The following is a 229,097-nucleotide window of genomic DNA, read 5'->3' as shown; positions in this document are numbered from 1 at the left end:
TCATGGCCCTTATGGGTAGGGCTTCACACGTCATACAATGGTACGTACAGAGGGTTGCCAACCCGCGAGGGGGAGCTAATCTCATAAAACGTATCGTAGTCCGGATTGTAGTCTGCAACTCGACTACATGAAGCTGGAATCGCTAGTAATCGCGGATCAGCATGCCGCGGTGAATACGTTCCCGGGTCTTGTACACACCGCCCGTCACACCATGGGAGTGGGTTTTGCCAGAAGCCGTTAGCCTAACCGTAAGGAGGGCGACTGCCACGGCAGGGTTCATGACTGGGGTGAAGTCGTAACAAGGTAGCCGTATCGGAAGGTGCGGCTGGATCACCTCCTTTCTAGAGAACAATGCTGAAATGTAGTATCCACACTTATCGGTTAACAATGTAATGCCGCGGGTCTGTAGCTCAGCTGGTTAGAGCACCGTCTTGATAAGGCGGGGGTCGAAGGTTCAAGTCCTTCCAGACCCACCACATCAAGCGGCAACAGATCCATGCAGTAAAGTAAAGTATGCCGGGGGATTAGCTCAGCTGGGAGAGCACCTGCTTTGCAAGCAGGGGGTCGTCGGTTCGATCCCGTCATCCTCCACCAAGATTTACTGCAAGATGGTCAAAATAAGTATCCTAACTTTTTATGGTATTTATTTTTGCCATTTAATTATGGCTGTTCTTTAACAATTTGAGTAAGCAAAGCGTTCGTTAATTCTTTGAGAGATTAACGGACAAAATGGGTAGCATTAAAATTGAATCAAACCATTTCAAAACTGAGTTTTTAAGCTTTAGATGAGTAACAACTAAGTATTAAAAATAACGAATTGGATACGGCACAAGCATGTCAGCTTGGAATTAAAAAATCTTAAGCACAACTTATAACAGCGTCAGTAATGGTGCTCGTTATAGGATCAAGTGAATAAGTGCACATGGTGGATGCCTTGGCGATTACAGGCGATGAAGGACGTTATAGACTGCGATAAGCTGCGGGGAGTTGTCAAATAAACTTTGATCCGCAGATTTCCGAATGGGAAAACCCACCTCTTACGAGGTATCTTTAAGTGAATACATAGCTTAAAGAAGCGAACCTGGTGAACTGAAACATCTAAGTAGCCAGAGGAATAGACATCAACCGAGATTCCCAGAGTAGTGGCGAGCGAAATGGGAACAGCCTTCTAGTGATATCTAGTTTGTTAGTAGAACGGAATGGAAAGTCCGGCAATAAAGGGTGATAGCCCCGTATACGAAAACAGATTAGTGGTACTAAGCTAGAGACAAGTAGGGCGGGACACGAGAAATCCTGTCTGAATATGGGAGGACCATCTTCCAAGGCTAAATACTCGTAATCGACCGATAGTGAACAAGTACCGTGAGGGAAAGGCGAAAAGAACCCCGGGAGGGGAGTGAAATAGATCCTGAAACCGTGTGCATACAAACAGTCGGAGCCTCGTAAGGGGTGACGGCGTACCTTTTGTATAATGGGTCAGCGACTTACATTCAGTAGCAAGCTTAACCGTTTAGGGGAGGCGTAGCGAAAGCGAGTCCGAATAGGGCGTTAGTTGCTGGGTGTAGACCCGAAACCAGTTGATCTATCCATGGCCAGGTTGAAGGTGCGGTAACACGTACTGGAGGACCGAACCCACTAACGTTGAAAAGTTAGGGGATGAGCTGTGGATAGGGGTGAAAGGCTAAACAAAACTGGAAATAGCTGGTTCTCTCCGAAAACTATTTAGGTAGTGCCTCGTGTATCACCTTTGGGGGTAGAGCACTGTCATGGTAGTGGGGTCCATTGCGGATTACCGCGCCATAGCAAACTCCGAATACCAAAGAGTGCAAGCACGGGAGACAGACGACGGGTGCTAACGTCCGCCGTCAAGAGGGAAACAACCCAGACCGCCAGCTAAGGTCCCTAATATATGCTAAGTGGGAAACGAAGTGGGAAGGCTAAAACAGTCAGGAGGTTGGCTTAGAAGCAGCCATCCTTTAAAGAAAGCGTAATAGCTCACTGATCGAGTCGTCCTGCGCGGAAGATGTAACGGGGCTAAGCATATAACCGAAGCTGCGGATCACGTAAGTGATGGTAGGAGAGCGTTCTGTAAGCCTGTGAAGGTGTGGTGTGAACCATGCTGGAGGTATCAGAAGTGCGAATGCTGACATGAGTAGCGATAAAGGGGGTGAAAAGCCCCCTCGCCGTAAGCCCAAGGTTTCCTACGCAACGTTCATCGGCGTAGGGTGAGTCGGCCCCTAAGGCGAGGCAGAGATGCGTAGCTGATGGGAACAAGGTTAATATTCCTTGACCATTGATAGATGCGATGGGGGGACGGATCGCGGAATGTTGTCCGGGTGTTGGATGTCCCGGTCCTTGTATTCGAGAAGGCTATTAGGCAAATCCGGTAGCGTAATTCAAGAGTATGAGGCGAGCGAACTTGTTCGCGAAGCAATAGGAAGTGGTTCCAAGAAAAGCCTCTAAGCTTCAGTCTATCAAGACCGTACCGCAAACCGACACAGGTGGGCGAGATGAGTATTCTAAGGCGCTTGAGAGAACTCAGGAGAAGGAACTCGGCAAATTTGTACCGTAACTTCGGGATAAGGTACGCCCAAGTAGCTTGTTAAAGGGCGAAAGGGTTGCAATAAAATGGTGGCTGCGACTGTTTAATAAAAACACAGCACTCTGCAAACACGAAAGTGGACGTATAGGGTGTGACGCCTGCCCGGTGCTGGAAGATTAAATGATGGGGTGCAAGCTCTTGATTGAAGTCCCAGTAAACGGCGGCCGTAACTATAACGGTCCTAAGGTAGCGAAATTCCTTGTCGGGTAAGTTCCGACCTGCACGAATGGCGTAACGATGGCCACACTGTCTCCTCCTGAGACTCAGCGAAGTTGAAATGTTTGTGATGATGCAATCTACCCGCGGCTAGACGGAAAGACCCCATGAACCTTTACTGTAGCTTTGCATTGGACTTTGAACCGGTTTGTGTAGGATAGGTGGGAGGCGTTGATATCAGGATGCTAGTTCTGATGGAGCCAACCTTGAAATACCACCCTGATTTGTTTGAGGTTCTAACCTTGGCCCGTTATCCGGGTCGGGAACAGTGCATGGTAGGCAGTTTGACTGGGGCGGTCTCCTCCCAAAGTGTAACGGAGGAGTACGAAGGTACGCTTGGCACGGTCGGACATCGTGCCTAAAGTGCAATGGCAAAAGCGTGCTTAACTGCGAGACCGACAAGTCGAGCAGGTGCGAAAGCAGGTCATAGTGATCCGGTGGTTCTGTATGGAAGGGCCATCGCTCAACGGATAAAAGGTACTCTGGGGATAACAGGCTGATACCGCCCAAGAGTTCATATCGACGGCGGTGTTTGGCACCTCGATGTCGGCTCATCTCATCCTGGGGCTGTAGCCGGTCCCAAGGGTATGGCTGTTCGCCATTTAAAGAGGTACGTGAGCTGGGTTTAAAACGTCGTGAGACAGTTTGGTCCCTATCTGCCGTGGGCGTTGGAGATTTGACGGGGGCTGCTCCTAGTACGAGAGGACCGGAGTGGACGTACCGCTGGTGTACCTGTTGTTTCGCCAGAAGCATCGCAGGGTAGCTATGTACGGAAGAGATAACCGCTGAAAGCATCTAAGCGGGAAACTTGCCTGAAGATAAGATCTCCCGGAGGTTTAACCTCCATAAAGGGTCGTTGAAGACCACGACGTTGATAGGTCAGGTGTGGAAGCGCAGTAATGCGTTAAGCTAACTGATACTAATTGCCCGTTAGACTTGATCCTATAACCAGCAGTATTACTGGTTATAAAACATGTTTGTGCATGATTCAATACCATTTGCTTACTCAATTTGGATTCATTCTTATAGAATGGATCAACCCTCTACGCCTGGTGACAATAGCGAGTTGGAACCACCCCTTCCCATCCCGAACAGGACCGTGAAACGACTCTACGCCGATGATAGTGCGGATTACCCGTGTGAAAGTAGGTAATTGCCAGGCACCTTTAAGAAAAACCCAGACCTAACAGTCTGGGTTTTTTGCTTTTAAAATTTATATTTAACGTCATAAAAGTGGCTTTAAATCAGATTTATAATTCATGATTTATTTAAAACATGAATAAAGTTACAATAGTTGTCCATAAAAGGTTGACAAAAACATAGATATTGAAGGACAATCTAAGGTTCGCGGAGAGATGCCCGAGCGGCTAAAGGGGGCAGACTGTAAATCTGTTGGCTTACGCCTACGTTGGTTCGAATCCAACTCTCTCCACCAGATGTAAAGCAGTAGTGTGACGTGTTAGATTTGCGGGAGTAGCTCAGCTGGTAGAGCACTTGCCTTCCAAGCAAGATGTCGCGAGTTCGAACCTCGTCTCCCGCTCCAGTGAAATAGGTTTGATTGAACGCTCATGTGGCTCAGTGGTAGAGCACTCCCTTGGTAAGGGAGAGGTCGGCAGTTCGATCCTGCCCATGAGCACCAAAGGTCACCATATTATTGGTGTTGTTTTATAAAATTAATGTAATCATTTTTTTGAGTAGAGGCGGAAATGGCAAAAGAGAAGTTTGAACGGACGAAGCCCCACGTAAACGTCGGTACGATTGGTCACGTTGACCACGGTAAAACGACATTAACAGCGGCCATCACAACCGTATTATCAAAGGCATTTGGTGGTGAAGCGAAAGCTTACGATCAAATTGATGCTGCTCCAGAAGAAAAAGCACGTGGTATTACGATTAATACAGCGCACGTTGAGTATGAGACACAGAATCGTCACTACGCACACGTTGATTGCCCAGGCCACGCTGACTATGTTAAAAACATGATTACTGGTGCTGCGCAGATGGACGGCGCGATTTTAGTATGTTCAGCTGCTGATGGTCCAATGCCACAGACACGTGAACACATTTTGTTAGCTCGTCAAGTTGGCGTGCCTTACATTGTTGTGTTTTTGAACAAGTGCGACATGGTGGATGATGAAGAGTTGTTAGAACTCGTTGAAATGGAAGTTCGTGAGTTGTTGTCAAAGTATGACTTCCCAGGCGATGACACACCGATTATCAAAGGCTCAGCAAAATTAGCTTTAGAGGGCGACGAAGGTCCTTTAGGTAAGCAAGCGATTATGGCGTTAGCGGATGCGTTAGATACTTATATTCCAACACCTGAGCGTGCGATTGATGGTACATTCTTGATGCCTGTAGAAGACGTATTCTCTATTTCTGGTCGCGGTACAGTAGTGACTGGTCGTATTGAGCGTGGCATTGTAAAAGTTGGCGAAGAGATCGAAATCGTTGGTATCAAAGATACACAAAAGACAACTTGTACTGGTGTAGAGATGTTCCGTAAGTTATTGGATCAAGGTCAAGCTGGCGATAACGTTGGTATCTTGTTGCGCGGTACAAAGCGTGAAGATGTTGAACGTGGTCAAGTATTGTGTAAGCCAGGATCAATCCTCCCGCACACAGAATTCTCAGCAGAGGTTTATGTGTTGTCAAAAGATGAAGGTGGCCGTCATACTCCATTCTTTAACAACTACCGTCCACAGTTTTACTTCCGTACAACGGATGTAACTGGTGCGATTGAGTTGCCGAAGGATAAAGAGATGGTAATGCCAGGCGATAACGTACAAATTAGCGTGAAGTTAATTGCACCAATCGCGATGGAAGAAGGTTTACGTTTTGCGATCCGTGAAGGTGGCCGTACTGTTGGCGCCGGTGTGGTTGCTAAAATTATTGCTTAAGGTATAGGGGTGTAGCTCAATTGGCAGAGCGTTGGTCTCCAAAACCAAAGGTTGGGGGTTCGATGCCCTCCGCCCCTGCCACCAAAAGCAAGGTTGAAAGAAAATGTCAGAACAAAAAAACTTATCGAACGAAGTAGTTGAGTCTAATTGGGTAGTCGGAGTGGCTATCCTTTTAGTACTTGGTGCTTTAGTTGGCTACTATGGTTTAGTGAATGAATCACTCGCAATACGTTTAGGTGTATTGCTTGGTGGAATTGCATTAGCCATTGGTTTATTAGCTATTACTTCAAGTGGTAAAAAATTTATAGCTTATGCTAAAGACAGTATTAACGAAACTAAAAAGGTAGTTTGGCCTACTCGTAAAGAAAGTACCCAAATGACTTTAATCGTTTTTGCTTTTGTTGCTGTAATGGCAATTTTCCTATGGAGTGCAGACAAGATAATTGAATGGATTATCTTTTCAGTATTACTTGGATGGAAATAATAAATATGACTAATACAGACGTAGATCAACCAGATCAAAATCCACAAGCCGCAGAAAATATGCGATGGTACGTTATCCACGCTTATTCAGGCATGGAAAAAAGTGTTAAACGAGGTTTAGAGGAACGTATAGGCCGTTCTACAATTTCAAATCAGTTTGGTAGAATACTTGTCCCATCTGAAGAAGTTATTGAAATTAAGGGCGGCACTAAATCAGTTTCTGAAAGACGTTTTTTCCCTGGATATGTATTAATAGAAATGCAACTCGGTGATGAGTCTTGGCATTTAGTTAAGAACACGCCAAAGGTTACAGGTTTTGTTGGTGGAATTAAGAATAAACCATCACCAATATCAACTGCCGAAGTTAAGAAAATAATGGATCAAATGCAAGCTGGGGTAGATAAACCTAAGCCTAAAACATTATTCGAAATTGGTGAAATGGTGCGCGTCAAAGAAGGTCCGTTTACAGATTTCAATGGTAATGTGGAAGAAGTTAACTACGAGAAGTCAAGATTAACAGTTTCTGTTACAATCTTCGGTCGCGGTACACCAGTTGAATTACAGTTTGGACAAGTTGAAAAGATGTAATTTTTCTAAAGTTTTATGTAGTGCTTAGTAGTAGATGTAAAAGGAGTTTGGAAGCAAGAAGGCCAAACAGAGGAGCAGAGTTAAGGTTGCCGCTTTAACGAAGCGTTTACTCAACAGCGATCAATATTATGATGCGCTTTAAGGGAGTTATAAAATGGCAAAAAAGATTATTGGCTTTATTAAGCTACAAGTACCTGCGGGAAAAGCGAATCCATCGCCTCCAATCGGACCTGCATTAGGTCAGCGCGGTTTGAACATCATGGAATTCTGTAAAGCATTTAATGCTCAAACACAAGGTTTAGAGCCAGGCTTGCCAATTCCAGTTGTTATTACAGCATTCGCTGATAAGAGCTTCACCTTTATCATGAAGACTCCACCGGCAACGACGCTTATTAAAAAAGCTGCGAAGTTAGACAAGGGATCTGCAAGACCACATACAGATAAAGTAGGTAAGATCACTCGTGCTCAAGTTGAAGAAATTGCCAAGGCTAAAATGCCTGACTTAACAGCGGCAAATCTTGAAGCAGCGGTAAGAACAATTGCAGGTAGCGCCCGATCAATGGGTATTACGGTAGAAGGACTCTAATCATGGCAAAAATTTCAAAAAGATTACAAGCAATTCAAGCTAAAGTTGATCGTAACAAGTTGTACCCAATCGACGAAGCTTTGAATCTCGTTAAAGAATGTGCTTCAGCAAAGTTTGATGAATCAATTGACGTAGCTGTTCAATTGGGTATTGATGCGAAGAAATCTGATCAAGTAGTTCGTGGCGCAGTAGTACTGCCTGCTGGTACTGGTAAGTCAGTTCGCGTTGCTGTATTTGCTCAAGGCGATAAAGCAGAACAAGCTAAAGCTGCAGGCGCTGATCTCGTAGGTATGGAGGATTTAGCCGAGCAAATTAAAGATGGCAAAATGGACTTTGATGTCTTAATTGCTTCTCCAGACACGATGAGAATTGTTGGTGCTTTAGGCCAGATTCTCGGACCACGTGGTTTAATGCCGAATCCAAAAGTTGGAACAGTAACACCAGATGTAGCTACTGCAGTTAAAAATGCTAAAGCTGGTCAAGTTCAATTCAGAGTGGACAAAGCAGGTATTATTCACGCAACCATTGGCCGTCGTTCATTTGAACCAGCGGCATTAAAAAGTAACCTATCCGCATTACTTGATGCATTAAGCAAGGCTAAGCCTGCTACAAGTAAAGGTGTTTACTTAAGAAAAGTTGCTGTTTCTAGCACGATGGGCGTAGGTGTCCGCGTCGAACAATCAACAATTAACGCTTAAGTAACAAAAAGAACTTTGGGTCGTTGATGTAAAAGTCAGCGGCCATCAAAGACCGTTGGCGGATCCGTCCTTAATGAGCAATCACCAGCGTAGATGGCGAACCTGAAAAGAATTCGCTGATGTGCAACCCCTCATGGAAACATGGGGATAAATGGAGTTAAACATGCCTTTAAATTTGGATGACAAAAAAGCGGTAGTGGCGGATATTGGTGCGCAAGTAGCCAATGCACAAACCATTGTACTAGCTGAGTATCGTGGCATTCCAGTGGGCGAATTGACAAAACTTCGTGCAAGCGCAAGAGAGCAAGGCGTGTATTTACGCGTGTTGAAAAACACATTAGCTCGTCGCGCTGTTCAAGGAACGCAATTCGAAGCATTGGGTGAATCGATGGTTGGCCCGCTGATTTACGGCATTTCTGTAGACCCTATCGCTTCAGCAAGAGTCTTAAATGACTTTTCTAAAACGAAGGATACCTTAGTAATTAAAGCAGGTTCTTATAACGGTAAACAATTGGATGTTGAAGGTGTTAAAGCACTTGCAAATATCCCAGGCCGTGATCAGTTAATCTCAATGTTACTAGGCGTAATGCTAGCACCTGTATCGAGCATGGCTCGAGTACTTGGCGCTGTAGCAGCTCAGAAATCCGAAGAAGCGCCTGTTGCTTAATCGCAACAGTCGCATTTAAACATATATGAATTAGGAGTTACAAATGGCAATTACTAAAGAAGAAATTATCGAAGCAGTAGGAAATATGTCTGTAATGGATTTGAATGACTTAGTTAAAGCATTCGAAGAAAAGTTTGGCGTATCAGCAGCAGCTATGGCAGTAGCTGGTCCTGGAGCTGCAGCAGCAGTTGCAGAAGAGCAAACTGAATTTAACGTTATTCTTGCTGATTTTGGTGCAAACAAAGTTTCAGTCATTAAAGCGGTTCGTGAAATTACAGGTCTTGGCCTTAAAGAAGCGAAAGACTTGGTTGACGGCGCTCCAAAAGCAGTTAAAGAAGGCGTTGATAAAGCAGCAGCAGAAGATGCCAAGAAGAAATTGGAAGAAGCTGGCGCGAAGGTCGAAATCAAATAATGTATTTGTGGTGGTTAATAACCACCACACTACTCATTTGAGAGGTTTGGTTAGTAGCCAAACCAGATAATTCAACGAGTTATCTGGTTTGCCTTCTGATACGACTGCAGTTGGCAAATTTGGTCGGGTGCGCCGATGTGCGTGCTGTCCGCCAGAGCTTGGTAGAGGCCGAGCACCAAATCCCCTTTCAGTCGCCGAATTCGGAGATGACATGGCTTATAGCTTCACCGAACGCAAGCGCATCCGTAAGAGCTTTGCTAAGCGCCTGAATAACCATCAGGTACCCTATTTACTAACAACTCAGCTTGAGTCTTATGCTAAGTTTTTGCAAGAGAGAGTCAATAGCCTCTCGCGCCAAAGCGAAGGCCTTCAAGCAGCGTTTTTATCTATTTTTCCAATCGTATCCAACAATGGATACGCGAAAATGGAATATGTTTCATATCAACTTTCAGCGCCGCCATTTGACGTTAAAGAATGTCAACAACGTGGCTTAACATTTCACTCAGCGTTGAGAGCGAAGGTACGTTTAATTATTAACGACCGTGAGAATCCAACTAAAGTAAAAGAAATTAAAGAGCAAGAAGTGTACATGGGAGAAATTCCACTCATGACAGATACTGGCTCATTTGTAATTAACGGTACTGAGAGAGTAATTGTTTCTCAGTTACACCGTTCACCTGGCGTGTTCTTTGAGCACGATAAAGGTAAAACACATAGTTCTGGAAAACTACTTTTCTCTGCAAGAATTATTCCATATCGTGGTTCATGGTTAGATTTTGAATTTGATCCTAAAGATATTTTATATTTCCGCGTTGACCGTAGACGTAAAATGCCCGTAACAATATTGTTAAAGGCCTTAGGTTTAAATGATGAACAGATCTTAGCGAACTTCTTTAATTTTGATCATATCGAGGTCAATAATGAAGGCGTATCGATCGAGTTCGTGCCAGAGAGACTGCGTGGCGAAGTAGCGAGATTTGACATTAAGGATCGTGACGATAAAGTTATCGTCGCTAAAGATAAGCGTATTAATGCAAAGCATATTAGAGAATTAGAAGCAGCTAATACAAAATCTATTCATGCACCAGATGACTATTTACTAGGTCGTGTTCTAGCAAAGAACATCATTGACGAAGAAACAGGTGAAGTTCTTGCCCACGCTAATGATGAAGTTAGCGAAGATATTCTCGGCAAATTAAGAGTTGCAGGAGTTACTAAAGTTGAAACAATTTATATCAACGACTTAGATCAAGGCTCGTTCATCTCACAAACCTTACGTGGTGATGAAATTGCAGGACAACCAGAAGCTAGAATTGCAATTTATCGCATGATGAGACCTGGCGAACCTCCTACAGAAGATGCAGTAGAAGCTCTCTTCCAAAGACTGTTTTTTAACGAAGACAGCTACGACTTGTCAAGAGTAGGCCGTATGAAGGTCAATAGCCGTTTGAATCGTCCAGAGATGGAAGGTTCAATGGTTTTATCTCATGAAGATATTTTAGACACGATTAAGATACTCGTTGATTTACGAAATGGTAAAGGCGAAGTAGATGATATCGATCACTTAGGAAATCGTCGTGTACGTTGCGTTGGTGAATTGGCAGAAAATCAATTCCGTGCAGGTTTAGCTAGAGTGGAGCGAGCTGTTAAAGAAAGATTGGGACAGGCAGAGACAGAAAACTTAATGCCTCACGATTTGATTAACAGTAAACCAATTTCTTCAGCAATTAGAGAGTTTTTTGGCTCATCACAGTTATCTCAGTTTATGGATCAAACCAATCCATTATCTGAAATCACTCACAAACGCCGTATCTCAGCGCTTGGCCCTGGTGGCTTGACACGCGAAAGAGCCGGTTTCGAAGTACGTGACGTACATCCAACTCACTATGGTCGTGTTTGTCCGATTGAAACACCAGAAGGACCAAACATTGGGTTGATTAACTCACTCGCTTTATTTGCTCGTTTAAATGAACATGGCTTCTTAGAAACACCTTACCGCAAAGTAGTTGATAAAAAGGTAACGGAACAAGTTGATTATTTATCAGCCATCGAAGAAGCGAAGTATGTAATTGCTCAGGCAAATGCAACGATTGATGAAAACGGTTTGTTAGCTGATGAATTAGTATCATCACGTGAAGCTGGTGAAACCAAAATGGTAACACCTGATCGTATCAATTACATTGACGTGGCGCCAAGTCAAATTGTGTCAGCAGCTGCTTCAATCGTGCCATTCTTAGAGCACGATGATGCGAACCGTGCGTTGATGGGTGCGAACATGCAGCGTCAAGCTGTACCATGCTTGAGACCAAGTAAGCCACTCGTTGGAACTGGTTTAGAGCGTATCGTAGCAGTCGACTCTGGTACTGTGGTTATGGCAACACGTGGCGGTATCGTTGATTACGTTGATGCAAACCGTATCGTTATTCGAGTCAATGATGATGAAACAGCTGCAGGTGAAGTTGGTGTGGATATTTATAACCTCATCAAATACACACGTTCAAATCAAAATACCAACATCAATCAGCGTCCGATCGTACGAGTTGGTGATCAGATTGCTCGTGGGGATGTGGTTGCAGATGGCGCATCGACAGACTTAGGTGAATTAGCACTTGGTCAAAATATGACCATTGCATTTATGCCTTGGAATGGATATAACTTCGAAGATTCAATCTTGATTTCAGAAAAAGTGGTGGCTGAAGATCGCTACACATCTATTCATATTGAAGAACTAAACGTTGTTGCTCGTGATACAAAATTAGGACCTGAGGATATTACTCGCGATATTTCAAACTTGGCTGAATCACAACTTAGCCGTTTGGATGAGTGCGGTATTGTTTACATTGGTGCCGAAGTAGAAGCAGGTGACGTATTGGTTGGAAAAGTGACGCCAAAAGGTGAAACACAATTAACACCAGAAGAAAAATTACTACGTGCTATTTTCGGTGAAAAAGCTTCTGATGTAAAAGACACGTCTTTAAGAGTTCCTTCAGGAATGACTGGAACGGTGATTGATGTTCAAGTGTTTACGCGTGAAGGTGTAGAAAGAGACCAACGTGCTCAATCTATTATTCAAGAAGAGTTACATCGCTATCGTTTAGATTTAAATGACCAGTTAAGAATTGTTGAAGGCGACGCTTTCAGTCGTTTAGAAAAACTCTTCATTGGTAAGATTGCTAATGGTGGTCCGGGTAAATTAAACAAAGGTACTGCGATTACTAAAGACTATTTATCAACTGTTGAGAAATATCATTGGTTTGATATTCGCTTAGCAGATGAAGAGTTCGCAGCACAGGTTGAGTCAATTAAAGACGCAATCGAACTCAAGCGTAAGCAGTTTGAAGAAGCGTACTCTGAAAAGAATCGTAAATTAACACAGGGTGATGAATTACAACCTGGCGTAACAAAAATGGTTAAAGTGTATTTAGCTGTTAAGAGACGCTTACAGCCTGGCGATAAGATGGCAGGACGTCACGGTAATAAAGGGGTTGTTTCTAAAATTGCTCCAGTCGAAGATATGCCTTACATGGCGGACGGAACTGCAGTGGATATCGTTTTAAATCCATTAGGTGTTCCTTCACGTATGAACGTCGGTCAGATTTTAGAGAGCCATTTAGGATGGGCAGCCCTTGGTATTGGTAAACGCATCACAGCAATGTTGCATGCGCACACTAAAGTTCAAGAGTTACGTAAATTCCTCGATAGCCTCTATAACGAAACAGGTCGAGTAGAAGACTTGGATAGTTTGACAGATGAGGAAATCCTCGAGTTGGCAAGAAACTTACGTCAAGGTTCACCATTTGCAACGCCAGTGTTTGACGGTGCAACGGAAGCAGAAATCGCGAAAATGTTGAACTTGGCTTACCCTGAAGAAATAGCTGGTCCTTTACAAATGAATGCTTCACGTCAACAAATGAAATTGTTTGATGGACAGACTGGGGATGCTTTTGAGCGCAATGTAACAGTTGGTGTAATGCACGTATTGAAATTACATCACTTGGTTGATGACAAGATGCATGCACGTTCAACCGGTCCTTATTCACTTGTTACACAGCAGCCGCTTGGTGGTAAAGCACAATTCGGTGGTCAGCGTTTTGGTGAGATGGAAGTTTGGGCACTCGAGGCTTATGGTGCTTCATATGTGTTGCAAGAGATGCTTACAGTTAAATCGGATGACGTCAATGGACGTACGAAGGTTTACGAAAGTATCGTCAAAGGCGATCACAGCATTGAAGCAGGTATGCCTGAGTCCTTCAATGTTCTAGTAAAAGAAATTAGATCATTGGGTATAGATATCGATATGGAGCGTAACTAATATGAAAGCATTGCTTGATTTATTCAAACAAACTCATGGTGAAGAGCAATTTGATTCCATTAGAATTGGGTTAGCATCTCCTGAAAAAATTCGCTCATGGTCGTTCGGAGAAGTTCGTAAACCAGAAACAATTAATTACAGAACGTTCAAACCTGAGCGTGATGGATTGTTCTGCGCGAAAATTTTTGGCCCGATCAAGGATTATGAATGCTTGTGCGGTAAGTACAAGCGTTTAAAGTTCCGCGGTGTAATTTGTGAAAAGTGTGGCGTTGAAGTAACCCTCACAAAAGTACGACGTGAGCGTATGGGGCATATCGATTTAGCGGCTCCAGTTGCCCATATTTGGTTCCTAAAGTCATTACCATCCCGTTTGGGTATGGTGTTAGATATGACTTTACGTGATATCGAACGCGTACTTTACTTTGAAGCATATGTAGTGGTTGATCAAGGGCTTCTCCCTGACGGCGTAATGAAGCGTGCTGAAATTATGTCAGAAGAAGAATACAACGCTAAAACTGAAGAGTATGGCGAAGGCTCCTTTACAGCTATCATGGGTGCCGAAGGTATTCGTGAACTATTAAGAAGTATTCAAATCGATCGCGAAGTGGAAACATTGCGCTCAGAATTGAAGACAACTGGTAGTGATGCCAAAATTAAAAAATTCGCAAAGCGTTTAAAAGTATTAGAAGCATTCCAAACTTCAGGCATCAAGCCTGATTGGATGATTCTCGATGTGTTGCCAGTATTGCCGCCAGAGTTACGTCCATTGGTACCTTTGGATGGTGGTCGTTTTGCCACATCAGACTTAAACGATTTATATCGCCGAGTCATTAACCGTAACAACCGTCTCAAGAAGTTGCTTGAGTTACGCGCACCTGAAATTATTGTTCGTAACGAAAAAAGAATGTTGCAGGAAGCTGTCGATTCTTTATTAGATAACGGTCGTCGTGGTAAGGCCATGACAGGCGCCAATAAGCGTCCGCTCAAGTCCTTAGCTGAAATGATTAAAGGTAAGGGTGGTCGTTTCCGTCAAAACTTACTAGGTAAGCGCGTAGACTACTCTGGTCGTTCTGTGATTGTGGTTGGTCCAAACTTAAAGTTACATCAGTGCGGATTACCAAAATTAATGGCATTAGAATTATTTAAGCCATTTATTTTTAACAAACTAGAAACACTTGGTATTGCAACAACCATCAAGGCAGCTAAAAAAGAAGTTGAAAACCAAACTGCAATTGTTTGGGATATTCTCGAAGAAGTTATTCGTGAACATCCGGTGATGTTAAACCGTGCTCCGACTTTGCACCGTTTAGGTATTCAAGCATTTGAGCCGTTATTGATCGAAGGTAAAGCAATTCAATTGCATCCTTTGGTTTGTGCCGCGTTCAATGCCGACTTTGACGGCGACCAAATGGCTGTTCACGTGCCACTTTCATTAGAAGCACAAATGGAAGCGCGTACATTGATGTTAGCTTCAAACAACATTCTCTTTCCTGCGAATGGTGAGCCATCCATTGTTCCCTCCCAAGATATTGTTTTAGGTTTGTATTATGCAACCCGCGACAAAATTAACGGCAAAGGCGAAGGCATGGTTTTTGCAGATATTCCGGAAGTAATTCGTGCGTATGAAGCAGGTCAAGTTGAATTGGCTTCAAGAATTTCCGTGCGTTTAACTGAATATGACATCGTAGATAAACATGCTGAAGGTGATGCTCGGTTCAAAAAGATAACAACAGTTACTCATACATCTGTAGGCCGTGCCATTTTGTCAGAAATTCTGCCAAAAGGTATGCTGTTTGAAAATATTAATAAGCCATTAAAGAAGAAAGAAATTTCACGCTTAATTAATACTTCATTCCGTAAGTGCGGCTTGCGTGAAACAGTACTTTTTGCTGACAAGCTTTTACAGTCAGGTTTCCGTTTAGCAACGAAGGCAGGTATTTCGATTGCGATTGATGATATGTTGATTCCTAGTCAAAAGGAAAAAATCATCAATGACGCTTCTACCAAGGTCAAGGAATACGAAAAGCAGTTCATGTCTGGTCTAGTTACTAACCAAGAGCGTTACAACAACGTGGTTGATATTTGGGGTGCTGCTGGTGACCAAGTTGGTAAAGCGATGATGGAGCAATTATCTGTTCAAACCGTCAAAGATCGTCATGGTAACGATGTTAAGCAAGAATCGTTTAACGCTATTTACATGATGGCCGATTCTGGTGCGCGTGGATCTGCAGCGCAGATTCGTCAGTTAGCCGGTATGCGTGGTTTGATGGCAAAGCCTGATGGCTCCATTATTGAAACGCCAATTACAGCAAACTTCCGTGAAGGTCTAAACGTACTCCAGTACTTTATTTCTACCCACGGTGCGCGTAAAGGTTTGGCTGATACAGCATTGAAGACTGCGAACTCAGGTTACTTAACACGTCGTTTATGCGACGTAACACAAGATCTAGTAGTCATTCAAGACGATTGTGAAGTAACTGAAGGCGTCACAATGAAAGCCCTAGTCGAGGGTGGCGAAATCATCGAAGCCTTACGTGATCGTATTTTAGGTCGCGTGGTCATTGGTGATGTTGTTCATCCGGATACACAAGAAGTGATCGTGACTCACGATACCTTATTAGACGAAGACATGGTCGATGAGATTGTGGCTTCTGGTCTTGATGAAGTAAAAGTGAGAACTGTTTTAGCTTGTGCAACAAGATACGGGTTATGTGCTAAATGTTACGGACGTGACCTCGGTCGTGGCGGCTTAGTCAACGTTGGTGAGGCGGTTGGTGTGATTGCGGCTCAGTCAATTGGCGAGCCTGGCACACAGTTAACGATGCGTACTTTCCACATCGGTGGTGCAGCATCCCGTGCTTTAGTTGCAAGTAATGTTGAAGCTAAATCGAACGGTACGGTACGTTTCTCCTCTTCAATGAGATATATTACCAATACAAAAGGTGAGCAAGTTGTAATTTCTCGTTCTGGTGAAGCTTTGATTACAGATGACCATGGTCGTGAACGTGAACGTCATAAAGTTCCTTACGGCGCAACACTGTTAGCTGGTGACGGCGAAGGTGTTAAAGCTGGGGCAAGTTTGGCAAGTTGGGATCCGTTAACACGTCCAATTATTTCTGAGTTTGCTGGTCAGATTAACTTCGAAAACGTTGAAGAAGGCGTTACTGTCGCAAAACAAGTGGATGATGTAACAGGCCTATCAACTTTAGTGGTTATTGATGGTAAGCGTAGAAGTGCAGCTGCTAAAGGAATTCGCCCAATTATTAAGATTCTAGATGAGTCTGGTAGTGAGGTGAAGATCCCTGGAACAGATCACCCAGTTACTATTGGCTTGCAGTTCGGTGCTTTGATTACGGTTAAGGATGGCCAGATTGTTAATACTGGTGAAGTACTTGCCCGTATTCCAATTGAATCACAAAAAACTCGTGATATTACCGGCGGTCTCCCACGTGTTGCAGAACTATTCGAAGGTCGTTCACCAAAAGATGCTGCAGTACTTGCGAAGATCACAGGTACGGTTTCATTTGGTAAAGAGACAAAAGGTAAACAGCGTCTTGTTATTACTGATATGGACGGTGAGTCACATGAGTTCTTGATTCTAAAAGAAAAACAAGTTCTCGTTCATGATGGTCAAGTCGTTAATAAAGGCGAAATGATTGTTGATGGACCAGCTGATCCGCATGATATCTTGAATCTCAAGGGTATTGAAGAGTTGTCGATGTATATCGTGGACGAAGTCCAAGACGTTTATCGATTACAGGGCGTGAAAATTAACGACAAACACATTGAAGTAATTGTTCGTCAAATGTTACGTCGTGTTCAAGTGACGGATGCAGGTGAAACCAACTTTATTACGGGCGAGCAAGTTGAGCGTTCGAAATTGTTGGATGAAAACGATCGAGTCATTGCTTTGGGTAAACGCCCAGCATTGTATGACAACGTTCTTCTCGGTATTACAAAGGCTTCGTTGTCTACAGATAGCTTTATCTCTGCAGCCTCGTTCCAAGAAACAACTAGAGTGTTAACTGAAGCTGCAATTATGGGTAAAGTTGATACGCTACGTGGTTTGAAAGAAAACGTGATTATCGGTCGACTCATTCCAGCCGGAACTGGATTGTCTTATCGTAAAGCGAAAAAAGCTAGGGAGCAGTTTGAGCGCGATCGCGCAATGACAATTGCTAGCGAAGAAGCAAGTGAAAAGGTAGTAACTACAGAGGAAGCACCTTTAAGCGACGCTGAATAAAATGAAAAAATCAAGAATCCTGAAAAGGGTTCTTGACGGTTCATCAAACTCAGTCTAGAATGCTAGGTTCTGTAAAACCCGAATTATTTCCTTAAAAAGAAACGATTTGATTAACTAAACGAATTGAAGTACTTAGAGTATTGAAAGTAAGTTATGCCAACAATTAATCAGTTGCTAAAAAAACCACGTACCAGTTTGGTGGTCAAAAGCAAGAGTCCTGCGTTGCAAAATAGTCCACAACGTCGTGGCGTTTGCACTCGTGTATATACAACAACTCCTAAAAAGCCTAACTCCGCTTTGCGTAAAGTTGCTAAGGTTCGTTTAACTAACGGATTCGAAGTAATTTCATACATTGGTGGTGAAGGTCACAATCTACAGGAACACTCAGTCGTGTTAATCCGTGGTGGTCGTGTGAAGGATTTGCCGGGTGTTCGTTACCACATCGTTCGCGGATCTTTAGATTTGCAAGGTGTAAAAGATCGTAAGCAGTCACGCTCGAAGTATGGAGCAAAAAGAGCTAAGAAGGCTTAATTCTTAGCAATGATGCGAATAGAATGTCTATTCGCAAAGTAAGTGATTACTCCGGCGCAAGCTAGTTGAGTAATCAAGGGAATTTTCCCAACTGAACCTGAAGGAGTTACTATGCCACGTCGTAGAGAAGTACCGAAAAGAGAAATATTGCCAGATCCAAAATTTGGCAACGTAGAAGTCGCAAAATTCATGAACGTTCTAATGTTAGACGGTAAAAAATCCGTTGCAGAAAGAATCGTTTACGGTGCCTTTGAGCACATTGAGAAAAAAGCAAACAAACCACCCCTCGACATTTTTTCTGTTGCTATGGGCAACGTGAAACCTATCGTCGAAGTAAAGAGTCGCCGAGTCGGCGGCGCCAACTACCAAGTACCTGTTGAAGTAAGACCTTCAAGAAGATTGGCCTTGGCAATGCGTTGGTTAAGAGAGGCTGCTAAAAAGCGTAGCGAGAAGTCAATGGCGCAACGTTTAGCAAATGAATTACTTGAGGCTGCTGAAGGTAGAGGCGGTGCCATGAAAAAGCGTGACGAAGTTCACCGTATGGCTGAAGCAAATAAAGCATTCTCACATTTCCGTTTCTAAATTGAATAAGTAAAAGAGGACACCGTGGCACGAAAGACACCTATTGAGCGTTACAGAAATATTGGAATTTCCGCGCATATTGATGCTGGAAAAACAACAACAACCGAACGCATCTTGTTTTATACAGGTGTGAATCACAAGATTGGTGAAGTTCATGATGGCGCAGCTACCATGGACTGGATGGAACAAGAGCAAGAGCGTGGCATTACTATTACTTCTGCTGCAACCACTGCTTTCTGGAAGGGCATGGCAGGAAACTATGCCGAGCATCGCATCAACATTATTGATACTCCAGGCCACGTTGACTTCACTATTGAAGTTGAACGTTCAATGCGTGTTTTAGATGGTGCTTGTATGGTTTATTGTGCTGTTGGTGGAGTTCAGCCTCAATCAGAAACAGTATGGCGTCAAGCAAACAAATATGGTGTGCCACGTTTAGCGTTCGTAAATAAAATGGATCGTACTGGTGCGAACTTTTTTAAAGTTCACGACCAAATGCGTGCTCGTTTAAAAGCGAACCCGATCCCACTCCAAATACCAATTGGCGCTGAAGAAAATTTTAAAGGGGTTATCGACCTCGTTAAGATGAAAGCAATCTTTTGGGATGACGCTTCACAAGGTATTAAATTTACCTATGAAGAAATCCCAGCTGATTTGTTAGAGCTCGCTAATGAGTGGCGTGAAAAAATGGTGGAAGCTGCTGCCGAGTCTTCAGAAGAGTTGATGGACAAATATTTAAGCGGCGAAGTGCTTACTGAAGAAGAAGTTAAGTTGGCACTCCGTACTCGTACCATTGCTGGCGAAATCGTGCCGATGATGTGTGGTACTGCATTTAAAAACAAAGGTGTTCAAGCAATGCTTGATGGCGTTATTGATTATTTGCCATCTCCTTTGGATATTCCTCCAGTTACTGGTGAGCAAGAAAATGGCGAGCCGACTGAGAGAAGAGCTGCTGATGATGAAAAGTTCTCTGCATTAGCTTTCAAAATCATGACGGATCCGTTTGTTGGCCAATTGATTTTCTTCCGCGTTTATTCAGGAATTGTTAACTCAGGCGATACGATTTACAACCCAATTAAGGGCAAAAAAGAACGTATTGGTCGTATTTTACAGATGCATGCTAACCAGCGCGAAGAGATTAAAGAAGTTCACGCGGGTGACATTGCAGCTGCTGTTGGTTTGAAAGATGCGACAACTGGCGAGACATTGTGCGATCCATCTGCAATTATTATTCTTGAAAGAATGGTATTCCCAGAGCCGGTTATTTCACAAGCTGTAGAACCGAAGACAAAAGTCGACCAAGAGAAAATGGGTATTGCTTTGAATCGTTTAGCTCAAGAAGATCCTTCTTTCAGAGTGAAGACAGATGAAGAGTCTGGCCAAACAATTATTTCTGGTATGGGCGAGTTACACCTTGAAATTCTTGTAGATCGTATGAAGCGTGAGTTTGGTGTTGAAGCAACTGTTGGTAAACCACAGGTTGCGTACCGCGAAACTATTCGTAAAACTTGCGAAGAAATTGAAGGTAAATTTGTTAAGCAGTCAGGCGGTCGCGGTCAATATGGTCACGTGGTTTTGAAATTAGAGCCACAAGAGCCAGGTAAAGGTTACGAATTCGTCGACGCGATTAAGGGTGGTGTAGTTCCTCGTGAATATATTCCTGCGGTTGACAAAGGTATTCAAGAAACATTGAACAATGGTGTTTTAGCTGGTTACCCAGTTGTAGACATCAAAGCAACATTGATTTTTGGTTCTTATCATGATGTTGACTCAAACGAGAACGCTTTTAAAATGGCTGGTTCAATGGCATTTAAAGACGGCTGTCGTAAGGCTAGTCCAGTACTTTTAGAGCCGATGATGGCAGTAGAAGTAGAAACCCCTGAAGATTTCATGGGTAACGTGATGGGTGATTTGTCATCACGCCGTGGTATTTTGCAGGGTATGGATGACATTCCGGGCGGTGGAAAAATTGTTCGTGCAGAAGTGCCGCTAGCAGAAATGTTTGGTTACTCAACCGGATTGCGTTCTTTGACGCAAGGTAGAGCAACTTACACGATGGAATTTAAGCATTATTCTGAAGCACCTAAGAACGTTGCAGAAGCTGTTATTGCAGCTAAAGCAAAATAATTAATTTTTAAATATAACTAACTTAAGTATTGAGAGGCGGAAATGGCAAAAGAGAAGTTTGAACGGACGAAGCCCCACGTAAACGTCGGTACGATTGGTCACGTTGACCACGGTAAAACGACATTAACAGCGGCCATCACAACCGTATTATCAAAGGCATTTGGTGGTGAAGCGAAAGCTTACGATCAAATTGATGCTGCTCCAGAAGAAAAAGCACGTGGTATTACGATTAATACAGCGCACGTTGAGTATGAGACACAGAATCGTCACTACGCACACGTTGATTGCCCAGGCCACGCTGACTATGTTAAAAACATGATTACTGGTGCTGCGCAGATGGACGGCGCGATTTTAGTATGTTCAGCTGCTGATGGTCCAATGCCACAGACACGTGAACACATTTTGTTAGCTCGTCAAGTTGGCGTGCCTTACATTGTTGTGTTTTTGAACAAGTGCGACATGGTGGATGATGAAGAGTTGTTAGAACTCGTTGAAATGGAAGTTCGTGAGTTGTTGTCAAAGTATGACTTCCCAGGCGATGACACACCGATTATCAAAGGCTCAGCAAAATTAGCTTTAGAGGGCGACGAAGGTCCTTTAGGTAAGCAAGCGATTATGGCGTTAGCGGATGCGTTAGATACTTATATTCCAACACCTGAGCGTGCGATTGATGGTACATTCTTGATGCCTGTAGAAGACGTATTCTCTATTTCTGGTCGCGGTACAGTAGTGACTGGTCGTATTGAGCGTGGCATTGTAAAAGTTGGCGAAGAGATCGAAATCGTTGGTATCAAAGATACACAAAAGACAACTTGTACTGGTGTAGAGATGTTCCGTAAGTTATTGGATCAAGGTCAAGCTGGCGATAACGTTGGTATCTTGTTGCGCGGTACAAAGCGTGAAGATGTTGAACGTGGTCAAGTATTGTGTAAGCCAGGATCAATCCTCCCACACACAGAATTCTCAGCAGAGGTTTATGTGTTGTCAAAAGATGAAGGTGGCCGTCATACTCCATTCTTTAACAACTACCGTCCACAGTTTTACTTCCGTACAACGGATGTAACTGGTGCGATTGAGTTGCCGAAGGATAAAGAGATGGTAATGCCAGGCGATAACGTACAAATTAGCGTAAAGTTAATTGCACCAATCGCGATGGAAGAAGGTTTACGTTTTGCGATCCGTGAAGGTGGCCGTACTGTTGGCGCCGGTGTGGTTGCTAAAATTATTGCTTAAGTTTTTATATTAGACAGGTTGTGAGCGCGCTGCTCACAACCTAATAAATTAAATATGAGCGACAGCGCCGCTATGTTCTTTAGGAAATATCATGCAAAGCCAAAAAATTCGTATCCGTTTAAAAGCATTTGATTATCGTTTAATTGACCAGTCAGCAGCTGAAATTGTTGATACAGCAAAGAGAACAGGTGCAGTAGTAAAAGGACCAGTTCCACTGCCAACAAGAATCGAACGTTTTGACATTTTACGTTCTCCACACGTTAACAAAACTTCACGTGACCAGTTAGAAATCAGAACGCATTTGAGACTAATGGATATCGTAGATCCTACAGAAAAAACGGTAGATGCTTTGATGAAATTAGATTTACCAGCTGGTGTAGACGTAGAAATTAAATTACAGTAAAAAAAAGATTGCCAATCAGGAAATTTCAGTATAGAATGATTGGCTATGCTAAAAATAGAGCTTTAACTAAAGTTGAAGCTTGTTTTTATAGTAATAGAGATGTATCAAAGAAATGGGATTTTTAGTAAGCATTCCTTCACTAAAAATCATTAATTAATTTTAGTCGACCAATCGATGTCGACATGGGAGTAAGATATGAGCTTAGGCTTGATCGGCCGCAAGGTCGGCATGACTCGCTTGTTTACTGATGAGGGTGATTCAATTCCAGTCACCGTTATCGATGTAAGCAACAATAGAGTCGCGCAAATCAAAACTCAGGAAACTGACGGCTATGACGCTGTTCAGTTAGCACACGGCGAGCGCCGTGCTTCACGCGTAACTAAAGCTATGGCTGGACACTTTGCAAAAGCAGGTGTAATGGCAGGCAATGCGCTTAACGAATTCAGATTAGATGCTGCAAAAATTGGTGAGCTAACCATTGGCGCAGCAATGGGCGTAGCTGAATTTACTGTAGGTCAAAAAGTGGATGTACAAGGTACAACTATTGGTAAGGGTTATGCCGGTACCATTAAGCGCCACCACTTTAGATCTGGTCGTGCCAGCCATGGTAACTCAAGATCACATAACGTACCTGGTTCTATCGGTATGGCGCAAGATCCTGGACGTGTTTTCCCAGGTAAGCGTATGACAGGTCATTTAGGTGACGTTACACGTACTGTGCAAAATTTGGAAATAGCCCGCGTCGATTCAGAGAGACAGCTCCTTTTAGTTAAGGGTGCAGTTCCTGGTTCACGTGGTGGAAAAGTTATTGTTACGCCGGCTATTAAAACGCCAGCGGCAAAATCTTAATAAGGGGCCATCATGGAACTTAAGCTCCTAGAAGCAAACGGAAAAATCGGAGAAGCAGTTTCTGCTTCAGCTGAAGTATTTGAACGCGAATACAACGAAGCATTGGTTCACCAAGTTGTTGTGGCTTATCAAGCCAACGCACGTAGTGGTAACCGCGCTCAGAAAGATCGCGAACAAGTTCATCACACCACTAAAAAACCATGGAAACAAAAAGGTACAGGCCGTGCACGTGCTGGTATGTCCTCTTCTCCATTGTGGCGTGGCGGTGGACGTATATTCCCGAACTCACCAGAAGAAAACTTCAGTCACAAAGTTAACAAGAAAATGTATAGAGCTGGTATGCGCTCAATTTTCTCTCAGTTAGCAAGAGAAGGTCGTTTAAATGTTGTTGACGGTTTTAACTTAGAAGCGCCAAAAACAAAATTATTGGCTGAAAAAGTTAAAGCAATGGGATTAGAGTCAGTGCTTATTATCTTGGACAAGGTTGATGAAAATTTATACCTTGCTGCTCGTAACTTGCACAAGATTTCAATCGTTGAAGCGCAACACGCAGACCCGTTGTCTTTAGTTCACTACCAAAATATTTTGGTTGGTAAGACTGCGATCGCTCAAATTGAGGAGATGCTCAAATGATACAAACTCGCAAAAACGAACATCGCCTTTTAAGTATCCTGCTTGGTCCGGTTATCTCTGAGAAAGCAACAATGGTTGCAGAGAAAAATGAACAAGTAGTATTTGAAGTCGCGCGTGATGCAAACAAGCTTGAAATCAAAGGAGCAGTAGAGTTGCTCTTTAAGGTTGAAGTAAAGTCTGTGCAAGTCGTTATTCAAAAAGGTAAGGCAAAGAAATTTGGCCGATTTGAAGGACGTCGTAATCATGTTAAAAAAGCCTACGTTTCATTGAAGCCAGGACAAGAAATCAATTTTGAGACGGAGGTCAAATAAAATGGCACTGATCAAGACAAAACCAACCTCACCTGGACGTCGTTCCATGGTGAAATTGGTTAACCCTGATTTACACAAGGGTAAACCATTTGCACCGTTATTAGAGCCGCAGATTCAAAATGCTGGTAGAAATAATAATGGTCACATTACTACACGCCATAAAGGCGGCGGTCATAAACACCATTATCGTGTTGTTGACTTTAAGCGTAACGATAAAGATGGTATTCCAGCAAAAGTTGAACGCTTAGAATACGATCCAAACCGTACAGCAAACTTGGCTTTATTGCTATTTGCTGATGGCGAAAGACGTTACATTATTGCTACCAAAGGGATGGTTCAGGGTCAGCCAATCATGAGTGGTTCAGAAGCTCCGATTAAAGCTGGTAACAATTTGCCAATCCGTAATATTCCAGTTGGTAGCACAATTCACTGCGTAGAAATGTTGCCAGGTAAGGGTGCTCAAATTGCGCGTTCAGCTGGCGGTTCAGCGGTACTTTTAGCGCGTGAAGGCATCTACGCTCAGGTCCGTTTGAGATCTGGTGAAGTGAGACGCGTTCATATTGAATGTAGAGCAACAATCGGTGAAGTGGGTAATGAAGAACATTCATTGCGTCAAATCGGTAAAGCTGGTGCAAATCGTTGGCGCGGTATTCGTCCAACAGTTCGCGGTGTTGCGATGAATCCGGTAGACCATCCACATGGTGGTGGTGAAGGTAGAACTGGGGAAGGCCGTGTACCTGTTTCTCCATGGGGAACCCCGACTAAGGGTTATCGTACAAGACGCAATAAACGCACTACGACAATGATCGTTCAGCGTCGTCAAAAACGTTAATCGATTGAGGAAATTTAAATGACTCGTTCAGCAAAAAAAGGCCCATTCTGTGATGCCAACCTAGTTAAAAAGGTTGAAACAGCTGTTGCCATTAAAGACAAAAAGCCCATTAAAACATGGTCAAGACGTTCAACTATTCTTCCTGAGTTTATCGGGTTGACGATTGCTGTACATAACGGCCGTCAACATGTGCCGGTTTATGTTTCAGAGAACATGGTTGGTCATAAACTCGGTGAATTTGCGTTGACTAGAACTTTTAAAGGTCACGCAGCCGACAAGAAAGCAAAGAAGTAAGGGGAAATGATGGAAACTAAAGCCATTCACCGTAGTGCCAGAATTAGTGCGCAAAAGACACGTCTTGTTGCAGATCAAATTCGTGGACTACCAATTGCGAGAGCAATTAATATTCTAACTTTCAGTCCTAAAAAAGCTGCTTTCATCATGAAAAAAGTTGTTGAATCTGCGATTGCTAATGCAGAACACAATAGCGGTATAGATATTGATGAATTAAAAGTTAAAGCAGTTACTGTAGACAAGGCAACATCGCTAAAGCGTTTTACTGCTAGAGCAAAAGGCCGCGGTAACAAAATTGAAAAACAAACATGTCACATCACAGTGACTTTGAGTAATTAAGGAAGAGTCATGGGTCAAAAGATTAATCCCAATGGTTTCCGTCTTGCGGTAACTCGCAACTGGACTTCACGCTGGTACGCTGGTAATACAGACTTTGCTGGTATGCTCCAAGAAGATATCGAAGTACGTAATTACTTAAAGAAGAAATTAAAAAATGCTTCTGTTAGTAAGGTAATTATTGAGCGCCCTGCAAAGAATGCAAAAATTACAATTTTAAGTTCACGCCCTGGTGTTGTGATTGGTAAAAAAGGCGAAGATATCGAAGTGCTCCGTAAAGAACTCCAAAAGCGTATGGGTGTTCCAGTTCACGTCAATATCGAAGAAATTCGTAAGCCTGAAATTGATGCTCAGTTAATTGCTGACTCAATTACACAGCAGTTAGAAAAGCGTATTATGTTCCGCCGTGCAATGAAGCGTGCAATGCAAAGTGCAATGCGTCTTGGTGCTCAAGGTATCAAAATCATGAGCTCAGGTCGTTTAAATGGTGCTGAAATTGCTAGACGTGAATGGTATCGCGAAGGCCGCGTTCCACTTCATACATTGAAGGCTGATATTGATTACGCAACTTCTGAAGCTGAAACAACTTACGGAATTATTGGCGTTAAAGTATGGGTTTATAAAGGCGATACTTTAGGTAATAACGTTGTAATACCAGCAGTTCCAGCGCAGCCAGAGGCTGATGATGATAAGAAATCACGTCGTGCACCACGTGGTCCTCGTAAAGCTGAGGGATCTGATGGCGATAAGCCAGAAGTAAAAGCAGCGGTTAAGAGGGTTCGCAAAGTTGTGAAGCCTGAAGATGCACCTAAGGCAGGAGAATAATTATGTTACAACCTAAACGTCGTAAATATCGTAAAGAACAAAAAGGCCGCAATACTGGAAAAGCCACCCGTGGCAATGCAGTATCTTTTGGTGAATTTGGTTTAAAGGCAATGGTGCGTGGTCGTTTGACAGCTCGCCAAATTGAAGCAGCTCGTCGTGCCATGACACGTCATATTAAGCGTGGTGGTCGTATTTGGATCAGAATTTTCCCAGACAAGCCAATTTCAACTAAGCCTGCAGAAGTTCGTATGGGTAATGGTAAAGGTAATCCTGAGTACTACGTTGCTGAAATTCAGCCAGGAAAAGTTTTGTATGAAATGGATGGTGTTGATGAGAATTTAGCACGTGAGGCTTTTAGATTAGCCGCCGCTAAGCTTCCACTTCAGACATCATTCGTAATACGTCAAATTGGCTCTTAAGCTGGAGAATGATTATGGAAATGAAAGAATTGATGACCAAAGATGCAATCGGTTTAAACAATGAGTTATCTGAATTGCTTAAGGCTCTGTTTAAATTACGTATGCAAAAGGGAACGCAGCAATTACAGGATACTAGCCAACTCGGCAAAGTAAAACGTGATATCGCTCGTGTGAAAACTGCATTGACACAGAAAGCGGCAGGAAAATGAACGATACAACAAAATCCTTAAAGCGCACTTTAGTTGGCAAAGTTGTTAGCGACAAAATGCAAAAGACAGTAACAGTTTTGATTGAGAGAAAAGTTAAGCATGAGTTATACGGTAAGTATTACTCTATGTCTAAAAAGTATCACGCTCATGATGAAACAGACAAGTTAAAAATTGGTGATACGGTTGAGATTTCTGAATCACGTCCACTTTCAAGAACTAAATCTTGGGTTGTGACACGTTTAGTTCAAGAAAACAAAGGCTTGTAAATTTTAGTAAAAAAAGATTGCAAATTATTTGCAATCTTGCTATATTAGAGGGCTTCGCAGTTTTAATTAGAAATTGCGAATCAAAGGTTAGTTTTTAATCCAGGTTAAGCCAAACAAGAATTCTTCTTTAAGGTAAAACCTTTAACGGAACCAAGACTGATTGCCTATGGCATTTAAGTTGGGGAATAGAATATGATTCAAACTGAAAGCAGACTACAGGTCGCAGATAATACTGGCGCCAGTGAAGTAATGTGTATCAAGGTGTTAGGTGGTTCTAAACGCCGTTATGCAAGCATTGGTGATGTCATTAAAGTTACTGTGAAATCCGCAGCTCCAAGAGGCCGCGTTAAAAAAGGTGATATCTACAACGCTGTCGTAGTTAGAACTGCAAAAGGTGTTCGTCGCTCTGATGGATCCCTAATTAAATTTGATGCTAATGCTGCAGTTTTGCTTAACGCAAAACTTGAGCCTATTGGCACACGTATCTTCGGGCCAGTTACGCGTGAGTTGCGTACTGAACGCTTTATGAAGATTGTTTCTTTAGCCCCTGAAGTAATCTAAGGAGAGACGATGAAAAAGATTCGTACAGGTGACCAGGTAGTTGTAATTACTGGCCGCGATAAAGGCAAAAAAGGTACTGTAAGCGCAATGTTAGGCGATAAGATTTTAGTCGATGGCGTGAACCAATACAAAAAAAATGTCAAACCAAATCCAGCAACTGGTGTTACTGGTGGTGTGATTGATAAAGCAATGCCAATTCAGATTTCGAATGTGGCTTTGGTTGATGCTGATGGCAAGCCATCTCGTGTAGGTATTAAAGAAGTTGACGGTAAAAAAGTTCGCTTCCTTAAAACTACTGGCGCCACCTTAACAGCTTAAGGGGAATATAAATGACAACAAGACTACAAGACCATTACACAAACAAAGTTGTTGGTGAGCTAACAGAAAAGTTTGGTTATAAGTCAATAATGGAAGTGCCACGCATTACTAAAATCACTTTAAACATGGGTTTGGGTGAAGCAATTGCTGACAAAAAAGTAATTGAACATGCTGTTGGTGACTTAACAAAGTTAGCTGGCCAAAAGCCAGTAGTAACTAAGGCAAGAAAAGCGATTGCAGGCTTTAAAATTCGTCAGGGTTATCCTCTCGGTGCAATGGTTACATTGCGCGGTCAAAGAATGTTCGAGTTCTTAGATCGTTTTATTACTGTTGCTTTGCCGCGCGTTCGCGATTTCCGTGGTGTATCAGGAAAAGCTTTTGACGGCCGTGGTAACTACAACATTGGTGTTAAAGAACAGATTATTTTCCCTGAAATTGAGTACGATAAGATTGATGCTCTCCGTGGGTTAAATATCAGTATTACAACAACCGCAAAAACCGATGATGAAGCAAAAGCTTTGTTAGCGGCTTTTAAATTCCCATTCCGTAACTAAGGGGTTATCGTGGCAAAAATGTCATTAATTGAACGTGAAAAAAAGCGCAGCAGATTAGTAGCTAAATATGCTGTAAAACGTGCTGAGTTAAAAGCAACTATCGAAGATACCTCTAAGTCTGAGGAAGAGCGTTACGATGCTCGCTTAAAGTTGCAAGCTTTACCCCGTAATGCAAGCCCCATTCGCCAGCGCAATCGTTGTGCGTTGACTGGACGTCCACGTGGTACATTCCGTAAGTTTGGTTTGGGCCGCGCAAAAATCCGTGAGATCGCCTTCAGAGGTGAAATTCCGGGCGTCACAAAAGCCAGCTGGTAATAAGACAGATTAGGAGAATTTATGAGTTTTACCGATCCAATCGCAGACATGCTAACAAGAATTCGTAATGCGCAAGCAGTACAGAAGCCTGGTGTAACAATGCCTTCTTCAAAATTGAAAGTTGCAATTGCTAACGTATTAAAAGACGAAGGTTACATTGATAGCTTTGAAATTACTGGTGAGTCTGCAAAACCCGTTTTAAGTATTGCACTCAAATATTATGCAGGTCGTCCTGTTATTGAACGTATTGAGCGTGTATCGAAGCCAGGTTTACGTATTTACAAAGGCCGTTACGAGATACCGCAGGTTATGAACGGTTTGGGCGTAGCTATTATTTCAACCCCCCAGGGCTTGATGACTGATCGTAAGGCGCGTGCAAATGGCGTCGGCGGTGAAGTTCTCTGCTACGTAGCTTAAGGAGAAAACTATGTCACGAGTAGGTAAGTCACCAATAACAGTTCCAGCAGGTGCTGAAGTTCAAATTAATCCTGGATTGATTACTGTTAAAGGACCACTAGGTACTTTAACGCATAATCTACACCCTTTGATTTCCTTGAAGCAAGATGGCGGTCAATTAATTGTAGGTCGTAATGATGAGTCCCGTGAATCAAATGCATTGTCTGGTACGACCAGAGCAATCGTTAATAACATGGTTAACGGTGTAACAAAAGGATTTGAGCGTAAATTAAATTTAGTTGGTGTGGGATATCGTGCGGCAGCACAAGGCACAACTCTCAAATTGCAATTAGGTTTTTCACACGATGTGATCTATCAATTGCCAGAGGGTGTCAAAGCAGAAACTCCTACGCAAACAGAAATCCTAATTAAAGGTTCCAACAAGCAGCAAGTTGGACAAGTAGCCGCAGAAGTTCGCGCATATAGATCACCAGAGCCTTATAAGGGTAAAGGTGTTCGTTATAGCGACGAAGTGGTAATCATTAAAGAAACCAAGAAGAAGTAATCGAGGCCGAATATGTTGAACAAAAAAGAATCACGTCTACGTCGTTCACGTCAAACACGCATCAAGATTGCAGAATTAGTTGTTCCACGCGTAGCTATTATGCGTACGAATTTACATATTTCTGCTCAGTTATATAGTGCTTGTGGTACGAAAGTGTTGGCTTCTGCTTCCACAATGGAATCTGAATTACGTACGGCACTATCAAACAATGGTGGTAACAGCAAAGCTGCTACCGAAGTTGGTAAGTTAATTGCTGAGAGAGCGATCAAAGCGGGTGTTACTGAAGTTGCTTTTGATCGTTCAGGTTTTCGTTATCACGGTCGCGTTAAGGCGTTAGCTGAAGCTGCCCGTGAAGCGGGTCTCAAGTTCTAATCGGCGAAGCGGATAAAGGTCAAGGAAAAAGATTATGGCAAAAATGCAAGCAAAGATGCAATCCGAAGAGCGTGATGACGGTTTGCGCGAAAAGATGATCGCGGTTAATCGTGTAACCAAGGTAGTTAAAGGCGGACGTATTTTAGGATTCGCTGCCTTAACAGTAGTTGGTGACGGTGACGGCAGGATTGGTATGGGTAAGGGCAAATCAAAAGAAGTGCCTGTTGCTGTTCAAAAGGCAATGGATGAAGCACGTCGCAAAATGATTAAAGTTCCACTTCGTCAAGGTACCTTGCAACATACAGTTATTGGTGAGCATGGCGCGTCACGAGTTTTGATTTCACCGGCTAAAGAAGGTACAGGCGTTATTGCTGGCGGTCCAATGCGTGCAATTTTTGATGTAATGGGTGTGACAAACGTAGTGGCTAAATCTATCGGCTCTACTAACCCATACAACATGGTGCGTGCAACGATTAACGGTCTTGCAAAGATGAGTACACCTTCAGAGATTGCTGCTAAACGTGGCAAGACTATTGAAGAAATCTTAGGTAATTAAGAATCGAGAAAAACATGGCAGAAAATAAAACGGTAAAAATCCAATTAGTGCGTAGCTTAATCGGTACACGTGAAAGCCACAGAGCTACAGTGCGTGGCCTTGGTTTAGGTCGTGTTAATACAACATCGGAACTTGTTGATACTCCTGCTGTGCGCGGAATGATGAATAAAGTTTCTTATCTCATTAAAGTTCTTAACTGAGTAATACATTTCAGAGGATATGATGGAACTAAATAATTTAAAACCAGCAGCTGGTGCAAAACACGCAAAACGTCGTGTTGGCAGAGGTATTGGTTCAGGACTAGGCAAAACAGCTGGACGTGGTCACAAAGGACAAAAATCTCGTTCAGGCGGATTCCATAAAGTAGGTTTTGAAGGCGGTCAAATGCCTTTATATCGTCGTTTACCAAAGCGTGGCTTCGTGTCTTTAACAAGACGCTCTGTCGGCGAAGTAACTCTTTCTGATTTACAAGCTTTAGATGTCTCAGAGATCGATTTAATTGTTTTAAGACAAAGTGGTTTAGCTAATGAGCAAATTAAATCTGTAAAAGTAATCAAGACTGGTGAGCTAACACGTGCTGTTACTCTAAAAGGATTGACTGCTACTGCCGGTGCTCGTGCTGCAATTGAAGCAGCTGGCGGTAAAATCCTTGAGGAAGTGTAATTAATGGCAATTAAACCGTCTAACGTAGCTAGTATGGCTAAAGCTGGAAATAAATTTGGAGATTTAAAAAATCGCCTCATTTTTCTAGTAATGGCTTTACTGGTTTATCGACTTGGCGCACACATTCCAGTTCCTGGTATTGATCCGAATCAATTAGCCAGCCTTTTCAATGATGCCAAAGGTGGCATCTTGGGAATGTTTAATTTGTTTTCAGGTGGTGCACTTTCTAGGTTTACTGTTTTTGCTTTAGGTATCATGCCTTACATCTCTGCATCGATCATTATGCAGCTAGTAACGGTAGTTATTCCTTCAATGGAAGCGCTCAAAAAAGAAGGTCGTTCTGGCCAAAGAAAGATTACTCAATATACGCGCTACAGCACGGTGCTCTTGGCAACTTTTCAAGCTCTAGGTATTGCAATCGCCCTTCAGTCTCAAAAAGGTTTAGTAATTAATCCAGGTATTCTTTTCGAAATTACAACTGTTGTAACTCTAGTTACTGGAACCATGTTTTTAATGTGGTTGGGTGAGCAGGTAACTGAACGTGGTTTAGGTAACGGTATTTCAATTATCATCTTTGCTGGTATTGCTTCTGGTTTACCTAATGCAATTGGTGGCCTTCTAGAATTAGTAAGAACTGGCGCAATGAGTATCATTTCAGCCATCTTAGTTGTTATTGTAGTTATGGCGGTTACGTACTTTGTGGTCTTTGTAGAAAGAGGACAAAGAAGAATCCTTGTTAATTATGCTAAAAGACAAGTAGGAAACAAAGTTTATGGTGGCCAGTCTTCACATCTACCATTAAAGTTAAACATGGCTGGCGTGATTCCCCCTATCTTCGCCTCAAGTATTATTTTGTTTCCAGCAACGATTGCTCAGTGGTTTACCTCTGGCGAGAATACGAATTTTGTAACACGGTTTGTTAAGGATTTAAGCGGTACTTTACAACCTGGACAGCCGATTTATATTATTCTTTATGCAACAGCTATCGTCTTTTTCTGTTTCTTTTACACCGCTTTAGTTTTCAATAGCCGTGAAACTGCAGATAACTTAAAAAAGAGTAGTGCATTTGTTCCAGGGATTCGTCCTGGTGATCAGACTGCCAAGTATATCGATAAAATTTTAGCAAGATTAACATTGGCTGGTGCTGCGTACATCACAATCGTTTGTTTGCTACCTGAGTTTTTAGTTCTAAATTGGAATGTTCCGTTTTATTTTGGCGGTACTTCCTTATTAATTATTGTTGTTGTTACGATGGACTTTATGGCGCAGGTTCAATCTTACGTAATGCAGCAACAGTATGGTTCGTTAATGAAGAAAGCCAACTTCAATATGGGACCGGGTGCTTGATATGGCAAAAGATGATGTCATTCAAATGGCCGGAGAGATAGTTGAAAATTTACCTAATGCTATGTTTCGTGTGAAGTTAGAAAACGGGCACGTAGTTTTGGGTCATATTTCGGGAAAGATGCGGATGCACTACATCCGTATTCTGCCAGGTGATAAGGTTACTGTGGAAATGACTCCATACGACTTAACACGTGCGCGGATCATCTTTCGCGCTAAGTAGTTTGATTTTTATAGAGGTGAGTGATGAAAGTATTGGCATCTGTTAAGTGTATCTGCCGTAACTGCAAGATCATTAAACGTAAAGGCGTATTGCGTGTGATTTGTTCAACAGATCCACGTCATAAGCAACGTCAAGGTTAAGTAGATTTAATTTAGAGGAATTTATATGGCACGTATCGCCGGGGTTAATATCCCAAACCATAAACATACTGTAATCGGATTAACTTCGATTTTCGGCATCGGTTTTACACGCGCAAGAAAGATTTGCGAGTCAACTGGTGTTCCTGAATCAAAGAAAGTCAAGGATTTGACTGACGCCGATTTAGAAAAAATTCGTGAGCAAGTTGGTTTAGTTGCCACTGAAGGAGATCTTCGTCGTGAAATTACGATGAATATCAAACGTCTCATGGACTTAGGCTGTTATCGTGGCGTTCGTCACCGTAAAGGCTTACCTGTTCGTGGTCAACGTACTAAAACCAATGCGCGTACTCGCAAAGGCCCTCGTAAGGCTGGCGTGGCATTGAAGAAATAATAGGAAAGCGAAACTAATATGGCAAAACCACAACAATCGAATGCTGCTTCACGTGTTCGTAAAAAAGTTAAAAAGAATATTGCTGACGGCATTGCACACGTGCATGCCTCGTTTAACAATACGATTGTAACTATTACAGACCGTCAAGGTAATGCACTTTCTTGGGCAACATCTGGTGGACAAGGTTTCAAAGGTTCTAGAAAATCTACTCCATTTGCGGCTCAGGTTGCTGCTGAAGTTGCTGGTAAGGCAGCTATTGAATGCGGTATTAAGAACTTAGAAGTTCAGATCAAAGGCCCAGGTCCTGGTCGCGAGTCAGCTGTTAGAGCATTAAATGCTTTAGGCATCAAGATCACAGAAATTCAGGATGTTACACCCGTTCCACATAACGGTTGCCGTCCTCCAAAGCGCCGTCGTATTTAATATACTTCGGTTTATTTAAGACCACCGTTCAATTTAATTGAACTACCCATTGCGTAAAAGCAAAGGCAAAGAAAGGAATAAACGTGGCACGTTATATCGGCCCTAAGGCCAAATTATCACGTCGGGAAGGTACCGACTTATTTCTAAAGAGCGCACGTCGCGCTTTAGCTGATAAATGTAAATTAGATACAAAACCTGGTCAACACGGTAGAACTTCTGGTGCAAGAACATCAGACTACGGAAACCAGTTGCGTGAAAAGCAAAAAGTTAAAAGAATGTACGGTATTTTAGAGCGTCAATTCAGACGTTACTTTGCTGAAGCTGATCGTCGTAAAGGTAATACTGGCGAAACTTTATTAATTTTGCTTGAGTCACGTTTAGACAACGTTGTTTATAGAATGGGTTTTGGTTCTACTCGTTCAGAAGCTAGACAATTAGTTTCTCACAAGGCAATTTTAATCAATGGTGAAGTAGCGAATATTCCATCTATGCAAGTTAAGCCTGGTGATGTTGTTGCGATTCGTGACAAAGCTAAAAAGCAAACTCGCGTACAAGAATCTTTAACTTTGTCTCAACAGATTGGACAAGCAAGTTGGGTCTCTGTTGACACTTCTAAACTTGAAGGTGTTTTTAAGAAAACTCCAGATAGAGATGAAATCAGTGGTGATATCAACGAAAGTTTAATTGTCGAACTTTATTCACGTTAATTGAGGCATCCCCATAAGGAAAATATATGCAAACAACACTGCTTAAGCCCAAAATTATTTCAGTTGAAGCAACTGGCGACAACCAAGCTAAGGTTGTTATGGAGCCATTTGAACGTGGCTATGGCCACACTTTAGGTAACGCACTTCGCCGTGTTCTATTATCTTCTATGTCTGGCTATGCCCCAACTGAAGTAAGTATTGGTGGTGTAGTACATGAGTATTCAACTCTTGATGGTGTTCAAGAAGACGTAGTTAATCTTCTTTTAAACCTCAAGGGAATTGTATTTAAATTAGAGTCCCGTGATGAAGTAACATTGATGCTTCGTAAAGAAGGTCCAGCCATTGTAACGGCGGCTGATATTGATTTACCCCACGATGTTACTTTGATTAATCCTGATCATGTTATTGCTAATTTATCTGCTGGTGGTAAATTAGATATGCAGATTAAGATCGAAAAAGGTCGTGGCTATGTTCCAGGTAACATGCGCAATTACGCTGATGAACAAACTAAATTAATTGGACGCATTGTTCTAGATGCATCATTTAGTCCTATTAAGAGAGTAAGTTATGCAGTTGAGTCAGCACGTGTTGAACAACGTACGGACTTAGATCGTTTAGTAATGACCATCGAAACGAATGGTGTGATTTCTCCTGAAGAGGCAATCCGTCAATCAGCTGGAATTTTAGTTGATCAGTTAGTGGTGTTTGCTGCACTTGAAAATAACCAAATTTTAGGTGATATCCAAACTAGCCGTTCGCCAGTTGTAGATCCGATGTTGTTAAGACCAGTCGATGACTTGGAGTTAACAGTTCGTTCAGCAAATTGTTTGAAAGCTGAAAATATTTACTACATCGGTGATTTAATCCAAAGATCAGAAAATGAGTTGTTAAAAACTCCTAATCTTGGACGTAAATCTTTAAATGAAATTAAAGATGTTTTGGCCGCTAGAAGCCTAACTTTGGGTATGAAGTTAGACAATTGGCCGCCTGCTGGTCTTGAGAGATAATAGAAAGGAAGTATCATGCGTCACGGAAACGGACTGCGTAAATTAAACCGCACATCATCACATCGCTTAGCGATGTTACGTAACATGTCAAATTCATTATTGCAGCATGAATTGATTAAAACGACTTTACCAAAGGCAAAAGAATTACGCCGTGTAGTGGAGCCATTGATCACTTTAGGCAAAAAAGACAATCTCGCAAATCGTCGTTTAGCATTTAATCGCTTACGTGATAGAGATATGGTTACTAAATTGTTTAATGAACTGGGCCCACGCTATGCTGCGCGTCCAGGTGGTTATACTCGCATCTTAAAATTCGGTTTCAGAGTTGGTGATAATGCACCGATGGCTTTGGTTGAATTAGTTGATCGTCCAGAAGTAGATTTAGATTCCGCAGTCGAAGCAGAGTAAATCTACCCTAGGGGAAGAATAAAAGCCAGAAGACCTAAAGTCTTCTGGCTTTTTGTATGCGTGTTAATCAAACTTCTGCCACAATTGAGTTTTAAATAGCTCAAGCAACTATGCAATACGAACCAATTATTATTCAATTTTCAGTACCCAATAAAGAGGTTGCAGAACAAATTGGTACAACATTATTAATCGACAAACTAATAGCCTGTTTACATATCAGTGATGCAATCAGCAGCTTGTACCATTGGGAAGGCAAAATTGAGCAATCCAATGAATATGTTGTGCAAGTAAAAACTTTCAGTATTTTCTGGTCAGGTATAGAAACAAAAATATTGGAATTACACCCATATTCAGTACCTGAAATTATCGCCATTCCTATTCGAGATATTTCACATTATTACTATGTTTGGATGATTCAAGAAATCATTGAAAAAGGTAACAAGTAATCTTGATATTCGTTATTCTAAGCACATGTTAAAAAAACTACTCTCCATCGGATTCACATTTGTAAGTATCCTTACAGCTCAAAACACTTTGGCACGAACGGAGGAGTTTTTACCACCTGAGAAAGCATTTGAAATACGAGCTCAACTAAGCTCTGAAAGTTTAAAAGTAATATTTAAAGCAGCACCAGGCTATTACATGTACGAAGAGTCGATGCAATTACGATTGAAAGATTCTGATCAAAAAATAGTACCCAGCACACAACCCAAATCACATGAAAAGTTTGATAACAACTTTCAAAAAATAGTGAAAACTTATGATGGTGAAGTGGAATTTACCTATGACACAAAAGTTTTACCGGACACCAGCCCTTTATTGTTAGATGTGAATGTTCAGGGCTGTGCATCCCAAGGTATTTGTTACCCACCGATGTTAAGACGGATTACTCTGCAAGAGTATGGAAAAACTGTAAATTCAACCGATCCTGAATTAGCCAATTCTGAAATAGAAGCCGACAAAAAATTGTCATGGTGGGAAGTATCAGAGGATTTGAATGCGTTGAATCGATTATTAACCACAACTAGTCTACCGATTCTATTACTCTTATTTTTCTTATTGGGCATTGGCCTCGCATTTACTCCTTGTATGTTGCCAATGTTACCGATCTTATCCAGCGTTGTTTTTGGAACTATCGACCACCATTTATTGCCAAGAAAGAAAACGATCATTTTGGCCTTGTTTTACATTTTAGGGATGGCATGCGCATTTAGTTTGGCCGGTATGGCAACAGCATGGTTTGGAGCTGGTATTACTGCAAGCTTACAAAATCGATGGGTTTTGTTGGCATTTGGTGGATTAATGCTTATTTTGTCAGCCGCACTATTGGGATACTATGAGCTACAAATGCCCCAATCATGGCAATCCAAAGTAGACAAATGGATTGGTAAACATGAAGGCGGAAATATATATGGCGTTTTTGCACTAGGTGCTTTATCGAGTTTAGTTGCGAGCCCTTGTGTTTCAGCGCCACTTGCAGGCGTATTAACTTTTATTGCACAGAGTGGACAGGTGCAACTAGGTGGATTAATTTTGTTCGTAATGGCATGTGGCATGGGGGTCCCATTATTTTTATTTGCTTTAGGAGCCAGCCGTATAGTGCCAAGAGCGGGTAAGTGGATGCTCAGGGTTCAGAGATTTTTTGGTATTTTGATGGTTCTTTTAGCCTTGTGGGTGATGTTGCCGGCATTTCAGTCATTCTTCAAAGAAAGTAAAGTTGTTCATCAATCAAAAACCATCAATCAACAAATTTATGAAGTGGTTACGACTAATTCTGAATTAGACCAAAAACTGACTCATGCTAAAGAAAGTAAGGAAAAAGCAATTGTCATCATTTCCGCAGATTGGTGTGTTAGTTGTAAAGAGTTAGAAATACAAACCTTAGCGAATGAACAAGTTCAGACGAAATTAAAGGATTACAAACGCATTGAGGTTGATATTACGGAAATGGGGCCAGATCAAAAAGCCCTATTGAATCAATACAAAATCTTTGGACCACCCGCCATCTTATTGTTTGATTCCACTGGCGATGAGCAAAAATCTAAAAAAACCGTAGGGGTGGTCAGTCCACAAAAGCTACTTTTGTTACTCTAATTTAAAAAATAGAGTAACTTACTTTGATTGATTGATCAGCTTTGCAGCGTCGAGTGCAAAGTAAGTCAAAATACCATCAGCGCCAGCCCTTCTAAAGGCCATTAGAGACTCAATCATTACCTGGTCATGGTCAAGCCAACCATTTGCGGCGGCAGCCTTGAGCATTGCATATTCACCGCTCACCTGATAAACAAAAGTAGGGTAAGAGAACTCAGACTTGACCCGGCTCACGATATCAAGGTATGGCATACCCGGCTTTACCATCACCATATCAGCCCCTTCAGAAATGTCTAAAGCCACCTCTCTTAAAGCTTCATCGGTATTTGTAAAAGACATCTGATATGTCTTTTTGTTACTTTTCCCTAAATTTTTAGCAGAGCCGACCGCATCCCGAAATGGACCATAGAATGCTGAGGCATATTTAGCAGAGTAAGCCATGATTTGGGTATGAATAAAGCCATGAGCTTCTAGAGCGTTACGAATTTTGCCAATACGGCCGTCCATCATGTCTGAAGGAGCCACAATGTCAACACCGGCAGCCGCTTGAACTAAGGCTTGCTTTACTAAAATTTCAGAAGTGATTTCATTCAGAACATAACCGTTCTCATCAATCACGCCGTCTTGACCATGACTCGTGTAGGGGTCGAGCGCCACATCAGTCATAATGCCAAGATCCGGGTAATGCTCTTTTAAGGCCCTTACAACACGCGGAACTAAACCGTTGGGGTTGTACGCCTCAGCACCATCTAGTGACTTTAAATCAGGCTCAATTACGGGGAATAGGGCTAAGACAGGAACTCCTTGCTCAACGCATTCTTTTGCAATACCTAACAATAAATCCAACGATACTCGAAAGACGCCAGGCATTGAAGCAACGACATCTTTTTTGTTAGTACCTTCTTGAACAAAAACAGGATAAATAAAATTACGAGGACTAAGATCAGTTTCTTGCACTAATTTTCTAGACCACTCATGTAAACGAGAGCGTCTTGGACGATGAGTTGGAAATTGCAAAGATAAATGATTAATATGATTTGCCATAATAGTCCTAGTAACGTTAAATACTAATAGGGTTGGTGTCTCCAGATAAATCCAGCCAGTTACAAACTAAATCATCTGCCTCTTCAATCCCAATGCGTTTAATACTCGAAAATAATTGCGCAGTTAATAATCCGAATTTAGGATTTGTTGTATTTAATAATTTTAATTCATCACGCACCGAGTTTAAAACTAGCGCTTTTTCGGATTGATTTAATTTATCTGCTTTTGTAACTAATACATGGACAGGTTTGCCAGTAGGACAAAACCAAGCAAGCATGTTGCGGTCTAAATCAGTCAAGCCACGACGAGAATCAACAATTAAAACCATGCCCTTTAATTGGGCGCGTTCCTGTAAATAGGTACTTAATAACTTTTCCCAATGCGCTTTAATTTTAAAATCAACTCTAGCATAACCATAACCAGGTAAATCAACTAAATGCCCGAGTAGAATATCGTCTTTATCAGGAATACAGAAATAGTTAATATGCTGCGTTCTGCCCGGTGTTTTACTAGAGAAAGCTAGGCGTTTTTGATTACATAAAATGTTAATCGCAGTCGATTTACCTGCATTAGAACGACCCGCAAAGGCAATTTCTGGAATGAGATCCTTAGGTAAATCAACTAAGTGATTTACAGTAACAAAGAACTTCGCTTGTTGAATTTTTGACATAGTGAACCATTTTATGAAGATATTGTAAAATTACAAAGATAAAATCAACTCAATTACTTGGGAAACTATGAAATGCAAGCCAACAACATGAATAATATTAAATCCAGACTCAAATTAGCTGTTCTTTCAACGGCTTTAGTTTCTTTAGCAGCAAGCATCGGCGTCTTTAGCTTAGCTAATGCAAATGAACCAACTGCTCCACAAAAAATTGACATTAATGCTGGTGAAGCACTCTATTCTAACGGAGATGCCTCTCGAGGAATCGTGGCTTGCGTGGGATGTCATGGACCTAATGGTAATAGCGCTTCTGGAACCTGGCCGAAATTAGCTGGACAACATGCTGGTTACATTACAACCCAACTTAAACATTTTAAAGCAGGCGAGCGCGCAAACCCAGTAATGATGGGCATGGCTGCCGCACTTCAAGATGCTGATATGGCAAACATTGCAGCGTATTTAAATAAGCAAGTGCAGGCGCCTGGCACAGCAAAAAATAAAGAATCAATTGAACTTGGCAAAAGTATTTATAGAGGCGGTATAGCTTCTAAAAATGTACCAGCTTGTGCAGCATGTCACGGGCCTGCTGGTGCTGGAATACCAGTTCAATATCCACGCATTGGCGGACAATGGCCTGAATATACTGAAACACAATTGATTTCACTAAGAGCTGGGGAACGCAAAAATTTACAAATGAATATGATTGCAGCAAAACTATCCGATAGAGAACTTAAAGCAGTCGCGGATTATATCGCTGGCTTACATTAATTAAGTCGTTTTAAAATCAAATAACAACGGCCACTAAAAGTGGCCGTTGTTATTTATAGAAATCATTTCAAAAATAGACTTATCAAATAAAAAATCAAATGATACGTTCACCCTGATACAAATTTTCAAGAGTTTCTCGCTCTCGGATGACATGAACTACCATATCGTCAACCATAACTTCAGCTGCTCTAGGACGCGTATTGTAATTGGACGACATGCTGAAGCCATAAGCACCAGCAGATAAAATTGCCAAAACATCACCGGACACAACACTTAGTTTACGATCTCGACCTAACCAATCACCTGTTTCGCAAACTGGCCCGACCACGTCATATACGGATGAATCAGTACTGCTTGAGTTTATTGGAACAATTGCATGAAATGCCTCATACATTGCAGGGCGCATTAAGTCATTCATTGCTGCATCAACTATACAAAAATTTTTAGTCTCACCAGGTTTCAAATATTCTACTAGTGTTAGTAGTACACCAGCATTCCCCACTAAGGATCTACCTGGTTCGAAAATAACCTCTAAGTCTGTAAAGCCAGATTTCTCAATATGATCAAGCAGTGTATTTGCAAACTTTGTAATATCTGGGGGAGTGTCTCCGCCATAGTCAATGCCTAAACCACCTCCAATATCAAGATGTTGAATCGCAATACCAACCGTTTTTAATTCCTGAATCAGGGATAACACCCGATCAAGAGCATCTAAAAAAGGACTTATCTCTAAAATTTGAGATCCAATATGGCAATCAATGCCAACAATTTGAATATTAGACATTTGGTGAGCAACTTGGTAAGTGTGAATAACATCTTCAAAAGTAATACCAAATTTATTGTCTTTTAAACCCGTTGAAATATAAGGATGTGTTTTAGCATCTACATCAGGATTGACGCGTAGTGAAATGGGTGCCTTTAGTTGAAGGGAGCTAGCAATTTCATTAATACGAGTTAGTTCAGGTATTGATTCCACATTAAAACATTTCACGCCTGCTTTAAGAGCTGTAGCAATTTCAGAGTGGGATTTACCAACCCCTGAAAAAACACAATCTGAAGCCTTGCCACCTGCTGCAAGCACACGAGCCAGCTCACCTCCACTAACCAAGTCAAAGCCTGTACCAAGTTTAGAAAAAATATTCAGAATAGCCAAATTACTATTGGCCTTCATCGCGTAATGAACACGTGCACGACGCGTACCATCTTTTCTAAAGCAAGCTTTATCATAAGCATCAAAGGCATGAGTTAAAGCTTTTTTGGAGTAAACATAACAAGGAGTGCCAAACTCTTGCGCAATGGAAGAAAGTGAAACATTTTCTGCAAACCATTGACCATTTTGCTCAGAAAAACCAATTAATTGAGGAAGTGAAAGCATAGAATTATTATTTTAAAGGTGTTGGAACGTTTTTAATATTATCCGATGGTTGAGTTTTTTGACTCGGTTCATTAGAAATTGGAGAAGAAGGGGTAGTTGGCACCGTTGTATTTTTTTCTAAAGGATAAATTTTACCGATAGGTTCAGGCTTGCTCGGCATATTTGGCGTTGGACTTGGTGGAGGAAAAAATAAAGGTCCCTTAACACCACAAGCGCAAAGAAAAAAGAATAAAAAATAACTACAATAGGATTTAAAGGAATTTTTCATTATTTATCTAGTGGAAAAAATTGAAGCAAAAACTACATAAGGCTGACTGAATATATCATGCAAACGCCAATTGAAAAAATTGAAGATTCAGAATTTAAAGAATTAGCAAATCAAGCAATCGACAAAATAGAACAAGCCTTAGAAAAACTCTTCGAAACAACGGATTTTGACGTTGACACCCAAAGACAAGGCAGTAATGTATTGAATATAAAGTTTCCAAACAATACCGTTATTGTAATTAATCTCCAAACCCCATTGCATGAACTTTGGTTAGCAGCAAAAGAGGGCGGTTATCATTTTCGATGGTCAGGAACAAAAAAATCCCCTTTATGGCTAGACACCAAGACGAATGAAGAGTTCTTTACTTCGGTAGCCAAGCACGTCAAACAGCAAGGTGGAGTTGATTTAGCTCTTTAATTAATAATAATCTTTTGCTCTAATCCATTTAAACAAAAATAAAGACTTCCCACTTTTTAAAGTTGATTAACAAAAATGATTGTTAATTTGTGTGTATGATGTGTATAATTAAAAGATGAATAGTAAAGAACTAATCAAAAAATTAGAACTTGATGGTTGGAGATTAAATAGATCAAAAGGATCACATCATATCATTATCCATCCATCCAAAGTAGGTCACATAACAGTTCCCCACCCAAAAAAAGACCTAGGTATTGGATTAGTTAAAAGTATATTAAAGAATGCTGGCATTAACTAAAAAAAGGAAATTATATGAAATATCCTATTGCAATTGAGCCCGGCAACGAGAAATTAGCCTGGGGCGTTATAGTACCGGACTTAGATGGATGTTTTTCTGCCTCTGATTTAGGAATAGACGAAGCAATAGAAAACGCAAAAGAAGCAATTGAATTGTGGATTGAATTCGCACTCGATACGGGTAAAAAGATTCCAAAACCCAGTTTAATTACTGATTTGCAGAAGAAAAAAGAATTTAAGGGATATATTTGGGCAATTGCAGAGTTAAATCCTGCATTGTTGTCAGATGAAATTGAAAGAATAAATATATCTTTACCTAAAAGAGTTTTGGCTAGGTTGGATGCAAAAGCTAAATCCGCAGGAGAAAATCGATCCGGATATATCGCTCATTTAGCAATTACAAATTAAACAAAGAGTTTCTTTAAATTAAAACTTTTACTGACTCAATCGTAAAAACTCTTTTTTAGCAAATCGATCTGTCATACCTGCAACATAGTGAGCAACGCGACGATGCGGTTCATAATTTTGGCCAAGTAAAAAATCAGACGGAATTTCCTCAGGAAATTGAGTGTAATGTTTAAAAAGAAAGCGAACTTGCTGAGCTGCTTCATCCGTTACTTTGACCACTTGTGGGTGTCGATATAGGTTCTGAAACAAAAACCGCTTCAGTTCTATCATTTGCTCCATGATCTCATTAGAGAACCCAATCATCTGCGGTAGGCCTCGCACTTGATCAATACTGTTAGGTAGATACTCATTGATTCGTTTTAGGGAGCTCTTGACTAAGTCATCGACTAATAAATGAATCATATGCCGAATGACCTCATGCTTGAGCCTACGATCATCTAAAGTAGGATAAATGGAGCGAACTTTATTGAGTTGATTTTGCCAAATGGTGACTTGATGTAAATCGTCGATATGGATTAATCCAGATCTTAAGCCATCCTCGATGTCATGATTGTTATAGGCAATTTGATCAGCGATATTAGCAAGTTGAGCTTCCAGACTCGGTTGAAGATGATTTTCAAATTGATGGGTTAATTGCCCAAGCCATTGACGGTGACGTTGAAGGTTGTTATTTGAAAGATGTTTAAGAATTCCTTCTCTAGTCTCAAAAGTTAGGTTTAACCCGTCAAAAGTGGGATACCTTATTTCCAAAAAATCCACCACCCAAAGACTTTGTAAATTGTGTTCAAAGCCAAAATGGTCTTTCATGCAATCGTTCAGGGCATCTTGTCCAATATGACCAAAAGGCGTGTGACCTAAATCATGTGCCAAACAGATCGCTTCGACTAAATCTTCGTTTAAATTTAATCTTCTGGCAATGGCACGACCAATTTGGGCCACTTCCAAACTATGCGTCAAGCGAGTTCGAAAGTGATCACCCTCATGATTTAAAAAAACTTGGGTTTTATATTCAAGCCGACGAAAAGCGCCGCAATGAATAATTCGATCACGATCTCTCTGAAAGGGATTTCTCCCAGAATTAGTTGGTTCCGCGGATTCTTGATGAACTCGTCCTCGACTCGATTCAACCGAAGCTGCGTAGGGAGCCAGAGGAGTCATTAAAGTGCTCCGCAGGCCTTTAAAGCAGGTATAACTATATCGTCTGATAATTTTTGAACTTTTGCTTGTCCTAGTTTTTCAAGAACAATATATTTAATTTGACCAGACTCAGCCTTTTTATCATGGGACATATAAGATAAATAACGGGACGTGTCCCATTGAGGAGCTTCTGTTGGTAAATGAAGAGTTTGGATGATACGCGTTAGTCGATTTCTATCATCTATCGATAGATAGCCTAATTGCTGAGACAATTCGGCCGCAATTGCCATTCCGCAACCAACCGCTTCCCCGTGTAACCATTCACCATAACCCATGCCGGTTTCAATCGCATGTCCAAAAGTATGTCCAAAATTAAGGTGAGCACGTACACCACTCTCTTTTTCATCTTGAGCTACAACCTCGGATTTGATCTCACAAGACCTTATTACTACGTGCTCGAGACAATTGAGATCATAGTGATTTAATCCGTGAGCATTTTGTTCTATCCAATCTAAAAAGAGAGAGTCAGCAATTGCCCCATGTTTAACTACCTCCGCTAAGCCAGCAGCAAGTTCTCTTTTGGGCAATGTCAACAGAGTCTTTAAATCAATCAAGACTGCGATAGGTTGATAAAACGCCCCAATCATGTTTTTGCCAAGAGGATGGTTAATACCTGTTTTACCACCAACGGAAGAATCTACCTGACTAAGTAAAGTTGTTGGGATTTGTACGAACTTAATTCCTCGCATATAAGATGCGGCGGCGAAACCTGCCATATCACCGACTACCCCGCCACCAAGGGCAAAAATAGTCGCTTTACGATCAGCATTCGACTCTAATAAGCCAGTAAATATAAGTTGAAGAGTTTCCCAATTCTTATAGGATTCACCATCTGGGAGAACAATTCGGACTACTTTTTGACCATTGGCATGAAGGCTTGCCTCTAAACGATCAGCATAAAGTGCTTCTACAGTAGTGTTGGTGACAATAAAAGAAGCACTTGAGCTTTTGAATTGAGAAAATAAATCTACGTTATCTAAAAGGTCTTGACCAATAAAAATAGGATAAGAGCGATCGCCGAGACTAACGTTTAAGGTTTTCAATTCATTAACTCCAGTTGCATTACAAGTTGGTTTGTCAGTAGACTGACATTCGGTCTGCCAGTATCAACAATTTGATGAGCGATTGAAGTGTAAAGCGGATCTCTAATAGCAAATAATTCTTTGAATTTCTTTTGGGGATCAGGTGTATTTAAAAGCGGCCTAGATTTATCATGACGGGTACGAAGCCATAGGTCATGAGGATTGGCCCGCAAATAAATGACATAGCCAAACTGCTTAAGATTTTCACGATTTTCTGCCAATAAAATACTTCCACCGCCAGTGGCTAAAACAATGTTATCGAGGGAGACTAAATCCTTAATGACAGAAGCTTCCCTTTTACGAAAGCCGTCCTCCCCCTCCATTTCAAAAATAGTAGGGATTTTTACACCACACCTCTTTTCAATTTCATGATCACTATCAATAAATACCTTGCCAAGTCTTTTTGCTAAGACTTTACCGACGGTAGTTTTACCAGCGCCCATCAAACCTACGAGGATAATATTATTTGGAATACAGTTCATAACCACAATTTTACGCAAGGTTTTGATGAAACAAGAAAATCTTCCAAATAAATTGATTATTTAGGATTATTTAGGTATCTACCATGGTGATCAATAAGGGATGGAGTTAAAAAAACCAATAACTCCGTCTTATCCTTTAACTTGGTTTGATGTTGAAAAAACTTTCCAAAATAAGGAATATCTCCCAGTAACGGAATTTTGACAATGTCTTCGCGTTCTGTCTGTAAATAAATCCCACCAATAACTACCGTACCACCATCTTCAACTAAGATTTGAGATTTTAGATGTTTAGTATTAATTGCAAATCCTTGTTCGGTTTTCATACCAATGGAATCTTTACTGATTTCTACATCAAGAAGAATATGTTGATCTTCAATGGTTGGAAGGACCTCTAACTTTAAATTTGCTTTCCTAAATTGAACCTTAGCACCTTCTTTGCTACTAGATTGATAGGGAAGCTCAGTCCCCTGCTCGATAGTTGCTAAGGTTTTATTGGCTGTAACAATTCTTGGATTAGCAATAATATTGCCTTGACCATCTGATTCAAGTGCAGATAATTCAAAATCTAGAAAAGGTAATACCCCCTTTTTTAACATCGTAATAGCAGCAATAGGTGAATCAAAACCATTTAGACCGTTTGCGGATAAGTCAGATGATAATTTCCCTTGAATTTTGGAGCCTTCTGGATGTTGATACCCCAGCTTTACACCTAAATTTCTAGCGAATCGATAATCCGCTTCCACAATACGTGCTTCAATAAGCACTTGTTGTGATTTTGAAGAGCTTGCTTGAATTAAAGACTTTGGAAAGTAATTTTTAATCTCTTGTAATTCTTTTGGGGTGCCAATAATCACTAAATTTTCATGTTTAAAGGAAGATAAACCATGATTAGCAAGCAAATAAGCAAAGGCAACTTCCCACGGAATGTTATTAAACTGAACAGAGCAACGCCCCTGAATCTTTTCGAGACCAATCATTTCAATATTTCCAAGTTTTGCTAATAGACGGAAAGAATCACTGATTGAAATATCATCAAAATTCATTTGAATAGGATGATTGGGTAATAACTTTTGGCTAGCACTTTGAACGCTATTTTCATTAGCAAGTGTGTTGCTACTCGGTAAAATAACCCACAATAAGATCAAACAAAATATATATTTCAAAATAAAGATTTCTTCCTAGAGATGTTTTGAGTCATTCCACCCGTGTGAGAAACAGTAATATGCGTTGGGTGTATCGCATTTATTTGCCAAGAATCAATAATGACTTGACCAGTTTGCAGTTCTTTTTTTTCGTCCTTAATACTAATGATCGCAACGGGTTGAGCGTAGTTACCATAAAACCCCAAATACGCGACAGTTTTAAGACTATCAAGGGGCGATGATTTTTTGACAACAGGTAATTGGGAGGGATGTTTGGAAGTTTGAAGATGATTTTGTAATGCACCCTCGACATCCTCAAGACCAATTGATAAGCTCTCTAACTGTGCCAAAACCTCATCAGAATCTTCTAAAGTTGCAATGGATGTTTGAAGTTCAATAACCAAATTATTGAGATTAGTTAGCTTTTCTGCAGTCTTCTCAATTTGCAAAGAAAGTGTTGTAACCGTATTGGTATAAAAAAAGTATCCAATCAGGCAGGTAATAACAGTCAAAATTAGACTAGTTCCGATAGGTAATAAAAATAATATTGGGGATTTAAAAATTTCATTCCCTTTAGCTTGGGTTGATGGCGCGATTTTAGGAGGGGGTGCTGTCCGTTTTCTTGCATTCGTAATTGACTCTTGACTCTGGGGGCGAAGTATTTCTCCAGTATCTAAATCAACAGAGCTAGAATCATTAGTAATTGATTTATTTGATAAATCTCTAGTTAAAAGGGGATCATGAAGAAGGTCTTCAAAATCTTCAAGTGAATCATCAAAGGATTCTGAGGTTATTTTTCTATTAAACATAGTTCATTGTGACAACGATATGTCTTACCTCGTGCTGAAAGTAATGTCAGAGAAATCTGACTCAATAGTCGTGACGAGTGAATACAGGATATCTATAATAGGTAAATGAAAAAATTACTTCTTATTTTTGCCGCATTAGGTATTAGCGGATTAGTTGCCGTAGGCTTATTAGGCGCATACGCAGTCATCATCGCCACCCCTCATTTACCATCCCTAGAAGTTGTCAAAGATTACAGACCTAAAGTACCACTTAGAGTTTTCACTAACGAAGGAATTTTGATTGGAGAGTTTGGTGAAGAAAGAAGGAATTTAACCCCTATTAACAATTTTCCTATGGCACTTAAAAATGCTGTCATTGCAACTGAGGATGACCGTTTTTATGATCATAGTGGGGTTGATTTACAGGGCTTCGCCAGAGCGATTGTGGCTAACTTAAGTGGCCGTTTTAACCAGGGTGCATCAACAATTACGATGCAGGTTGCGAGAAATTTTTTCTTGTCAAATGAAAAAAAATTAAGCCGAAAACTGTATGAGGTCTTGTTAGCTTTTAAGATTGAACAAAATCTATCAAAAGATCAGATTCTTGAGTTGTACATGAACCAAATTTACCTAGGTCAACGCTCCTATGGTTTTGCTAGCGCGGCTAGGATTTATTTTGGTAAGAATGTTTCAGAATTAACAATCGCTGAGTCTGCCATGTTAGCTGGTTTGCCCAAAGCACCATCTGCATACAATCCCGTAGTTAATTTTCGACGTGCCAAAATTCGTCAAGAATATATTTTGCAAAGAATGCGAGATCTCAAATATATTACTGCTGAACAGTATGCAACGGCCATGTTAGAAGAGTTAAATGTCAGAGGTTTAGGTCGTGAATTTGAATTACACGCCGAATTTGTCGCTGAAAATGCCCGTCAACTTCTCATTTCAATGTATGGAGAAAACGTTTATCAACAAGGATTAAATGTCTATACAACGGTAAAAAGAATTGATCAAGATGCCTCATATTCAGCCCTGCGTAAAGGTATTATGGATTATGACTTCAAGCATGGATATAGAGGGCCAGAGGGGTTCGTAAAAATCCCTAATGCTTCCATTGATAGCAAGGAAATGAAAAGGGCTTTGGATAATGCCTTAAATGATCATCCAAGTAGTGATGATGTTTTAGCAGGTGTAGTTTTGGCAGCTTCAACTAATGAGTTAAAAGTATTTATCTCTACCGGTGAAGTTGTTGTCATGCAGGGAGAGGCTCTCAAATTTGTTAAAGATGCTTTAAGCCCCACAGCACAACCTAAAATCAAGATTTCAGTAGGCTCAATTATTCGTGTCATGCCTAAAGTGAATGGTGGCTGGCAGATTACGCAACTACCAGAAGTTGAAGGTGCATTAATTTCAGTGGACACGCACTCTGGCGCGATCTTATCGATGACTGGTGGTTTTGATTTTAAGAGAAATCAATTTAATCATGCCATGATGGCAGAGCGTCAGCCAGGATCATCCTTTAAGCCTTTTTTATACGCAGCTGGAATTGAAAAAGGCATTATGCCAAGAACAATTGTGAATGATGGACCATTATCTTTTAGCGGGGTAGAAACTGGTGGTAAGGCTTGGGAGCCAAAGAATTATGATGGAAAAATGGAAGGTTTAATGACTGTCCGAACGGCATTGGCGAAATCTAAAAATTTAGTTTCGGTAAGAATAATGCGATCAATTGGACCACATTACGTTCAAGATTTTATTCAGCGTTTTGGTTTTGAACCAGAAAAAAACCCACCCTATTTAACCCTTGCTCTAGGCGCTGGTTCTGCAACACCTTTGCAAATGTCTTTGGGATATAGTGTTTTTGCTAATGGTGGCTATGAAATTACGCCGTATCTAATTGACAAAATCGTAGATTCTAAAGGTAAGGTTCTTTTTCAAGCATCTCCAAAAACTGTTGAAGATGGTGCAAAAAGAGTTTTAGATGCTAGAACAGCATTTGTGATGGATAGTCTGCTACAAGAAGTAACCAAATCAGGAACTGCAGCGTCTGCTCGTGGACGTTTAAAAAGATCTGACATTGCTGGCAAGACCGGTACCACGAATGATTCTCATGATGCTTGGTTTGCTGGATATCAGCCCAAAGTAGCAGCTGTTGTTTGGATTGGCTTTGATAAGCCAAGGAGCCTTGGTGCAACTGAAACCGGTGGCGGATTAGCTTTACCAATTTGGATTAACTACATGGCGAAGGCATTGCAGGGTTTTCCAGAAAGCTCGCGTGAAATTCCTGAAGGTGTTCAGTCTATAGATGGTGATTGGGTAGTTCCAGAATTTAAGGAAAACGCCCAATATACCAATTTGACGGATTAATGAGTCCGCATGGCAAGAAAAGCGCGAAGTCTTACTCCGGGCACGCCAATGTACGTTCGTGCAAAGGGACTTGATTCTCTGAAGATTTTTGCTAGTGATGAAATGAAATTGAATTTCTTAGCTTGGTTAAGAGATGCCGCTAAAACCTATCAGTTAACCATCCATGCTTACAGCATTTTGCCAAATCAATTAGAAATGTTGGTGACGCCTAAAGATGAGTCAAGTCTTGCCAGAACCATGCAATCTCTTTGTCGAAGATTTACCCAAAAATATAACCAACAGCACCAGAAAATGGGCACAGTTTGGCAGGGACGATTCTATTCGAAGGTGGTTGAAACAGATCAAGCCCTATTATTGTGCCAAGCGATGATTGATCTGAGTAGCGTTAGAGATAAATTAGTGGCACATCCAGAACAGTACATTTGGTCAAGCTACCGAATTCATGCTGGTCAGGAATCTAATTATGGCCTAGTTGACATTCTCCCTTTTTGGCATTTAGGTAATACTCCCTTTGAGCGCCAACAAAAATGGCGCAATTGGTTACAAGAATTAGCCAATTAATTGCAATACATTAACTCTGTCCCCATGATTTTCCTCTCCAAGTTGGTGCAAAACCAAAATGGGGGACAGAGTAAGTGTAATAACATTTGTAGTATTGGGGGTATTCCCCTATAGTTTAATTCTTCAGCTAAATATCGGGTTTTTGACAGTAAAAAAATTGTCAAAAAAGAATGGGAAAAATATGACTCAACAAATGAATTTACGTCCGCAAGCACAAGGCTTGTACGACCCACGCAATGAACATGATGCGTGTGGTGTTGGTTTTGTAGCGCATATCAAAGGACACAGAGCCCACGAGATTGTCAGCCAAGGTTTAAAGATATTAGAAAATTTGGATCATCGGGGCGCAGTGGGTGCAGATGCCTTAATGGGTGATGGCGCTGGCATATTGGTGCAAATTCCCGATCTGCTATTTCGCGAGGAAATGGCTAAGAATGGTGTAGAACTCCCACCCGATGGTGAATATGGCGTAGGTATGGTTTTTTTGCCTAAAGAGCATGCCTCAAGATTAGCTTGTGAACAGGAATTAGAGAGAACAGTCAGAATTGAAGGACAAGAAATATTGGGCTGGAGAGATGTTCCGGTAGATGCTAATATGCCAATGTCACCGAACGTCAGAAAATCAGAGCCAGTGATTCGTCAAATTTTCATTGGTCGTGGTCGAGAAATTATGACTACAGATGCTTTAGAGCGTAAGTTATATATTATTCGCAAGTCTGCAAGCCATGCCATTCAAAATTTAAATTTAAAGCATGGTAAGGAGTATTTTGTAACTTCAATGTCTGCTAGAACGATCGTTTACAAAGGTCTTCTTCTCGCAAATCAAGTTGGAGCTTACTATACAGATTTAACGGATGAAAGATTTGTATCTGCTTTAGCAATGGTCCACCAACGCTTTTCGACAAACACATTCCCAGCTTGGGAGTTAGCACATCCTTACCGATTAATTGCTCACAACGGTGAAATTAATACTGTAAAAGGCAATGTCAACTGGATTAATGCTAGAACAGGAGCGATCAAATCTGTTGTGTTGGGCGATGATTTGAAAAAATTATGGCCTTTAATTTACCCAGGTCAATCTGATACAGCCAGTTTCGATAACTGTTTAGAGTTGCTAGTCATGGCGGGTTACCCTCTTACGCATGCCATGATGATGATGATTCCAGAAGCTTGGGAGCAGCATACTTTGATGGATACAAATCGTAGAGCGTTTTATGAGTATCACGCCGCAATGATGGAACCATGGGATGGTCCAGCCGCAATTGCATTTACTGACGGTAGACAAATTGGAGCAACCTTAGACCGTAACGGACTGCGCCCTGCAAGATACTATGTAACAGATGACGATTTAGTCATCATGGCATCTGAGGCAGGCGTACTTCAATTTCCAGAAGGAAAGATTGTAAAAAAATGGCGCCTGCAGCCAGGCAAGATGTTCCTCATCGATATGGAACAGGGCCGAATCATTGAAGATGAAGAATTAAAAGACTCTTTATCTAAAGCTAAGCCATACAAGAGTTGGATTGAAGCAGTAAGAATTAAATTAGACGAACTGACGGTTAAAAATATTGCCGTAGAATCTTCCACGACAAGCCGTAGTCCAGCTAAGCTATTAGATCGTCAACAAGCATTTGGATACTCTCAAGAAGATTTGAAGTTTTTGATGGCACCAATGGCGCTTTCTGGTGAAGAAGCGATTGGTTCAATGGGTAACGATAGTCCACTTGCTGTTTTATCGAATAAAAATAAGATTCTATATAACTACTTTAAACAGTTGTTTGCTCAAGTTACGAATCCTCCAATTGACTCCATCCGTGAAAACATGGTCATGTCTTTGGTATCTTTCATTGGTCCTAAACCCAATCTTTTAGATACCAACAATATTAACCCTCCGATGCGACTAGAGGTAAGTCAGCCAATTTTAGATTTTGAAGCGATTTCAAAAATTAGAAATATCGAGCAATATACAGGCGGAAAATTTAGAACGCATGAATTAGATATTTGCTATCCGATCGCATGGGGTAAAGATGGTATTGAAGCAAGACTAGCATCTTTATGCGCTGAAGCAGTGGATGCGGTGCATTCTGGCTTTAACATTTTAATTGTGAGTGATCGTCAAGTAGCTCAGGATTTTGTGGCAATTCCGGCACTATTAGCTACGTCTACAATTCACCAGCATCTCGTACAAAAAGGTTTAAGAACGAGTACTGGACTTGTAATAGAAACTGGGTCAGCTAGAGAAACACATCACTTTGCTTTATTGGCAGGTTATGGCGCAGAAGCTATCCACCCTTACCTAGCAATGGAAACATTAGCTGATTTAGCAAAAAATTTACCAAGTGATTTATCAGCAGAAAAAGCCATTAAGAATTACATCAAGGCCGTAGGAAAAGGCTTGCAAAAAGTAATGTCAAAAATGGGTATCTCTACCTATATGTCTTACACAGGTTCGCAAATTTTTGAAGCAATTGGACTGTCAGATGAGTTAGTTGAAAAGTACTTTAGCGGAACAGCATCTAATGTCGGTGGAATCGGAATATTTGAAGTAGCTGAAGAAGCCATATTAATGCATCAAAAAGCATTTAGTGAAGATCCGGTCTTAGCAAATATGTTGGATGCAGGTGGCGAGTATGCCTTCAGAATTCGTGGCGAAGATCATATGTGGACTCCTGATTCCATCGCGAAATTACAACACTCGACGAAGGCTGGGCCTGAAAATGGTGGTTATCAGACTTACAAAGAATATGCGAATTTAATTAACGATCAAAGTAAGCGTCATATGACTTTGAGAGGTTTGTTTGAATTCAAAATCGAACCAAGTAATGCAATTGACGTTTCTGAAGTAGAGTCTGCAAAAGAAATCGTTAAACGTTTTGCAACTGGTGCGATGTCTTTAGGATCTATTTCGACTGAAGCCCATGCAACATTAGCAGTTGCAATGAACCGAATTGGTGGTAAATCGAATACGGGTGAGGGTGGAGAAGATCAGAACCGTTATACCAATGAATTAAAAGGGATTAAGATTGGTACTGGTGAGAGCTTGGCATCGCAGCTCGGCAAAGATGTAATTGAAGCTGATATTCCACTTCAAGCTGGCGATTCATTACGCTCAAAAATTAAGCAGGTTGCGTCTGGTCGTTTTGGTGTAACCGCAGAGTATTTAACTTCGGCCGATCAAATACAAATTAAGATGGCACAAGGTGCAAAACCTGGTGAAGGTGGTCAATTGCCGGGTGGAAAAGTATCTGATTACATTGGAAAATTACGTTACTCTGTGCCAGGAGTGGGATTAATATCACCACCTCCACACCACGATATTTATTCAATTGAAGATTTGGCGCAGTTGATTCACGATTTAAAGAATGTCAATTCGAGCGCAGATATTTCTGTGAAACTAGTTTCTGAAGTTGGCGTTGGAACGGTTGCTGCTGGCGTTGCCAAAGCAAAAGCAGACCACGTTGTGATTGCTGGACATGATGGTGGTACTGGTGCCTCACCATTATCTTCTATCAAACATGCAGGCTCACCTTGGGAATTAGGTTTGGCTGAAACTCAACAAACCTTAGTGTTAAATGGGTTACGCGGACGTATTCGAGTCCAAGCAGATGGCCAAATGAAAACTGGTAGAGATGTTGTGATTGGAGCACTGTTAGGTGCTGAAGAATTTGGTTTTGCAACCGCACCATTAGTGGTAGAAGGTTGCATCATGATGAGAAAGTGTCATCTCAATACCTGTCCAGTAGGGGTTGCGACGCAGGATCCAGTTCTTAGAAAAAAATTCTCCGGCAAGCCAGAATACGTTGTGAATTTCTTCTTCTATGTAGCTGAGGAAGTTAGAGAAATTATGGCTCAATTAGGAATTAGAACTTTTGATGAACTAGTAGGTCGAGTAGATTTACTGGACACAAAGAAGGGAATCGAGCATTGGAAAGCAAAAGGCTTAGATTTCAGAAAGATCTTTGCACAGCCAGATCAACAAATTAACTCTGACTTACGTCAAGTTCAAATCCAAGACCATGGCTTAGAAAAAGCGCTTGATCATGAGTTAGTTGCAAAAGCTCAAGAGGCAATTAATCAGGGCACAAGAGTTTCGTTCATTACTCAAGTAAATAATGTAAACCGTACAGTTGGAGCAATGTTGTCTGGTGAAGTGGCAAAAAGGTACGGCCATGCTGGTCTTCCTGATGACACGATCCACGTTCAATTAAATGGTACAGCTGGTCAAAGTTTTGCGGCATTTTTAGCACATGGAATTACATTTGACCTAGTTGGTGACGGAAACGATTACGTTGGTAAAGGTTTATCAGGCGGACGCGTGATTGTCAGAGTACCAAACGAGTTCAAAGGACATCCAAGCGAAAATATCATCGTTGGTAATACTGTTTTATATGGAGCGATTGCAGGTGAAGCCTACTTCAATGGTGTAGCTGGCGAGCGTTTTGCGGTGCGTAACTCTGGTGCGATTGCAGTTGTTGAAGGAACAGGCGACCACGGTGCAGAGTATATGACTGGCGGCACGATTGTTGTTTTAGGAAATACTGGACGTAATTTTGCAGCGGGTATGAGTGGCGGAATTGCTTATGTTTATGATGAAGATGGTTTATTTGCTAAACGTTGTAATACAACGATGGCAACTTTAGAGCCAGTACTCTCTAAACAAGAACAAGAAAAGCAAATTCCCGTATCTCAGTGGCACGCTCCTGAAAATGTAAAAGAAGGTGGCAAACGTATTTGTGATGAGGAAATCCTAAAGGATTTAGTAGAAAAACATTTCCGTTACACCGGCTCAGAACAGGCTAAAAAAATACTAGGTAATTGGGAAACTGAAAGGGCACGCTTTATCAAAGTATTCCCAACAGAGTACAAGAGAGCACTAGGTGAGTTGTGGGAAAAAGCTCAGGGTTTAGCAGAACAGAAAACTGAAAAAGTTTAACGAAAGAATAAGAGAGATTGCCATGGGAAAAATGACAGGATTTATGGACTTTGAACGTCAGTCCGAGCATTATGAAGCACCTTTAACACGCGTCAAACACTATAAAGAATTTGTAGCACCACTTACAAATGAAGAGGCAAAAACGCAAGGTGCGCGTTGTATGGATTGTGGTATTCCATTTTGTAATAATGGCTGCCCTGTAAACAATATTATTCCTGATTTCAATGAATTAGTATTTCAGCAAGATTGGGAAGCCGCGATTGCAGTTTTACATTCGACAAATAATTTTCCGGAGTTTACTGGCAGAATTTGTCCGGCACCATGTGAATCAGCTTGTACTTTAGGAATCAATAGTGATCCAGTAGGTATTAAGTCAATTGAACATGCAATTATTGATAAAGCATGGGAAAACGGCTGGGTTAAACCACAATTACCAACCCATAAGACAGGCAAAAAGATTGCTATCGTTGGTTCAGGTCCTGCAGGACTAGCGGCTGCTCAACAGTTGGCAAGAGTTGGACATGATGTAAGTGTTTATGAAAAAAATGATCGTGTGGGCGGATTACTGCGTTACGGTATCCCTGACTTCAAAATGGAGAAATGGTTAATCGATAGACGAGTTGAGCAAATGGAAGCAGAAGGTGTGACGTTTGTAACCGGTGTGTTTGTTGGTAAAGAGCAGTTAGATCCTGCCATTAAAGATTACTCACAAAAAAGAGTAGACCCCGATGAGTTGCTAGCAAAATATGATGCAGTCATTATTAGTGGTGGTGCAGAGCAACCAAGAGACTTACCAATACCTGGACGTGACCTAAAAGGGGTGCACTACGCGTTAGAGTTTTTAATTCCGCAAAATAAAGAAGTTGCTGGCGATATAAAAAACACGATTGATGCTAAAGGTAAGCATGTGATTGTGATTGGTGGGGGTGACACGGGTTCAGATTGTGTGGGAACGTCGAATCGTCATGGTGCCAAATCTGTCAGCCAATTTGAGTTATTACCACAGCCTCCACAAGAGGAAAATAAACCATTGGTATGGCCATATTGGCCAACTAAATTGCGTACTTCATCTTCCCATGAAGAAGGTTGCGCAAGAGATTGGTCAGTTGCTACAAAACGTTTTGAAGGTAAAGATGGCAAACTTGAGAAACTGATTGGTGTACGTCTCGAATGGCGTGATGGCAAAATGGCTGAAATTCCGGATTCAGAGTTTGAAATGCAAGCTGAATTAGTTTTCTTAGCCATGGGCTTTGTTTCTCCAGCTCAGCAGATTCTTGCTGGTTTTGGTGTCGAAAAAGATAATCGTGGAAATGCCAAAGCAACTGTAGATGGTATGAAAGCTTATCAAACCAATCAACCAAAGGTCTTTGCAGCAGGCGATATGAGACGTGGTCAATCTTTAGTTGTATGGGCTATCCGTGAGGGTCGCCAATGTGCTAGAGCAGTTGATGAGTTTTTAATGGGTTCAAGTGAACTGCCAAACTAAGTCCTTCAAACTATAAAAGCGATCTCCCAAAAGTTAGAGTTTGCACCTAACTTTTGGGTAGCTTGATTAATCGGTAAGAAAAGTTTTTCTCAAAACTGATAGTGTGCCTCATCGCGTATTGATATTTACCCAAATAATGTCAATAAAAGTAGCTTCATTCCTTATTAAAAATAGAAATACGTAAGAAAAGAAGTAAAAAATCCCTTATAAATGATAATGATTCTCATTTGCGATAAAATGAAATTTAGTCAAATTAAATAAAGGATTCGCGGATGAGAAATCGTACTTTTCAAAAGAACATCAGTATTTTGATGGTTGTAGTAGGTTGCAGTTATGGAACGATCACGAATAGTCAAACTAATGTTGAAGCCTTAAAACAAAAGGAAATCAATCTTTATGCGACCAGACATTTTCCAACAGATGAGACGCTTTATAGCGAATTTACAAAGAAAACAGGTATCAAAATAAATCGTATCGAAGCGACTGAAAGCGAACTTAGTGAAAGATTAAAAGGCAATGATCTAAGAAGCCCTGCCGATGTCATTATGTTGGTGGACGCATCAAGACTTTGGAAGATTGAACATGAGGGGTTCTTCAAACGAATCCATTCACAATATCTTGAGGAACGCATACCTGAAAATTTAAGATCCAAAAAGGATACTTACGGATCAACTTGGTTTGGAGTGACAACTAGAGCTAGGATGATTGTCTATAACAAATCAAAAGTAAAACCAACGGATGTCGATACCTACGAAAAACTAGCAGATCCAATCAATAAAGGGATGGTATGTACTCGGTCGGGAACTCACCCTTATATGCTTTCGTTAATGGGATCAAGAATAGAGTTACAAGGTGAAAGGGCAACTGAAGATTGGGCAAAAGGCATAGTTCGAAATATGGCTAGATCTCCCAGCGGAGGAGATACGGACCAAATCAAAGCTGTAGCTAATGGAGAGTGTGGGGTGACCTTAACAAATTCATATTACTTAGCGCGCTTAATGAAATCAAGTAAACCAGAAGATCAAAAAGTTATCAGTAACATTGGATATATTTGGCCGAATCAAACAACTACAGGAACACATATAAATATAATTGGTGCAGGTGTAGCAAAGAATGCACCTCACCTTAAAGAGTCAATAGAATTTATGGAATATTTGGCGAGTGATGAAGCACAAAAATACTTTGCAAATAGAAATCATGAGTGGGCAGTTGTAAAAACAGTTGAAGTAGAAAATGATGTTTTAAAAAAATTAGGAAATTTCATTGTGGAAAACATTCCAATGGACGCTTTTGCGAAGCATCAAAAAACTTCCCAAGAGATATTAGAAAAAGTTGGATATCATTAAGAAAATTAGAATTAAATAAAGTCCCCAAAAAATGAGTTGTGGTAAATTAAATAAACAACAAAAGTAGGGGACAAAATGACAAGAAAATTAATAGATATTTCGATCTATTTAGACAATGAAACGATTAGTGATCCACCCTCGTTTAAACCTAAAATAGAGTACTTTACTCATGCAGATACGGTAGAGCGCATTGCGGAATTTTTTCCAGGCTTACAAAAAAATGAATTGCCGGATGGCCAGGGATGGGCAGTAGAGGTTGCAACCATCTCGACACATAATGGGACGCACTTAGATGCGCCTTATCATTTTCACAATACGATGGACGATGCTTTAGGTGAAAAAAAACCATCTATTACGATTGATCAAGTACCACTGGAGTGGTGTTTTGCTCCCGGAGTAAAACTAGACTTTAGACATTTTGCGGACGGTTATGTTGTAACTGCAAAAGATGTAGAAGAGGAGTTAAAACGAATCAACTACACACTTCAACCTTTAGATATTGTGGTTGTAAATACGCGAGCTGGTTCCCGCTTTGGACACGATGATTATGTGTCGTCGGGATGTGGCATGGGATACGAAGCAACCATGTATTTATTAGAGCGTGGAGTGCGCTTAACTGGAATTGATGGTTGGAGTTGGGATGCACCCTTTGTTCATACGCAAAAGAAATATGAAGAAACGAAAGATTCGAGTCTAATCTGGGAAGGTCATAAAGCAGGACGAGATATTGGCTATTGTCATTTAGAAAAATTACACAACTTAGAGGCTTTACCACCGTTCGGATTTTATATTAGTTGTTTTCCTCACAAAATAAGAGGTGCCTCTGCGGGATGGACTAGAGCAGTAGCAATTTTTGATGATAAATTATTTGCTTAAGAGTTGAAACAGAAGTCTATATCCGTTTTTTTTTATGAAAGTTTGATCAAAATAACGGATCTTTGTAGCAAAAAGACCGTAGAAAGTGAAAAAACATCAGAATTTTAAGGAATTAGTAAGAAAACTTTTTGTAATACAAATTTGAATGATAATAATGGGATGGAATCCATACCTAACAATATTATCGCCTCTTTAAGCAAAGTGGAATTTTCTTACGCCCCTGGCGAAAGAAAGATTCTAAGCGGTTTGGATATGGAGTTTCAAAGAGGAAAAGTGACCGCCGTCATGGGAGGATCAGGTTGTGGTAAAACCACAATTCTTCGTCTGCTAGGTGGTCAAGTCCTTGCAAGCTCCGGACAAGTTAAATTTGATGATCAGGATATTAGTAAATTGGATCATCAAGGTTTAATCAGCGCACGCCGCAAAATGGGAATGTTGTTTCAATTTGGAGCACTTTTTACAGATATCAGCGTATTTGAAAATGTAGCCTTCCCATTACGTGAGCACACAGATTTAGATGAAGAAATGATTCGTGACTTAGTCATGATGAAACTCAATGCAGTCGGTCTCAGAAATGCTAGAGATTTAATGCCCTCACAAATTTCTGGGGGAATGGCTAGACGTGTTGCATTTGCAAGAGCTGTGGCCTTAGATCCACCGCTAATCATGTATGATGAGCCGTTCGCAGGCCTAGACCCAATTGCCTTGGGTGTTACAGCCCATTTAATCAAAGATATGAACAGTGCACTAGGGGCTACGAGTATTATGGTAACCCACGATGTACCTGAAACTTTTGGCATCGCTGATTATGTTTATTTTATTGCTGATGGAAAAATTGCTGCAAAGGGTACTCCAGAAGCATTAAAGGAATCGAAAGACCCGTTTGTGCAACAGTTTATTCATGCTCAACCGGACGGCCCAGTTCCGTTTCACTATCCTGGAGCTGATATTGGTCGAGACTTTGGTATAGAACAAAAACAAGATTCAGCAAATAAAGCAAAATTAGTATGATTTCAGAACAAATTACCCGACTCGGAGCAATGATTCGAACGAATGTGCTTAGTCTTGGATATGCGACTAGGATGTTTTTTGCGATTCTTGCACGATCAGGAAGTATCTTTAAACGCTTTCATTTAGTAAGAGATCAAGTGTTTTTCTTGGGCAATTACTCCTTTGTCATTATTGCTGTATCAGGATTATTCGTGGGCTTTGTACTGGGTTTGCAAGGTTATTACACCTTGAATCGCTATGGATCAGAACAGGCGCTAGGGCTTTTAGTTGCATTATCACTCACGCGTGAATTAGGCCCAGTTGTGACAGCCCTTTTATTTGCAGGGCGTGCCGGAACCTCTTTAACTGCTGAAATTGGTTTGATGAAAGCAGGCGAGCAACTGAGCGCAATGGAAATGATGGCTGTTGACCCTCTTTCTCGGGTCTTAGCTCCAAGATTATGGGGCGGAATTATTGCCATGCCAATCCTAGCCGCAATCTTCAGTGCTGTCGGCATTTTAGGCGGTTACTTAGTAGGCGTGCAGTTAATTGGTGTCGATTCTGGTGCATTTTGGTCTCAAATGCAAGGCGGGGTTGATGTAATCAAAGATATTGGTAACGGGGTAATTAAGAGTGTAGTCTTCGGTATAGCTGTCACATTTATAGCCTTGTACCAAGGTTTTGAAAGTAAAGCGACTCCAGAGGGAGTCTCATTAGCGACAACAAGAACAGTGGTGATATCGTCATTAACGGTTTTAGCACTCGACTTTTTATTAACAGCGGTGATGTTTTCGACTTAACTGTCATAGAAAACTGATATAAATCCAATGGTGAGGATGCAATGAAGAAAAATATCTTAGATTTTTGGGTTGGACTATTTGTCCTAATAGGTTTTGCAGCCTTGTTATTTTTAGCTTTAAAAGCTGGAAATATGAGTACTTTTAGTTTTTCAAAAACCTATAGTGTCTCTGCAGTCTTTGATAATATCGGCGGTTTAAAACCCAGAGCACCTGTAAAAAGTGCTGGGGTAGTGGTGGGGCGGGTGGCTTCGATCGATTTTGATGATAAAAATTATCAAGCAAGAGTGACCTTAAATATTGATGAAAAATTCCATTTTCCGAAAGATTCCTCTGCTAGAATTCTCACCTCTGGCTTGCTGGGTGAACAATATATTGGTTTAGAAGCAGGTGGAGATGAGAAAGTTTTGAGTGAAAACAGTAAAATAACGCAAACTCAGTCCGCAATCGTTTTAGAAAGTCTTATTAGTCAGTTCTTATATAGCAAAGCTGCTGATTCTGGGAAAGATTCAGATAAAAAATAAATTAATGAAAACACCTCACAATTCTTTTATCGTAACAATTCAAAGATTGAGTCTAGCCATTTTGGCCCTCGCTTTGGTATCTTGTGCCTCAATCCCAGAGGGGCAAGTGCGGATTAAAAAAGATCCTTGGGAAGAAACCAATAGAGCAGTTCTTTCCTTTAATGATGGCTTAGATGACTATTTAATTCGGCCTGTTACAAAGGCGTATGAATATGTGTTACCAAATATTGTTCGGACAGGAATTAGGAACGTTTTTTCAAACGTTGGGGATGTATATAACTCTGTAAATAGCCTTTTGCAAGGTAAACCAAAGGACGCATTTGATGGCGTAGTGCGTGTGATGGTCAACACCACCATCGGGCTTGGCGGTATTTGGGATGCAGCGTCAGCTGCTGGAGTTGAAAGACATAATGAAGATTTTGGTCAAACATTCGGCGTTTGGGGATTCCCAGATGGGCCCTACATGGTATTGCCACTGCTTGGCCCGAGTACCGTACGGGATACTTTCGGTTGGTTTTTTGATATTCAAACGGATGTCCTAATTAAAAAAATCGATGATATTCCATTAAGAAACTCCATAACAGGGGTGAGGATTATTGATCAAAGGGCAAAATATTTGGGCTCAAGTGACATATTAGAAAGTGCTGCGTTTGATAAATATAGCTTTATTAGGGATGCTTATCTGCAGAGAAGACGAAGCAATCTTTATGATGGAAATCCGCCGATGATGGAAGAGGAAGATGAGGAAAATACCCCTGACTACTCTTCCGAGAACAAAAGAATACGTTAATCACAAAAACCTTACAAAGTTGATAGTGAAATAGAGTTAGTTATAAATAATTTGAAATATGAAAGCAACGCAAATGAATGCCGTAAATTACATCCCTTCGTCCTCTTTTTTTAAGAAATTAAGCCAATATTTTTTGGCAGTATCTTTACTATGCATTAGCGTGACATCACTCACAACGCATGCACAGACGGTAGACTCTACGCCAGATGGGTTGGTTCAAGCGATTGTGAATGATGTATTAAACACAGCGAAAACAGATAAAGATATTCAATCCGGCAATATCAATAAAATCATTGCACTCGTTGATCAAAAAATTGTGCCCTACTCAGATTTGGCAAGAACAACTCAGTTAGCAATGGGTCGACATTGGTCAAAGGCAACTCCTGAACAACAAAAATTAATCATTGGTGAATTTAAGCTCTTGTTAATCAGAACTTATGCTGGTGCTTTAACCCAAGTAAAAGATCAAACAGTTCAGTTACGTCCGTTTAGGATGAGTCCAGAAGATACCGAAGTGGTAGTTCGTACTCAAGTAATTGGTAAAGGTGACCCGATTCAATTAGATTATCGATTAGAAAAAACAGCTAATAATGTTTGGCGAGTTTACGATTTAAATGTACTCGGTGCCTGGTTGGTAGAAGCTTATAGAGGCCAATTTAATAATCAAATTAGTCAAAGTGGTATTGATGGCTTAATTACCTTTTTGCAAGAGCGTAATAAAACCTTATCAAAGGCCAAATAATTTTATGTTTGTTTTACCTGCCACCATCAATCATCAGAATGCATTAAAAATCCGTCAAGACGGTTTAAGCGCATTAGCAAAAAATACCGATGAACAAGTGGTGAGTGGTAGCGAGCTAACGCAATTTGATTCAACGGCATTATCTGTTTTGATGGCATTCGTTAGGACATATCCAGATTTAAAAATTATTGAGGCTCCAAAAAAATTAGTCTCATTATCAAAAGTGTACGGTCTCGAAACGCTCCTTCCGATTAGCTCTAGTAACGAGTAGTCAATGTCTGCGATATCCATTCAAAATGTCAAAAAGACCTATGGCAGCTTACAAGCTTTAGCTGGAGTCAGTTTAGAGATCCAGCAGGGAGAGTTCTTTGGTTTATTAGGACCTAATGGTGCCGGTAAAACGACCTTAATCACTTCAATGGCAGGACTCTGTAAGCCGGACTCTGGGTCGATTTCAGTAATGGGTTTTGATGTTCAAAAAGACTTTAGAATGTCTAGACGTCAATTAGGTGTTGTGCCACAAGAGCTCGTATTTGATCCATTTTTTACCGTGCGTGAAACTTTACAGTTTCAGTCTGGATATTTTGGACTGCGAAAAAACGATGATTGGATAGATGAAATTCTGGCTAATCTGGGTTTAACGAGTAAAGCCGATTCGAATATGCGAGCTCTATCTGGCGGGATGAAACGTCGGGTCTTAGTGGCACAAGCACTAGTTCATCGTCCACCTGTAATCGTGTTAGATGAGCCAACTGCGGGAGTAGATGTTGAGCTCCGGCAATCCTTGTGGCAGTTTGTAAGTCGCCTCAATCAAGCTGGGCATACGATTGTTCTGACAACCCATTATTTGGAAGAGGCCGAGTCATTATGCGGCCGGATTGCCATGTTAAAACAAGGGCGATTAGTTGCCCTAGATACCACCGCAAATTTATTGGCTAAGCATCGTCCTCCAGGGGCGCCTGTGCGGATCTTGGGCGATGATGGTGCGGCTGACTTAGAGGCCGTGTTTGTAAAAATTATGGCTGAGGCAAATCATGAATGATTTCTCAACGAAGGCTCTGACACCTTTAGGTGACTTACCTCCTGCACTAATCCAAAGTGGATTTGTCACACTCTTACATAAAGAGGTGAAACGGTTTTATAAGGTAGCTTTTCAGACAGTGGGCGCGCCCGTACTAACGGCGGTTCTTTACCTACTCATTTTTGGGCATATTTTAGAAAACAGTCCAAAAATTTATGGCTATGGTTATTCAGCTTTTTTGATTCCTGGACTCATCATGATGAGTGTTTTGCAAAACTCCTTCGCAAATACCTCCTCGTCGATTATTCAGTCAAAAATTACGGGGAATTTAGTCTTTGTTCTGTTAGCCCCACTGTCCCATGTCGAGATGTTTTGCGCATATATTTGTGCTGCAATGATCCGTGGCTTAGTCGTTGGGATGGGCGTTTTTTTAGTCACGATAGGCTTTGCTAGCGTGCCATTTGAAGCCTTTATTTGGATTATTATTTTTGCCACACTAGCTTCAGCCTTGTTAAGTGCCATGGGTTTAGTTGCAGGTATTTGGGCAGATAAATTTGACCAATTAGCAGCTGCCCAAAATTTTGTAGTGACCCCACTCACGATGCTCTCTGGAGTTTTTTATTCGATTCATTCGTTGCCACCATTTTGGCAAAAAGTTTCACACTTTAATCCCTTCTTTTACATGATTGACGGATTTAGGTATGGTTTTTTTGGTCAATCCGATGTGTCACCCTGGCAAAGTTTCTTTGTCTTACTATTTGCATTTATTGTTGTCACCTTCATCTGCTTAAAGTTACTTAAAAGCGGATATAAATTAAGACACTAATGCTAAGAAGCTAAAATAGTGTTCAATCTTTTTATTTAAAGTAAAACCAATGAATCCAACCCCAGAGCAAATCAAAGAATATATCGAGTTAGGCTTGGAGTGCACTCACGTATCATTAGATGGTGATGGTCAGCATTTTTATGCAACGATTGTGAGCCCTAAGTTTGAGGGTTTACGACGTATTCAGCGTCATCAATTAGTATATGCTGCCCTCGGGGATAGAATGAAAGCAGAAATTCATGCCTTGTCCTTTAAAACACTAACTCCTGAAGAGTATGGGCAATAACAAATAACCTTAGTTGTTTAACTAATGTTTTGAATCAATAATTCAGTAAAGAATAAATATGGATAAATTATTCATCCGAGGTGGTAAGCCTTTACATGGTCAAGTCAGAATAGCCGGTGCAAAAAATGCAGCTTTGCCGATTTTATGCGCCGCCTTGTTAACCAAGGACAAGTTAACGCTTCGTAACTTACCGGATTTACAAGATGTAAGAACTATGTTGAAATTGCTTGCGCAAATGGGCGTGAGTATTCACTTTCCAAATGAGTCGGATAGGACTGTGGTAGAAATTCAGGCGCAGACTATTGCAAAAGCTGAAGCAACCTATGACATGGTAAAAACCATGCGTGCATCAATTTTGGTTTTGGGACCGCTGTTAGCCCGCTTTGGTAATGCTAGAGTGTCTTTGCCGGGTGGTTGTGCAATTGGCGCAAGACCCGTTGATCAGCATATCAAGGGCATGCAAGCGATGGGGGCGAAGATGCATATTGAGCAAGGGTACATCCAAGCTTATGCGCCAGAAGCGTCAGGTCGTTTGCACGGGGCAAGAATTCTTACCGATATGATCACGGTGACGGGTACCGAGAATTTAATGATGGCCGCCGTCTTGGCCGAAGGAAGAACGGTTCTAGAAAACGCCGCAAGAGAACCTGAAGTGACGGATCTAGCCAACTTATTAATTGCCATGGGCGCCAAAATTACTGGTTTAGGCACAGATCATCTCATCATTGAGGGTGTCGAAGCGTTACATGGTGCAGAATACGAAATTATTGCGGACCGAATCGAAACTGGCACTTTTTTATGCGCTGTGGCCGCAACGACCGGTGAAATCAAACTAACCCATTGTCGTCCAGACACGCTTGAGGCCGTCATCACCAAATTAAAAGAAGCTGGCTTAGAAATGCAGATTGGGCAAGATTGGATTGTGGCGAAGATGAGTAAAAGACCACAACCGATCAGCTTTAGAACTTCCGAGTACCCTTCTTTTCCAACGGATATGCAAGCGCAGTTTATGGCGCTCAATACGATTGCCAATGGCAGTGCTCGAGTTACAGAAACTATTTTTGAGAATCGCTTCATGCACGTTCAGGAGATGAACCGATTAGGCGCGAAAATTTCGATTGATGGCAATATTGCGATGGTTGAAGGAGTTGAACATTTGTCGGGTGCGACAGTCATGGCAACCGACTTAAGAGCGTCAGCAAGTTTAGTGATTGCTGGACTTGTGGCAACAGGAGAGACCTTGATTGAGCGTATATATCATCTTGACCGTGGCTATGATCGCATGGAAGTAAAGTTGAGTGCCCTAGGTGCCCAAATTGAAAGGGTGAATTAAATTTCTTCATTTGATGCAAATTCATATCAGTTTGAAATCAAAACAAGAGAAAGATTTACAATAGTTATATGTTGACACTAGCACTATCTAAGGGAAGAATTTTTGAAGAAACGATGCCAATGCTCGAAAGAGCAGGAATTCGTGTCAAAGAAAATCCTGAAACGTCCAGAAAACTGATTATTGAAACATCTCATCCTAATTTAAGAATCATTATTGTGCGTGCTTCCGATGTACCAACTTATGTTCAGTTTGGTGGTGCAGACCTTGGTGTTGCAGGCCAAGATGTATTGATTGAGAATGGTTATGAGGGCTTATACGTTCCCATTGATTTGGGCATCGCTAAATGTCGGATGTCTGTTGCTGTTAAACAAGGTTTTGATTACGCCAGTGCAGTAAAAAAAGGCGCTAGATTAAAAGTGGCTTCAAAATACGTACAAATTGCTAGAGATCACTTTGCAACTAAAGGCGTGCATGTTGACCTAATCAAATTGTATGGCTCGATGGAGTTAGCCCCGTTGGTTGGACTTGCTGATGCCATCGTTGATTTGGTTTCGACAGGCAGTACGCTGAAAGCCAATTTCCTAGAAGAAGTTGAACAAATTCAAGACATCAGTGCGCACTTAATCGTCAATCAAGCAGCTCATAAACGTCAAAGAGCTGCCATGCAAGAGTTTTTAGACGCTTTTGCAGCAGCTGCTGCACCAAACTAATTTGTACATTTCAGTTTTACTACCTAAATACCATACAGATGATGCGTCGATTAAATACCCAAGATACTAATTTTTCTGAGGAATTAGCCCAGCTACTGAGCCTATCTGAAGAAGATTTATCCAGTATCGAAAGCATTGTGACCGGTATTTTGCAAAAAGTAAAAACAAGCGGGGACGCGGCAGTTTTAGAACTAACGAACCAGTTTGATCGCTTAAATGCCACTGACGTAAAAGAACTAGAATTAAGTAAAGCAGAATTACAAGAAGCCTTAAGATCGTTACCGACAGAACAAAAATTAGCGCTAGAGTCAGCCGCAAGTCGTGTTCGCGCCTATCATGAGCGTCAAAAAATCGAATCTGGTTGTACCTCTTGGGAATATGAAGACGAACACGGTACTAAACTCGGCCAAAAAGTAACACCCTTAGATCGGGTTGGCATTTATGTACCAGGTGGTAAGGCGGCTTACCCGTCTTCAGTACTCATGAATGCTATTCCTGCCAAAGTAGCTGGTGTCAAAGAAGTCATCATGGTGGTACCCACCCCGGACGGTACACACAATCCATTGGTTCTTGCCGCCGCTGCGGTTGCGGGAGTTGACCGAATTTTTACGATTGGCGGTGCCCAAGCTGTGGGTGCGCTGGCTTATGGTACACAAACCATTCCGGCTGTGGATAAGATTGTAGGTCCTGGTAATGCTTATGTAGCCAGTGCAAAAAGACGTGTATTTGGTATTGTTGGCATCGATATGATTGCGGGTCCTTCAGAAATATTGGTAATTTGTGACGGCACTACCGATCCAGATTGGGTTGCAATGGATCTCTTTTCGCAAGCAGAGCATGATGAATTAGCCCAGTCGATCTTGCTTTGTCCAGATCAAGCCTATTTAGATGCCGTTGAAAAAAGCATCCAAAAACTATTGCCAGAGATGCCTCGTAAAGCGGTCATCGAAAAATCTCTCAGAGATCGCGGGGCCATGATTTTGGTAAAGGATATGGCGCAGGCTTGTGAAATTTCGAATCAAATTGCCCCTGAACATATGGAAATTTCAGCTCAAAATCCGAGACAGTGGCTAGAGTTAATCCGCCATGCTGGTGCAATTTTTTTAGGAAAATTCACGAGTGAATCTTTAGGTGATTATTGTGCTGGACCAAACCACGTATTACCAACTTCAAGGACAGCAAGGTTTTCTTCTCCACTCGGTGTTTATGACTTTATAAAGCGCTCCAGTTTGATTGAAGTCAGTCAAGCCGGTGCGGATCAACTCGGCAAAATCGCCAGTGTACTTGCACATGGTGAAGGTCTTCAGGCGCACGCTAGGGCAGCTGAGATGCGCTTGAAAAAAGATTAATCTAATACAACGAATTGTTTTTATAACAGTTCAATCTCAAATTGCTTAGGCCAGAATTTCTTTTAAGGCTGCAATCAGTTTTGCACACTCTGCATCGGTGCCAACAGTAATACGTAGATAGTTATTAATTCTGGGTAAATTAAAGTAACGAATCAAAATATTACGCTTGCGAAGTTCGGTGTAAATATCTTCAGCATTCTTCGAGACATGGGTTGTAAAAACAAAATTTGCTTCAGAAGTAAGGGTATTAAATCCTAGCTGAGATAAATCGAGGATGAGTTGCTCACGAGTATTTTGAATTTTCTGAATCGTGCTAGCTAAATGTTCCGTATCCAAAACTGCCGCAGTTGCACCTACTTGGGCTAAGCGTCCAAGTGGATAGGAGTTAAAACTATTTTTAACACGCTCAAGACCCTCAACTAATTCAGCGCTGGCAATCGCATAACCAACGCGCAAGCCGGCAAGTGCTCTAGATTTAGAAAAACTATGAGTCACAATTAGATTGGGAAACTGATTAACCAATTGCACACTCGACTCACAACCAAAATCGACATAGGCTTCATCAATAACGACTACGCTCTGGGTATTGGTATCAAGTAAACGTTTGATTTCCGATAAAGGGGTAGCAAGTCCAGTTGGTGCGTTAGGATTCGGGAAAATGATGCCCCCATTATTAGGGTGGGCTAAATAATCATCAATTTGAATTTGAAAAGATGTGTTGAGCGGAATTTTTTGATAAGCAATCTCATATAAGCTGCAATAGACTGGATAAAAGGTATAAGTAATATCCGGAAAGAGAATCGGGTGGGACTGTTTAAAGAGACCTAAAAAAATGTGAGCTAAAACTTCGTCTGAGCCATTACCAACAAAAATTTGATTTGGCTCAACGGCGTAGGTTTTCGCAAGACTGGCTTTTAACTGATCTGAATTTGGTGGAGGATACAAGCGCAGTGCGTCATCGTTGGCATTTTGAATTGCTTCGAGAGCCTTCGGAGAGGGGCCGTACGGGCTTTCATTTGTATTCAATTTAATCAAATTTTCAGCCTGAATTTGTTCTCCTGGCTTGTAGGGAGTCAGTTCTTTGACTGTTTTGCTCCAAAATTTAGACATAAAAAAGGTTCCTTAATTAAAAAATCAACTCCAACGAATGATATTATGATGGAATGAGAGAAATTGCTGTTAAACGAGATACTTCTGAAACCAAAATTTTCATTGAGTTGAATTTGGATGGGACGGGTCGTGCCGACTTAAAAACGGGCGTACCTTTTCTGGATCATATGTTAGATCAAATCGCACGACATGGCATGGTCGACTTAACTGTTCATGCCGATGGCGATACGCAAATCGATGATCACCATACGGTTGAAGATGTTGGTATTACGCTAGGTCAGGCTGTAGCAAAGGCTTTAGGTGACAAAAAAGGGATCACCAGATACGGTCACGCCTATGTGCCACTCGATGAAACTTTATCAAGAGTCGTGATTGACTTTTCTGGACGCCCAGAACTTGAGTTTCATGTACCCTTTACTAGAGCTCGGGTTGGTACCTTTGATGTTGACCTTAGCATCGAATTCTTTCGCGGATTTGTAAATCATGCGGGAGCTACGCTACATATCGATAATTTACGGGGAGTAAATGCTCACCATCAAATTGAATCGGTTTTTAAAGCGTTTGGGCGTGCTCTGCGAATGGCCGTTGAAATCGATCCGAGAGCGGTTGGTCAAATTCCTTCTACCAAGGGTAGTTTATAAACCAATAGCGCTGATGGAATATTGCTTTGACTAAGATCGCAATCGTAGACTATGGAATGGGTAATATTCGTTCCGTAGCTCAAGCCGTGATGAAGGTAGCACCTGAATGCACGGTAGTGATAGCTCACACTCCAGAAATGATTGCTAGCGCAGACAAGGTTATTTTGCCAGGACAAGGTGCAATGCCCGACTGCATGACCAATTTAAAAGAGTCTGGCCTATTTGATGCCTTGTTAGTCGCCATCAAAACCAAGCCATTATTAGGGGTTTGTGTCGGTGAGCAAATGCTGTTTACATCGAGTGCTGAAGCACACCCTCCGCAAAAAAATACAGATTGTTTGAACATTTTCCCTGGCAAGGTTATAAAATTTGCACTAGAAGATCAAGTACAAGCAGATGGTAGCCACTTTAAGGTGCCGCATATGGGTTGGAACGAGGTAAAACAACAGCGTTCTCACCCGATGTGGGAGGGCATACCAGATGCATCAAGATTTTATTTTGTGCATAGTTATTATGTTGTACCCGATCATCAAGAGTATGTTTTTGGCACTACGCATTATGGCAATGAGTTTACTAGTGCGGTGGCGAAGGATAATATCTTTGCTACCCAGTTTCACCCTGAAAAAAGTGCACAACTTGGTTTGTGCTTGTATAAAAACTTTACACGTTGGAATCCTTAAATGTTATTAATACCTGCTATTGATCTCAAGGACGGTCATTGTGTTCGCTTAGAACAAGGTGACATGGACAAAGCTACTATTTTTTCTGAAGACCCCGCCGCTATGGCGCGTCATTGGGTAAATCTGGGGGCTAGAAGATTACATCTCGTTGACTTAAATGGTGCCTTTGCTGGCAAACCAAAAAATGAATCTGCCATTAAAAAGATTCTCAAAGAGGTGGGTAACGAAATACCAGTGCAATTAGGCGGCGGTATTCGGGATTTAGAGACTATTGAAAGACTCCTCGATGACGGATTAGAAACCATCATTATTGGGACAGCTGCGGTGAAGAACCCAGGTTTTTTACAAGAAGCTTGCATCGCCTTTGGTGGTCATATTATGGTTGGTCTTGATGCTAAAGATGGGAAAGTTGCCACAGACGGTTGGAGCAAGTTAACGGGCCATGAAGTGATTGATTTAGCCAAAAAATACGAAGATTACGGCGTTGAAGCCATTATTTATACAGATATTGGTCGTGATGGTATGTTGCAAGGGATTAATATCGAAGCCACCCTTAAATTAGCGCAAGCTGTTTCCATACCAATTATTGCCAGTGGTGGTTTAACAGGTATGGCGGATATTGACGCTTTATGTGCAATTGAAAATGACGGTGTGATGGGAGTCATTGCTGGTCGCGCTATTTATAACGGCAATATTAATTTAGCTGAAGCTCAAAAATATGCGGATGAAAAAAATCCGCCGGAATATTAATTGAGATGTTGGCAAAAAGAATCATTCCTTGTCTAGACGTAACTGCTGGTCGTGTCGTCAAGGGAGTCAACTTTGTAGAGTTGCGTGACGCAGGCGATCCAGTCGAGATTGCCAGAAGGTATGACGAGCAGGGCGCCGATGAGCTGACGTTTTTGGATATCACTGCCACGAGTGATGAGCGCGACCTGATTTTGCATATTATTGAAAAAGTAGCTGAACAAGTATTTATCCCTCTTACTGTCGGTGGTGGGGTGCGAGAAGTAGCTGATGTTAGACGCCTCTTAAACGCTGGGGCAGACAAAGTCAGTATGAACTCTTCTGCGGTGGCGCGTCCTGATCTGATTTCAGAGTCATCTGCTAAATATGGTGCGCAGTGTATCGTTGTAGCGATTGATGCAAAACAAACGAGCCCAGGACGTTGGGAAGTGTTTACCCATGGTGGGCGAAAAAATACGGGTATTAATGCCCTAGACTGGGCAAAAGAAGTGGATCTTAGAGGTGCTGGTGAAATTTTACTCACCAGCATGGATCGTGACGGCACCAAGAATGGTTTTGATCTTGAACTGGTTCGCTTAGTGAGTGACTCAGTCAAAATTCCAGTTATTGCATCAGGCGGAGTAGGCAATTTACAGCACTTAGCAGATGGCGTCTTACAGGGTCATGCGGACGCTGTGCTAGCAGCAAGTATCTTCCATTATGGTGAATTTACAGTTCGCCAAGCTAAAGATTATCTCGCTCAACAAGGGATTTTGGTTCGACAATAATTTCTTCAAGGACCAAGTTGAAGCTGAGTAAGTAGAAATCTAAAATTAATCACACTAAACTCCCTCAAACTTTACAAAATTTTTAATATCCCCAAGAGTTAACTGATCATTTTTAGGCGTGATCAAAAATAGTGATATACAATAAATACAATGTATACAATGTATTTAACTTAAAGGGGTGGCTAACTTGGAAACTAGTGTTTTAACTTTACGCGTAAGTAATAAGACTAAAAAAATGCTTGAAGACTTGTCAGAAGCAACGCAAAGAACAAAATCATTTTTAGCATCTGAAGCCATTGAACGTTATTTAGAGATTGAAGCTTGGCAGGTGAAAGAAATCAAGACAGCCTTAATAGAAGCAGATAACAATGAGTTTATTGATGAAAAAGACTTTGCGGAATTAATAAAAAAGTATGCAAGTTAAATGGTTGCGTACTGCTGCAAAAAATCTTGAGGATGAAACAAACTATTTGGCAGAAGAAAACCCAAAAGTTGCTAAAGAGTTTTTTGTAAAGGTCATTATTACTGTAAATCAACTTGCAAAGTTTCCTGAGCTGGGCAGAGTTGGAAGAGTCTTTGGCACAAGAGAGCTGGTTATTATTGGCTATCCTTATATAGTTCCATACCGAGTAAAGAACAATACAATTGAGGTGTTAAGAGTATTTCACACATCTAGAAAGTGGCCAAAAAAGGTTTAAATTATCTGCCAATTAAGATTTTTGAGAGTGAAAATTCTAAAACCTCAATATAAACAATTAACCCCTGATTTGTTAAAATCAGCAAATGAATACATCTAATCAAAGCACAAACAGTAATACCTCTCCAAATTGGCTAGACGCGGTCAAGTGGAACTCACAGGGTTTGGTCCCTGCGATTGCACAAGAGGTCGGTACTAACAAAATATTAATGATGGCTTGGATGAATTTAGCCTCACTGCAAGAAACTGTGGAACTTGGACAAGCTGTTTATTGGTCCAGATCAAGAGGTAAGCGGTGGCATAAGGGCGAAGAGTCTGGACATTTTCAAAAGGTAAAAGAGATTTTGCTCGACTGTGATGGCGATACCATCGTGCTGATGGTTGAACAAACAGGCGTTGCTTGTCATACGGGAGCACATTCCTGTTTCTTTAATGTCCTAGATCAAACTCAAACACCTTATGTGTGGCAAGTTGAGAACGAAAAAAACGACCCAAGGTAGATTGCTATGAACAATGAACAGTTAAAAAATATTTTAGAAGTTCTAGATACAACAATTGCAAGTCGCAGGACGAGTGTGCAAGCAGGTAATGTTGACGCACTGTCCTATGTAGCAAAACTCATGAAGAAGGGCGATGATGCCATTTTGAAAAAAATTGGCGAAGAATCAACCGAAGTCGTCATGGCTGCGAAAGATAGTCGTGCTAATGTCATCGAAGGAAACTTTAATAGTGAATATCAGTCAAAACTGGTTGGTGAAGTAGCTGATTTATGGTTTCATAGCTTAGTTTTACTAGGACAGTTTGAACTAAGTTCTAAAGATGTACTTGCAGAACTGAGTAGACGTGAAGGCCTGAGTGGAGTCGTAGAGAAAGAATCAAGAGTTACTGAATAAGCTTAGTCTTAATTAAACAATGGAGCAATACATGAGTGGTGATAACTGTATCTTTTGTAAGATTATTGAAGGGAAAATTCCTTCTAGAAAAGTCTATGAAGATGATGAAATCTTAGCTTTTCATGACATTAACCCCTCTGCCCCAATTCATTTTTTAGTGATTCCTAAAAAGCATTTACCGATGCTTTCGGATGCAAGAAGCGAAGATACTCAGTTATTAGGTAAAATAATGCTGAAGATACCAGAACTTGCTATGCAAGAGGGTGCAAACCCTGGACAAACAGGTGGGTTCAAAGTTTTAATGAATAATGGTGCAGAAGGTGGGCAAGAGGTATACCATATGCATTTGCATGTTTTGGCTGGAAAACGTGTTGGAAATTAGTAGTTACCAGACTGAACCAACAAAATTTTAAATCTTAATTTTTAAATAGTAATATTTAATTGACAAAATTGAAGGAGTTGACATGGGTGGAATGAGTCCAATTCATTGGGTAATCGTGTTAGCAGTTGTATTGCTTGTTTTTGGTACTAAAAAACTACGCAATATCGGCTCAGATATGGGTGCCGCAGTAAAAGGTTTTAAAGATGGTATGAAGTCTGGCGATAAAGAAGAAGCATCTGCTGAAGCTACTGCTGCAACCCAGCAGGTAACTCAAAGCGCTCATGCAACAGCACAAGAAGCCAAGACAGTAGACGTTGCTTCCAAAGAAGTTCGCTAATCTTTTAATGAGCATTGAAAAAACTATGTATAGAATTCAACAATCGTGAAAGTTAATCATTCATGATTGATATTGGTTTTTCAAAAATTGCTCTGATTTCAGTGGTTGCTTTAGTGGTGTTGGGCCCTGAGCGTCTTCCAATGGTCGCTAGAACCATGGGTAACCTCTTCGGTCGTGCGCAAAGATATATGAATGAGGTCAAATCTGAGGTAAGCCGTCAGATGGAGCAAGAAGAACTGCGAAAGATGAAGCAGGAGGCGACGGATGCTTTTAATTCCGCTAAAAATGACTTTCAAGGACTGAATGAGGCGGTTTCTTCACAAATTTCTGAAGTGAACCAATCGATTGGAAATTATTCTAATGAACTCAATAACAGTCTGAATTATCCAAACAGTGATTACTCACCTGAGTCCATCGGTATCGATACTTCTGCTTCTATCTACACGAAATACAAAAGCAACCTCCGCCAAGGACGAAACTCTTGGCGTAATAAGAAGGGCGCAATACCCGTTTGGTTTAAGCAATCTACCGGTATCAAGACAAGGGTGCAATCTGGTTCAGCAAGAGTCAAACGCTTTCGCCGGGCCGCAAGTCAACAACGAGCCCCAGGTTCTTTTTTCTAAGCAACATCTCAATATTGGTCGAAAACACCAAACTTTTAGTCGATAAATGGGCGTAAAACAGGTTTAAAAAATATGAGTGATGATCCAAAACAATTCAATGCGCCCTCCTCAGAAGAAAATTTCTTTACACACTTAGTTGAGTTGCGTGATCGCATCATCAAGGCCAGTGCTGCAGTATTAATTATTTTTGTCAGTATGGTGTACTGGGCACCGGATATTTTCCATTTATTAGCCAAGCCGATGTTGGATGTGCTGCCCAAAGGTTCACATATGATCGTTACCGATGTGACTGGCTCCTTTTTTGTACCCATCAAAGTGACCCTAATGGCAGCCTTTGTGGTTGCATTACCTGTGGTGATTTATCAAATTTGGGCTTTTGTAGCACCTGGTTTGTATCAGCACGAGAAGAAACTCATTGTTCCTTTGGTTGTGAGTACGTACTCACTATTCTTGATTGGCATGTCTTTTGCTTATTTTTTAGTGTTTCCGACCGTATTCTCTTTTATGGTGAGATATAACGAGCCGCTCGGTGCCGACATGAGCACAGACATTGATAAGTATTTAAGTTTTGCCATGACAACCTTTTTAGCTTTTGGTTTTACCTTTGAGGTGCCAGTAGTTGTGGTGGTTCTGGTTCGACTTGGAATGGTTAAGCTTTCCAAACTAAAAGAAATTAGACCTTATGTCATTGTTGGTGCCTTTGTCGTCTCTGCAGTAGTAACTCCGCCTGACATCATGTCCCAGCTCCTGCTGGCTATTCCACTGTGCATTTTGTATGAACTTGGTCTTTTGATCGCCAGGTTCTATGTTCCAAAGCAAGACGAAACTGCTGCATAAAAACGAAGCCAAAAGCACATTTTTCCGATATTTCCAATAAGGCTTAAAGGCTTTAAATTGAAGAGTAAATAAGGGAAAGAATGGAGTCGTTGCCCATAAACAACAAGATACAAAAAGATTGGGTAATTTCAGCATGAAAACAACACTATCAACAAAGTTTTAATGAAATTGGCACAACTTTGTTGGATGATAGGGTATTCCTTGGAAACAGGGATGATGTTACAAATACTTTTCTTTTTTAATTTTTTGGAGATTTACGAATGAAAAAATCACTATTCGCATTAGCAGCATTAGGTGCTTTCGCTGGGGCAGCTTCAGCTCAGTCAAACGTAACTTTGTACGGTACTCTTGATATGGCCGTAACATACATTAATAATGCTGGTATGGCAGCAGGCGCAACTGCTCCTACAAGCCCAACAGCAACTCCAAGTACAGGTAATGCACTTGCAATGACTGACTACGGTATTTTCAGTAACGTTTGGGGTTTAAAAGGTGAAGAGGATCTAGGCAGTGGTTTGAAAGGTATTTTCAACCTTGAAGGCGATATAATTGCTTTAAACGGTACTGTTTATAACAACTCTACAAACGGTTTAAACCAAATCTTCCGTCGCGCAGCAAACGTTGGTTTGTCTGGTAGCTTTGGTACAGTACGTTTAGGTCAACAAGGTAACCCATTGGTTGCAGCTTCTGCAAACTTGTTACCGGTTGAAGGTAACTCTGTAAACTTGGTACGTACTGTAGCTGGTTATTCAGTTGGCGACTTCTTAGCAAACGCGATTTCTTATGAAACTCCAAAAATGGGTGGTTTAGTTGCAAAAGTAGCTTATTCTATGAATAACCAAGTTGATGATACAACTGGTGGTAGTGCTTGGGCAGCAAATGCATTTTATGATAATGGTCCTTTCACTGTAACTCTCGGTTACAACCAACAGTCTTCTATTTCTAGCCCAACTTCAGCTGCTACTGCTCTAGGTGCTAACTCTAACGTAATCACATGTGCTGCTGGTACAGTTTGTGATCTCAACTCACAAGCTAACGTAAACAATCCTAAGTTCCAAGGTAATCTAAAGGGTTATGTTGCAGGTGTGAAATATAAAGTAACTCCATCTTTAACAGTAGGTTACGGTTTTGGCCACGCTGATTATGATTCAGGTACATCGGCTGCTTTAGTTAACGGTGGTCCTGCTTCAGCTTATAACAGCTCATCAGAGATGTTAGGTGTTGGTTATCAAGCGACTCCATCACTCTTGTTAGGTTTGAACTATATCGTAACAAACTTGGATTCCAACTTATGGAATGCTCAAGCACGTTATAGCCTAAGTAAGCGTACAATGCTTTACACACAAGTTGGTATTGCTAAGAACGGTGCAGGTAGTTACCAGATCAACGGTAAGGCATTCGGCAACTTCACACCAGTTCAAGTTGACACAAGTGGTGCTCCAGCTGCTGTAACTAACTACGGTGGTTTGCCAAACACAACACAAACTTCTGTAAGTTTCGGCGTAGTACACAATTTCTAATCCCACGTAGGACTCGTTCCTACTTGATTTAGAAAAATGAAGTAAACAAAACCACTGTGGAAACACAGTGGTTTTTTATTTGATAAAAAATATTTTCAAAGTCTAAAGTATCTGCGCATAGTCTGCCGTGTGTCTGCCAATGTTTTTTATTTTGCTATGTTTTTCATCACAAAAACACCAAAAACCACGTCTTTTAGTTGTTTTATATACGTGTGAGCGTACGTCAACGTAGTTATTAAACAGTAGACGACTATTTTAAACGTGCTTATAGTAGTTTCTGTTCGTGTTCACGCTGTTGTCGTTGACGTTCTCGTTCGTTATGTAGTTGTTGCTTATCTCTATCAACAACATTCTTTAATCCCTGTATTCTTGCTTGAGCAAGTGTGAGAGGTGGACGAGGTTTGATTGTTTTAAGTTCAAGTTCGTAAATGCGCATATTGTATTTACGATGATCAAAACAAAACACATTTACTCACCGACCTCTGTGTAGTTCAATACATTACCAACACCATATTGTGCTTCACCAAGTTGTTTAGCGTTGTATGCATTGTCAGCAAACACAATGGTAAACACAGTTTGATGTGTGTTTAGACGAATCCAAAGTTGATATCGTTTCATTTACCGAAACCTGCGCGAAGTTTGGTTGCGGCACTTGCAATCGCTGTATCAAGTTCACCATTCGCAACTGCTATTTTGATAATGTCGAGAGTTTTTACCAAGTCTTTCTCGCTTGCAATCTCAACAGCGTATTTTTTCGGTGCCAACTCTAATACTTTGCTACCGTAACGCACGCTGATAGCTAACTTACCGGAATCTGTTATAAACCAACATTGCTTTACGCGAATATCTGTTTCGATTTGTTTTCGTGCGCCAGTATCTTTATCTGCAAAACTACGAAAACGTTTGATTGTGTAGTTTGTGCCACTCTGTTGTGCTTTCGCTAACTCAATCTGTTGCCATACTCGCAGTTCTAACTTGCGTCTGCGCTGTATAACTTGCGTTGGTTTAGGCTATCAAGCTAGCCCAGCATTATTGTTAGGCGCTAACTACATCGTTACAACTGCTGATTCAACAATGGCTAACTTGCAAGCTCACTATGCTTTGAGCAAGCGTACTACTGTTTATTCACAAGCTACAATGGTTAAGAACGGTGCTGGTGCATGGTCTGATGGTTCTGCATACGGTAACATGATGCCTATCAATACAAACTCAAGCAACCCAACTAAGAACATTGGTGGTTACGGTTTAGTTTCAGGTGCATTATTCTCAGGTGGTTTACCAAATACAACTGGTACAGCTATCAACGTTGGTGTAATCCACAAGTTCTAATTACTGGCTGACTTAGGTCAGCTTGTAATACAACTTAAGAAGCAATTAAACCCACTGTGTAAACAGTGGGTTTTTTTATTTATGAAAGATTAGTTCGTTAGATTGGATCACCAGACTTTGGCTTTTAAGAACTGAAATAGACGACTTAAAACTGAATCAAATTGGCAGTATTTCTGATCAAATCTACAGAGTAAGGCATTTCGATGCCACATTGGTATGGAATAACTCCTAGTAACTGAGCGCCATATTGATCATGAAGCATAGATTTTAATGTTTGAATATTTGCTTCAACATAATCACCTGGACTAGATGTGAAATTAGCCACCCAACCAGCTAAATGCAGATTTTGATGATTGATTGCTTGAGCAGTTAATAAGGCATGATTGATACACCCAAGCCGAATATCTACCACCATAATTACTGGTAAGCCTATTTCAGAAGCAAAATCGGCCAAAGTAAGCGTTTCAGAAATAGGGACTAAAAAACCACCTGCACCCTCAACAACTACGGCGTCATGTGCGTTTTTTAAAACCTCAAATGACTTTACCATGAGCTCTAAATCTAAAGAAATCCCTAGATCTTTAGCAACTAAATGGGGTGCTGCAGGTATTGGTAAGTGATAAGGGCAAATATCCTGGAAAGATAATTGATCATTCTGCCGTCGATTGCGATTAGAAACTAATAATAGGGACTCTAAGTCTTCGTTGAAAGAGTTTGAACCGTTGGTAGTCATGCCAGCAACGACTGGCTTGAATCCACAAGTTTTTAGACCACGTTCTTGTAATTGATAAATGATGGCCGAAGAAATTAAAGTTTTACCTACCTCTGTATCGGTACCCGTTACAAAAAAACCACTCATTGAATTTCCTTCAAACGACGAATGAGTATTTCAAGATGGTCAATTTCATGTAATGCGTTTAAAGCAATCCGAAGTCTTCCAGTATTAATTGGCACAGTTGGAGGCCTGATGGCGGGAACCCATAAATTTGCGCTTGAGAGTTGCTCTGAAACTTTCAGAACATCTAGATTCGATCCAATGATTAAGGGTTGAATCGCTGTTTGAGACGGGATAGTCTGCCAATTAGTAAATTTAGCGTGAGTTGTCCAGTATTCAATCAGGGTATTGAGGTGACTTCGACGCTTAGTACCTACTTCCCCTGTAATCAAATCAATACTTTTTAAGAGGGCAAAAGCTAAGTTGGGAGGTGGCGCCGTAGAATAAATAATCGCTCTGGCTTTTTGAATCAGCCAATCAATCCATTCTTGCTGAGCTACTACAAAAGCTCCAGCAATTCCTGCCGATTTCCCAAGGGTGCCCATATAAATGAGGTTATTTGCCTGAATATTAAAATGTTCAAGAATGCCGTGGCCTTTAGCACCCAAAACTCCAAAGCCGTGTGCATCATCAATATATAAGAGAGCATCAAATCTTTTAGAAATAGCTAATAACTGAGGTAAGTCAACGATATCGCCATCCATACTGAAGACCCCATCCGAGACAATTAACTTTAATGGGTTGGAGTCCCGAGTTAATAATTGATGCAATTGATCAAAGTCAGCGTGTGGATAGACGAAACAATGGGCCTTGCTAGATGCTTTAGCTAAGCGAATGGCGTCAATAATGGAAGCATGGTTCAGCGCGTCGGAATAAATAGAAATATTACCTAAAGTAGCCAAAGCGGTAATTACGGCGATATTTGCCATAAACCCAGTGCTAATATAAGATGCTCCCGCATTGGGAATATGTAGAGATTGGGTTTTTGCAAGACGCTGTTCTAACTCCGCATGGATAGAGGTGTGGCCACTAATTAGGCTACTAGCTCCACTCCCAGTGCCATATAGCTTCGATCCCTCATGCAGGGCTGCTATCAATTCAGGGTGATAACTGAGACCCAAATAATCATTACTACAAAAAGCTAACTTTTCTTGACCATTTAAATTAACAGTCGCCGCATTAGGCGACTCTCGTATTTTTAAGGTCCGAGTCATGCCGGATTGAGCTAAGTCATTCTTTGCTGCTTCTAAAGTAGAAAGCCAGATACTCAAGAAATTTCCTCCAAGAGCTTATTTAAACAATCCTTGATGGTTTGACTAAGGAATTCGATTTCTGTTTTGGAAATAATGTAGGGAGGCATGACATAAACAGTATTACCGATGGGACGAATCAACAATCCATGATCTTTTGCAATACTTGCAAAGATTTTAGAAAAATGAAGAGGTAAGTAATTGTTGGCCACATCAAAAGCCAGAATAGAACCTAGTTGACGAAAATTTGTAAGGCGGGAATCGGCTTTAACCCAAGCAAAAGCAGTTAATAGTTCAGAGGCTAAATCATTAACTAGGGCTAAGGCATTAGTTGACTCAAATAAATCAAGAGTGGCTAAAGCGGCAGTACAGGCCAGAGGGTTGCCGGTATAGGAGTGAGAGTGTAAAAAACCCAAACGGATATCATCGTGGTAAAAGGCTTGATAGATTTTTTCAGCAGAAAGAACCACTGACAAGGGTAAGTAACCTCCCGTTAAGCCTTTTGATAAAGTCATCAGATCGGGCCAAATACCAGCATGTTCACAGGCAAAAAATTTACCTGTTCTGCCGAAGCCAACGGCAATTTCATCCGCAATCATAAGAACTTCATACTCAGTACATAAAGCTCTCGCCGCTTTTAAGTAACTTGCACTATAGATTTGTATCCCAGCAGCACACTGAATCATGGGCTCTAAAATAAAACAGGCAATCTGCTGATGGTGGGCTTCAAAAGTAGCCTTTAAATCTTCAATTGCCAATTGGCTAGCTTCTTCCAAAGATACAGAGTTATTAAGAGGCACTGGGGATTTACAAAGAATCGCCTGCTGAATCAAAGGGCTATAAGTATCACTAAATAAAGGAATATCCGTAACGCCTAAAGCACCTAAAGTCTCGCCGTGATAACTATTTTGCAAACAGACAAACTTGGACTTACTCGTAAAGCCTAAATTACGCCAATAATGAAAACTCATCTTTAAAGCAATTTCAACAGCAGAAGCACCGTCAGAGCCATAAAATGCTCGGCCAAGATGATGACTGGTAAGAGCACTCAAACGTTCTGATAATTCCACGACAGGACGATGCGTCATGCCAGCTAGCATCACATGTTCTATTTCACTGAGTTGATTAATGATGGCTTGATTAATGTAAGGATTAGAGTGACCAAATAAATTGGTCCACCATGAACTAATCGCATCTAAGTAAGATTTACCTTCATAATCATAGAGAAATACACCGCGACCGTTCTTAATGGCTACCAAAGGGGACTCTTCATGAGCCTTCATTTGGGTACATGGGTGCCAAACCGAGTTTAAACTTCTATCAGTCCAAGGTTGATCTATCATCTGTTTATTATAGATTCACAGTTTACTTATGAGCTGAATTAGAGGAAAAGCTCAGAAAATTCTTCAATAATTTTATGAATTTGGCGCAGTTAGATTGAACTGCGCCAAAATTGAGTGAAAAAGTGGCGCAGTTCAATGTAACTGCGCCAAAACTAGAACTTGATTACGGTATAAAAAAGTTAACGTTTTACCTCTTTAGAAGAGGGGCGGGTGCCAATGACGACTGCGAAGTTAAACGTTTGACCTTTACGATCTATACTCAAATTCGCATTAGTACCAGGCTCTAAGTTAGCAACTGCATTTAATAAATCTCGTATGTCATTGATCGATTTATCGTTCACTTGCTTTAATAAGTCACCTGGTTTGATACCAACCTTTTCTGCAGGACCATTTTTTAAGACCCCAGAGATTAATACTCCTTTTGAATTTTCAGGTAAATCAAAAGCTTTGATGACTTCTGGAGAGAGTTCACGAGGCTCGACCCCAATCCAACCCCTAGTCACTGAACCTGTTTTTACAATCGATTCCATCACCTGTTTGGCAAGGTTAACTGGAATCGCAAAGCCAATACCCATGGAACCACCACTCTTTGAGAAAATGGCAGTATTAATCCCAATTAAACGACCCTGCGTATCGACGAGAGCACCACCAGAATTACCCGGATTAATAGCTGCGTCGGTTTGAATAAAATTCTCAAAGGTATTAATTCCTAAATGATCACGTCCTAATGCTGAAACAATGCCGGAGGTCACAGTTTGACCAACACCAAAAGGATTACCAATCGCAAGCACGACGTCACCCACTCGCACAGAATTAATATCAGCTAAAACTATCGGTTCTGGCAAATCTTTTAAGTCGATTTTTAAAATTGCTACGTCTGTATCGGGATCACTTCCCACTAAGACAGCTTTGGTTTTACGACCGTCACCCAATGCCACCTCGATTAAATCAGCCCCTTCAATCACGTGATGGTTGGTCATAATGAGACCTTCCTTGCTGATAATGACACCGGATCCTGTACTAAATTCTGGCGATTCATCCGGTTGACTATTCGGGTCACCAAAGAAAAAGTTAAACCACTCTTCTTGACTATTGGGAGTTGGTTTTTGGGAGGGCTTTGATTTATGGGGGTTACGCGATTTGGCAACTGGTTCAGCAGTTCTACTACCAAAAATATTGACAACCGCCGGCATAGATAGCTTCACCGCATCATGGTAAGAACCAGGAGAGACAACATCCGAACCAACGGAAGATTCTTTTAATGTAATAGAAGAAATGGGACTAAAAATATTTAAACTGGACAGTAAATTGGGTTTTAAGGTGCTAATAACAAAAATAAGCGCTAGAAAAACTGTTGTTACTTGTGCAAAAATTAACCATAATCGTTTAGCCATAGGACATATCTCTTTAATCAGATTTAAAAAATGAAGAAAAAACCACTTAACCGTAATACGTTATCAGAATATCTAGAAACTTATTTATTGACAACGCAATTTAAAGATTATTGCCCAAATGGCTTACAAGTGCAGGGCAGGGATCAAATTAATAAAATTGTTTGCGGAGTTACTGCATCCAAAGCATTAATTGAAAAAGCTATAGAGGCTAAAGCGGATGCAATTATCGTCCACCATGGTTGGTTCTGGAAGAACGATGATTCGAGGATCATCGGTCAGTTATATGAGCGCTTGAAGTTGTTAATGGATCATCAAATCAATTTATTTGCTTACCATTTGCCATTAGATAACCATGCTGAGGTTGGTAATAATGTGCAGTTAGCTAAATTATTGAATATTAAAATCAAAGGCCAACATCCACAAAACCCAATGGTGTGGCTAGGTGAACTTGATTTAAAAAGAAATACTTTAGAAAAGTTTGGTCAGCACATCACAAAAGCATTAAACCGAGAACCTTTAATCATTGGAGATTTGACAAAAAAGGTTAAAAAAGTTGCATGGTGCACAGGTGGTGCGCAGCACTACTTTAAAGATGCAATTGATTTGAATGTAGATGCTTTTATCAGTGGAGAAATTTCAGAACCAACTTTTCACTTAGCTAATGAGTTTAATGTGGCTTATATTTCAGCTGGTCATCATGCTACGGAAAGAGGCGGGGTGATTGCCCTTGGCAAGCACTTACAAATGAAATTGGGCTTGGAATGCGAATTTATAGATATCCCAAACCCAGTTTAAAAAATTAAGCTTTAATTACTTTTTTAAGTTGTCACGAATCTCACGCAGCAATAAAACTTCTTCTGATGCTGGTGCCGGAGCAGGTTCTGGAGCTGCAGCAGCTTCTTTTTCAGCAGAAAGACGAATTTTATTCATAATCTTAACAAGTTGAAAAATAACGAACGCAAGGATGATGAAGTTGAGCAAGATGGTAAAGAAATTACCATAAGCAAACATCGGCACACCTGCTTTTTTAAGAGCGTCATAAGTCCTGTTAATGCCCTCTGGAACATGACCTAGAACGATAAATAAATTACTAAAATCAATACCACCACCGGTAATAAAGGCAATAACCGGCATGATGATGTCACCGACCATTGAGTCTACAATCTTGCCGAAAGCGCCACCAATGATGACACCAACAGCTAAATCCATTACATTGCCCTTCATGGCAAATTCTTTAAATTCACTAATAATTGACATATTTTTATCTCCAAATTTAAATTAAAACAAGTATTTAAAAAGAATAACATAAGAAAATTAACTACTTAAAAAGAAAAATAGATAGCTTAAAGATTATTTTTCTAAAGGTTGTTTATAATGCTGACTAGGGAATACTCTTATAAATAATTTATTGAGATTGTGATGAGCGCTGAAGAAAATACAAATGTACAGCCAGAGACCTCTGCTGAGTTAAACAAAGATCGTCGTAACTGGTTAATTGCCACCTCTGTTATGGGTGGTATTGGTGGAGCAGGTGTAGTGTTACCCTTGGTAAACACTTTTGCTCCTTCTGAAAAAGCCAAAGCTGCTGGTGCTCCGGTTGAAATGGACATCACTGGTATGCAACCAGGCGAATTAAGAACAATTGAATGGCGTGGTAAGCCTGTTTGGGTAATTCGTAGAACACCTGAACAAGTAGCTGATCTTACTAAAAATGATGCTAATTTAGCAGATCCTAAATCAGAAAGATCTCCTGATGCATTGACGCCTGTTTATGCCCGCAATGAAGGTCGTTCGATTAAGCCTGAATATTTCGTTGGCGTTGGTATTTGCTCCCATTTGGGTTGCTCACCAAACGCTAAGTTTGATAAGGGCGCACAACCGTCGCTTCCTGGTGATTGGTTGGGTGGTTTCTTATGCCCTTGCCATGGCTCTACTTTTGATATGGCGGGTCGTGTATTTAAAAACAAACCAGCGCCAGATAATTTAGAAGTGCCACCACATATGTATTTAACCGACACCAAGATTTTGATTGGTGAAGATAAGAAAGCTTAAGGAGATCAGTAATGGCATTTCATGAAAAAGAAGTCTCAGCTAATGCGGGAAGTGGAGAAAAATTATTGGCATGGGTTGATTCCCGTTTTCCATTAACATCCACTGTCAAGGCACACTTAACTGAGTATTACGCACCGAAGAATTTTAACTTCTGGTATTTTTTCGGATCTTTAGCGATTCTTGTACTAGCTTTACAAATCATTACTGGTATTTTCCTGGTAATGCATTACAAGCCTGATGCAGAAAAAGCCTTCCAATCTGTTGAATACATCATGCGTGAAGTTCCATGGGGATGGTTGGTGCGTTATATGCATTCTACTGGCGCTTCCATGTTTTTCATTGTGGTATATATGCACATGTTCCGCGGCCTAATTTATGGCTCATATCGTAAGCCCCGTGAATTAGTATGGATTTTTGGTTGTACTATTTTCTTGTGTTTAATGGCTGAAGCGTTCTTCGGTTATTTGCTACCTTGGGGTCAAATGTCCTATTGGGGCGCACAAGTGATTGTGAACTTATTCTCTGCGATTCCAATTATTGGCCCTGATTTATCACTTTGGATCCGTGGCGACTATGTGGTTGGTGATGCGACATTGAATCGTTTCTTCTCATTCCACGTGATTGCTATTCCACTCGTTTTGGTTGGTCTAGTTGCAGCTCACATTGTGGCGTTGCATGAAGTCGGCTCAAACAATCCTGATGGTGTTGAAATTAAAGAAACGTTGGATTCTAAAGGTATTCCATTGGATGGTATTCCTTTCCACCCGTTCTATTCAGTACATGACGTGATGGGTGTTGGGGTCTTTGCTATGATTTTTGCTTTTGTAGTATTTTTCGCTCCCGAAATGAGTGGATACTTCTTAGAAGCCAATAATTTCGTGCCAGCAAATCCACTTCAAACACCTCCACACATTGCTCCAGTATGGTATTTCACGCCGTTCTACTCCATGCTTCGTGCGACAACATCTGAGTTCCTGCTACCCATGTGGATTTTTGCAGCAGTAATGTTTTGGATGGCCTCAAGAGGTGCTGCGATCAAAACTAAAGCGATTTTTGGGGTAATTTTAGTTATTCTTGGTTTAGGATTTCACTTCTTAGATGCGAAATTTTGGGGTGTGTTAGTAATGGGTGGTTCCGTTGTTATCTTCTTCTTCCTACCTTGGTTAGATAACTCACCAGTAAAATCAATTCGCTACAGACCGGGTTTTCATAAGTATATTTACGGGGTATTTGTAGTTTGTTTCGTGATTTTGGGTTATTTAGGTATTCAACCACCTTCAGCAATTGCAGAGAAAGTTGCCCAAGTTTGTACTATTTTCTACTTTGGATTCTTCTTAGCGATGCCTTACTGGAGTAAGATCGGCACATTTAAACAAGTTCCTGACCGTGTAACTTTTGCAGCGCACTAAGGTTGAAAATAATGAATAATAAAATGAAAACAATTTTAAATTTATGTAAAGCTGGATTGCTGGCATTGAGTATTTCAGTTGCAGGTTTAGGTTTAGCTAACGAAGCGGGGTACCCTTTAGATAAAGCACCAGATCGTTTAAACGACATGAGTGCTTTACAAAATGGTGCAAAGATTTTCGTCAACTACTGCCTCAATTGTCACAGTGCGGTGAGTATGCGTTATAACCGTTTACGTGATATTGGCCTTTCAGATGAACAAATCAAGCAAAATCTTTTGTTTACTGGCGAAAAAGTGGGCGATTTGATGAAAATCTCCATGATTGAAAAAGAATCAAAAGAGTGGTTCGGTAAAGCTCCTCCTGATTTATCTGTAGAAGCAAGATCAAGAGGTTCAGACTGGATTTACACTTACCTTCGTACTTTTTACCGTGATGATTCAAGACCGACTGGTTGGAATAATTTGGTATACAAAAACGTCGGTATGCCACACATCCTTTGGGAGTTACAAGGAGAGCGTGTTGCCAAATTCGAAGAGGCTAAAGGTGAACACGGCGGTGGTGAGCATTTTGTCGGCTTTGAACAGCTTACTCCTGGCAAAATGAATCAACAAGAATTTGATAACAATATGGGTGATCTCACAGCATTCTTGACTTGGATGAGTGAGCCTGGTCAATTACAACGTAAGCGCATTGGTGTAATTGTGTTACTATTCTTAGCCGTATTCACAGTTTTCGCTTGGAGATTGAATGCAGCTTATTGGAAGAGTATTCATTAATATTCTTTGATGTGAGCCAAGGCAGATGACTTAGGTTATCTGCTTTTTCTATTGATGCTTTATAAGGAAATGCTCCTATGATGGTTCTTTATTCGGGTACAACATGCCCATTTTCACAACGTTGCCGCTTAGTTTTATTTGAAAAAGGCATGGATTTTGAAATCCGTGATGTCGATTTATTCAACAAGCAAGAAGACATTTCGGTAATGAATCCCTACGGCCAGGTACCTATCTTGGTTGAGAGAGATTTAATTTTGTATGAGTCAAATATCATCAACGAATACATTGATGAGCGCTTTCCACACCCACAGTTAATGCCACCTGATCCGGTTGCTAGAGCACGTGCAAGATTGTTCTTATTTAATTTTGAGAAAGAGTTATTTGTGCACGTTTCTGTTTTAGAAAACGAAAAAGGTAAATCAGCTCAGGCAGTTCTTGACAAGTCTAGACTAGCAATTAGAGATCGCTTAACAATGCTTGCCCCAATTTTTGTTAAAAACAAATATATGCTTGGTGAGGAATTTTCAATGTTAGACGTTGCCATCGCACCATTACTCTGGCGACTCGAGCATTACGGCATTGATTTATCGCGTAATGCAGCACCTTTACTCAAATATGCTGAAAGAATCTTTAGTCGTCCAGCATATATCGAGGCTTTAACACCTTCAGAAAAAGTAATGCGTCGTTAATATGCAAATTGGGGATGAGTCACAAAGAACTGCGATACCGAGTACAAAGCCTTACTTAATTAGGGCTTTGCATGAGTGGTGTATCGATTTTGGCTTTACCCCCTACTTGTCAGTTTTTGTAGATGAAACCGTTCAAGTTCCAATTGAGTATGTCAGAAAAGATGAGATTGTCCTTAATATTGGACCAACAGCTTGTCAGGAACTCTTAATTGATAACGAATGGATAAGTTTTAAAGCAAGATTTAATGGCATCTCCAAAGAGTTGTTAGTACCAATCACACACGTGATGGCAATTTACTCTAAAGAGAATAGCCAAGGCATGAGTTTTCCGGTTAACATTCCTGAAATTAAGCCAGTGCAAAAACCTAAAATTGAAAAAGAAAACCAAGATACAACAAACAAACCGAAATCTCATCTAAAGTTAGTAAAGTAGTATAAAATACTAGTTCTTAATTAAAGCCCCATTAGCTCATCTGGTAGAGCAACTGATTTGTAATCAGTAGGTGGTCTGTTCGAGTCGGACATGGGGCACCAAATAAATAAAGGGTTTGCGGTCATTGGACTTCAAGCCCTTTTTCTTTATGGCTTACCATGTAAGCACTATGTAAGCACCAAAGGGTAATTTACCCCATTTTTAACCCTAAAGTGATGGTTATTTGATTGGCAAAATTGATTTGGGTTTGGTCTTAATGACGAGGGGTGCCTTAACTAGCACCATCCCAAAAAAAATTACTTTTTGGAAATCTCGATTTCTTTTTCTACGAGTTTCAATAATCTAGACATCGGCAAATCTAAAGCAATAGCTAATTGATAGATAGTTTCTAAAGATGGCTTTTTTTCCCCAAGCTCTAATGAACTAATAAAGGTTCGTCTTAAATCAGCCTCAAAACCTAACTGTTCTTGCGTTAGTCCTTTTGAAATCCTTAGTTTTCTTAACGCAATCCCAAAAGCCTTTGATACTTCCATGAAATCCCCCTGATTAGGGATTTTTGATGCCAAAGCCTATAAAGTCTTCCCACTGTAGTAGGAATTAGTTATAGTAGTTGCATATCAATGGGGGATTGTATGAAGAAATTACTTTTATCACTTAGTGTTTTTTCTTGTCTTTATGGTTCTTTTGCAAATGCAGACACATATGTGAATGGATACACCAAAAAAGATGGCACTTACGTAAATGGCTATACCAAATCATCGCCAGATTCGACTAATTGGAATAACTACTCAACTCAAGGCAACTCTAATCCCTACTCTGGATCAGATGGAACTAGGGCAAGAGATTATTCTTCAGAAGCTCGTGATTATGGTGGTGGTAGACCAGTCTATACAGGCCCACAAGGTGGTCAATACTATATTAATGACAATGGAAAAAAGGTCTATGTCCCTAAACAATAAATTCCTTAGATCTAAAGTTTTATCTTGTTTAATTGGTTTTTTTTTGGCTTTAAATGTGTTTGCCCTAGATACTCAAAGCTATGCAAGGGATTTCTTGAATGAAATGATTGATAAAGAGAATGGTATAAAAAATATTATCGAAGAGGAATTATCAGATAGGCGTGATTTACAAAAAAAAGGATTAAATAAATTACTCGAAATCAAAGTCCGTTGTAATTTATCTACGAATATGAATTCAAAATTATCTGAGGAATCACTTCAAATATTGAGAAGTTTAGTAAGACAAATTTCTGATATTGACGAGTTTATACAAAAAGAAGAGAGAAGAATAGCTAATAAATTAGAACACTCAAAGCAAGTTAGAGCGCGATATTGCCCCTCTCCGGATGGTGATTTAGCTCAATATATGAGATGTGTTCAAAAAGATACTATTTGGAGAATCGTTATTAAAAGAGAATATGAGGTAAAGGTTAATAATTTATTATTAAAACAATTAGCAGAAACTACAGAGGATATAAAAAATTGCGCTATCGATAAAAAAACAATCTCATCTTATGATCTTCAGGTAACATCCGAGTTTTTAGAAGCTTATAGAAGTTATATAGCAAACGTTAATCTAAGAATAAATGATGGACTTGCAAAAATAATATATTAATGTTATCAATATTTACGCTATCAATCAAACAAATTCAAGAAGCCCTTAAATGGCATCAGAAACGCTTGTCAATGGGTGATGATATACCAACTATGTCAGAACTAGCTGAAACTGCTGGGATCTCTCGCCAGACTCTCTATAAGTTCATCAAGGGTGAACGTGCTGAATTTGGTGAAGTAGCACAAATTAGGCTAAGTAGAATGTTGATGAGAATATCAGAAGAACCTAGATATATGCAATCAAGTATAGCTAGAATAGAGTTGAGAAGTGGAATCCCAAAGATAAGGTTTGGAGTGTAAGGGTAAATTAGGTATAGGACTACTAACTGCTCACATGAAAAAGAAATATATTGAACTTCTTATAAAAACTTCATGTTTTGCAAAGAGTTAATGTTTCTAATTCGTTTCTATGGCAAATAATTGGTGGTATTCATCATAATTTAAGAATAATAAATTACGAAAAATAAGTTCTGGAGATCTTAATGGAATATAACCTTGAGAAAAAGGTAATACTTAATAATGAGCCTAAGCGTAAAAATCTTTATGGATGGAGCCTCAAAGAGGTTTGTGGGGAGAAGGACTCGAGAGATTTAATACCTTGGGTAAGGTGATGTTTATGAGTAAAAATGTTGATTATTTCAAGAGAACTAACGCTATAAAAAATAGAATTTACGATATTAACCCATTTGTATCAACGATAATAAACAATGGCTTATTAAAGAATGTAGAAGGTATACACTCAATTGAAGTTTCAACAAATTGGAGGAAAATAACTATAGAAATATCAAACGATGAATTCTGGAATCATAAAGGACTTTTTGAAACTTCAGCTGTTATAAAAATCATGTTGGCATGTAAATCTATAATGGGAGATTATCTTGGAGAGTAACAATTGCAACAAAACGTAAACTTGCAAGAATTAGACAAAGCTAAATTACAAGAACTAGCTAATGAAGATACTCAACTTTTGCGAAGATGCTCATTAAAATAGTATGACCATCTTCGGCTTTTTTGACCACCTTCGGTGACTTTTAATCAATTTGATAGGTTTTACTTTCAATCTTGCAACATAGCCAACCCTCTTTCATGCCACCTTTTTTAGTTTTTATTCCTAGGGCATTTCTGGCTCGAATTAAAGTCGCATCTGAAATCATATTTGCCTTAGCTTCCTCTTGAATATCTTTAACAGGAACATCTTGGAATGCAAGTATTTCTCTTAAAAAATCCTTTGCTTCCTCTAAAGCACTTTTCTTTTCTTTATTTCCATCGTCTTCAATGGTTTCATATTGGATTAGAATTTCTCTTGCATGACCATCCAACCAGTTGCCCCAAACAATTTCGGTAACATCACAACCATTTAAATCGGAAACTTCAACTGTATAAGAAAACCCACCATTTTCAGTGCCAATATTATTTTTTGGGTGGACTAAAACTCGTTCACCATTAGAACTCTTAGCAACTGCCCAAACAATCCTAGATGATGCACCAAAAGCTTGTGAACCCAAAACTCTTTCGACAGTATCCCTACCCTGAGTTCCTTTCCCAAAATGAGAAATACCAAGAGTTGCAAGTTGATAATTATTTCCCAAATCAACCAATGGTTGTAATCCTGCCCTAACTCCATTAGCTTGATTCATATCGCCTTTGATGGCGGTTACTATGGGATCTACTACAAGAAGAAGAACATTACCACCACCTTGATTGATTATTTCAATCTGTTCAGATAATTTATTAAAGTGCATGGATGGATTAAAACTTACTTTTTCCCCATTCTCGCGAAACTCTGAGATGAAATGAATTCTATCTAAGTTAGCACCCATCAATTCCAACCTTGGTTTTAAAGTATCTTCTGGGGAATCTTCGCTTGTATAAATAATCACATCACCACAATATTTTGATGGTTTTCCATCAGGAAAATTTCCACCTGTAGAAATGATTGACGCAATACTCATAGTTAGTGTAGTTTTTCCTGTAGATGGTGAACCAGCCAAGATATGAAGTTTTCCTCTAGCTAACCAATCAAACCAAATCCAATCAATTGACTTACTTACCATATCACTTGCCTTTGTTAATACAACACCATCTGGTATGGGCTTTTGGGCGTTTAATTTCACAATACTCATTACGACACCCCCTTGAAGTAGTCATTCCAATCTGTTCCTTGTTGGTTCTCTGTAAAGGGTGGGAATGAAGTTGAACCATTAACAGTTTTAGATGCTAATTCAGCATAATGTTTACCTGTCTGGTCACTATCACCTGCAATAATGATTTCAATGTCTGGTAGGTGTTTTCTTAGCTCAACTGCTACAGGCACTAGATTCATGGCGTTAAAAGCCACAATAGATAAGCACCCTGTATCTTCATACACCGAGTAGGTAGTAGCATAACCTTCAGCAATATATATAGGTTTACTCATCGAAATTTCACCAATAAAGTGACATCCACCTTTTGATATACCACCTTTAGAGAACCATTTATCCCCTTGTTGATTGATGAATTGAATGGATTGGAATTCGCCAAGAACTGAACAAACAGGGATCAAAAGATTATTTCCTTGTTGCCTAATGTCAAAAGGTTTAACTTTCTTTCTAAGAAGATAGGGATGGCTTACTAAGGCGTCTTGAGAACTCATAAAGAGTTCTTTTGATTTAATGCCTACCTCTTTATAGATTTGGGCTTGTTTCATCTCATGAGCCTGTTTAATGCGTTCTATTTCATCATGTCTGGTCTTTCTTTCTATCGAAGATAAATTCTTAAAATCATTAGCAAACCAAAAATGTTTATCACCAGATCGCCAATCCTTTAAATAACCACCTTGTCCATCAGCAAACAATTTAGCCGATACACTTTTATTTTTACCAAATCGAATAAACTTATTTGGGATGATTTCGCTATTAGGCTCATAACCTAGGTTTTGAATGAAGTCATAGAAATTATTCATAGCATAACCTCGCAAACTTGATTAACCAAGTTGTAAAGCTGATTGGAAGTAAGCCATGAATAGCCAATTTAATAATGGCTTGTTTTATGATAGTCTTGTAAGTGTATTTATGAGAAAGCCAATTGTCAGAGGTTGGCTTTTTTATTTGGTAGGTCATAAAGTTGCACCTTCCAATAATTTCTGAATATCACTTACTCTCCAAGATAATCTCCCATTTATTTTTATTGGTCTAATCCCCATTGGGGCGCAATCTAAACAATGCCATTTACGGACTGTTTGAGGACTCCTGTTAATGGCTTGGGCAAATACCTCAGTTGATACAACCTCTGGGAAAGAACCCTCTTTAAATAACTGTTTTAATGAATTACTCATAATTCCATACCTTTCTTTTTAAGTTGGTATGGTCATTAGAATTTTGCAAATCCTTTTGCAACAAGATGCAAATTCTGCAAATTTAATTCATAGAGAAATTCTTAGTAATATCAATAACTATTATTTATAGTGCAAATAAAGTGAAAATCAAATGCAAATCAATTTCGCTTACCTTTATTGCTAAAAATATGAGTATTTAAACTTTTTGGATGATCTCTATTTTCAGCAAATTTTCTATAATTGTTATATCGTTGCCTAGAAATACCATAGGATTCTGCACATTTATCCCAAGTTCCATGCGTTATTTTTTCATTTAAAAATTCAGAATAATTGCGTTCTCTAAGAAATATTTTACTTTCGTTGTCTGAAGCTAATACTTCGGATAGCGAGGCATCTTTTGGCTTTAGTAAAGACAACAACTCTGGGGGCATATTCTTGAATGAATTTTTAGTAATAGCCCATTCCACAAAATTTTTAAGCAAAATATTACTTAATCCTAAAGACAGTCTAGAGGAATGTTTATTATTTTGAAGAATGTCTAACCTATCAGCAAATTGTATTTTGTCACTCGGACTGCCACCAAAAATATGGTAATCAAATTTAGAAGCTTGATTATTCGGATACCTATTAATGAATTCTGGATTAATACCTAAACTTAAGGCTACTGCAATCCAATCCTCTACGAATATAAAATCAAGCCAATAATCCCAATTAATAAATTTATATTTATCAGATAATAATTTTTGAATCTCCAAGTTGTCACTTTTTTTGGCATCTTCAAAGTTATTTGAGGATTCTTTAATCCATTTCCAATAATCTTCAGAATTGTCATGATTATTCATAAGCATAGCCTTCAATATGCCCTTCATTAGAACCCCTAAGCCGACCAAGGAAGGTTCTTGGTTTTCACCTCGTCAGGCTAGGCTAGGGATAACTTTTATTTAACTAATCTTAATATTCTTTGTTCTTTCAATTCATCCAGAGTAGGTTGAACAATTCCAGCTTCATCAAGAATGAACTTTTCAATCTTGGTATGCCATAGCCTTAATAAATCAATTGGTCGGTCTGTATAGTGTTTTTCAGCAGTTCCACTAGGTTCATGCCCCATAATTTGAGATGCAATACCAACAGGCGTTTCTACCCATTCAGACATATTTTTAAAAGTTCTTCGTAAACCATGAATAGTTAAATGAGGAATACCAGCATTTCTATTGGCACTTTCTAAAGCATATCTAGGTTCTTCAAGATAACCAGATTTAGAGGTTGGACTAAAAAAAACATATTCGTTTTCTTTTGGTAAATCTTGAAGTAGTTTCGCCATATAAGGAGTAATTGAAAATGCTCTAGTGCCACTCCATTTATCTTTAATAACGCCTTCATACCAGACTAGATCAATATTCTCCCATTTAAGAGTTGCAAGTTCATTTCGTCTTGCACCAGAGAGGACAAGTATTTGTAAGTAAGCTTTCGTAACTTTATTTTTACCTCGGTTGATATGATCAAACCAAACTTTTAACTGTTGCTTTTGTAATGAGTCTTTTCTTGGCTTGGATGCTGGGATGTTAATTAATAATTTTGAACAGGCATCAAGATGAATGGCGTTCTTATATTCTTTATGATTACTAAGCCATGTAAAAAAAGCATTAAGAAGGGCTAAGCCTAGCCTTGCAGTTGCTGGTCGATCTAAATAGGACTCAAGCCATTGTTCTACTTTATCTCTGGTTATTTCCTTTAATGGTTGGTTTAGTAAATCATATAAAACCCCATTAGCTTGAATTTTAGACTGTCCTGTTCTTACCCCTCTGGAGAGAACCTTACCTCCAATACGTACCATGTTTTCATGTTCTTGGGCATGGCGTGAACCCCAAGGTTGATTTCCTCTTTTACCTCGAACCTTACCCCATTTAATATATTCATCCCAAACAAGTAACCCATTTTTACTTTTGGCTTTATCTATCTGTATTTTTGCAATAGCCTGTTCATCTGCAATTCTGGGATCATTTCCCTTTTTAATTTCAAGTAACTTTGTTTGAGCAATTTCTAGGGCGTCTTTAATTGTTAATTGGTTTACATTCCCAATAGTTTTTCTAATGGTTTGTTTATTTAATCTCGTTTGAATAATAAAAGATTTAACTTGAGATTGAGTAACCCTAATCCCAAAGTAACCAGAGTTATTAGAATCCCAATAAATTACTTGTTGTTTATCAGGTGGACAAACCATTTTGTTAATTTTGCCAATGGTAAAATTACTAGAATTAGACATTTACACTCCATGTAAGCACTATGTAAGCAAAATTATAGCATTTAGAGGAATTTAAAGGAATACTTAAAATAGTAAGAATAACTAAGAAAGCCAATAAAAATAAAGGTTTAAAGGGATTTAGTAACTTCAAGGAATACAACGGAAAAGTTGATATTTGCTGATTTGTAATCAGTAGGTGGTCTGTTCGAGTCGGACATGGGGCACCAAAATTCAAAAGATTTGTTGTTTACAGGCAGCAAATCTTTTTTCGTTTTAGCAATAAACTATTTATCGATAAGCGATTTAAGACGTTTTTATAGAAAAAGTAGCAATAAAAATTCTGCTTAAACAATGAATCAAAATACAGACTTTGAAAAAGCAAAAGAAACCTTTATTCTAGGGCTGAATTCGCTTGAAAAAAAAGATTTTCAAAATGCAGAAAACTATTTTCGTGAGTCTCTTAAATATCTGCCTGATCGCGTCTCAACGTTAACGAATTTATCATCCGCTTTACGACAACAAAATAAATTTACAGAAGCCCACCAGAGTGCTTTGCAATCAATCCAGCTTGACCCCCAAAATCTTGAGGGTTGGATGGTAATCCCCCCGCAGGTTAACTGAATTTAGAAGTAGAATTTTCTCATTGAGAGGAGTTCTACATGAAGCGTTCAAAATTTACAGATAGTCAGATTATGGAAGCCCTAAAAAGGGTTGATAGTGGTTTAGCAGTTCCGGAGATTTGTCGAGAGTTAGGGATTAGTACGGCAACTTTTTATAAATGGCGTGCGAAGTATGGTGGCATGGATACATCGATGATGGCTCGGATGAAGGAACTTGAAGCTGAGAACGCCCGCTTAAAGAAGATGTATATCGAGGAGAAACTCAAAGCGGAGATCTTAAATGAGGCCATCACAAAAAAGTGGTGAGGCCGTCTCGCAGACGTGAGATGGCCCAAAAGGCAGTAAGAGATAAGGCAATCTCCATTCGATTGGCCTGCGCCATATTTAGCGTGAGCGAGTCTTGTTATCGCTATCAAGCCAAGAACAATGCCGAGAATGAGCTGATTGCTAATTGGCTGATCCGTTTAACAGATAACAACCGCACTTGGGGTTTTGGCCTATGTTATTTGTATCTGCGTAACATTAAGAAATTTACCTGGAATCATCAACGCATTTATCGTATTTACAGAGAGCTAGAGTTAAACCTACGGATCAAGCCACGTAAGCGTCTGGTGCGTGATAAGCCGGAGGCCTTAACTGTTCCACTAGCAATCAACCAAGTATGGTCAATTGATTTTATGCATGATCAGCTAGAGGATGGGCGCAGCATTAGGTTGTTTAATATCATTGATGACTTTAATCGAGAGGCTTTAGGAATTGAAGTGGATTTTTCATTACCCTCCGAAAGAGTGATACGGAGTTTAGATCAAATTAGTGGCAAACTGATGGAATGGGCTGCCAAGCATCAAATCCAGATTCAACATATCCAACAGGTAAGCCTCAACAAAATGCGTATGTAGAACGATTTAATCGTACTGTTCGATACGAGTGGTTATCTCAGCATTATTGGCAAAGTATTGACGAAGTTCAGATGTTTGCAACACAATGGATGTATAAATATAATCATCAACGTCCAAACATGGCATTGGGCGGTTTTACCCCGAAACAGCGGCTGGCCATGGCTGCTTAATTTACTCTACTTTTGAGTTCAGTTATTAATGGGGGGATTACCAAGCCATCTATCTACTGCATTTTTAATTCTTAATCGATAAGGGTCATCAGGACGATTGCTTAAAGATACTCCAAAAACTTCAAATTGATTTCGATCATGTAATTCAAAAAGTTCAGCCGTTAAATAAGAAACGGGATGCTGCCCAAAGTCCGGTGAAATATAGGCAATTCTTAATATATTTTTATTTACCCTATTAAAACTTGGTGGAGTATGACGACTTAATGGGAAATGGGTATTAACGAAATGTTGAGCACTTAACTGATGTAATTCTGGAAGATCAAAAAAAAGAGTAGATTGAAATGGTAGGACTTGATCTTCTGCTTTTTTTATAAGCAACTGTAACTTTTCTTTTCGTTGATTTAATTCAGACCAGTCAGATATATTAAGTTTTGAATACAACAAGTGACCTTGAAGTGACTCTAGAGTAGGATCATATTTCTCGAAAAGCTTCTGCAAGTAACGCAATCATAGAAACAAGGTTGGAGTACGACTACCTACTCAAAGGTAAAGTACTGTCACAATTATCTGATTTAGCCGGCTATGGGGACATTACGGATGCAACGGATGCTAATAATACCCAAACTAGTGGTTGGGGCTTACGTTTATCAGTTTCTTATTTAAAGGAAAACTGGGGAATTACACCTTACTTAAGCTATTGGTTCATTCAAAACTCGGATGCGGTCCCAGTTAGTATCACAAGCAATGGAACGACAACTAATTACATGGCTGTAGAACCCACAAATCGAACCAATGAATATGGTGTAAAGGTATCTTACGGGTTTTGATTGTTGGCAATCTCGTTTGAGTTTGCCAATAGAAAATGAAAGCTTAACAAGACAATTGTTTTAAAAATGATATTGACAAAACCTTATCTTGATGTTAATTTAAACAATTGTTTAAATTGTTGTCGTAAATAATTCTTGGAGGAGACCACTATGACTAAAAAAATCAATCGTGCTGACTTAGACGCTGCTGCTGAAAAATATAAAAACTGGGGTAAATGGGGTGCGGAGGACGAAATTGGAACTCTCAACTTTACTCAACCAGAGGACATCGTCAAGGCTGCTGGCTTAGTTAAAAAGGGCAAGGTAATTTCACTTGCTTTGAATTATGATTCATCTGGTCCTCAGGGTGCCAAGTCAAAGTATCCATCAATGGGTCGTATTAATCCTGTGCATACTATGTTAAGAACTGGTACAGATGCTTACTCTGGCGTGTTGGATAAGCGTGGTATCCGGGCTGCAGATGATATGGTTGTAATGCCATTGCAATGCGGTACACAATGGGATGGACTTGGCCATGTATTCTTTGACAACTACATGTACAACGGTTTTGATTGCCGTGAAGTTTCATCAGCAGGTGCTGCGAAGTGCGGTATTGAAAAAACCAAAACGAAGATGGTCGGTCGCGGTATTTTGTTAGATGTGGCTCGCTTCAAAGGCTTAGATACTTTGCCTGATGGTTACGGTATTACTTGTGATGATTTAGATCAAACTGCAAAAAAACAAGGTATCGAAATTAAGCGTGGTGACTTTATTATTGTCCGCACAGGTCAAATGGAAGACAAGCTTAAAGCAGGTAGTTGGGATGGATATCCAGGTGGAGATGCGCCAGGTTTTGCTTTTGAAACATTAGAATGGATTCAACGCACAGAGTTAGCTGCTTTAGCCAGTGACACATGGGGTTGTGAAGTACGTCCTAATGAATCCGAAGTTGGCATTAACCAACCTTGGCATTGGATTACGATTCCTATCATGGGTATGACGATGGGCGAAATCTTTTTCTTAAAAGATTTGGCGGATGATTGTGCTGCGGATGGTGTTTACGAGTTTATGTTTGTTGCACCGGCATTGCCAATTACTGGCGCTGTTGGATCACCAACTAATCCATTAGCAATTAAGTAAGCCTTAAAAGTAATCAAGTAGTTTTTATACTAAAAATAACCATGAAAATTCTGCCACGCTAGCGTGGCAGAAAATAGTGTGGGAGACCAAAATGCAAAAAGCGACAACAACACAGCGAACAACAATGATGAACAGCAATATTTCTACAGTGAAAACTGGATCCAATTCCCCCATGTTAGTCAAAGTTGCCGTCGTAAGTAGTATCCTTGCTGTGTTACTAGCATCGATAGTCTCACCAGTAAAAGCGGCTTATCCAGAAAAGCCAATACGTATGACGGTATCATTTCCACCAGGTGGCCCTGTTGACATGGCGGCTAGAATTATTAGTAATCGTTTGACTGAAGTTCTAAAGCAATCGGTCTTTGTCGATAATAAGACGGGAGCAGGTGGTAACGTTGGTGCACAAATCGTTGCAAAGTACCCAAATGATGGTTACAACTTCCTCATTACTTCTTCATCTTATGCAGTGAATCCTTCGCTCTATGGAGATAAAGCAGGCTACAACCCAACAAAAGATTTTTCTCCAGTGATTATCATTGCAACACAGCCCAATGTCATTTCAGTGAATGAGAAGGTTCCAGTTAAAACGCTCGACGAATTAAAAAATTATGCAATGAAAGAGAAGTTATCGTTCTCTTCACCAGGTAGTGGCACAACACCCCATTTAACTTGCGAAAATTTATTTCACGTGATTTGGAAAAATGATATTACTCATATCCCTTATCGTGGGGCTGGTCCTGCATCAGTAGCGGTAGTCGGTGGTGAAACTCCAATTGGTTGTACAGCAGTAGCTGGAGTCTACCAGTTTCACAAACAAGGAAAAGTCAGAATTTTAGGCGTATCAAGTACTGAAAGAGTGGCAGACCTTCCAGAAGTACCGACTCTAAAAGAATTGGGCTATCCGCAAATTCAAGACTATACTTGGGTGGCAGTTTTAGCTCCAGCAGGAACATCAGCAGACCAAATTAATACTATCAACCGTGCCATTGCAAATATTGTCGCTGAACCAGATACGAAAGAAAAACTAAGCCAAGCTGGACTCATTCCTGTAGGCGGCACCGTAGCTCAAACCACAACCTATATCAATAATGAATTAAAACACTGGGGTAAAGTAGTTTTAGAAACTAAGGCAAAACCTGAGTAAAGTCAGTTACAGGCGCCAAAAATCCATGTTCACAGAAATTCAAAATTTCCTCAAGGGCTTCTTGCCAGTTACTTCCGGTACATTTTTGATCAGAAATAACCTCAAGTCGACCCGTGTTTGAAGCGACATAGATATACAGACCCATGATAAAAATCATTCGCCAAGCAATCGTCTCTTTACTGATTTGGGGCAAAGTTCTATGAAACTCTTCCATGAACTCCAAACTCACTTTGTCGTAATATTCTTGACGCAGAGTTGTTTCAATGTCTTTCGGTTCATTGTGCAAGCGAGCTTGCAGTTTAACAAATGCTCGACCGCCAGTACTCTCCCCAGCCAAGCGCAGAGGCGGATAAACGAATGCATAGATCAATTTTTTAAGGGCAATAGATTGACCCTTTGCTTCAGTGCGAAACTCCTCCAAGAGGCGCAATCGTTCATCAGAAAGAATTTTCCCGCGGCGGGCAAAGATTGCCATAAAAAGTCCGCGTTTATTTTGGAAATGGTAATTAATCAATGCTTGATTAATATTCGATTTAGACGAGATATCACGAACAGTGGTGCCCGCATAACCGGATTCAGAGAACAGTACCTCAGAAACATCCAGCAATCGCATGACTGTTTCTCTAGAAGTACTTGATAGGGTATCAAAATTTATTTTTTGCATGTGTCACATTTAAACATTATTAGATTTGAAGTATAAACAGAAAGGAAGAAGTTATGAGTAAAACTATATTAACCTGTGCAATTACTGGGAATTTAACAAAACCAGAAATGACACCCCATTTGCCAATTACACCACAACAAATCGCGGATTCTGCATTAGAAGCAGCAGAAGCGGGTGCGGCTGTTGCGCATATTCACGTTCGTCACCCAGATGGCAAGCCATCAATGGAACTCGAACATTATGCTGAAACCATTGATTTAATCAAAAAACACAACACTTCATTGATTATCAATTTAACAACAGGCCCTGGTGGTCGCTTTGTTCCTTCTGAAGATGAACCAAAGATTTTTGCACCAGGTACAACACTTTGCCATCCATTAAAGCGCGTAGAGCATATTGCCAAATTAAAACCAGACATTTGTTCATTAGATTTAAATACGATGAACTCAGGTCCTGATGTTGTGATGAATACACCATCGAATGCTAGAAAAATGGCGAAGGTAATTCGTGAAGCAGGAGTAATGCCTGAGCTCGAAATTTTCGATACAGGTGATTTAAATTTAGCAAAAGATATGATTGCTGACGGCAGTCTTGAAGGTCCAGGCTTATACACCTTTGTAATGGGTGTGAAGTATGGTTTTAATACTGATCCAGCAACTTTGCTGTTTATGCGTAGTCAGTTACCTGCAGGCGCAAAGTGGGCAGCTTTTGGTATTTCTAGAGCAGAGTTCCCGATTGTTGGTGCAGCTTATTTATTCGGTGGCCATGTTCGTGTAGGTATGGAAGACAATATTTACATGGAAAAAGGTGTTCTTGCCAAGAGTAATGCTGAACTCGTAACCAGAGCAAAAATGATTGTAGAAAACCTTGGCGGTCAATTAGCAAGCTCTGCTGAAGCACGTGCAATGCTTGGTTTGAAAATGTAAAAATTAGTCGTTTAATTGTTTTGTAATTGGGAATATCCATTTCTAATTACCTCAAGTAAATCACTAAAAAATCCCAGTTAGGATCATTCCTACTGGGATTTTTGCTTGAAATATCGGTAAAAATACAAAAAATATTGCATTGCAACAAAAAACTCTTGCATTTTAATACTTAGGGGTGTAAATTTATTGCATTGCAACATAATTATGTTTTTTTGATATTAACTTACTTGGGAGAATCACATGGACTACGAACAAATTGCTGGAAAATTAAACGAATTTAGCGCAAAAAATGTACAAAACGTAATGGCTTTGACTGAGAAGTCATTTGACCGTTCACAAAAATTAGCTGAAATTAGCTTTGACACAACTAAGTCACTATTAGTAGAAGCTAACGATACTTTAAGCAAAGTATTGAATGCTAAAGATCCACAAGCAGCAATTTCAATTGCTCAAGAAAACGGTCTTGATGGCATTACTAGCAAATTAGTTGCACATCAACAATCTGTAACAAAGATTGTGCGTGAAGCTGCTGAAGAAATGACAGCTATGTCAGAAGCTAGTATGGATCAGATGAAATCTAGCCTAAAAGAATGGGTAGAAACAATGTCTGCAAATGCACCTGCTGGATCAGACGCTTTTGTAAACGCATTCAAAACTTCAATTGACACTGCATTACAAAGTGTTGGTCAAGTTCAAGCTGCTACTAAAGAAGTACTCAGCAAAGTTGAAAAATCAACTGAAGAAGCTGTTGAAGCAATTCAAGGACAAGTTGCAAGTGTTAAAAAAGCTGCAGCAAAAACCACTGCACGTCCAGCTGCACGTAAAACTGCTTAATTGTTTAAAGAGTTAAAAATAGAATAAAGAAGTAGTACTCCTTAAAGCCATTCTTGAAAACAAGAATGGCTTTTTCTTTTTTGGGTAGAACTCAAGAAATTGAAGAGAATTAAGAGACTTCAAAAAACAAAAAGGTGTGACCCTAAAGTACACACCCATTGCTGAACAACATCAGAATTGATAAAGCGATGAATTAAGCTTTAAACACATCCTGTAGTTCGCCACTTTCATACATTTCCATCATGATGTCTGAGCCACCGACGAATTCGCCATTGACATACAGTTGTGGAATAGTTGGCCAGTTCGCAAACTCTTTAATACCTTGACGAATCTCTTCATCAGCCAAAACATTGACGGTAAAAGGAGAGGTGACGCCGCACGCGTTGAGAATCTGAATAGCGCGGCCAGAAAAGCCACATTGTGGAAACTGGGCAGTTCCCTTCATGAAAAGAACTACCGGGTTTGAACTAACTATCTCTTTAATACGATCTTGAGTATCCATAATCTGCTCCCAAATAAAACAATAATTGCTTATTCTACCCTTTTTGAGCGTAGGTAACACGATCAAGGCCTGAATAATCTTTTTCAGTATGAATCTTAACAAAAGATTCATTGTGTAATAGAGCCCGAACATCTTGAGCTTGTGCAAAACCATGTTCGAATAAAAGACTACCACTAGAAATAAGTCGATGTTTTGCTTGCGAACAAATCAGGCGATAAGCAGATAAGCCATCGGCAAAATCGGAGAGTGCCCCAATTGGCTCAAAGCGTAAATCTCCAACTTGTAGATGGGGGTCATCCCTACTTAAGTAGGGAGGATTACTCAAAATGATCCCAAAATGATCAAACGGTAGCTGATCAAACCAATTACTTTCAAAAAATTGAATCGATGAAGAAAGGGAAAGACGAGCCGCATTCGCCTGAGCAATTTGTAAAGCGCCATGACTCACATCACTGGCAATAAAAGATAAAGAATCGAAAAAGGGTGAGTGTTGTAAAGCATTCGCTATTGAAAGAATAATGGCACCACTCCCACAACCTAAATCTAGAACATTAAAACGCTGAGAAGGATTAAAGTCGTTTGGATGAGATTGTATAAAAGCAAGGATCGTTGCAATTCCTCTCTCAACCAATAATTCAGTTTCTGGGCGTGGAATTAGGACGTCAGGGCTAACAATTAAGTCAATTTGATGGAATGCCTTGGAGCAAGTTAAATAGGCTACAGGAACACCTTGCTGACGCTGTGATTCAAGGGAAATCCAATCCCTAATAAAGGCCTCGGATAAATCATCCTGATCATGACTAATGAGGTAACTCCTAGGCCATCGATAATGAAGATCCATTAAATAGTAAAGCAGAACCTTAGCATCTACTCGGTCTAAAGTAGTAGACTGGAGAATCGATCGAATCGTTGTAGAGGTGGAACTCACAAAATAATATTAGAGAGTGAGAGAGTTATCAAAAAGATTAGCTCTCGCCCAGAGTGGCTAATAATTCAGCTTGATGTTCGGCTGAGAGGGCGTTTAATAACTCAACAATATCTCCGTCCATCATGGCATCGATCTTATAGAGGGTTAAATTGATTCTGTGGTCGGAAATACGACCTTGGGGGAAATTATAGGTACGAATACGGTCACTACGATCACCCGAGCCAATCAAACTTTTACGTTCTTGGGCTTCCTTATTGTGTTGTTCTTTGTATCTCGCATCCATGATTCTAGAAACAAGAACTTTCATCGCTTGATCCTTATTGCGATGTTGACTTCGATCATCTTGGCACTCCACAACAATTCCCGTCGGGAGATGGGTAATACGTACCGCAGAGTCCGTTTTATTAATATGCTGTCCACCAGCACCTGATGCCCTAAAAGTATCAATCCGCAGTTCACTCGGATTAATTTGCACTGCTTCCACTTCATCCGCTTCAGGAAGCACCGCCACAGTACAAGCAGAAGTATGGATACGTCCTTGAGTCTCAGTTTGTGGAACGCGTTGTACACGATGTCCACCTGATTCAAACTTTAGTTTCGAGTAGACTTTATCGCCTTCTAGACGGAGGATTACCTCTTTGTAGCCTCCTAAATCTGATTCATTCGCACTAATAATTTCAGTTTTCCAGCGTTGACGCTCAGCAAACCGAGTGTACATGCGCAGTAAATCAGCTGCAAAAAGTGCACTTTCATCTCCACCAGTACCCGCTCTAATTTCCAGAAAGATATTTCTGTCATCATTCGGATCCTTGGGTAACAAGAGTTTTTGCAAATCATCCTGTAAAGCTTCCATTTGTAATCTTGCCGATTTAATTTCTTCCTCAGCAAAATCTTTTGAATCGGGGTCATTACGCATTTCAATCGCAACTTGTTCATCTTGCATCGCTGCTTGGTATTGAGAAAACTTAGCGACTACAGGATCGATTTCTGCATGTTCTTTAGTGTATTTACGAAATTGATCCATGTTTTGAGTAACATCTTCCCGCGACATCAACGAGTTCAGTTCAAGCAGTCGAGCCTGTAAATGCTCGAGTTTTGAATGCATACTAGGTTTCATGGCAAATCAATTCAATTCGGTAACAAGAAATACATTATAAAGTTTTGTTCTTCTATGAGGAGAAACCATTGAACATAAGTGAATTTAGAAAAAAACAGAAACTACCAACTAATAGGATCTCTATTATGTTGTCTAAGCCAAGAGTTTGTGAGGGTAAAGTGATTGCAGCTACCGGCATCTTTGGGCAACAGGAATGGTGCTTTGGTTTTATAAACGCCAAGACCAGAAGGGTGCGAAGATTTTAAAATCAGATGGTTACGCTCAGGTTGGATGAATACCTCTTTCTTGTGGGCAAAACCACCCCATAACATCACAACAGTTCCTGATAAATAATTTAGTAAATCTTGGATTAAGGCATCCGTAAAGGTATTCCATCCGAAGGCAACATGGCTATTTGGTAGGCCAGATTGTACCGTCAGACAGGCATTCAGTAGAAGGACTCCTTGGTCAGCCCAGTGTGAAAGATCGCCATTCGAAAGCGGTGCGAACCCTTCCAAAGTCAGTGCTTTATTGATGTTTCGTAGGGAGCTAGGAAACAAATTTGAACCGGGCATAATTTGGTCAGGAACGGAAAAAGCTAAACCTTGGGCAAGCCCAGGAGAATGGTAAGGGTCTTGACCCAAAAGAATCACTTTGATTTGATGAATAGGCGTTGCTGCAAGAGCAAAAAAAACCCGCTCATACTGTGGAAAAATGGAGTTTGGATGCGTATTTCTTGCCAATTCTTCTTGTTCCTGAATGGTCTCTAACAAATGAACCCATTTTGGATCTTTTAAGCGGGGCGACAGAAGGGATTGATAATCCGTTGGTAGTCGATCAAGAAAAGAATGCAAATAACCCATGAATCATTAGTCAACAGACTTCATCATTTACTAACTCGTAAGTTTGTAGTTTCGGATCCGATAGGGCCGTCTTTGAAGGTAATTGGAGGACTAGTTTTTTCAGTAAATCACTTCGAAAAACAATAAGTGTAGTTTTTTTACTAGCATATCGTGTGAGTAACTGGGTCCAATTGGCTGAACTTACCTTTTCATCATTGAGGGCAATAATCAGGTCATTAGGGCATAGACCTGCAATTTGTCCTAAATAACCTTCTAAAACATGGGTCACTCTAATAAAGCCATCTTGGGTAAGTGTGCGGACGCCTAAACTTTGCTGAATTTTCTCCGCCTCAGAAACTTTTTTAAGGTTAAGGGAGATACCTACTGATTGCATCAGTTGAATCACATCAACATCTTGTGTGCCATCAATGTAGGCTGATTTAAAAGCTAGCCAAAGGGGACTAAAACTAGACCCCAAACATTTGTTGAGTACTTTATCTAAGCCGTTATCGGTTAAACCTATGCCAACATCATCGCCATAAGCACCGTGCTCTTGCCAAAGCATTCTCATCACATCATCTAAAGATTTTTCTTGCATAGAAAAATCACGAATCAGGATATCTAGGGCAAAGGCAATGAGAGAGCCTTTAGCGTAATAACTGACTACTGAATTCGGTGTGTTCTCATCCATCAGATAATATTTTGTCCAAGCAGTAAAAGAGCTTTGCGCGACACTTTGATGCAATCTACCTGGGTTTTTAAGAACTTGATGATAGGTATCTAAAATACGCTGAAGGTAAGTTGTTCGGTCAATGCGACGACTTCTAAAAAGTTGCAGATCATCGTAATAGCTCGTAAAGCCCTCAAACAACCAAAGAAGTTTTGTAAAATTTCGTTGGTTAAGTCGATAGGGTTGGAAAGCAAGAGGCTGTACTTTTTTGACCATCCAAGAATGAAAATACTCATGACTACATAAACCTAAAAAGTCTTGATAGGCTTTTAGCTCACTAGCTTGAGCAAGTTGGTTCGTATAGGGCAAGTCAGATCGTTTACAAATTAGCGCTGTTGAAGAGCGATGTTCGAGCCCACCATAGCCATTACCCACCACATTGACATGAAATACATATTCAGTAAAAGGTGCAACATGATGACTAGGATCAAAAAAAGCAATGTGGGTATCACAAATAGCTTTTAAGTCCTCTTTGAGTAAAGCCAGGTTTAAGGGGTTTACGACACCCTGAAAAACAATTTGGTGAGGAATCCCAAAAGACTGCCAAGCAACTTTTGAAAAACGTCCTAAGCTAACTGGATGGTCAATCAAGGCATCGTATTGAGGTGCGTAATATAAGCCAAAACCACGCTGATCAATTTTTTTACTTGGTAGGGTAGTAATTACCTCCCAAGTCTTTGTCAAAGACGTGTTTTGTAAAAAACAATCAATAGGTTTGTGTGTTTGGTCTACGACTTGAAAACATAAACTACTAAAATTAAAAAAAGCGCGCTCGGTATCTAAAAAAGCAGTACGAACCGAATTATCGAAAGCATAGATTTTTGATTTAATTAAAACAGGACCATCCGTAGCTTCAATTTCCCAAGTGTCAGAGTTCGTTTGTAAAAGATGTAAAGGCTGTTTAAATGCTTGACTCTTATCTTGACGAAAAGCATGCAATGACAAAATATTTTTAGCAAAGTCACGCGTCATATAACTGCCAGGAATCCAATTGGGCATCTGAATACGTTGACCAGTAGGATTCGGTTTTGAAATCAGTAATTCGACTTCAAAATAGTGACCAAGTCCATCGATAGGAAGTATGGTGTATTGAATATCTGCCATAAAGAATCGGATTATTTCTTAACGGTTAATTCAGCAAATTTCTTTTCAATAGTTTCTTTTGATACTGCCCCAGGAATTCTAGTGCCATCACTAAAGAAGATAGCTGGTGTGCCGGTTACCCCGATTTTTTTGGCGAGTGCTAAATTTCTATCTAAGGGGTTAACACAGTCTGCTTTTGCTGCAGTAGGTTGTACCTGTTGAGTCATCCAGTTAATCCAGGATTTACTGGGCTCAGCACTACACCAAATCGCTTTAGACTTAACAGTAGAATCCGCAGACAAGATTGGAATTAGGTAAGTAAAAACGGTGATGTTATCCATGGTTAAAAGATTTTTTTCCAAGGTTTTACAGTATCCACAATTCGGATCAGCAAACACGGCGATAACACGCGTACCGTCACCTCTAACTGTCCTCAAGGCGTCATTCATTGGTAAATCAGTAAATTTGATTTTATTGAGTTCATCCTCTTTTTGTTCTGTGAGGTTAGTACCCGTTTTTAATTCAACAATACTACCCTGAATTAAATATTTTGCAGTTGCATCGGTATACACCACGGTATTGTTTGCAACAACTTCAAAAATTCCTGGAATAGGAGATGGGGAGATACTCTTGATTTGAACATTGGCCCCTAGTTGCTTTTGTAATTCAGCTTTGATTTTATCGTTAGACTGAGCAGGGCTTAAAATGGATAAAGTTCCCAGAAAAAAGGCTAGGTAAATTTGAAGGGTGCGCATGATGGTCATTCCTAATAATTAATGTACCCAAGCTAGTAATAAAAATAGATACTAGCTAGGGCAATAAAACTCTATTCTAAAGCTTTCGCAATCAATTGTTTTTTAATGTTGCTTTGTTGATTAAGGAGCCGCATACCGGTATTGCGAAGCCACTTCAAGGCAGAGTCATTTCTCATAAACAAACGATGTAAATGATGCGTCACCCCTAAAATAGCATCAACATCGGCGACCCTTGCTCGTTCATAACGACGCAGTAATACCCGATCATTGATGCTTCTAAAGGTTTCTTTTTCCGTAATTGTTTTAACCAAGTCTCGGATATCACGCAGACCCAGATTTAAACCTTGGCCAGCTAAGGGATGCATGACATGGGCTGCGTCACCCAGTAACACAACTTTTGGATCCAGAGTCGGGCCAATAAACTGCTTAGCTCTTTGGCGTTTAAGCGGATAAGTTTTTACTTGATTGAGTAATTGCAATTTGCCTAAGGCCTGAAGGGGCAAACCTTGCGCTTGAGAACTAATGCTTTGACACAACAGTTCGCAATCATTCTTAGCTAGATCTACTAAGTGTGCAGCATTGGCTTCAGAGGTAGACCAAACCATCGAAACTTTTTTATTTGGTAAAGGCAAAAGTGCTAACACATCGCCATTGTCCAAAAACCATTGGTGGGCAGTGCGGAGATGATGATTTTCGCAAGCAAAGTTGCCAATGACGGCAGTATGTTCATAAAGATCTTGAGAAATCTCAATACCAACCTGGGTTCGAATTAAGGAGTTCGCTCCATCGGCAGCAATCACAAGTGGTGCTTTGAAGATGCCTACATTGGTTTTTACAATGGCCTCGCCTTCCCCCATGGAGATAGACTCAAAATTCGCTTCAAGGCGGGTAATAAATTTAGAAAAGGTGGTAGCAAGATCCAAAGCCTCTTCGATTTGTTGGGACTCAACAATATGAGCAAGCTTTGGCAAATTTGCCTCAAATGCTGAAAAATGGATGCCATCTGCGATTTCACCACTATCACCATAAATACGCATTTGTTCGACAACTTGTCTTCGACTCGAATCGATTGCTTGCCAAATTTGAAGATCTTTAAATAGCTCTTCTGAACTGTGAGAAATTGCATAAACTCGACTATTCCAGGCATCTTTTTCAGAACTAGCTGAATTAGTGTTGGATTTATCACCAAAATTAGCAGCAATGTGTAAAACCTTTAAACCCTTTTGACTGAAGGCTAAAGCGGCTGTTTTACCAACTATTCCACCACCTAATATAATAATTTCTTGTGTACTCATAATATGATGTTATTACAATATAGCTTATGTCATTGAAATGCGGCATCGTCGGCCTGCCTAACGTCGGCAAATCCACCCTCTTTAACGCGCTTACCAAAGCTGGTATCGCTGCGGAGAATTATCCATTTTGCACGATTGAGCCCAATGTCGGCGTCGTGGAAGTTCCAGACTCACGTCTATCCGAACTGTCAAAAATCGTCAAGCCAGAGCGAATCGTACCTGCGATCGTTGAGTTTGTCGATATTGCTGGTTTAGTCGCTGGTGCTTCTAAAGGCGAGGGACTTGGTAATCAGTTTTTAGCCAATATTCGAGAAACTGACGCAATTACTCACGTCGTGCGTTGCTTCGAAGACGATAACGTGATTCACGTTGCCGGGCGGGTGAATCCGCTGTCGGATATCGGCGTCATAGATACAGAATTAGCCTTGTCTGATTTAACCAGCGTTGACAAGGCAATCACCAAATATACTAAAGCTGCAAAATCGGGCAACGATAAAGAGGCAGCTGCCTTATTATCGGTCTTAACGAGAGTGGCTGCTCACCTCAATGAGGCGAAGCCGGTTCGATCTCTCGGTTTGTCACCCGAAGAAATGTTGTTACTCAAGCCCTTTTGTTTAATCACAGCTAAACCTGCAATGTATGTTGCAAACGTGCTCGAAGATGGTTTTGAAAATAATCCCCATTTAGAAGCTGTTAAGGCACACGCTGCTTTAGAAAATGCTCCTGTCGTTGCTGTCTGCGCGGCCATTGAGGCAGAAATTGCAGACTTAGAAGATGAAGATAAGATTGAGTTCTTGCAAGAGATGGGCATGAATGAACCAGGTCTTGACCGGGTAATTCGAGCTGGCTTTACTCTATTAGGTTTGCAAACTTACTTTACAGCGGGTGTTAAGGAAGTTCGTGCTTGGACGATTCACATTGGTGATACAGCACCTCAGGCCGCAGGTGTCATCCATACGGATTTTGAAAAAGGGTTTATTCGTGCCCAAACGATTGGGTTTGATGACTTCATTCAATACAAAGGTGAACAGGGCGCCAAAGAAGCAGGCAAGATGCGTGCTGAAGGTAAAGAGTACGTTGTGAAAGATGGCGATGTACTGAACTTCTTGTTCAACGTGTAGGTTTTTACACAACCATGGAACGAGTTGATTGCGTGGTTGTTGGAGCTGGGGTCGTAGGGCTCGCGATTGCACGGCAAATGGCAAGAAGCGGAAAAGAAACGATCTTACTAGAGCGTGAATCCAGTTTTGGCACAATCACTAGTGCACGCAATAGTGAGGTAATGCATGCGGGCATTTACTATCCTACGGGCTCCCTTAAGACAGAAGTTTGCCTAAAAGGGAACGCACTCCTACATGAGTATGCAAAGTCCCACGGTGTCCCATACAACCCCTGCGGTAAGTTGATTGTTGCTAGCGATCCAACGCAACTTGAGGATTTAGAGAAAATTTGGGATAAAGCGTGCGCAAATTTAGTTCCCCAATTGTCCCGTATTACTAAAAAGCAAGCGAATGCCTTAGAACCTGTATTACGAGTTGAAGAAGCAATTCTGTCGGCGAGTACTGGAGTGATTGATAGCCATAGTTACATGCTCTCCTTACTAGGAGAGTTTGAAGATGCTGGCGGGATGATTGCTTATCAATCCAGCTTACAAAAAACAAGTCCTATTCAAGATGGTAACAATGGCTATATCTTGGACATTGCAACGGCAGATGGATCTGTTTTCCAACTAGAAACAAAATATTTAATTAATAGTGCAGGGATGAGCGCACCTAAAGTGGCTCAACAAATTCTGGGCTTTAAGGAATCACTTATACCAAAACCTTATTTTGCCAAGGGAAATTATTTTTCTTTATCGATGAAGTCCCCATTTGCCCGATTAATTTATCCGATTCCTGAACCGGGTGGTCTAGGCGTGCATGTCACGATGGATTTAGGTGGGCAGGCAAAATTTGGTCCTGATGTAGAGTGGCTTGATATTGAAGAAGAGAGCCAAGTCGATTATGCGGTTGATCCTTTGCGGGGCAATAAATTTTACGCCGCGATTCGGAGTTACTGGCCAGACTTACCGGATGGTGTTCTAAGTCCAGCCTATTCAGGGATTAGAGCAAAGACAAGTAAACCTGGTGAGCCAGCCGCTGATTTTAGAATTGATAATGCCCAGTTGCATGGGCATACTGGTCTGATCAATTTGTTTGCGATTGAATCGCCAGGATTAACATCCTCTCTCGCGATTGCCCAAGAAGTTGAAGCGCGCTTAATTTAGGCCGTCTTCACTTCACAGAACTTAAAAGAATAAATCTTGTAGAGCCTGTCCAGGATTCTCCGCACGCATAAATGCTTCACCAACTAAAAAGGCATCAACGTGATGCTCGCGCATGAAGTCAACATCTTTTCTGGCTAAAATACCACTTTCTGTAACGATTCTTTTTTCTTTAGGGATATCGGCAAGTAAATCGATCGTATTTTGTAATGAGACTTCAAAAGTTTTGAGGTCACGATTATTAATCCCGAGTAAGCCAGATTTTAATAACAGTGCACGTTGTAATTCTTCTGCACCGTGCACTTCCACCAACACATCCATTTGTAGTTGGACGGCGAGGTCTTCAAACTCCTGCAATTGCTGATCGCTCAGCGCAGATACAATCAGTAGAATCGCATCAGCTCCCATCGCACGAGCTTCAAAAATTTGATACGGATCAACCATAAAATCTTTACGGATCACAGGCAAACTACAAGCGCTTCTTGCCTCTTTTAAAAAAGCAGTACAACCCTTAAAGTATTGTTCGTCAGTTAAGACCGATAAACAGGCCGCACCATGCTGTGCATAACTTTGAGCAATGAGTGCTGGATGGAATGGGTCTCTTAAGATACCTCTACTTGGACTGGCTTGTTTGATTTCGGCGATGACACCAGCGTGACCGAGAGCAATTTTTGCTTCTATCGCATTAATAAAACCACGCGGAGCCAAAATTGAGTCTGTCAAACTCGCCTGCGCAAGTGCTTCAATATCTGATTGTGACACAAGTGATTTGGAGACAATGAGCTCTTCTTTTTTAGTCGCTAGAATGCGATGTAAGATATCAGACATTTTTTTCACCTAGCTCTTGAGTAGTTTGAACAAACTCAAGCATTTTTGCTTTCGCCGCACCGGAAGTAATCGTAGCGCGGGCTAACTCAATTCCCTCGCCAATTGAAGGGGCAAGATCACTGGCGTATAGGGCAGCACCAGAATTGAGAGCGACGATGTCTAAAGCGGGTCCGGGCTGTCCATCTAAAACATTTAATATGATATTTTTCGACTCCTGCGCATTTTCGACTTTAAAGGCGCGCGAACTCGTCATGGCAATGCCAAAATCTTCAGGGTGAATCTCATATTCAATAATTTGACCATCTTTGAGTTCCCCCACTAAGGTGGAGGCACCTAAAGAAATTTCATCAAGTCCATCCTTGCCATAAACTACAAGGGCATGTTTCATACCCAAACGCTCAAGTACGCGAATCTGAATACCTACTAAATCTGGATGGAACACGCCCATAAGCATATGCGGCGCATTTGCAGGGTTGGTGAGAGGTCCCAAGATGTTAAAAATAGTACGAATACCAAGTTCTTTGCGAACCGCAGCGACATTTTTCATGGCGGGGTGATGATTGGGGGCAAACATAAAACCCATCCCCGTTTTTTCAATACACTGACCAACTTGTTGAGCAGAAAGATCAATCCGAGCACCTAGTGTTTCTAAGGCATCTGCACTGCCAGATTTACTACTGACGCTGCGGTTTCCATGTTTGGCAACCTTGGCACCAGCACCAGCAATCACAAAGGCAGAGGTCGTTGAAATATTAAAACTATGGGATCCGTCACCACCAGTGCCAACAATATCAACAAAGTGACTAGAATCTTTCACAACAACGTGGTTGGCAAATTCACGCATTACCATGGCTGCTGCAGAAATTTCCCCGATGGTTTCTTTTTTAGTTCTTAGGCCCACCAGTAATGCTGATGTCATACTCGGAGATAACTCCCCTTTCATAATGGCACGCATTAAACCAAGCATTTCGTCGTGAAAAATTTCACGATGTTCGATACATCTTAAGAGGGCTTCTTGTGCTGTGATTGTCATATCAATTATCGGACCAATTATTTTTTCAGTTTTAAAAAGTTTTGCAGTAAGTCATGTCCATATTCAGACAGAATGGATTCAGGATGGAATTGAACCCCTTCAACGGCCAACGTTTTATGCTTAACACCCATAATTTCGCCATCAGCAGTAGAGGCCGTTACTTCAAGACAGTCTGGCAAAGTAGAACGCTCAATCGCTAAAGAGTGATAACGCGTCACGGTAAATTCTGCTGGTAATCCTTGAAAAACACCACGCCTTTTAGTTTGGATGGTGTCTGTTTTGCCGTGCATAATCGTTTTAGCACGAATAATATGCCCACCAAAAGCTTCACCGATGGCTTGATGACCTAAACAAACGCCTAAAATTGGAATTTTTCCAGCAAACCGAAGAATCGCATCAATCGAAATACCAGCTTCTTTGGGACTACAGGGTCCAGGAGAAATACAAAGGTAATCAGGGGCTAGCGCTTCGATTTCATCTAAAGAAATCTCATCATTACGAAATACTTTTACTTCTTGACCAAGTTCTCCAAAGTACTGAACTAAGTTAAAAGTAAATGAATCGTAGTTATCAATCATGAGTAGCATATATTTCTTTCGTCGCTTTTGAGTGGCATCAAAATGCGCTTGAATCTAGTCCAGCTTGGACCATTTCCGCAGCTCGTAAAACAGCTCGGGCTTTGACTTCAGTTTCTTGATACTCTGACTCAGGAACTGAATCGGCGACGATTCCTGCGCCTGCTTGCGAGTGTAACCAACCATCCTTAATCACGCCTGTTCGAATAATAATAGCGACGTCCATATCGCCTGAAAAGGATAGATAACCCGCAGCGCCGCCGTAAGGGCCACGTTTGGTAATTTCCATTTCATCGATAATTTCCATCGCCCGAATTTTAGGCGCACCAGATAGGGTGCCCGCCGGAAATGTAGCCCGCAGTACATCCATATTCGTAATCTCTTCACGCAAGTTACCTTCTACCGAACTCACAATATGCTGTACATGAGAGTACTTCTCGATACTCATTTTTTCTGTTACATGAACTGAACCAATTTTGGCAATTCGGCCAATATCGTTTCTTGCTAAATCAATCAACATTACATGCTCTGCAATTTCTTTTGGATCGGCTAATAAGTCCCGAGCTAACTGTTCATCCAGTTCTGGTGTTTTACCGCGAGGCCGCGTTCCGGCAAGCGGCCTTACCGTTACGGTGCGGTGCAATTGCCCAGCTGAATCCGTCGTTCTCTCTTGCCGAACCAAAATCTCTGGAGAGGATCCGACTAACTGATGATCACCAAAATCATAAAAATATAAGTAGGGTGAGGGATTTAGTGAGCGTAGAGCACGATACAGTGATAAGGGATTTTCCGCAAAAGGTTGACTAATACGTTGGCCAAACACAACCTGCATGCAATCACCCGCCAAAATGTACTCTTTCGTTTTATTGACTGCAGCCAAAAATTGTTCTTTAGGATAATTACGAATAAGTTCTGTTTTTGTGCCAGCAGTCTGTATCGGATTGACAATCGAGCGATCTAAATGCGACCTTAAAACCTGTAAGCGTTCTTTTGCACGAACATAGGCATTCTCAGACTTTGGATCAACATAAACAATCAGATACAGTTTGCCGGCTAAATTATCAATCACTGCCAACTCTTCGGTTAGCAATAGCTGAATATCAGGTAAGCCTAATTCGTCTTTTGGGGCTGAATTGGCTAAACGAGGTTCTATATAACGAATCGTGTCATATCCAAAGTAACCAGCTAGCCCACCACAAAACCTTGGCAAGCCTGAAAGGATGGCGGCCTTGAATTTGGCATGATAGGCCTCCACAAAATCGAGAGGATTATCAGTATTTGTTTCAACCACTACGCCATCAGTGACCACTTCATTGATGGGGCTTTGCGCAGTTCCTCGGGAACGAATCAAAGTTCTAGCCGGTAAGCCAATAATAGAGTAACGACCAAAACGTTCGCCGCCGACAACGGATTCGAGCAAAAATGTATTCTTAGAGCCTTCAGCTTGTGTGAGCTTCAAATAGAGTGACAGGGGGGTTTCAAGGTCAGCCAAGGTTTCAAGCACAAACGGAATACGGTTGTAACCTTGGGTCGTTAACTGATTAAATTCTTCGAGAGTCATTTTGCTTGGGCTATAGAAGTTCTCATGGCGTTAATTACTTGCGCATAATCAGGTTTTCCAAAGATTGCTGAACCTGCGACAAAGGTATCAGCCCCAGCCGCATAAATAGCGCCAATATTTTCTGGATTTACCCCTCCATCAATTTCAAGTCGAATCGATCTGCCGGATTGGGCTGTATAACTATCAATCAACTTTCGCGTCGCTTTTAGTTTTTCAAGAGTAGACGGAATAAATTTTTGCCCCCCAAAGCCTGGATTCACGGACATTAATAAGATTAAATCGAGTTTATCTAAAACATGGTCTAGGTAATGCAAGGGAGTAGCTGGATTAAAGACTAAGCCCGCTTGACAACCCTGATCTTTAATTAAATTAATCGTTCGATCGATGTGCGTACTTGCTTCAGGGTGAAAACTAATCAAATTAGCGCCTGCTTTTGCAAACTCGGGAACCAATGCATCAACCGGTTCAATCATTAAATGAACGTCGATACAAGCTGGAAGGCCGTTCTTTAGGGCATGTGGTCGAATTGCTTCACACACCAGGGGACCGATGGTGAGATTGGGGACGAAATGATTATCCATCACATCAAAGTGAATCCAATCCGCACCAGCACTTAGGACATCTTTAACTTCTTGCCCCAAGCAAGCGAAATCAGCAGAAAGGATCGATGGTGCAATGATCGCAGGTAAGTTATTATTCATAAATCTATTTTACTGTAGAGATTCATCCTCATAAAATAAATCACATTCGGATATAAGGACTATTAAGCATGAGCGAGTATGCAATTCAAATAACGGTAAAAGTACAGTACTTAGAAGATCAGTCTGCGCCTGAAAAAGGTAACTATAGTTTTGCCTATTCAATGATCATCAAAAATGATTCCCAAGTCCCATTCCAATTGATTGGTAGGCATTGGACTATTACCGATGCAGAAGGGGTAGAACAAGAAGTTCGAGGTTTAGGCGTAGTTGGTCAGCAACCTTTTCTCCGGCCCGGAGAATCATTTGAGTACACTAGCTGGGCATCTATTCCAACGCCAGACGGAAAAATGAAAGGAAGTTATTTCTGTGTTTCGGAGGAGGCTGAGTTTTTTGCAGCGCCCATTCCAGAATTTCTATTAACTATGCCCAGAATCCTTCACTAAGTCTTTATTCGTCTTTTTTTCTACCTAGCATGGTCCAAACTACAATGAAAACCAGGATCAATAAGGCAACCCCAGCTTCTGCCACGAGTAAAAGCATGGGGTATTCATCTAATAAGTCTGCTAGCATCGCCAACCTTTTACTGAAATTAAAAAAATGCGTTGAATAATGAAATACTTCATTACCTTCATCCTCATTTTACTCGTCTCTTGTGCAAATCGAGAGGACAGAGTTCAATCAAAGACTAACCAAGATCAGTACTTGCCAGAAATTTCGACCCGTAATAAAAATATTGATCAGTTAGGTGCTTTATCAGGTTGGAAGGATGATTCAATGGAGGGAGTTTGGCCTGCTTGGCAAAAAAGTTGTAACTATCTTCAAAAATCAAGCATGGATAGCCCATTAAAACGGCTTTGTACAGATTCTGCCAAATTGAAAAATCCCACCCCTATACAAGTGAAGCAATTTTTTGAAAACAATTTTCAGGCTTTGTCATTGCGACAGGCATTGCCGAGTAATGGATATGCCCAAGGAAATGTAGAGGGCTTAATTACTGGATATTATGAGCCTATTTTGAAGGGGTCATTGACCAAAAGTCCGAGTTTTCAAATTCCCTTATATAAATATCCTGAACTCTGGAAGAGTGATTCCAAATTACTCAGGCCAGCGCGAGCAGAGCTTTTGAAAGGTCCACTTTTAAAAGGTAATGAGATTGTTTGGGTTAATGATCCGGTGGCGGCTGCGATGATGCAGATTCAAGGTTCAGGAAAAATCCAATTAGAAAATGGTCAAATGCTCCGCTTGGGTTTTGCAGGCACGAACAACCAACCCTATAAATCAATTGCCAATTGGTTAATTCAGCAAAAAGAAATGACATCTTCTCAGGCGAGTATGCAAAATATTTCTGAATGGGCCAAAAAACATCCTGAACGTGTCCAAGAGCTTTTAAATAGTAATCCTAGGTATGTGTTTTTTAAACTTAATGCAAGTGGATTTATTGAGGAAGGGCCGATTGGTGCTTTAGGAGAGCCACTCACTGCGCAAAGAAGTATTGCAGTAGATTGGCAATATATCCCTAAAGGATCTCCGGTTTTTTTAAGTACCTCGGATCCCAAAACTGGTAAAAAGATAGAAAGCTTAGTCTTTGCACAAGATACAGGAAGTGCTATTGTTGGTAGTGTTCGGGCAGATTATTATTGGGGATCTGGAGAGCTCGCTGGAGAAAAAGCTGGAATGACAAAACAATCAGGTAGCATGTGGTTATTGGTGCCAAAAAATAAATAGTTTTAATGATAAAAACTCAAATTCATTTCGTTCCAATGCTCTGTTGCATTCTCAGCTTATTGATGACAGGCTGTGCAATGACGTCCAAAGAAACGCCCACTATTTTAGAAAACCAACGTCCTATCGAAGGTGTTCAACTAGAACCAGAGATTAGAAAATTCTCTCAGATGATTTCAAAATCACTAGAGATTTCAGAGCAGTCAGAAATCTCTAGTAATGAAGATGTCGAGGGGTGGTATTTATGGTCTTTAGCACCCCACAAGAAGAAAACAAAATACTATTTGCATCATTATCAGGGTAAAAGTGTGATTCATGCAGATGCACGATCCAGCGCCTCGGGCCTTATTGTGCCGTTAAAAGCAAAAGATATTCAAGGTTTTGATTTGCAGTGGACTTGGAAAGCATTAAAAAACATTGCTCTGGCAGATAATACGCAAGGCCATACTGATGACGCTCCCCTACGTATCGTCTTGGGCTTTGAAGGCGATAAATCATCTTTGCCTTTAAAAGATCAACTTGCCTTTGATTTAGCAAAACTGATTAGTGGGCATGATTTACCCTACGCAACCCTTATGTATATTTGGTCGGAAAAAAACGGTATTGAAGAGGTGATTACCAATAAGCACATTAGTCGGATCAAGGCGATCGTTGTCGACTCGGGCGCCAAAGATTTAGGGGAGTGGCGAACACACCGCAGATCAATTGAAGCAGATTTCAAAAAGGCTTACGGTGAAAATCCTGGAAAATTAATTGCTATTGGAATTATGACGGATACGGATAATACCAATGAAGAAGTTCAGGCAAAATATGGCGATATAGAATTTCAGCGCCGATCTAACCGCTAATAAGCGCTTCAATGACCTACTTGAATTAAACAAATTAAGCTAAAAATTGTTTTGCGAGTTGAACCCAGTAATTAGAACCAATTGGTAATAGGTTATCGTTGAAATCATACGAAGGATTGTGTAATTCACAAGGCCCTAAGCCATGTCCCGATAAGCGGTGTTGGCCATCGCCATTCCCCAGAAAGACATAACACCCGGGTACTTTTTCTAGCATAAAGGCAAAATCTTCAGAGCCCATCGTTGGTTGAATTACTTGACTGAGATGCTCCTTACCAAAAGTTTCTTCAATTACTCTTGCTGCAAAGTTGGATTCTTCCGGATGATTAATGAGAGGTGGGTAGTTTCGATCAAAATCAATCTCAGCTTGGCAGTTAAAAGTCTGCGCTACGCCGTGAGCAATCTCGATTAAGCGTTTTTCAATTAAATCTAAGGTCGGAATCGTGAAAGTACGAACCGTACCGCCAAGCCATGCGTCGTCGGGAATCACATTAGTGGTAAAGCCACCATGAATTTGGGTAATCGATAAGACTGCAGCATCAATTGGACTCTTATTACGCGTGATAATGCTTTGAAGTGAATTGGCTAATTGTGTTAATGCGTAGATTGGGTCTGCGCCATTATGGGGCATGGCTGCGTGAGCACCTTTACCCTTGAGAGAGATTTTAAATTCATTGCTAGAGGCCATTGCTGGTCCCGTAATTACACCAAATTGCCCCTCAGGCATGCCAGGCCAATTGTGTAAGCCAAAGACGGCATCACAGGGAAACAGTGAAAAGAGACCCTCTTGAATCATTTGACGCGCTCCACCACCACCTTCTTCTGCTGGCTGGAAGATCAAATAAATAGTGCCCTTGAAATTACGATGCGTTGAGAAATAATGAGCCGCCCCCAACAGTATGGCAGTATGTCCATCGTGCCCACAGGCATGCATAGTGCCTGGATGGGTTGAGGCATGTTCAAAAGTATTTTTTTCATGAATGGGCAAGGCATCCATATCAGCACGTAAGCCAATCGATTTTCCAGGGCCTAAATTGCCATCAATAATGCCAATCACTCCAGTATTGGCAAGTCCAGTATGGGTTTTAATGCCCCAATTCGTGAGCTGTTTAACGACTAATTCGGCAGTGCGATATTCTTGGAACTTGAGTTCGGGATGAGCATGAATATCCCGACGGATGGATTGAATTAAAGCCTGTTGATCAATGAATTCTGGTTGAATTTTCATGCATTTAAGGAGGTAGTTGTGTTTTTATCATAGCCGAAAATTCTCTTTATGGGTAGACAATTTTGAGGCTATTAGCGATTCTGATAGTTAAATACTAGTAAAATTAATCACCTTAACAAACTCGCAAGTGAAAAAAACAATGAAAAAAAATGAGACTGGATTGAATGCACAACTCCCAACAGTCGGAATTGTAGGCTTGGGTATTATGGGCGGCATCATGGCAGAAACACTTCTCCTGAACAAGTATCGTGTAGTGGGATTCGATATCGAAAAGAGCGCCTGTGCTCGGCTCAAAAAAGCCGGCGGACTAGTCGCTAAATCTGTTGCGCAGGTGACTGAACAAGCAGATGTATTAATTACGTCTTTGGCTACTAGTAACGCGCTGCGAATGGTTTATCAGGAGATTGCAGCAACCTTAAAGGCTACCCCAAAAAAAATTATCTTAGTAGAAACTAGTACCTTAGCGATGACGGATAAAGATTGGATTGCCAAGCAATTACCTAAAAAACAAGTTGCTTTACTAGACTGTCCAATTAGCGGCACGGCTGCTCGTATGAAGGACCGTGCTTGGACAATTTTTGTCAGTGGTAAAAAATCTAGTTGTAATGAAGTGCAGCCAATTTTTAAATGTTTATCCGATAACTCACCCTATGTTGGTGAATACGGTAATGGCTTAAAAATGAAGTTTATCGCCAACCATTTAGTAGCGATTTATAACGTTGCTTGCGCTGAATCAGTTACCTTTGCCAGAAAAATTGGCTTAGATCCACAAGAAGTCTTAGATATTTTTGGCCCAAGTCCGGTCATTGGAACTGGCGTGATGAGACTTCGGACTCCTTTCATGATTAAGCGCGAATATAGTCCACCGACGATGAAAGTAGAAGTATGGCAAAAAGATATGCAAGTGATTGGCGATTTAGCCAAATCGGTTGGCTGCCCATTGCCTATTTTTAATGCAACGGCCCCCATTTATACTGCTGCGATGGCTCAAGGACTAGCTTTGCAAGATACGGCATCTACTGCGGAGGTTTTAGGGCAGATGGCCGGGTTATTTACTAAGCCAGAGATTGCAAAGCCAATTAAAACAGTGGTTAAACCCGCAGTAAAAAAAGTACGTAAAGCCGTCGTCTCAAAAACTTCTTAAGGGCTAGTAAAATTTTATTTATGTTCAATTTAGATCAGTTAATTATTGAGGGTGACCGCGCTCTACGTATTCTGAGTGGTTCTGTGCAGCAGAGCAGGTCGACACCTAAACCCGAAGCTGATTTGGATGTTGCGCCTCTATCTGAACAAGAAAGAAAACATGCAGCGGGCCTGATGCGAGTCAATCACGTAGGGGAAGTTTGTGCCCAAGCCTTGTATCAAGCCCAACGACTCACTTCAGCATCGCCCCATTTACAATCTCAACTCGGCCACGCAGCAAAAGAAGAGGAAGACCACCTGGTTTGGTGTGCGAACCGGCTGGAAGAGCTGGGCTCTAGACCAAGCTTGTTAAATCCAATCTGGTTTGCTGGTTCCTTTGCCATTGGCACTCTTGCGGGCTTGGCAGGCGATCAATGGAGTTTAGGTTTTGTGGTTGAGACAGAAAAACAAGTTGAAAACCATTTAAATAGTCATTTACAAGCTTTGCCAGAGTCAGATATTGCTTCGAGAGCGATTGTTGAGCAAATGCGTACAGAAGAAATTGAGCATGGCAATATGGCCAGAAATCTTGGGGCGAAAGATTTACCTGAACCGATTACAAAAGTGATGGGTTTGGTATCTCAAGTTATGACAAAAACCGCCTATTATTTGTGATCCCTGTATTTTGTGCTGAGCACCCATTAGTACAAACCATAATAATCTCAATTTCTACTTGAGGTATGAGTTGTAAGATACTGTTTATTATTATTAATTTTATAATTAATGCTTGAGAAATCATTTCTAAGCTCTTGTAATTACAAGAAAAAATAGTAGAAATTCCCTAAAACCCCTTGACCTGAACCTATTACCCCTTTAAAGTGGGAGAATGTGTCAAAAAGTGGGAAAAATAGCATGTTTCAGGGTGCTTCAGCGATCAATTTAGATGTTAAAGGACGGATGTTAATACCGTCAAAGCATCGTGACGCCCTAAAAACCGAGCAAGGCTTGAGAGCAACGCTCACAAAAAACCCCGATGGTTGTTTAATGCTCTTCCCACAGAGCGAGTGGGAAATATTCAGTGAAAAAATTGCGAAGCTACCGATGGAAGCACATTGGTGGCGGAGGATCTTTTTGGGTAATGCCAACGAGGTCGAGGTGGATGGTTCAGGCAGGATTTTGATTAGTCCGGAGTTACGTTCTAGTGCCGGAATCGAAAAAGAAGTGATTTTACTTGGAATGGGGACGCACTTTGAAGTTTGGGATGCTAATACGTATGCAGTGAAGGAGCAAATCGCTATCTCACAAGGTATGCCAGAAGCACTTCGTCAATTTAACTTTTAATGCGAGGACTCGATGAACATCAGTCATCGCCCGGTTTTACTGGATGAGGCAGTTTCTGCTCTATTAGCAGGGCCAATTCAGGTTAACCCATTGTATTTGGACGGGACTTTTGGTCGAGGTGGGCACTCAAGAAAAATATTGGCGAACCTACCATTAGAGGGGCGCTTAATTGCAATGGACAAAGATCCGCAGGCAATAGAGGAGGCGGGCAAGATTGAAGATAGTCGTTTTAGGATTGTGCATGATTCATTTGCGAGTATGGGGGATTACCTTGAGCCTAGTAGTTTAGATGGCATCTTATTAGATTTAGGGATTAGTTCTCCACAAATTGATCAGGCTGAAAGAGGATTTTCTTTTCGTATGGATGGTCCTTTAGACATGCGTATGAATAACAAGGAGGGGCAAAGTGCTCAAGAGTGGCTGGCTATTGCCAGTGAAAAAGAACTACATAAGGTAATTAAGGAATATGGGGAAGAACGGTTTGCTCTATCGATTGCAAAGGCGATTGTTGCTAGCAGGGAGCAAGGCAACGTTATTGGGACCACACGACAACTCGCGTCGCTCGTGGCTAGTGTCGTCCGCTCGCGTGACTCAGAGCAAGACCCCGCAACGCGTACCTTTCAGGCTATACGGATTCATATCAACCAAGAACTTCACGACTTGGAAAAAGGATTAGAGGTGGCCTTGAAACTTTTAAAAACGGGTGGTCGATTAGTCGTGATTAGTTTTCATTCACTGGAAGACCGCATTGTGAAGCAGTTTATGCAGGGTCATAGCCGGGTAGAAATACCTCGAGGCTTGCCTTTGAAAGAATCTCAAATTCCAAAATCCCCGCTAAGATTGATTGATAGGATTAAGCCATCCAGTAGTGAAATCAGTGCCAACCCAAGATCGCGATCAGCGGTCATGCGAGTTGCAGAAAAAATTGGGGAGGTACGATGAACCGTGCAGTAGTGGTTCTCATCTTAGCCCTAATGGGATGTTCATTTTTACTCGTGAACTCACAACAGAGAACTCGTCAGTTGTTTATTGAAAAGAATCGTTTAGAGATTCAACAGCGCAAACTCAATCAAGAGTGGAATCGCTTGGAATATGAGCAAAGAGAATTATCGAGATCAAGTCGCATTATCGATATTGCTAAAAAACAATTACATATGAACGATGCAAAGCAGGATAAGACCATTTATTTAAAGGAAAAAGAATGAGGACTGCGCGCCCATTACCTTCCTCTGAATTAGTCTTAAGATTACCAATGTGGCGATCAAGAGTCGTTTTATTCTTGATGTTTGCAGCATTCTGCACCCTGATTGTTCGGGCATTTTGGATTCAAGGAGTTGGTAATGATTTTTATGCTGAAAAAGGAAATCGGGTAAAAAGAGTCATCGAGTTAAATTCAATTCGCGGAAGAATCTTGGATCGTAATGGCGCAATATTAGCAACGAGTCTCGAAGCAAAGACGGTCATCGCTTATCCAGATATCGTGCCAGATGATTTAGAAAAATCGAAGATATTAGCTTTTGCTAAATTATTAGGGATGAGCGAGGCTGAGTTACGTAAGAAATTAGGTGAGTCGCGAAGCCAACTTTATTTAAGGCGCCAAATTGAACCGGATGTTGCCGCTAAGATTAAAGCCTTAGAAATTCCAGGCATTACCATTACCAGCGAATACCGTAGGTACTATCCTGAAGGCGAGTCTGTAGCCCATGTTGTGGGCTTTACTAATGTTGAGGATATGGGTCAGGAAGGGATGGAGTTATCGAATAACGCATTACTCACTGGCAAAAGTGGTCAGCGTAATGTTGTGATTGATCGTCTTGGACGCGTAGTAGATGACCTGGGAGGTTATATACCTTCTAAAAACGGTGAGGATTTATATCTATCGATTGATAGCAAAATACAGTCAATTGCTTATCAAGAAGTGAAAAAAGCGGTAGAAAAGCATCATGCAAAAGCAGGCGGCGCAGTTGTATTGGACGCGGTCACAGGAGAAGTATTAGCTCTTGCAAATTGGCCCTCCTATGATCCAAACCATCGCGGTAATTTAACAGGTGAGCAACTGCGCAATCGGGTACTGACGGATACCTTTGAACCAGGATCAACGATGAAACCCATCACGATTGCTTTAGCGCTTGAAAAGGGAATCGTTACGCCAAATACGATGATGCCGATTGGGCACCTGCAAATTGGTAAAAAAGTGATTACTGATACCCATCCCTATGGAGTATTAAGTGTTGCGCAGATTATTCAAAAATCGAGCAACATCGGCACAAGCCGCATTGCATTGCAAATGGAACCAGAAGATATGTGGGGCATGTTTCAAGCTGTTGGCTTTGGCCAAGCGCCTAAACTTGGTTTTCCAGGAGCAGTTGCCGGACTGGTTAAACCCTACGATAAATGGGGTAAGTTAGACCAGGCCAGTATGTCCTATGGATATAGTATTTCGACGTCGTTATTTCAGATTGCAAAGGCTTACACGATTTTTGTTCGTGATGGTGAACTTGCTACGCTCTCTATGAAAAAAATTGATAAGCCAACGATCGGTGTGCCGGTAATTTCTCAAAAAGTGGCAGCCCAAGTGAGAGTAATGATGGAATCAGTGACCCAAGAGGGTGGAACTGCGGTCAAAGCACAAGTAGATGGATATCGGGTCGGTGGCAAAACTGGTACAGCGCATAAATCCAATGGAAAAAAAGGCTATAGTTCAAATCGATATGAAGCCTTTTTCGCTGGTATTGCTCCAATTAGTTCACCGAGAATTGTGGTGGCGGTAGTGATCGATGAACCGTCTGTCGGGGGGTATTATGGTGGCGACGTTGCAGCACCGGTATTCTCAGCAGTAACGGGATCAGCATTAAGAACCTTAAACATCGCACCCGATGCTAACTCGACTCAGTTAGTCCAAAGTAATGCGATTCAGCCGGTGAATTTTCAGAGATGAAATTGAACTCTAAAAATCTCTCCTCGATATTTGAAGATATAGAAAATACCCTCTATAGCCAGGTGGATCGTGGCGCAAATTTATCCGCAGATACGCGCTTATTAGCGCCGGGGGATGTATTTTTAGCTTATCCAGTTGGTTTTGGAGTGGGCCTGAGTGATAACCGAATGCACATTCCAACTGCTTTAGAAAAAGGGGTTGCGCTCGTTTTATACGATACAGAAAATTGGCTTGAGACAGAATTACTTTCTGCCAGAGAAGTATTGGGTGATCCTCGGTGCATCCCAGTCCCTGATTTAGGAAAAATAGCGAGTGAAATTGCGAACCGCTGGTATGGTAATCCTTCAGCAGAACTAGACATTATTGGTGTTACTGGCACGAATGGTAAAACAACAATTACGCATTGGTTAGCCCAGGCCTTTGGTAAAAGTCATTTAACTGCAATTGCTGGCACGATGGGTTATGGCAGTATTGATGATCTGCAAACAACGGGCTATACCACCCCTGACGCGCCTAGAGTGCAAAGGATGTTAGCTGAGTTGCGAGAGCAAAAATTTAAAACGGTTGCGATGGAAGTATCTTCACATGCTCTTGATCAAGGCAGAGTGGACGGCGTTCAAATTAATACAGCAATATTTAGTAATTTAACTCAGGATCATCTCGATTATCACCAGGATATGGCTGCTTATGAAGCAGCGAAGTTTGAATTATTTAGAAGAGCAAATTTAAAAAATATTGTTTTGAATCTGGAAGACGAGACTGGACTAGTGTGGGCGCAAAAATTAATTGGCCATTCGAAGGCAAGAATTACAGTTTATGGACAAGCCCAACATTTTGCAAAATTAACCGAAGATCAACAGAGTAAATCTTTTCCGGTTTTGTATGAGTTAAAAGCAATTAGTCGGTCTGGGATGTTAGTAAAAGTGGATACTCGAGATCAGAACTTTAATTTAACGATTCCGACATTAGGTGGTTTTAATATTCAAAATGCATTAGCAGTAATCAGCACCTTATTAGCTTATGCGATGCCAGTTGAAAAAATCATTAAAAACATTGAACAACTCAAGTCAGTTCCTGGTCGCATGGAAATGATTAATCTAGGTGATAAGTTAATGCCACTTACGATTGTTGATTTTGCTCACACTCCTGATGGTTTAGCTAAGACTTTAAATACCCTTTTACCTGTTGCCAAGCAAAGAGGCGGTCAATTGATTTGTGTGTTTGGTTGTGGTGGTAATCGTGACATGGCGAAACGCCCACTCATGGGTCAAATTGCTACTGAAATTGCCAATAAAGTAATTCTGACTAGTGACAATCCGCGCAATGAAGATCCGATGCAGATTATCACAAGTATCTTGCAAGGAATACCTGAAAATGAAAAATCGAGGGTGAGTGTTTTAGAAGATCGAGCATTTGCAATTTTAAATACGGTCAGAACAGCTCAAGTCAATGATGTCATTGTTATTGCAGGTAAAGGGCACGAAACAACGCAGGAAGTAATGGGTAAAAAATTCCCGTTTTCTGATCAGGATCATTTACGACTCGCCTTAAGGAGGGTTGTATGACAACGCAGTTCTTAACGATGCGATCTATCAGCCAGTATCTCCCTGAAGCGGTGATGATGCATGCTGATCTGGTATTGGATCAGCCACTCAAAAGGATTGTGACCGATAGTCGCAAAATTTTGAAAGATGATTTTTTTGTGGCAATTGCTGGCGAAAAATTTGATGCGCATGATTTTTTAACTCAAGTACAGCAAGCCGGTGCAATAGGTTCCCTAATTAGCGATGCTGCTAAGGCTCCTGAGCAATTACCAGTGGCGTTGGTTAACAATACCGTCTTAGCGCTTGGTAAACTGGCCAAAGCCTGGCGCTTAGAGTTGGCTCCAACAGTAGTGGTAGTAACCGGTAGCAATGGTAAAACCACTGTAAAAGAAATGATTGCCAGTATTTTTAGGGCTGCTGTAGGTCAAGAACATAGTTTATCTACCGACGGCAATTTAAATAACGAAATTGGTTTGCCCCTGACTTTACTGCGCCTCACCAGTGAACACCAATTAGCTGTGATTGAACTTGGTATGAATCATCCTGGCGAGACAAAAGCCTTGGCCGAAATTGCTTCGCCAAATATAACTTTGATTAACAATGCACAAAGAGAACATCAAGAGTTCATGCAAACGGTGGAAGCGGTTGCGCAGGAGCATGCCTTAGCGATCCAAGCTTTGCCAACGGATGGGTGTGCCGTGTTTCCGAGTGACAGCCCCTATGCCGATATTTGGTATGGGGTAGCAAAGGGTAGGCCAATCTTTACATTTGCCTTCAATACTGAGGCAACTCAAAACCAATCGCAAGGTCAAACCGATGTGACTGGGCGTTGGCATGAAAAAGGTCAATTAGAAATTAGTTCACCCCACTGGTCAACGAACGCGTTGGTGCAGTTAAAAACTTTGGGCGATCATAATGCAAAAAATGCCTTAGCTGCTACAGCGGTTGGATTAGCTGCTGGTGTCTCAAAAGAAGCGATTATCCAAGGCTTAGAAGCTTTTGAAGCGGTTGGTGGTCGGATGCGCAAACTAGAAATAAAAATTGGTAAAACATGCATTACTCTCGTGGATGACACCTACAATGCTAATCCAGATTCTGTGCTTGCAGCGATTCAAGCAATTGAAGATTTACCCGGTAAACATTGGTTAGTGTTGGGGGATATGGGTGAGGTTGGAGACCAAGGTCCAGTGTTTCATCGTGAAATCGGTGAATATGCAGCTCAACATCAAATTGATCAGTTATGGACAATCGGCGAACTGAGTTCCTTTACCGAGGAAGCATTTGCTCAGGTTAAAGCCCTGTCCCTGAAAAATAGTAGCAAGGTCGGTCAACACTGCAATTCAATAGAGCAATTAACTAGCCAGTTAACGGATCAACTCATGGCATCGGCTGTGCAACTTGATTCAAGCCCAAGCCAAACATCAAGCCAAACCAGAAGCCAAACCACAAGCCAAACCACAAGCCTTGTGCCATCACTCGTGATCTTAGTGAAGGGATCACGCTTTACTAAAATGGAACGGGTTATCCAACACTTACTCAGCATGGAGGATCAATGTTACTCATCCTAGCCCAGTGGTTGCAAAGTGATTATGGATTCTTAAGAGTTGTAAATTACATCACATTTAGAGCCGTGATGGCGACTCTGACAGCTTTACTGATTGGTTTGGTATTTGGACCGTGGGTGATTCGGCAATTAACGCTTTTAAAGGTTGGTCAGGCGGTAAGGCAAGATGGACCAAAAACACATCTCATTAAAACAGGAACTCCCACCATGGGTGGTGTTTTGATTTTAATTGGCATTGCGATTTCAACACTCTTATGGGCAGATTTATCAAATCGATTTATTTGGGCTGTTTTGTGGGTGACTTTAGGCTTTGGAATTATTGGCTGGGTAGATGATTACCGTAAAGTGGTTTACAAAAATCCAAAAGGAATGAGCTCTAGTGAAAAATATTTTTGGCAATCTCTGATTGGATTTGTAGCAGCGATCTATCTTGTTTTTGCTATTACAGATTTTAGTAATATTAGTTTTATTAACTCCCTGTTGCGCTGGAAAAATCAAGGAGTCACCTTAGGATTGCCAAATAATTTAAATTTAGTGGTGCCCTTTTTTAAAGAAATCAGCTATCCATTAGGCTCAATTGGGTTTGTCATTCTTACTTATTTAGTCATTGTAGGTAGTAGTAATGCTGTGAATTTAACCGATGGCTTAGACGGTCTAGTTATTATGCCAGTGATATTAGTGGCGGCCGCCCTCGGCGTTTTCGCCTATGTTTCGGGTAATACGATTTACGCCAAATATCTTCTATTTCCATTTATCCCAGGTACCGGTGAATTACTGATTTTCTGTGGCGCAATTGGTGGAGCAGGCTTAGCTTTCTTATGGTTCAATGCCCATCCAGCGCAAGTGTTTATGGGTGATGTTGGCGCTTTAGCGCTTGGCGGTGCCTTAGGTACGATTGCCGTCATTGTTCGGCAGGAGATAGTCCTGTTCATTATGGGTGGAATTTTTGTGGTGGAAACCTTGTCCGTTATCTTACAAGTAACGTGGTTCAAGTACACCAAAAGAAAATATGGTGAAGGGCGACGTATCTTTAAGATGGCACCGTTACATCATCATTTTGAATTAAGTGGCTGGAAAGAAACACAAGTAGTAGTGCGCTTTTGGATCATTACGATCATCCTAGTATTAATTGGCCTATCGAGTCTCAAGTTACGATAACGATGAATACCTTTAATACCTCCCAGCCTCTCAACCAAGCATTTGGTCAGTATTCTGATCAGTGTAAGGTTTTGGTCATGGGGCTCGGCGAATCTGGTCAGGCGATGGCAAAGTGGGCATTAGCCCAGGGTGCTCAAGTCATGATGCATGATACGAGAGAAGAGGTGAGTTTAGGTGAGGGGCTTCATCGCCGTACCCAAGAATTACTTCAGCTAGGTGTTTCGAGCATTAGTTTTGGTAGTAATTTATCTGAAATCGATTGGACGGATGTCAAAATTTTGGCAATGAGTCCGGGCATTTCTCCGCTTGATCCATTAATAGAACCATGCCTTCGTCAAGCTCAGGAAAGCCAGATTACGATTTGGGGAGAGTTAGATTTTTTCACTAAGGCTCTAAGCAGTTTAGAGGATACTTACGCATATAGTCCAAAGGTAATTGCAATCACTGGTACCAATGGCAAGACCACTACAACGGCTTTAACTGGAGTAATCTGTGCCAAGTCGGGCAAAAGTGTCGCCATTGCTGGCAATATTAGTCCGTCGCTCTTGGATAAACTCACGGAGTGCCTAGCGCAAAACACATTACCTGACATTTGGGTATTGGAGTTATCGAGTTATCAACTGTATTACAGTCAGGACTTTAATCCTCATGCTGCCACTATCTTAAATATATCTGAGGATCACCTCGATTGGCATTTAAGTATGGAGCATTATGTCAATGCAAAAGCCAAAATATTTGGACAAAATACAATCCCCATTATTAATCGGGATGATGCCACAGTAATGCGTTTATTTACGGATGCGGACTGGGCGAAAAAACGCATTATCAGCTTCGGTATGAATCAGCCTTTAGAACCTGATTCATTTGGGATTAAGAGTGATATGGGCGGTGCAATTGATTGGTTGGCATGGGCTCCACCAGTAGAAGAATTCGAAGGTAACCAGCTAATTAAAGTCAGAAGAACCAAGAAATCTCAAGCTGCACTAGATGAAGAACCGTTATTAATTAAACATTTAATTCCTGCGGATGCGCTGCTGATTAAGGGCCGTCATAACGCTACGAACGCTCTCGCGGCATTGGCCTTAGCGAATGCAATAGGACTAGGTATTGCACAACTTTTACATGGTTTACGGGATTATTCGGGTGAGCCGCACCGCGTTCAAACCATTGCGATTGTGGGTGATGTGGAGTATATCGACGATAGTAAAGGCACTAATGTTGGAGCAGTGATTGCTGCTTTGCAGGGGCTTGGCATGGTTGAGTCACAGGGCGTCAGAAAAATACTATTAATTGCCGGTGGGGATGGCAAGGGCCAAGACTTTAGTCCACTGCGTGAGCCAATCCTAAAATATGTAAAGAACTTATTCTTGATTGGTCGCGACGCAAGCGCGGTTGCAGAACTATTTAATGGTGAGTCACTATCAATTACGATGGCTACGAGCTTAGAAGATGCCGTCAATCAAGCCGCAAGCATTGCAAAAGCCGGTGACCGCGTTTTACTCTCGCCAGCATGTGCTAGTTTTGATATGTTTAAAAATTACAAACATCGAGCTGAAGTCTTTGCCAGTGCTGTGGAAGAGTTAAGTATGCATTCATTGGGGGAGGCGCAATGAAGCTTGTATTAGCCCAAAGTATGATGAACTTAGTGCGTGGATGGAGTACATCGCGCAATCGTTTTGGCGGTGGACTGCGGCAAGGTTTTAACGAGTTCCGTTCCGAGTTAAGAGATGCTACCAAAACAACTACCTATTCGCGCTCAGCGATGGGAGCATGGGATCAGTCCTTGTTATGGTCAGTTGTATTGCTCGTGTTAATGGGTACTGTCATGGTTTACTCAGCTTCCATCACCTTAGCCGATGGAAAAAAATATGCAAATTACAGCAGTACTTATTTTTTAATAAGACATATCTTTTCTCTAGGCATTGCCGTATTTGCAGGTTTGATCGCATATCGCCTACCTAGTAAGGTTTGGGACAAGATTGCTCCTTTACTGTTTATCATTACGGTCCTGATGTTGATTGTGGTTTTAATTCCTGGCTTGGGTAAAGCTGTCAATGGTTCAAAGCGTTGGTTGCCACTGGGTATTATGAATTTTCAGCCGTCTGAGTTGATGAAGTTTGTAGCGGTGATCTTTGCAGCGCATTACACCGTCCGTCGCCAAGAATATTTGCATTCCTTCTTAAAAGGATTTTTACCACTTGGAGCAATTGTTGGCCTCGTGGGCGCTTTATTACTTTGGGAGCCTGACATGGGCGCCTTTATGGTTGTCGCTGCCATCGCAATGGGTATTTTGTTTTTGGGTGGTATTAATGCCAAACTATTTAGTTACTTAATCTTAGTTGGAGTGGCTGCATTTGGTTTAATTGTTGCCACTTCGAGGTTTAGAAGAGAACGTATCTTTGCCTTTTTAAATCCATGGACAGAAGAACATGCGCAGGGTAAAGCCTACCAATTAACCCACTCATTGATGGCATTTGGGCGAGGTGAGTGGTTTGGTGTGGGTTTGGGGGGCAGTATTGAAAAACAACATTATTTACCAGAGGCGCATACCGATTTCATTCTTGCTGTCATCGGTGAAGAGCTAGGTTTTGTGGGTGTATTGGTAGTAATTATAGTTTTTTATTACATTGTAAGAAGATGCTTCATGATTGGCAGAACCTGCTTACAACTCGATCGCAGTTTTGCTGGGTTGGTTGCAAAAGGCATTGGTATCTGGATTGGTTGGCAATGTTTTATAAACATGGGCGTCAATCTGGGCTTATTACCTACCAAGGGACTTACCTTACCTTTGGTTAGTTATGGTGGCTCTGGCTTATTAATGAACGCAGTGGCCATTGGTGTACTTCTAAAAATTGATGCAGAAAACCGTGCCTTGATGCGAGGTGCCAAAATATGACGACATTGACCCCGTTATCTAAATGTATCTTGATTATGGCTGGCGGCACTGGGGGACATATTTTCCCTGGGCTTGCGGTAGCAGAATATTTACGTTTAGAAGGTTGGCGTGTCCATTGGTTAGGCAATCCGAATGGTATGGAATATGAATTAGTCAAAAAATCTGGATTTGCTTTTGAGCCAATTATCTTTGGTGGAGTTCGGGGTAAGGGTCTGTTGGTAAAACTAAAATTACCGATGAATTTATACAGAGCGATGTGGCAAAGTTTCGGTGTGATGCGCAAAATTAAGCCAACGGTCATGCTAGGTATGGGCGGCTATGTCAGTTTCCCAGGAGCTTTGGTCGGCGTTTTGAGCGGAATTCCATTAGTTTTACATGAGCAAAACTCGGTTGCTGGTATGGCGAATAAAGTGTTGTCCAACTTAGCTCGAAAAGTATTATGTGCTTTTCCTAAAGCTTTATCCAAAGGTCAATGGGTAGGTAACCCCTTACGATCAGACTTATTACAATTACCAAACCCTACTGAGCGATATAGTAATCGAACTGGGGTACTAAAAGTACTGGTAGTGGGCGGTAGTTTAGGGGCGTCAGCCTTAAATGAGACTGTGCCAAAAGCCTTGCATTTAATTCCGCAAGAAATAAGACCTGAAGTGGTGCATCAAGCAGGCTCCAAACACCTTGAGCAATTGACGAATAATTATCAAACGCAGGGCGTAGAGGCTCAGCTCGTTCCTTTTATTGAAAACATGGCAGAAGCTTATGGCAATGCTGATCTAGTGATTTGCCGTGCTGGAGCGATGACGATTAGTGAACTTGCTGCATGTGGTGTGCCATCTTTATTAGTACCATTTCCATCGGCAGTGGATGATCATCAAACTACAAATGCCCAATACTTATCGTCGGTCGGCGCTGCCAAATTAATTACTCAAAAAGATTTAACTCCGCAAATTTTGGCAGATTGGTTAATGAGTTTAGACCGCAAAGATTTATTGGTAATGGCTCAAAATGCTTTAAAACAAGCGAAGCCTTTTGCTACGCAAAGTGTGGCTGAAATATGCAAAGAAGTGAGTAACGCATGAAACACATAGTTCAACATATCCATTTTGTCGGCATCGGTGGTGCTGGAATGAGTGGTATCGCAGAAGTACTATTAAACCTTGGCTATCGCGTAAGTGGATCTGATATTCAAGAGAGTAGTACTACCCAACGATTAGCTGAATATGGAGCCCAAATCCAAATTGGTCATCATGCTGATAATATTGGCGATGCTGAAGCAGTTGTGATTTCTACGGCTGTAACAGGAGATAATCCAGAAATATTAGCAGCGAGAGCTGCCTCCATCCCGGTCATTCAACGAGCAGTAATGTTGGGCGAATTAATGCGCCTCAAACAAGGAATTGCCATTGCCGGCACACATGGTAAGACCACTACTACGAGTTTAGTTGCCTCAATCCTAGCAGAAGGCCAACTTGATCCAACGTTTGTAATTGGTGGAAAGTTAACTTCTGCAGGTGCAAATGCGCGCTTAGGAACGGGTGACTTTATCGTAGCCGAAGCAGACGAGTCAGATGCGTCGTTTTTAAATTTACTACCTGTGATGGAAGTTATTACCAATATTGATGCTGATCATATGGAAACGTATCAGCACTCGATGCCAAGATTAAAACAAGCCTTTGTGCAATTTACACAAAGAATGCCTTTTTATGGCATTGCCATCTTGTGCGTAGATGATGCCAATGTCAGGGATATGTTGCCATTTGTTTCACAATCAGTTCTGAAATACGGTCTTTCCGAAGATGCTGATGTGATGGCCCATGATGTGACAGCAGTTGGGGCAACCATGCAATTTGCCGTTACTCGAAGAACTATTCGCCGCCATGGTCCAAAGCCAAGTACACTGCAAATTACCTTAAATTTACCTGGTTTACATAATGTTCGAAATGCTCTAGCAGCAATTGGGGTTGCGACAGAGTTAGGTGTCTCGGACGCAGCGATTGTCAAAGCTTTGGGAGAATTTAAAGGCGTTGGTAGAAGATTTACTCAATATGGCGATATTAGTATTCCAAATAAGCCAGATAATAAGAATGCAAGATTTACTTTAATTGATGATTACGGACATCATCCCGTAGAAATGGCAGCGACCTTATCTGCAGCAAGGGGTGCGTATCCGAACAGAAGATTGGTCTTGGCCTTCCAACCCCATCGCTACACCCGGACAAGGGACTGCTTTGGTGAATTTGTAAAAGTACTTCATCAATTCGACGCACTTGTTTTAACCGAGGTTTATCCAGCGGGAGAACCTAAAATAAAAGGCGCTGATAGTCATAGCCTATTAGAAGCTCTGCGGACATCCATAGCGAAAGAGCCAGCCGGTTGCTTACATGCTGAGCAGATGGTGTTAGAAAAAGATATGAAGTTATTGGCGCAAACCATTTTAAGTCAGGTACAAGATGGCGATGTTGTCATTACGATGGGTGCCGGTTCCATTTCTGCTGTGCCAAATCAAATTATTCAGGCAGTCAAGCAAGGGGGTGTCAATGAATAATAGACATGGACAAACTCAAGCAGCTCGACTATCGCAATGGGTCATAGAAGTAAAGGCAAAATTAGCAGCTCTTCAACCCGAATCACTCGGTAAAGTAGGTGTGTTGATGGGTGGGTTTTCAGGTGAAAGAGAAATCTCGCTTCAGTCTGGATCAGGAGTACTCAAAGCTTTGTTAGATAGTGGTGTGAATGCGGTAAGTTTTGACCCATTCCAAGAACCCATTGAGACCATCGTTAACCATCATTTTGACCGCGTAATGATTTCATTGCATGGCCGATTTGGTGAGGACGGTACCATGCAAGGCTTGTTAGAGCAATTGGGTATTCCTTATACAGGAAGCGGTGTAATGGCCTCTGCGATGGCAATTGATAAGCAAACAACTAAACAAATTTGGTTAAGTCATGGTTTATCGACCCCGAAATATGTAATGCTTCATGCGCATACCAATTGGGCAAAAGTGGTCGAAGAGTTAGGTTTACCTTTAATTGTGAAACCCGCGCGAGAGGGATCTTCCCTCGGTTTAACAAAGGTCAATCAAGCGAGTGAATTAGCAGCAGCTTATCAATTAGCTGCTGTGATGGATCAAGACGTGATGGCGGAACAGTGCATTATTGGTGATGAGTTAACTTGTCCAGTTATGGGCGAAGGCGTCTTTGCCCAAGCATTACCGCTTATTAAAATAGTCGCCCCAGCGGCAAAGTATGACTATCACAATAAATACTTCTCTGATGACACGAAGTATTTATGTCCAACGGGCTTAGATCCTTTATTAGAAGAAAAGATTCAAGAACTAGTGGTGAAGTCTTACCAAGTATTAGGTTGTTCAGGTTGGGGTCGGGCAGACGTGATGGTGGATAAAAATACCCAAACGCCTTATTTATTGGAAATGAATACTTCACCCGGCATGACTAGCCATTCATTAGTGCCAATGGCTGCCAAAGCTGCAGGCCTAAGTTATGCAGAGTTAGTTCTTTGGATTGTGATGAACGCCAAATTATCGAATGGGATGAATAGAAAAGGGATGTTGGAAAAATTAGTTGAGGTAGATAAATGAGATCCTCAAGTATCCCTATAAGAAATACGCATAGACAGACCCAGAATAACCAGTCTTTAGGTGAGTTACTGGGTCAATGGTTTATCACTACTATGAAATCGATGTTCTCTGGTTTACTGGTTATTCTTGTGTTTATCATTTCACCTATCTGGAATTATCCAGAACGAATGAAGCAATTAACGCAATGGTTAGTGATTAGCCTAGGCGCGATAACTATTCTTTGGGGGCTCTACTGGATTGGTCAAAGACCAGTTTTCAATATTGAACAAATTTCAGTGCAATCTGCAAATGAGCAAGATTTAGAACATATTAAAGTTCCGATGGTTAAAGCAAAGGCTATTAGTCAATTTAGTGGGAATTTCTTTACCTTGAGACTCGATCAAGCTCGCGCAGCCTTTGAAGAAATGCCATGGGTCAGAGTCGCAAGTGTGAGAAGGGTATGGCCTAACCAAATACAAGTATCGATTGAAGAGCATGAGCCAGTAGGAGTATGGCTTGGACAAAATGGCCCAGAGTTGATGAATAACTATGGTGAGTTATTTACCGTGAATCTAGCTGAGGCAAACGATAGGAAAAATTTAGTGATTTTTCAGGGACCACCGAATAGTAATAAAGAGGTTTTAGGTCTATATCAACAATTAGAGGAATGGTTTAAGAAACACGATTCAAAAATCGTGGCACTGACATTAAGTCCAAGATATGCATGGTCGGTAAAACTTGATAACGGTTTAACTTTTGAGTTGGGGCGGGATCAAACTGATAAAGATCGTAAACAAATCACGGAACGCTTAGATAAGTTTTTTAGACTCTGGCCAGAGTTAGAGAAACAATTAACGGGTCCGGTTGATTACGTTGATCTTCGATACAACGAAGGGTTCTCTTTAGGCGCGTCATCTAAATCTGATCATAAGGCAAATGAATTCAAATTGGCCGGATTGAATCAACGCTTTACTACGCCTTCTGTAGAAGGAGATGAAGATTCAGAAGGATTTGAAAAACCCCTCAATATAAAAAAGCAAGCACCGAAAGCAGAACCTAAAGCGGTAGCAACGTTAAATAATCGAGAAGTTAAAAAAGTAAAACAAAGTGAACAAATTGGAAGTAAATATTAATGAGTAAAGACCATCGTAACTTACTAGTTGCTTTAGACATAGGCACATCGAAAGTTCTTGCTCTCGTTGCAGAAATAGAACCCGATGGCGAGTTTAATGTGATCGGCATCGGTAATGCACCCTCAGAAGGTATTAAAAAAGGTGTTGTCGTAAATATAGAAGATACAGTGCAATCAATTCAAAAAGCATTAGAAGAAGCTGAGGTGATGGCACAGTGTCGGGTTGAAAATGTATTTACTGGCATTGCCGGTAACCACGTACAAAGTTTTAATACCAAGGGAATGGTTGCGATTCGTGACAAAGAAGTAAGCGCTGCAGATTTGGAACGAGTCCATGAAAATGCCAAACCGATCAATATTCAAACAGATCAGCAAGTACTCCATATGTTAATCCAGGAGTACTTAATCGATAACCAGGACGGTGTCAGAGATCCGATTGGGATGAACGGACAAAAATTAGAGGTGAATGCGCATATCGTCACGGGAGCAGTCAGTGCTGTTCAAAATATTATTAAATGTATTCGTCGGTGTGGCTTAGAAATCAATGCCTTGGTGTTGCAACCACTATGCTCCAGTTTGGCGGTATTAACGAAGGATGAAAAAGAGTTAGGAGTCGTATTAGTTGATATTGGTGGTGGTACAACGGATATTGCTGTGTACTTTCAGGGGGTGATTCAATATACCGAAATTATTCCCTTGGGCGGTGATCAAATTACGAATGATATTGCCATGGCGCTCAGAACACCCACAATCGATGCAGAAGATTTAAAAATATCTCACGGCATCGCTAAACAGGCATTAGCGAATTCCACTGCCATGATCGATGTTCCTGGGATTGGTGAGCGGGAATACCGTCCTATTTCTAAACAGTCATTAGCGGCTGTGATCGAACCGAGAATGGAAGAATTATTTAAATTTGTAGTGGAATCTTTAGAGCATTCTGGATTTTCACAAATGACCCCTTCAGGGGTAGTTCTAACTGGTGGAACAGTGATGATGCCGGGTGTGATTGAACTTGCTGAAGAAGTCTTTAACAAGCCCGCAAGAATTGGATACCCAGAATATAACGGGCAATTTAAAGAGGTTTTGAGAAATCCTAAATTTGCAACAGGTATTGGATTACTTCGTGAAGGCAGAACACAAATTGTTTTAGGCCAACAAGAATTAGAAGCGCGTCCCTTACGAGGTGCATTCCAAAGAGCAAAAGAATGGTTTTTAGGTAATTTTTAAAAGAATTGAAATAAAGAGTTTATTAAGTAGTCGTCAATGTAGTACATAAATAGGAGGTAACAAAATGGAGTTTGAAATGTTAGAAGCTGATACAGCTGGAAAAACCAATATCCGAGTGATTGGAGTTGGTGGAGCTGGGGGCAATGCTGTGCAACACATGATTCGTCGTGGTGTGCAGGGCGTTGAATTTATTTGTATGAATACAGATGCCGGGGCGTTAAAACGTTCTAAAGCTGAAACCAATTTGCAGTTGGGGTTAACGGGATTAGGCGCAGGGGCAAAGCCTGATGTAGGCGCTAGTTCTGCTATCGAAGCAAAAGCAAGAATTGCAGATGTATTACAGGGCGCTCATATGGTATTCATTACTGCAGGTATGGGTGGTGGAACCGGTACTGGGGCAGCACCGATCGTTGCGCAAATAGCAAAAGAAATGGGTATTTTGACTGTTGGAGTCGTGAGTAAGCCATTTGATTTTGAGGGTGCCAGAAGATCACGTATTGCCGAAGAAGGCGCTTTAGAACTCGAAAAACACGTTGACTCATTAATTGTTGTGCTAAATGAAAAACTGTTCCAAGTGATGGGTGAAGATGCAGAAATGGATAAAGCATTTAGTACAGCGGATGATGTTTTGCATAACGCAGTAGCTGGTATTGCAGAAATCATTAATGAACAAGGCTTAATTAACGTCGACTTTGAAGATGTGAAAACGGTCATGAGTGAACAAGGTAAAGCCATGATGGGAACGGCAACTGTTTCAGGCGTGGATCGTGCAAGACTTGCTGCAGAAGCAGCAGTTGCTTCACCATTGTTAGAGGGTGTGAACTTATCAGGTGCACGTGGAGTTCTCGTCAATATTACGGCGAGCCGAACATTACGTTTATCTGAGACCAGAGAAGTTATGTCAGCTATTCGTGGTTACGCGGCGGAAGATGCCACGATTATCTTTGGTACGGTTTACGATGAATCCTTAAGTGATGCAATCCGAGTAACGGTCGTTGCTACTGGCTTAAATGGTCCAAGAAAAGCACAAAACGAATCGAATGTTGAGATTGTTTGGACTAATAAAGCCACAGGAACTTATGGTCCTCAGTCTGCAGTGCCAGTAACTGGATTAACTGAGTATGCCCCAGTAAGTCCAATCACAGTGAATGCTCATCAAACGATGGTCGCTTCGAACTTTGCAAATCTGCAAAGTGTACCTAATTATGAAATGAATATCCCAGTATTGTCAGAGCCGAGCCAAATGAATGCACAACCTAGCATTTCTCCACAGGTAACACGTCCAAATCCAAGTCGTGGCGTTGGACAGTTAGGTGCAGCTAGTTCGCCTCAAGCAAAAGCAATGTTGGAAAAGGGCGCAGAATTTTTCGAAATTCCCGCTTTTTTAAGAAAGCAAGCTGATTAAGCTCTAGTTGTTGAGTAGTTAAACGCAGTCATATATAAAACAGTATGATTGAACAATTGACAGTAGTGTGCCTCCGTTGACGACGAAAGCACTAATGTCAGTATTTTTTATAACTGAATTGAAGGAGAGAATATGATTGCTGTTCAACAAAAAGTACCCAATGCAACTTTGTATGAGTTTATTTCTGAAGAAACTGAAGGTTGTACCTTAGGCCCTAATGCTTTTCAGGTAGCAGAAATACTAAAAGGTAAAAAAGTAGTAATCTTTGGATTGCCTGGTGCATTTACTCCTATTTGCTCTGCGCAACATGTACCTGGTTATGTAGAACATGCTGCTGCAATCAAAGCAAAAGGTGTTAATGAAATTTGGTGTGTATCCGTAAACGATGCTTTTGTGATGGGTGCATGGGGTAAAGATCTTCAGGTTGGTAAAGCAGTACGAATGATGTCAGACGGTAGTGCAGAATTAACGAAAGCGCTTGGACTAGAGTTAGACCTAGTTGCACGCGGTTTAGGCATTCGTTCACAACGCTATTTAATGATTGTGAATGACGGTGTGGTCGAGCATTTAGCGGTTGAAGCAGCCGGAAAGTTTGAAGTCAGTGATGCCGCCTCTGCTTTAAAAAGCTTATAATCCTCATTTTTTCACGTATCGACAGGTGTATTGCAGCTTATGTTAAAACAAACCACCATTGCTGAACCAATTAAGACGGTCGGGATTGGGCTGCACTCAGGAACAAAATCTAATTTGTTCCTGAAGCCTGCACCAGTTGATACGGGTATTGTGTTTATTCGTATTGATCAAGAACCTCAAACTCCGATTCCTGCAAAAGCAGAAAATATTACTGACACACGCTTAGCCAGTGTTTTACAGATAGGCGAGCATCGAATCTCAACCGTAGAGCACTTATTGTCTGCTTGTTCTGGTCTTGGCATTGATAACTTAATTGTCGAAATCAATGGTGAAGAGATTCCGATTATGGATGGTAGCGCCGCATCCTTTTTGTTCTTGCTGCAGTCAGCCGGTCTAAAAATCCAAGAAGCCCCTAAAAAATTCATCAAAATCAAAGAATTAATTGAAGTTAGAGAAGGTGACAAATTGGCAAGATTAGAGCCATTTGATGGCTTTAAATTAGATTTTACGATTGACTTTAAGCACCCAGCACTTGATAAGACCGGCCAGCGATGCATCATTGATTTTGCTAACACGACTTATGTCAAAGAGATTGGTCGAGCAAGAACCTTCGGCTTTGCTCATGAAGTGGAAGCCCTTAGAGAAATGGGACTAGCTCGGGGCGGAAGTTTAGATAATGCTATTGTGCTCGATGAACATCGGATACTTAATAACGAAGAACTACGTTATGAAGATGAGTTTGTCAGACATAAAATCTTAGATGCTATCGGCGACCTTTATTTGGCTGGTTATCCGATTATTGGTGTGTATACTGCTGAAAAATCAGGCCATGGCCTCAATAATCAATTGTTGAGGAAGATGTTTGCCACTCCCCAAAGTTATGAAATCGTCCATTTTGATGATATTTCTAAAGCTCCTACTGCTTTTACAGCGCACTTAAATCAAGAAAACGAATAGTACCTACTGCGCAAGAGATTAAGCTGATTTGTTTGCAACTTTTTTAGCGTTAAAGAGTAAAAGTTCAATTGCCTGGTAGGTCGGCGATTCTGGATCAGTGGCCCTTAGTAAGTTTTCCCACGACTGAAACTGTGACGCGGAGAGTGCAATTGGATCCGGTTTAGTCTCTTCCTGACAAGTGTTTTCAGGTTCAAGGTTTGATTTTGGTAAGACTTTTAATTGAATTTCCTTTACAGGAAAGCCAGACTCCCGAAAACAATGCAAAAGACTAGGTAATTTATTTTTTAGCCTTGAGATAATACTAGCTTGACGGGTAAACAAGCGAATCATCCCTTTGTCGTTCATCTCACCAATAAATATATCATTAGAAAAATGACTAAACCCAGTTAAATCAAGAGCTTGGTTCAGGGCAAGTTGATATTTTTGGCGTAATTCAAAATTCGTAAAAACCTCTTTTAAAGGGCTATCCTTTAAATTTTTTGATAGAAGTTCAGAAATTTCGTGAGAACCTAATTGATTATTTGTCATGAATAGATCAATTTCTACAATGAAAAGTCGAGTAAATTTTAGGCAATTTTTGATAACCCTGTGGGAAAATAGCAATTAATCGCTACATTCATGGAAATAATATGCATGAATGATAAACTCTTAGATTGAATTTCTACGAAAAACATCATGGTATCTGGACTCTTAAAAAAGATAATTGGCAGTCGTAACGATCGCTTACTTAAACAATACCGTAAAACGGTAATTCAAATCAATGCTTTAGAGCCAAAGTTTGAGGCACTAAGAGATGAACAATTTCCTGAGATAACTCAAGAGTTAAAAGCCCGGGTTGCCGGTGGCGAAAGTCTTGATAATATCTTACCTGAAGCCTTTGCATTAGTTCGAGAAGCGAGTCGTCGCACAATGAAAATGCGACACTTTGATATGCAAATGGTTGGTGGCTTAGTTCTTCACCAAGGAAAAATTGCTGAAATGAGAACCGGTGAGGGTAAAACTCTGACTGCTACTTTGCCGGTATTTTTAAATGCACTTTCAGGTAAGGGTGTTCACGTAGTGACTGTGAACGATTACTTGGCATCGCGTGATGCACAGTGGATGGGTAAAATTTATAACTTTCTGGGACTAACCGTTGGGATTAATCTTTCTCAAATGCAACACGAGGAAAAACAAGCGGCATACGCTGCTGACATAACCTACGGAACTAATAATGAGTTTGGCTTTGACTATTTGCGTGACAATATGGTTCACGATGTACGCAGTCGAGTACAACGCGGCCTCAATTACGCAATCGTAGATGAAGTGGATTCAATCTTAATTGATGAAGCGAGGACGCCATTAATTATCTCTGGCCAAGCCGATGATCATACCGATTTATACGTAAAAATGAATGTCATACCTTCTTATTTAGACCGTCAAATTGGCGAAGAGAAGGCAGATGGCACAGGTGTAGAAAAACCTGGTGATTATGTGATTGATGAAAAATCTCAGCAAGTTTTCTTGACCGAAGCCGGACATGAGAAAGCGGAGTCAATTCTTGTTCAGATTGGTTTGATCAATGATGGTGATTCACTCTACGCACCACAAAACATCGCTTTAATGCATCACTTACTGGCCACCCTGCGTGCGCACACTTTATTCAACCGTGACCAACATTATGTTGTGCAAAACGGCGAGGTTGTCATCGTCGATGAGTTCACTGGCCGTTTAATGGTGGGTCGTCGTTGGTCTGATGGATTGCATCAAGCGGTGGAGGCAAAGGAAGGCGTGCAAATTAATAGTGAAAATCAAACGCTAGCAACGATTACCTTCCAAAATTATTTTAGGATGTATCAAAAATTATCTGGTATGACCGGAACTGCCGATACTGAAGCCTATGAATTCCAAGAAATTTACGGCTTAGAAACAGTTGTTGTGCCACCAAATAGAATTAGTAAAAGACTGGATAAACAAGATCAGATTTACAAAACATCCAAAGAGCGTTATGCGGCAGTAATTAAAGATATTAAAGATTGCTATGAGCGTGGTCAGCCAGTTTTAGTCGGTACTACTTCGATTGAAAATTCTGAATTAATCTCAGATATTTTGACAAAAGAAAAATTACCGCATCAAGTATTAAATGCAAAACAGCACGCTCGGGAAGCAGAAATCATTGCCCAAGCAGGTCGCCCAAAGATGATTACGATTGCCACCAATATGGCTGGACGTGGAACTGACATTGTGCTTGGTGGCAACGTCGAGAAACAGTCTAGTCTTCTAAATGAAGATACCGCTTTAGATGAAAATCAAAAGCTGGCAAGAATTAAAACCTTAGAAGATGAGTGGCAAGGTCTGCATGAACAAGTTGTGAATGCGGGTGGCTTACATATTATCGGTACAGAGCGACATGAAAGTCGACGGATTGATAATCAGTTAAGAGGCCGTTCAGGACGCCAAGGCGATCCTGGATCCTCGCGTTTCTATCTTTCATTAGACGATGATTTATTGAGAATTTTTGCAGGTGATCGTTTACGAAGTGTTATGGACCGTCTAAAAATGCCTGAAGGTGAGCCAATTGAAGCAGGGATGGTCTCGCGGGCAATTGAATCTGCTCAGCGCAAGGTGGAAGGTCGTAACTTTGATATTCGTAAGCAATTATTGGAATATGATGATGTGGCTAATGACCAACGTCGTGAAACCTATCAACTGCGAAATCAAGTCCTAGAGTCAGACAACGTCGGTGGCTTAATCAATAATCTACGGGATGATGTCTTTAGAAGTCTTGTTATGGAATATGTGCCTTCAGGTACATTACCAGAACAGTGGGATCTAGATGGTTTAGAGAAAGAGCTTCAGCAAAACTGGGGAATACAGTTAGCCTTAAAAGAAAAGGTAGAACAAGCTCAAGAGGTTGATGTTGAAGATTTAATCAGTTGGGTCCAAGAAAGTGCCCAGATTGTATATCAATCAAAACTAGATCAATCCGATGTCAATTCTTTTGCTGGATTTGAACGGTCAGTCTTCCTGTACAGCATGGACTCCCATTGGCGAGAACATTTAGCTTCGCTTGACTATTTACGTCAAGGGATTCATTTACGTGGTTATGCACAAAAAGACCCTAAGCAAGAATATCGTAAAGAATCGTTTGAGTTATATGCTGAGTTCTTAGAAGTCATTAAACGAGATATTACGAAAACAATTCTGAATGTTCAAATCCAATCCGCAGAGCAACTCAATGATGCTACTGAAATGATTCAAGAGGATTTAAGCAACTTGAGAGATGTGCAATATCAACATGCCAATGTAGCGGAATCTGAAACACAAAATTCCTCTGTTGCAGTACCGATGATGAATAAAATCATGAACACTGCACCAAAAGTGGGTCGAAATGACGCGTGCCCATGTGGAAGTGGTAAAAAATATAAGCATTGTCATGGGCAAGTAGCATAATTTAAAACTTGTTAAATGGAAAATTTACTCAAGCAGGAAATTCAAAACCAAAGATGTGATTCAATATGCTCTAATGATTTGAAAAAACAGTCCATTGAAAGATAAAGTAAAAAATTTGTTTGGTCCATGTGCAATTTTTTTGACAGGTTACGGACTAATATTTTTTTCTAAAGGATTGGGTTTCGCAAGCATTTTCACAGCCTTAAGCTCAATTTTAATATGGGGCTTATATTTGATCTTGCGTAAACATAAAATTGCCAGAGTCATACTTGCTTACGGTGTATTTTCAATAACGCCAATCTTAAGTTATACAGGACAAATAGGGGTCCTTACGGGCTTTAATGGGAATCATTCTTCCATTAAGTGGCTCGGAGTGTCATTCGTGATGGCCAGCATATCGATATTTATTTATAACGATCAATTCACGTTTAAAAGTTTATTTTTAAACATCATGCAACCTATTCGCCTTAACTCTGGACCTATAGCGCTTACAAGTTCAAAAATTCATGCTTTTAGTAGAAAAAGGACTTTCATCTATATTCGTTGGATGATACTTGGTACTTTTATGTTTAGTGTGATTGCCTCAGGTTTATCTCAGTTGTTGATTCTGAAAGAATCAACAGAAGCTTTAGATATTCTCATCTTTGGAATTATCTTTGAAGCTTACGTTTACTTTAATTTTGTCGGCATAACGATGATGGCATTCGGAGCCTTAAATCTATTTGGCATTCGAACTGCGATGAATTTTAATAGTCCTTTTTCTGCACGTAATGTAATAGAGTATTGGCAACGTTGGCATATCAGTTTATCTACTGTATTAAAAACCCTTTTTTTTCGTCCATTGAAAAATACCTGTGGACTGCCAGTAGCCATTTTTTTTGTGTTTATTAGTTCTGCGCTGTGGCATGGCGTCACTTTGAATTTTATGATTTGGGGTAGTTTCCACGCCTTGTTTTGGCTAATTACCTATTACATTTTAAAAATGCTTAATAATAAGCAAATTGCAAAAATTTTAACTTTACTGTTATTGCCATTTATTGTTGTTATGGGTAGGATAATTTTTTCTGAGTCCGATTCAACGCTTTTACTCTTTAAGTTACAGCAAGTCATAAATTGGGATACCGATTCTGCCAATGCCATTAGCCATCACATACAATTTGATACTAAGACCCTATTTACCTTGATTTTTGGAGGTATTTTGATGGGTTTTGAATTCGCATTTCCTATACTAGCTAAAAGATATCGTTTTTTAAGAAATCAATATCTCTGTGTAATTTGGGTATTCTTGTGTATTGAATTTAGCTCCTTTGGAATTGAGGGAGTTTATGGAACTCGTTAACTAACAATGAAGTAGGTAAATTCTAATTTATTAACTTGAAATATGATTTATTAAAAAAAGGTCTCGTCGAATCTGGGGTTTATTTAAATGATATTAACAAACTTAACTATTCTTATTATTGGAGCAAGCCACTTAGCAAAACCGGGGTATTTAATTACAAGCTTGCATGATGAATTACAAAATCAAGGTGCAAAAGTGCACACTATAGGCGTTTGTGGAGTTGAACCAAGCGAATGGTTGATTGCAACTAAAGGTCTCTGTGGAGGGGCCGAGAGAGAATTTACCAAGCCGATTAATATCAGATTAGGAAAATCTGCGGAAACTCAACCAATATCTGATTTAATAGCAAAAGATAATCCTGATGTTGTAGTGATTATCATGGGGGATACTCTTGGAAAATATAAAGAGCAAATGGTTAAATTCAAAGTTTATAGTGAAGCCAGTGGTTTAGCGAAAAAAATTGCCAGTTTAAATAAACCATGTTTATGGGTTGGCCCGCCATGGGGAAATGAGCTGCAAATAACTGGTAAAACACATAATCGTACGAAGGAATTGAATTATGTGCTTTCTAATTCAGTAGCACCTTGCAAGTATGTTGACTCTCTGTCAATGTCAAAACCAGATGAGTGGCTAACTACTGATGGGCAACACTTTACACCAGATTATTACAAAGAATGGAGTAAGAAAATCGTTGAGAACTTTAAAATGATTTCCGACTTAAAATTTTGACTATTCAGTAAACTCTTTGACAAATTAATATAGAAAGTATCCAAATGCCAGTTAATCTTCACCCTCTCAGTCCTTCCGATGTGCTACCTATTCAAGGTATACAACTCGGGTATGCTATGGCTGGCATTAGGAAGGTAGACCGTAAAGATATCTTAATCATTACTTTAGAGCCTGGTTCTTCCGTAAGTGGAGTATTTACTTTAAATCGGTTTTGCGCGGCCCCAGTTCAAATTTGTAAAGAACACCTGCTTCAAACTACAGGTATTCGGGCGCTCGTCATTAACACAGGAAATGCGAATGCTGGGACCGGTGAATCAGGCCTCAAGGATGCTAATACAATTTGTAATGCCGTTGCAGAGTTATTAGCTATTTCTCCCACGGAAGTATTGCCGTTTTCAACTGGGGTCATTTTAGAGCCACTACCAGTTGCAAAAATTATCGCTGCACTTCCAACTGCAAAGGCAAATCTAATTGATGCAGGTTGGTATGACGCGGCCTTTGCGATTATGACTACGGATACGATGCCAAAAGCCTATTCTAGCTCGATTGATATTGAAGGCACCAAGGTATCAATTTCTGGCGTAAGCAAAGGCGCTGGAATGATTCATCCGAATATGGCAACCATGCTCGGATTCATTGGTACCGACATCGGCATCGAACCTAAATTATTGAATGATCTAACTAAGGAAGTGGCAGATTTATCGTTTAATTCCATTACGATCGATGGTGATACTTCGACCAATGATTCTTTCATCGTCATGGCTTCAAATCAGTGTGGAATTTATATTGATAATACGAGTCATGCCGCATACCAAGCCTTTAGAACTTTGTTATTAGAAACTGCACAAGACCTCGCTATGAAAATAGTACGGGATGGTGAAGGTGCGACAAAATTTATGACGATTGAAGTAAAAGGCGGGCATACCCTTGAAGAGTGCAAACTGGTAGGGGAAGCAATTGCTCACTCGCCGTTGGTAAAAACAGCATTTTTTGCTAGCGATCCAAATTTGGGAAGAATTCTGGCTGCAATTGGATATGCTGGGATCACTGATTTGGATGTAAGCCATGTCCAATTGTGGTTAGGTGATGTTTGGGTAGCCAAAGATGGAGGTCGACATCCAGACTATCGTGAAGAGGATGGCCAAAGAGTGATGGCACCTGCAGAGATCAAAGTCACGGTTGATTTGGGTCGTGGAGAGGCAAGCCGAACGATGTGGACTTGTGACTTTTCTCATGAATATGTCACGATTAACGCGGATTACCGCTCTTAAAATACAAGAGTCTAGTTTCACAAATTATAATACTGACATGAGTGAAAAATTAGATCAATTTATAGAACGATTAGAAGTCTTCTTTCCTAAGCCCTTGACTCCTGAGGATTGGCAAAACGCAAAAGCATTTCGCTGGCAAAGAAGACAATCTTTATTAGGGAACTTAGGATTCTTAAAGCCGATTTGGCATTTATCCGACATCTCTTTTGATGATTTACAAGCGATTGAACGTCAAAAAGAATTGATCTTAAACAATACTCAGCATTTTGTAGCAGGTAAACCAGCCAATAATGTGCTTTTAACAGGGGCTAGAGGCACTGGTAAGTCATCATTGATTAAAGCCTGCTTAAATCAGTTTTATCACTCAGGGTTAAGATTGGTTGAAGTAGATAAGGAGCATTTATCGGATCTTCAGGATCTTACCGAGATTTTAGCTACAAGACCCGAAAAATTTATCGTCTTTTGTGATGACTTATCCTTTGAAGATGGTGAAGCGGGATACAAGGCACTCAAATCTGCACTTGATGGTTCTTTATCAGCTCAGGTTGAAAATGTATTGATTTACGCCACTTCAAATCGAAGACATTTACTGCCGGAATATATGAAAGATAATGAAAGTTACCAACATAGTTCTGATGGAGAGATTCACCCCGGCGAAGTAGTCGAGGAAAAGATTTCTTTATCCGAACGTTTTGGTTTATGGGTCTCTTTTTACCCACCTAAACAAGATGAGTATCTAGAAATTGTGGCACACTGGTTGGCACATTTTGGCCAAGATAAGTCGGTTATCGAAAACGCAAAACCTGAAGCATTGGTTTGGGCTTTAGAGCGAGGTTCAAGGTCAGGACGCGTTGCTTGGCAATTTGCAAGGCATTTTGCAGGCGCTCATTAAATGACAAGGCCTATTACTGAGGTAGCAGTAGGTATCCTTATCAGTAAAGATAATAATTTTTTGCTAGCAAATCGCCCAGTGGGTAAGCCTTATGAAGGCTACTGGGAATTCCCAGGTGGTAAGATTGAAACAGGTGAATCCATCCACCAAGCTTTAGTTCGAGAACTACGAGAAGAACTTGGTATTGAAGTCATAGAAAGCGTCGCAATCGGGACGATTGAACACGATTATCCGCATGCCTATGTTCGACTTTATTTACAGATTGTCAGAGAGTGGACGGGGATTCCGGTTGGTCTAGAAGGACAAGAACTTGCTTGGCAGTCCAGTCGAATAGTAACAGACTGCAATTTAAGCCCCTTATTACCTGCTACCATTTCAATTATCGAATTGATGAATAACCAAGAGATTTAATAACTTGTTTTAGAGCGATCGTTAAGTGCGTAAATAAATCACAAATTACAAAGTGTTAAATTAAATTCAATGGCACCAGTATAGGCTGGGGGTTTTCCAATCGTTGAATTTTGCAAAAAACGAATCCAAAGAACATGTTTGTTGGCACTAATTTCGGGGATTAACATCTGGTTATGAATATCTACACGAATTAATTGAAACGATTTACCAGTCAGTGGCAATTGAAAAGCGCCATTTTCTGTGCCATAAGTTTTAGAATCTCCGGATTGACGAAGTAACTTCAGAAATAAATAACAAGTATTCTTCCAATCATTAAATGCGGGTGTATAGGATTGTAGTTGAGCTCTTCTTTGATCCGCTGGGAGATGTTGCCAGCAATACAAACTGGGCAGATCGACAGGACTAGTTGCACCTGCAACACTTAATCGAGAACGAATAATTGATAGCCATTCGTTCTCATTAATCAAAGTATTTGGCTTGCCGATTAAATTGTTTAAGTCAAAAAGAGAGTTTTCAATTTGAAGAATAACAGATTCTAAAGCCTCAGAATTAACAGAATGACCATGTCTTAATCCACATAGATAATTTCTCTGTCGATCTAATTCTTTTAATAAATTTGACTTTAAATCTGCTCTAGAAGTCAGATCACCAATATCAAAAAGTAAAGAAATGGCAGCCAAATGATGCTCAGGATCATCTGATTGCATAAAAATATCTTGTCGGTGAAATAAATACTCTAAACGCAATAAACTGCGTACTGTTTCATTAGAGGGGTATTCGTAAGTTAACAAAGAAATCAACAATCAATTCGAAATTAAAATTAAGATATAAGTATGAGATTTAATTATGAAATACACAAGAAAAAACCTCATAAAAACAATAATAAAGCTTATAAACTAATAATTTTTTGATGGATATCGATCACTTGCTTATTCAAATCAGTTAAAAGTCCATCGTTATTAATTATGTAGTCAGCATTTTTAAGGCGATCCTCGCGAGATATCTGAGCAGCAATGATTTTTTCAACTTGGTCTCGTTGTAAATTATTTCGGATAAGCACGCGCTGAATTTGAGTTTCGACTGTGCAGTCAATAACAACAATCTTTTTAAAACGATCCTGCCATTTATTCGATTCAAAAAGTAATGGAATCATAAAAATAATATAAGGAGGATCTTGTTTTAATGCCACTTGAAATGCCGCATAACTAGCTTCTTGAATCAGCGGATGCGTAATACTTTCCAGAATGGTGAGTGCAGGTCTGTGATTGAATACGTACTCTCGCATTTTTGGACGATTCAAACTGCCATCTTCCATTAAAAAATCTTTACCAAAAGCTGCTTCAATCGCAGGCATTGCGACACCGCCTGAACATGTTACTTGGTGGGCTAATGCATCACTGTCAATAATTTGGGCTCCTAAGCGATGGAATTCTTTAGCGGCTGAGCTTTTTCCGCTGCCTATTCCTCCCGTTAAGCCAATAGTAGTGATTTGCTTAGTTGTTTCGCTCATGTGACATTTAAACTAAAAATTTCTTATAAAAAAAGTATTGGACACTATATCAAAAATTGCAATCAAGCCGGAAATACACAGATAAGGTCCGAATGGAAAGGCGTGTTGATGACTTAACTTGTTTAGTTTTAACCAAATAATACCTCCAAGTAAGCCAAGAACACTAGCAATAAATAATATAGGTAAGATATAAAAATAGCCTAATATTGATCCAAATGCGGACAGCAGTTTAGCATCACCCATCCCGATGCCGTGCTTTTTAGTAACTAGAAAATAGAAAAAATTAACACCCCAAATTAAGGAATAACCAAGGATAAGGCCGATGATAGATTCATGAGCTTGGCAAAAACCAAAGTTTGTAAAACTACTAACTAACAGCCCAAGAATCATTAGTGGGAGTGTCAAATAGTTAGGAAGCTGCATTGTGCGAAGGTCGATCAACGCAAGAGTAATCACCATAGCGGTAATTATTAAACTGTAAATCCAAATCAAGCTATTTCTCCTAACTTAAAGAGCGGTAAATAAAGAGCGACGACCATTCCCCCAACCATCAATCCCATTATCACAACTAGAGCTGGTTCAATCATCTCCATTAAAACATCAAGTTGTTCAGTAAGTTGACGCTCATGGAAAATGGCTAAATATTGCAACATTTTGACAAGTCCGCCAGAATCCTCTCCAACCTTGAGTAATTGCAAGGTTTCTCGTTTGAAAAGAAGTTGTTTAGAATCCGCTAAGAAAACGGATTCATGAACTGCTTGCCCCTGAGTAAGAAGACGATATACCTCAACACTCACATCGTGCACAAACCAATGATTGGAACAGCGCGCACTGATGCGAATAGACTTTAATAAAGGCGTACCAGATTCTTGGAGAATAAAAATAGTTGTCGCCCAGCGTGCCAAAAGGGCATGATGAATTAAGTTACCAATAACGGGTACACGAAGAAAAAAACGATCAACTTGTTTTTGTATCGGAATAAAACGCCACCAAAGAAAAAAAATAAACGCAAAGACAGCAATAAAAATAAGTACACCTAGAAAAAAGTATTCTTTTACAAACCTAGAAAGTTTTAAAAGAAAATCAGTGAGTGGTGGAAGACTTGCATTAAAGCCCGCAAATACTTGTTCAAAACTTGGAATAACCCAAATTAACATAGCGATTAATAAGCAAAAAGAGATGAATAAAACACATAAAGGATAGGTTAGTGCTTTTTTCAGTTGCCCTTGAATCATTTCAGATTTTTTTAAGTCTTGAGATATTTTTAAAAGAAGGTGATTCAGTTGACCAGAAAATTCACCGATTTCGACCAAACCACAATAAAAAGCATCAAAATTCTCTTTTGACTTTCGAAGACAAGAAGAAAAAGACTGACCTTGATGAAGCCCTTCAATAATTGGATCTAGCCAATGCGGCATGTCTTTTTTGTTGGTAAGAGGCTCTCTAATCATTTGCAGTGCTGGCACTAGGGGAACTCCTGCCTCTAGCAAGGTGACTAACTGGGTAGTAAAAATTTGTTGTTTAGCAATTCTCACGAAACGCACCCAATCTTACTCAGAACTTCTTCCGCTGAGGTTATGCCATTATTTACATACAGTTCACTTTGCTTCAACAATGAATTCATACCTTGATCTTGTGCCAATTTAAGTAAATCATTTGCATAAACCTCACTCTCAATGGCACTTCTTATTTCTGAATCCAACTTCAAAACTTCGTGAACTGCAAATCGACCAAGGTAGCCGGTGTTTTTACAGTAGTTACATGAAGTACCGACGGAAGTACAAAAAGTACATCTTTTCCGTAAAAGTCGTTGGGCTGTAACCATTAATAAGCTTTGGGCAAGAACATCCTTTTCACAACCCAAGTAACGTAAGCGAGTAATGGTCGAAACACAACTATTCGTGTGTAGCGTAGCTAACACTAAATGACCTGTTTGAGCAGCTTGCAACGCAGTTTGAGCAGTTACTGCATCACGAATTTCCCCAATCATGATGATATCTGGATCTTGCCTTAACATGGCACGAAGGGACTTGGCGAAGTCCATTCCAGACTTTTCATTCACTGCGACTTGGTTGATGCCTGATAGCATGATTTCGGGAGGATCTTCTACCGTGGAGATATTTCTAGTGCCATCATTGAGAAGAGTTAAAAAAGTATACAAAGTAAGGGTCTTGCCACTACCAGTTGGGCCGGTAACTAAAATAAGTCCTTGGGGAGCATTCAGGCTAGATTGAACCTTGAATAATTGTTCAGAATCATATCCAAGTTGTTCTAGCCGTAAATTCCCTAAGGAGTTCGTTAACAGACGAACAACAATCTTTTCACCATAAACTGTCGGCAGAGTGGATACTCGACAATCAATTTTTTGAGGATTCGTTTTTGCTGCACTCGTAGTGTTCGGAGTGAAGTTTAAGCGACCATCTTGCGGTAAGCGCTTTTCAGCAATATCTAATTGAGCGAGCACTTTTATATGGGCGCATAAGTGCTCGTGATAAGTTACTTTGATACGACGATAGGTTCTTAAACTGCCATCAACTCGAAATCGAAGATGCGTAAATTCCTCTTGTGCTTCAATATGAACATCTGTGGCTTTTTCTAAAAAGGCGTGTTCAAGAGTTTCTTGCCACAAATGAATAATTCTTTGGTCATCTTGCATTCAACGTCAGATTCTTGGTTAATTAAGAGCTTGCAGTGGTTGATGAATGCGAACTGTTTTAATCGATTGTTGGTCAAATTGAATAATTTCCATCACACAGCCTGCTACTTTAAGACTGACATCATGGTCGGGAATATCTTGCAGAATTTCTAAGAGCAAGCCGTTGAGAGTTCGAGGCCCATCAATTGGCAATTCAAGACCTAATAAACGGTTTAAATCTCTCAAGTTCGCTTTACCATTGGCTAGGTAAGTACCGTCATCTAACCATTTAGTTTTATTGGCTAGACTTGGTAGTGAGGTTGTGAATTCACCAATGAGTTCTTCGACAATATCTTCGATCGTTACTAGTCCCAAAACAATCCCGTATTCATCTACGACAAGCCCTATGCGTTGCTGCAAGACCTGAAACTCTTGGATTTGTTGTAAGACCTGGGTGCCACTAGGAATGAAATAAGGTTGGGCAAGTAAGCTCTTAAAATCTTGATGTTGTAAGTCTTCATCACCAATCAATGAGACCGCTTTACGAACCGATAAAATCCCAATTACGCGATCAGGATCTTGATCGGTAGCAGGCAAATTATGGTGATAACAAGTTTCAAGTTGATGGAGAACTTCTGGTATGGATCGAGAGAGATCTAATGTTTCCATTTGTGACCGAGGTGTCATCACATCATCTACGGTGATATTTTCTAAATTAAATAAGTTCACTAAGATATTACGATGATGACTTGGAATAAAGTGGCTGGTCTCGAGCACTAAGCTTCTTAATTCTTCTGGGGATAAGCGGGTTTGATCTGCATTTTTGGTATTGAGTCTCATTAAACGCAACAGCAAGGAGACGAAAATATTTACAAACCAAACAATCGGCGTCAGGATCCAAACTAAGGGACGAATAATCCAACTAACAGAAGAGGCAATCTTATCGGCAAAAGCGGCACCAATTACTTTTGGCGTAATTTCACAAAATATAATAATTAGAAAAGCGACTAAGGCAGTTGTAATGGACAGAACCGAGCCACTATTGCCAAAAGCTTGCATTGCAATACCGGCAATTAATACCGGCACGAAAGTATTAACTACATTGTTACCAATCAAAATAACAGATAATAATTCTTCTGTTCGATTGAGTAAATTAGTGGCTAACCTAGATCCACGGTGACCTTTCGCTGCCCGATGTTTTAGACGATGACGATTTGCCGCCATCATACTAGTCTCCGTAATGGAGAAAAAAGCGGAGGTGGCTAACAATAAAACTACTACTGCGACTTTAGCCCACCACGGCCAAGTATCGAGTAACGAATCCATAAACTTCCCTTAACAATAGACGAAATAAGAAATCAAATTTCTTATTCACTATATCAAAATAGGATGGCTTTATACCGATATTTTGGTGGAAAAGCCATCTGATTTTGTTGTCAGAAGTTACTTACAGGCCGAGATGTTCTGCAAAAAATGCGAAGGTTCTAGATCTTGCGAGCATTGCTGCTGCTTCATTATAGGAAGCACGATGATTGCAGTTGAAACCGTGATGCCCTGCGTATATATGCAATTGAACCTCTGGGTGAGCTGCTGAAAACTGATTAACTGAATCTAAAGGGATATGAGCATCATCATCAGCAAAATGAGCTAAAACAGGACATTTTGGAGTTAATTGAGATTCATTTGGCATACCGCCACCGTAGTAAGTGACAGCTGCACTCAAGCCATCGAGCATTGCTGCACTTCGCCAAGTTAATAGCCCACCCCAACAAAATCCAAAAATACCGACTTTGCCTGACGTCGCCAAAGTATTAATACAGGTTTGTATATCCAACATCACAGGACGACCTGGTAATGCTTCAATTGCAGCCTTAAGGCCTGAGCCTGCTGCGCCATCTTCAGGGGTATAACCTAGATTTACCCCACTCTTAGAACGGGCCATTGTTTCTGGCGCTAATACATGGTAACCCTGATCAGCGTATAGTTTTGCTACTTCTTGTATGTGCGTATTGACACCAAATATTTCTTGTAAAAGGACTAACCCAGCTTTAGCTGGCCCGTTAGGCTTCTCTTCAAATGCTAAAAATTCAAATCCATCACTCGATTTCAGTGTAATAAAACTACCCATTTTCTTCTCCATAAAAATATTAACTTAGTGTATCTTACAGAATATGACGAAAAAATCACTTTTAAAAAATAAAGACAACGATTTTATAGAGGATTGGGCTGCGGTATTGGCGGCGCCATTTGGCAAACTCGGCGTAAAAACAACTTTTACAGAAAATAGTTTATTTATTAGCGAAGTTTTATATGTCAGTCAGTTCGAGGAACTCATTAGTCCAAAAAACGCACTTGCTCAACAGTTTTGCGAACAGGCGGAGCGTTACTTTAATGATCCGAAGTTTCAATTTCAATTGCCGACTTTAATTAAAGGGACTTCTTTTCAGAGAACAGTTTGGGCTTTCATTGACACGATTCCACAGGGAACGGTTGTCACCTATGGCCACCTGGCGAAGAAAATTGGGAGTGCAGCAAGAGCCGTTGGTGGCGCATGTGGAGCTAATCCTTATCCAATGATTGTCCCTTGCCACCGTGTGGTTGCGCATTCTGGAATTGGTGGCTTTGCGAAAGAAGACGCCGAGGGATATCACCGCAATATCAAAACATGGCTATTGAAGCATGAGGGAATTGAGCTGCCCTAGGTTAATTTGTAATAACTTGCCAACTTGCCCTAAAATTGAGAAAAATCTGATTTGTAATCCCTTTACCACTTTGAGGAGTATCTATGAAATTAGTTCGCTTAGCATTAATGAGTTCTTTATTGAGTTGTAGTTTTTACGGAGTTGCCGCCGATATCAAAATTGGTGCTGCTGAAGCCCTCACTGGACCTGCTGCGAAGTATGGTGTTGCAATCAAAAATGGTTTTACTCTCGCACTCGATGAGATTAATGCAAAAGGTGGGGTGAAGGGGAACAAGATTACTTTAGTGATGGAGGATGAGCAGGGAAAAAAAGAAGAGGCAATTAATGTTTTCAAAAAACTCATTTTTCAAGATAAAGTATTAATGGTTTTTGGGCCTACCTTATCCAACTCAGCTTTTGCAGCTGACCCCATCGCAGTGGCGGCAAAAGTAGTCGCATTCGGCACAAGTAATACAGCTAGTGGCATCACCGATATGGGGCCTTACGTATTTAGAAACTCTGTGATGGAACAAGACGTGCTTCCTGTTGTTGTCAAAAAAGCGATTTCCCATTTTAAATTGTCGAAAGTGGCTGTTATCTATGGTAATGATGATGCCTTTACAAAGAGTGGATATGATGCTTTTAAATTAGCATTAGAAGCAAATAAACTGCCAGTGACTACAACAGTTACTTACGCTAAGGGTGATATTGACTTTAAAGCACAATTAACCAAAATTAAAGAAACGAATCCAGATGCTATTGTTTGTAGTTGCTTAGTGGAGGAAGCGGCAAATATTGTTTTACAAACACGCTCACTTGGTATGAAGCAACCATTTATCGGTGGCAATGGCTTTAATTCACCGAAGTTATTTGAAATCGCAAAAAATGCTGCGGACGATACCTTATTAGGCAGCCCATGGTCAGCAGAAAATACTTCTCCAGCAAATAAAGCATTTATGAATGGCTTTAAAGCCAAGTATGGCTCCGAGCCTGATCAGTTTGCCGCGCAAGCGTATGACGCAATGTATATCTTAGCCGAGGCGCTTGGTAGTATCACTCTGACGAATAACCTAGAGAAAGACCGTGCTGCAATTTATGAAGCCCTACCAAAAGTCAAACATGACGGTGCAACTGGGAAGTTCGAGTTCGCAAAGGCGCCAAGTAAGGTTGGAAAAGAATCTGGATACGATGCAAAACAAGATGCGATTGTTAATATTGCAAAAGATGGCAAGTTCGTTTTATTGAAATAATTTCATTCCTAAATTCCGGAAAATCATTTGTTATCTCAACAACTACTCAACGCTCTCTCTTTAGGGAGCGTTTATGCTGTTTTTGCCCTAGGATTTACGCTCATCTTCGGTGTGTTGGGCGTTATTAATCTTTCCCACGGCGTCATTTTTATGATGGGTAGTTATATTGCACTTCAACTCGTCACCTTATTACATTTGCCGATTGTTTTAGCATTGGTAGTTGCCGCAATCCTAAGTGGCTTATTAGCGGTAGTCATCGACTGGTTAGTTTTGCGACCATTAAGAGCCAGAAATGCGCCGCATTTAGCGCCAATGATTGCAACCATCGGTGTGAGTATTTTGCTAACCAGTCTCATACAAGGATTGATGGGTGCTGAAATTAGGCGCTTTCCGAGTGGTACTCTGCCAGAAGAAAGTATTACTTGGGGCGATCTACATATCACTTATGTGCAAATTGGCATCATGGTTATCGCAATCATGATGATGGTTGGTCTGTGGCTGCTAATGAAAAAAACGCAGTTAGGGCGAGCATTACGAGCAATTGCAGAATCACCTAAAGCTGCCGCATTGCTAGGTATCCCTGTGGAGAAATTATTTTATTGCACCTCCTTCATGGCGGGATCTTTAGGTGGCGTCGCTGGGGTTTTGGTGGGCTTATCCTTTAACGCAATTTCACCATTCATGGGGCAGCCCATGTTGCATAAAGGAATTGCGGTCATTATATTGGGTGGTATGGGCGATATTCGTGGTGCCCTGATTGGCGGCCTTTTTTTAGGTTTTGCGGAAGTATTCAGTGTTGCTTACCTATCTAGTGATTTTCGGGATGCAATTGCTTTCGGCTTGTTATTTTTAATTTTATTAATTAAACCCTCCGGTCTATTTGGTCGAATCTTAGAGAGGAAAGCCTAATGCTGGAATGGCTCGAAACCTTTTGGTCGACGTATAACACGCTGATACTGAGTATCGGGATTAATTCTCTGTTAGCTCTATCGATTGCTCTTACCCTTTCATGCGGTTTGTTATCCTTAGCGAATGCAGCGTTTATGGGTATTGGCGCATACGCGGCAGCAACCCTAACGATGCAATTTAATTGCCCCTTTGAGTTAGCATTAATTCTCAGTATCTTGACACCTGTCTGTGTCGCATTACTAATCGGGCTCCCAACCTTAAGGCTCTCCGGCGTTTATTTAGCGATGGCAACCCTTGGGTTTGGTGAAGTTCTCCGGGTGGTCATTATGAATATTGATTTCATTGGCGGACCTATGGGTTTAAATGGGATCCCTAACCTTACTAGTTTTTGGCATGTACTCGCTGCTTTATTACTGGTTGTCTATCTACTTTGGCGCTTAAAAGCCTCAAAAGTGGGGCGTGCTTTTGTTGCCATTCGAGAAGATGAAGTTGCCGCGAAGCTGATGGGAATTCCAGTAATGCAATTTAAACTCTTAGCTTTTTCACTAGGCGCTGGGATTGCAGGATTAGCTGGTGGGTTGAACGCCCACTTTACCTATACGATTGGACCGAATAGTTATGCTTTTGAAAATGCTGTGGAGATTCTTACGATGGCGGTATTTGGGGGCGCGAATAGTTTATTAGGTCCAATCCTTGGTGGTACTCTACTGACCTTGTTACCAGAGGTGTTGAGGGGGCTTAAAGAATATCGACTGGCGGTAAATGGATTAGTCCTCATTTTGGTTGTACTGTATTTACCAAATGGCTTGTGGAGTGGTAAATCTCGACGGATCAAAAAATCAATGACGAGCGTACAAGGATAATGATTAGTATGTTTGAAATTAAAAACTTGTCGAAAAATTTTGGCGGCCTAGAAATTTTAAAGGACGTATCCCTGACGGTACAAAAGGGTAGCATTAGTGCATTAATCGGCCCTAACGGCGCTGGCAAGACCACGGTTTTTAATTGCATTACAGGTCTAGTTAAGCCGAATCTTGGTTCGATTCAGTTAGAAGGCCAGGATTTAATTGGTTTAGCCTCACACCAGGTAACGCGTTTGGGAGTGGCTAGAACCTTTCAAAATATACGCATTTTTAAAGAGATGACTCTTTTAGAAAATGTCTTGGTTGGGATGCATAGTCACCTTAACTATGGCTCAAAAGATTGGTTACTCGCGAGATCAAGTTATAAAGAGCAGGAAAAGCAAGCGAGAGAGACTGCTTATGAGTTATTAAGTTTGTTTGGACTGCATCATCAGCATGCTCAGACTGCAAATAGTCTTTCATATGGTGAACAACGTCAACTCGAGTTTGCACGAGCCTTAGCTACAAAGCCTCAATTATTATTACTAGACGAACCTGTGGCGGGGATGAACGCTGCTGAAAAATCAAGACTAATGAAGGAAGTTGAGCTGATTCGACAACGCGGTGTCACGATATTTTTGATTGAACATGATATGCGTTTTGTGATGGAGCTTTGTGATCAAATTACAGTGCTTAATTTTGGTCAAGTGATCGCACAGGGCGAGCCTGAGGTAATCAAAAATCATCCAGGTGTGATTGAGGCCTATCTAGGAGCGGTTGAAGCATGATGACAGAGGATCTCAAAGATAAAGCTTTACTTAAAGTAGATCATTTGTGTGTATCTTATGGCCATATTCAGGCCTTGAAAGACATTAGTTTTCAGGTCAATTCCGGGGAGATAACTGCTTTAGTGGGTGCCAATGGAGCGGGAAAAAGTACCAGTTTGTTAACTATTTCTAAAATCATTACAGCGCAATCTGGAACTGTTCTTTTTCAGAATAATCCACAAGAATGGGTGAATTTGTTATCAAAAACTAGTTCAGAAATCGTTCGTATGGGTATCTCCCAAGTCGCTGAAGGTCGGGCCATCTTACTGACCATGAGCGTCGAGGAAAATCTTCAATTAGGGTCTTATACTCGTGATCGAAATTCCGAAATTGCGAAGGATTTAAAATTTGTTTTAGAGTTATTTCCTATTCTGAAAAATCGCTATAAAGAATTAGCTGGTAACTTATCTGGTGGCGAGCAACAGATGTTAGCAATCGGCCGTGCTTTAATGGCAAAACCGAAATTGCTGTTGTTAGATGAACCTTCAATGGGCCTTGCTCCATTAAAAGTAAAAGAGATTTTTAGTGTTTTAAAAGAATTAAATCAAATGGGGCAAAGTATCGTTTTAGTTGAACAAAATGTGCAACAGGCCTTACGAATTTCTCATCAAGCGTATGTTTTAGAAAATGGTGAAATAACACTACAAGGAATCGGTCAAGAATTATTAGCTGACCCCAGAATTATCCAGGCTTATTTAGGCAATTAAATAGAAGAAGTACAAAACCAAAAAGGAATGAGATGAATACTACAATGCGTGTTGTTGACCATGGACTGGGCGGACCTCCCGAGATTATGAAAGTGATTTCAGACGTTCCCCTGCCAGTTCTAAAGCCACATGAAGTTTTAATTGAGGTGCATGCAACGGGTATTAATCGTCCCGATGTTTTTCAACGCTCAGGTTCTTACCCACCACCACTAGGCGCTTCCCCTTATTTGGGTTTAGAGGTAGCTGGTGTTGTGGTCGCTCGTGGCCCTGACGTCACGCAGTGGCAAACTGGTGATCAAGTCTGTGCTTTAACCCCGGGTGGTGCATATGCCGAATATTGTGCGACGCCAGCAGCGCATTGTTTAAGAATCCCGCAAGGCTTGACGATGGTTCAAGCTGCAGCAATTCCAGAAACCTACTTTACGGTATGGTCAAACTTATTCGATATGGGACACCTCAAAAGTAATGAAACAATTTTGATTCACGGTGGATCAAGTGGCATTGGTGTTACAGCTATTCAGTTTGCTAAGGCTTTTGGTGCAAAAGTCATCACCACAGTTGGCAATAGTAAAAAAGCAGAACGATGCTTAGAACTTGGCGCCGATGTTGCAATCGAATATAAAGACCAAGACTATGAAGAAGTGATTCTGAAATTAACTAATAAAGTTGGCGTTGATGTTATTTTGGATATTGTGGGTGGACCTTATATTCAAAAAAATATTAATTGTTTGGCATTTGATGGCCGTCTCCTACAAGTAGCATTTTTAAAAGGTAGTAAGGCGCAATTAGACGTTAATGCGATTATGCGTAAACGGCTAACTTATACGGGTGCGACGATGCGACCAAGAAGTGACGAGCAAAAAGCAGCGATTGCAAAACAGTTAGAGAAGAATATTTGGCCACTCATGGATCAAGGCCAGTGTTTGCCTGTGATTGATACCGTATTTACTCTGGATGAAGTGGTGGCAGCCCATCAGTTAATGGAGTCGAGTGTTCACATCGGCAAAATTGTTTTGGCGGTAAAGTAAAGCGCGATTGAAATAAGGAACTAATGTAAATGTGTAGCTGGAAGTTATTCAAGTAAAAATAACTTCCCTAAAATCAAACTGCTACTTCAGCGGTTTGGTTCACTTTTACCTTTAGTCCTAAATCTTGCAGTAAGCTACGATCTGCCTCTGCTTCTGGATTATTCGTGGTGAGTAATTTATCGCCATAAAAGATCGAATTTGCTCCAGCGGTAAAGCACATCGCTTGGATGGCTCGGCCCAACTCTTGACGACCCGCAGATAATCTGACACGTGCGGTTGGCATGGTAATTCTGGCAATGGCAATGGTTCTAACGAACTCAAAAGGATCAAGTGGGGGTTGATCAGCCAAAGGTGTACCTGCTACGGGAACTAAATGATTAATTGGTACTGATTCTGGGTAGGGAGCTAAGTTCGCTAAACGAGCAATTAAAGCAGCGCGTTGTCTACGCGTTTCGCCCATCCCGACAATACCACCACAGCAAAGGGACATACCGGTACTACGCACATTTTCTAGAGTATCAATCCGATCTTGATAGGTACGAGTCTGAATAATGGAGCCGTAAAAATCTTCGCTGGAATCAAGGTTATGATTGTAATAATCCAAGCCAGCTTCACCGAGCGCTTTAGCTTGGTCTGCATCAAGCATGCCTAAAGTAGCACAGGTTTGCATACCCATGGCCTTCACTTCTTTAATCATGGTCGCAACTTTGATGATGTCACGATCTTTCGGTTCACGCCAAGCTGCACCCATACAAAAACGATTCGACCCAGCCGCTTTTGCGGCTCTAGCAGCCTCAAGAACTTCTTCTAAATCCATTAACTTCGTTGCTTCGACACCCGTGTGATAACGGGCAGCTTGGGGGCAATACGAGCAATCTTCTGGACAGCCACCGGTTTTGATGGATAGCAGAGTCGCAAGTTCAATATCCCCTTCCGGAAAATACGTTTGATGAACACTACTCGCCTGATGTATGAGATGAGGTAGAGGTAAGTCATATAGGGCTTCAATTTCTGAAACAGTCCAGGTACGATTTGATTGCGACATATTTACTTTATCCATTTTGATAAGTCATTCTACAAGGATTTAAGGCTTATTTTGTAAATTTGGCCATCGCTTGATCCGCGATTGGGGTTATTACAGCACCAATTTTCTTTGCCGCATAATCTGAAATATGGTCGCTATAACTATATAAAAATGAATTATTTTCAGTTGTTTGGCACATATTTTCATTTTGGTTACAAAGATACTTTGGCAAATCAACGACGGTCATGTTGGGATGTTTAGCCGCCAATTGCTGTGTCCAAAGTCGATAAGCTTTGGTACCTTCGAGATGATCTTCATATCGAATTGAACAGTAAGGATTGGCTTTGCGATAAAAAACGTGATTTAGTAGCTCGGAACCAGTTAAGCCACCACTTATACAGCTAGTAGGATCTGGGAAGGTGGGGTTGTCGATGACGAAGAGGACCGTTTTGCCTACCTGTTCTAATTCGGTAATAAGTTGATCAAAGTTTTGCAGTTGGAGTTCTGAATTACCCAGCCCAACTATCATGCCAGTCTTGCCATCAATCGGAAAGATTCCACGCAGTGCATTCGCCAGCACAACCACTTTTATTTGTGGATCATTTTTAATCATTTCAAAAGCAACTTTACTCTTAGCTAAGAGTTCGTCTAAGGTGCCTGGATTGGCATTAGGTGGAGGTGGATGAACGCCGTCAATTAACATCCATCGGCCGGTAGCAGTTGATACGGTACTAAGTCCATAAAATAATGCTTCTGCCTTACTATCACCAAGCAGGGCATATCGGACAGGATCTCGGACGTCCTCAAAGCAATCTAAATTAGGGGGCATTTGTTTTTCAATATGACAAGGCCTGCGGATCGAATCTCGAAACTCGCCTAAAACCATCGTACTTGGATCGGCAATCATTTGCGATTGGTGACGACCTTTAAAGCCATCTTGTTTGCGCAGCATAATGCCATAACTAAGTAAGCCAATCATCACCAATAACAGCCCATAAGCCCATATTTGGCTGCGTTGCTGACGAATTGGTTTTTCTAAAAAACGGTAGCTCAGAAAGGCGAATAAAAAACTCATGCTCAAGAGTAGTACTCGAGCCATCGTTGATAAGGATTGGCCTTCTAATATGCTGGCAAATGACAGCAGTGGCCAATGCCATAGGTATAAGGGGTAGCTAATTAGACCAATCCATACCATTGGGGTTGTACCTAAACTTTTGAGTACTAGTGACCGTTTAGGTAATTCTGTACTGGGCGACAAACTAAACAAGATCAGTGCTGTACCAAGGCAGGGTATTAAGGCCCACAAACCCGGAAAAGCAAGTCGTTCATGCAGTTGGGTAATTGCAATAATTAAGAGAATGCCACCTAGACTACTAAGTACATTTCTAAGTAGTTGAGGTATTGTGGTTTTATTAAAATAGGTGAGGATAGCGATGAGTCCGCCAAGTCCAAGCTCCCAAAAACGTGTCAAAGGAGAGTAAAAATCTGCGGTTGGATTTGCAGCAATGGTGAAGTAACTAAGCGTTAATGAGCCAAGTAGTAAAACGGCAATGAATAGAAGAAGATAGTTGATTTTGTGGGACAAAAAACGCCATCCCAACCCAAGTACGACTGGCCAAAGGAGATAAAACTGTTCCTCAACACCTAGGGACCATAAATGAAGCAATGGTTTGGTGATGGCTTCTTTATCAAAGTAGCCCGCTTCTCGCCAAAATCGAAGATTGGGGATAAAGCCTGCACTAGTCGCTAAATGTGTGCCAAAGAGTTCGTATTCTGCTGGTGTCAGAATAATCCAGCCCAAGATCGAGCAGGTAATGAGCACTAGGACTAAACTTGGAAAAATCCGACGAATTCTACGTTGATAAAAAGACCAATAACTAAAGCTAGATGATTGCAACTCTCTAAAGATAATACTGGTAATTAAATAGCCAGAAATTGTAAAAAAGATGTCCACCCCGACAAAGCCACCAGGTAAAAGGTTGGGAAAGCCATGAAAAAAAAGTACGCTGATCACAGCGAATGCTCTTAAACCATCAATTTCAGGGTGATAGACTAGTTTCATGCAAATAAATTGAATAAATAATTTAAAATTTTCTCATCATTCCTAAAATACAAGAAAAAACCTATGGCCCAGCAAATCAATAAAGAATTAACAGGAAGTAAAAATGTATTTTTTAACTTCGGAATCCTGTTGTTTGTAATCCTTGGATATTTTTTAGCACCAACCGTACAAGCTCAAGACCAATTAGCAAATGTGAACGACGTAACCTTATCGGTCATGAATAGGGAGATAGCTACCTTCAGAGCTAATCTTGCCCAGGCTACACCAGAACAGAGAGCAAAAAGAGCCCAAGATCGGATTAACAGCCTTACCGAAAATGACTTAATTACAAAAAAAATTGAAGTATTACCCCTTGAACTCGGAAATGATAAAGGGATGCAGTGGTATCTAGGTGAGATTGCCTTGTTTGCACTGGTGGAAAAGGATCTTGACCTAGAGACTGATGGTAACCTCAAAAACCTCGAAAAGAAAACGACTGAAATCTTGACGGAATTGATGGCTGCAAAAGAAAACCAACTTAAACTCCCATATTTAATTCATCAATCCATCTTGATTATGTTGGCCACATTAATTCTTGGGATTATCGTTTTTATCGAGAAAAAATCTTTAAATTGGGTTTCGACAATATTACTCAAAAGGGGTCACTCTCTGTCGCACTCGATGAATGGTGGCATCCACTGGTCAGAATATTACTTTCGATTCGCATCAAAAATTATTAGTGCCATCAGCTGGTTATTAACGGCTTTATTCATCTATATTTGGTTAACCTTTAGCTTACGTCAGTTGCCGTTGACTGAGCCTTTAGGTCGCAAGTTAGGCCAACACATCACGGATACGATTTACTCCATCTTTTCTGGCATCTTAGGCTCGATTCCCAACTTAATTTCAATCCTGATTATTATTTTTGTAACCCGTACCATTACCGACTTGCTAAAAATATTTTTCAAGCGCGTTCAAGCAGGAAATATTCAATTTAATGTTTTTCATAAAGATACAGTCAGCGCTAGTCAACGGATAGCAACCTTTTTGTTATGGGGCTTAACCTTTTCGATTATTTATCCACTCATTCCTGGTTCTAATACGGAGGCGTTTAAAGGCTTATCAGTATTATTTGGTATCGTTATCTCTTTAGGATCTACCGGCCTAGTTTCGCAACTAATGAGTGGTTTAGTGGTCATTTACTCTAGAGCATTAAGGGTTGGCGACTACGTCATGGTCAATGGGCAGGAAGGTGTTGTAAAAGAATTAGGCGTCTTATCGACAAAAATTCAATCGTTGAATAGCAAAATAGAAACCACAATCCCCAATGCCGTTTTAATCTCCAATCCGATCACGAATTTGACTAAACTGAATGAAACAACGGGCACAGTATTGTCTACGCAGGTGACGATTGGTTATGACGCCCCTTGGCGTGAGGTGCATGCAATGTTAATTGATGCGACTAAACTGATTCCTGATATTAAAACCGATCCGGAACCAAAAGTATTTCAAAAAGCCTTAAGTGATTTTTATGTGGAGTATGAATTATTTATCCATACCAATAATCCCATGAAAAAGATGGCCATACTTTCTGAACTACACCAAACCATTCAAGATAATTTCAACCGTGCTGGCATCCAAATTATGTCGCCACATTTTATGGTGCAACCGGAACAAGCCGTTTTGAGTAAAGCGCCTTAAGTAAAAAATCAACAGCCATGACTAGATATTTTCAATCTGGTGTTTTAGGAGCTGCATTCATTAGCCTGTTGATGATGGTGTCTTGCGCGGTGCCAGAGGGATCTTTTATTTCTGGCACCATCGCTTTACAAAACGGTAGCGAACTGGCGCCTAATACAGTGATTGAGGTTAGCTTAGCTGATGTTTCCCTTGCCGATGCACCGATGAAGGTAATTAGCAAAAAGAGATTTAACCCAGCACAAGCCTTACCATTTCATTTTTCACTGGAATATGATCCCAAACTGATTCTTCCTAGGCATTCTTACGCGGTCAGCGCTAGGATTCAATCTATCGACGGAAAATTATTATGGATCAACGATATGCCTTATTCCGTTGTTGAGGCCACAAATACAAGCAGCACTGATGTAAAGACACAAACGGTCAAGATGGTGTTGAAAAAAGTGAATTAAAACGATCTGGCGATCGAGTAATCACATAAAGCACGAAGGCTTTTCGTAAACTCATTTTCCTCAAACGCAGATAAACAAGCTTTTGCTTTTTCAACTTCAATTTTGGCTTGGTTTAGTGTGTAAGAAAGAGCCCCACTAGTGCGAACCTCATTTAAGACAGTTTGATAAAAATCCTCGTCGAGATCTTCGCTTTGCTCAATTGCCAGTTGGACCATTTGTTGTTGAGCAACAGTACCGTGATTGAGTAGATAGATTAAAGGTAGGGTAGGTTTGCCTTCCCGAAGGTCGTCACCTGCATTTTTACCCATCGATTCTGCATCTGAGGCATAGTCCAACCAATCATCCATGATTTGAAAGGCAATGCCGAGGCATGAACCAAACTCTGCTGCTGCTTGATATTGGGCATCATTACCATTGGCAAGAACCGAGCCTAATTGTGCTGAGGCTTCGAATAATTTGGCAGTTTTATACTGAACGACTTGCCGGTATCTTAATTCGGTAACATCCGGATCGTTTAAGTTCAGCAGTTGTAACACTTCGCCTTCCGCGATGACGTTGGTGGCCGTTGATAGAATTTCCATAATCTTTAATTGGCCGGGCACTACCATCATCTGAAAAGCTCTTGAATACAAGAAGTCACCTACTAGCACGCTGGCAGAGTTACCAAAAACTGCGTTTGCAGTTTTACGGCCACGGCGTAAATCAGAGCCATCAACCACATCATCATGTAGCAGAGTAGCTGTATGAATAAATTCAACCACTGCTGCAATCTCATGGCGGTGCAGTACTAGAGAAGGATTTTTAATGGCACCAACAATCAGAAAAACAAGTGCAGGTCGGATTCTTTTGCCTCCCGCCTGAATTAAATACTGAGATATTTGATTAATTAAAGCCACATCAGAACGCAGACTTTTTTCAATCACTTCGTCTAAGGTACGCATATCTTTCTGGATTGGCATCAAAATAGTTTTGATATCCATCAAAGATGTTTTAGGCGAATCTAGTTGCTGGTCAATAACTGACATATTGTTTCTTGAAGTGAAAGACTTGAATGTTTGTTTCAAACCTGTTCTATTCTAAACCAAAGGTGGTTTTAAGATGAGCTTCCTTTAGATTGGCTCGATCAAAGAAAACCATCAATTGATAAAAAACCCTCCAAATTATTGGATTTTTGAGCACTTTTGACTATTTTGATAAATATCGTTGGATAAAGACCACAAAAAAAGTGGGTATTTATAGCACTTTTATCAATGAATTCGCTAAAAAAGGCAGTATTTCTAGCCAGTCTTTGACATTAGTGCTTAAAAAACATACAATACAAGGCTATCCCAAATAGTAGTACGTAAAAGTTTTTGGGATTTCAACCCTTTCGAGAGGATTTATATGTACGCGGTCATAAAAACTGGAGGCAAGCAGTATAAAGTTGCTTCTGGAGAAAAATTAAAAATAGAACAGATACCTGCGGACATTGGTAGCGAAATTACACTCGACCAAGTACTGGCCATTGGTGCCGGTGATTCACTGACTTTTGGTGAACCCTTGGTTGTTGGTGCAACTGTCAAAGCCACTGTTATCGCCCAGGGTCGTCACGACAAAGTGAAGATTTTCAAAATGCGCAGACGTAAGCACTATCAAAAACGTCAAGGGCATCGTCAGAATTACACTGAAATCTTGATTAACAACATATCGGCTTAATTTACGGCTAACAGGAGCAAATAATGGCACAGAAAAAAGGTGGCGGTTCGACCAGAAACGGACGCGATTCCGAGTCAAAACGCCTAGGTGTAAAAGTTTACGGCGGTCAGGCAATTAATGCTGGCGGAATTATTATTCGTCAAAGAGGTACTCGTGTTCATCCTGGTACAAACGTTGGTCTAGGTAAAGACCATACGTTGTATGCTTTAGTGGATGGTCATGTACAGTTTGGTGTTAAAGGTGCACAAAAGAAATCCTTCGTTTCCGTTTTGCCTCAGGCTTAATTTCGCCTGACTGAACGATTCGTTTAGATTCAAGGCCTCGCCATTCCGCGAGGCCTTTTTTATTAGAATTGAGCTATGAAATTTATTGACGAAGCACGAATTGAGGTAATTGCTGGTGACGGCGGTTCTGGAAGCGCGTCCATGCGTCGTGAAAAATTTATTGAGTATGGTGGACCCGACGGTGGTGATGGTGGTAGAGGCGGTTCCGTCTATGCCGTTGCTGATCGTAACATTAACACCCTAGTTGATTACCGTTTTTCTAAAACACACCTTGCTAAAAACGGTGAGCCTGGTCGCGGTGCAGATTGCTACGGACGTGCTGGCGATGATATCGAACTGCGCGTACCGGTTGGTACCATTATTGATGATATGGATACGGGTGAGCGAGTTGCTGACTTTGTTACCCATGGCGAACGACTTTTGCTCGCAAAAGGTGGTGAAGGTGGTTGGGGTAATATTCACTTCAAAAGTAGTACCAACCGTGCTCCTCGTCAAAAGACGAGTGGTAAACCTGGCGTGCGTCGTAAATTAAAGTTAGAACTGAAGGTATTAGCAGACGTTGGTCTTTTAGGCATGCCTAACGCGGGCAAGTCGACATTTATTACCGCCGTTTCGAATGCTAGACCTAAAATTGCGGATTATCCCTTTACGACTTTACATCCTAATTTAGGGGTGGTTCGGGTCGGGCCAGAAAAAAGCTTTGTGATTGCTGATATTCCAGGATTGATTGAAGGCGCTGCTGAAGGTGCTGGTTTAGGCCATCGATTTTTAAGGCACCTCCAACGTACTGGTGTTTTATTACACCTAGTCGATATTGCACCATTTGATGAAGGTGTTGATATTGTTGGAGAGGCGAAAGCCCTAGTCAATGAGCTTTTAAAATATGATCAAGATTTGTATGACAAACCGCGTTGGCTAGTATTAAATAAAGTAGATATGTTGGCAGAGGAAGATCGAGCTAAGAAAATTAAAGCATTTATTAAAGGCTTTAAATGGAAAGGTCCTGTATTTGAAATTTCTGCCCTAACCGGGGATGGCTGTCAGGCTTTATGTTTCGCTATTCAAAAGTACGTCGATGAGCGCCAAGCAGCGGTTGACGCTCAAGAAGAGCATGAAGCGGATGTGAGATTTACTGATGTTGAGAATAAAAAGTAGTAATTAACCAAGGAACGTATTGTGAGTGTTTCAGTATTAAAAAACGCTAAAAGAATTGTGATTAAAGTAGGGTCTACTTTAGTTACAAACCACGGTGAAGGTTTGGACCGTGCGGCGATTAGTAGATGGGCTGGACAAGTTGCAGAACTCATGCAACAAGGAAAAGAAGTCTTAATGGTCAGTTCAGGTGCGATTGCTGAGGGAATGCAACGATTGAATTGGTCTGTACGTCCAACTGAGATTCATGAGCTACAAGCCGCCGCTGCTGTCGGTCAAATGGGCTTGGTACAAGTTTATGAAACAGCTTTTAAACGACACGATATCCATACCGCACAAATTCTATTAACGAATGCCGATCTTGCCCACCAAGAACGGTATGAAAATGCTAGAGCAACTCTGACTGAATTACTCAAGCTGAAGGTAGTGCCAGTCATTAATGAAAATGATACGGTCGTTACTGATGAAATTAAATTTGGTGATAACGATACACTAGCCGCCTTGGTTTCTAATTTAATCGGGGCTGATGTGCTGGTTATTTTGACGGATCAAGAAGGTTTATATACGGCTGACCCAAGAAAAAATAGTGATGCTACCTTGATTTCTCAAGCGACAGCAGGTGAGCCTGAGCTGGAGTTAATTGCTGGTGGTGCAGGAAGTAGTCTTGGTAAGGGTGGCATGTTAACCAAGGTGTTAGCAGCCAAAATTGTTTCTAAGTCTTACACCCACACTATTATTGCCTCCGGTAATGAACCTGATGTTCTACTTCGATTAGCTAATGGTGAAATGGTTGGGACTGAGCTTTTAGCAAAAGCTTTTGCTTGAAAATAGGTTCGCAATCTAAACTATTACTAATTAAATTTAATTATCTTTGATTTGAGCTTAATCGTAAGAATTTTTTGGACCAAGTAAACCGTCAAGAATCGCTGCTTTACTCAAAGTAGGTGCACTACCTTGGCAGGTACTAGAACGCGCTAAATAGGTTACATATTGGTTGTAACCTGCTTTTGGAATGGGACGCCAAGTAGCTTCCGGTGGCCTACGCCAGACTCCATCATCTAAAAAGCCATATTGACGGTATTCAAATTCGCCACAACGAAAACCGATATAGATTCCCTGGTATTTCTCACTCTCATTCAATGTCACGACTGTTAATCGGACCTCTTCATCACTGATAAATGAAATACTTTCTTTGTCTATAAAAAACTTGAGTGAACTGTAGGCAAACGGACTAAAAGGAGTTAAATCTTTTACATTAAAGGGCTTTGGCAATTCAACCTCTAAAGTTGCAGCAGCTTTAGCTTCTTCTCGCGCTGCTTCACTTTGAAAAAGTCGTTGTGCAATGCTAAAGCTGCTCATTACCGCAAGCGTAGTTAACAAAGCAAATTTAAAGAGTAAATTAAAACGAATTTTCATATTTTAGGACCTTTGATGACTTTCCTTGCTCGGAGCAGGGGGTGTCGTTGTGACGGATTTTCCAACAGTAATGACATTCACGGGTGATCCCCAAGGAAGAGACATTAGGTGGGTCTTTTTGGAAAGAAAACGGGCAAGTTCGGACAGCGCCAAAATATAAACATCACGCTTGAAGTCAATGACGTCATCAAGCGAAATCCAATAGGGGTTCCAGCGCCAAGCATCAAATTCGGGATGGTCCGTCGCACGCAAGCAAATGTCTGAATCACGACCCGCCATGCGAAGTAAGAACCAAATTTGTTTTTGACCACGATAGGCGACACGACGCCCGCGTGGAGGAGCGTTTCTACGCAAGAATTCATCTGGTACGTCGTAACGTATCCAGTCTTTGGTGCGCCCAATAATTTGGACATGTTCGGGCAATAATCCTACTTCTTCTTGCAACTCACGAAGCATTGCTGCAGTGGGATTTTCTCCATGTTGTATACCACCCTGTGGAAATTGCCACGAGTGTTGACCAATCCGTTTACCCCAAAATACTTCGTTCCGCTGATTTAGAAGAATAATGCCCACGTTGGGTCTATAACCCTCTTTATCGAGCATAAAATACTAATCCTATAAAATCTATAAATTGATTATATATATAAAGATTCCATGAAAGCCACACAAACATTTATTTCTACCTTAAAAGAAGCCCCAGCTGACTCTGAAATCATCTCTCATCAGTTGATGACGAGAGCTGGCATGATTCGTAAATTAGGCGCAGGTATCTACAATTACATGCCAATTGGACTGCGGATTATTCGTAAAGTTGAAAATATTATTCGAGAAGAAATGAATAAAGCCGGCGCCATTGAATTGCTCATGCCAGTAGTTCAGCCAGGAGAGCTATGGGAAGAAACGGGGCGACTCAACAAAATGGGACCCGAGTTATTAAGGATTAAAGATCGCCATCAACGAGAATTCGTGTTGCAACCGACCTCGGAAGAAGTGATTACAGATATTGCCCGGGGCGAAATTAAAAGTTATAAACAATTACCGATTAATTTTTACCAGATTCAAACAAAGTTCAGAGATGAGCGTCGTCCTCGCTTTGGCGTGATGCGTGGACGTGAATTTACGATGAAGGACGGTTATTCATTTGATAAAGATGTCGATGGAATGAAGGCTTCCTACGCTAAGATGTTTGACGCCTATCACCGTATTTTTACTAGATTAGGGTTAAATTACCGTGCCGTAGCCGCGGATAATGGCGCGATTGGTGGAAGTGGTAGTCAAGAGTTTCACGTGATTGCTGATACCGGCGAAGATGCAATAGCTTATTGCGCCTCTTCGGATTATGCGGCCAATTTAGAAGCAGCTGAGGCACTCAGTATACTCACAGTTCGTCTTGAACCTACTCAAGCGATGCAAAAAATTGCAACTCCTGGGGTTACTAAATGTGAAGAAGTTGCTACTTTACTCAATCGACCACTGTCCGATACGATAAAGACAATTGTCTTGGCTGCCGATCAATTTGATCCTAAAACGCTGCAATTATTACCGGGGCGTACCCAGATCTTTGCTGTACTGATTCGGGGTGATCACGAACTAAACGAAGTGAAAGTATCGAAAGTACCAGGACTTGCTGATTTTAGAATGGCTACTGAGGCAGAGATCCTTGAAGCTTTTAATGCTGCACCTGGCTCATTAGGTCCAGTAGGCTTAAAAGAGGGCATCATCGTGGTTGCTGATCGCACTGTTGCGATGATGAGTGACTTTGTTTGTGGCGCGAACGATAGTGGCTATCATTTGAGTGGCGTTAATTTTGTGAGAGATTTACCAGAGCCGATCGTAGCGGATATTCGGAACGTCATAGTTGGCGATCAATCTCCTGATGGTAAAGGGACTTTAGAAATTTGTCGCGGTATCGAAGTTGGCCACGTATTTATGCTGGGAACACGCTATTCTGAGTCCATGAAGGCAAACTTCTTAGATGAGCAAGGGAAAGCCAAGCCTTTTGTAATGGGCTGTTACGGCATTGGCGTTACGCGTTTACTAGGTGCTGCCATTGAGCAATGTCATGACGAGCGTGGAATTTTATGGCCAGAGTCCATTGCTCCCTTCCAAGTTGTTATTTGCCCAGTTTCTTATGACAGGTCAGAACTCATCAAAACAACGACAGATCAAATCTACGCTGATTTAATGGCTGCTGGTGTCGAGGTAATTCTTGATGATCGGGGTGAGCGTCCTGGAGCGATGTTTGCTGATTGGGAATTAATTGGCGTACCGTATCGGATTGTCGTTGGTGAAAAAAGTCTCAAAGAGGGATTTATTGAGTTTCAGGCAAGATCCGAGACTCAGGCCAAGAAAATACTGCCACAAGATATTCTGAAGGAATTGAGGGGCTAATTAGTTTCAGCATTGGATTTTTAATAGAAAAATTAATTATTTAGTGGCAAAAAAATTGTTGCAATTGAACTTTTAATTTGCAACAATAGGACATTCATGTCCTATTGTTGCAAATATTAACTTGGCTGAAAAAACTACCATGCCTCAAATAACTGTGAAAGAAAAGGTAATAGCAAAAATTAATAGATCAAATTCTATTGTTTTTTTGAGAAAAGAATTTGATAGATTGGGGGATTATCGTCAAGTCAGTCGAGCTGTAAACGAAGTGACAGCAAGTGGAATGCTTGTTAAAGTTGGTTTTGGTTTATATGCAAAAGCGCGTCCGTCTACCTTGGATGGAAAGCCAGTACCTATCAAACCTTTAATCAATATTGGGTTAGAGGTTATGCACAAAATTGGCGTCAAAGCGGATGTAGGAAAAGATGCGAAAGCATTGCAAAATGGTCTAAGTAATCAGGTGCCAATGCTACCGATTATTAATATAGGAAATTCTCGAGTAAGTCGAAAAATTTCAGTCGGTAAGCGTCAGGTTGTATATGAAAAAGGTTAACGAATCAATCCGAGACCAGGTTTCAGACTTAATTATTGCAAACAGTTTAACAATATCCGAATTTGCTCTCGAAAAGGACTTCATTGTTACGGAGGTGCTTCATGCAATCTCTGAGATTAATAATGATAAGTTTGATCTTGTTTTTTGTGGAGGCACCTGCTTATCTAAAGCCTATGGCTTGTTAGATCGGATTTCAGAGGATATAGATATAAAACTCGTGCCAAAAAATGGAGTATCACTCAGTAAGAATCATAGAAAAAATACTATTTCAAAATTAAAGAACGAGATTATCAATGCTTTGGTTGAAGTAGGATTTAATGAACAAGATATCTTACTTCAAGCCGGTGACTCAAATACCTATGTTGTTTTTACTGCGATATACCTTAGCCATTTTGAAATCTCAGAATCTATGAGAGCAACAATGAAACTTGAGTTAAATGCCGCAGAGCTTTCCTTACCAAGTGTAAGCTTAGATATAGGGTATTTGTTCAACCAATTACTTGGAATTGAAGATGTTAATAAAAAGAAAATGCTTTGCGTAAATATACAGGAAGCGCTAGTCGAGAAACTTGTCTCATTTCCGCGAAGACTTGCTTTACATTTGACTGATCCCAAACGCTTCGAGCTTGACAAAGCATTGGTAAGACATCTTTTTGATGTAAGTCGAATTATTGTGGCAGATTCTAGACATGTCGATTTGAACGTATTAGCACCTTTAATTGCAAGGACTTTAGATAATGATGCAAAAGATTTTGCAACTCAACACCCTAAATTTCTGAAAAGTCCAATCAATGAAATTACTAATGCCATGAATGTTGCTAAGTCAGAACCACCATATAGAAGAATGTATGATGATTTCATTAAGGTTATGGTGTATGGCACTCACGTTCCAACATTTGAAGAAGCTATTAACAATTTTGAAGCTTTATTGATGGCAATCCTTCCGCCAATTCGAACAAATTATTTACACCATCGTCCAAGCCAATAGGGTCTCAGTAGGTATATACATTCGACATCCACTAGATAATATATTTAAAGAATCTACCTTACTGTTGGTTTATCAAAAGCAATTACTTAAACATTCCTTTTCCAAGGCCTTTGCCCAGTCCTTTGGCGGCCATCTGGCCCATCATTCGACTCATTTTGCCACCACTAAATTGCTTCATCATGGTCTGCATTTGTTCAAATTGATTGAGTAAGCGATTTACTTCTTGTACTTGAACGCCAGCTCCTGCAGCAATACGACGTTTTCGACTGGCTTTGAGTAACTCTGGCTTCGCGCGCTCCAGTGGCGTCATACTATCGATAATGCCTTGCATCCGTTTGATATTTTTTTCAGCCGCGTTCATATCTGTTTTAGCTGCAGCTTGCGCCATTTGGGCAGGTAATTTATCCACTAAGCCAGATAAACCTCCCATATTGCGCATTTGGGTGATTTGACTTCTGAAGTCAGACAAATCAAAACCGCCTTTTTTAATTTTTGCTACTAATTTTTCAGCTTCTTTAATGTCGACATTCTTTTGCGCTTCTTCAACAATTGCCAGAATATCGCCCATACCAAGGATACGGCCTGCCATTCGGTCGGCATCAAACGGATCTAAACCATCAATCTTTTCAGAAACACCCACAAATTTAAGGGGTACGCCGGTGATATGACGAACTGAGAGTGCCGCACCACCTCGAGAGTCGCCGTCGAGTTTGGTTAACACTACTCCGGTCAAAGGTAAGGTGGCATGGAAAGCCTTCGCTGTATTAACGGCGTCTTGTCCGAGCATCGCGTCCACGACGAAGAGGGTTTCAATCGGCTTTAATGCCTGATGTAAACCGGCAATTTCGGTCATCATCGCTTCATCAATACCGAGGCGTCCTGCCGTATCGATAAGTAGCACATCAAAATAATGTTTTCTGGCCCAGTCAATAGCGGCATTGGCGATATCAATCGGCTTTTGACTGATATCACTCGCGAACCACTCTGCTCCCGCTTGAGCGGTTACAGTTTTTAATTGTTCAATCGCCGCTGGACGGTAAATGTCAACAGAAACGGTTAAAACCTTTTTCTTTTGTGTACGAATGAGCCATTTGGCTAATTTGGCAACCGTGGTGGTTTTACCAGCACCTTGCAAACCTGCCATGAGGATGATAGCTGGGGGCTGCGTTGCTAGATTGAGTTGACCTGCTGCCTCTGCTGCGGAGTTACCCCCACGCATAATATTGGCAAGTTCTTCTTTCACAATACCAACTAATGCCTGACCCGGCGTGAGGCTACTAATTACATCTTCACCGAGTGCTTTTTCTTTAATATTGGCTAGTAAATCTTTAATGACGGGCAGGGCAACGTCCGCTTCAAGTAAAGCTAAACGTATTTCCCGTAACATTTCGGCGGTATTTGATTCCGTCAGTCGTGCCTGACCCCGAATGGTTTTAACAACACGTCCTAAACGATCTGTTAGATTTTCTAGCATGAGAGAGTTACACTATTCAAATGTTATTAATATTTCCAAGTCTCGCTTACGCAATTGTTTTAATTGCTTTACTGGCAATGAGTAAAAAAATTGCGCGCTCACACCATGATCAACAAGACAAAGATCAAGATGGTGTAACTCAGGCTACCTCTAATTTAAGAAAACGAGAAAGCATTCCGTTACAAACTACTATTTTTATTTTACTCGTCTTACACGGCGTTGTTTGTTTTCAGGATATTGTGACTCCTGAGGGGATTGTTTTCGGTTTTGCTCAAGCCTTATCTTTGATGGCTTGGGTAGGAGTAGCGCTTTACTGGATTGAAGGATGGTATTTTAATTTGCGCAGTATGATGCCGATGATTATTTCATTAGCCATGCTATCTAGTTTTTTACCTACTATTTATCAAGGCGCTCTACTGTCAACAGAAGCCGTTATTTCTCACGGTTTTATATTGCACTTTATTACTGCCAATATGGCGGTTGGAGTTTTATTTTTATCGGCTGTTCAAGCAATTTTGATTGGATGGCAAGAAAAAAACCTGCGTGCCCAACTCAAAGATCGTCCCGCTGATAAGTTCAATTTTTCTGATGTTTTGTTATTAGGTCAAAAAAAAGGACTTTTAGAACAACTTCCTCCACTAGTAACGATGGAGAAGGTTTTATTCAATATGATCAGTATTGGTTATGTGTTGTTAACTATTGGTGTCTTCTCAGGCGTGTTTTTTAGTCAAGAATTATTTGGTAAACCCCTGATTTTTGATCATAAAACGATTTTTTCCATCCTCTCATGGATGTTGTTTGGCTGGATTCTTTTTGTCCACTGGAAGCATGGTTTGAGGGGATCGCAGGCGTTAAAATGGATTATCGGATCATTTGCCATCCTACTTCTTTCATACGTTGGTAGCCGTTTTGTTTTAGAAGTGATTTTGCAACGCGCTTAAACTTAACCTTAGCCTGCGCCGATAAATGAATGCCAATTTGTTTGCTTTGAAGCTTAAAAACGAACAAGAATACCCCTAAAAACCGATCGATCTTTGATATGAAATTTTTTGAACTACTATTGCTTGCTTTAGCACTGTATTATTTTTTGATACTCCGTCCTAAAGCAGTTAAAGAGAAAAAACGTCGACGTGAGGCTGAAAAAAATTCTAAGCCAAGCAGTCAAGCAACTGCAGCAGCATCGCCAATCATCGAAAAGATGGTGGCTTGTGAATTTTGTAAAGTTCGTTTGCCGGATAGTGAGGCCCTTATTTTTGATGGCAGATTCTATTGTGGAAAGGCCCATTTACAGTCCATTAATGCGGAAGGTTTTTTGGGGAGTTGTAAAAGGGTCTTATCGAATAACTATGACCTCCGACCAGAGAATGTGACGATTGATACGATAGTGATTCATCACATCAGCTTACCCGAAGGAAAGTTTGGCGGTCATGCTATTGAGGATTTCTTTTGCAATCGCTTAAATCCAAAAGATGATCCCTACTACCCCACGATTATTGATTTACAAGTCTCAGCCCATTTTTTGATTAAACGAAGTGGCGAGGTAGTCCAATTTGTTTCTACCCTTAAAAGAGCTTGGCATGCAGGCGCTTCAACCTTAATGGACCGCCAAAAGTGTAATGACTTTTCCATTGGTATTGAACTTGAGGGAACCGGTGAACTACCTTTCGAGCCAGAACAATACCAAGCATTGAAATTATTGATTGAGGAAATTCAAATAAAACATCCCATTTCGATGATTGTGGGACATAGTGATATTTCTCCAGGTAGAAAACAAGATCCTGGAAAATTTTTTGATTGGCAATATTTCAAAGAAATAAGTCAAATTCCTGACCAAAATTTCCCATTTGGTATGAACTCAAGATAAGAGAATCCTCTTCTATGAAGTGAGTGCCTACTTAATTAAATATGACAAATTAGTGAATAGAAAATAACTTCAAAAAAAGTGGGTTTTATTAGGGAAAACCTTAAAAAAATTCTTCAATAATCTCTTCCCTAGACTGTCAAAAGACCCTATACTTAGTATCAGAGTCGACACAAACCACAATATATAGTGGTTTTTCATGTGCCCCGCAAAATTTTATAAACATATCAGTAAGTTATAAAAAATTAGCGAAACTGTCTTTGAAATTGCAAATTGCTGTTGCGTGTTGAAGTTCGAATTAGATAGAAACGAATCAGAAGAGAAGCAAATAATTGAAGGTCCAACGCGCATTGGTAAAAATTTAGCCGTTGAACTAATGACAAAAATGAATTTAAGGAGCTTGTAAATGACATACCCCAATCCTCAAGGGAACAATTTTGAATCTGAATCAACCACCCAAATCGGTGGGGTAAGTCCTTTTGCCGGCCCAGCAGGTGCAAGCAGTGCATTTATCGAAGGTGGTGTTGGTGTAGCACATGCTACTCAACTATCTGATTATAAAATTATCCGCAGAAATGGCGCAGTAGTAGCATTTGAGCCATCAAAAATTGCTATTGCCGTAACCAAAGCATTTTTGGCTGTTAACGGTGGTCAAGGAGCTGCTTCTGCGCGTGTGCGTGAGCAAGTGGAGCAATTGACTCAAGTCGTTGTGAAAGGCCTATTACGTAGCCGTCCTAATGGTGGTACTTTTCATATTGAAGATATTCAGGATCAAGTCGAATTAGCTTTGATGCGCAGTGGTGAACATAACGTAGCGCGTGCCTATGTATTGTATCGCGATAAAAGAAATCAAGAACGTCAACAAACAATAGCACCGGTATCAGCTACTCCCGTCATAGCTCACCCCGGCATTAATGTGACAGATAAAGGCGTACTGAAGCCTTTGGATATGGCGAATCTACAAGGAATCTTAGACGCAGCTTGCCAGAATCTCGGTAGTCACATCGTATCTACAACGATTTTGACAGATACGATTAAGAATTTATATGAAGGCGTTCCGATTGAGCAGGTATTTGATTCAGCAATTTTAGCTTCAAGAACTTTAATTGAAAAAGACCCTGCATACAGTTTAGTAACAGCTAGAATTTTGATGCACGTCATTCGCCGCGATATCTTAGGTGTCGAAATTCCACAAGCAGGAATGCAAGCGGTCTATGCAGAGTATTTTTCTAAATTCTTACGTCGTGGTGTGAAAGAAGAATTACTCGATCCTAAATTACTACAGATTTTTGATATTGCTAAGCTCGGTGCCGCTTTAAATGCATCACGCGATTTACAGTTTAACTACCTCGGCTTACAGACTTTGTTTGACCGCTACTTCTTGCATATTGATGGTCAGCGGATTGAAATGCCACAGGCATTTTTCATGCGTGTCTCAATGGGCTTGGCATTAGAAGAGGCTAACCCGACAGAACGTGCGATTGAATTCTATGAAATTCTTTCGAAATTTGACTTTATGTCAAGTACGCCGACTTTATTCAACTCAGCTAGTTTGCGTTCACAGTTGTCTAGCTGCTACTTGACGACGATCCCAGATGATTTAGACGGCATTTACGAAGGCTTGAAAGAAAACGCCTTGTTGTCGAAGTTTGCCGGTGGCCTCGGTAACGATTGGACAAATGTACGTGCCTTAGGCAGTCATATTAAAGGCACGAATGGTAAGTCACAAGGCGTGGTACCGTTCTTGAAAGTAGTCAATGACACAGCAGTAGCTGTGAATCAAGGTGGTAAGCGTAAAGGTGCCGTCTGCGCCTATTTAGAAACTTGGCACTTGGACATTGAAGAGTTCTTAGAACTCCGTAAAAACACGGGTGATGATCGCCGTCGTACACATGATATGAATACCGCAAACTGGATTCCAGACTTATTCATGAAGCGTGTGATGGAAAATAAAGATTGGACACTCTTTACACCGTCATCAACTCCTGACTTGCATGATAAGTTTGGTTTAGCGTTTGAAGAAGCCTATGTTGCTTACGAGAAAAAAGCGGATGCTGGTGAGATCAAACCATTTAAGCGTATTCCAGCATTGCAGTTATGGCGCAAAATGATTGGTATGCTCTTTGAAACAGGCCATCCTTGGATTACTTTCAAAGACCCATGTAACGTCCGTAGTCCTCAACAACACGTCGGTGTGGTTCACTCTTCTAACTTATGTACTGAAATTACACTCAATACCAACGAGTCAGAAATTGCGGTTTGTAATTTAGGTTCAGTCAACCTCACGGCACACATGATGACGGATGCTAACGGTAAATTAGTTTTAGATCATGCTAAGTTAGAGAAAACGATCGCGACTGCGATGAGAATGCTCGATAACGTGATTGATATTAACTATTACGCTGTAGCAAAGGCGAAGAACTCTAATATGCGTCATCGTCCAGTTGGACTAGGTATTATGGGTTTCCAAGATTGTTTACATATGCTCAGAATTCCTTACGCAAGTCAGGAAGCTGTGGAGTTTGCTGATACTTCAATGGAAGCAGTGTGTTACTACACATATAAGGCATCCAATGCTTTAGCAAAAGAGCGCGGCACTTATAGTACCTACAAAGGATCATTATGGGATCGCGGTCTACTACCACAGGATACGAATGCACTCTTGTTAAAAGAGCGCGGTGGTTACTTAGAAGTAGACTCTTCGAGCAAAATGGATTGGTCTGGACTACGCGCTAGCATTGCAGCACATGGTATGCGTAACTCAAACTGTATTGCAATCGCCCCAACTGCGACTATTTCAAACATTATTGGCGTGTCAGCATGTATTGAACCAACTTTCCAAAACTTGTATGTGAAGTCAAACTTGTCTGGTGAATTTACGGTTGTCAATGAGTACTTGGTTCGCGATTTAAAAGAGCGTGGCTTGTGGGATGAAGTGATGATTGCCGACCTCAAATACTTTGACGGTTCATTAGCTAAGATTGATCGTATACCAAATGACTTAAGAGAAATTTATGCAACTGCTTTTGAAGTAGATCCAAAGTGGATTGTAGAAGCAGCCTCAAGACGTCAAAAATGGATTGATCAAGCACAGTCACTCAACATTTATATGGCCGGTGCCTCAGGTAAGACTCTTGATGATACGTATAAATTAGCTTGGATTCGTGGTTTGAAGACAACTTATTACTTGCGTACAACTTCAGCCACACAGGTAGAAAAATCAACTGTCTCCAAAGGAACCCTCAATTCAGTTTCAAATGGATCTGAGGAGGCATTAGCAGCGGCAGGAAATACCACTACTGTTTCTAGTAGTTTTGCTGAAGGACCTATAGAAGCCGATGGACCCGTTTGCACAATGCGTCCTGGAGATGATGGTTTCGAAGAATGCGAAGCTTGCCAATAAGTAGGAAAATAGAGGATTAAAAAGACGAGTCACATGATTGAAAGGGAAGTTAGATATCAATGATGTGATTCGATCTAAGAAGAGTTTAGTAAGTGTGAAGTAAAGAATTGATTTGGAGAAATAAATATGTTGAATTGGGAAGATGACTCAGTAGTAATAGCGCCAGTGCCAATGAAGCCTGCAGCTACACCAATACCTGAGGTAGTAAAACTAGAGTCAGCCCCTACATTAGCAACACCCCATGCAACACCGGGTGTAGCGATTAGTGCGCCTGATGTAGCAATTGCACCGATAGCAAAAGAAGCAGTAGTAGAAGAAAAAGTGGAAGATGCTATCAGCCGTCGTGTGAATTTAAATGATAAGAGAATCATTAATGGTTCTACAGACGTAAATCAACTCGTGCCATTTAAATACAAATGGGCTTGGGAAAAATATTTGGCAGGATGCGCTAACCACTGGATGCCACAAGAAGTAAACATGAATCGTGATATCGCTTTGTGGAAAGATCCGAATGGATTGACTGAAGACGAGCGTCGGATTATTAAAAGAAATTTAGGTTTCTTTGTAACGGCAGATTCATTAGCCGCCAACAATATCGTATTGGGTACTTATCGCCAAATTACTGCGCCAGAATGTCGTCAATATTTATTACGTCAAGCCTTTGAAGAAGCAATTCATACGCATGCATATCAGTACATTGTTGAGTCACTTGGACTTGATCAAAGTGAGATTTTTAATGCGTATCATGAGGTCCCTGCGATCCGTGCAAAAGATGAATTTTTAATTCCATTTATTGATGTTTTAACAGACCCATCTTTTAAAACTGGCACACCAGAAAATGATCAAAAATTATTACGCTCGTTAATTGTTTTTGCGTGCATCATGGAAGGATTATTCTTTTATGTTGGTTTTACGCAAATACTTGCAATGGGTCGTCAGAACAAAATGACGGGTGCTGCTGAGCAGTATCAATACATCTTGCGCGATGAGTCTTTGCACTGTAATTTTGGCATTGATATGATTAATCAGATTAAGCTTGAGAACCCCCATCTATGGACTTCTGAGTTCAAAGAGGAGTTAAAAAGTTTGTTCGAACAAGCAGTGGAATTAGAGTACAAATATGCGGAAGATACGATGCCTCGCGGAGTGCTTGGACTCAATGCACCGATGTTCAAAAGTTACCTAAGATACATTTGTAATCGTCGCTGTATGCAAATAGGACTTGACGCAATGTATCCAAATGAAGAGAATCCTTTTCCATGGATGTCTGAAATGATAGATTTGAAAAAAGAAAGAAATTTTTTCGAAACTAGAGTGATAGAGTATCAAACTGGGGGTGCATTAAGTTGGGATTAAAACTTAAACGCTCTCCAACAATTTAGGAGATTTTTGGATTGAACATACGTAGTATTTTTACAATTTCTAGCACCAATAATTCTGTAAAAAGAATGGGAAAACTTTCCCTACAAAATGTTCAAGTCCTACTATTTTCGAATGCTCCTTTTTTGAGCACAGTATCAGTTGATTTCAGAACTAATTTTTTAATGAAGCAATTTAAAAAGTCACTACCCGAAAAGGGAGTGGCTTTTTTTTCGAAATTCATGAGGCCATTTCAGCAATTTAAAAATGCGTTTCATGAATGGCTCATTCATTTGTGTCGGCTTTCTATCAAAAGAGTCGATTCTAAATGCCTGGGCCTTTCTTAAACTGTAGTTGAATTAACTTCTCACGTGAAGGAGCATTAAAATGGCAACAGCCAAGAAAGTAGTAAAGAAAGCAGCAGCAAAACCAGCAGCTAAGCCTGTAGCTAAGAAAGCAGCAGCAAAGCCAGCAGCAAAGCCAGCGGCTAAGAAAGTAGCAGCGAAGCCAGCAGCTAAAAAAGTAGCAGCAAAGCCAGCAGCTAAAAAAGTTGCAGCGAAGCCAGCAGCTAAAAAAGTAGCAGCGAAGCCAGCAGCTAAAAAAGTAGCAGCAAAGCCAGCAGCTAAAAAAGTAGCAGCGAAGCCAGCAGCGAAGAAAGTAGCAGCAAAGCCAGCAGCGAAGAAAGTAGCAGCAAAGCCAGCAGCGAAGAAAGCAGCAGCAAAGCCAGCAGCAAAGCCAGCAGCGAAACCAGCCGCTAAGCCAGCCGCAAAAAAAAAAGTAGTTAAACCAGTAGCAAAGAAAGCAGCAGCAAAGCCAGCAGCAAAGAAAACAGTTGAAGCGAAGACAGAAACTGCCCTCAATCCAACAGCTGCTTGGCCCTTCCCAACTGGTGGCCGCCCATAATTATTGACGACCTCAGGCTGCTTTCAGCTCATCTTGCATGTTCAAAAAACCCGCTACAGTTAGTTCAATAGCGGGTTTTTTGTTATATAAAAAATAACCTTACTGATTAAAAAGGTGTAATGTTTAAATATTAAACACTCAAAGTAAATCATCATGCGAATTAATATAGAGTTATCTGACGAATTAACCGCCACTGTAAAAGAGCTGGCAAAAAAAAGAGATTCAAGTATTTCAGAGGTTATTCGTCGGGCTATTTCTTTGGAAAACTTTTTCGATCAAGAGCTAGCAGAAGGTACAAAAGTACTACTAAAAAGTAAAGGCTCTGACAATCTTCAAGAAGTAATTTTGAGATAAATAAAAATGGTGCATCAAGAGTTAAATATTTCTGAAGGAATAGTTGGAAAAGAGAATGCTCAAATTCAGTTCGAAATAGCGCAAGGTCAAGTTAGTCCTTACAAGAAAATACCTTTCAATCTAAATAAAACTAGATTTTTTTTAAACAACATTTATTTGGTATTTCTGCTTTTTTTCTGCGGCACTTGTCTGGGGAGTAATGTTTGATTGGTTAAGCAATGAAGAATCAAAAGAACTGGCAGCCACAGTTCTTACACCAATCATTGGAATTTTTGGTACATGTATCGGTTTCTATTTCGCCAGAAACGGGGATTAGATTTTTTTAATTTAGTTTGTAAATCTAAATCCCCCTAAGCCAATCAATTATTTGGATAATTCGTATCCAAAGTTATTTTTAAATGCTGTTCGAATAGCGTCGATATGAAACTCATGGTTTTGACCACCTTGAGAGGCAATTTTTAAAGAGCCCAGTAACGATCCAAGTCGACCAATGGTCGGCCAATCCAATTGATTTTCGATACCAAATAGAAGAGCCGCTCTAAACGAATCACCGCAACCTGTAGGATCAAGTAATTGTGTTGCCTCGACCACCGGAATATCAATCATTTGACCCTGGTTATAAATCACAGAGCCTTGCGCTCCCTTGGTCACGATTAATGCTTCAACCCGATCAGAAACCTCAGGTAAGCTAAGACCCGTTTTTTGACAGAGCATTTCTGCTTCATAATCATTAACAGCTACGTAAGTTGCAAGCTCGATCATCTCGAGTAATTCTTTACCATCAAATAAAGGCAAGCCTTGTCCTGGGTCAAAAATAAAAGGAACATTTGCCTTGGCAAATTGTTTGGAGTGCGTCAACATGCCATCTCTGCCGTCAGGAGCAACGATCCCAATGGTAATTGGAGTACTCGTATTCGCCATAGTAGCAATTGCTGCCGTAACATCATTCAAATGAGACTGCATCATCGCACCAGGATGAAAGGCCGTGATTTGATTATTATCTCGGTCTGTAGTGATAATTGCTTGGGCAGTAAATGCCTCTGGGATTTCACGAATAAAGTCAGTGGCAATATCGTGCTTAGCAAGTTTGTCAAAGTAGGTTCCAGCATCAGAGCCAACAGTAGCCATGATGAAAGGGTTACCACCCAACAGGCGCTGGTTGTATGCGATGTTACCAGCACAACCTCCAAATTCGCGACGCATACTCGGTACTAAAAAAGCGACGTTTAAGATATGAATTTGATCAGGCAAAATTTGTTCCTGAAAACGTCCTTCAAAGGACAAAATTGTGTCAAACGCAATCGAACCACAAATCAGACTTGCCATAAAATTCCTAAAAAAAAGATTGACTAATATTTACTACGGAAAAAACTTCAAAACGAGTTGGGATAAACCATTTGCACCTGAAAACCACTCGCAGTATCAGGTAACACTATGGGTATATTAACGGTAATTTGTGTCTTTGCTGGAACACCTTGTGTGAGGTAAGGGAGTAAACGTGGTTCAGACCCAAGCCATTGAAGGGGCGTTAATTCTTGATAGGCAAGCGGTTCTCCCGTTACATTACTCAACAGCACTTCGAGATTAGGTAGGGCAATCTTTCTGGCGAGCAGTGGATATTCCTCTTTTGAATCGACTTGTAACTGTATCTCCAAGTATTGGGGCGAAGGTAAAGGGCTGTTTTCTAGAGTGAGTGCTTCAGAAGAGCCTGAGGTCGAAGTATGAATCTCAGCAAATTCTAATCTCCAAGCAGAATCATCTTTTTTAGGAGTCAGTTGCCAATTTAAAAAGATTAAATAGGATTGATAAACCGCGCCACATAGTAATACCAACAGCATGAAGATACGATAAAGGCGCATGAAATAGATGAATAACTTAAAGTGGACAAGCCAATATTATCAGATTGTTTTAGCTAACTGACTTCCCAGCTAGACAAACCCAACCGTCAGCAACCTGCCAAATTTTGAGATCAACCCATGGCGCATAAATTTCAATGATTTGCTCTGCTTGTTGTTCTAAAATTCCTGACAATGCTAAGTAACCATTCGGCGCAACTAAAGCACCGATGGCAGGAGCAAGAATTTTTAATGGGTTCGCTAAAATATTTGCGACCACGACATTGAACTTCGTGGTATCAGTCACCATGTCAGGCAAACCAAACGTGATTTGCACCTCATTGCGCAGGGCATTATCAGTACTTGCAGTAACGGATTGAGGATCAATGTCTAAACCAAACGTATCGCCACTCCCCAGTTTTTTCGCAGCAATAGCCAAGATTCCAGAACCACATCCATAATCCATGACACTTTGATTTTGTAATAGATTGGCATCTGCTAACGATTCTAGCCAGTTTAAGCAGAGTTTAGTGGTTGGATGACTTCCTGTGCCAAAAGCAAGACCAGGGTCAACAGCGAGGCATATAGCCTGCGGATGGAGGTCTTGTGGCTGGTCATGCCAAGAAGGAACTACCCAAATCCGTTCAGAAATTGCGATTGGATCGAACTGAGACTGCGTCAATTTAACCCAATCTTGTTCTTCAATTTGTGCTTCGGTGTAATGATCAATCGCCATGCCTAAGCGATCTAGCTCAGCTAAGATGGCTTCAGTGTGTTGTGCAAACTCTACCCAAAGAGATTGGTCAAATAAGGCAATCACCTTCGACTCCTGCCAAGCTTCGACATGGATTACCATTCCAGGTTCCCCATACAGCGGAACTTCATTCGCTGTATCAGCTTGAGCATCCTCAACGGTAATTGAGAGTGCACCAAGTTCCATGAGCGTATCACCGAGTAACTCAGCACTATCTTCAGTAACGAAAAAGCTTAATTCGCGATAAGTCATAAAACTTTCCTAAACAAGGTCATGGGATTTGAAAAAAACATTAACTTGCTGGATTTTCGTTAGCACGCGCTTGAGCCTGCTCTTCTAATCGATGTTCAAGATAATGAATACTTGTCCCACCCAAATTGAATTCTGGATCAATCATTAATTCTCGATGCAGGGGAATATTGGTTTTAATGCCGTCCACCACCATCTCTGACAGAGCAATGCGCATTCTTTTAATCGCTTGATCGCGGGTTGCACCAAAAGCAATTAATTTACCAATCATTGAGTCATAGGATGAGGGCACGGTATAACCACTATAAACGTGGGAGTCAACCCGAATGCCAGGACCACCTGGGGTATGCCATGACAAAATTTTCCCAGGACTTGGAGTAAATTTGAATGGATCTTCGGCGTTAATTCGGCACTCGACAGCATGACCTCTAAAAATAATATCTTTTTGTTTAAAAGAAAGTTTTTCGCCGGCCGCAATTTTAATTTGTTCTTGGACCAAATCGATGCCAGTGATTAATTCCGTGACGGGATGTTCCACTTGAATACGGGTGTTCATCTCGATAAAGAAGAATTCATTATTTTCGAATAAAAACTCAAAAGTACCTGCCCCACGATAGCCCATTTTGCGACAAGCTAAAGCGCAACGCTCACCAATTTTTGCGATCAAACGACGATCAATCCCCGGTGCCGGTGCTTCTTCAATTACTTTTTGGTGACGGCGTTGCATGGAGCAATCCCGCTCACCTAACCAAACTGCATTTTTGTAGGTATCTGCTAGAACCTGAATCTCAATGTGCCTAGGATTTGTTAAGAACTTCTCCATATACACTTCTGGATTACCAAAGGTACGACCAGCTTCTTCTTTGGTCATGTTAACGGCATTAATTAAAGCTGCTTCGTTATGAACCACGCGCATACCTCGGCCACCACCGCCGCCTGCGGCTTTAATAATCACTGGGTAACCAATTCTTTTTGCGGTAGCAATAATGTACTTTGGATCATCCGGTAGGGCACCTTCAGAACCTGGAACACAAGGAACACCAGAGGCGATCATTGCTTGCTTGGCAGAAACCTTATCTCCCATGAGACGAATCGTCTCAGCCTTAGGGCCAATAAATACAAATCCTGAGGATTCAACACGGTCAGCAAAATTGGCATTTTCTGATAAAAAACCATAGCCAGGATGAATCGCCTGGGCATCTGTCACTTCTGCAGCGGAAATAATCGCTGGCATATTTAAATAACTTTGAAGAGAAGAAGCGGGTCCAATACATACAGCCTCATCGGCTAATTTGACGTATTTTGCTTCTTTATCAGCGGTTGAATAAACCACAACTGTTTTAATGCCAAGCTCTCGGCAAGCCCTTTGTATGCGAAGGGCAATTTCACCGCGGTTAGCAATTAGGATTTTTTGAAACATCATAAAAATTTTCTCGGGTAATCTTTAGCCAATAATGAAGAGGGGTTGATCGTATTCAACACCTTGACCATTTACTACACAAATTTCTTTAATTACACCGGCAACATCCGCCTCAATCTCATTCAGTAACTTCATGGCTTCAATAATGCAAAGCGTTTGACCTGCTTTGACGGTATCGCCAAGACGAACAAATTCTGGAGACTCAGGATTTTGAGCGCGATAAAAGGTCCCGACCATGGGCGATTTCATAACATGTCCTGATGGCACCTCAGGTACTATAGGAGCTACTGGCGCTGCAGGAGCGGCAGCAGGAATGTCTGATACAGCTACTGGAGCCTGTTGCGGAATAAAAACTTGCGTAGCTTGCGCGCTTGGAGCGCGGTGGTTCACAATTCGAACTCTTTCTTCACCTTCCGAGATTTCAAGTTCTGAAACACCTGACTCAGCAACGAGGTCGATTAAAGTTTTTAATTTACGAAGATCCATATTATTTCCTTTTAAAACAAAAGATTGATTTCTTAAAGTGACAAAATTTACGAATATCCCAAGAGGGCATCCTATAAATTGAACAAAAAATTAATTAAATTAAATGGTTAGGCGTTGATGAGCAGCACGCAAAGCTAGCTCATAGCCATGAGCCCCTAATCCACAAATGACTCCGACTGCGATGTCGGATAAAAATGAATGATGTCTGAAGCTTTCACGTTGATAAATATTCGATAAGTGAACTTCAATAAATGGGATTGCTACCCCAGCTAAGGCGTCACGGATGGCAACGCTAGTATGAGTGTATGCGCCGGGATTAATCAAAATAAACTGCACCTTATTTTGTTTAGCCGCATGAATCCGATCAATTAAAGCGCCCTCTGAATTGGACTGAAATGTCTCTAGATGGATCTGCAACTGAGAAGCCACTTGCTGTAAATGGTCATGAATTTGTGGCAAGGTTGTCGCACCATAAACATCTGGTTCGCGCGTGCCAAGTAGATTCAGATTAGGACCTTGTAAGACGAGTACTGAAGCGATTTGTTGCGTATCTGCGCTCATTTTCGATGAATTCCTTGAAAATCTGATTTTGAATGAGCCTAGTATATCTCACAAAAACATGATTTATTGGGAAAAAACTCAGTTTTTCACCATCTAAAATATGGAAGAGCCATTTTGGGGATAAACGAAACCAACTTGGCGTTTGATTTTTATTAACTTCGTTTAAATTAATAAAAATAATATATAAAATTACTTATCTTTCAGTAAAAGTACAGATTCAAGTTCTTTCTCGGTGATTTTCCCAAGTTTAGTCAATAAGATTTTTCCGTCAGGATTTAAAATCACGGTATAAGGCAGTGCTCCTTGTGAATTACCCAGGCGCTTCATCCAATTACTTCCCTCTAAGCCACCAAGTAGGATGGGATAAGTAACAGTAGTATTTTGCAGGAATTGACGTAAGTTAGAGGGTGAATCGATACCGATACCGATCATTTGCACAGTATTGTTGTCAAGTTTTTGATTAAAGGCGGACAACATGGGCATCTCTTCGACGCAGGGAGGGCACCATGACGCCCAGAAATTAATCACTAAGATTTTATTTTTCCATGCTTGAGAATTTACATTCTCGCCAGTCTCATTTTTCCAATCTACAGCCATGAACTCCTGGTAAATGGCAGCTTGAGAACTAGCCGAACTGCTTTGAGAAGAGTTAGAAGACAACCAATACGAAGCCCCAATCCCCAGTAATAAACTACCGAGACCAATTAAAGAGAGCATTAATAAAAGTGGAAATTTCTTCTTTAATATAGATTTTTTATTAATTTCTTCAGACATTTCGTTTCCTTAGCTAAAATTGAGTCATGCATATTCATATTCTTGGTATTTGCGGCACCTTCATGGGAGGTATTGCCGCCATCGCACGTCAATCGGGTCATCAGGTCACTGGATGCGACACAAATGTCTATCCACCGATGAGTACCCAATTAGAAGAGCAGGGTATAACTTTAATTGAGGGCTTTGCAAAAGAACAATTGTCCCTCAAACCTGACTTGTTTGTCATTGGAAATGTGGTTTCCAGAGGAAATCCTTTGATGGAGGCGATTTTAGATGACGGATTGCCGTATGTATCTGGTCCTCAGTGGTTGGGTGAACAGGTTTTAGCACATCATCATGTTTTGGCGATTGCAGGTACGCATGGCAAAACTACCACGACCGCGATGTTGGCCTGGATTCTGGAAGCCAATGGTTTATCACCTGGCTATTTAGTTGGTGGCGTACCGAATAACTTCGACGTTTCTGCAAGGTTAGGTAAAAATGGGGGCTTAAACGCCAGTTTAGAATCACAAACAAAACCCTTGTTCGTCATTGAAGCGGATGAGTACGATACGGCATTTTTTGATAAGAGAAGTAAGTTCGTCCATTACCGCCCCAAGACAGTAATCCTCAATAATTTAGAATTTGATCACGCTGATATCTTTGCCGATTTAGCTGCTATTCAGACACAGTTCCATCATTTAGTGAGAACAGTACCCTCTACTGGCAACATTATTGTGAATGGTGAGCAAGCAGCATTAAAAGAAGTCTTAGATCGGGGCGTTTGGTCTCAGGTAGAAAGTTTTAGTCAAGAACCATCTGCTGTTTTGCAGAAAATAGCCCTAAATGCGCAGTGGTCCTTCCAAAGCTTAGCTTTGGATGATTTTGAAGTGATTAAAGACGGGAAGGTAGTTGGACGAGTCCATTGGCATCCCGACGCTAGTGTTGCCGGTCGTCATAATCAAATGAATGCCTTAGCTGCGATCGCTGCAGCGAGCCATGTTGGAGTCAGTCCTGCAGACGCTGCTCATGCACTAGGTAGCTTTAAAAATGTGAAGCGTCGCTTGGAAATCATTGGACGAGCAAGAGGTGTTACGGTATACGATGACTTTGCCCATCACCCCACAGCGATTACTACGACGATTGACGGTTTACGTCGAAGGATCAGGGCCGAAGAAACACAGTCAACGGAGTCGAGTACTGCAAAATCTGCAAGATTAATTGCTGTATTAGAACCTCGTTCCAATACAATGAAGTTAGGTGTGATGAAGCAGCAGTTACCCACCAGTTTGCAGGATGCGGATTTGGTGTTTGGTTACGGCGCTTCCAAAGGAAAATCAGCCTTAGGTTGGGATTTAGCACAAGTTCTGAGTCCACTCGGGGATAAGGCGCAAGCATTTGATGATTTAGACCAAATGGTCGAAGCAATTGTTCAAATTGCAAAGTCGGGCGATCATCTATTAGTAATGAGTAATGGCGGTTTTGGTGGCGTTCACCAAAAAATCTTAAAGGCACTGGTCTGATACATGCATTTCATTTTTGAAGAAGGTGGTGAAATCAAGGGGGCTAGTGCGATCGGTCCTGCGGTTGCAACTGCCGATTTTTGGCAAGCCCAGACCCAGTTTGGCAAACGAATCAAACTGAAGGCTAAAGAAGTTTGGCTAAAGTGGGAAACAGGTGATTTAGCCAAGATGATGGAAAGTGCCAAAGCATTAGCGACCTCCATTGATATGGATTTTTTATGGGAATGTTCGCCAGATCAAGAGTTTTCGACTGATACCATCGCCAAAGAATACTTTGGCGATAAAGTGAGTACCGAACAATTGATTGGGTTAGCCATGGCTTTACAAAATGCCCCTATTTATTTTCGGCGCAAAGGTCGTGGACAATTTTTACGTGCCCCGGAAGAGCAGTTAAAAGCAGCGCTCTTGTCCGTTGAGCGAAAAAAGCAAGAGGCACTTGCTCAAGAAACGATGAAAGAGCAGCTCCTGTCTGGAATATTACCTCCTGAGATTTCAGATCAAGCACAAATGCTGCTATTTGCCCCAGATAAGAACCACTATATTTTTAAAGCCTTAGCAAGTGCTAGTGCGCAAAAAGGGATTTCGAATGCGCAGCTCTTATTAGAGCTCGGGGCTATTCACTCCGCCCTTGAGATTCATCAAGGGAAATTCTTTAAAGAGCATTTCCCTAAAGGTTTAGCGTTTCCACAAAATGCCTTAAATATTGTGAATAGTTCCGTTGTTCAGCAGCTTGAACAAGAATTGCCTTTAGCAAACGTAGCCGCTTTTTCGATTGATGACGCTAGTACTACTGAAATTGACGATGCATTTTCCGTTACGCAACTCGTAAATGGTAACTATCAAGTGGGGGTGCATATTGCCGCACCAAGTCTGAGTATTTCTCCAAATGACGCACTCGATGAAATCGCTAGTCAGCGCATGTCTACCGCTTATTTCCCTGGTGGCAAAATTACCATGTTGCCAAAGTCCATCGTAGACGTATTTTCTCTCGAGGCTGGACAAGCAAGGCCAGCAATTTCTTTGTATGTAGAAATTAGTCCGAGTGGGGAAGTTATCTCAACCGCGCCACACCGAACTGTGATTGAGCTTGTTTCGATTCAGCAAAATTTACGTTTACATGAAATCGAAGACGTCTTAACAGAGGAATACTTTGATGGCATCGAGGAAGGTTCAAGCGAGAATGTCATAGGAGAAGCAGAAACAAATAAAGTTCCGTTTGAAAATGAATTAAAACTTCTTTGGACCTGTGCCAAAGTATTATTTGCTAAGCGTCAAGAAACTCGAGTAGCTGGTGGTCAACGTGCTGAGCAACTTGGTAAAAATGATCCGAATGCACTGTTAAGAGATTTTAGTTTTTCTATTTTGAGTGAGACGCAAGAACCGATAGATCCTGAGGCAATACTGGCTCAACCTGTCAATGATTCAACCTGGCAGGTTGAAATTAGCGCAAGAAATAGAGGCTCAGTGGTGGATACGATTGTGGCTGAGTGGATGATTTTTAGTAATCAGACTTGGGGTACTTATTTAGCAACGAATGAATTACCTGCTATTTTTAGAGCGCAACAAGGTTGGGGAGCCCAAAGAACTCGGATGCAAACCACGCCTTGTCGCCATGAGGGGCTAGGCGTTGAAAATTATGCCTGGTGCACTTCACCGCTACGAAGATACTCAGACTTAGTGAATCAGTGGCAAATTATTGCTCTCGTGAAGAATGGCATGATGGCAAAACTGGTTTCCCCATTTGTGGCTAAAGACACCAGAATCATGGGCCTCTGTGCAGAGTTTGATGCTAGATACACATCCTATAATGCCTACCAGCAATTGGTTGAACGGTATTGGTGTTTAAAGTGGGTCAACCAGCAGGGCTTGCCACTCAGACTGCAAGCGAGAACACTGAAGGACGGGATGATTCGGGTTGAAACAATTCCACTAAGATTAATCGTACCTGAATTAGCCACTGCCAAAAGGGGCGTTAGTGTTGAAATAGAAATCGTTTCAACCGACTTACTCAATCTGAATGCAGGAGTACGTTTAATCCAAATGCATGAACAACAATCCAGTGAATACGCTCCGGACTTTAATAGTCAAGAAGCAGATGTAGAAGAGGAAACCATCCCTCAGGTTGAGTTGGATACTCCTTCATCAGACGCCTCTTCAGCAGAGATTACCGAGACTCAAAGTTTAGTAACTGAGGTTGTTACGAATCCAGCAGTAACGCCGACACATTAAACATCTCGTGACGATGCAAGCCAATTTATTTCAATGGTTTAAGCGATCTATCGTGATCGCAGTGCTTGTCTCCATCGTCATCCATGTGGTTTTCATTGTCTGGCAACAGGAGAATCGCGAAGTGCAAGAGGTGCGACTAAAAACACCTTTAGCGGTTGTGTTAGTGAATAGTCAATCCAAACTAGCACCTCTTAAGCCTAAAAAGTTAGCGCAAAACGATTTGAATGGTGGTGGTCAAAGTGATCAGCTAATCAGTGCAACTACCATAGCAGCGATTAATCCTGGTATTGCTAAGGAGTTAGAAGATTTACAAAAAGAACAAAATCGCCTGATTTCTTCTATGAACAATCAAGGGGCGATGACGCAAAAAAATCGAACAGGTCAAAGTACTGAAGAGCTCGATAAGTTAGAGCGTCTTGAAGCTGAATTAGCCAACAGATTACAACAGGAAGCAAGTAAACCGCGTAAGGCGATTCTTACTTCGACTAGTGCTAAAGCAGTCATTTATGCCCAGTATTACGACGCCATGCGCAAAAAGGTAGAGAAATACGGAACCACCTACTTTCCAAGAAATAGTAATGGACCTTTGTATGGTAGTTTGATTGTTTTAATTAGCGTTGATAAAAGTGGGAAAATTATTTCTAAACCAAAAATTGAAAAATCTTCTGGGAATTTAGAACTAGATCAACAAGCGATTGCCATCGTGAATGCTTGCGCACCTTTTGGGAAGTTCTCACCAGCAATGATGGCAAAATTAGATGTAATTGATTGGATCGCGACCTTTGATTTTATCCAGGGGGTTGGACAACAAAAAGGACAAAGTCAATTAGAACTCGGATCTATCCAAGAAATTGACAAGAGTGGTCAGAAATCGAATTCCGCAAATAAAGAACCAGTAAAAAAGAAATAGGCTAAGAAATGAATATTCAACCTCAAGATTATCCTTTGCAAGATGTCTACGCAGTGATTGGTAATCCGATTGCCCACAGTAAATCTCCGCAAATTCATGAAATGTTTGCTAAGCAAACTAATCAAAATATGAAATATGGTTTGTTATTTTCTGAAGTAGATGATTTTGAGAAAACGGTACAAGACTTTTTTGCAGCAGGCGGGTGCGGTCTCAATGTCACTGTGCCCTTTAAAAATCGAGCTTTTGCAATGTGTGACGAGTTAAGTAGTTATGCACAAGCTGCCGGAGTTGTGAATATCCTGTGGATGGAAAATGGTAAGTTATTTGGCGAGAACTCAGATGGTCTTGGTTTAGTGAAAGATTTAATGGGCGAGAGTGACAATCTAAAAGATCGCTCGGTCTTGATATTGGGGGCAGGCGGTGCAGTGCAGGGAGTTATTTTGCCCTTAATCAAAGCGCAGGTCGCAAGTATTGTGATTGTGAATCGTACTTTTGAAAAGGCCTTAGAGCTCGTCAATCGTTTTAATACCGAAGCTGAACAAGTTGGAGCTCATTTAGGAGCGCTCGAGAGTCACTGGATTGAGAATTTAGACGAGCCATTCGATATTATTATCAATGGCACTTCGACTGGTTTAACTAGTGATTCCCCGCTAACTAGTGTGCAGGCCAGTCATCTTGCGATGATTTGCGAAACCAAAGAAAAAACGGTGGTGAGTTACGACATGGTGTACGGTAAGCAAACGGCCTTTATGCAACAAATGCAAGAGCAAGGTTTTGTGGTGAAGGATGGATTGGGAATGTTAGTTGAACAAGCGGCAGTAGCCTTCCAATTGTGGCGTAAGTTACCAGATTCATTAAGTTTGGATACGAACTTGGTTTTAAAGACACTTAGAGAAGGTCTATAAGCCAGTTAATTTTAAGGGTTTTATTTCGTATTCAAGTGCTTAATCAGCTACGATAAAAATATGAAGAAACCATTAAAAGATATTCGCAATTCACCTGACCCAGACATCGCTGGATCTTATGATGCAATGATTCGTGCCGGTCAACATGCTATCGATATTGCAATACAAACCAACACGGCCATAGTCAATATTATTGATGGGAAAATTGTACGTACAACAGCGGCTGAACTTAAAAAAAGATACAAAATAACAACAGATGAAACCTAGGTAAAGGTAATTTGATTGATAAGACGATCTAGTCCATCCAACCTTTACGCTTAAAGTAAACAAGCGGCAGAATCGTTGAAATAACCATCATTCCAAGTGCAATGGGGTAACCAATCATTAGTTTTAATTCAGGCATGAACTCAAAGTTCATGCCCCAAATACTAGCGAGCAGGGTCGGTGGCATGAGTCCCACCGATACCACGGCGAAGATTTTAATGATCTTATTTTGGTTAATGTTAATAAAACCGACCGTCGCATCCATTAAGAAGTTGATCTTATCAAAGAGGAAAGCAGTGTGGTTTTCGAGGGAGTCGATGTCTCGCAAAATCAGCCTTGCCTCTTCTTGTTGCACATCAGATAAATATTTACTGCGCATTAAATAAGAAAGTGCACGGCGGGTATCCATGACGTTACGACGGATACGACCATTCGTATCTTCCTCTTTTGCAATCGTTTCGAGAACAACTCCAGCAATTTGGTCAGTAACGGTGTTGGACAGGACCACCTTACTGGCCTCTTCAAGCTGAACGTAAACTTCTTCAAGGGAATCAGCAGAGTATTCGGCATCGGTAGAATAAAGATCTAGCAGTACATCTTTCGCGTCGTTAACAGAACCAGGGCGCAGACGAGCACGCATCCGAACTAAACGGAACACAGGTAAATCTTCATCGTGGATAGAGAACAAAGTTTTATCGGTGAGGACGAAAGCAACCCGAACGTTACGGGAAAGATCATCTTCATCGAGTAAAAAATCGGTACGAATATGTAAGTAACCATCTTCCCCAGCAAAATACCGAGCCGATGCCTCAAGGTCACCTAACTCTTCTAATTCAGGGAGAGAAACGCCAAATGCCGTCTTAATCCAACCCAACTCTTCATCATTAGGCTCAATTGCATCAATCCAAATAGGCGCATGTTGCTCTAAAAGTTCATTGAGGTCTTCAACTTGTTCTTGGACCAATCGGCCGTTTTGTAATGTGAATAAATTGATCATTTTGCATTTCCTCAAATTTACTTCTTAACTAGAATTAAAAGAAAGTTTAAAGTATCGTTATTAAAACAATTTAATTTAATTCTTTTGAATAATTCACCTACTACTAATAATGGTTCTTCTTTTTTAGAGAAGTACCAAGATTGCGTTGAAAAACATCAGTCGATGCTATGCGTCGGTCTTGATCCGGATCAACAAAAGTTTCCAATTTCCTTACAAGGTCAAGCAAATTCAATTTTTACGTTCTGCCGATATATTGTAGACGCAACAGCGGACTTAGTTTGTGCTTTCAAACCCCAAATTGCTTATTTTGCTGCAGCAAGGGCGGAAGACCAGCTAGAACAGTTAATCCAATACATCCATACCCATTATCCAAGAGTTCCAGTCATTTTAGACGCAAAACGAGGAGATATTGGTTCTACTGCTACGCAATACGCAGTAGAGGCTTTTGAGCGTTATCAAGCGGATGCAGTAACCGTAAACCCTTATATGGGTTTTGATTCAATGGAGCCTTATCTGAAATATGCAGGTAAGGGGGTCATTGTCTTGTGTAGAACTTCTAATCCAGGTGGATCGGATATTCAGTTTCTAAAAACGACCGATGATAGTGGTGAGCAGGTGTCGGTATATGAGCGGGTGGCCTTTAATGCGGCTACCAAATGGAATACCAACGGACAAATGTGTTTGGTCGTTGGCGCGACTTTTCCTGAAGAAATTGCCAAAGTTCGGCAAATTGTCGGCGATATGCCATTGTTAATACCGGGCATTGGTGCACAGGGCGGCGATATCGAAGCGACGGTGCAAGCTGGATGCAGTAAAAACCTAATGATTAACTCTTCCAGAGCCATCTTATATGCCAGTAATGGTGCAGACTTTGCAGAGGCTGCCAGAAAAGAAGCAATAAAAACTAGGGATGCGATTAATCAGGCTAAATAGCTGGCGAACTGGTCGTTGAATCGCCATTGATAAGGGTAAGGAGCTTGCTTAAAGCGAAGTCTCTAGCTAATATTCTCACTGCATGTCGAGTTGAGTCGGTAATAGTGGTGTCAGCCCCTAAAAGATGCACACCTTGAGTATGGGATGCTATGACACCATTTTGTTTCCAAGCCCAGCCAAAACAGACAAAACCAACGGGTTTTTCTAGACTACCGCCAGTTGGACCTGCGACCCCAGTAATCGATAGGCCAACATTTGCTTTGGAGTGTGTAATTGTGCCAATAGCCATTTCACGAGCTACCTCTTCACTTACTGCCCCGTGATGTTGAATCAGCTCCATCTGAACACCAAGACTATCTACTTTGGCTTCGTTACTATAGGTTACAAAGCCCCGGTCAAACCAAGCGCTAGAACCTGCAAGATCAGTTAAAGCACTCGATACCATCCCGCCCGTACAAGATTCAGCAGTACTGATAAGAAGATGATGCTCAATTAGGAACTGAGACAGAGCTAAAGCGTGTTCATTGGCAACGTGGTTCATAGTGCGATGACTCCAAAGCGAACAAGAATCGATAAAACCATTAGGGTAGCCAGGGCTGCGAATAGATCATCTACCATCACCCCAAAACCACGAATCCAAGCAGCAAATGGCTCAAGTCTTGGACTTGGTTGCCACTCTTTAAAGTATTGATCTACTAAGCGAATTGGGCCAGGTTTAGCAATATCAAAGAAACGAAACAACACAAAAGCCAAGGACTGCACAATCCATGAGCAGGGTATAACAAAAAATAAAATCAACCAAAAAGCGAGAATTTCATCCCAAACAATCCCGCCATGATCTGTTTTACCTAGTTCTTTACCCGTTAAGCCGCAAACGACGATCCCTAGAATCAGACCAGCGATTAATAGCACGATGCTTTCTGAGGTGGCTAAACTAGGATAAAAAATATGATAGGTTAGGGTGGCAATCCAAGCCCAAAGAGTACCAACCGTACCAGGGCCAAGAGGGCTTAAGCCCGAGCCAAAGCCAAAGGCAAATAAGCGCCAAGGACGATCTTTGACCCACTTGAAGGTAGGCGTTACTCCGGCCAACGATTGCCTGGCCTGAGTGAATTCAGAAGGAGTTGAAGAGGATAGAAAATCGGACATGTTCAATTCAAAATGGATTTAGGATGATTCAAAGTGATCAAATGATTTTAAATAGATTTGCGTTTGTTTGTCGTCTAGGGAATTTCCGTCTTGATCAATGAGGCGCATCCGACCAAATTGAGGAGTACTTGGACTTTGTGACTCGATTTTATTGATTGCTTCTGTAATTTGACCTATTTTGGTAAGGCGAAGGTTTAAGGCACGACCAATTGCCTCAATTTGGGGCGCATTGGCATTTGGGGCAGTAAAACATAATTCATAGTCATCACCACCTTTTAAGCTACATAGCCTTCGCAACTCCCGACTTGAATTACTTAATAGAGTAGAGACAGGAACCTGATCGATCTGAATGCTCGCATTGCAATGAGATGCTTTTAGAATATGCTGCAAATCACCCAATAAACCATCAGAAATATCAATAGCTGCATGAGCTAGACCTCTAAGAGCTATACCTAAGTCAACTCTTGGTTCTGGGGCGTGCATGCGGTGGGTGAAGTTTTCTGACCCAGGGATTGGGAGCCATTCGCCACGCGCAATACCAAGTATGCATCTTGCATCACCAACTTCACCTGAAAGCCAAATATCATCGCCAGCTAGGGCATTACTGCGCTTTAAAGCGTTGTTTTTAGGTAGATGGCCTATCGCAGTAATCGAGATGGTTAATGGTCCTGAAGTCGTATCACCGCCAATTAATGGGCAATTAAAACGATCAGATAACGCGTGTAAACCCTCTGAGAAGGCGGCTAACCAAGCGTGGTTAATCTGCGTGAGTGCAATAGACAGGGTAAACGCCATAGGTTTAGCGCCCATCGCTGCCAAATCAGAAAGATTTACCGCTAGACATTTATGCCCCAAAAGCTTCGGGTCAGTATCACTAAAAAAGTGCCGATTTTCAACCAGCATATCAGAGGTCACTGCTAATATGTGGTCATTTGGTGGTGAGTCAAGTAAAGCGCAGTCGTCACCAATCCCAAGTAGAACATGAGCTCTTTCTTGCTTGGAAGCGGTATTTGGTGAAGAGTTCCTTAAAAAATAAGTATTGATAAGGTCAAACTCACCAAATAGTTGGGATTTAGGAGAAGCCATGATGAATTGTAGGTGATGTTATAAAAATGGCGTAAAGTAATGCAAATAGATCATATCAATCAGTAATATTAAAGAAACATTAAAAAAATAACACATAAATAGCAATACATAATATGGAACAAATATGAGCCAAGATGCTAAAAAAGCGACATCAAATAACGCTACAACACCCAGCAATTCACAAGAAGCGCTAAGACAAGCTGCTCTCAATTATCATCAGTTTCCGACACCTGGAAAAATTTCTGTAACTCCCACTAAGCAATTAACCAACCAACGGGATTTAGCACTTGCCTACACTCCTGGAGTTGCCGCTGCTTGTTTAGAAATCGTGGCAGACCCTGCTAACGCCGTGAAATATACCGCAAGAGGTAATCTCGTGGGCGTGGTCACGAACGGTTCCGCTGTGCTAGGTCTGGGTAATATCGGGGGGTTAGCAAGTAAGCCTGTAATGGAAGGAAAAGCTGTTTTATTTAAAAAGTTTGCTGGAATCGATGTATTTGATATTGAAATCAACGAATCCGATCCAGCCAAATTGGTCGATATTATTGCATCTTTAGAGCCAACCTTTGGCGGTATTAATTTAGAAGATATTAAGGCGCCTGATTGCTTTTACGTAGAGCGTAAATTACGCGAAAAAATGAAGATTCCTGTTTTTCATGATGATCAACATGGCACAGCGATTGTGGTGTGTGCCGCGATTACGAACGGCCTTAAAGTCGTTGGGAAGAATATTAAAGAAGTTAAATTAGTTACTTCCGGTGCGGGCGCCGCGGCCCTTGCCTGTTTGGATTTACTGGTCGATTTAGGCATGCCCGTTGAAAACATTTTTGTGACTGATTTGGCTGGAGTCGTTTACAAAGGTCGGGTCGAGTTAATGGATCCTGATAAAGATGTTTTTGCCAAAGAAACTTCTGCAAGAACTTTAAGTGACGTGATTCAAGATGCGGATATTTTATTGGGACTTTCTGCTGGAGGCGTGGTCAGTCAGGATATGGTCAAGAAAATGGCGCCAAACCCATTGATCTTTGTGCTTGCCAATCCCAATCCGGAAATTAATCCAGCCGATATCAAAGCGGTAAGAACAGATGCGGTGATCGCTACTGGAAGAACGGATTATCCGAATCAAGTAAACAACGTACTCTGCTTCCCATTCATCTTCCGTGGAGCATTAGATGTGGGAGCTACGACGATTACTCGTGAAATGGAAATTGCTGCGGTCGAAGCGGTCGCTGAGCTGGCCCGCGCTGAGCAAAGTGAAATTGTGGCAAATGCTTACGGCATTGCTGATTTAACTTTTGGCCCTGAATATTTGATTCCAAAACCGTTTGATCCTAGACTAATCACCATTATCGCCCCTGCAGTAGCTAAAGCGGCGATGGATAGTGGTGTAGCAACCAGGCCGATAACCGATTTTGTGGCGTACACCAACCAACTACAACAGTTTGTTTATCAATCAGGCACAGTGATGAAGCCGTTGTTTGCTGCGGCTAAAAAGATTGATCAAAGTAAAAAACGGATTGTATTTTGTGAGGGTGAGGACGAGAAAATCCTGCGTGCGGTACAGGTATTAGTCGATGAAGATATCGTGAATCCGATTTTGATTGGTCGTCCCGGTGTGATTGAACACCGCATCAAGAAGTTAGGCTTACGTTTAGCGCTAGATACCGATTACACCATTATCAATACCGAAAACGATGAGCGGTTTAAAGATTATTGGCAAACTTTTTATGAACTCACCAAGCGTAAAGGCGTTACGCAGTCTTATGCCAAACTAGAGGTTCGACGCAGAAGCACCTTGATTGGTAGTTTGATGGTTCGAAAAGGGGATGCAGACGGTTTAATTTGTGGACTCGTTGGTAGTCCATCGGCCCATTTACATTTTATTGATGTTGTGATTGGACATGAAAAGGGGACGAATGTTTACGCTGCTATGAACGCTTTAGTCTTGCCAGATCGCCAGTTATTTATTGTTGATACGCATATTAACTATGATCCAACTGCAGACGAGTTGGCAGAAATTACGAGACTGGCTGTTGCTGAAATGCGCTCACTCAATATCGAGGCGAAAGTAGCGCTTTTATCGCACTCGAATTTTGGTTCCTCAACCGCAGTTTCAGCAGAGAAAATGCGCAAAGTCTACCAAATTTTGCGTGAAAAGCATCCTGACATTGAAGTCGATGGTGAAATGCACGGCGATTGTGCTTTAGATCCCGCCATTAGAAACACAATCATGAAAGACGGTACTTTAGATGGTCGTGCCAATTTACTCGTAATGCCAAATATTGATGCTGCCAACATTTCTTACAACTTACTCAAAGTAGCGGCAGGTAATGGTATCGCGATTGGCCCGATTCTATTGGGTGCTGCTAAATCTGTACACATTTTGACACCATCATCAACGGTGCGTCGTATCGTCAACATGGCTACCTTGGCAGTGATGGGAATTGAGTCGCACAAATAACAAAAACCTTAATTTTTGGTTATTTTTTCCTTATGATATGATAATTATTCATAAAAAAAGCGAAACCACGGGTGACATGTAACAGGCGACCAGATCGCCGACCCGTCAAGTAGCACACCTCCATGAAAAATTATGCAATTCTAATCGATGGTGGCTTCATTAAAAGAAAGCTCTCTCGCGGTCCCAATGCACCAATGCAAGCATCAGATATTCAGAGCTTTGTTGATGATTTAAAAACACACAAATTACTTGTAGACTCCAACTTGTATAGGATCTATTATTATGATTCCCAACCTCTTAAAAATTCCGAAAAGAATCCTTTAAGCCAAGAAGTTTTAGATTTTGGTAGTCATCCAGTGGTTCAAACTGCAGAAGCCTTATTTAAAGGATTGAAAAATATTCCTTTCCTCGCTTTACGTTTAGGTGAGTTAAGTTTCAATGGATGGGACCTAAAGCCCCGACTTTTAAAGACACCGAGCTCTAACCTAACAATTAGTCCTGAAGATTTGAGGCCAAGTATTACTCAAAAAGGTGTTGATATGCGTATTGGAATGGACATGGCAGCTTTATCCTTAAAAAAACAAGTAGATATTATCGTTCTGGTCACTGGTGATAGCGATTTTGTTCCTGCGATGAAATTTGTTAGGCGTGAAGGAATCAATTTGTTTTTAGCAACTTTGGGTCATAAGGTTAAAGAACCAATGATTGAACACTCTGATTATTTGTTTAACTAACTTTAAAAATAACTTGAGATTAACTTAAGGTCTCAAAAAATTAAATCATAAATTAATACCCTCGATAGAGGGAGTCGTATTTGTAGTTAATGAATAAATTTTATAAACTTGTTTAAAAAAATCAGGTATTTACGACGTATTTCTGCCATATTGAGCGGGTAATTATTGGTATCTTCGTCATCGATTGACGGTTTGAAAGCAAGTATTTACTAATTTTTATCGTCTTTAGAATCATACGTTTACTCTGTTTTTTAAGGAATACCTCTTGTCAAATGTTACAGAAAAGAGTAACCTTTACGCATTATGACTATAAACATTCCAGAAAACGCAACATTGGCAGGCTGGGAAGAAGATCAGTCCGTAGATCACAGCCTTGGTTCAACAATCAACCGTTCAGGTATGAACACCGGTATGAGTATGCCTACAACCCCATCATCACCATCTTCACCTTATTACAACAACAGTTTGTATCCAACAGGTAGTGTTTTAAGAGATTTAAGTGCCCTTCCCAAGAAAAAACCTGCACCATCTTGGCGTGCCGCGTTAGCAGTTAGGGATAGTGGACCTGCAGCAATGCTGAGAAGCGTTCGAACAAATATAGTCCAGTCGATTCGTGCTTTTAGAACTGAAGAGTTAATGGAAGCTGCGTCTGAACTAGGTCAGCATTTTGTTTATGCGAATTCTGCACATGCTTTTACCAAAGGTGAAGTGCTGGAGTCAGTGGCTAAAGCCTATCATTTTACGAAACAGCAAGCTAAAAACTACGATCATTTGTTAGATGCGCTCACTACTCTGATTGATAAGTCAGGACCGCAACCTGGATTCGTAGTGGTTTTAGAAGGAATACCTTCAACGCTCAAGTTCGACAAAGATGCTCGCGAAACATTACTCGATGTGTTCCGTGACGCCGTGGAATACTGGGCAGAAAGAAGAGTCCCTTACCGCGTGTTTTATTCGTTTGCAAATTTAGCTTAAAGAGTTATTGGAACATCTTTACTAAATAATCAAAACTTCTTGATGCATCTCAATGCCGCTAAGTAGCGGCATTTTGCTTAAAAGCTACCCCAAATTGCATGAACTGCTGATATCGCACTAATACCGGCTGTTTCAGTTCTTAAAATTCGATTCCCCATCGTAGCACTCATCCAGCCCCGCTGTTCGATACTTTGCATCTCATTTTCATCAAAGCCACCCTCAGGTCCAACCATGAGAGCAACACCTTGGCCAGGGGCTCTTTTTAAAATACTGACTAGTTTGAGAGTGCCAAGTGGCGACAAAACAATGGGCAATTGAGCGCAACTTGCCACATCAAATTGACTTAAAAACTGATTGAGAGTTTGGGGTGCTTCGAGGGTTGGCAAAATAGTGCGATCACACTGCTCGCAGGCGGCAATGATAATCTGCGTCCAATGCTCCATCTTTTTCTGCGCTTTTTTTTCGTCTTGGTGCACGTTTACCTTGAGGACGCTTCGCTGCGTTTGCACTGGAATAATGGTGCCAACCCCTAATTCAACGGCTTTTTCGATTAGCCAGTCCATTTTTTCGTTAGCAGCTAGACCTTGGATTAAGGTAATCGGATAATTAGACTCACGACTGAGATCTTCGCGCAGATTATTCAAGTTTAAGAATAATTTTTTATCAGTGGATGCACCATCAATGGAGGCATTCGCGACCATCCCCGCCCCGTTAAAAACAGCAATCGATTCGCTTGAGGACACTCGTCTTACTCGAAGGTGATGTCTGAGCGATTCGGGAGCAAGAACTTGGCTTTCTTGCCAATTACCAGGAAGATAAAAGTGAGACATAGGTCCAATGTTAAAATAGAACAAAAGTGGTCTTGTTTATTCTACCTTCATCAAGAAGAAATGCCGAAGATGCAAATAAACAGGGCAAATTAAAACGAGTAAATACCAGTTAATATCTTTACGAAGTATTCAGCCCAAATGATTAAAATAGTATTGCTCAAGCTAATTCAATAAGCTAACCAAATATACAAACTAAATTTATGCCTACCAAACTAACTTCCGAAGATTCCAAATTGATGGCCAATGCCATTCGCGCTCTGTCGATGGATGCAGTACAAAAAGCGAACTCTGGACACCCTGGCATGCCGATGGGGATGGCGGATATCGCAGTTGCATTGTGGCATGACCATTTAAAACACAATCCTAAAAACCCACTGTGGATGGATCGCGATCGTTTTGTGCTCTCCAATGGACATGGCTCCATGTTGCTCTATTCTGTGTTGCATTTAACGGGCTATTATTTACCGATGTCTGAAATTGAAAATTTCAGACAATTACATAGTAAAACAGCAGGGCATCCAGAATACCGCGTCACGCCAGGTGTAGAGACGACAACCGGTCCTTTAGGTCAAGGGATTTCGAATGCAGTAGGAATGGCTTTAGCTGAAAAGTTATTAGCAGAAGAGTTCAATCGTCCGGGTCATGCCATCGTCAATCACTATACCTATGCATTTTTAGGTGACGGTTGTTTGATGGAAGGAATCAGTCACGAGGCTTGCTCTTTAGCCGGTACTTTAGGCTTATCCAAGTTAATTGCGCTGTGGGATGACAACGGTATTTCGATTGACGGACGGGTTGTTAACTGGTTCGCTGAAGATACACCAAAACGCTTTGAAGCCTATGGTTGGAATGTCATTCGTGATATTAATGGTCATGATGCAAATGAAGTATCGAGTGCAATCGCCTATGCCAAATCGATGAATAATGGTAAGCCGACTTTGATCGCTTGTAAAACCAGAATCGGTGAAGGCTCACCGAATCTTGCCGATACGGACAAAGTGCACGGCGCACCTTTAGGTGCCGCAGAAATTGCCGCAACTAGAGAATCCATCGGTTGGAACTATCCGCCATTTACAGTGCCAACAGAGGTTTATGGTTTGTGGGATGCAAAAGAAATGGGTGCGGCTACGGAGCAACTTTGGAACTTGCATTTTAAAGAGTACCAAAAAGCCTATCCAGATTTAGCTAAAGAACTTACACGTCGTATGTCAGGTGATTTACCGGAGTCCTTCGAAGCGACGGTACAAACCTTACTCGCTAATATCTCTGCTAAAGCAGAAACCATTGCCACACGCAAAGCCAGTCAAAATGCAATTGATGGCTTAGCGCAAGTACTCCCTGAGTTCTTAGGTGGATCAGCCGATTTAACTGGCTCTAACTTAACCAATTGGAGCAATTCCAAATCACTTAAACCCAATACTTGGGGCAATCATATTAGTTATGGCGTACGTGAGTTTGGGATGAGCGCCATGATGAACGGCGTCACTTTACATGGTGGCTATATACCGTTTGGGGGCACTTTCTTAACCTTCTCTGACTATAGTCGTAATGCACTGCGCATGGCAGCGCTCATGAAAATCAGAAGTATTTTTGTGTTTACGCATGACTCCATTGGACTTGGTGAGGACGGCCCAACGCATCAAGCAGTTGAGCAAACTGCTAGTTTAAGATTGATTCCCAATATGGATGTATGGCGTCCAGCGGATACAACCGAATCTGCTGTTGCTTGGGCGAGTGCTGTCAAGCGCCGCAAGGGGCCAACGAGTTTAATTTTTAGTCGTCAAAATTGTCCTTATTTAGAAAAAACTGCCGAGCAAATTGCCAATATTGAAAAGGGTGGATATGTGCTCAAAGCAGTTAAAAATCCGAAAATCGTCTTCATGGCCACCGGTTCTGAAGTAGGTTTAGCAATGAGTGTGGCGAGCGCCCTAGCTGAGAAGGGGATTGCCGCAAACGTAGTATCCATGCCTTCGACAACGACCTTCGATCAACAATCCAGTGCTTATAAAGCCAGCGTGTTACCAGCGGGTATTCCTCGGGTGGCGATTGAAGCGGGTGTTACAGATGGCTGGTGGAAATACGGCTGTGCTGCAGTGCAAGGTTTAGATACTTTTGGCGAGTCTGCTCCTGCCGGTGTGTTGTATCAATACTTTGGCTTAACGACGGAGAACATTGTTAAAACAGCAATGGATGTGCTTGGTCAAACTGCAAAGTGAAGTTAAAACTATAAAAATAGCGAGACAACAATTTATATTTAATTCAGGAGTAATTCATGACGATTCGGGTAGCAATTAACGGTTATGGGCGTATTGGCAGAATGGTTCTCAGAGCCATTTATGAGGAAAAAAGAACTGATTTAAAAGTTGTTGCCATTAATGGCTTGGGTGGTATCGATATCAATGCTCACTTGACCCAATATGACTCCGCTCACGGTAAATTTAGTTCTACCGTAACAGTAGACGGCGAATACTTAGTGATTGATGGCGATCGGATCCGGATGTATTCCACCCGTAATCCTCTAGAAACACCATGGGGTGAACATCAAGTTGATGTGGTTTTAGAGTGTTCTGGTGCGTTTACGACGAAAGAAAAAGCGATGGTACATATTGCCCAAGGGGCAAAAAAAGTACTCATCTCTGCTCCTGGTGGCGATGATGTAGACGCAACGGTTGTGTATGGTGTTAATCATCAGGTGTTAAAAGCGAGTGATTTAGTTGTATCCAACGCTAGTTGTACAACGAACTGTTTAGCACCACTCGTCAAGCCATTACTAGAACAAATCGGGATTGATGCCGGTTTGATGACGACCATCCATTCGTTTACCAATGACCAAGTTTTAACCGATGTGTACCACAAAGATATGCGCCGTGCGCGTTCTGCAACACAAAGTTTGATTCCGACAAAAACGGGCGCTGCTAAAGCAGTCGGCCTAGTACTGCCGGCTTTACAAGGTAAGTTTGATGGCTTTGCGATGCGTGTTCCGACCATCAATGTCTCAGTAGTCGATTTAACCTTTACTGCGAGTAGAGCAACCACCCTTGAAGAAGTCAATCAAATCCTCAAAACGGCAAGTGAAGGTGAGCTCAAAGGCATCCTAGCTTACAACACTTTGCCATTAGTATCCGTCGACTTTAATCATAATCCTTACCCAAGTATTTTTGATAGTACGCAAACGCGCGTTTCCAAAGATGGTAAATTAGTTAAAGTTTTATCTTGGTATGACAATGAGTGGGGTTACAGTTGCCAGATGTTAAATGCAACGGTTGCTCTGATGCAAGCGAAGTAAAATTTAAGTAATCCGCTTACTTCATTTCAATGCACGCCGTCATTCAACGCCTGCAAGACCTTTTAGGTTCTGCAGGCGTTTTGTTTGAAAAAGAAGATCTAGCCCCGTTCTTAACCGATTGGCGCGGGATTTTTTCTGGGAGTGCACTTGCTGTAGCACTTCCTAAAACCACTGAACAGGTTGCTAAGGTCGTCAAGTTATGTGGGGAGCTAAAAGTCAAAATCGTTCCTCAAGGGGGCAATACCGGTTTGTGTGGTGGAGCGACTCCAGAGGGTGATAATGCACAAATCATTTTATCCCTCAAGCGCCTTAATCAAATCCGAGAAATGGATTTAGAAAACCAAACGATTACGGTCGAGGCAGGTTGCATCTTACAAACCGTTCAAGAAAAAGTACAAGCAAGTGGCGCATTTTTTCCACTAAGTTTAGCTGCGCAGGGGAGTTGTACTATTGGCGGTAATTTAGCGACCAACGCTGGCGGCGTTAATGTTCTGAGGTATGGCAATACGCGTGACATCTGTGTGGGAATTGAAGCGGTTCTTGCTAATGGTGAGATCTACTCGCAATTAAAGGGTCTGCGTAAAGACAATACCGGTTATGACTTAAAAAACTTGTTAATTGGCTCTGAGGGTACATTGGGCATTATTACTGCCGGTGTATTTAAAATTTTTCCAGCTCCATTGGGTCATTATGCGGCACTTGTGGCGATCAACGAATTACCAGAGATGATTGCCCTCCTGCAAGATCTACAACGCCTGGCTGGTAATGAATTATGTGCTTTTGAGATGATGTCCCGAGAGTCCCTGGCCTTAACCATGGAACATTTTCCGCAGTATCAAAGACCTATTTTTTTAACAGGTCAATACACACTTCTGATTGAATTGGCTAATTTTGATCAGGATCAAGACCAAGCTTTGCATCGTATTCAGGATATTTTAGAAAGCACTCTCGAGGGTTATCTAGAAAACGGCAGAATCCTAGATGCTGCCATCGCCACATCCCAAGCGCAGGTGAATGAATTTTGGGGAATTCGCCATCATATTACTTTAGCGCAGGCAAAAGAGCCGGGTAATATCAAATTTGATATCTCCTTTGCGATCTCAAAAATAGCAGGTTTTATTGCAAGTACCGACCGCTTATTAAGTGAACAGTTTCCAGGATTACAGATTATTAATTTTGGCCACTTAGGCGACGGTAACTTACATTACAACTTTTGTGCACCGAGGGGTGCCGAAGCTAGTTATATTCAGGAGCATGAAGAAAGGATTACGCAGATTGTTTTTGCACAAATTCAATTATTTGGTGGATCGATTTCTGCCGAACACGGCATTGGCCAACTGAAACGGGAGTACCTGTTAGAGCATCGCGGCAGTGTAGCTTATCAAATGATGAGAAATATCAAAAAAGCCTTAGATCCAGAGAACCTATTCAATCCAAACAAGCTTCTGCTGCTTTGAACACAGATACTTGGATTACTCCAAGTTTAAATTAAACCTTCGCTCCTGAAGTAACTTCATTAATAACTGATGTGTTATTGCTTTTGATTAGTAGCCGGTAAACGAGGACGTAAGTAACACAAAACAAGAAAGTAAAAGATTTCAAAATAAAAGAGTTGTCGAAAAATAACACAGCTGGGATAGTACACGAAATTGGCAAAACCCAAAGGATAGTAGAAGCCTGTGCATTTTTGACCCATAAAGGCAGTTTTAGATCTTTACCATTGCTCTCAGGTGACCGATGCTTTAGCCAAAAGTAGACGAGAGAATGAAAATGTTGTGCATCTGGGGCGGTTGGATCTTGATTCTTACTTACTTTTCTACGGAAAATTGAATATATGGTTTCAAAGATGGGGTAGAAATTGACCAACAAGGCAAACCAAGGCGAAATTTCCGTATGGCGATCGACCAATAATAAAGATAAAAAGCCACTACAAAACCCAATCAGATAGGCGCCAGCATCCCCTAAAAAAATCTTCCCTTTGGGGTAGTTCCAAAGTAAAAATCCTAAAATACTAGCAATTAAAATTTGGGCCAAGAATAGGATGTAGTGATCACCAAAAAGATAGGCAATATAATAGATGGCTAATAATGAAACGATACCTACCATGCCAGCTAAGCCATTGAGACCATCAATGATGTTGTAAGCATTCGAAATACCAGTAATTGCGAAGATGGTTAAAACATAACAAAACCATTTCATCTTCAATAAATCATCCACCATCGGCAGATCAACGCTATAAATTAAGCCATCTAGGAAATAAATGCCAATTAAGGCTGAAATGGCTGTGAATAATAATCTGAGTTTGACCCCCACCTTGTTAGTGAAGTCCTCACGAATACCAATGACAAAACAAGGAAGTGTACAAATGAAGAAAACTAAAAAATCTTTACTTGGATTTTCCTCTAGAAAGTAATTTGTAATAACAACAATAACGAGGGAGAGGAAAATGCCAAGACCGCCAATCCGGGAAATAGACCCTGAATGCAATTTTTGGGGTCCGTGCTGATGATCGCTTGATAAATGAAGATGCCAATCCGCATTCTTAACAATTAAAAATGTAAGAAAGTAAGAGATTAGAAGAGTGATAATCGGGTATGACATTGATCTATTTTGTAAAATTTGACTAAAAAGGAAAATGTTCTGAAAGTATATAGAAGTTTGATGTTAATTCGATAGAAAGATAAGCTATAAGGACTCCCTTGAACGGTGGATGTGCGGAAATTAGTTCATTATTATCAACAATATAAGGGAGTGTCAAGCACCAAGTTTGGGATTTAAATTTAGAGTATTGTAAATAAAACAACAGTAAGTTTCAGTGCCTTTGAAAATTGGCAACAAATAGAGAAGATTATTATGCAGAATCGGAGTTGTGGATTTTGCGGAGATGTCGCTTTAATTACCAAAGACGACAAGTAAATTAAGTTTTATATTTGCAGTTTTTCTTTGTACAAGACCCGTACATCGCTAGGACGTGTTCTTCAAGAATAAAGCCTAATTTGCTGGCGATTTCCCGTTGACGATTTTCAATGGCGCTATCAACGAATTCTTCAACATGACCACAATCTAAACAAACTAGATGATCATGGTGCACACCTTCGTTGAGCTCAAATATCGCTTTTCCTTCGCCTTTGCCCGATTCGAAATGATTACGCAGCAAAATACCAGCTTGTTCAAACTGGGTTAATACTCTGTAAACGGTGGCTAAACCAATATCCATGCCATCTTTACTCAGCGCAAGATAAATATCATCGGCACTATAGTGAGCCCCTGGATTTTGGTGAAAGAACTCCAAAATCTTAATCCGAGGACCCGTTACTTTGAGCCCAATATTACGTAAGTCGTTAGAAGAGTTGGAGTTGGTTGCCATGAGAAAACGGGTTGAATTGCTAATCGAAAATACTACTCTACGAATCTAGATTGTATTCAAAAGTAAATCGTTTAGGGAAAAAAGGTGAAATATTCAGAAGATTCATCCGTTAAGCGTTAAAATTAGCACTCAGATATCTAATAGGTATGCTTCACTTTCTCTATCTAGGCTTGAATTTTATGACAAAGACACTAAAGTTAATTATTTTGGTAGTAAGTACGACACTGGTATTGGGTGCTTGTTCAAGTACCGCGAATAAACCTACCTTGGTGAAGGAGAAAGATGACCTTGTAACTCGGGTATTTAATCCTTACCGACCAGATCTTGTGCAAGGCAATGTGATCTCAAAAGATTTATTAGAGTCCATCAGACCTGGGATGTCAAAAGATCAAGTAAAAGCGATTTTGGGCACGCCACTCTTGAATGATATATTCCACGTAAATCGTTGGGATTATGTCTTTGTATATCGCAAAGGTGATTCAAAGGATATGCAACAAAGACGAGTCACTTTAACTTTTGAAGGTACAAAATTAGCCAAGATTGATGCTGATAACTTACCAAATGAAAAAGATTTGATACTTGAAATTGATGCCATCAGAAATGACCTGCGTAAAGCGGATCGGTAATTTTTAATTTACGGGAATGGTTATTAATTGGAATTAACCTTATTTCAATTAAATACCCCCAAAGCATACCTAAATAGATTCAATTCACAATCCTTACGCTACTATTTTTTTAAATAAACATATGAAATCTACTTTACCAATAGCCGTAGCAGGCGCATCCGGTCGGATGGGCAAAATGTTGATTGAAACGATTTTGGCAAGTAGTGATGCTACCCTCGTCGGTGCACTAGATATTGCTCAAAGTCCAGCAATTGGTCAAGATGCAGGAGCAACACTCGGTAAACAAACTGGTGTCGTGATTACTGCTGATCTTGGCCAAGGTTTAACGAATGCCAGATTTTTGATTGATTTTACCCGGCCGGAAGGCACGATGAATCATGCTCGTTATGCTGCAGAGCATGGTATCAAAATGATTATTGGTACCACGGGGCTCAGCGCTTCAGAGCAAGCCGAGTTAAAAGAACTAAGTACTCGCACAGCAATTGTCTTTGCGCCAAATATGAGCGTTGGTGTGAATGCTACCTTTAAGTTATTAGAACTAGCTGCCAAGATTTTGAATCAAGGCTATGACATTGAAGTGATTGAAGCGCACCATAAACATAAAGTAGATGCACCGTCCGGGACTGCACTGAAAATGGGTGAGGTGATTGCCAAAGTACAGGGTAAAGATCTCAAAGAATGGGCCGTGATGTCGCGTGAAGGCCATACTGGTGAGCGTCAAGAGGGCACGATTGGTTTTGCAACCATTCGAGGTGGCGATATTGTGGGTGATCACACGGTCTTATTTGCGGGGGATGGGGAGCGGATCGAAATCACGCATAAATCCGCCAGTCGTATGTCCTATGCTCAAGGAGCTCTTCGTGCTGCCCGTTTTTTAAATCAAGAAGCAACTGGCTTTTTTGATATGCAGGATGTTTTAGGTTTGAACCAACTTTAATTGTCGATATTTTCAAGAAGAAAAGAATAACGTATGACCCAGTATGACCATCGCACTGTAGAATTAGAAGTTCGTCAAAAGTGGCAAGACGCCAATGTCTACCGCGTTGAAGAAGAAGCAAAAAATCCGGATGGCAGCTTAAAGCCAAAATTTTATGCCTGCTCCATGTTGCCCTATCCTTCTGGCAAATTACATATGGGGCATGTGCGTAATTACACAATTAATGATGTGATGGCACGCCAACTGCGCATGCAAGGCTTTAATGTGTTGATGCCGATGGGCTGGGATGCTTTTGGTATGCCAGCTGAAAATGCGGCGATCAATAATCAAGTACCACCAGCGCAGTGGACCTACTCCAATATCGCTTATATGAAAAAGCAGATGATGGCGATGGGACTCTCGATTGATTGGTCCCGTGAAATTGCTACCTGCTCCCCTGATTACTATCGCTGGAATCAGTGGTTATTCCTCAAGATGCTAGAAAAAGGTATTGCTTATCGTAAGACGCAAGTAGTGAACTGGGATCCAATCGATCAGACGGTACTTGCCAATGAACAAGTGATTGATGGTCGCGGATGGCGCTCAGGCGCTATCGTTGAAAAACGAGAAATTCCGGGCTATTACTTAAACATCACGGCCTATGCAGAAGAGTTACTCAACGATTTAGAACCACTAGGCTGGCCAGAGCGCGTCAAAATCATGCAACAAAACTGGATTGGTAAAAGCTTTGGAGTACGCTTTGCTTTTCCGCATGCCATTGAAGAAGATGGAGCGCTGATTCAAGAAGGTAAGTTATACGTCTTTACAACGCGCGCCGATACGATTATGGGGGCCACATTTGTTGCTGTAGCTCCTGAGCATCCCCTCGCTACTTATGCTGCAAAAAACAATCCTGAGTTAGCTGCCTTTATTGAGAAATGTAAAAAGGGTAGTGTGATCGAAGCAGATCTTGCCACCCAAGAAAAAGAAGGTTTACCGACGGGCTTAACGGTTAATCATCCTTTAACGGGTAAAGCGATTTCGGTTTGGGTCGGTAATTATGTGTTGATGAGTTATGGTGACGGCGCGGTCATGGGCGTACCTGCGCATGATGAAAGAGATTTTGCTTTTGCTCTCAAATATGACTTACCCATTGAACAAGTCGTAGGTCTCAAAGATCCAGAAAAAGCGGATTCTCTTAAAGCTAAACCTTTTACTAACGAGCACTGGCAGGAATGGTACGCTGATAAAGACCATACAATTGTCATCAATAGCGGTGCTTATGACGGTTTGACGGTGGCAGAGGCTATTTTGGCCGTTGCTACAGATTTAGAAAAATTAGACTTAGGGGCTAAAAAGACGACTTATCGTCTGCGTGACTGGGGTATCTCTAGACAACGTTATTGGGGTACACCAATTCCGATTATTCATTGTGGGGATAGCCAAACGCCAGGTTGCGGTGAAGTACCTGTGCCTGAGGAAGATTTACCAGTAGTACTACCTGAAGACTGCGTACCAGACGGATCTGGTAATCCTCTGAATAAAAGAGCTGATTTCTTAAATTGCGCTTGTCCAAAGTGTGGCAAACCAGCTAGACGCGAAACCGACACGATGGATACCTTTGTGGATTCGTCGTGGTATTTCATGCGGTATACAGGGCCGGATGCGAAGCAAATGGTCGATGGTCGCAATGAATATTGGATGCCAATGGATCAATACATTGGCGGGATTGAACATGCTATTTTGCATTTACTCTACGCTCGTTTCTGGACCAAGGTCATGCGAGATTTAGGCCTCATCAGTTTTAATGAGCCATTTAAGAATTTGCTCACACAAGGCATGGTTCTGAACGAAACCTATTACCGTGATTTACCGAATGGTCGACGTGAATGGATTAATCCAGCCGATGTCGATTTACAGCTCGATGAAAAAGGCCGACCACAAGGTGCGACCCTTAAATCGGATGGTCTGCCAGTAGAAATTGGTGGTGTCGAGAAAATGGCCAAAAGTAAAAATAACGGCATCGATCCACAAACCTTAATCGATTTATACGGTGCAGATACTTCAAGACTCTTTACGATGTTCGCAGCTCCTCCTGAGCAGCAATTAGAGTGGTCAGAAACCGGTGTTGAAGGAGCGGCTAGATTCTTAAGAAGATTGTGGAACTTTGCAGATGCTAATAAAGCGCTTTGTCAGAGTGCAAGCTCGGTTAGTAATTCACTAGATAAGCAAGACTTCACTCAGCAAGACTTAACTAAGCAAGACCAAGTATTACGTTTTGAAATCCATACGATTCTGAAGCAAGCAAATTTTGATTACTCGAGAATGCAGTACAACACCGTGGTATCAGCTTGTATGAAAATACTCAATACTTTAGAGCAAAGTGCCGAGGTTTCAGGATCTGTGATGGTTGAGTCCATTAGTATCTTGCTCAGAATCTTGTATCCTATCGTGCCACATATTACCCAACAGCTTTGGACCGATTTAGGATTTGATCAAGCCAACCAAAGTGAATTAGGGCAACTGCTCGATGCACCATGGCCAGAAGTGGATGAGAGTGCCTTGGTACAAAATGAAATCAAACTCATGTTGCAGGTCAATGGTAAGTTACGCGGTGATTTTTTAGTGCCTGCAGATAGTTCCAGGGAGCAGATTGAGAGTATTGCGATGGCAACACCGACTTTGCAAAAGCTCCTAGATGGAGCAACACCGAAAAAAGTGATTGTTGTACCAGGTCGTCTCGTGAATGTGGTAATTTAATATAAGATGCAATGAATACAAGATGCAAAAGCTCGCATCTTGGTTTTTAAAAGTATTTTTCACGAATATTTAGGTTATGAGTAGTCAGTTTTAAGAAGCTAAAAGCACAATCACCATTAATTATCATTTAAATGACCATTCAATTTTTATCTACTCACTCAACTGTCAGAAAATTACTGATAGTTTGTTTAATGCTGGGCAGCTTGCTTGTGAGTAGTTGTGGTTTCCATTTGCGTGGTGCGGTGAATTTGCCTTTTAAGACCCTGTATCTAAGTGGCACCATGACGCAAGAGTTGCGCTTGTATTTGAACCGATATTTAAAAACAGCCGTCAATACAGCGGTTGTTGCTAATCCTCAAGAAGCAGAATTGATTGTCAATATCAATGAGACGATTGGTAAACAGATTCTGTCTTATAACTCGGCCGGACAAATTACTGCTTACCGGATTGTTGCTTCGGTTAATTTTTCTGTAAGCAATGCATTAGGCGATGAATTAATTGAGCCCTCGAATCTCTTTTTAACCAGAGATATGGATTTCTCGATTTCTACTCCAACAGCTGCGGGAGAGTTAGAAGCTTTGCTGGTGACGGATATGCGTCAGGATATTGTGAGCCAAATTGCTAGACGTCTTGGCACTCTCCAACAAAAACCAACCCCAGCGCTAACAACCATCCCTATAAAATGAATCGCTTAGACGCTTTAGTGAGTCATTTACAGCGCGTGAGATCTGGTAAAGAGGCTTTGAAAGCGCTTTACGTGCTGAGCTCAGATGAGGCACTCTTCATGATGGAAACGAAAGATTTACTGCGCGCAACCGTCAAAGAACAAGGCTTTACTGAGCGAGAAACGTTGATGAATGAGTCTGGTTTTGATTGGACTGCTCTTATGAGTAGCTCTCAAACACTATCGCTCTTTGGTGAGAAAAAGCTCTTAGAACTTTCAATCCCTACAGGTAAGCCTGGCCGGGAAGGTGCAGAGTCGTTGAAGTCGTTTGCTAAACACATTGAGCAGTTGGATACCTCAGACTTCGATACGATTGTTTGTATTTATTTGCCTAAATTAGATAGTGCGACTCAAAAATCAGCTTGGTTTGTGGCTTTAGATGAAGCTGGTTTTGCGGTGCGGCTAGATGCCATTGAGCGCTCTGAATTACCGAATTGGATCCGGTCTCGTCTCAAACTTAATGGGCAAGAGTTCGAAGCGGGTGACGCAGGTAAACGAAGTGTTGAATTTATGGTGGAGCAGTTTGAAGGTAACCTCATTGCAGCATATCAAGAAATCCAAAAGCTAGGTTTAATTTATCCTAAGGGAGTTTTAAGTGAGGAGCAAATTCGGGAATCGATTCTAAATGTGGCGCGTTACAACGTTTTCGAGCTCACCGAAACTTTTCTAGTAGGCAATATGGCCAGAATCAATCGCACTCTTGATGGCCTCAAAGGTGAAGGCGAGGCTTTAGTTTTGATTGTGTGGACCTTGTCTGAGGAGATTCGATTACTACGAGCTTTAAAAGAAATCGTTCTACAAGGTGGTCATTTAGCATCTGCCATGAAATCCCGCAGAATTTGGGGTAAAAGGGAACAGTTGATCCCACAAGTATTACAAAGAATGCATTTACCAACCCTTGATCGTGCCCTGCAAATGATTGCTGATATTGATAAACAATCGAAGGGTATTCCGGCGAAAGAAATGCCGATGGATCCTTGGGATGGACTGCGTCGTATCGGTGGGTTATTTGCGATACGTTGAAATTTTTTAGAGTACGTACCTTGAGAATAATGTTGTTATTCAAGGTAGGTCGCGTTCATTAATATCCTTACTCGAAGATAAGGTTAAAGAATTTTATAAACTGTAGTTAGTTTTAAAAATTACGAACCCAACTTATCAAAATAATGAAACTTCATGTACTGAGCGATTTGCACCTAGAGTTTGCAGACTTTACTCCCATATCAAATTCGGCAGATGTGATTGTTTTGGCCGGTGATATTTCTCTTGGCTCTCACGGTATTACTTGGGCTAGAAAATCATTTCCCAAGCAAGAAATTATTTATGTAGCCGGCAATCATGAGTTCTATGGATCTCAGCGCAGCCGTGTAATAGAGGATATCCGAAATAACTGCGCTAAATACGATATTTATTTCTTGGACAATGATGTGGTGGGATTACAGGATCCAAAGTCAAATAATCAGGTAAGGTTCCTAGGAGCAACATTGTGGACCGACTTTTTGCTATTTGGTGAGTCCTTAAAAACGGGATGTATATCTTTGGGCAATCGTTGTCTAAACGATTTTAGGCGGATTAAGGAAGACGATGTAGTTTTCTCGGTTGCAAAGTCAATCGAGTTACATGAGCAGTCCTTAGCTTGGATTCTAGAGGAACTCAAGACTCCATTTGACGGTAAAACAGTCGTGGTTTCCCACCATCTCCCTTCGATGGGGTCGGTTGCAGAGCGATATAAACAGGATTTATTATCTGCCTGCTTCGCATCCGAGTTATCCTACCTTTTTGGAAAAATGTCTCTATGGATTCATGGGCATACCCATGACTCTTTTGATTATGAGATAAACGGCACACGAGTTGTTTGTAATCCCCGTGGCTATGTGCGTTCTAATCATGCGGAGAACCCATCATTTAATCCATCGTTGATAATTGAAATATAGATTTTTGTAACAGAAGCTCAAATTAATCAGGCGTTTGACCTTTAGCAATTGCTTTCAATAATGTAGGACTGCAAATATCATCTATGTGCCTAAAAGCTCGTGAGATTCCTTCGATTTGATCTGAAGAAATTCCAAATTCTTCAAAATACATCTTCCATTGCCTAACGACGCGCCAGACACGATCGATGATCGAATTAGCTTGCTCAGAAGATAAGCCAAATCTCTCTTTAGCACCATAGGCATTATCAATGGTGGCTAATTTGCCTTGAGGCCCGATACCTAAATGTTGGTAACGCTCACTTGCAATTACTGCATGAGGCATAACATCATAGAGTGGACTCAGACTCCAACCTTTAAGCTCATGAATCCACAAAAATGCATGATTACGTAAATGATCATCATCGTTGCTAACAAAAAGATTAAAAATCATGCGCGCATACAGTTCTTCAATATCTGATTTGACGTTTTGAACTAAGCAATATCTACGAATTGCATCCGCAATATCCATATAACTTTTGGTATTCGATTCCGACTCATGGCAGGCAATGAGGGTGAGGGCGCTAACGACATGATGACGAATTTCTATAGGCTGAGTTGCTGTTTTCCAAGAGCGATCAAAACGCTTCACCATCAACACTTTATTCTTACCCACCTGCTCTAGTTTGGTTTTGGCAACATTGAGTCCAGCTAACTCTGCAAGTTTGAGAGTTGCGTATTCTATGCTCGGTACATCTAAAACGCGGTCATTATTACCTGGAAACTTAGCCATCCATAAAATGTTTTCATCATCACGAACACTTGCCTTTGGGCGCATACCTCCTAGGCCACTACCCACAATCAAAATGCGTGACAGTGCTTCCGAAACTGGTAAGCCAGCCTCGACCTTCTGCGCTCCTTCAAGTATGTATGACAGATTATGAATGCTTTCGTGAGCAGGTCGTTCCTCTTGGTCTAACGAGAGTCGAACATCTAAAGCACCAACACGATCACTGCCAGCCTCTAGCAGGTAGGTTGATTCTGGAAGACTATTTGCAGGAACCTTGAGCCTAGCTTCAATCACTCTTCTTCCCCAAGCATCTGGTGCAGCGTCACGTATTCCCCCAAAAGCTTCTAAGTTATTTGGTGGAGCGAGGCGTTTGCCTCGAATATCTTCTTTATTCTTGAGGCTAAGGTTTAGAGGATCAATTTCTTGAGCATTACTTCTTTCTAAATAGCGTAAACCATAGGCAAAAGAGGATGCTAATAGTGTTAATCCTTCTTCATCAACTAGAAGTTGTCCAGCCGGCACAAACTCTCCGTCAAGATGAGCAAATACGAAAAGATCTTTAGTAATATTCGCCATTAGAAATCAAGTACTTTCATTTCTGCCTTGGTGAGCTCACGCACGCGTTGTGGTTTCGAGCGTCTTTCCATAGCTATTATTGCTGGATCATCGCCACTTAAGAGTTGTATCAAGGTCAGACCTGGCGCAATTGCGTCTAGGTAGCGTAAAAGTGCACCAATGGCCACACCAGGGTCGCCTTTTTCAATGCGTTGTGCAGTCGCACGAGATAGCCCAGCTCGAACTGCAGCTTCACTTTGTCGAACACGACGTGCAAGCCGCAATAAAACTAGGCATTGCGCTATTTCAGTAGCTTGGCTAAGTTGTTTTGAGGATAAGGTTAATTGTTGGTCTATACGCATAGATGCCACAAGTTTTTGTTGAGAACATTACTTAAATATACACAATCAGATTCAGGTAGTCAATTAATTTGAATCATAAATAAGTCTTTAAGTAATTTAATGACTTATTTATGATTCATATTGGTTTAAAACAATAGGTTAAAGTGATGGGACATTCAAGTCACAAATAATAGAGAATTTTTACACCCGACCTTATTTTCTTTGGGGAAAAATTAAGGTAAAATAAATCTTGTTTAATGCGAAAAAAACTCATTAAACATTAATAAATTTATATTTATAAGCGAAATGCTTTAGTAAACCGACTAAAAACCACATAAACTCCATTAATGTTAATTAAATTTACTTTAGAAAATTGGCTTTCCTTTTCGGGTAGTGAAGAGTTTTCCATGATTGCTAGTCGAGAAAAGCAACATGGTACGAGAGTTCCAAAGGTAGCCAAATATCAAATGCGCATTTTGCCGATTGCAGCAATTTATGGCGGAAATGCATCTGGTAAAACTAATTTGTTTAAAGCATTAAATTTTGTAAAAAATTTAATCGTAAAAGGCACGCAGCCTGATGCCACAATTCCAGTAGAAACTTTTAAATTAGATGCAAAGTCAATTGATCAGCCAACGGAATTTAAATTTGAGTTATTAATCAATGACCTGATTTATGAATATTCATTCGCGGTGGACTGGAAGTCAGTCATTAGAGAAAAGTTAACTCTCATCAATAGTAGTAGCGAAAAAGTTTTATTCGATCGTTATGAAGGGTTACCACATTTTGATACCTCTTTGGAGAAAGATGAGTTTCTTGCATTTGCATTTCGGGGCACGCGAGATAATCAACTTTTTATTACGAATTCAGTATCTCAGCGGGTTCATAATTTCAGACCTATTTATGATTGGTTTAAAGACTGTCTCGAGCTAGTAGCTCCAGACTTTAGGTTTGAGGCCTTTGAGCAATTTCTTGATGAGGGTCATCCGCTATATTCAACTATGAATCAAATGATTCCAATGCTAGATACTGGAATTACCCATCTCGGTGGCGAAGATATTTCTTTTGATAACCTACCATTACCAGATGCAATACGCACAAAACTTCAAGAGGAAATTGCTGAAGGAATGACTGTAAGGCTAGTGGTGCAACCATCGAATGAACGATTGGTTGTTACTAGAAAATCTGGGGAGTTGACAGCTAAAAAATTAGTGGCATTTCATAACACTAAAAATGGTGGAGAAGTTCAATTTGAAATTCGGCACGAATCTGATGGGTCGCAGAGGATCATAGACCTATTACCTGCATTTCTTGAAATATCTGCAAAAAAATCTCACAAGGTTTATGTAATTGATGAGGTTGATCGCAGTCTGCATACCTTATTGACAAGACGACTTATTGAGGGCTATTTACAAAGCTGCTCTAATGAGAGTCGTTCACAGTTACTCTTTACGACTCACGATGCACTATTAATGGATCAAAGCCTATTGCGTCGGGATGAAATGTGGGTTGCTGAGCGTGATCAATTTGGAGCCTCGCACCTCATACCATTTAGTGAGTATGAGGATGTAAGGTATGACAAGGATATTAGGAAGAGTTATTTAGACGGTCGTTTAGGTGGTATTCCTAAAATATTGTTAAGCGGATCATTAATCTCAAATGAAATTAAATAGGTTTTAATCGTTGAGAATTCAAACTTCCCCTATTTTTATGGCGCATTTCTAACAACTGCTCAACTAATTTATGAACATAGGTTGATGGATTTTCATCGTTACATTCAATCGCTGCTCTTAAAACTCGATCGGCTCTATTGATGGCAGTTTTCATATTGTCACCGTCAATAGCTAGGGCTAAACCAAAAATACCCAAAGCACCTTTGTCATAATCGGGCCAATATTTTTTTAACTCATTCTTAACTTCATCGCCAGCACTAGAAATATTCGGTATGCCATGATAGGGCTTGGTAGTTTCTATATGATGCAACAAAAGCCATAACTCAAAACATGGCACTGAATTTATTGGCACAAGTATTTCTTTAAGCTGTTTTTTACTTTTAATGGTGGATAGTGCTGACTGATATTTACAGCCTTGCTCTTCAAGATGATAGTGATCTCTATCAAACACAAAGTAAACTTTATCGAAAACTCTGTTATTGAATTTTATTTGGTCGTTATAGAGTTTGATTCCATGATTTACAACGCTAACAGGATCGCTTCCACAGTCGCCATCAATTACGACGTTAACACTGGGTAACTTAAAATGAGATACGAGTTCTTTAAAGTAGTTCGGCTCAGTTTTTTTGCCTTCACAGACAATTAAAACGTATGGAATGGTATTTATTGTTGCAGGTTTCCTAGCTTTAGCAATCTTTGCTTCTCGTTTTCGATGATGTAAATTATCAGTGCCCAAGCTATTACCTTAAAGTGGAATTTTTAAATCGCCAACGAAAGGAAGAGCAGCATAATGCCCAGCATGATAATAAGCTTCAATATTCTCCCTGCCTTTAATAACTTTATACTGCTTGAGTTGGGTAAGAATTGTGGCTTGCTCATCGTCTTTTTCGCAAAACCAAATTTGGTCTCTTCTCATGATTGTTTGGTCTAGCAAAGAAGTATCATGGGTCGAAAAAAGTAATTGAGCACCATAAGGATTTGTTTGGTTGCTTTGAAAGAGCTGAACAAGAAATTTAACTAGTCGTGGATGCAAATTATCATTAAGCTCATCTACGATAACAACATAACCGTATCTTAAAGCGAGCAACCAATGACTTGCAAGGCTGAACATTTTTTGTGTCCCATCCGATTCATTATCTAAGTCGAAAGCTACAGTTCGACGATCAGAAGTGATGTGTAATGTCTTTACTTTGTAAACTTCCTTATCTTTTAAATCCTCAAGTATTTTTGATTTAACATCGGGTGAAACATCATCCGGAATATGTTTACTAGAGAATTTTTCGGTATCAACTTTCAACCCATGAATACCCAAATCTGCAGCTTTAAGAAAATCTAACACGCTACTCAGGTGCTCTTCGTCTTTGCACATTTTGGTAGTAGAGTTATTTCCCCATGGACCAATTGTGTGAGTTCTTAGGGTGTTTTTAAACCAATCAAAAACACCTTGAAGTTGTAAGCAATTTAATTGAACGGCTGTTGAGAGAAACAATGCATCTTGCCGAGTGGTGTTTTGCCAAAGATTTTTCTGCTCTGCTTTTGCTTTTAAAGATGGACAAGGTTGATAAACATAATCGTTAGTTTCCGAATTCCAAGATCTTACTAGCCATTTTTGCGGAAGCTTATTAGGGTATGCAAATAACCACTCATCTAAAATTCGCTGCTTATTAGCAGAAAAACCATACTGATACCTGACTCCCTCCGAGATAAAAATTAACTCAAATTCCGTTGGCTTTTCATTTGAATCTGCATCAAGTACAAACGGCTCGACTGGGATTTCATCGCCACGTTGTTTGCTTGCTGAGAACAGTACCATAGACTCCACAATACCAAGCGCACTCAAGATATTAGATTTTCCACCTGCATTTGGGCCATATAATGCTGCTACTTTTAGTAAATAGTCTTTATATGCGGGGTGTTTATAACAATTTGATGCAAGTAGCTCATCACCAGATGACTTTAAAAAACTAAAAGTTTGTTTTGACCTAATAGAGCGCCAATTTTCTACACTGAACTCAATTATCATAATATATTGCCTTTAGTTGGTCTATTTTATGTAATTTTAGCAAAATAAAGCCCTACTTTAAAGTATTTTCTTAGTTTATTGAGTGAAGTTTGAACTATACTTTAGCGCAATGGCTTCCTTGGTGATTGCAAGTAAATAGCTAAAATTGAATTACTTACTACTTGATATCCTCCCCCTAAAGGATGGAGATTCCTCCCGCTAGATGCTCATGCCAGAGATCAAGACAGCGTCGAGAGTGGAGTTAGCCATTTTGGTTTGAATGAGACCTTTACTTCTGAAGTTCCCAAGAATGATCACAACCTATAGTTGTGTGAGCATCGATAAACAACCCAACGGTAATCCTGAAAAAGAAAAGCCTATGAAGGTTTGGATATGACTAAGAACTTTGGTGAGTTGCTTGCGAACCTTTGACAAATATTTTTTGTTACATTAAAAATAGGTTAGCGCTTCTTTGTAAGGTAATAATGCGAGAAAGTGAGAGTCCTCCATATTCGTCTTAAGCTGCTATAGGCTGTTTTAATCCGGTTAAAGACATTTGACCACTAAGTAGGTCAAAATCAAACCTTACCTTTTCCATTATTAAAATAGGACGTTTCGCTCTACCGCTTTGAGATGGAATCAGCTTGACTAGACCAAACTTTTCTAGCTTGCCTAAGGTCCTTGAAACATTTGACTCTTCTCTAGAAATAAGTTTTGCTAGTGTTGAAATAGATTCTGGATGATGGTGGGCTATTGCAGCAATCAAATCCTTATTATCAGAGTAAAGTTTAGAAAAAGAATCTAGACTATTACCATTCGACCTAAGGTTTTCCCAATACTGTTTAGCTTCACTGCCAATATAAACTTTCCCGCCTGCCCAATTTGGAAGTTCTGAATCTCCACGTCCAACAGCCTTGATGCTTTCAAAAACATTTGAAAGTGTAGAAACCGGAATCTCGTTTAACTTTTTTTTCTTTACCATCTTCATATCATCTGCCTAAATTAACCTAATGAGTTCTTAATTCCATTGCCTTAACTTTTTTAAATATTGGATTAATTATTCATATCAATAATTTCCATAGATAGCCCTAATTTCTTTAAAAGAAGCTCTGATTCCTGTATAAATTTTCCAATGTGATGTTCTATGCTTTTCATTTCGATAGATCTAGCATTTTCAACTCCAATCGGAACAAAACCACCGGGGCCATATTTTGTGTCATGCCAATGATCATGGGGATGTTTAATATCAATAGGGGCATGTGCGTTATCAGTTGCTAAAACACGAAGAGTAGGATTTCCATTAACATCCGGCGCAAATAAATTAAAAGCGTAACTATAACCATGAGGATGATCTCTCGTTATTTTTATAGAAGATAGCTTTATTGTCAATTTATAACCACTCGCAAATAATAGTTCGGTTCCATCAAATCCAACAATGGATTCAATATATTTTTTATTGCTTTCATCTTGAATTTGTTTAAATTTTTTAATCAATGTTCGTTCCAACTAATCATATCATATCTAGATATGATTGTATATCGTTGCAACTATTTCGATTATTTATATCCCTTTTTTTAATAAGTTA

Annotated in this window: 239 protein-coding genes, 7 tRNA genes, 3 rRNA genes and 3 pseudogenes (1 of these 252 cut by a window edge); 178 read left to right on the top strand and 74 right to left on the bottom strand. The window is 40.8% G+C overall.

Features of this window, described 5'->3' with window-relative positions; genetic code table 11:
• From AOC35_RS12550 to dsbD, 53 genes are all read left to right on the top strand, one after another.
• Nucleotides 1-341 (top strand): 16S ribosomal RNA (locus AOC35_RS12550); it begins 1,188 nt to the left of the window's first position.
• A 58-nt stretch (nt 342-399) separates the two neighbouring features.
• Nucleotides 400-476 (top strand) — tRNA-Ile (locus tag AOC35_RS12545).
• A 42-nt stretch (nt 477-518) separates the two neighbouring features.
• Nucleotides 519-594 (top strand) — tRNA-Ala (locus AOC35_RS12540).
• 308 nt (nt 595-902) lie between these two features.
• Nucleotides 903-3,762: ribosomal RNA gene (locus tag AOC35_RS12535) — 23S ribosomal RNA — on the top strand.
• 104 nt (nt 3,763-3,866) lie between these two features.
• A 5S ribosomal RNA gene (rrf, locus tag AOC35_RS12530) occupies nt 3,867-3,980 on the top strand.
• Together the 16S, 23S and 5S rRNA genes with 5 tRNA genes alongside form the textbook arrangement of a ribosomal RNA operon.
• 187 nt (nt 3,981-4,167) lie before the next feature.
• Nucleotides 4,168-4,253, top strand: a tRNA-Tyr gene (locus AOC35_RS12525).
• A 32-nt stretch (nt 4,254-4,285) separates the two neighbouring features.
• Nucleotides 4,286-4,361 (top strand) — tRNA-Gly (locus AOC35_RS12520).
• 21 nt (nt 4,362-4,382) lie between these two features.
• Nucleotides 4,383-4,457: transfer RNA gene (locus AOC35_RS12515), tRNA-Thr, on the top strand.
• A gap of 67 nt (nt 4,458-4,524) precedes the next feature.
• On the top strand, nt 4,525-5,715 hold the full coding sequence (gene tuf / locus AOC35_RS12510) for an elongation factor Tu (RefSeq protein WP_108647450.1): 1,191 nt from the start codon (nt 4,525-4,527) through the stop codon (nt 5,713-5,715).
• A 5-nt stretch (nt 5,716-5,720) separates the two neighbouring features.
• A tRNA-Trp gene (locus tag AOC35_RS12505) sits at nt 5,721-5,796 on the top strand.
• Between the two features lie 22 nt (nt 5,797-5,818).
• Nucleotides 5,819-6,199, top strand: a complete 381-nt coding sequence (gene secE / locus AOC35_RS12500) for a preprotein translocase subunit SecE (protein WP_108647475.1) — start codon at nt 5,819-5,821, stop codon at nt 6,197-6,199.
• Between the two features lie 5 nt (nt 6,200-6,204).
• Complete coding sequence (gene nusG / locus AOC35_RS12495; RefSeq protein ID WP_108647472.1) at nt 6,205-6,786, top strand: transcription termination/antitermination protein NusG; 582 nt, start codon at nt 6,205-6,207, stop codon at nt 6,784-6,786.
• A 154-nt stretch (nt 6,787-6,940) separates the two neighbouring features.
• Complete coding sequence (gene rplK / locus AOC35_RS12490) at nt 6,941-7,372, top strand: 50S ribosomal protein L11 (protein WP_108647470.1); 432 nt, start codon at nt 6,941-6,943, stop codon at nt 7,370-7,372.
• Nucleotides 7,373-7,374: 2 nt separating this feature from the next.
• Entirely contained in the window at nt 7,375-8,070 is a 696-nt protein-coding gene (rplA, locus tag AOC35_RS12485; RefSeq protein WP_108647467.1) for a 50S ribosomal protein L1, read from the top strand.
• Between the two features lie 163 nt (nt 8,071-8,233).
• Complete coding sequence (rplJ, locus tag AOC35_RS12480; protein ID WP_108648835.1) at nt 8,234-8,737, top strand: 50S ribosomal protein L10; 504 nt, start codon at nt 8,234-8,236, stop codon at nt 8,735-8,737.
• Nucleotides 8,738-8,780: 43 nt separating this feature from the next.
• Complete coding sequence (gene rplL / locus AOC35_RS12475; protein WP_108647464.1) at nt 8,781-9,149, top strand: 50S ribosomal protein L7/L12; 369 nt, start codon at nt 8,781-8,783, stop codon at nt 9,147-9,149.
• Between the two features lie 211 nt (nt 9,150-9,360).
• Nucleotides 9,361-13,461, top strand: a complete 4,101-nt coding sequence (gene rpoB / locus AOC35_RS12465) for a DNA-directed RNA polymerase subunit beta (RefSeq protein WP_108647459.1) — start codon at nt 9,361-9,363, stop codon at nt 13,459-13,461.
• Nucleotide 13,462: 1 nt separating this feature from the next.
• Nucleotides 13,463-17,704 carry a DNA-directed RNA polymerase subunit beta' gene (rpoC, locus tag AOC35_RS12460; RefSeq protein ID WP_108647456.1) on the top strand — a complete coding sequence of 1,414 codons (4,242 nt, stop codon included), beginning with the start codon at nt 13,463-13,465 and terminating at the stop codon, nt 17,702-17,704.
• Nucleotides 17,705-17,857: 153 nt separating this feature from the next.
• Nucleotides 17,858-18,235, top strand: coding sequence for a 30S ribosomal protein S12 (rpsL, locus tag AOC35_RS12455; protein ID WP_084285789.1), 378 nt, complete (start codon nt 17,858-17,860; stop codon nt 18,233-18,235).
• A gap of 111 nt (nt 18,236-18,346) precedes the next feature.
• Nucleotides 18,347-18,817: a 30S ribosomal protein S7 gene (rpsG, locus tag AOC35_RS12450; RefSeq protein WP_108647454.1), complete on the top strand. Its 471-nt coding sequence runs from the start codon at nt 18,347-18,349 to the stop codon at nt 18,815-18,817.
• A gap of 24 nt (nt 18,818-18,841) precedes the next feature.
• Complete coding sequence (gene fusA / locus AOC35_RS12445) at nt 18,842-20,944, top strand: elongation factor G (protein WP_108647452.1); 2,103 nt, start codon at nt 18,842-18,844, stop codon at nt 20,942-20,944.
• A 42-nt stretch (nt 20,945-20,986) separates the two neighbouring features.
• The gene (gene tuf, locus AOC35_RS12440; RefSeq protein ID WP_108647450.1) at nt 20,987-22,177 is read left to right on the top strand and encodes an elongation factor Tu; all 1,191 of its coding nucleotides are present in this window, start codon (nt 20,987-20,989) and stop codon (nt 22,175-22,177) included.
• 91 nt (nt 22,178-22,268) lie between these two features.
• Nucleotides 22,269-22,580, top strand: a complete 312-nt coding sequence (gene rpsJ / locus AOC35_RS12435; protein ID WP_084285796.1) for a 30S ribosomal protein S10 — start codon at nt 22,269-22,271, stop codon at nt 22,578-22,580.
• Nucleotides 22,581-22,775: 195 nt separating this feature from the next.
• Nucleotides 22,776-23,429, top strand: a complete 654-nt coding sequence (gene rplC, locus AOC35_RS12430; protein WP_108647447.1) for a 50S ribosomal protein L3 — start codon at nt 22,776-22,778, stop codon at nt 23,427-23,429.
• Nucleotides 23,430-23,441: 12 nt separating this feature from the next.
• Nucleotides 23,442-24,062 (top strand): 50S ribosomal protein L4, encoded by a 621-nt coding sequence (gene rplD, locus AOC35_RS12425; RefSeq protein ID WP_108647445.1) that lies wholly within the window; start codon nt 23,442-23,444, stop codon nt 24,060-24,062.
• Nucleotides 24,059-24,373, top strand: coding sequence for a 50S ribosomal protein L23 (gene rplW / locus AOC35_RS12420; protein WP_108647442.1), 315 nt, complete (start codon nt 24,059-24,061; stop codon nt 24,371-24,373). The genes rplD and rplW overlap by 4 nt, the downstream gene beginning before the upstream one ends.
• 1 nt (nt 24,374) lies before the next feature.
• Nucleotides 24,375-25,205, top strand: coding sequence for a 50S ribosomal protein L2 (gene rplB, locus AOC35_RS12415; RefSeq protein WP_108647440.1), 831 nt, complete (start codon nt 24,375-24,377; stop codon nt 25,203-25,205).
• Between the two features lie 18 nt (nt 25,206-25,223).
• Nucleotides 25,224-25,499, top strand: a complete 276-nt coding sequence (rpsS, locus tag AOC35_RS12410) for a 30S ribosomal protein S19 (RefSeq protein WP_108647438.1) — start codon at nt 25,224-25,226, stop codon at nt 25,497-25,499.
• A 9-nt stretch (nt 25,500-25,508) separates the two neighbouring features.
• On the top strand, nt 25,509-25,838 hold the full coding sequence (gene rplV, locus AOC35_RS12405; RefSeq protein ID WP_084285815.1) for a 50S ribosomal protein L22: 330 nt from the start codon (nt 25,509-25,511) through the stop codon (nt 25,836-25,838).
• Between the two features lie 9 nt (nt 25,839-25,847).
• The gene (gene rpsC / locus AOC35_RS12400; RefSeq protein WP_108647435.1) at nt 25,848-26,660 is read left to right on the top strand and encodes a 30S ribosomal protein S3; all 813 of its coding nucleotides are present in this window, start codon (nt 25,848-25,850) and stop codon (nt 26,658-26,660) included.
• A gap of 2 nt (nt 26,661-26,662) precedes the next feature.
• Complete coding sequence (gene rplP, locus AOC35_RS12395) at nt 26,663-27,079, top strand: 50S ribosomal protein L16 (protein WP_108647433.1); 417 nt, start codon at nt 26,663-26,665, stop codon at nt 27,077-27,079.
• A 14-nt stretch (nt 27,080-27,093) separates the two neighbouring features.
• Nucleotides 27,094-27,288, top strand: a complete 195-nt coding sequence (rpmC, locus tag AOC35_RS12390; protein WP_108647431.1) for a 50S ribosomal protein L29 — start codon at nt 27,094-27,096, stop codon at nt 27,286-27,288.
• Nucleotides 27,285-27,554, top strand: a complete 270-nt coding sequence (rpsQ, locus tag AOC35_RS12385; RefSeq protein ID WP_108647428.1) for a 30S ribosomal protein S17 — start codon at nt 27,285-27,287, stop codon at nt 27,552-27,554. Before rpmC ends, rpsQ begins: the two co-directional genes overlap by 4 nt.
• A 192-nt stretch (nt 27,555-27,746) precedes the next feature.
• On the top strand, nt 27,747-28,115 hold the full coding sequence (gene rplN / locus AOC35_RS12380; RefSeq protein ID WP_108647426.1) for a 50S ribosomal protein L14: 369 nt from the start codon (nt 27,747-27,749) through the stop codon (nt 28,113-28,115).
• A gap of 9 nt (nt 28,116-28,124) precedes the next feature.
• On the top strand, nt 28,125-28,433 hold the full coding sequence (gene rplX / locus AOC35_RS12375; protein WP_108647424.1) for a 50S ribosomal protein L24: 309 nt from the start codon (nt 28,125-28,127) through the stop codon (nt 28,431-28,433).
• Between the two features lie 11 nt (nt 28,434-28,444).
• Nucleotides 28,445-28,987 (top strand): 50S ribosomal protein L5, encoded by a 543-nt coding sequence (gene rplE / locus AOC35_RS12370; protein WP_108647422.1) that lies wholly within the window; start codon nt 28,445-28,447, stop codon nt 28,985-28,987.
• 9 nt (nt 28,988-28,996) lie between these two features.
• Nucleotides 28,997-29,302 carry a 30S ribosomal protein S14 gene (gene rpsN / locus AOC35_RS12365; RefSeq protein WP_108647419.1) on the top strand — a complete coding sequence of 102 codons (306 nt, stop codon included), beginning with the start codon at nt 28,997-28,999 and terminating at the stop codon, nt 29,300-29,302.
• Nucleotides 29,303-29,323: 21 nt separating this feature from the next.
• A complete protein-coding gene (rpsH, locus tag AOC35_RS12360) occupies nt 29,324-29,719 on the top strand; it encodes a 30S ribosomal protein S8 (protein ID WP_108647416.1) in 396 nt (131 codons plus the stop codon).
• Between the two features lie 10 nt (nt 29,720-29,729).
• Nucleotides 29,730-30,263 (top strand): 50S ribosomal protein L6, encoded by a 534-nt coding sequence (gene rplF, locus AOC35_RS12355; RefSeq protein ID WP_108647414.1) that lies wholly within the window; start codon nt 29,730-29,732, stop codon nt 30,261-30,263.
• A gap of 15 nt (nt 30,264-30,278) precedes the next feature.
• Entirely contained in the window at nt 30,279-30,635 is a 357-nt protein-coding gene (gene rplR / locus AOC35_RS12350; protein ID WP_108648834.1) for a 50S ribosomal protein L18, read from the top strand.
• Nucleotides 30,636-30,669: 34 nt separating this feature from the next.
• Entirely contained in the window at nt 30,670-31,191 is a 522-nt protein-coding gene (gene rpsE, locus AOC35_RS12345) for a 30S ribosomal protein S5 (protein ID WP_108647412.1), read from the top strand.
• 14 nt (nt 31,192-31,205) lie between these two features.
• A complete protein-coding gene (rpmD, locus tag AOC35_RS12340; protein WP_084285856.1) occupies nt 31,206-31,391 on the top strand; it encodes a 50S ribosomal protein L30 in 186 nt (61 codons plus the stop codon).
• A 22-nt stretch (nt 31,392-31,413) separates the two neighbouring features.
• Nucleotides 31,414-31,854 carry a 50S ribosomal protein L15 gene (rplO, locus tag AOC35_RS12335; RefSeq protein ID WP_108648833.1) on the top strand — a complete coding sequence of 147 codons (441 nt, stop codon included), beginning with the start codon at nt 31,414-31,416 and terminating at the stop codon, nt 31,852-31,854.
• Between the two features lie 33 nt (nt 31,855-31,887).
• On the top strand, nt 31,888-33,201 hold the full coding sequence (gene secY / locus AOC35_RS12330) for a preprotein translocase subunit SecY (RefSeq protein ID WP_211307568.1): 1,314 nt from the start codon (nt 31,888-31,890) through the stop codon (nt 33,199-33,201).
• 1 nt (nt 33,202) lies between these two features.
• Nucleotides 33,203-33,421 carry a translation initiation factor IF-1 gene (gene infA, locus AOC35_RS12325; RefSeq protein ID WP_084285861.1) on the top strand — a complete coding sequence of 73 codons (219 nt, stop codon included), beginning with the start codon at nt 33,203-33,205 and terminating at the stop codon, nt 33,419-33,421.
• Nucleotides 33,422-33,444: 23 nt separating this feature from the next.
• Entirely contained in the window at nt 33,445-33,561 is a 117-nt protein-coding gene (rpmJ, locus tag AOC35_RS12320; protein WP_084285863.1) for a 50S ribosomal protein L36, read from the top strand.
• A 25-nt stretch (nt 33,562-33,586) separates the two neighbouring features.
• Nucleotides 33,587-33,952, top strand: a complete 366-nt coding sequence (rpsM, locus tag AOC35_RS12315; protein WP_108647408.1) for a 30S ribosomal protein S13 — start codon at nt 33,587-33,589, stop codon at nt 33,950-33,952.
• A gap of 18 nt (nt 33,953-33,970) precedes the next feature.
• A complete protein-coding gene (gene rpsK / locus AOC35_RS12310; protein ID WP_108647406.1) occupies nt 33,971-34,375 on the top strand; it encodes a 30S ribosomal protein S11 in 405 nt (134 codons plus the stop codon).
• A gap of 83 nt (nt 34,376-34,458) precedes the next feature.
• Entirely contained in the window at nt 34,459-35,082 is a 624-nt protein-coding gene (gene rpsD / locus AOC35_RS12305; RefSeq protein ID WP_108647404.1) for a 30S ribosomal protein S4, read from the top strand.
• A gap of 26 nt (nt 35,083-35,108) precedes the next feature.
• A complete protein-coding gene (locus AOC35_RS12300) occupies nt 35,109-36,089 on the top strand; it encodes a DNA-directed RNA polymerase subunit alpha (protein WP_108647402.1) in 981 nt (326 codons plus the stop codon).
• 15 nt (nt 36,090-36,104) lie between these two features.
• Nucleotides 36,105-36,497, top strand: a complete 393-nt coding sequence (gene rplQ, locus AOC35_RS12295) for a 50S ribosomal protein L17 (protein ID WP_108647400.1) — start codon at nt 36,105-36,107, stop codon at nt 36,495-36,497.
• A 110-nt stretch (nt 36,498-36,607) separates the two neighbouring features.
• The gene (cutA, locus tag AOC35_RS12290; protein WP_108647398.1) at nt 36,608-36,943 is read left to right on the top strand and encodes a divalent-cation tolerance protein CutA; all 336 of its coding nucleotides are present in this window, start codon (nt 36,608-36,610) and stop codon (nt 36,941-36,943) included.
• Between the two features lie 25 nt (nt 36,944-36,968).
• The gene (gene dsbD / locus AOC35_RS12285; RefSeq protein ID WP_159077579.1) at nt 36,969-38,591 is read left to right on the top strand and encodes a protein-disulfide reductase DsbD; all 1,623 of its coding nucleotides are present in this window, start codon (nt 36,969-36,971) and stop codon (nt 38,589-38,591) included.
• A gap of 18 nt (nt 38,592-38,609) precedes the next feature.
• Here the strand turns inward: dsbD and hemB are convergent, their stop codons facing one another.
• Both hemB and yihA read right to left on the bottom strand, forming a co-directional pair.
• Entirely contained in the window at nt 38,610-39,632 is a 1,023-nt protein-coding gene (hemB, locus tag AOC35_RS12280; RefSeq protein ID WP_108647393.1) for a porphobilinogen synthase, read from the bottom strand.
• A 16-nt stretch (nt 39,633-39,648) separates the two neighbouring features.
• Nucleotides 39,649-40,302 (bottom strand): ribosome biogenesis GTP-binding protein YihA/YsxC, encoded by a 654-nt coding sequence (yihA, locus tag AOC35_RS12275; RefSeq protein ID WP_108647391.1) that lies wholly within the window; start codon nt 40,300-40,302, stop codon nt 39,649-39,651.
• 87 nt (nt 40,303-40,389) lie between these two features.
• Here yihA and AOC35_RS12270 point away from each other — a divergent pair, with 87 nt between their 5' ends.
• Nucleotides 40,390-41,067, top strand: a complete 678-nt coding sequence (locus AOC35_RS12270) for a c-type cytochrome (RefSeq protein ID WP_108648832.1) — start codon at nt 40,390-40,392, stop codon at nt 41,065-41,067.
• Between the two features lie 94 nt (nt 41,068-41,161).
• Here the strand turns inward: AOC35_RS12270 and lysA are convergent, their stop codons facing one another.
• Nucleotides 41,162-42,442, bottom strand: coding sequence for a diaminopimelate decarboxylase (lysA, locus tag AOC35_RS12265; protein ID WP_108647388.1), 1,281 nt, complete (start codon nt 42,440-42,442; stop codon nt 41,162-41,164).
• A gap of 7 nt (nt 42,443-42,449) precedes the next feature.
• A complete protein-coding gene (locus AOC35_RS12260) occupies nt 42,450-42,710 on the bottom strand; it encodes a lipoprotein (protein ID WP_108647386.1) in 261 nt (86 codons plus the stop codon).
• Nucleotides 42,711-42,767: 57 nt separating this feature from the next.
• Here AOC35_RS12260 and cyaY point away from each other — a divergent pair, with 57 nt between their 5' ends.
• The 3 genes from cyaY (at nt 42,768) to AOC35_RS12245 (ending at nt 43,832) form a co-directional block, all read left to right on the top strand.
• Nucleotides 42,768-43,127, top strand: a complete 360-nt coding sequence (cyaY, locus tag AOC35_RS12255; protein WP_108647384.1) for an iron donor protein CyaY — start codon at nt 42,768-42,770, stop codon at nt 43,125-43,127.
• Nucleotides 43,128-43,242: 115 nt separating this feature from the next.
• A complete protein-coding gene (locus AOC35_RS12250) occupies nt 43,243-43,425 on the top strand; it encodes a type II toxin-antitoxin system HicA family toxin (RefSeq protein WP_108647381.1) in 183 nt (60 codons plus the stop codon).
• 14 nt (nt 43,426-43,439) lie between these two features.
• On the top strand, nt 43,440-43,832 hold the full coding sequence (locus AOC35_RS12245) for a type II toxin-antitoxin system HicB family antitoxin (protein WP_108647379.1): 393 nt from the start codon (nt 43,440-43,442) through the stop codon (nt 43,830-43,832).
• 27 nt (nt 43,833-43,859) lie between these two features.
• Here AOC35_RS12245 and AOC35_RS12240 read toward each other — a convergent pair whose 3' ends face one another.
• The 5 genes from AOC35_RS12240 to AOC35_RS12220 are packed head-to-tail and all read right to left on the bottom strand — an operon-like array spanning nt 43,860 to nt 48,544.
• Nucleotides 43,860-44,990: a deoxyguanosinetriphosphate triphosphohydrolase gene (locus AOC35_RS12240; RefSeq protein ID WP_108647377.1), complete on the bottom strand. Its 1,131-nt coding sequence runs from the start codon at nt 44,988-44,990 to the stop codon at nt 43,860-43,862.
• Entirely contained in the window at nt 44,990-46,072 is a 1,083-nt protein-coding gene (gene aroB, locus AOC35_RS12235; protein WP_108647375.1) for a 3-dehydroquinate synthase, read from the bottom strand. The genes AOC35_RS12240 and aroB overlap by 1 nt, the downstream gene beginning before the upstream one ends.
• Nucleotides 46,069-46,593: a shikimate kinase gene (locus AOC35_RS12230; RefSeq protein ID WP_108648831.1), complete on the bottom strand. Its 525-nt coding sequence runs from the start codon at nt 46,591-46,593 to the stop codon at nt 46,069-46,071. The genes aroB and AOC35_RS12230 overlap by 4 nt, the downstream gene beginning before the upstream one ends.
• A gap of 56 nt (nt 46,594-46,649) precedes the next feature.
• Nucleotides 46,650-47,756, bottom strand: a complete 1,107-nt coding sequence (locus AOC35_RS12225; RefSeq protein ID WP_159077578.1) for a type IV pilus secretin PilQ — start codon at nt 47,754-47,756, stop codon at nt 46,650-46,652.
• Nucleotides 47,753-48,544 carry a hypothetical protein gene (locus AOC35_RS12220; RefSeq protein ID WP_108647370.1) on the bottom strand — a complete coding sequence of 264 codons (792 nt, stop codon included), beginning with the start codon at nt 48,542-48,544 and terminating at the stop codon, nt 47,753-47,755. The genes AOC35_RS12225 and AOC35_RS12220 overlap by 4 nt, the downstream gene beginning before the upstream one ends.
• A 105-nt stretch (nt 48,545-48,649) precedes the next feature.
• Between AOC35_RS12220 and AOC35_RS12215 the strand changes: the two genes are divergently transcribed.
• From AOC35_RS12215 to hisD, 18 genes are all read left to right on the top strand, one after another.
• Nucleotides 48,650-50,890 (top strand): penicillin-binding protein 1A, encoded by a 2,241-nt coding sequence (locus tag AOC35_RS12215; protein WP_108647368.1) that lies wholly within the window; start codon nt 48,650-48,652, stop codon nt 50,888-50,890.
• A 9-nt stretch (nt 50,891-50,899) separates the two neighbouring features.
• Nucleotides 50,900-51,451 carry a transposase gene (locus AOC35_RS12210; protein WP_108647366.1) on the top strand — a complete coding sequence of 184 codons (552 nt, stop codon included), beginning with the start codon at nt 50,900-50,902 and terminating at the stop codon, nt 51,449-51,451.
• 181 nt (nt 51,452-51,632) lie between these two features.
• Nucleotides 51,633-56,384, top strand: coding sequence for a glutamate synthase-related protein (locus AOC35_RS12205; protein WP_108647364.1), 4,752 nt, complete (start codon nt 51,633-51,635; stop codon nt 56,382-56,384).
• A gap of 22 nt (nt 56,385-56,406) precedes the next feature.
• Nucleotides 56,407-57,870, top strand: coding sequence for a glutamate synthase subunit beta (locus AOC35_RS12200; protein WP_108647362.1), 1,464 nt, complete (start codon nt 56,407-56,409; stop codon nt 57,868-57,870).
• A 272-nt stretch (nt 57,871-58,142) separates the two neighbouring features.
• On the top strand, nt 58,143-59,216 hold the full coding sequence (locus AOC35_RS12195) for an extracellular solute-binding protein (protein WP_245898508.1): 1,074 nt from the start codon (nt 58,143-58,145) through the stop codon (nt 59,214-59,216).
• 75 nt (nt 59,217-59,291) lie between these two features.
• The gene (locus AOC35_RS12190) at nt 59,292-60,092 is read left to right on the top strand and encodes a cyclase family protein (RefSeq protein WP_108647360.1); all 801 of its coding nucleotides are present in this window, start codon (nt 59,292-59,294) and stop codon (nt 60,090-60,092) included.
• Between the two features lie 159 nt (nt 60,093-60,251).
• A complete protein-coding gene (locus tag AOC35_RS12185; RefSeq protein WP_108647358.1) occupies nt 60,252-61,103 on the top strand; it encodes an ABC transporter ATP-binding protein in 852 nt (283 codons plus the stop codon).
• Nucleotides 61,100-61,882 (top strand): lipid asymmetry maintenance ABC transporter permease subunit MlaE, encoded by a 783-nt coding sequence (mlaE, locus tag AOC35_RS12180; protein WP_108647356.1) that lies wholly within the window; start codon nt 61,100-61,102, stop codon nt 61,880-61,882. Before AOC35_RS12185 ends, mlaE begins: the two co-directional genes overlap by 4 nt.
• A gap of 41 nt (nt 61,883-61,923) precedes the next feature.
• A complete protein-coding gene (gene mlaD, locus AOC35_RS12175; protein WP_108647354.1) occupies nt 61,924-62,403 on the top strand; it encodes an outer membrane lipid asymmetry maintenance protein MlaD in 480 nt (159 codons plus the stop codon).
• 4 nt (nt 62,404-62,407) lie between these two features.
• Nucleotides 62,408-63,193 (top strand): MlaA family lipoprotein, encoded by a 786-nt coding sequence (locus AOC35_RS12170; protein WP_108647351.1) that lies wholly within the window; start codon nt 62,408-62,410, stop codon nt 63,191-63,193.
• A gap of 73 nt (nt 63,194-63,266) precedes the next feature.
• Complete coding sequence (locus AOC35_RS12165; protein ID WP_108648829.1) at nt 63,267-63,935, top strand: MlaC/ttg2D family ABC transporter substrate-binding protein; 669 nt, start codon at nt 63,267-63,269, stop codon at nt 63,933-63,935.
• Nucleotides 63,936-63,939: 4 nt separating this feature from the next.
• Complete coding sequence (locus tag AOC35_RS12160; protein WP_108647349.1) at nt 63,940-64,206, top strand: STAS domain-containing protein; 267 nt, start codon at nt 63,940-63,942, stop codon at nt 64,204-64,206.
• A gap of 3 nt (nt 64,207-64,209) precedes the next feature.
• A complete protein-coding gene (locus tag AOC35_RS12155; RefSeq protein WP_108647347.1) occupies nt 64,210-64,977 on the top strand; it encodes an ABC transporter ATP-binding protein in 768 nt (255 codons plus the stop codon).
• Entirely contained in the window at nt 64,970-65,782 is an 813-nt protein-coding gene (locus AOC35_RS12150) for an ABC transporter permease (protein ID WP_108647345.1), read from the top strand. Before AOC35_RS12155 ends, AOC35_RS12150 begins: the two co-directional genes overlap by 8 nt.
• Before the next feature lie 49 nt (nt 65,783-65,831).
• Nucleotides 65,832-66,068 (top strand): BolA family protein, encoded by a 237-nt coding sequence (locus tag AOC35_RS12145; protein WP_108647344.1) that lies wholly within the window; start codon nt 65,832-65,834, stop codon nt 66,066-66,068.
• Nucleotides 66,069-66,126: 58 nt separating this feature from the next.
• A complete protein-coding gene (murA, locus tag AOC35_RS12140; RefSeq protein ID WP_108647341.1) occupies nt 66,127-67,401 on the top strand; it encodes a UDP-N-acetylglucosamine 1-carboxyvinyltransferase in 1,275 nt (424 codons plus the stop codon).
• Between the two features lie 68 nt (nt 67,402-67,469).
• On the top strand, nt 67,470-68,111 hold the full coding sequence (gene hisG / locus AOC35_RS12135; RefSeq protein WP_108647339.1) for an ATP phosphoribosyltransferase: 642 nt from the start codon (nt 67,470-67,472) through the stop codon (nt 68,109-68,111).
• A 38-nt stretch (nt 68,112-68,149) separates the two neighbouring features.
• Nucleotides 68,150-69,460 (top strand): histidinol dehydrogenase, encoded by a 1,311-nt coding sequence (gene hisD / locus AOC35_RS12130; RefSeq protein WP_108647337.1) that lies wholly within the window; start codon nt 68,150-68,152, stop codon nt 69,458-69,460.
• Between the two features lie 45 nt (nt 69,461-69,505).
• On the opposite strand, the gene hisC is transcribed toward hisD, so the two are convergent.
• A complete protein-coding gene (hisC, locus tag AOC35_RS12125; RefSeq protein ID WP_108647335.1) occupies nt 69,506-70,570 on the bottom strand; it encodes a histidinol-phosphate transaminase in 1,065 nt (354 codons plus the stop codon).
• Between the two features lie 53 nt (nt 70,571-70,623).
• Here hisC and hisB point away from each other — a divergent pair, with 53 nt between their 5' ends.
• The 13 genes from hisB (at nt 70,624) to AOC35_RS12060 (ending at nt 78,694) form a co-directional block, all read left to right on the top strand.
• Entirely contained in the window at nt 70,624-71,211 is a 588-nt protein-coding gene (gene hisB / locus AOC35_RS12120; protein WP_108647333.1) for an imidazoleglycerol-phosphate dehydratase HisB, read from the top strand.
• A gap of 26 nt (nt 71,212-71,237) precedes the next feature.
• The gene (hisH, locus tag AOC35_RS12115) at nt 71,238-71,891 is read left to right on the top strand and encodes an imidazole glycerol phosphate synthase subunit HisH (RefSeq protein WP_211307518.1); all 654 of its coding nucleotides are present in this window, start codon (nt 71,238-71,240) and stop codon (nt 71,889-71,891) included.
• Nucleotides 71,892-72,641 carry a 1-(5-phosphoribosyl)-5-[(5-phosphoribosylamino)methylideneamino]imidazole-4-carboxamide isomerase gene (hisA, locus tag AOC35_RS12110; RefSeq protein WP_108647329.1) on the top strand — a complete coding sequence of 250 codons (750 nt, stop codon included), beginning with the start codon at nt 71,892-71,894 and terminating at the stop codon, nt 72,639-72,641.
• 5 nt (nt 72,642-72,646) lie between these two features.
• A complete protein-coding gene (gene hisF, locus AOC35_RS12105) occupies nt 72,647-73,405 on the top strand; it encodes an imidazole glycerol phosphate synthase subunit HisF (protein ID WP_108647327.1) in 759 nt (252 codons plus the stop codon).
• 187 nt (nt 73,406-73,592) lie between these two features.
• Nucleotides 73,593-73,829 carry a CopG family ribbon-helix-helix protein gene (locus tag AOC35_RS12100; protein ID WP_108647325.1) on the top strand — a complete coding sequence of 79 codons (237 nt, stop codon included), beginning with the start codon at nt 73,593-73,595 and terminating at the stop codon, nt 73,827-73,829.
• Nucleotides 73,819-74,103, top strand: a complete 285-nt coding sequence (locus AOC35_RS12095) for a type II toxin-antitoxin system RelE/ParE family toxin (RefSeq protein ID WP_108647323.1) — start codon at nt 73,819-73,821, stop codon at nt 74,101-74,103. The genes AOC35_RS12100 and AOC35_RS12095 overlap by 11 nt, the downstream gene beginning before the upstream one ends.
• Before the next feature lie 85 nt (nt 74,104-74,188).
• Complete coding sequence (gene hisI, locus AOC35_RS12090) at nt 74,189-74,602, top strand: phosphoribosyl-AMP cyclohydrolase (protein ID WP_108647322.1); 414 nt, start codon at nt 74,189-74,191, stop codon at nt 74,600-74,602.
• A gap of 6 nt (nt 74,603-74,608) precedes the next feature.
• Entirely contained in the window at nt 74,609-74,995 is a 387-nt protein-coding gene (locus AOC35_RS12085; protein ID WP_108647321.1) for a phosphoribosyl-ATP diphosphatase, read from the top strand.
• A gap of 31 nt (nt 74,996-75,026) precedes the next feature.
• Complete coding sequence (locus tag AOC35_RS12080; RefSeq protein WP_108647320.1) at nt 75,027-75,377, top strand: histidine triad nucleotide-binding protein; 351 nt, start codon at nt 75,027-75,029, stop codon at nt 75,375-75,377.
• An 82-nt stretch (nt 75,378-75,459) separates the two neighbouring features.
• Entirely contained in the window at nt 75,460-75,714 is a 255-nt protein-coding gene (tatA, locus tag AOC35_RS12075; RefSeq protein WP_108647319.1) for a Sec-independent protein translocase subunit TatA, read from the top strand.
• Between the two features lie 62 nt (nt 75,715-75,776).
• A complete protein-coding gene (tatB, locus tag AOC35_RS12070; RefSeq protein WP_108647318.1) occupies nt 75,777-76,337 on the top strand; it encodes a Sec-independent protein translocase protein TatB in 561 nt (186 codons plus the stop codon).
• Nucleotides 76,338-76,409: 72 nt separating this feature from the next.
• The gene (gene tatC / locus AOC35_RS12065; protein WP_108647317.1) at nt 76,410-77,174 is read left to right on the top strand and encodes a twin-arginine translocase subunit TatC; all 765 of its coding nucleotides are present in this window, start codon (nt 76,410-76,412) and stop codon (nt 77,172-77,174) included.
• 260 nt (nt 77,175-77,434) lie between these two features.
• A complete protein-coding gene (locus AOC35_RS12060) occupies nt 77,435-78,694 on the top strand; it encodes a porin (protein ID WP_108647316.1) in 1,260 nt (419 codons plus the stop codon).
• Between the two features lie 265 nt (nt 78,695-78,959).
• On the opposite strand, the gene AOC35_RS12055 is transcribed toward AOC35_RS12060, so the two are convergent.
• From AOC35_RS12055 to AOC35_RS15880, 3 genes are read right to left on the bottom strand one after another with little or no spacing between them, the layout of a single operon-like run.
• The gene (locus AOC35_RS12055; protein ID WP_159077577.1) at nt 78,960-79,130 is read right to left on the bottom strand and encodes a hypothetical protein; all 171 of its coding nucleotides are present in this window, start codon (nt 79,128-79,130) and stop codon (nt 78,960-78,962) included.
• Nucleotides 79,131-79,162: 32 nt separating this feature from the next.
• Nucleotides 79,163-79,312, bottom strand: a complete 150-nt coding sequence (locus AOC35_RS15550; RefSeq protein ID WP_159077576.1) for a hypothetical protein — start codon at nt 79,310-79,312, stop codon at nt 79,163-79,165.
• Nucleotides 79,309-79,644 (bottom strand): DUF6641 family protein, encoded by a 336-nt coding sequence (locus AOC35_RS15880; protein WP_342749917.1) that lies wholly within the window; start codon nt 79,642-79,644, stop codon nt 79,309-79,311. The genes AOC35_RS15550 and AOC35_RS15880 overlap by 4 nt, the downstream gene beginning before the upstream one ends.
• A 25-nt stretch (nt 79,645-79,669) precedes the next feature.
• Between AOC35_RS15880 and AOC35_RS12045 the strand changes: the two genes are divergently transcribed.
• The gene (locus tag AOC35_RS12045) at nt 79,670-80,023 is read left to right on the top strand and encodes a porin family protein (protein WP_108647313.1); all 354 of its coding nucleotides are present in this window, start codon (nt 79,670-79,672) and stop codon (nt 80,021-80,023) included.
• A 145-nt stretch (nt 80,024-80,168) separates the two neighbouring features.
• Here the strand turns inward: AOC35_RS12045 and bioD are convergent, their stop codons facing one another.
• The 4 genes from bioD to AOC35_RS12025 form a co-directional block, all read right to left on the bottom strand.
• On the bottom strand, nt 80,169-80,882 hold the full coding sequence (bioD, locus tag AOC35_RS12040) for a dethiobiotin synthase (RefSeq protein WP_108647312.1): 714 nt from the start codon (nt 80,880-80,882) through the stop codon (nt 80,169-80,171).
• On the bottom strand, nt 80,879-82,069 hold the full coding sequence (locus tag AOC35_RS12035) for an aminotransferase class I/II-fold pyridoxal phosphate-dependent enzyme (protein ID WP_211307517.1): 1,191 nt from the start codon (nt 82,067-82,069) through the stop codon (nt 80,879-80,881). Before AOC35_RS12035 ends, bioD begins: the two co-directional genes overlap by 4 nt.
• Nucleotides 82,066-83,391 carry an adenosylmethionine--8-amino-7-oxononanoate transaminase gene (gene bioA, locus AOC35_RS12030; protein WP_108647311.1) on the bottom strand — a complete coding sequence of 442 codons (1,326 nt, stop codon included), beginning with the start codon at nt 83,389-83,391 and terminating at the stop codon, nt 82,066-82,068. The genes AOC35_RS12035 and bioA overlap by 4 nt, the downstream gene beginning before the upstream one ends.
• A 179-nt stretch (nt 83,392-83,570) precedes the next feature.
• Nucleotides 83,571-84,785, bottom strand: a complete 1,215-nt coding sequence (locus tag AOC35_RS12025) for a S1C family serine protease (protein WP_108647310.1) — start codon at nt 84,783-84,785, stop codon at nt 83,571-83,573.
• A gap of 30 nt (nt 84,786-84,815) precedes the next feature.
• Between AOC35_RS12025 and AOC35_RS12020 the strand changes: the two genes are divergently transcribed.
• The gene (locus AOC35_RS12020) at nt 84,816-85,580 is read left to right on the top strand and encodes a Nif3-like dinuclear metal center hexameric protein (RefSeq protein WP_108647309.1); all 765 of its coding nucleotides are present in this window, start codon (nt 84,816-84,818) and stop codon (nt 85,578-85,580) included.
• Between the two features lie 15 nt (nt 85,581-85,595).
• Here the strand turns inward: AOC35_RS12020 and mscL are convergent, their stop codons facing one another.
• Nucleotides 85,596-86,042: a large conductance mechanosensitive channel protein MscL gene (gene mscL, locus AOC35_RS12015; protein ID WP_108647308.1), complete on the bottom strand. Its 447-nt coding sequence runs from the start codon at nt 86,040-86,042 to the stop codon at nt 85,596-85,598.
• Nucleotides 86,043-86,204: 162 nt separating this feature from the next.
• Here mscL and petA point away from each other — a divergent pair, with 162 nt between their 5' ends.
• The 6 genes from petA to AOC35_RS11985 all read left to right on the top strand — a co-directional run bounded on the left by petA (nt 86,205) and on the right by AOC35_RS11985 (nt 90,245).
• A complete protein-coding gene (petA, locus tag AOC35_RS12010; RefSeq protein ID WP_108647307.1) occupies nt 86,205-86,837 on the top strand; it encodes a ubiquinol-cytochrome c reductase iron-sulfur subunit in 633 nt (210 codons plus the stop codon).
• Nucleotides 86,838-86,848: 11 nt separating this feature from the next.
• Complete coding sequence (locus AOC35_RS12005) at nt 86,849-88,246, top strand: cytochrome b (protein ID WP_108647306.1); 1,398 nt, start codon at nt 86,849-86,851, stop codon at nt 88,244-88,246.
• 23 nt (nt 88,247-88,269) lie between these two features.
• The gene (locus tag AOC35_RS12000; RefSeq protein WP_245898505.1) at nt 88,270-89,022 is read left to right on the top strand and encodes a cytochrome c1; all 753 of its coding nucleotides are present in this window, start codon (nt 88,270-88,272) and stop codon (nt 89,020-89,022) included.
• Between the two features lie 77 nt (nt 89,023-89,099).
• Nucleotides 89,100-89,711 (top strand): glutathione S-transferase N-terminal domain-containing protein, encoded by a 612-nt coding sequence (locus AOC35_RS11995; RefSeq protein WP_108647304.1) that lies wholly within the window; start codon nt 89,100-89,102, stop codon nt 89,709-89,711.
• A gap of 1 nt (nt 89,712) precedes the next feature.
• The gene (locus tag AOC35_RS11990) at nt 89,713-90,144 is read left to right on the top strand and encodes a ClpXP protease specificity-enhancing factor (RefSeq protein WP_108647303.1); all 432 of its coding nucleotides are present in this window, start codon (nt 89,713-89,715) and stop codon (nt 90,142-90,144) included.
• Between the two features lie 25 nt (nt 90,145-90,169).
• Nucleotides 90,170-90,245: transfer RNA gene (locus AOC35_RS11985), tRNA-Thr, on the top strand.
• A gap of 195 nt (nt 90,246-90,440) precedes the next feature.
• On the opposite strand, the gene AOC35_RS11980 is transcribed toward AOC35_RS11985, so the two are convergent.
• Entirely contained in the window at nt 90,441-90,677 is a 237-nt protein-coding gene (locus AOC35_RS11980; protein WP_108647302.1) for a helix-turn-helix domain-containing protein, read from the bottom strand.
• 99 nt (nt 90,678-90,776) lie between these two features.
• Here AOC35_RS11980 and AOC35_RS11975 point away from each other — a divergent pair, with 99 nt between their 5' ends.
• The 4 genes from AOC35_RS11975 to AOC35_RS11960 all read left to right on the top strand — a co-directional run bounded on the left by AOC35_RS11975 (nt 90,777) and on the right by AOC35_RS11960 (nt 92,646).
• Complete coding sequence (locus AOC35_RS11975) at nt 90,777-91,103, top strand: hypothetical protein (protein WP_159077575.1); 327 nt, start codon at nt 90,777-90,779, stop codon at nt 91,101-91,103.
• Nucleotides 91,087-91,758, top strand: coding sequence for a hypothetical protein (locus AOC35_RS11970; protein WP_108647300.1), 672 nt, complete (start codon nt 91,087-91,089; stop codon nt 91,756-91,758). The genes AOC35_RS11975 and AOC35_RS11970 overlap by 17 nt, the downstream gene beginning before the upstream one ends.
• Nucleotides 91,758-92,057, top strand: a complete 300-nt coding sequence (locus AOC35_RS11965) for a hypothetical protein (RefSeq protein WP_108647299.1) — start codon at nt 91,758-91,760, stop codon at nt 92,055-92,057. The genes AOC35_RS11970 and AOC35_RS11965 overlap by 1 nt, the downstream gene beginning before the upstream one ends.
• 316 nt (nt 92,058-92,373) lie before the next feature.
• Complete coding sequence (locus tag AOC35_RS11960) at nt 92,374-92,646, top strand: hypothetical protein (RefSeq protein ID WP_159077574.1); 273 nt, start codon at nt 92,374-92,376, stop codon at nt 92,644-92,646.
• Nucleotides 92,647-92,788: 142 nt separating this feature from the next.
• On the opposite strand, the gene AOC35_RS11955 is transcribed toward AOC35_RS11960, so the two are convergent.
• From AOC35_RS11955 to AOC35_RS11935, 5 genes are all read right to left on the bottom strand, one after another.
• Nucleotides 92,789-93,880, bottom strand: coding sequence for an AAA family ATPase (locus tag AOC35_RS11955; RefSeq protein WP_108647297.1), 1,092 nt, complete (start codon nt 93,878-93,880; stop codon nt 92,789-92,791).
• The gene (locus tag AOC35_RS11950) at nt 93,880-94,698 is read right to left on the bottom strand and encodes a toprim domain-containing protein (RefSeq protein WP_108647296.1); all 819 of its coding nucleotides are present in this window, start codon (nt 94,696-94,698) and stop codon (nt 93,880-93,882) included. Before AOC35_RS11950 ends, AOC35_RS11955 begins: the two co-directional genes overlap by 1 nt.
• Before the next feature lie 153 nt (nt 94,699-94,851).
• On the bottom strand, nt 94,852-95,070 hold the full coding sequence (locus AOC35_RS11945; protein ID WP_108647295.1) for a hypothetical protein: 219 nt from the start codon (nt 95,068-95,070) through the stop codon (nt 94,852-94,854).
• A gap of 158 nt (nt 95,071-95,228) precedes the next feature.
• A complete protein-coding gene (locus AOC35_RS11940) occupies nt 95,229-95,912 on the bottom strand; it encodes a hypothetical protein (protein WP_159077573.1) in 684 nt (227 codons plus the stop codon).
• A 95-nt stretch (nt 95,913-96,007) separates the two neighbouring features.
• Nucleotides 96,008-97,333, bottom strand: a complete 1,326-nt coding sequence (locus tag AOC35_RS11935) for an integrase family protein (protein WP_108647293.1) — start codon at nt 97,331-97,333, stop codon at nt 96,008-96,010.
• A gap of 330 nt (nt 97,334-97,663) precedes the next feature.
• Here AOC35_RS11935 and AOC35_RS11930 point away from each other — a divergent pair, with 330 nt between their 5' ends.
• Together AOC35_RS11930 and AOC35_RS11925 are read left to right on the top strand one after the other, a co-directional pair.
• Entirely contained in the window at nt 97,664-97,933 is a 270-nt protein-coding gene (locus AOC35_RS11930; RefSeq protein WP_108647292.1) for a tetratricopeptide repeat protein, read from the top strand.
• A gap of 38 nt (nt 97,934-97,971) precedes the next feature.
• Nucleotides 97,972-99,001: pseudogene (locus tag AOC35_RS11925) on the top strand (IS3 family transposase).
• Nucleotides 99,002-99,019: 18 nt separating this feature from the next.
• Here AOC35_RS11925 and AOC35_RS11920 read toward each other — a convergent pair.
• A complete protein-coding gene (locus AOC35_RS11920; RefSeq protein ID WP_211307516.1) occupies nt 99,020-99,379 on the bottom strand; it encodes an O-linked N-acetylglucosamine transferase family protein in 360 nt (119 codons plus the stop codon).
• Nucleotides 99,380-99,522: 143 nt separating this feature from the next.
• On the opposite strand from AOC35_RS11920, the gene AOC35_RS11915 reads away from it, so the two are divergent.
• The 3 genes from AOC35_RS11915 to AOC35_RS11905 all read left to right on the top strand — a co-directional run bounded on the left by AOC35_RS11915 (nt 99,523) and on the right by AOC35_RS11905 (nt 102,091).
• The gene (locus AOC35_RS11915) at nt 99,523-99,828 is read left to right on the top strand and encodes a hypothetical protein (RefSeq protein WP_108647290.1); all 306 of its coding nucleotides are present in this window, start codon (nt 99,523-99,525) and stop codon (nt 99,826-99,828) included.
• 150 nt (nt 99,829-99,978) lie between these two features.
• Nucleotides 99,979-100,947: a cyclase family protein gene (locus AOC35_RS11910; RefSeq protein WP_108647289.1), complete on the top strand. Its 969-nt coding sequence runs from the start codon at nt 99,979-99,981 to the stop codon at nt 100,945-100,947.
• Between the two features lie 91 nt (nt 100,948-101,038).
• Nucleotides 101,039-102,091, top strand: coding sequence for a Bug family tripartite tricarboxylate transporter substrate binding protein (locus AOC35_RS11905; protein WP_108647288.1), 1,053 nt, complete (start codon nt 101,039-101,041; stop codon nt 102,089-102,091).
• Here the strand turns inward: AOC35_RS11905 and AOC35_RS11900 are convergent.
• Nucleotides 102,072-102,755 (bottom strand): TetR/AcrR family transcriptional regulator, encoded by a 684-nt coding sequence (locus AOC35_RS11900; protein ID WP_108647287.1) that lies wholly within the window; start codon nt 102,753-102,755, stop codon nt 102,072-102,074. The two genes, AOC35_RS11905 and AOC35_RS11900, sit on opposite strands and share 20 nt — an antisense overlap.
• A gap of 53 nt (nt 102,756-102,808) precedes the next feature.
• On the opposite strand from AOC35_RS11900, the gene AOC35_RS11895 reads away from it, so the two are divergent.
• Nucleotides 102,809-103,681, top strand: a complete 873-nt coding sequence (locus tag AOC35_RS11895) for a beta-keto acid cleavage family enzyme (RefSeq protein WP_108647286.1) — start codon at nt 102,809-102,811, stop codon at nt 103,679-103,681.
• 240 nt (nt 103,682-103,921) lie between these two features.
• Nucleotides 103,922-104,515, top strand: coding sequence for a phasin family protein (locus AOC35_RS11890; RefSeq protein ID WP_108647285.1), 594 nt, complete (start codon nt 103,922-103,924; stop codon nt 104,513-104,515).
• 193 nt (nt 104,516-104,708) lie between these two features.
• Here AOC35_RS11890 and grxD read toward each other — a convergent pair whose 3' ends face one another.
• The 7 genes from grxD to AOC35_RS11855 all read right to left on the bottom strand — a co-directional run bounded on the left by grxD (nt 104,709) and on the right by AOC35_RS11855 (nt 111,746).
• Complete coding sequence (gene grxD, locus AOC35_RS11885; RefSeq protein WP_108647284.1) at nt 104,709-105,017, bottom strand: Grx4 family monothiol glutaredoxin; 309 nt, start codon at nt 105,015-105,017, stop codon at nt 104,709-104,711.
• A gap of 34 nt (nt 105,018-105,051) precedes the next feature.
• Nucleotides 105,052-105,945 carry a peptide chain release factor N(5)-glutamine methyltransferase gene (gene prmC, locus AOC35_RS11880; RefSeq protein WP_159077571.1) on the bottom strand — a complete coding sequence of 298 codons (894 nt, stop codon included), beginning with the start codon at nt 105,943-105,945 and terminating at the stop codon, nt 105,052-105,054.
• A gap of 37 nt (nt 105,946-105,982) precedes the next feature.
• Nucleotides 105,983-107,062, bottom strand: coding sequence for a peptide chain release factor 1 (gene prfA / locus AOC35_RS11875; RefSeq protein ID WP_108647282.1), 1,080 nt, complete (start codon nt 107,060-107,062; stop codon nt 105,983-105,985).
• 101 nt (nt 107,063-107,163) lie between these two features.
• Entirely contained in the window at nt 107,164-107,904 is a 741-nt protein-coding gene (locus tag AOC35_RS11870; RefSeq protein ID WP_108647281.1) for a uracil-DNA glycosylase, read from the bottom strand.
• Between the two features lie 10 nt (nt 107,905-107,914).
• Nucleotides 107,915-109,717 (bottom strand): M61 family metallopeptidase, encoded by a 1,803-nt coding sequence (locus AOC35_RS11865; RefSeq protein WP_108647280.1) that lies wholly within the window; start codon nt 109,715-109,717, stop codon nt 107,915-107,917.
• A gap of 11 nt (nt 109,718-109,728) precedes the next feature.
• Nucleotides 109,729-110,451, bottom strand: a complete 723-nt coding sequence (locus AOC35_RS11860) for a DsbC family protein (RefSeq protein ID WP_108647279.1) — start codon at nt 110,449-110,451, stop codon at nt 109,729-109,731.
• Nucleotides 110,452-110,522: 71 nt separating this feature from the next.
• Entirely contained in the window at nt 110,523-111,746 is a 1,224-nt protein-coding gene (locus AOC35_RS11855; RefSeq protein WP_108647278.1) for an FAD-dependent monooxygenase, read from the bottom strand.
• Between the two features lie 26 nt (nt 111,747-111,772).
• Between AOC35_RS11855 and ychF the strand changes: the two genes are divergently transcribed.
• Nucleotides 111,773-112,867: a redox-regulated ATPase YchF gene (gene ychF, locus AOC35_RS11850; RefSeq protein WP_108647277.1), complete on the top strand. Its 1,095-nt coding sequence runs from the start codon at nt 111,773-111,775 to the stop codon at nt 112,865-112,867.
• Between the two features lie 14 nt (nt 112,868-112,881).
• Nucleotides 112,882-114,012 (top strand): NAD(P)/FAD-dependent oxidoreductase, encoded by a 1,131-nt coding sequence (locus tag AOC35_RS11845; RefSeq protein ID WP_108647276.1) that lies wholly within the window; start codon nt 112,882-112,884, stop codon nt 114,010-114,012.
• 21 nt (nt 114,013-114,033) lie between these two features.
• Here the strand turns inward: AOC35_RS11845 and trpC are convergent, their stop codons facing one another.
• Genes trpC through rpe form a run of 5 tightly spaced genes read right to left on the bottom strand, consistent with a single transcriptional unit; the run spans nt 114,034 to nt 118,707 of the window.
• On the bottom strand, nt 114,034-114,837 hold the full coding sequence (trpC, locus tag AOC35_RS11840; RefSeq protein WP_108647275.1) for an indole-3-glycerol phosphate synthase TrpC: 804 nt from the start codon (nt 114,835-114,837) through the stop codon (nt 114,034-114,036).
• Entirely contained in the window at nt 114,830-115,870 is a 1,041-nt protein-coding gene (gene trpD / locus AOC35_RS11835; protein ID WP_108647274.1) for an anthranilate phosphoribosyltransferase, read from the bottom strand. Before trpD ends, trpC begins: the two co-directional genes overlap by 8 nt.
• 17 nt (nt 115,871-115,887) lie before the next feature.
• Nucleotides 115,888-116,457 (bottom strand): anthranilate synthase component II, encoded by a 570-nt coding sequence (locus tag AOC35_RS11830; RefSeq protein WP_108647273.1) that lies wholly within the window; start codon nt 116,455-116,457, stop codon nt 115,888-115,890.
• A 28-nt stretch (nt 116,458-116,485) separates the two neighbouring features.
• Nucleotides 116,486-118,006, bottom strand: coding sequence for an anthranilate synthase component I (gene trpE / locus AOC35_RS11825; protein ID WP_108647272.1), 1,521 nt, complete (start codon nt 118,004-118,006; stop codon nt 116,486-116,488).
• Complete coding sequence (gene rpe, locus AOC35_RS11820; protein ID WP_108647271.1) at nt 118,003-118,707, bottom strand: ribulose-phosphate 3-epimerase; 705 nt, start codon at nt 118,705-118,707, stop codon at nt 118,003-118,005. The genes trpE and rpe overlap by 4 nt, the downstream gene beginning before the upstream one ends.
• Nucleotides 118,708-118,775: 68 nt before the next feature.
• Between rpe and apaG the strand changes: the two genes are divergently transcribed.
• Nucleotides 118,776-119,150, top strand: coding sequence for a Co2+/Mg2+ efflux protein ApaG (apaG, locus tag AOC35_RS11815; protein WP_108647270.1), 375 nt, complete (start codon nt 118,776-118,778; stop codon nt 119,148-119,150).
• 4 nt (nt 119,151-119,154) lie between these two features.
• On the opposite strand, the gene AOC35_RS15850 is transcribed toward apaG, so the two are convergent.
• Entirely contained in the window at nt 119,155-119,277 is a 123-nt protein-coding gene (locus AOC35_RS15850) for a hypothetical protein (protein WP_281259279.1), read from the bottom strand.
• A gap of 39 nt (nt 119,278-119,316) precedes the next feature.
• Here AOC35_RS15850 and mltA point away from each other — a divergent pair, with 39 nt between their 5' ends.
• The gene (gene mltA / locus AOC35_RS11810; protein ID WP_108647269.1) at nt 119,317-120,432 is read left to right on the top strand and encodes a murein transglycosylase A; all 1,116 of its coding nucleotides are present in this window, start codon (nt 119,317-119,319) and stop codon (nt 120,430-120,432) included.
• Between the two features lie 5 nt (nt 120,433-120,437).
• Nucleotides 120,438-121,277, top strand: a complete 840-nt coding sequence (locus AOC35_RS11805) for a DUF3047 domain-containing protein (RefSeq protein ID WP_108647268.1) — start codon at nt 120,438-120,440, stop codon at nt 121,275-121,277.
• Nucleotides 121,278-121,311: 34 nt separating this feature from the next.
• Here AOC35_RS11805 and AOC35_RS11800 read toward each other — a convergent pair whose 3' ends face one another.
• Nucleotides 121,312-122,502, bottom strand: coding sequence for a M20 aminoacylase family protein (locus AOC35_RS11800; protein ID WP_108647267.1), 1,191 nt, complete (start codon nt 122,500-122,502; stop codon nt 121,312-121,314).
• Nucleotides 122,503-122,629: 127 nt separating this feature from the next.
• Here AOC35_RS11800 and AOC35_RS11795 point away from each other — a divergent pair, with 127 nt between their 5' ends.
• The 19 genes from AOC35_RS11795 (at nt 122,630) to lpxC (ending at nt 144,000) form a co-directional block, all read left to right on the top strand.
• Entirely contained in the window at nt 122,630-123,646 is a 1,017-nt protein-coding gene (locus AOC35_RS11795) for an NAD(P)-dependent oxidoreductase (RefSeq protein ID WP_281259278.1), read from the top strand.
• Between the two features lie 20 nt (nt 123,647-123,666).
• Nucleotides 123,667-124,299 (top strand): 2-polyprenyl-3-methyl-6-methoxy-1,4-benzoquinone monooxygenase, encoded by a 633-nt coding sequence (gene coq7 / locus AOC35_RS11790; protein ID WP_108647265.1) that lies wholly within the window; start codon nt 123,667-123,669, stop codon nt 124,297-124,299.
• A gap of 237 nt (nt 124,300-124,536) precedes the next feature.
• On the top strand, nt 124,537-124,965 hold the full coding sequence (mraZ, locus tag AOC35_RS11785; protein ID WP_108647264.1) for a division/cell wall cluster transcriptional repressor MraZ: 429 nt from the start codon (nt 124,537-124,539) through the stop codon (nt 124,963-124,965).
• Nucleotides 124,966-124,977: 12 nt separating this feature from the next.
• Nucleotides 124,978-125,907 (top strand): 16S rRNA (cytosine(1402)-N(4))-methyltransferase RsmH, encoded by a 930-nt coding sequence (rsmH, locus tag AOC35_RS11780; protein WP_108647263.1) that lies wholly within the window; start codon nt 124,978-124,980, stop codon nt 125,905-125,907.
• Entirely contained in the window at nt 125,904-126,170 is a 267-nt protein-coding gene (gene ftsL, locus AOC35_RS11775) for a cell division protein FtsL (RefSeq protein WP_108647262.1), read from the top strand. Before rsmH ends, ftsL begins: the two co-directional genes overlap by 4 nt.
• Nucleotides 126,167-127,903 (top strand): peptidoglycan D,D-transpeptidase FtsI family protein, encoded by a 1,737-nt coding sequence (locus AOC35_RS11770; RefSeq protein WP_108647261.1) that lies wholly within the window; start codon nt 126,167-126,169, stop codon nt 127,901-127,903. Before ftsL ends, AOC35_RS11770 begins: the two co-directional genes overlap by 4 nt.
• Before the next feature lie 2 nt (nt 127,904-127,905).
• Nucleotides 127,906-129,468: a UDP-N-acetylmuramoyl-L-alanyl-D-glutamate--2,6-diaminopimelate ligase gene (locus tag AOC35_RS11765; RefSeq protein ID WP_245898504.1), complete on the top strand. Its 1,563-nt coding sequence runs from the start codon at nt 127,906-127,908 to the stop codon at nt 129,466-129,468.
• A complete protein-coding gene (locus AOC35_RS11760; RefSeq protein ID WP_245898503.1) occupies nt 129,465-131,015 on the top strand; it encodes a UDP-N-acetylmuramoyl-tripeptide--D-alanyl-D-alanine ligase in 1,551 nt (516 codons plus the stop codon). Before AOC35_RS11765 ends, AOC35_RS11760 begins: the two co-directional genes overlap by 4 nt.
• Nucleotides 131,000-132,169, top strand: coding sequence for a phospho-N-acetylmuramoyl-pentapeptide-transferase (gene mraY / locus AOC35_RS11755; protein WP_108647259.1), 1,170 nt, complete (start codon nt 131,000-131,002; stop codon nt 132,167-132,169). Before AOC35_RS11760 ends, mraY begins: the two co-directional genes overlap by 16 nt.
• Before the next feature lie 2 nt (nt 132,170-132,171).
• Entirely contained in the window at nt 132,172-133,782 is a 1,611-nt protein-coding gene (gene murD, locus AOC35_RS11750) for a UDP-N-acetylmuramoyl-L-alanine--D-glutamate ligase (RefSeq protein ID WP_108647258.1), read from the top strand.
• 23 nt (nt 133,783-133,805) lie between these two features.
• Nucleotides 133,806-135,065 (top strand): putative lipid II flippase FtsW, encoded by a 1,260-nt coding sequence (ftsW, locus tag AOC35_RS11745; protein ID WP_108648826.1) that lies wholly within the window; start codon nt 133,806-133,808, stop codon nt 135,063-135,065.
• Complete coding sequence (murG, locus tag AOC35_RS11740) at nt 135,062-136,144, top strand: undecaprenyldiphospho-muramoylpentapeptide beta-N-acetylglucosaminyltransferase (RefSeq protein ID WP_108647257.1); 1,083 nt, start codon at nt 135,062-135,064, stop codon at nt 136,142-136,144. Before ftsW ends, murG begins: the two co-directional genes overlap by 4 nt.
• The gene (gene murC / locus AOC35_RS11735) at nt 136,141-137,610 is read left to right on the top strand and encodes a UDP-N-acetylmuramate--L-alanine ligase (protein ID WP_108647256.1); all 1,470 of its coding nucleotides are present in this window, start codon (nt 136,141-136,143) and stop codon (nt 137,608-137,610) included. The genes murG and murC overlap by 4 nt, the downstream gene beginning before the upstream one ends.
• Nucleotides 137,603-138,664 carry a D-alanine--D-alanine ligase gene (locus tag AOC35_RS11730; RefSeq protein WP_108647255.1) on the top strand — a complete coding sequence of 354 codons (1,062 nt, stop codon included), beginning with the start codon at nt 137,603-137,605 and terminating at the stop codon, nt 138,662-138,664. Before murC ends, AOC35_RS11730 begins: the two co-directional genes overlap by 8 nt.
• Complete coding sequence (locus tag AOC35_RS11725) at nt 138,661-139,776, top strand: cell division protein FtsQ/DivIB (RefSeq protein ID WP_108647254.1); 1,116 nt, start codon at nt 138,661-138,663, stop codon at nt 139,774-139,776. The genes AOC35_RS11730 and AOC35_RS11725 overlap by 4 nt, the downstream gene beginning before the upstream one ends.
• Nucleotides 139,776-141,005 carry a cell division protein FtsA gene (gene ftsA / locus AOC35_RS11720; RefSeq protein ID WP_108647253.1) on the top strand — a complete coding sequence of 410 codons (1,230 nt, stop codon included), beginning with the start codon at nt 139,776-139,778 and terminating at the stop codon, nt 141,003-141,005. The genes AOC35_RS11725 and ftsA overlap by 1 nt, the downstream gene beginning before the upstream one ends.
• Before the next feature lie 64 nt (nt 141,006-141,069).
• On the top strand, nt 141,070-142,410 hold the full coding sequence (ftsZ, locus tag AOC35_RS11715; RefSeq protein WP_108647252.1) for a cell division protein FtsZ: 1,341 nt from the start codon (nt 141,070-141,072) through the stop codon (nt 142,408-142,410).
• 132 nt (nt 142,411-142,542) lie between these two features.
• Nucleotides 142,543-143,043 (top strand): peroxiredoxin, encoded by a 501-nt coding sequence (locus AOC35_RS11710; protein ID WP_108647251.1) that lies wholly within the window; start codon nt 142,543-142,545, stop codon nt 143,041-143,043.
• 39 nt (nt 143,044-143,082) lie between these two features.
• On the top strand, nt 143,083-144,000 hold the full coding sequence (lpxC, locus tag AOC35_RS11705) for a UDP-3-O-acyl-N-acetylglucosamine deacetylase (protein ID WP_108647250.1): 918 nt from the start codon (nt 143,083-143,085) through the stop codon (nt 143,998-144,000).
• Nucleotides 144,001-144,018: 18 nt separating this feature from the next.
• Here lpxC and AOC35_RS11700 read toward each other — a convergent pair whose 3' ends face one another.
• Nucleotides 144,019-144,528, bottom strand: a complete 510-nt coding sequence (locus tag AOC35_RS11700; protein WP_108647249.1) for a hypothetical protein — start codon at nt 144,526-144,528, stop codon at nt 144,019-144,021.
• Between the two features lie 147 nt (nt 144,529-144,675).
• Here AOC35_RS11700 and secA point away from each other — a divergent pair, with 147 nt between their 5' ends.
• The 6 genes from secA to mutT all read left to right on the top strand — a co-directional run bounded on the left by secA (nt 144,676) and on the right by mutT (nt 152,074).
• Nucleotides 144,676-147,432 carry a preprotein translocase subunit SecA gene (secA, locus tag AOC35_RS11695; protein ID WP_108647248.1) on the top strand — a complete coding sequence of 919 codons (2,757 nt, stop codon included), beginning with the start codon at nt 144,676-144,678 and terminating at the stop codon, nt 147,430-147,432.
• Between the two features lie 94 nt (nt 147,433-147,526).
• Entirely contained in the window at nt 147,527-148,771 is a 1,245-nt protein-coding gene (locus AOC35_RS11690; protein ID WP_108647247.1) for an MBOAT family O-acyltransferase, read from the top strand.
• A gap of 87 nt (nt 148,772-148,858) precedes the next feature.
• Nucleotides 148,859-149,500, top strand: coding sequence for an SGNH/GDSL hydrolase family protein (locus tag AOC35_RS11685; RefSeq protein WP_108647246.1), 642 nt, complete (start codon nt 148,859-148,861; stop codon nt 149,498-149,500).
• A 44-nt stretch (nt 149,501-149,544) separates the two neighbouring features.
• Nucleotides 149,545-150,771 (top strand): bifunctional glutamate N-acetyltransferase/amino-acid acetyltransferase ArgJ, encoded by a 1,227-nt coding sequence (argJ, locus tag AOC35_RS11680; RefSeq protein WP_108647245.1) that lies wholly within the window; start codon nt 149,545-149,547, stop codon nt 150,769-150,771.
• Nucleotides 150,772-150,808: 37 nt separating this feature from the next.
• The gene (locus AOC35_RS11675; RefSeq protein ID WP_108647244.1) at nt 150,809-151,663 is read left to right on the top strand and encodes an ATP-binding protein; all 855 of its coding nucleotides are present in this window, start codon (nt 150,809-150,811) and stop codon (nt 151,661-151,663) included.
• Entirely contained in the window at nt 151,664-152,074 is a 411-nt protein-coding gene (gene mutT / locus AOC35_RS11670; RefSeq protein ID WP_108647243.1) for an 8-oxo-dGTP diphosphatase MutT, read from the top strand.
• A gap of 38 nt (nt 152,075-152,112) precedes the next feature.
• On the opposite strand, the gene zapD is transcribed toward mutT, so the two are convergent.
• The 7 genes from zapD to AOC35_RS11635 all read right to left on the bottom strand — a co-directional run bounded on the left by zapD (nt 152,113) and on the right by AOC35_RS11635 (nt 158,347).
• On the bottom strand, nt 152,113-152,865 hold the full coding sequence (gene zapD / locus AOC35_RS11665; protein WP_281259311.1) for a cell division protein ZapD: 753 nt from the start codon (nt 152,863-152,865) through the stop codon (nt 152,113-152,115).
• Between the two features lie 98 nt (nt 152,866-152,963).
• Nucleotides 152,964-153,584: a dephospho-CoA kinase gene (coaE, locus tag AOC35_RS11660; protein WP_245898500.1), complete on the bottom strand. Its 621-nt coding sequence runs from the start codon at nt 153,582-153,584 to the stop codon at nt 152,964-152,966.
• Between the two features lie 12 nt (nt 153,585-153,596).
• Nucleotides 153,597-154,076, bottom strand: coding sequence for a prepilin peptidase (locus AOC35_RS11655; RefSeq protein ID WP_108647241.1), 480 nt, complete (start codon nt 154,074-154,076; stop codon nt 153,597-153,599).
• On the bottom strand, nt 154,073-155,119 hold the full coding sequence (locus tag AOC35_RS11650; protein WP_159077569.1) for a type II secretion system F family protein: 1,047 nt from the start codon (nt 155,117-155,119) through the stop codon (nt 154,073-154,075). The genes AOC35_RS11655 and AOC35_RS11650 overlap by 4 nt, the downstream gene beginning before the upstream one ends.
• Nucleotides 155,116-156,240 (bottom strand): GspE/PulE family protein, encoded by a 1,125-nt coding sequence (locus tag AOC35_RS11645; RefSeq protein WP_108647239.1) that lies wholly within the window; start codon nt 156,238-156,240, stop codon nt 155,116-155,118. The genes AOC35_RS11650 and AOC35_RS11645 overlap by 4 nt, the downstream gene beginning before the upstream one ends.
• 18 nt (nt 156,241-156,258) lie before the next feature.
• The gene (locus tag AOC35_RS11640; protein WP_108647238.1) at nt 156,259-157,545 is read right to left on the bottom strand and encodes an HlyC/CorC family transporter; all 1,287 of its coding nucleotides are present in this window, start codon (nt 157,543-157,545) and stop codon (nt 156,259-156,261) included.
• 121 nt (nt 157,546-157,666) lie between these two features.
• A complete protein-coding gene (locus tag AOC35_RS11635; protein ID WP_108647237.1) occupies nt 157,667-158,347 on the bottom strand; it encodes a dienelactone hydrolase family protein in 681 nt (226 codons plus the stop codon).
• Nucleotides 158,348-158,390: 43 nt separating this feature from the next.
• On the opposite strand from AOC35_RS11635, the gene AOC35_RS11630 reads away from it, so the two are divergent.
• From AOC35_RS11630 to AOC35_RS11600, 7 genes are all read left to right on the top strand, one after another.
• On the top strand, nt 158,391-158,921 hold the full coding sequence (locus AOC35_RS11630) for a methylated-DNA--[protein]-cysteine S-methyltransferase (protein WP_108647236.1): 531 nt from the start codon (nt 158,391-158,393) through the stop codon (nt 158,919-158,921).
• 83 nt (nt 158,922-159,004) lie between these two features.
• Nucleotides 159,005-160,150, top strand: a complete 1,146-nt coding sequence (locus AOC35_RS11625; RefSeq protein ID WP_170107037.1) for an ABC transporter substrate-binding protein — start codon at nt 159,005-159,007, stop codon at nt 160,148-160,150.
• Between the two features lie 27 nt (nt 160,151-160,177).
• Nucleotides 160,178-161,059 (top strand): branched-chain amino acid ABC transporter permease, encoded by an 882-nt coding sequence (locus tag AOC35_RS11620; protein ID WP_108647235.1) that lies wholly within the window; start codon nt 160,178-160,180, stop codon nt 161,057-161,059.
• Between the two features lie 2 nt (nt 161,060-161,061).
• Entirely contained in the window at nt 161,062-161,922 is an 861-nt protein-coding gene (locus tag AOC35_RS11615; RefSeq protein WP_211307567.1) for a branched-chain amino acid ABC transporter permease, read from the top strand.
• A gap of 8 nt (nt 161,923-161,930) precedes the next feature.
• Entirely contained in the window at nt 161,931-162,689 is a 759-nt protein-coding gene (locus tag AOC35_RS11610; RefSeq protein ID WP_108648823.1) for an ABC transporter ATP-binding protein, read from the top strand.
• Nucleotides 162,689-163,435 (top strand): ABC transporter ATP-binding protein, encoded by a 747-nt coding sequence (locus tag AOC35_RS11605; RefSeq protein ID WP_108648822.1) that lies wholly within the window; start codon nt 162,689-162,691, stop codon nt 163,433-163,435. The genes AOC35_RS11610 and AOC35_RS11605 overlap by 1 nt, the downstream gene beginning before the upstream one ends.
• Before the next feature lie 32 nt (nt 163,436-163,467).
• Complete coding sequence (locus AOC35_RS11600; RefSeq protein WP_108647233.1) at nt 163,468-164,463, top strand: NAD(P)H-quinone oxidoreductase; 996 nt, start codon at nt 163,468-163,470, stop codon at nt 164,461-164,463.
• A gap of 73 nt (nt 164,464-164,536) precedes the next feature.
• On the opposite strand, the gene bioB is transcribed toward AOC35_RS11600, so the two are convergent.
• Both bioB and AOC35_RS11590 read right to left on the bottom strand, forming a co-directional pair.
• Nucleotides 164,537-165,508: a biotin synthase BioB gene (gene bioB, locus AOC35_RS11595; protein WP_245898499.1), complete on the bottom strand. Its 972-nt coding sequence runs from the start codon at nt 165,506-165,508 to the stop codon at nt 164,537-164,539.
• A gap of 46 nt (nt 165,509-165,554) precedes the next feature.
• On the bottom strand, nt 165,555-167,549 hold the full coding sequence (locus AOC35_RS11590; protein WP_108647231.1) for an acyltransferase family protein: 1,995 nt from the start codon (nt 167,547-167,549) through the stop codon (nt 165,555-165,557).
• 63 nt (nt 167,550-167,612) lie between these two features.
• Here AOC35_RS11590 and AOC35_RS11585 point away from each other — a divergent pair, with 63 nt between their 5' ends.
• Nucleotides 167,613-169,229, top strand: coding sequence for a mechanosensitive ion channel family protein (locus AOC35_RS11585; protein WP_108647230.1), 1,617 nt, complete (start codon nt 167,613-167,615; stop codon nt 169,227-169,229).
• Between the two features lie 17 nt (nt 169,230-169,246).
• Entirely contained in the window at nt 169,247-169,678 is a 432-nt protein-coding gene (locus AOC35_RS11580; protein ID WP_108647229.1) for a YbaY family lipoprotein, read from the top strand.
• Here the strand turns inward: AOC35_RS11580 and AOC35_RS11575 are convergent.
• Entirely contained in the window at nt 169,675-170,703 is a 1,029-nt protein-coding gene (locus AOC35_RS11575; RefSeq protein ID WP_245898498.1) for a polyprenyl synthetase family protein, read from the bottom strand. The genes AOC35_RS11580 and AOC35_RS11575 overlap by 4 nt on opposite strands.
• A gap of 358 nt (nt 170,704-171,061) precedes the next feature.
• On the opposite strand from AOC35_RS11575, the gene rplU reads away from it, so the two are divergent.
• From rplU to proB, 4 genes and pseudogenes are all read left to right on the top strand, one after another.
• Nucleotides 171,062-171,373 carry a 50S ribosomal protein L21 gene (gene rplU, locus AOC35_RS11570; protein ID WP_084283713.1) on the top strand — a complete coding sequence of 104 codons (312 nt, stop codon included), beginning with the start codon at nt 171,062-171,064 and terminating at the stop codon, nt 171,371-171,373.
• 23 nt (nt 171,374-171,396) lie between these two features.
• Entirely contained in the window at nt 171,397-171,657 is a 261-nt protein-coding gene (rpmA, locus tag AOC35_RS11565) for a 50S ribosomal protein L27 (protein ID WP_108647228.1), read from the top strand.
• Between the two features lie 75 nt (nt 171,658-171,732).
• Nucleotides 171,733-172,812, top strand: a complete 1,080-nt coding sequence (gene obgE, locus AOC35_RS11560) for a GTPase ObgE (RefSeq protein ID WP_108647227.1) — start codon at nt 171,733-171,735, stop codon at nt 172,810-172,812.
• Nucleotides 172,813-172,833: 21 nt separating this feature from the next.
• A pseudogene (gene proB, locus AOC35_RS11555) lies at nt 172,834-173,619 on the top strand (glutamate 5-kinase); the annotation flags it as partial.
• A gap of 72 nt (nt 173,620-173,691) precedes the next feature.
• Here the strand turns inward: proB and AOC35_RS11550 are convergent.
• Together AOC35_RS11550 and AOC35_RS11545 are read right to left on the bottom strand one after the other, a co-directional pair.
• Nucleotides 173,692-174,225 (bottom strand): CNP1-like family protein, encoded by a 534-nt coding sequence (locus AOC35_RS11550; RefSeq protein ID WP_108647225.1) that lies wholly within the window; start codon nt 174,223-174,225, stop codon nt 173,692-173,694.
• Nucleotides 174,226-174,342: 117 nt separating this feature from the next.
• Nucleotides 174,343-174,828: pseudogene (locus AOC35_RS11545) on the bottom strand (RNA pyrophosphohydrolase); the annotation flags it as partial.
• Between the two features lie 51 nt (nt 174,829-174,879).
• Here AOC35_RS11545 and AOC35_RS11540 point away from each other — a divergent pair.
• The 3 genes from AOC35_RS11540 to AOC35_RS11530 all read left to right on the top strand — a co-directional run bounded on the left by AOC35_RS11540 (nt 174,880) and on the right by AOC35_RS11530 (nt 178,154).
• Nucleotides 174,880-176,616 carry a proline--tRNA ligase gene (locus AOC35_RS11540; protein ID WP_108647223.1) on the top strand — a complete coding sequence of 579 codons (1,737 nt, stop codon included), beginning with the start codon at nt 174,880-174,882 and terminating at the stop codon, nt 176,614-176,616.
• Between the two features lie 121 nt (nt 176,617-176,737).
• Nucleotides 176,738-177,166: a DUF6088 family protein gene (locus AOC35_RS11535; protein ID WP_245898497.1), complete on the top strand. Its 429-nt coding sequence runs from the start codon at nt 176,738-176,740 to the stop codon at nt 177,164-177,166.
• Nucleotides 177,153-178,154, top strand: coding sequence for a nucleotidyl transferase AbiEii/AbiGii toxin family protein (locus AOC35_RS11530; protein WP_108647222.1), 1,002 nt, complete (start codon nt 177,153-177,155; stop codon nt 178,152-178,154). The genes AOC35_RS11535 and AOC35_RS11530 overlap by 14 nt, the downstream gene beginning before the upstream one ends.
• A gap of 82 nt (nt 178,155-178,236) precedes the next feature.
• On the opposite strand, the gene ffh is transcribed toward AOC35_RS11530, so the two are convergent.
• Nucleotides 178,237-179,628 carry a signal recognition particle protein gene (gene ffh, locus AOC35_RS11525; RefSeq protein WP_108647221.1) on the bottom strand — a complete coding sequence of 464 codons (1,392 nt, stop codon included), beginning with the start codon at nt 179,626-179,628 and terminating at the stop codon, nt 178,237-178,239.
• Between the two features lie 20 nt (nt 179,629-179,648).
• On the opposite strand from ffh, the gene AOC35_RS11520 reads away from it, so the two are divergent.
• The 6 genes from AOC35_RS11520 to AOC35_RS11490 all read left to right on the top strand — a co-directional run bounded on the left by AOC35_RS11520 (nt 179,649) and on the right by AOC35_RS11490 (nt 187,508).
• Nucleotides 179,649-180,569 (top strand): cytochrome C assembly family protein, encoded by a 921-nt coding sequence (locus AOC35_RS11520; protein ID WP_108647220.1) that lies wholly within the window; start codon nt 179,649-179,651, stop codon nt 180,567-180,569.
• A gap of 98 nt (nt 180,570-180,667) precedes the next feature.
• The gene (gene ampD / locus AOC35_RS11515; RefSeq protein WP_281259276.1) at nt 180,668-181,492 is read left to right on the top strand and encodes a 1,6-anhydro-N-acetylmuramyl-L-alanine amidase AmpD; all 825 of its coding nucleotides are present in this window, start codon (nt 180,668-180,670) and stop codon (nt 181,490-181,492) included.
• Between the two features lie 403 nt (nt 181,493-181,895).
• Nucleotides 181,896-184,892, top strand: a complete 2,997-nt coding sequence (locus AOC35_RS11510; protein WP_108647219.1) for a ribonucleoside-diphosphate reductase subunit alpha — start codon at nt 181,896-181,898, stop codon at nt 184,890-184,892.
• Between the two features lie 126 nt (nt 184,893-185,018).
• Nucleotides 185,019-186,248 carry a ribonucleotide-diphosphate reductase subunit beta gene (locus tag AOC35_RS11505; protein ID WP_342749908.1) on the top strand — a complete coding sequence of 410 codons (1,230 nt, stop codon included), beginning with the start codon at nt 185,019-185,021 and terminating at the stop codon, nt 186,246-186,248.
• 390 nt (nt 186,249-186,638) lie between these two features.
• Nucleotides 186,639-187,154, top strand: a complete 516-nt coding sequence (locus AOC35_RS11495) for a histone (RefSeq protein ID WP_211307514.1) — start codon at nt 186,639-186,641, stop codon at nt 187,152-187,154.
• Nucleotides 187,155-187,307: 153 nt separating this feature from the next.
• Nucleotides 187,308-187,508 carry a ribbon-helix-helix domain-containing protein gene (locus AOC35_RS11490; RefSeq protein WP_108647217.1) on the top strand — a complete coding sequence of 67 codons (201 nt, stop codon included), beginning with the start codon at nt 187,308-187,310 and terminating at the stop codon, nt 187,506-187,508.
• Nucleotides 187,509-187,871: 363 nt separating this feature from the next.
• Here AOC35_RS11490 and AOC35_RS11480 read toward each other — a convergent pair whose 3' ends face one another.
• The 7 genes from AOC35_RS11480 to AOC35_RS11450 form a co-directional block, all read right to left on the bottom strand.
• The gene (locus tag AOC35_RS11480) at nt 187,872-188,834 is read right to left on the bottom strand and encodes a carbohydrate kinase family protein (RefSeq protein ID WP_108647215.1); all 963 of its coding nucleotides are present in this window, start codon (nt 188,832-188,834) and stop codon (nt 187,872-187,874) included.
• A gap of 47 nt (nt 188,835-188,881) precedes the next feature.
• The gene (locus AOC35_RS11475) at nt 188,882-189,367 is read right to left on the bottom strand and encodes a DUF3426 domain-containing protein (RefSeq protein ID WP_159077568.1); all 486 of its coding nucleotides are present in this window, start codon (nt 189,365-189,367) and stop codon (nt 188,882-188,884) included.
• A 49-nt stretch (nt 189,368-189,416) separates the two neighbouring features.
• Complete coding sequence (gene prmA, locus AOC35_RS11470; RefSeq protein WP_108647213.1) at nt 189,417-190,349, bottom strand: 50S ribosomal protein L11 methyltransferase; 933 nt, start codon at nt 190,347-190,349, stop codon at nt 189,417-189,419.
• A gap of 40 nt (nt 190,350-190,389) precedes the next feature.
• The gene (gene accC, locus AOC35_RS11465; protein WP_108648818.1) at nt 190,390-191,766 is read right to left on the bottom strand and encodes an acetyl-CoA carboxylase biotin carboxylase subunit; all 1,377 of its coding nucleotides are present in this window, start codon (nt 191,764-191,766) and stop codon (nt 190,390-190,392) included.
• A 24-nt stretch (nt 191,767-191,790) separates the two neighbouring features.
• Entirely contained in the window at nt 191,791-192,252 is a 462-nt protein-coding gene (accB, locus tag AOC35_RS11460; protein WP_108647212.1) for an acetyl-CoA carboxylase biotin carboxyl carrier protein, read from the bottom strand.
• Nucleotides 192,253-192,351: 99 nt separating this feature from the next.
• Nucleotides 192,352-192,813: a type II 3-dehydroquinate dehydratase gene (gene aroQ, locus AOC35_RS11455; RefSeq protein ID WP_108647211.1), complete on the bottom strand. Its 462-nt coding sequence runs from the start codon at nt 192,811-192,813 to the stop codon at nt 192,352-192,354.
• Nucleotides 192,814-193,002: 189 nt separating this feature from the next.
• Complete coding sequence (locus AOC35_RS11450) at nt 193,003-193,587, bottom strand: TlpA family protein disulfide reductase (RefSeq protein ID WP_245898496.1); 585 nt, start codon at nt 193,585-193,587, stop codon at nt 193,003-193,005.
• Between the two features lie 26 nt (nt 193,588-193,613).
• Between AOC35_RS11450 and mpl the strand changes: the two genes are divergently transcribed.
• Genes mpl through AOC35_RS11425 form a run of 5 tightly spaced genes read left to right on the top strand, consistent with a single transcriptional unit; the run spans nt 193,614 to nt 199,400 of the window.
• Nucleotides 193,614-195,089, top strand: coding sequence for a UDP-N-acetylmuramate:L-alanyl-gamma-D-glutamyl-meso-diaminopimelate ligase (mpl, locus tag AOC35_RS11445; protein WP_108647210.1), 1,476 nt, complete (start codon nt 193,614-193,616; stop codon nt 195,087-195,089).
• Between the two features lie 3 nt (nt 195,090-195,092).
• Entirely contained in the window at nt 195,093-197,318 is a 2,226-nt protein-coding gene (locus AOC35_RS11440) for a ribonuclease catalytic domain-containing protein (RefSeq protein ID WP_108647209.1), read from the top strand.
• 13 nt (nt 197,319-197,331) lie between these two features.
• Nucleotides 197,332-198,228: an energy transducer TonB family protein gene (locus AOC35_RS11435; RefSeq protein WP_108647208.1), complete on the top strand. Its 897-nt coding sequence runs from the start codon at nt 197,332-197,334 to the stop codon at nt 198,226-198,228.
• Between the two features lie 8 nt (nt 198,229-198,236).
• Nucleotides 198,237-199,133, top strand: a complete 897-nt coding sequence (aroE, locus tag AOC35_RS11430; protein ID WP_108647207.1) for a shikimate dehydrogenase — start codon at nt 198,237-198,239, stop codon at nt 199,131-199,133.
• 60 nt (nt 199,134-199,193) lie between these two features.
• Nucleotides 199,194-199,400, top strand: a complete 207-nt coding sequence (locus AOC35_RS11425; protein WP_108647206.1) for a hypothetical protein — start codon at nt 199,194-199,196, stop codon at nt 199,398-199,400.
• Nucleotides 199,401-199,428: 28 nt separating this feature from the next.
• Here the strand turns inward: AOC35_RS11425 and corA are convergent, their stop codons facing one another.
• Complete coding sequence (gene corA / locus AOC35_RS11420; protein WP_108647205.1) at nt 199,429-200,394, bottom strand: magnesium/cobalt transporter CorA; 966 nt, start codon at nt 200,392-200,394, stop codon at nt 199,429-199,431.
• A gap of 162 nt (nt 200,395-200,556) precedes the next feature.
• On the opposite strand from corA, the gene pyrF reads away from it, so the two are divergent.
• Complete coding sequence (gene pyrF, locus AOC35_RS11415) at nt 200,557-201,327, top strand: orotidine-5'-phosphate decarboxylase (protein ID WP_108647204.1); 771 nt, start codon at nt 200,557-200,559, stop codon at nt 201,325-201,327.
• On the opposite strand, the gene AOC35_RS11410 is transcribed toward pyrF, so the two are convergent.
• Genes AOC35_RS11410 through thiL form a run of 3 tightly spaced genes read right to left on the bottom strand, consistent with a single transcriptional unit; the run spans nt 201,320 to nt 203,562 of the window.
• Nucleotides 201,320-201,868, bottom strand: a complete 549-nt coding sequence (locus AOC35_RS11410; protein WP_108647203.1) for a CinA family protein — start codon at nt 201,866-201,868, stop codon at nt 201,320-201,322. The two genes, pyrF and AOC35_RS11410, sit on opposite strands and share 8 nt — an antisense overlap.
• On the bottom strand, nt 201,865-202,476 hold the full coding sequence (locus AOC35_RS11405; protein WP_108647202.1) for a phosphatidylglycerophosphatase A family protein: 612 nt from the start codon (nt 202,474-202,476) through the stop codon (nt 201,865-201,867). Before AOC35_RS11405 ends, AOC35_RS11410 begins: the two co-directional genes overlap by 4 nt.
• A gap of 18 nt (nt 202,477-202,494) precedes the next feature.
• Nucleotides 202,495-203,562: a thiamine-phosphate kinase gene (gene thiL / locus AOC35_RS11400; RefSeq protein WP_108647201.1), complete on the bottom strand. Its 1,068-nt coding sequence runs from the start codon at nt 203,560-203,562 to the stop codon at nt 202,495-202,497.
• Nucleotides 203,563-203,686: 124 nt separating this feature from the next.
• Here thiL and AOC35_RS11395 point away from each other — a divergent pair, with 124 nt between their 5' ends.
• The 3 genes from AOC35_RS11395 to AOC35_RS11385 all read left to right on the top strand — a co-directional run bounded on the left by AOC35_RS11395 (nt 203,687) and on the right by AOC35_RS11385 (nt 207,732).
• Nucleotides 203,687-206,023 (top strand): NADP-dependent malic enzyme, encoded by a 2,337-nt coding sequence (locus tag AOC35_RS11395; protein WP_108647200.1) that lies wholly within the window; start codon nt 203,687-203,689, stop codon nt 206,021-206,023.
• Between the two features lie 122 nt (nt 206,024-206,145).
• Complete coding sequence (locus AOC35_RS11390; RefSeq protein ID WP_108647199.1) at nt 206,146-206,757, top strand: NYN domain-containing protein; 612 nt, start codon at nt 206,146-206,148, stop codon at nt 206,755-206,757.
• Between the two features lie 303 nt (nt 206,758-207,060).
• Nucleotides 207,061-207,732, top strand: a complete 672-nt coding sequence (locus AOC35_RS11385) for a barstar family protein (protein ID WP_342749907.1) — start codon at nt 207,061-207,063, stop codon at nt 207,730-207,732.
• A 77-nt stretch (nt 207,733-207,809) separates the two neighbouring features.
• Here AOC35_RS11385 and AOC35_RS11380 read toward each other — a convergent pair whose 3' ends face one another.
• The gene (locus AOC35_RS11380; RefSeq protein WP_108647198.1) at nt 207,810-208,562 is read right to left on the bottom strand and encodes a 16S rRNA (uracil(1498)-N(3))-methyltransferase; all 753 of its coding nucleotides are present in this window, start codon (nt 208,560-208,562) and stop codon (nt 207,810-207,812) included.
• A 200-nt stretch (nt 208,563-208,762) separates the two neighbouring features.
• Between AOC35_RS11380 and tkt the strand changes: the two genes are divergently transcribed.
• Genes tkt through AOC35_RS11365 form a run of 3 tightly spaced genes read left to right on the top strand, consistent with a single transcriptional unit; the run spans nt 208,763 to nt 213,305 of the window.
• Nucleotides 208,763-210,778 (top strand): transketolase, encoded by a 2,016-nt coding sequence (tkt, locus tag AOC35_RS11375; protein WP_108647197.1) that lies wholly within the window; start codon nt 208,763-208,765, stop codon nt 210,776-210,778.
• 56 nt (nt 210,779-210,834) lie between these two features.
• Nucleotides 210,835-211,848 carry a type I glyceraldehyde-3-phosphate dehydrogenase gene (gap, locus tag AOC35_RS11370; RefSeq protein WP_108647196.1) on the top strand — a complete coding sequence of 338 codons (1,014 nt, stop codon included), beginning with the start codon at nt 210,835-210,837 and terminating at the stop codon, nt 211,846-211,848.
• 29 nt (nt 211,849-211,877) lie between these two features.
• On the top strand, nt 211,878-213,305 hold the full coding sequence (locus AOC35_RS11365) for an FAD-binding oxidoreductase (protein WP_108647195.1): 1,428 nt from the start codon (nt 211,878-211,880) through the stop codon (nt 213,303-213,305).
• Between the two features lie 31 nt (nt 213,306-213,336).
• Here AOC35_RS11365 and AOC35_RS11360 read toward each other — a convergent pair whose 3' ends face one another.
• Complete coding sequence (locus tag AOC35_RS11360; RefSeq protein WP_108647194.1) at nt 213,337-214,449, bottom strand: glycosyltransferase family 4 protein; 1,113 nt, start codon at nt 214,447-214,449, stop codon at nt 213,337-213,339.
• A 316-nt stretch (nt 214,450-214,765) separates the two neighbouring features.
• Nucleotides 214,766-215,215, bottom strand: a complete 450-nt coding sequence (gene fur / locus AOC35_RS11355) for a ferric iron uptake transcriptional regulator (protein ID WP_108647193.1) — start codon at nt 215,213-215,215, stop codon at nt 214,766-214,768.
• Between the two features lie 179 nt (nt 215,216-215,394).
• Between fur and AOC35_RS11350 the strand changes: the two genes are divergently transcribed.
• From AOC35_RS11350 to AOC35_RS11325, 6 genes are all read left to right on the top strand, one after another.
• Nucleotides 215,395-215,841 (top strand): outer membrane protein assembly factor BamE, encoded by a 447-nt coding sequence (locus AOC35_RS11350; protein ID WP_159077566.1) that lies wholly within the window; start codon nt 215,395-215,397, stop codon nt 215,839-215,841.
• Between the two features lie 121 nt (nt 215,842-215,962).
• Nucleotides 215,963-216,778, top strand: a complete 816-nt coding sequence (dapB, locus tag AOC35_RS11345) for a 4-hydroxy-tetrahydrodipicolinate reductase (RefSeq protein WP_108647191.1) — start codon at nt 215,963-215,965, stop codon at nt 216,776-216,778.
• Between the two features lie 33 nt (nt 216,779-216,811).
• On the top strand, nt 216,812-219,517 hold the full coding sequence (gene leuS, locus AOC35_RS11340) for a leucine--tRNA ligase (protein ID WP_108647190.1): 2,706 nt from the start codon (nt 216,812-216,814) through the stop codon (nt 219,515-219,517).
• 131 nt (nt 219,518-219,648) lie between these two features.
• The gene (locus AOC35_RS11335) at nt 219,649-220,203 is read left to right on the top strand and encodes an LPS-assembly lipoprotein LptE (RefSeq protein ID WP_108647189.1); all 555 of its coding nucleotides are present in this window, start codon (nt 219,649-219,651) and stop codon (nt 220,201-220,203) included.
• A complete protein-coding gene (gene holA / locus AOC35_RS11330) occupies nt 220,200-221,264 on the top strand; it encodes a DNA polymerase III subunit delta (protein WP_108647188.1) in 1,065 nt (354 codons plus the stop codon). Before AOC35_RS11335 ends, holA begins: the two co-directional genes overlap by 4 nt.
• Nucleotides 221,265-221,407: 143 nt before the next feature.
• The gene (locus AOC35_RS11325; RefSeq protein WP_108647187.1) at nt 221,408-222,175 is read left to right on the top strand and encodes a metallophosphoesterase; all 768 of its coding nucleotides are present in this window, start codon (nt 221,408-221,410) and stop codon (nt 222,173-222,175) included.
• A 22-nt stretch (nt 222,176-222,197) separates the two neighbouring features.
• Here AOC35_RS11325 and AOC35_RS11320 read toward each other — a convergent pair whose 3' ends face one another.
• Nucleotides 222,198-223,517: a type II toxin-antitoxin system HipA family toxin gene (locus AOC35_RS11320; RefSeq protein WP_108647186.1), complete on the bottom strand. Its 1,320-nt coding sequence runs from the start codon at nt 223,515-223,517 to the stop codon at nt 222,198-222,200.
• Nucleotides 223,517-223,858, bottom strand: a complete 342-nt coding sequence (locus AOC35_RS11315; RefSeq protein WP_108647185.1) for a helix-turn-helix domain-containing protein — start codon at nt 223,856-223,858, stop codon at nt 223,517-223,519. The genes AOC35_RS11320 and AOC35_RS11315 overlap by 1 nt, the downstream gene beginning before the upstream one ends.
• Before the next feature lie 326 nt (nt 223,859-224,184).
• Here AOC35_RS11315 and AOC35_RS11310 point away from each other — a divergent pair, with 326 nt between their 5' ends.
• Nucleotides 224,185-225,510: an AAA family ATPase gene (locus AOC35_RS11310; RefSeq protein ID WP_108647184.1), complete on the top strand. Its 1,326-nt coding sequence runs from the start codon at nt 224,185-224,187 to the stop codon at nt 225,508-225,510.
• Here the strand turns inward: AOC35_RS11310 and AOC35_RS11305 are convergent.
• The 4 genes from AOC35_RS11305 to AOC35_RS11290 all read right to left on the bottom strand — a co-directional run bounded on the left by AOC35_RS11305 (nt 225,503) and on the right by AOC35_RS11290 (nt 229,006).
• Entirely contained in the window at nt 225,503-226,246 is a 744-nt protein-coding gene (locus AOC35_RS11305) for an RloB family protein (protein WP_108647183.1), read from the bottom strand. The two genes, AOC35_RS11310 and AOC35_RS11305, sit on opposite strands and share 8 nt — an antisense overlap.
• A 9-nt stretch (nt 226,247-226,255) precedes the next feature.
• Complete coding sequence (locus AOC35_RS11300; protein ID WP_108647182.1) at nt 226,256-227,533, bottom strand: AAA family ATPase; 1,278 nt, start codon at nt 227,531-227,533, stop codon at nt 226,256-226,258.
• A gap of 496 nt (nt 227,534-228,029) precedes the next feature.
• A complete protein-coding gene (locus AOC35_RS11295; RefSeq protein WP_159077565.1) occupies nt 228,030-228,500 on the bottom strand; it encodes an HVO_A0114 family putative DNA-binding protein in 471 nt (156 codons plus the stop codon).
• Nucleotides 228,501-228,565: 65 nt separating this feature from the next.
• Nucleotides 228,566-229,006, bottom strand: a complete 441-nt coding sequence (locus AOC35_RS11290) for a hypothetical protein (protein ID WP_108647180.1) — start codon at nt 229,004-229,006, stop codon at nt 228,566-228,568.
• Nucleotides 229,007-229,097: the final 91 nt, after the last annotated feature.

The sequence above is a fragment of the Polynucleobacter rarus genome (assembly GCF_003072505.1).
In the GTDB taxonomy this organism is placed as follows: Bacteria; Pseudomonadota; Gammaproteobacteria; order Burkholderiales; family Burkholderiaceae; genus Polynucleobacter; species Polynucleobacter rarus.
Note: the sequence above shows the minus strand (reverse complement) of the source record. Positions and strands in the feature narration are given on the sequence as shown.

What these genes read in the sequence shown, in the direction of transcription:
- tuf (WP_108647450.1), top strand. Translation starts at nt 4,525, where the DNA reads ATGGCAAAAGAGAAGTTTGAACGGACGAAGCCCCACGTAAACGTCGGT.
- secE (WP_108647475.1), top strand. Translation starts at nt 5,819, where the DNA reads ATGTCAGAACAAAAAAACTTATCGAACGAAGTAGTTGAGTCTAATTGG.
- nusG (WP_108647472.1), top strand. Translation starts at nt 6,205, where the DNA reads ATGACTAATACAGACGTAGATCAACCAGATCAAAATCCACAAGCCGCA.
- rplK (WP_108647470.1), top strand. Translation starts at nt 6,941, where the DNA reads ATGGCAAAAAAGATTATTGGCTTTATTAAGCTACAAGTACCTGCGGGA.
- rplA (WP_108647467.1), top strand. Translation starts at nt 7,375, where the DNA reads ATGGCAAAAATTTCAAAAAGATTACAAGCAATTCAAGCTAAAGTTGAT.
- rplJ (WP_108648835.1), top strand. Translation starts at nt 8,234, where the DNA reads ATGCCTTTAAATTTGGATGACAAAAAAGCGGTAGTGGCGGATATTGGT.
- rplL (WP_108647464.1), top strand. Translation starts at nt 8,781, where the DNA reads ATGGCAATTACTAAAGAAGAAATTATCGAAGCAGTAGGAAATATGTCT.
- rpoB (WP_108647459.1), top strand. Translation starts at nt 9,361, where the DNA reads ATGGCTTATAGCTTCACCGAACGCAAGCGCATCCGTAAGAGCTTTGCT.
- rpoC (WP_108647456.1), top strand. Translation starts at nt 13,463, where the DNA reads ATGAAAGCATTGCTTGATTTATTCAAACAAACTCATGGTGAAGAGCAA.
- rpsL (WP_084285789.1), top strand. Translation starts at nt 17,858, where the DNA reads ATGCCAACAATTAATCAGTTGCTAAAAAAACCACGTACCAGTTTGGTG.
- rpsG (WP_108647454.1), top strand. Translation starts at nt 18,347, where the DNA reads ATGCCACGTCGTAGAGAAGTACCGAAAAGAGAAATATTGCCAGATCCA.
- tuf (WP_108647450.1), top strand. Translation starts at nt 20,987, where the DNA reads ATGGCAAAAGAGAAGTTTGAACGGACGAAGCCCCACGTAAACGTCGGT.
- rpsJ (WP_084285796.1), top strand. Translation starts at nt 22,269, where the DNA reads ATGCAAAGCCAAAAAATTCGTATCCGTTTAAAAGCATTTGATTATCGT.
- rplC (WP_108647447.1), top strand. Translation starts at nt 22,776, where the DNA reads ATGAGCTTAGGCTTGATCGGCCGCAAGGTCGGCATGACTCGCTTGTTT.
- rplD (WP_108647445.1), top strand. Translation starts at nt 23,442, where the DNA reads ATGGAACTTAAGCTCCTAGAAGCAAACGGAAAAATCGGAGAAGCAGTT.
- rplW (WP_108647442.1), top strand. Translation starts at nt 24,059, where the DNA reads ATGATACAAACTCGCAAAAACGAACATCGCCTTTTAAGTATCCTGCTT.
- rplB (WP_108647440.1), top strand. Translation starts at nt 24,375, where the DNA reads ATGGCACTGATCAAGACAAAACCAACCTCACCTGGACGTCGTTCCATG.
- rpsS (WP_108647438.1), top strand. Translation starts at nt 25,224, where the DNA reads ATGACTCGTTCAGCAAAAAAAGGCCCATTCTGTGATGCCAACCTAGTT.
- rplV (WP_084285815.1), top strand. Translation starts at nt 25,509, where the DNA reads ATGGAAACTAAAGCCATTCACCGTAGTGCCAGAATTAGTGCGCAAAAG.
- rpsC (WP_108647435.1), top strand. Translation starts at nt 25,848, where the DNA reads ATGGGTCAAAAGATTAATCCCAATGGTTTCCGTCTTGCGGTAACTCGC.
- rplP (WP_108647433.1), top strand. Translation starts at nt 26,663, where the DNA reads ATGTTACAACCTAAACGTCGTAAATATCGTAAAGAACAAAAAGGCCGC.
- rpmC (WP_108647431.1), top strand. Translation starts at nt 27,094, where the DNA reads ATGGAAATGAAAGAATTGATGACCAAAGATGCAATCGGTTTAAACAAT.
- rpsQ (WP_108647428.1), top strand. Translation starts at nt 27,285, where the DNA reads ATGAACGATACAACAAAATCCTTAAAGCGCACTTTAGTTGGCAAAGTT.
- rplN (WP_108647426.1), top strand. Translation starts at nt 27,747, where the DNA reads ATGATTCAAACTGAAAGCAGACTACAGGTCGCAGATAATACTGGCGCC.
- rplX (WP_108647424.1), top strand. Translation starts at nt 28,125, where the DNA reads ATGAAAAAGATTCGTACAGGTGACCAGGTAGTTGTAATTACTGGCCGC.
- rplE (WP_108647422.1), top strand. Translation starts at nt 28,445, where the DNA reads ATGACAACAAGACTACAAGACCATTACACAAACAAAGTTGTTGGTGAG.
- rpsH (WP_108647416.1), top strand. Translation starts at nt 29,324, where the DNA reads ATGAGTTTTACCGATCCAATCGCAGACATGCTAACAAGAATTCGTAAT.
- rplF (WP_108647414.1), top strand. Translation starts at nt 29,730, where the DNA reads ATGTCACGAGTAGGTAAGTCACCAATAACAGTTCCAGCAGGTGCTGAA.
- rpsE (WP_108647412.1), top strand. Translation starts at nt 30,670, where the DNA reads ATGGCAAAAATGCAAGCAAAGATGCAATCCGAAGAGCGTGATGACGGT.
- rpmD (WP_084285856.1), top strand. Translation starts at nt 31,206, where the DNA reads ATGGCAGAAAATAAAACGGTAAAAATCCAATTAGTGCGTAGCTTAATC.
- rplO (WP_108648833.1), top strand. Translation starts at nt 31,414, where the DNA reads ATGGAACTAAATAATTTAAAACCAGCAGCTGGTGCAAAACACGCAAAA.
- secY (WP_211307568.1), top strand. Translation starts at nt 31,888, where the DNA reads ATGGCTAAAGCTGGAAATAAATTTGGAGATTTAAAAAATCGCCTCATT.
- infA (WP_084285861.1), top strand. Translation starts at nt 33,203, where the DNA reads ATGGCAAAAGATGATGTCATTCAAATGGCCGGAGAGATAGTTGAAAAT.
- rpmJ (WP_084285863.1), top strand. Translation starts at nt 33,445, where the DNA reads ATGAAAGTATTGGCATCTGTTAAGTGTATCTGCCGTAACTGCAAGATC.
- rpsM (WP_108647408.1), top strand. Translation starts at nt 33,587, where the DNA reads ATGGCACGTATCGCCGGGGTTAATATCCCAAACCATAAACATACTGTA.
- rpsK (WP_108647406.1), top strand. Translation starts at nt 33,971, where the DNA reads ATGGCAAAACCACAACAATCGAATGCTGCTTCACGTGTTCGTAAAAAA.
- AOC35_RS12300 (WP_108647402.1), top strand. Translation starts at nt 35,109, where the DNA reads ATGCAAACAACACTGCTTAAGCCCAAAATTATTTCAGTTGAAGCAACT.
- rplQ (WP_108647400.1), top strand. Translation starts at nt 36,105, where the DNA reads ATGCGTCACGGAAACGGACTGCGTAAATTAAACCGCACATCATCACAT.
- cutA (WP_108647398.1), top strand. Translation starts at nt 36,608, where the DNA reads ATGCAATACGAACCAATTATTATTCAATTTTCAGTACCCAATAAAGAG.
- dsbD (WP_159077579.1), top strand. Translation starts at nt 36,969, where the DNA reads ATGTTAAAAAAACTACTCTCCATCGGATTCACATTTGTAAGTATCCTT.
- hemB (WP_108647393.1), bottom strand. Translation starts at nt 39,632, where the DNA reads ATGGCAAATCATATTAATCATTTATCTTTGCAATTTCCAACTCATCGT.
- yihA (WP_108647391.1), bottom strand. Translation starts at nt 40,302, where the DNA reads ATGTCAAAAATTCAACAAGCGAAGTTCTTTGTTACTGTAAATCACTTA.
- AOC35_RS12270 (WP_108648832.1), top strand. Translation starts at nt 40,390, where the DNA reads ATGAATAATATTAAATCCAGACTCAAATTAGCTGTTCTTTCAACGGCT.
- lysA (WP_108647388.1), bottom strand. Translation starts at nt 42,442, where the DNA reads ATGCTTTCACTTCCTCAATTAATTGGTTTTTCTGAGCAAAATGGTCAA.
- AOC35_RS12260 (WP_108647386.1), bottom strand. Translation starts at nt 42,710, where the DNA reads ATGAAAAATTCCTTTAAATCCTATTGTAGTTATTTTTTATTCTTTTTT.
- cyaY (WP_108647384.1), top strand. Translation starts at nt 42,768, where the DNA reads ATGCAAACGCCAATTGAAAAAATTGAAGATTCAGAATTTAAAGAATTA.
- AOC35_RS12250 (WP_108647381.1), top strand. Translation starts at nt 43,243, where the DNA reads ATGAATAGTAAAGAACTAATCAAAAAATTAGAACTTGATGGTTGGAGA.
- AOC35_RS12245 (WP_108647379.1), top strand. Translation starts at nt 43,440, where the DNA reads ATGAAATATCCTATTGCAATTGAGCCCGGCAACGAGAAATTAGCCTGG.
- AOC35_RS12240 (WP_108647377.1), bottom strand. Translation starts at nt 44,990, where the DNA reads ATGACTCCTCTGGCTCCCTACGCAGCTTCGGTTGAATCGAGTCGAGGA.
- AOC35_RS12230 (WP_108648831.1), bottom strand. Translation starts at nt 46,593, where the DNA reads ATGAACTGTATTCCAAATAATATTATCCTCGTAGGTTTGATGGGCGCT.
- AOC35_RS12220 (WP_108647370.1), bottom strand. Translation starts at nt 48,544, where the DNA reads ATGTTTAATAGAAAAATAACCTCAGAATCCTTTGATGATTCACTTGAA.
- AOC35_RS12215 (WP_108647368.1), top strand. Translation starts at nt 48,650, where the DNA reads ATGAAAAAATTACTTCTTATTTTTGCCGCATTAGGTATTAGCGGATTA.
- AOC35_RS12210 (WP_108647366.1), top strand. Translation starts at nt 50,900, where the DNA reads ATGGCAAGAAAAGCGCGAAGTCTTACTCCGGGCACGCCAATGTACGTT.
- AOC35_RS12205 (WP_108647364.1), top strand. Translation starts at nt 51,633, where the DNA reads ATGACTCAACAAATGAATTTACGTCCGCAAGCACAAGGCTTGTACGAC.
- AOC35_RS12200 (WP_108647362.1), top strand. Translation starts at nt 56,407, where the DNA reads ATGGGAAAAATGACAGGATTTATGGACTTTGAACGTCAGTCCGAGCAT.
- AOC35_RS12195 (WP_245898508.1), top strand. Translation starts at nt 58,143, where the DNA reads ATGAGAAATCGTACTTTTCAAAAGAACATCAGTATTTTGATGGTTGTA.
- AOC35_RS12190 (WP_108647360.1), top strand. Translation starts at nt 59,292, where the DNA reads ATGACAAGAAAATTAATAGATATTTCGATCTATTTAGACAATGAAACG.
- AOC35_RS12185 (WP_108647358.1), top strand. Translation starts at nt 60,252, where the DNA reads ATGGAATCCATACCTAACAATATTATCGCCTCTTTAAGCAAAGTGGAA.
- mlaE (WP_108647356.1), top strand. Translation starts at nt 61,100, where the DNA reads ATGATTTCAGAACAAATTACCCGACTCGGAGCAATGATTCGAACGAAT.
- mlaD (WP_108647354.1), top strand. Translation starts at nt 61,924, where the DNA reads ATGAAGAAAAATATCTTAGATTTTTGGGTTGGACTATTTGTCCTAATA.
- AOC35_RS12170 (WP_108647351.1), top strand. Translation starts at nt 62,408, where the DNA reads ATGAAAACACCTCACAATTCTTTTATCGTAACAATTCAAAGATTGAGT.
- AOC35_RS12165 (WP_108648829.1), top strand. Translation starts at nt 63,267, where the DNA reads ATGAATGCCGTAAATTACATCCCTTCGTCCTCTTTTTTTAAGAAATTA.
- AOC35_RS12160 (WP_108647349.1), top strand. Translation starts at nt 63,940, where the DNA reads ATGTTTGTTTTACCTGCCACCATCAATCATCAGAATGCATTAAAAATC.
- AOC35_RS12155 (WP_108647347.1), top strand. Translation starts at nt 64,210, where the DNA reads ATGTCTGCGATATCCATTCAAAATGTCAAAAAGACCTATGGCAGCTTA.
- AOC35_RS12150 (WP_108647345.1), top strand. Translation starts at nt 64,970, where the DNA reads ATGAATGATTTCTCAACGAAGGCTCTGACACCTTTAGGTGACTTACCT.
- AOC35_RS12145 (WP_108647344.1), top strand. Translation starts at nt 65,832, where the DNA reads ATGAATCCAACCCCAGAGCAAATCAAAGAATATATCGAGTTAGGCTTG.
- murA (WP_108647341.1), top strand. Translation starts at nt 66,127, where the DNA reads ATGGATAAATTATTCATCCGAGGTGGTAAGCCTTTACATGGTCAAGTC.
- hisG (WP_108647339.1), top strand. Translation starts at nt 67,470, where the DNA reads ATGTTGACACTAGCACTATCTAAGGGAAGAATTTTTGAAGAAACGATG.
- hisD (WP_108647337.1), top strand. Translation starts at nt 68,150, where the DNA reads ATGATGCGTCGATTAAATACCCAAGATACTAATTTTTCTGAGGAATTA.
- hisC (WP_108647335.1), bottom strand. Translation starts at nt 70,570, where the DNA reads ATGTCTAAATTTTGGAGCAAAACAGTCAAAGAACTGACTCCCTACAAG.
- hisB (WP_108647333.1), top strand. Translation starts at nt 70,624, where the DNA reads ATGAGAGAAATTGCTGTTAAACGAGATACTTCTGAAACCAAAATTTTC.
- hisA (WP_108647329.1), top strand. Translation starts at nt 71,892, where the DNA reads ATGTTATTAATACCTGCTATTGATCTCAAGGACGGTCATTGTGTTCGC.
- hisF (WP_108647327.1), top strand. Translation starts at nt 72,647, where the DNA reads ATGTTGGCAAAAAGAATCATTCCTTGTCTAGACGTAACTGCTGGTCGT.
- AOC35_RS12095 (WP_108647323.1), top strand. Translation starts at nt 73,819, where the DNA reads ATGCAAGTTAAATGGTTGCGTACTGCTGCAAAAAATCTTGAGGATGAA.
- hisI (WP_108647322.1), top strand. Translation starts at nt 74,189, where the DNA reads ATGAATACATCTAATCAAAGCACAAACAGTAATACCTCTCCAAATTGG.
- AOC35_RS12085 (WP_108647321.1), top strand. Translation starts at nt 74,609, where the DNA reads ATGAACAATGAACAGTTAAAAAATATTTTAGAAGTTCTAGATACAACA.
- AOC35_RS12080 (WP_108647320.1), top strand. Translation starts at nt 75,027, where the DNA reads ATGAGTGGTGATAACTGTATCTTTTGTAAGATTATTGAAGGGAAAATT.
- tatA (WP_108647319.1), top strand. Translation starts at nt 75,460, where the DNA reads ATGGGTGGAATGAGTCCAATTCATTGGGTAATCGTGTTAGCAGTTGTA.
- tatB (WP_108647318.1), top strand. Translation starts at nt 75,777, where the DNA reads ATGATTGATATTGGTTTTTCAAAAATTGCTCTGATTTCAGTGGTTGCT.
- tatC (WP_108647317.1), top strand. Translation starts at nt 76,410, where the DNA reads ATGAGTGATGATCCAAAACAATTCAATGCGCCCTCCTCAGAAGAAAAT.
- AOC35_RS12060 (WP_108647316.1), top strand. Translation starts at nt 77,435, where the DNA reads ATGAAAAAATCACTATTCGCATTAGCAGCATTAGGTGCTTTCGCTGGG.
- AOC35_RS12055 (WP_159077577.1), bottom strand. Translation starts at nt 79,130, where the DNA reads ATGCGCATTTACGAACTTGAACTTAAAACAATCAAACCTCGTCCACCT.
- AOC35_RS15550 (WP_159077576.1), bottom strand. Translation starts at nt 79,312, where the DNA reads ATGAAACGATATCAACTTTGGATTCGTCTAAACACACATCAAACTGTG.
- bioD (WP_108647312.1), bottom strand. Translation starts at nt 80,882, where the DNA reads ATGAGTGGTTTTTTTGTAACGGGTACCGATACAGAGGTAGGTAAAACT.
- bioA (WP_108647311.1), bottom strand. Translation starts at nt 83,391, where the DNA reads ATGATAGATCAACCTTGGACTGATAGAAGTTTAAACTCGGTTTGGCAC.
- AOC35_RS12025 (WP_108647310.1), bottom strand. Translation starts at nt 84,785, where the DNA reads ATGGCTAAACGATTATGGTTAATTTTTGCACAAGTAACAACAGTTTTT.
- AOC35_RS12020 (WP_108647309.1), top strand. Translation starts at nt 84,816, where the DNA reads ATGAAGAAAAAACCACTTAACCGTAATACGTTATCAGAATATCTAGAA.
- mscL (WP_108647308.1), bottom strand. Translation starts at nt 86,042, where the DNA reads ATGTCAATTATTAGTGAATTTAAAGAATTTGCCATGAAGGGCAATGTA.
- petA (WP_108647307.1), top strand. Translation starts at nt 86,205, where the DNA reads ATGAGCGCTGAAGAAAATACAAATGTACAGCCAGAGACCTCTGCTGAG.
- AOC35_RS12005 (WP_108647306.1), top strand. Translation starts at nt 86,849, where the DNA reads ATGGCATTTCATGAAAAAGAAGTCTCAGCTAATGCGGGAAGTGGAGAA.
- AOC35_RS12000 (WP_245898505.1), top strand. Translation starts at nt 88,270, where the DNA reads ATGAAAACAATTTTAAATTTATGTAAAGCTGGATTGCTGGCATTGAGT.
- AOC35_RS11995 (WP_108647304.1), top strand. Translation starts at nt 89,100, where the DNA reads ATGATGGTTCTTTATTCGGGTACAACATGCCCATTTTCACAACGTTGC.
- AOC35_RS11990 (WP_108647303.1), top strand. Translation starts at nt 89,713, where the DNA reads ATGCAAATTGGGGATGAGTCACAAAGAACTGCGATACCGAGTACAAAG.
- AOC35_RS11980 (WP_108647302.1), bottom strand. Translation starts at nt 90,677, where the DNA reads ATGGAAGTATCAAAGGCTTTTGGGATTGCGTTAAGAAAACTAAGGATT.
- AOC35_RS11975 (WP_159077575.1), top strand. Translation starts at nt 90,777, where the DNA reads ATGAAGAAATTACTTTTATCACTTAGTGTTTTTTCTTGTCTTTATGGT.
- AOC35_RS11970 (WP_108647300.1), top strand. Translation starts at nt 91,087, where the DNA reads ATGTCCCTAAACAATAAATTCCTTAGATCTAAAGTTTTATCTTGTTTA.
- AOC35_RS11965 (WP_108647299.1), top strand. Translation starts at nt 91,758, where the DNA reads ATGTTATCAATATTTACGCTATCAATCAAACAAATTCAAGAAGCCCTT.
- AOC35_RS11960 (WP_159077574.1), top strand. Translation starts at nt 92,374, where the DNA reads ATGAGTAAAAATGTTGATTATTTCAAGAGAACTAACGCTATAAAAAAT.
- AOC35_RS11955 (WP_108647297.1), bottom strand. Translation starts at nt 93,880, where the DNA reads ATGAGTATTGTGAAATTAAACGCCCAAAAGCCCATACCAGATGGTGTT.
- AOC35_RS11950 (WP_108647296.1), bottom strand. Translation starts at nt 94,698, where the DNA reads ATGAATAATTTCTATGACTTCATTCAAAACCTAGGTTATGAGCCTAAT.
- AOC35_RS11945 (WP_108647295.1), bottom strand. Translation starts at nt 95,070, where the DNA reads ATGAGTAATTCATTAAAACAGTTATTTAAAGAGGGTTCTTTCCCAGAG.
- AOC35_RS11940 (WP_159077573.1), bottom strand. Translation starts at nt 95,912, where the DNA reads ATGAATAATCATGACAATTCTGAAGATTATTGGAAATGGATTAAAGAA.
- AOC35_RS11935 (WP_108647293.1), bottom strand. Translation starts at nt 97,333, where the DNA reads ATGTCTAATTCTAGTAATTTTACCATTGGCAAAATTAACAAAATGGTT.
- AOC35_RS11930 (WP_108647292.1), top strand. Translation starts at nt 97,664, where the DNA reads ATGAATCAAAATACAGACTTTGAAAAAGCAAAAGAAACCTTTATTCTA.
- AOC35_RS11910 (WP_108647289.1), top strand. Translation starts at nt 99,979, where the DNA reads ATGACTAAAAAAATCAATCGTGCTGACTTAGACGCTGCTGCTGAAAAA.
- AOC35_RS11905 (WP_108647288.1), top strand. Translation starts at nt 101,039, where the DNA reads ATGCAAAAAGCGACAACAACACAGCGAACAACAATGATGAACAGCAAT.
- AOC35_RS11900 (WP_108647287.1), bottom strand. Translation starts at nt 102,755, where the DNA reads ATGCAAAAAATAAATTTTGATACCCTATCAAGTACTTCTAGAGAAACA.
- AOC35_RS11895 (WP_108647286.1), top strand. Translation starts at nt 102,809, where the DNA reads ATGAGTAAAACTATATTAACCTGTGCAATTACTGGGAATTTAACAAAA.
- AOC35_RS11890 (WP_108647285.1), top strand. Translation starts at nt 103,922, where the DNA reads ATGGACTACGAACAAATTGCTGGAAAATTAAACGAATTTAGCGCAAAA.
- grxD (WP_108647284.1), bottom strand. Translation starts at nt 105,017, where the DNA reads ATGGATACTCAAGATCGTATTAAAGAGATAGTTAGTTCAAACCCGGTA.
- prfA (WP_108647282.1), bottom strand. Translation starts at nt 107,062, where the DNA reads ATGAAACCTAGTATGCATTCAAAACTCGAGCATTTACAGGCTCGACTG.
- AOC35_RS11870 (WP_108647281.1), bottom strand. Translation starts at nt 107,904, where the DNA reads ATGGGTTATTTGCATTCTTTTCTTGATCGACTACCAACGGATTATCAA.
- AOC35_RS11865 (WP_108647280.1), bottom strand. Translation starts at nt 109,717, where the DNA reads ATGGCAGATATTCAATACACCATACTTCCTATCGATGGACTTGGTCAC.
- AOC35_RS11860 (WP_108647279.1), bottom strand. Translation starts at nt 110,451, where the DNA reads ATGCGCACCCTTCAAATTTACCTAGCCTTTTTTCTGGGAACTTTATCC.
- AOC35_RS11855 (WP_108647278.1), bottom strand. Translation starts at nt 111,746, where the DNA reads ATGAGTACACAAGAAATTATTATATTAGGTGGTGGAATAGTTGGTAAA.
- ychF (WP_108647277.1), top strand. Translation starts at nt 111,773, where the DNA reads ATGTCATTGAAATGCGGCATCGTCGGCCTGCCTAACGTCGGCAAATCC.
- AOC35_RS11845 (WP_108647276.1), top strand. Translation starts at nt 112,882, where the DNA reads ATGGAACGAGTTGATTGCGTGGTTGTTGGAGCTGGGGTCGTAGGGCTC.
- trpC (WP_108647275.1), bottom strand. Translation starts at nt 114,837, where the DNA reads ATGTCTGATATCTTACATCGCATTCTAGCGACTAAAAAAGAAGAGCTC.
- trpD (WP_108647274.1), bottom strand. Translation starts at nt 115,870, where the DNA reads ATGACAATCACAGCACAAGAAGCCCTCTTAAGATGTATCGAACATCGT.
- AOC35_RS11830 (WP_108647273.1), bottom strand. Translation starts at nt 116,457, where the DNA reads ATGCTACTCATGATTGATAACTACGATTCATTTACTTTTAACTTAGTT.
- trpE (WP_108647272.1), bottom strand. Translation starts at nt 118,006, where the DNA reads ATGACTCTCGAAGAATTTAATCAGTTAACGACCCAAGGTTACAACCGT.
- rpe (WP_108647271.1), bottom strand. Translation starts at nt 118,707, where the DNA reads ATGAATAATAACTTACCTGCGATCATTGCACCATCGATCCTTTCTGCT.
- apaG (WP_108647270.1), top strand. Translation starts at nt 118,776, where the DNA reads ATGAGCGAGTATGCAATTCAAATAACGGTAAAAGTACAGTACTTAGAA.
- AOC35_RS15850 (WP_281259279.1), bottom strand. Translation starts at nt 119,277, where the DNA reads ATGCTAGCAGACTTATTAGATGAATACCCCATGCTTTTACTCGTGGCA.
- mltA (WP_108647269.1), top strand. Translation starts at nt 119,317, where the DNA reads ATGAAATACTTCATTACCTTCATCCTCATTTTACTCGTCTCTTGTGCA.
- AOC35_RS11805 (WP_108647268.1), top strand. Translation starts at nt 120,438, where the DNA reads ATGATAAAAACTCAAATTCATTTCGTTCCAATGCTCTGTTGCATTCTC.
- AOC35_RS11800 (WP_108647267.1), bottom strand. Translation starts at nt 122,502, where the DNA reads ATGAAAATTCAACCAGAATTCATTGATCAACAGGCTTTAATTCAATCC.
- coq7 (WP_108647265.1), top strand. Translation starts at nt 123,667, where the DNA reads ATGTTCAATTTAGATCAGTTAATTATTGAGGGTGACCGCGCTCTACGT.
- mraZ (WP_108647264.1), top strand. Translation starts at nt 124,537, where the DNA reads ATGTTTCAGGGTGCTTCAGCGATCAATTTAGATGTTAAAGGACGGATG.
- rsmH (WP_108647263.1), top strand. Translation starts at nt 124,978, where the DNA reads ATGAACATCAGTCATCGCCCGGTTTTACTGGATGAGGCAGTTTCTGCT.
- ftsL (WP_108647262.1), top strand. Translation starts at nt 125,904, where the DNA reads ATGAACCGTGCAGTAGTGGTTCTCATCTTAGCCCTAATGGGATGTTCA.
- AOC35_RS11770 (WP_108647261.1), top strand. Translation starts at nt 126,167, where the DNA reads ATGAGGACTGCGCGCCCATTACCTTCCTCTGAATTAGTCTTAAGATTA.
- AOC35_RS11760 (WP_245898503.1), top strand. Translation starts at nt 129,465, where the DNA reads ATGACAACGCAGTTCTTAACGATGCGATCTATCAGCCAGTATCTCCCT.
- mraY (WP_108647259.1), top strand. Translation starts at nt 131,000, where the DNA reads ATGTTACTCATCCTAGCCCAGTGGTTGCAAAGTGATTATGGATTCTTA.
- murD (WP_108647258.1), top strand. Translation starts at nt 132,172, where the DNA reads ATGAATACCTTTAATACCTCCCAGCCTCTCAACCAAGCATTTGGTCAG.
- ftsW (WP_108648826.1), top strand. Translation starts at nt 133,806, where the DNA reads ATGAACTTAGTGCGTGGATGGAGTACATCGCGCAATCGTTTTGGCGGT.
- murG (WP_108647257.1), top strand. Translation starts at nt 135,062, where the DNA reads ATGACGACATTGACCCCGTTATCTAAATGTATCTTGATTATGGCTGGC.
- murC (WP_108647256.1), top strand. Translation starts at nt 136,141, where the DNA reads ATGAAACACATAGTTCAACATATCCATTTTGTCGGCATCGGTGGTGCT.
- AOC35_RS11730 (WP_108647255.1), top strand. Translation starts at nt 137,603, where the DNA reads ATGAATAATAGACATGGACAAACTCAAGCAGCTCGACTATCGCAATGG.
- AOC35_RS11725 (WP_108647254.1), top strand. Translation starts at nt 138,661, where the DNA reads ATGAGATCCTCAAGTATCCCTATAAGAAATACGCATAGACAGACCCAG.
- ftsA (WP_108647253.1), top strand. Translation starts at nt 139,776, where the DNA reads ATGAGTAAAGACCATCGTAACTTACTAGTTGCTTTAGACATAGGCACA.
- ftsZ (WP_108647252.1), top strand. Translation starts at nt 141,070, where the DNA reads ATGGAGTTTGAAATGTTAGAAGCTGATACAGCTGGAAAAACCAATATC.
- AOC35_RS11710 (WP_108647251.1), top strand. Translation starts at nt 142,543, where the DNA reads ATGATTGCTGTTCAACAAAAAGTACCCAATGCAACTTTGTATGAGTTT.
- lpxC (WP_108647250.1), top strand. Translation starts at nt 143,083, where the DNA reads ATGTTAAAACAAACCACCATTGCTGAACCAATTAAGACGGTCGGGATT.
- AOC35_RS11700 (WP_108647249.1), bottom strand. Translation starts at nt 144,528, where the DNA reads ATGACAAATAATCAATTAGGTTCTCACGAAATTTCTGAACTTCTATCA.
- secA (WP_108647248.1), top strand. Translation starts at nt 144,676, where the DNA reads ATGGTATCTGGACTCTTAAAAAAGATAATTGGCAGTCGTAACGATCGC.
- AOC35_RS11685 (WP_108647246.1), top strand. Translation starts at nt 148,859, where the DNA reads ATGATATTAACAAACTTAACTATTCTTATTATTGGAGCAAGCCACTTA.
- argJ (WP_108647245.1), top strand. Translation starts at nt 149,545, where the DNA reads ATGCCAGTTAATCTTCACCCTCTCAGTCCTTCCGATGTGCTACCTATT.
- AOC35_RS11675 (WP_108647244.1), top strand. Translation starts at nt 150,809, where the DNA reads ATGAGTGAAAAATTAGATCAATTTATAGAACGATTAGAAGTCTTCTTT.
- mutT (WP_108647243.1), top strand. Translation starts at nt 151,664, where the DNA reads ATGACAAGGCCTATTACTGAGGTAGCAGTAGGTATCCTTATCAGTAAA.
- coaE (WP_245898500.1), bottom strand. Translation starts at nt 153,584, where the DNA reads ATGAGCGAAACAACTAAGCAAATCACTACTATTGGCTTAACGGGAGGA.
- AOC35_RS11645 (WP_108647239.1), bottom strand. Translation starts at nt 156,240, where the DNA reads ATGCAAGATGACCAAAGAATTATTCATTTGTGGCAAGAAACTCTTGAA.
- AOC35_RS11640 (WP_108647238.1), bottom strand. Translation starts at nt 157,545, where the DNA reads ATGGATTCGTTACTCGATACTTGGCCGTGGTGGGCTAAAGTCGCAGTA.
- AOC35_RS11635 (WP_108647237.1), bottom strand. Translation starts at nt 158,347, where the DNA reads ATGGGTAGTTTTATTACACTGAAATCGAGTGATGGATTTGAATTTTTA.
- AOC35_RS11630 (WP_108647236.1), top strand. Translation starts at nt 158,391, where the DNA reads ATGACGAAAAAATCACTTTTAAAAAATAAAGACAACGATTTTATAGAG.
- AOC35_RS11625 (WP_170107037.1), top strand. Translation starts at nt 159,005, where the DNA reads ATGAAATTAGTTCGCTTAGCATTAATGAGTTCTTTATTGAGTTGTAGT.
- AOC35_RS11610 (WP_108648823.1), top strand. Translation starts at nt 161,931, where the DNA reads ATGTTTGAAATTAAAAACTTGTCGAAAAATTTTGGCGGCCTAGAAATT.
- AOC35_RS11605 (WP_108648822.1), top strand. Translation starts at nt 162,689, where the DNA reads ATGACAGAGGATCTCAAAGATAAAGCTTTACTTAAAGTAGATCATTTG.
- AOC35_RS11600 (WP_108647233.1), top strand. Translation starts at nt 163,468, where the DNA reads ATGAATACTACAATGCGTGTTGTTGACCATGGACTGGGCGGACCTCCC.
- bioB (WP_245898499.1), bottom strand. Translation starts at nt 165,508, where the DNA reads ATGTCGCAATCAAATCGTACCTGGACTGTTTCAGAAATTGAAGCCCTA.
- AOC35_RS11590 (WP_108647231.1), bottom strand. Translation starts at nt 167,549, where the DNA reads ATGAAACTAGTCTATCACCCTGAAATTGATGGTTTAAGAGCATTCGCT.
- AOC35_RS11585 (WP_108647230.1), top strand. Translation starts at nt 167,613, where the DNA reads ATGGCCCAGCAAATCAATAAAGAATTAACAGGAAGTAAAAATGTATTT.
- AOC35_RS11580 (WP_108647229.1), top strand. Translation starts at nt 169,247, where the DNA reads ATGACTAGATATTTTCAATCTGGTGTTTTAGGAGCTGCATTCATTAGC.
- AOC35_RS11575 (WP_245898498.1), bottom strand. Translation starts at nt 170,703, where the DNA reads ATGTCAGTTATTGACCAGCAACTAGATTCGCCTAAAACATCTTTGATG.
- rplU (WP_084283713.1), top strand. Translation starts at nt 171,062, where the DNA reads ATGTACGCGGTCATAAAAACTGGAGGCAAGCAGTATAAAGTTGCTTCT.
- rpmA (WP_108647228.1), top strand. Translation starts at nt 171,397, where the DNA reads ATGGCACAGAAAAAAGGTGGCGGTTCGACCAGAAACGGACGCGATTCC.
- obgE (WP_108647227.1), top strand. Translation starts at nt 171,733, where the DNA reads ATGAAATTTATTGACGAAGCACGAATTGAGGTAATTGCTGGTGACGGC.
- AOC35_RS11550 (WP_108647225.1), bottom strand. Translation starts at nt 174,225, where the DNA reads ATGAAAATTCGTTTTAATTTACTCTTTAAATTTGCTTTGTTAACTACG.
- AOC35_RS11540 (WP_108647223.1), top strand. Translation starts at nt 174,880, where the DNA reads ATGAAAGCCACACAAACATTTATTTCTACCTTAAAAGAAGCCCCAGCT.
- AOC35_RS11530 (WP_108647222.1), top strand. Translation starts at nt 177,153, where the DNA reads ATGAAAAAGGTTAACGAATCAATCCGAGACCAGGTTTCAGACTTAATT.
- ffh (WP_108647221.1), bottom strand. Translation starts at nt 179,628, where the DNA reads ATGCTAGAAAATCTAACAGATCGTTTAGGACGTGTTGTTAAAACCATT.
- AOC35_RS11520 (WP_108647220.1), top strand. Translation starts at nt 179,649, where the DNA reads ATGTTATTAATATTTCCAAGTCTCGCTTACGCAATTGTTTTAATTGCT.
- ampD (WP_281259276.1), top strand. Translation starts at nt 180,668, where the DNA reads ATGAAATTTTTTGAACTACTATTGCTTGCTTTAGCACTGTATTATTTT.
- AOC35_RS11510 (WP_108647219.1), top strand. Translation starts at nt 181,896, where the DNA reads ATGACATACCCCAATCCTCAAGGGAACAATTTTGAATCTGAATCAACC.
- AOC35_RS11505 (WP_342749908.1), top strand. Translation starts at nt 185,019, where the DNA reads ATGTTGAATTGGGAAGATGACTCAGTAGTAATAGCGCCAGTGCCAATG.
- AOC35_RS11495 (WP_211307514.1), top strand. Translation starts at nt 186,639, where the DNA reads ATGGCAACAGCCAAGAAAGTAGTAAAGAAAGCAGCAGCAAAACCAGCA.
- AOC35_RS11490 (WP_108647217.1), top strand. Translation starts at nt 187,308, where the DNA reads ATGCGAATTAATATAGAGTTATCTGACGAATTAACCGCCACTGTAAAA.
- AOC35_RS11480 (WP_108647215.1), bottom strand. Translation starts at nt 188,834, where the DNA reads ATGGCAAGTCTGATTTGTGGTTCGATTGCGTTTGACACAATTTTGTCC.
- AOC35_RS11475 (WP_159077568.1), bottom strand. Translation starts at nt 189,367, where the DNA reads ATGCGCCTTTATCGTATCTTCATGCTGTTGGTATTACTATGTGGCGCG.
- prmA (WP_108647213.1), bottom strand. Translation starts at nt 190,349, where the DNA reads ATGACTTATCGCGAATTAAGCTTTTTCGTTACTGAAGATAGTGCTGAG.
- accC (WP_108648818.1), bottom strand. Translation starts at nt 191,766, where the DNA reads ATGTTTCAAAAAATCCTAATTGCTAACCGCGGTGAAATTGCCCTTCGC.
- accB (WP_108647212.1), bottom strand. Translation starts at nt 192,252, where the DNA reads ATGGATCTTCGTAAATTAAAAACTTTAATCGACCTCGTTGCTGAGTCA.
- aroQ (WP_108647211.1), bottom strand. Translation starts at nt 192,813, where the DNA reads ATGAGCGCAGATACGCAACAAATCGCTTCAGTACTCGTCTTACAAGGT.
- AOC35_RS11450 (WP_245898496.1), bottom strand. Translation starts at nt 193,587, where the DNA reads ATGTCTGAAGAAATTAATAAAAAATCTATATTAAAGAAGAAATTTCCA.
- mpl (WP_108647210.1), top strand. Translation starts at nt 193,614, where the DNA reads ATGCATATTCATATTCTTGGTATTTGCGGCACCTTCATGGGAGGTATT.
- AOC35_RS11440 (WP_108647209.1), top strand. Translation starts at nt 195,093, where the DNA reads ATGCATTTCATTTTTGAAGAAGGTGGTGAAATCAAGGGGGCTAGTGCG.
- AOC35_RS11435 (WP_108647208.1), top strand. Translation starts at nt 197,332, where the DNA reads ATGCAAGCCAATTTATTTCAATGGTTTAAGCGATCTATCGTGATCGCA.
- aroE (WP_108647207.1), top strand. Translation starts at nt 198,237, where the DNA reads ATGAATATTCAACCTCAAGATTATCCTTTGCAAGATGTCTACGCAGTG.
- AOC35_RS11425 (WP_108647206.1), top strand. Translation starts at nt 199,194, where the DNA reads ATGAAGAAACCATTAAAAGATATTCGCAATTCACCTGACCCAGACATC.
- corA (WP_108647205.1), bottom strand. Translation starts at nt 200,394, where the DNA reads ATGATCAATTTATTCACATTACAAAACGGCCGATTGGTCCAAGAACAA.
- pyrF (WP_108647204.1), top strand. Translation starts at nt 200,557, where the DNA reads ATGCTATGCGTCGGTCTTGATCCGGATCAACAAAAGTTTCCAATTTCC.
- AOC35_RS11410 (WP_108647203.1), bottom strand. Translation starts at nt 201,868, where the DNA reads ATGAACCACGTTGCCAATGAACACGCTTTAGCTCTGTCTCAGTTCCTA.
- AOC35_RS11405 (WP_108647202.1), bottom strand. Translation starts at nt 202,476, where the DNA reads ATGTCCGATTTTCTATCCTCTTCAACTCCTTCTGAATTCACTCAGGCC.
- thiL (WP_108647201.1), bottom strand. Translation starts at nt 203,562, where the DNA reads ATGGCTTCTCCTAAATCCCAACTATTTGGTGAGTTTGACCTTATCAAT.
- AOC35_RS11395 (WP_108647200.1), top strand. Translation starts at nt 203,687, where the DNA reads ATGAGCCAAGATGCTAAAAAAGCGACATCAAATAACGCTACAACACCC.
- AOC35_RS11390 (WP_108647199.1), top strand. Translation starts at nt 206,146, where the DNA reads ATGAAAAATTATGCAATTCTAATCGATGGTGGCTTCATTAAAAGAAAG.
- AOC35_RS11385 (WP_342749907.1), top strand. Translation starts at nt 207,061, where the DNA reads ATGACTATAAACATTCCAGAAAACGCAACATTGGCAGGCTGGGAAGAA.
- AOC35_RS11380 (WP_108647198.1), bottom strand. Translation starts at nt 208,562, where the DNA reads ATGTCTCACTTTTATCTTCCTGGTAATTGGCAAGAAAGCCAAGTTCTT.
- tkt (WP_108647197.1), top strand. Translation starts at nt 208,763, where the DNA reads ATGCCTACCAAACTAACTTCCGAAGATTCCAAATTGATGGCCAATGCC.
- gap (WP_108647196.1), top strand. Translation starts at nt 210,835, where the DNA reads ATGACGATTCGGGTAGCAATTAACGGTTATGGGCGTATTGGCAGAATG.
- AOC35_RS11365 (WP_108647195.1), top strand. Translation starts at nt 211,878, where the DNA reads ATGCACGCCGTCATTCAACGCCTGCAAGACCTTTTAGGTTCTGCAGGC.
- AOC35_RS11360 (WP_108647194.1), bottom strand. Translation starts at nt 214,449, where the DNA reads ATGTCATACCCGATTATCACTCTTCTAATCTCTTACTTTCTTACATTT.
- fur (WP_108647193.1), bottom strand. Translation starts at nt 215,215, where the DNA reads ATGGCAACCAACTCCAACTCTTCTAACGACTTACGTAATATTGGGCTC.
- AOC35_RS11350 (WP_159077566.1), top strand. Translation starts at nt 215,395, where the DNA reads ATGACAAAGACACTAAAGTTAATTATTTTGGTAGTAAGTACGACACTG.
- dapB (WP_108647191.1), top strand. Translation starts at nt 215,963, where the DNA reads ATGAAATCTACTTTACCAATAGCCGTAGCAGGCGCATCCGGTCGGATG.
- leuS (WP_108647190.1), top strand. Translation starts at nt 216,812, where the DNA reads ATGACCCAGTATGACCATCGCACTGTAGAATTAGAAGTTCGTCAAAAG.
- AOC35_RS11335 (WP_108647189.1), top strand. Translation starts at nt 219,649, where the DNA reads ATGACCATTCAATTTTTATCTACTCACTCAACTGTCAGAAAATTACTG.
- holA (WP_108647188.1), top strand. Translation starts at nt 220,200, where the DNA reads ATGAATCGCTTAGACGCTTTAGTGAGTCATTTACAGCGCGTGAGATCT.
- AOC35_RS11325 (WP_108647187.1), top strand. Translation starts at nt 221,408, where the DNA reads ATGAAACTTCATGTACTGAGCGATTTGCACCTAGAGTTTGCAGACTTT.
- AOC35_RS11320 (WP_108647186.1), bottom strand. Translation starts at nt 223,517, where the DNA reads ATGGCGAATATTACTAAAGATCTTTTCGTATTTGCTCATCTTGACGGA.
- AOC35_RS11315 (WP_108647185.1), bottom strand. Translation starts at nt 223,858, where the DNA reads ATGCGTATAGACCAACAATTAACCTTATCCTCAAAACAACTTAGCCAA.
- AOC35_RS11310 (WP_108647184.1), top strand. Translation starts at nt 224,185, where the DNA reads ATGTTAATTAAATTTACTTTAGAAAATTGGCTTTCCTTTTCGGGTAGT.
- AOC35_RS11300 (WP_108647182.1), bottom strand. Translation starts at nt 227,533, where the DNA reads ATGATAATTGAGTTCAGTGTAGAAAATTGGCGCTCTATTAGGTCAAAA.
- AOC35_RS11295 (WP_159077565.1), bottom strand. Translation starts at nt 228,500, where the DNA reads ATGAAGATGGTAAAGAAAAAAAAGTTAAACGAGATTCCGGTTTCTACA.